This window comes from Novosphingobium sp. PhB55 (genome assembly GCF_004368805.1).
Classification (GTDB): Bacteria; Pseudomonadota; Alphaproteobacteria; order Sphingomonadales; family Sphingomonadaceae; genus Novosphingobium.
The window spans coordinates 114,448-345,133 of sequence record NZ_SODQ01000002.1; the positions used below are offsets into that span (position 1 = coordinate 114,448).

The 230,686-nt window shown below is 67.0% G+C and carries 178 protein-coding genes and 1 riboswitch (2 of these 179 running past the window's edge); of the genes, 86 read left to right on the top strand and 92 right to left on the bottom strand.

All coding sequences use genetic code 11. The annotated features are described in order from the left end of the window. On the bottom strand, window positions 1-535 hold the 5' portion of the coding sequence (locus tag EDF57_RS05030) for an isochorismatase family cysteine hydrolase (RefSeq protein WP_243840889.1). The gene continues 134 nt to the left of window position 1, outside the view; the window shows 535 of its 669 coding nt (coding positions 1-535); the start codon lies at window positions 533-535; the stop codon falls past the left edge of the window. 27 nt (window positions 536-562) lie between these two features. Between EDF57_RS05030 and pncB the strand changes: the two genes are divergently transcribed. After that, window positions 563-1,867 (top strand): nicotinate phosphoribosyltransferase, encoded by a 1,305-nt coding sequence (gene pncB / locus EDF57_RS05035; protein WP_132267715.1) that lies wholly within the window; start codon window positions 563-565, stop codon window positions 1,865-1,867. Window positions 1,868-1,891: 24 nt separating this feature from the next. Here pncB and EDF57_RS05040 read toward each other — a convergent pair whose 3' ends face one another. After that, on the bottom strand, window positions 1,892-2,785 hold the full coding sequence (locus EDF57_RS05040; RefSeq protein WP_134093334.1) for a class I SAM-dependent methyltransferase: 894 nt from the start codon (window positions 2,783-2,785) through the stop codon (window positions 1,892-1,894). Between the two features lie 114 nt (window positions 2,786-2,899). On the opposite strand from EDF57_RS05040, the gene EDF57_RS05045 reads away from it, so the two are divergent. Further along, window positions 2,900-3,919 carry a pyridoxamine 5'-phosphate oxidase family protein gene (locus EDF57_RS05045; protein ID WP_134093335.1) on the top strand — a complete coding sequence of 340 codons (1,020 nt, stop codon included), beginning with the start codon at window positions 2,900-2,902 and terminating at the stop codon, window positions 3,917-3,919. Window positions 3,920-3,933: 14 nt separating this feature from the next. On the opposite strand, the gene EDF57_RS05050 is transcribed toward EDF57_RS05045, so the two are convergent. Together EDF57_RS05050 and EDF57_RS05055 are read right to left on the bottom strand one after the other, a co-directional pair. Beyond that, window positions 3,934-5,181 carry an FAD-dependent oxidoreductase gene (locus EDF57_RS05050; protein WP_134093336.1) on the bottom strand — a complete coding sequence of 416 codons (1,248 nt, stop codon included), beginning with the start codon at window positions 5,179-5,181 and terminating at the stop codon, window positions 3,934-3,936. A 116-nt stretch (window positions 5,182-5,297) separates the two neighbouring features. Then, on the bottom strand, window positions 5,298-7,115 hold the full coding sequence (locus EDF57_RS05055) for a diguanylate cyclase (RefSeq protein ID WP_132267708.1): 1,818 nt from the start codon (window positions 7,113-7,115) through the stop codon (window positions 5,298-5,300). 185 nt (window positions 7,116-7,300) lie between these two features. Here EDF57_RS05055 and EDF57_RS05060 point away from each other — a divergent pair, with 185 nt between their 5' ends. Both EDF57_RS05060 and EDF57_RS05065 read left to right on the top strand, forming a co-directional pair. Beyond that, window positions 7,301-7,708, top strand: coding sequence for a low affinity iron permease family protein (locus tag EDF57_RS05060; protein WP_132267706.1), 408 nt, complete (start codon window positions 7,301-7,303; stop codon window positions 7,706-7,708). Between the two features lie 151 nt (window positions 7,709-7,859). Continuing rightward, complete coding sequence (locus EDF57_RS05065) at window positions 7,860-9,746, top strand: sugar phosphate isomerase/epimerase and 4-hydroxyphenylpyruvate domain-containing protein (RefSeq protein ID WP_134093337.1); 1,887 nt, start codon at window positions 7,860-7,862, stop codon at window positions 9,744-9,746. Between the two features lie 111 nt (window positions 9,747-9,857). On the opposite strand, the gene EDF57_RS05070 is transcribed toward EDF57_RS05065, so the two are convergent. The 4 genes from EDF57_RS05070 to EDF57_RS05085 all read right to left on the bottom strand — a co-directional run bounded on the left by EDF57_RS05070 (window position 9,858) and on the right by EDF57_RS05085 (window position 14,715). Then, on the bottom strand, window positions 9,858-10,769 hold the full coding sequence (locus tag EDF57_RS05070; protein WP_134093338.1) for a shikimate dehydrogenase: 912 nt from the start codon (window positions 10,767-10,769) through the stop codon (window positions 9,858-9,860). Window positions 10,770-10,843: 74 nt separating this feature from the next. Further along, window positions 10,844-12,193 carry an MFS transporter gene (locus tag EDF57_RS05075; RefSeq protein ID WP_132267701.1) on the bottom strand — a complete coding sequence of 450 codons (1,350 nt, stop codon included), beginning with the start codon at window positions 12,191-12,193 and terminating at the stop codon, window positions 10,844-10,846. Between the two features lie 174 nt (window positions 12,194-12,367). Beyond that, the gene (locus tag EDF57_RS05080) at window positions 12,368-13,285 is read right to left on the bottom strand and encodes a LysR family transcriptional regulator (protein ID WP_132267699.1); all 918 of its coding nucleotides are present in this window, start codon (window positions 13,283-13,285) and stop codon (window positions 12,368-12,370) included. Window positions 13,286-13,359: 74 nt separating this feature from the next. Further along, window positions 13,360-14,715, bottom strand: coding sequence for an amino acid permease (locus tag EDF57_RS05085; protein WP_134093339.1), 1,356 nt, complete (start codon window positions 14,713-14,715; stop codon window positions 13,360-13,362). Window positions 14,716-15,052: 337 nt separating this feature from the next. On the opposite strand from EDF57_RS05085, the gene EDF57_RS05090 reads away from it, so the two are divergent. The 7 genes from EDF57_RS05090 (at window position 15,053) to EDF57_RS05120 (ending at window position 22,075) form a co-directional block, all read left to right on the top strand. Then, the gene (locus EDF57_RS05090; protein ID WP_134093340.1) at window positions 15,053-16,201 is read left to right on the top strand and encodes an FAD-dependent oxidoreductase; all 1,149 of its coding nucleotides are present in this window, start codon (window positions 15,053-15,055) and stop codon (window positions 16,199-16,201) included. A 25-nt stretch (window positions 16,202-16,226) separates the two neighbouring features. Next, entirely contained in the window at window positions 16,227-17,129 is a 903-nt protein-coding gene (locus EDF57_RS05095; RefSeq protein ID WP_134093341.1) for a VOC family protein, read from the top strand. Continuing rightward, window positions 17,129-17,578 carry a nuclear transport factor 2 family protein gene (locus EDF57_RS05100; protein WP_134093342.1) on the top strand — a complete coding sequence of 150 codons (450 nt, stop codon included), beginning with the start codon at window positions 17,129-17,131 and terminating at the stop codon, window positions 17,576-17,578. Before EDF57_RS05095 ends, EDF57_RS05100 begins: the two co-directional genes overlap by 1 nt. 15 nt (window positions 17,579-17,593) lie before the next feature. Beyond that, a complete protein-coding gene (locus EDF57_RS05105) occupies window positions 17,594-18,751 on the top strand; it encodes an alpha/beta fold hydrolase (RefSeq protein ID WP_134093343.1) in 1,158 nt (385 codons plus the stop codon). After that, window positions 18,748-19,539 (top strand): cyclase family protein, encoded by a 792-nt coding sequence (locus tag EDF57_RS05110; protein WP_134093344.1) that lies wholly within the window; start codon window positions 18,748-18,750, stop codon window positions 19,537-19,539. The genes EDF57_RS05105 and EDF57_RS05110 overlap by 4 nt, the downstream gene beginning before the upstream one ends. A gap of 2 nt (window positions 19,540-19,541) precedes the next feature. After that, window positions 19,542-20,516 carry a fumarylacetoacetate hydrolase family protein gene (locus tag EDF57_RS05115; RefSeq protein WP_134093345.1) on the top strand — a complete coding sequence of 325 codons (975 nt, stop codon included), beginning with the start codon at window positions 19,542-19,544 and terminating at the stop codon, window positions 20,514-20,516. Between the two features lie 254 nt (window positions 20,517-20,770). Continuing rightward, a complete protein-coding gene (locus EDF57_RS05120) occupies window positions 20,771-22,075 on the top strand; it encodes a methyl-accepting chemotaxis protein (protein WP_132267684.1) in 1,305 nt (434 codons plus the stop codon). A 104-nt stretch (window positions 22,076-22,179) separates the two neighbouring features. Here EDF57_RS05120 and EDF57_RS05125 read toward each other — a convergent pair whose 3' ends face one another. The 3 genes from EDF57_RS05125 to EDF57_RS05135 are packed head-to-tail and all read right to left on the bottom strand — an operon-like array spanning window position 22,180 to window position 26,419. After that, on the bottom strand, window positions 22,180-23,643 hold the full coding sequence (locus EDF57_RS05125; protein WP_134093346.1) for an efflux transporter outer membrane subunit: 1,464 nt from the start codon (window positions 23,641-23,643) through the stop codon (window positions 22,180-22,182). Between the two features lie 8 nt (window positions 23,644-23,651). Then, on the bottom strand, window positions 23,652-25,226 hold the full coding sequence (locus EDF57_RS05130) for an MDR family MFS transporter (RefSeq protein WP_132267681.1): 1,575 nt from the start codon (window positions 25,224-25,226) through the stop codon (window positions 23,652-23,654). Then, complete coding sequence (locus tag EDF57_RS05135) at window positions 25,223-26,419, bottom strand: HlyD family secretion protein (RefSeq protein WP_134093347.1); 1,197 nt, start codon at window positions 26,417-26,419, stop codon at window positions 25,223-25,225. Before EDF57_RS05135 ends, EDF57_RS05130 begins: the two co-directional genes overlap by 4 nt. A 111-nt stretch (window positions 26,420-26,530) precedes the next feature. On the opposite strand from EDF57_RS05135, the gene EDF57_RS05140 reads away from it, so the two are divergent. Then, entirely contained in the window at window positions 26,531-27,031 is a 501-nt protein-coding gene (locus EDF57_RS05140; RefSeq protein WP_134093348.1) for a MarR family transcriptional regulator, read from the top strand. Window positions 27,032-27,422: 391 nt separating this feature from the next. Continuing rightward, entirely contained in the window at window positions 27,423-28,457 is a 1,035-nt protein-coding gene (locus EDF57_RS05145; protein WP_132267676.1) for a class 1 fructose-bisphosphatase, read from the top strand. 75 nt (window positions 28,458-28,532) lie between these two features. Here the strand turns inward: EDF57_RS05145 and EDF57_RS05150 are convergent, their stop codons facing one another. After that, the gene (locus tag EDF57_RS05150; protein WP_132267674.1) at window positions 28,533-29,747 is read right to left on the bottom strand and encodes a mechanosensitive ion channel family protein; all 1,215 of its coding nucleotides are present in this window, start codon (window positions 29,745-29,747) and stop codon (window positions 28,533-28,535) included. Between the two features lie 352 nt (window positions 29,748-30,099). Here EDF57_RS05150 and EDF57_RS05155 point away from each other — a divergent pair, with 352 nt between their 5' ends. The 5 genes from EDF57_RS05155 (at window position 30,100) to treY (ending at window position 38,612) form a co-directional block, all read left to right on the top strand. After that, window positions 30,100-31,242: a glycosidase gene (locus tag EDF57_RS05155; protein ID WP_134093349.1), complete on the top strand. Its 1,143-nt coding sequence runs from the start codon at window positions 30,100-30,102 to the stop codon at window positions 31,240-31,242. Window positions 31,243-31,328: 86 nt separating this feature from the next. Beyond that, on the top strand, window positions 31,329-32,558 hold the full coding sequence (locus tag EDF57_RS05160; protein WP_134093350.1) for a sugar phosphate nucleotidyltransferase: 1,230 nt from the start codon (window positions 31,329-31,331) through the stop codon (window positions 32,556-32,558). Between the two features lie 11 nt (window positions 32,559-32,569). Then, a complete protein-coding gene (glgX, locus tag EDF57_RS05165) occupies window positions 32,570-34,693 on the top strand; it encodes a glycogen debranching protein GlgX (RefSeq protein ID WP_134093351.1) in 2,124 nt (707 codons plus the stop codon). Window positions 34,694-34,698: 5 nt separating this feature from the next. Then, window positions 34,699-36,444 (top strand): malto-oligosyltrehalose trehalohydrolase, encoded by a 1,746-nt coding sequence (treZ, locus tag EDF57_RS05170; RefSeq protein ID WP_134093352.1) that lies wholly within the window; start codon window positions 34,699-34,701, stop codon window positions 36,442-36,444. Next, the gene (gene treY / locus EDF57_RS05175) at window positions 36,441-38,612 is read left to right on the top strand and encodes a malto-oligosyltrehalose synthase (RefSeq protein WP_134093353.1); all 2,172 of its coding nucleotides are present in this window, start codon (window positions 36,441-36,443) and stop codon (window positions 38,610-38,612) included. The genes treZ and treY overlap by 4 nt, the downstream gene beginning before the upstream one ends. Window positions 38,613-38,670: 58 nt before the next feature. Here the strand turns inward: treY and EDF57_RS05180 are convergent, their stop codons facing one another. From EDF57_RS05180 to EDF57_RS05190, 3 genes are all read right to left on the bottom strand, one after another. Beyond that, window positions 38,671-39,522, bottom strand: a complete 852-nt coding sequence (locus EDF57_RS05180; RefSeq protein WP_134093354.1) for an SDR family oxidoreductase — start codon at window positions 39,520-39,522, stop codon at window positions 38,671-38,673. Between the two features lie 143 nt (window positions 39,523-39,665). Then, on the bottom strand, window positions 39,666-40,406 hold the full coding sequence (locus tag EDF57_RS05185; RefSeq protein WP_134093355.1) for an alpha/beta fold hydrolase: 741 nt from the start codon (window positions 40,404-40,406) through the stop codon (window positions 39,666-39,668). Between the two features lie 52 nt (window positions 40,407-40,458). Beyond that, window positions 40,459-41,568: a DUF3182 family protein gene (locus EDF57_RS05190; RefSeq protein ID WP_208324794.1), complete on the bottom strand. Its 1,110-nt coding sequence runs from the start codon at window positions 41,566-41,568 to the stop codon at window positions 40,459-40,461. Between the two features lie 215 nt (window positions 41,569-41,783). Between EDF57_RS05190 and EDF57_RS05195 the strand changes: the two genes are divergently transcribed. Genes EDF57_RS05195 through EDF57_RS05210 form a run of 4 tightly spaced genes read left to right on the top strand, consistent with a single transcriptional unit; the run spans window position 41,784 to window position 46,028 of the window. Further along, complete coding sequence (locus EDF57_RS05195; RefSeq protein ID WP_134093357.1) at window positions 41,784-42,887, top strand: fumarylacetoacetate hydrolase family protein; 1,104 nt, start codon at window positions 41,784-41,786, stop codon at window positions 42,885-42,887. Window positions 42,888-42,898: 11 nt separating this feature from the next. Further along, the gene (locus EDF57_RS05200; protein WP_134093358.1) at window positions 42,899-43,651 is read left to right on the top strand and encodes an SDR family oxidoreductase; all 753 of its coding nucleotides are present in this window, start codon (window positions 42,899-42,901) and stop codon (window positions 43,649-43,651) included. Continuing rightward, window positions 43,635-44,513 carry an SMP-30/gluconolactonase/LRE family protein gene (locus EDF57_RS05205; RefSeq protein ID WP_134093359.1) on the top strand — a complete coding sequence of 293 codons (879 nt, stop codon included), beginning with the start codon at window positions 43,635-43,637 and terminating at the stop codon, window positions 44,511-44,513. The genes EDF57_RS05200 and EDF57_RS05205 overlap by 17 nt, the downstream gene beginning before the upstream one ends. A 51-nt stretch (window positions 44,514-44,564) precedes the next feature. Next, window positions 44,565-46,028, top strand: coding sequence for a sugar porter family MFS transporter (locus EDF57_RS05210; RefSeq protein WP_279388331.1), 1,464 nt, complete (start codon window positions 44,565-44,567; stop codon window positions 46,026-46,028). 283 nt (window positions 46,029-46,311) lie between these two features. Here the strand turns inward: EDF57_RS05210 and EDF57_RS05215 are convergent, their stop codons facing one another. Both EDF57_RS05215 and EDF57_RS05220 read right to left on the bottom strand, forming a co-directional pair. Next, window positions 46,312-47,382, bottom strand: coding sequence for a LacI family DNA-binding transcriptional regulator (locus tag EDF57_RS05215; RefSeq protein WP_132267653.1), 1,071 nt, complete (start codon window positions 47,380-47,382; stop codon window positions 46,312-46,314). A gap of 121 nt (window positions 47,383-47,503) precedes the next feature. Then, window positions 47,504-49,603: an alpha-glucuronidase family glycosyl hydrolase gene (locus EDF57_RS05220; RefSeq protein WP_134093360.1), complete on the bottom strand. Its 2,100-nt coding sequence runs from the start codon at window positions 49,601-49,603 to the stop codon at window positions 47,504-47,506. Between the two features lie 248 nt (window positions 49,604-49,851). Here EDF57_RS05220 and EDF57_RS05225 point away from each other — a divergent pair, with 248 nt between their 5' ends. The 8 genes from EDF57_RS05225 (at window position 49,852) to EDF57_RS05260 (ending at window position 63,749) form a co-directional block, all read left to right on the top strand. Then, the gene (locus EDF57_RS05225; RefSeq protein ID WP_134093361.1) at window positions 49,852-52,233 is read left to right on the top strand and encodes a glycoside hydrolase family 3 N-terminal domain-containing protein; all 2,382 of its coding nucleotides are present in this window, start codon (window positions 49,852-49,854) and stop codon (window positions 52,231-52,233) included. A gap of 11 nt (window positions 52,234-52,244) precedes the next feature. After that, window positions 52,245-53,456, top strand: a complete 1,212-nt coding sequence (gene manD / locus EDF57_RS05230; protein ID WP_132267648.1) for a D-mannonate dehydratase ManD — start codon at window positions 52,245-52,247, stop codon at window positions 53,454-53,456. A 14-nt stretch (window positions 53,457-53,470) separates the two neighbouring features. Further along, complete coding sequence (locus EDF57_RS05235; RefSeq protein WP_134093703.1) at window positions 53,471-54,772, top strand: MFS transporter; 1,302 nt, start codon at window positions 53,471-53,473, stop codon at window positions 54,770-54,772. Then, on the top strand, window positions 54,769-56,181 hold the full coding sequence (gene uxaC, locus EDF57_RS05240) for a glucuronate isomerase (RefSeq protein WP_134093362.1): 1,413 nt from the start codon (window positions 54,769-54,771) through the stop codon (window positions 56,179-56,181). Before EDF57_RS05235 ends, uxaC begins: the two co-directional genes overlap by 4 nt. After that, a complete protein-coding gene (locus EDF57_RS05245) occupies window positions 56,178-57,638 on the top strand; it encodes a mannitol dehydrogenase family protein (protein ID WP_134093363.1) in 1,461 nt (486 codons plus the stop codon). Before uxaC ends, EDF57_RS05245 begins: the two co-directional genes overlap by 4 nt. Continuing rightward, complete coding sequence (locus EDF57_RS05250) at window positions 57,635-59,314, top strand: DUF5597 domain-containing protein (protein ID WP_134093364.1); 1,680 nt, start codon at window positions 57,635-57,637, stop codon at window positions 59,312-59,314. Before EDF57_RS05245 ends, EDF57_RS05250 begins: the two co-directional genes overlap by 4 nt. A gap of 134 nt (window positions 59,315-59,448) precedes the next feature. After that, complete coding sequence (locus EDF57_RS05255; protein ID WP_134093365.1) at window positions 59,449-62,364, top strand: TonB-dependent receptor; 2,916 nt, start codon at window positions 59,449-59,451, stop codon at window positions 62,362-62,364. A gap of 89 nt (window positions 62,365-62,453) precedes the next feature. Further along, the gene (locus tag EDF57_RS05260; RefSeq protein WP_243840890.1) at window positions 62,454-63,749 is read left to right on the top strand and encodes an SGNH/GDSL hydrolase family protein; all 1,296 of its coding nucleotides are present in this window, start codon (window positions 62,454-62,456) and stop codon (window positions 63,747-63,749) included. A gap of 50 nt (window positions 63,750-63,799) precedes the next feature. On the opposite strand, the gene EDF57_RS05265 is transcribed toward EDF57_RS05260, so the two are convergent. The 3 genes from EDF57_RS05265 to EDF57_RS05275 all read right to left on the bottom strand — a co-directional run bounded on the left by EDF57_RS05265 (window position 63,800) and on the right by EDF57_RS05275 (window position 67,487). Further along, window positions 63,800-64,726 (bottom strand): polysaccharide deacetylase family protein, encoded by a 927-nt coding sequence (locus tag EDF57_RS05265; protein WP_166675180.1) that lies wholly within the window; start codon window positions 64,724-64,726, stop codon window positions 63,800-63,802. A 290-nt stretch (window positions 64,727-65,016) separates the two neighbouring features. Next, the gene (locus EDF57_RS05270) at window positions 65,017-66,078 is read right to left on the bottom strand and encodes a glycoside hydrolase family 43 protein (RefSeq protein ID WP_132267924.1); all 1,062 of its coding nucleotides are present in this window, start codon (window positions 66,076-66,078) and stop codon (window positions 65,017-65,019) included. 137 nt (window positions 66,079-66,215) lie between these two features. Then, window positions 66,216-67,487 (bottom strand): MFS transporter, encoded by a 1,272-nt coding sequence (locus EDF57_RS05275; protein ID WP_134093367.1) that lies wholly within the window; start codon window positions 67,485-67,487, stop codon window positions 66,216-66,218. Window positions 67,488-67,592: 105 nt separating this feature from the next. On the opposite strand from EDF57_RS05275, the gene EDF57_RS05280 reads away from it, so the two are divergent. Together EDF57_RS05280 and EDF57_RS05285 are read left to right on the top strand one after the other, a co-directional pair. Further along, entirely contained in the window at window positions 67,593-68,501 is a 909-nt protein-coding gene (locus EDF57_RS05280) for a LysR substrate-binding domain-containing protein (RefSeq protein ID WP_134093368.1), read from the top strand. Between the two features lie 54 nt (window positions 68,502-68,555). After that, window positions 68,556-68,765 (top strand): hypothetical protein, encoded by a 210-nt coding sequence (locus EDF57_RS05285; RefSeq protein WP_132267633.1) that lies wholly within the window; start codon window positions 68,556-68,558, stop codon window positions 68,763-68,765. 27 nt (window positions 68,766-68,792) lie between these two features. Here the strand turns inward: EDF57_RS05285 and EDF57_RS05290 are convergent, their stop codons facing one another. Both EDF57_RS05290 and EDF57_RS05295 read right to left on the bottom strand, forming a co-directional pair. Then, on the bottom strand, window positions 68,793-68,978 hold the full coding sequence (locus tag EDF57_RS05290; protein WP_134093369.1) for a CstA-like transporter-associated (seleno)protein: 186 nt from the start codon (window positions 68,976-68,978) through the stop codon (window positions 68,793-68,795). Further along, on the bottom strand, window positions 68,975-71,035 hold the full coding sequence (locus EDF57_RS05295; RefSeq protein ID WP_134093370.1) for a carbon starvation CstA family protein: 2,061 nt from the start codon (window positions 71,033-71,035) through the stop codon (window positions 68,975-68,977). Before EDF57_RS05295 ends, EDF57_RS05290 begins: the two co-directional genes overlap by 4 nt. A 371-nt stretch (window positions 71,036-71,406) precedes the next feature. Here EDF57_RS05295 and EDF57_RS05300 point away from each other — a divergent pair, with 371 nt between their 5' ends. From EDF57_RS05300 to EDF57_RS05325, 5 genes are all read left to right on the top strand, one after another. Beyond that, the gene (locus EDF57_RS05300) at window positions 71,407-72,783 is read left to right on the top strand and encodes a RimK family alpha-L-glutamate ligase (RefSeq protein WP_134093371.1); all 1,377 of its coding nucleotides are present in this window, start codon (window positions 71,407-71,409) and stop codon (window positions 72,781-72,783) included. Further along, on the top strand, window positions 72,780-73,568 hold the full coding sequence (locus EDF57_RS05305) for a sulfite exporter TauE/SafE family protein (RefSeq protein ID WP_132267626.1): 789 nt from the start codon (window positions 72,780-72,782) through the stop codon (window positions 73,566-73,568). Before EDF57_RS05300 ends, EDF57_RS05305 begins: the two co-directional genes overlap by 4 nt. Before the next feature lie 280 nt (window positions 73,569-73,848). Next, complete coding sequence (locus tag EDF57_RS05310) at window positions 73,849-74,523, top strand: CDP-alcohol phosphatidyltransferase family protein (RefSeq protein WP_243840891.1); 675 nt, start codon at window positions 73,849-73,851, stop codon at window positions 74,521-74,523. 170 nt (window positions 74,524-74,693) lie between these two features. Beyond that, the gene (locus tag EDF57_RS05315; RefSeq protein WP_132267624.1) at window positions 74,694-75,968 is read left to right on the top strand and encodes an MFS transporter; all 1,275 of its coding nucleotides are present in this window, start codon (window positions 74,694-74,696) and stop codon (window positions 75,966-75,968) included. Window positions 75,969-76,231: 263 nt separating this feature from the next. Beyond that, window positions 76,232-77,014 (top strand): IclR family transcriptional regulator, encoded by a 783-nt coding sequence (locus tag EDF57_RS05325; RefSeq protein WP_134093373.1) that lies wholly within the window; start codon window positions 76,232-76,234, stop codon window positions 77,012-77,014. Window positions 77,015-77,030: 16 nt separating this feature from the next. Here the strand turns inward: EDF57_RS05325 and EDF57_RS05330 are convergent, their stop codons facing one another. The 8 genes from EDF57_RS05330 to EDF57_RS05365 form a co-directional block, all read right to left on the bottom strand. Further along, the gene (locus tag EDF57_RS05330; RefSeq protein WP_134093374.1) at window positions 77,031-79,499 is read right to left on the bottom strand and encodes a beta-galactosidase; all 2,469 of its coding nucleotides are present in this window, start codon (window positions 79,497-79,499) and stop codon (window positions 77,031-77,033) included. Next, on the bottom strand, window positions 79,486-81,045 hold the full coding sequence (locus EDF57_RS05335; RefSeq protein WP_134093375.1) for an MFS transporter: 1,560 nt from the start codon (window positions 81,043-81,045) through the stop codon (window positions 79,486-79,488). Before EDF57_RS05335 ends, EDF57_RS05330 begins: the two co-directional genes overlap by 14 nt. Before the next feature lie 67 nt (window positions 81,046-81,112). Then, the gene (locus EDF57_RS05340) at window positions 81,113-83,599 is read right to left on the bottom strand and encodes a glycosyl hydrolase 115 family protein (RefSeq protein WP_134093376.1); all 2,487 of its coding nucleotides are present in this window, start codon (window positions 83,597-83,599) and stop codon (window positions 81,113-81,115) included. 2 nt (window positions 83,600-83,601) lie between these two features. After that, the gene (locus EDF57_RS05345) at window positions 83,602-84,717 is read right to left on the bottom strand and encodes a glycoside hydrolase family 88 protein (RefSeq protein WP_134093377.1); all 1,116 of its coding nucleotides are present in this window, start codon (window positions 84,715-84,717) and stop codon (window positions 83,602-83,604) included. Window positions 84,718-84,761: 44 nt separating this feature from the next. Continuing rightward, the gene (locus EDF57_RS05350) at window positions 84,762-85,982 is read right to left on the bottom strand and encodes a glycosyl hydrolase 53 family protein (protein WP_134093378.1); all 1,221 of its coding nucleotides are present in this window, start codon (window positions 85,980-85,982) and stop codon (window positions 84,762-84,764) included. Continuing rightward, a complete protein-coding gene (locus EDF57_RS05355; protein ID WP_134093379.1) occupies window positions 85,979-88,993 on the bottom strand; it encodes a beta-galactosidase in 3,015 nt (1,004 codons plus the stop codon). Before EDF57_RS05355 ends, EDF57_RS05350 begins: the two co-directional genes overlap by 4 nt. 5 nt (window positions 88,994-88,998) lie before the next feature. After that, window positions 88,999-89,292 carry an L-rhamnose mutarotase gene (locus EDF57_RS05360; RefSeq protein ID WP_134093380.1) on the bottom strand — a complete coding sequence of 98 codons (294 nt, stop codon included), beginning with the start codon at window positions 89,290-89,292 and terminating at the stop codon, window positions 88,999-89,001. Between the two features lie 139 nt (window positions 89,293-89,431). Then, entirely contained in the window at window positions 89,432-90,664 is a 1,233-nt protein-coding gene (locus tag EDF57_RS05365; protein ID WP_134093381.1) for a rhamnogalacturonan acetylesterase, read from the bottom strand. Window positions 90,665-90,938: 274 nt separating this feature from the next. Between EDF57_RS05365 and EDF57_RS05370 the strand changes: the two genes are divergently transcribed. Continuing rightward, window positions 90,939-93,941 carry a TonB-dependent receptor gene (locus EDF57_RS05370; protein ID WP_134093382.1) on the top strand — a complete coding sequence of 1,001 codons (3,003 nt, stop codon included), beginning with the start codon at window positions 90,939-90,941 and terminating at the stop codon, window positions 93,939-93,941. Between the two features lie 74 nt (window positions 93,942-94,015). On the opposite strand, the gene EDF57_RS05375 is transcribed toward EDF57_RS05370, so the two are convergent. Together EDF57_RS05375 and EDF57_RS05380 are read right to left on the bottom strand one after the other, a co-directional pair. Then, the gene (locus EDF57_RS05375; RefSeq protein WP_243840892.1) at window positions 94,016-94,972 is read right to left on the bottom strand and encodes a glycoside hydrolase family 43 protein; all 957 of its coding nucleotides are present in this window, start codon (window positions 94,970-94,972) and stop codon (window positions 94,016-94,018) included. Beyond that, window positions 94,969-95,961, bottom strand: coding sequence for a family 43 glycosylhydrolase (locus tag EDF57_RS05380; RefSeq protein ID WP_134093383.1), 993 nt, complete (start codon window positions 95,959-95,961; stop codon window positions 94,969-94,971). Before EDF57_RS05380 ends, EDF57_RS05375 begins: the two co-directional genes overlap by 4 nt. A gap of 83 nt (window positions 95,962-96,044) precedes the next feature. Here EDF57_RS05380 and EDF57_RS05385 point away from each other — a divergent pair, with 83 nt between their 5' ends. Beyond that, window positions 96,045-97,037, top strand: a complete 993-nt coding sequence (locus tag EDF57_RS05385; RefSeq protein ID WP_134093384.1) for an alpha/beta hydrolase — start codon at window positions 96,045-96,047, stop codon at window positions 97,035-97,037. Window positions 97,038-97,213: 176 nt separating this feature from the next. Here the strand turns inward: EDF57_RS05385 and EDF57_RS05390 are convergent, their stop codons facing one another. The 3 genes from EDF57_RS05390 to EDF57_RS05400 form a co-directional block, all read right to left on the bottom strand. Next, window positions 97,214-97,909 (bottom strand): DUF6250 domain-containing protein, encoded by a 696-nt coding sequence (locus tag EDF57_RS05390; protein WP_134093385.1) that lies wholly within the window; start codon window positions 97,907-97,909, stop codon window positions 97,214-97,216. Next, window positions 97,906-100,680, bottom strand: coding sequence for a Tat pathway signal sequence domain protein (locus tag EDF57_RS05395; RefSeq protein WP_134093386.1), 2,775 nt, complete (start codon window positions 100,678-100,680; stop codon window positions 97,906-97,908). The genes EDF57_RS05390 and EDF57_RS05395 overlap by 4 nt, the downstream gene beginning before the upstream one ends. Before the next feature lie 271 nt (window positions 100,681-100,951). Next, window positions 100,952-102,865 (bottom strand): rhamnogalacturonan lyase, encoded by a 1,914-nt coding sequence (locus EDF57_RS05400; protein WP_166675181.1) that lies wholly within the window; start codon window positions 102,863-102,865, stop codon window positions 100,952-100,954. Window positions 102,866-103,019: 154 nt separating this feature from the next. Between EDF57_RS05400 and EDF57_RS05405 the strand changes: the two genes are divergently transcribed. Continuing rightward, on the top strand, window positions 103,020-106,193 hold the full coding sequence (locus EDF57_RS05405) for a TonB-dependent receptor (RefSeq protein WP_134093387.1): 3,174 nt from the start codon (window positions 103,020-103,022) through the stop codon (window positions 106,191-106,193). A 186-nt stretch (window positions 106,194-106,379) separates the two neighbouring features. On the opposite strand, the gene EDF57_RS05410 is transcribed toward EDF57_RS05405, so the two are convergent. The 3 genes from EDF57_RS05410 to EDF57_RS05420 form a co-directional block, all read right to left on the bottom strand. Continuing rightward, a complete protein-coding gene (locus EDF57_RS05410) occupies window positions 106,380-108,506 on the bottom strand; it encodes a TonB-dependent receptor (protein WP_243840893.1) in 2,127 nt (708 codons plus the stop codon). Window positions 108,507-108,636: 130 nt separating this feature from the next. Next, a complete protein-coding gene (locus tag EDF57_RS05415; protein ID WP_132267597.1) occupies window positions 108,637-109,152 on the bottom strand; it encodes a CHAP domain-containing protein in 516 nt (171 codons plus the stop codon). A gap of 112 nt (window positions 109,153-109,264) precedes the next feature. After that, window positions 109,265-109,858 (bottom strand): DUF1826 domain-containing protein, encoded by a 594-nt coding sequence (locus EDF57_RS05420; protein ID WP_134093388.1) that lies wholly within the window; start codon window positions 109,856-109,858, stop codon window positions 109,265-109,267. A 105-nt stretch (window positions 109,859-109,963) separates the two neighbouring features. Here EDF57_RS05420 and EDF57_RS05425 point away from each other — a divergent pair, with 105 nt between their 5' ends. Next, window positions 109,964-110,371 carry a MerC domain-containing protein gene (locus EDF57_RS05425; RefSeq protein ID WP_166675182.1) on the top strand — a complete coding sequence of 136 codons (408 nt, stop codon included), beginning with the start codon at window positions 109,964-109,966 and terminating at the stop codon, window positions 110,369-110,371. A gap of 331 nt (window positions 110,372-110,702) precedes the next feature. On the opposite strand, the gene EDF57_RS05430 is transcribed toward EDF57_RS05425, so the two are convergent. After that, window positions 110,703-112,082 carry a tetratricopeptide repeat protein gene (locus tag EDF57_RS05430; RefSeq protein WP_134093390.1) on the bottom strand — a complete coding sequence of 460 codons (1,380 nt, stop codon included), beginning with the start codon at window positions 112,080-112,082 and terminating at the stop codon, window positions 110,703-110,705. 153 nt (window positions 112,083-112,235) lie between these two features. After that, complete coding sequence (locus tag EDF57_RS05435) at window positions 112,236-112,694, bottom strand: XRE family transcriptional regulator (protein WP_132267590.1); 459 nt, start codon at window positions 112,692-112,694, stop codon at window positions 112,236-112,238. Between the two features lie 107 nt (window positions 112,695-112,801). On the opposite strand from EDF57_RS05435, the gene EDF57_RS05440 reads away from it, so the two are divergent. After that, on the top strand, window positions 112,802-113,530 hold the full coding sequence (locus EDF57_RS05440) for a murein L,D-transpeptidase catalytic domain family protein (protein ID WP_134093391.1): 729 nt from the start codon (window positions 112,802-112,804) through the stop codon (window positions 113,528-113,530). A gap of 52 nt (window positions 113,531-113,582) precedes the next feature. Here EDF57_RS05440 and EDF57_RS05445 read toward each other — a convergent pair whose 3' ends face one another. Continuing rightward, window positions 113,583-113,825: a hypothetical protein gene (locus tag EDF57_RS05445; protein WP_243840894.1), complete on the bottom strand. Its 243-nt coding sequence runs from the start codon at window positions 113,823-113,825 to the stop codon at window positions 113,583-113,585. Between the two features lie 366 nt (window positions 113,826-114,191). After that, entirely contained in the window at window positions 114,192-114,602 is a 411-nt protein-coding gene (locus tag EDF57_RS05450) for a nuclear transport factor 2 family protein (protein WP_314467299.1), read from the bottom strand. A 119-nt stretch (window positions 114,603-114,721) separates the two neighbouring features. Between EDF57_RS05450 and EDF57_RS05455 the strand changes: the two genes are divergently transcribed. The 4 genes from EDF57_RS05455 to pyrC all read left to right on the top strand — a co-directional run bounded on the left by EDF57_RS05455 (window position 114,722) and on the right by pyrC (window position 117,739). Beyond that, the gene (locus EDF57_RS05455; protein ID WP_134093392.1) at window positions 114,722-115,729 is read left to right on the top strand and encodes an NADP-dependent oxidoreductase; all 1,008 of its coding nucleotides are present in this window, start codon (window positions 114,722-114,724) and stop codon (window positions 115,727-115,729) included. A 4-nt stretch (window positions 115,730-115,733) separates the two neighbouring features. Continuing rightward, window positions 115,734-116,084 carry a Rieske (2Fe-2S) protein gene (locus EDF57_RS05460; protein ID WP_134093393.1) on the top strand — a complete coding sequence of 117 codons (351 nt, stop codon included), beginning with the start codon at window positions 115,734-115,736 and terminating at the stop codon, window positions 116,082-116,084. Between the two features lie 76 nt (window positions 116,085-116,160). Beyond that, window positions 116,161-116,589 (top strand): nuclear transport factor 2 family protein, encoded by a 429-nt coding sequence (locus EDF57_RS05465; RefSeq protein WP_134093394.1) that lies wholly within the window; start codon window positions 116,161-116,163, stop codon window positions 116,587-116,589. A gap of 112 nt (window positions 116,590-116,701) precedes the next feature. After that, on the top strand, window positions 116,702-117,739 hold the full coding sequence (pyrC, locus tag EDF57_RS05470; RefSeq protein WP_134093395.1) for a dihydroorotase: 1,038 nt from the start codon (window positions 116,702-116,704) through the stop codon (window positions 117,737-117,739). 105 nt (window positions 117,740-117,844) lie between these two features. Here the strand turns inward: pyrC and EDF57_RS05475 are convergent, their stop codons facing one another. Then, on the bottom strand, window positions 117,845-120,364 hold the full coding sequence (locus EDF57_RS05475) for a TonB-dependent receptor (RefSeq protein WP_134093396.1): 2,520 nt from the start codon (window positions 120,362-120,364) through the stop codon (window positions 117,845-117,847). A gap of 162 nt (window positions 120,365-120,526) precedes the next feature. On the opposite strand from EDF57_RS05475, the gene EDF57_RS05480 reads away from it, so the two are divergent. Next, the gene (locus tag EDF57_RS05480; RefSeq protein WP_134093397.1) at window positions 120,527-121,537 is read left to right on the top strand and encodes an NADP-dependent oxidoreductase; all 1,011 of its coding nucleotides are present in this window, start codon (window positions 120,527-120,529) and stop codon (window positions 121,535-121,537) included. Between the two features lie 87 nt (window positions 121,538-121,624). Here the strand turns inward: EDF57_RS05480 and EDF57_RS05485 are convergent, their stop codons facing one another. Then, a complete protein-coding gene (locus EDF57_RS05485; protein ID WP_134093398.1) occupies window positions 121,625-122,389 on the bottom strand; it encodes a glucose 1-dehydrogenase in 765 nt (254 codons plus the stop codon). 43 nt (window positions 122,390-122,432) lie between these two features. Next, on the bottom strand, window positions 122,433-124,739 hold the full coding sequence (locus EDF57_RS05490) for a TonB-dependent receptor (protein WP_134093399.1): 2,307 nt from the start codon (window positions 124,737-124,739) through the stop codon (window positions 122,433-122,435). Between the two features lie 151 nt (window positions 124,740-124,890). On the opposite strand from EDF57_RS05490, the gene EDF57_RS05495 reads away from it, so the two are divergent. Next, window positions 124,891-125,904 (top strand): NADP-dependent oxidoreductase, encoded by a 1,014-nt coding sequence (locus EDF57_RS05495; protein WP_134093400.1) that lies wholly within the window; start codon window positions 124,891-124,893, stop codon window positions 125,902-125,904. A gap of 114 nt (window positions 125,905-126,018) precedes the next feature. Here the strand turns inward: EDF57_RS05495 and EDF57_RS05500 are convergent, their stop codons facing one another. Further along, the gene (locus EDF57_RS05500; RefSeq protein ID WP_132267571.1) at window positions 126,019-126,777 is read right to left on the bottom strand and encodes an SDR family oxidoreductase; all 759 of its coding nucleotides are present in this window, start codon (window positions 126,775-126,777) and stop codon (window positions 126,019-126,021) included. Window positions 126,778-126,915: 138 nt separating this feature from the next. On the opposite strand from EDF57_RS05500, the gene EDF57_RS05505 reads away from it, so the two are divergent. Beyond that, window positions 126,916-127,719 carry an SDR family oxidoreductase gene (locus EDF57_RS05505; RefSeq protein ID WP_134093401.1) on the top strand — a complete coding sequence of 268 codons (804 nt, stop codon included), beginning with the start codon at window positions 126,916-126,918 and terminating at the stop codon, window positions 127,717-127,719. 39 nt (window positions 127,720-127,758) lie between these two features. Here EDF57_RS05505 and EDF57_RS05510 read toward each other — a convergent pair whose 3' ends face one another. After that, complete coding sequence (locus EDF57_RS05510) at window positions 127,759-129,387, bottom strand: AMP-binding protein (RefSeq protein ID WP_134093402.1); 1,629 nt, start codon at window positions 129,385-129,387, stop codon at window positions 127,759-127,761. Window positions 129,388-129,529: 142 nt separating this feature from the next. Here EDF57_RS05510 and EDF57_RS05515 point away from each other — a divergent pair, with 142 nt between their 5' ends. Genes EDF57_RS05515 through EDF57_RS05525 form a run of 3 tightly spaced genes read left to right on the top strand, consistent with a single transcriptional unit; the run spans window position 129,530 to window position 131,867 of the window. Next, a complete protein-coding gene (locus EDF57_RS05515; protein WP_132267566.1) occupies window positions 129,530-130,708 on the top strand; it encodes an SRPBCC family protein in 1,179 nt (392 codons plus the stop codon). A gap of 14 nt (window positions 130,709-130,722) precedes the next feature. Then, window positions 130,723-131,517 (top strand): TIM barrel protein, encoded by a 795-nt coding sequence (locus EDF57_RS05520; protein ID WP_134093403.1) that lies wholly within the window; start codon window positions 130,723-130,725, stop codon window positions 131,515-131,517. Next, complete coding sequence (locus EDF57_RS05525) at window positions 131,514-131,867, top strand: EthD domain-containing protein (protein WP_134093404.1); 354 nt, start codon at window positions 131,514-131,516, stop codon at window positions 131,865-131,867. Before EDF57_RS05520 ends, EDF57_RS05525 begins: the two co-directional genes overlap by 4 nt. On the opposite strand, the gene EDF57_RS05530 is transcribed toward EDF57_RS05525, so the two are convergent. The 8 genes from EDF57_RS05530 to EDF57_RS05565 all read right to left on the bottom strand — a co-directional run bounded on the left by EDF57_RS05530 (window position 131,864) and on the right by EDF57_RS05565 (window position 138,047). Further along, window positions 131,864-132,277: a GFA family protein gene (locus EDF57_RS05530; RefSeq protein WP_134093405.1), complete on the bottom strand. Its 414-nt coding sequence runs from the start codon at window positions 132,275-132,277 to the stop codon at window positions 131,864-131,866. The two genes, EDF57_RS05525 and EDF57_RS05530, sit on opposite strands and share 4 nt — an antisense overlap. Before the next feature lie 31 nt (window positions 132,278-132,308). Then, entirely contained in the window at window positions 132,309-132,749 is a 441-nt protein-coding gene (locus EDF57_RS05535; protein ID WP_134093406.1) for a nuclear transport factor 2 family protein, read from the bottom strand. Between the two features lie 16 nt (window positions 132,750-132,765). After that, entirely contained in the window at window positions 132,766-133,452 is a 687-nt protein-coding gene (locus EDF57_RS05540; protein ID WP_132267557.1) for an SDR family oxidoreductase, read from the bottom strand. 138 nt (window positions 133,453-133,590) lie between these two features. Continuing rightward, on the bottom strand, window positions 133,591-134,706 hold the full coding sequence (locus EDF57_RS05545) for an FAD-dependent monooxygenase (RefSeq protein ID WP_134093407.1): 1,116 nt from the start codon (window positions 134,704-134,706) through the stop codon (window positions 133,591-133,593). After that, the gene (locus tag EDF57_RS05550; RefSeq protein ID WP_134093408.1) at window positions 134,700-135,410 is read right to left on the bottom strand and encodes a methyltransferase domain-containing protein; all 711 of its coding nucleotides are present in this window, start codon (window positions 135,408-135,410) and stop codon (window positions 134,700-134,702) included. Before EDF57_RS05550 ends, EDF57_RS05545 begins: the two co-directional genes overlap by 7 nt. Before the next feature lie 2 nt (window positions 135,411-135,412). Next, window positions 135,413-136,555 (bottom strand): type III polyketide synthase, encoded by a 1,143-nt coding sequence (locus EDF57_RS05555; RefSeq protein WP_134093409.1) that lies wholly within the window; start codon window positions 136,553-136,555, stop codon window positions 135,413-135,415. Further along, window positions 136,552-137,814 carry a beta-ketoacyl-[acyl-carrier-protein] synthase family protein gene (locus tag EDF57_RS05560; protein ID WP_134093410.1) on the bottom strand — a complete coding sequence of 421 codons (1,263 nt, stop codon included), beginning with the start codon at window positions 137,812-137,814 and terminating at the stop codon, window positions 136,552-136,554. Before EDF57_RS05560 ends, EDF57_RS05555 begins: the two co-directional genes overlap by 4 nt. Then, window positions 137,811-138,047: an acyl carrier protein gene (locus tag EDF57_RS05565; RefSeq protein ID WP_132267549.1), complete on the bottom strand. Its 237-nt coding sequence runs from the start codon at window positions 138,045-138,047 to the stop codon at window positions 137,811-137,813. The genes EDF57_RS05560 and EDF57_RS05565 overlap by 4 nt, the downstream gene beginning before the upstream one ends. Before the next feature lie 444 nt (window positions 138,048-138,491). Here EDF57_RS05565 and EDF57_RS05570 point away from each other — a divergent pair, with 444 nt between their 5' ends. Beyond that, entirely contained in the window at window positions 138,492-138,833 is a 342-nt protein-coding gene (locus tag EDF57_RS05570) for a cupin domain-containing protein (RefSeq protein WP_134093412.1), read from the top strand. Between the two features lie 122 nt (window positions 138,834-138,955). On the opposite strand, the gene EDF57_RS05575 is transcribed toward EDF57_RS05570, so the two are convergent. The 3 genes from EDF57_RS05575 to EDF57_RS05585 form a co-directional block, all read right to left on the bottom strand. Further along, window positions 138,956-140,536, bottom strand: coding sequence for a hypothetical protein (locus EDF57_RS05575; RefSeq protein ID WP_243840895.1), 1,581 nt, complete (start codon window positions 140,534-140,536; stop codon window positions 138,956-138,958). Continuing rightward, window positions 140,536-141,930: a DUF4139 domain-containing protein gene (locus EDF57_RS05580; protein ID WP_243840941.1), complete on the bottom strand. Its 1,395-nt coding sequence runs from the start codon at window positions 141,928-141,930 to the stop codon at window positions 140,536-140,538. The genes EDF57_RS05575 and EDF57_RS05580 overlap by 1 nt, the downstream gene beginning before the upstream one ends. Before the next feature lie 151 nt (window positions 141,931-142,081). Further along, window positions 142,082-142,786, bottom strand: coding sequence for a TetR/AcrR family transcriptional regulator (locus EDF57_RS05585; RefSeq protein WP_134093413.1), 705 nt, complete (start codon window positions 142,784-142,786; stop codon window positions 142,082-142,084). 195 nt (window positions 142,787-142,981) lie between these two features. On the opposite strand from EDF57_RS05585, the gene EDF57_RS05590 reads away from it, so the two are divergent. Genes EDF57_RS05590 through EDF57_RS05600 form a run of 3 tightly spaced genes read left to right on the top strand, consistent with a single transcriptional unit; the run spans window position 142,982 to window position 145,310 of the window. Beyond that, a complete protein-coding gene (locus EDF57_RS05590; RefSeq protein ID WP_134093414.1) occupies window positions 142,982-143,539 on the top strand; it encodes a nuclear transport factor 2 family protein in 558 nt (185 codons plus the stop codon). Further along, window positions 143,536-144,852: an aromatic ring-hydroxylating dioxygenase subunit alpha gene (locus EDF57_RS05595; RefSeq protein ID WP_134093415.1), complete on the top strand. Its 1,317-nt coding sequence runs from the start codon at window positions 143,536-143,538 to the stop codon at window positions 144,850-144,852. The genes EDF57_RS05590 and EDF57_RS05595 overlap by 4 nt, the downstream gene beginning before the upstream one ends. Then, window positions 144,849-145,310, top strand: coding sequence for a nuclear transport factor 2 family protein (locus EDF57_RS05600; protein WP_243840896.1), 462 nt, complete (start codon window positions 144,849-144,851; stop codon window positions 145,308-145,310). The genes EDF57_RS05595 and EDF57_RS05600 overlap by 4 nt, the downstream gene beginning before the upstream one ends. A gap of 28 nt (window positions 145,311-145,338) precedes the next feature. On the opposite strand, the gene EDF57_RS05605 is transcribed toward EDF57_RS05600, so the two are convergent. From EDF57_RS05605 to EDF57_RS05625, 5 genes are all read right to left on the bottom strand, one after another. Next, on the bottom strand, window positions 145,339-145,710 hold the full coding sequence (locus EDF57_RS05605; RefSeq protein ID WP_134093416.1) for an antibiotic biosynthesis monooxygenase: 372 nt from the start codon (window positions 145,708-145,710) through the stop codon (window positions 145,339-145,341). A gap of 11 nt (window positions 145,711-145,721) precedes the next feature. After that, window positions 145,722-146,237, bottom strand: coding sequence for a VOC family protein (locus tag EDF57_RS05610; protein ID WP_134093417.1), 516 nt, complete (start codon window positions 146,235-146,237; stop codon window positions 145,722-145,724). 18 nt (window positions 146,238-146,255) lie between these two features. Continuing rightward, window positions 146,256-147,047: an SDR family oxidoreductase gene (locus tag EDF57_RS05615; protein WP_134093418.1), complete on the bottom strand. Its 792-nt coding sequence runs from the start codon at window positions 147,045-147,047 to the stop codon at window positions 146,256-146,258. A gap of 165 nt (window positions 147,048-147,212) precedes the next feature. After that, window positions 147,213-148,031: a glucose 1-dehydrogenase gene (locus tag EDF57_RS05620; RefSeq protein ID WP_134093419.1), complete on the bottom strand. Its 819-nt coding sequence runs from the start codon at window positions 148,029-148,031 to the stop codon at window positions 147,213-147,215. Beyond that, the gene (locus EDF57_RS05625; RefSeq protein ID WP_132267536.1) at window positions 148,028-148,807 is read right to left on the bottom strand and encodes an SDR family oxidoreductase; all 780 of its coding nucleotides are present in this window, start codon (window positions 148,805-148,807) and stop codon (window positions 148,028-148,030) included. Before EDF57_RS05625 ends, EDF57_RS05620 begins: the two co-directional genes overlap by 4 nt. Before the next feature lie 149 nt (window positions 148,808-148,956). On the opposite strand from EDF57_RS05625, the gene EDF57_RS05630 reads away from it, so the two are divergent. Genes EDF57_RS05630 through EDF57_RS05640 form a run of 3 tightly spaced genes read left to right on the top strand, consistent with a single transcriptional unit; the run spans window position 148,957 to window position 152,111 of the window. After that, window positions 148,957-150,399: an aromatic ring-hydroxylating dioxygenase subunit alpha gene (locus EDF57_RS05630; protein WP_134093420.1), complete on the top strand. Its 1,443-nt coding sequence runs from the start codon at window positions 148,957-148,959 to the stop codon at window positions 150,397-150,399. Between the two features lie 4 nt (window positions 150,400-150,403). Beyond that, window positions 150,404-151,180, top strand: a complete 777-nt coding sequence (locus EDF57_RS05635; RefSeq protein ID WP_134093421.1) for a ThuA domain-containing protein — start codon at window positions 150,404-150,406, stop codon at window positions 151,178-151,180. 52 nt (window positions 151,181-151,232) lie between these two features. Then, on the top strand, window positions 151,233-152,111 hold the full coding sequence (locus tag EDF57_RS05640; protein ID WP_243654310.1) for an exonuclease domain-containing protein: 879 nt from the start codon (window positions 151,233-151,235) through the stop codon (window positions 152,109-152,111). Here the strand turns inward: EDF57_RS05640 and EDF57_RS05645 are convergent. From EDF57_RS05645 to EDF57_RS05660, 4 genes are all read right to left on the bottom strand, one after another. Further along, window positions 152,108-152,893 (bottom strand): prephenate dehydrogenase, encoded by a 786-nt coding sequence (locus EDF57_RS05645; RefSeq protein WP_208324795.1) that lies wholly within the window; start codon window positions 152,891-152,893, stop codon window positions 152,108-152,110. The two genes, EDF57_RS05640 and EDF57_RS05645, sit on opposite strands and share 4 nt — an antisense overlap. A gap of 201 nt (window positions 152,894-153,094) precedes the next feature. Continuing rightward, complete coding sequence (locus EDF57_RS05650; RefSeq protein ID WP_134093422.1) at window positions 153,095-155,173, bottom strand: TonB-dependent receptor; 2,079 nt, start codon at window positions 155,171-155,173, stop codon at window positions 153,095-153,097. Between the two features lie 156 nt (window positions 155,174-155,329). Then, window positions 155,330-156,652 carry a sensor histidine kinase gene (locus EDF57_RS05655; RefSeq protein ID WP_134093713.1) on the bottom strand — a complete coding sequence of 441 codons (1,323 nt, stop codon included), beginning with the start codon at window positions 156,650-156,652 and terminating at the stop codon, window positions 155,330-155,332. A gap of 68 nt (window positions 156,653-156,720) precedes the next feature. Beyond that, window positions 156,721-157,386 carry a response regulator transcription factor gene (locus EDF57_RS05660; protein WP_207913035.1) on the bottom strand — a complete coding sequence of 222 codons (666 nt, stop codon included), beginning with the start codon at window positions 157,384-157,386 and terminating at the stop codon, window positions 156,721-156,723. A 135-nt stretch (window positions 157,387-157,521) separates the two neighbouring features. Between EDF57_RS05660 and EDF57_RS05665 the strand changes: the two genes are divergently transcribed. From EDF57_RS05665 to EDF57_RS05690, 6 genes are all read left to right on the top strand, one after another. Further along, complete coding sequence (locus EDF57_RS05665; RefSeq protein ID WP_208324796.1) at window positions 157,522-158,652, top strand: ABC transporter substrate-binding protein; 1,131 nt, start codon at window positions 157,522-157,524, stop codon at window positions 158,650-158,652. Next, on the top strand, window positions 158,649-160,127 hold the full coding sequence (locus EDF57_RS05670) for a porin (protein WP_134093423.1): 1,479 nt from the start codon (window positions 158,649-158,651) through the stop codon (window positions 160,125-160,127). The genes EDF57_RS05665 and EDF57_RS05670 overlap by 4 nt, the downstream gene beginning before the upstream one ends. A 147-nt stretch (window positions 160,128-160,274) precedes the next feature. Then, a complete protein-coding gene (locus EDF57_RS05675) occupies window positions 160,275-161,603 on the top strand; it encodes a CitMHS family transporter (protein WP_279388330.1) in 1,329 nt (442 codons plus the stop codon). A gap of 376 nt (window positions 161,604-161,979) precedes the next feature. Then, entirely contained in the window at window positions 161,980-163,023 is a 1,044-nt protein-coding gene (locus EDF57_RS05680; RefSeq protein ID WP_134093424.1) for an AbrB family transcriptional regulator, read from the top strand. After that, window positions 163,020-164,099, top strand: coding sequence for a biotin carboxylase (locus EDF57_RS05685; protein ID WP_134093425.1), 1,080 nt, complete (start codon window positions 163,020-163,022; stop codon window positions 164,097-164,099). The genes EDF57_RS05680 and EDF57_RS05685 overlap by 4 nt, the downstream gene beginning before the upstream one ends. Before the next feature lie 6 nt (window positions 164,100-164,105). Further along, on the top strand, window positions 164,106-164,753 hold the full coding sequence (locus tag EDF57_RS05690) for a YjbE family putative metal transport protein (RefSeq protein WP_132267520.1): 648 nt from the start codon (window positions 164,106-164,108) through the stop codon (window positions 164,751-164,753). Between the two features lie 85 nt (window positions 164,754-164,838). On the opposite strand, the gene epsC is transcribed toward EDF57_RS05690, so the two are convergent. Next, complete coding sequence (epsC, locus tag EDF57_RS05695) at window positions 164,839-165,903, bottom strand: serine O-acetyltransferase EpsC (RefSeq protein ID WP_134093426.1); 1,065 nt, start codon at window positions 165,901-165,903, stop codon at window positions 164,839-164,841. Between the two features lie 312 nt (window positions 165,904-166,215). Beyond that, window positions 166,216-166,325, top strand: a riboswitch (TPP riboswitch). Between the two features lie 104 nt (window positions 166,326-166,429). Here epsC and EDF57_RS05700 point away from each other — a divergent pair. The 3 genes from EDF57_RS05700 to pnuC are packed head-to-tail and all read left to right on the top strand — an operon-like array spanning window position 166,430 to window position 170,414. Further along, entirely contained in the window at window positions 166,430-168,685 is a 2,256-nt protein-coding gene (locus EDF57_RS05700; protein ID WP_243840942.1) for a TonB-dependent receptor, read from the top strand. Window positions 168,686-168,687: 2 nt separating this feature from the next. Further along, window positions 168,688-169,854, top strand: coding sequence for a phosphotransferase (locus EDF57_RS05705; RefSeq protein ID WP_134093427.1), 1,167 nt, complete (start codon window positions 168,688-168,690; stop codon window positions 169,852-169,854). Next, the gene (gene pnuC / locus EDF57_RS05710) at window positions 169,854-170,414 is read left to right on the top strand and encodes a nicotinamide riboside transporter PnuC (RefSeq protein ID WP_134093428.1); all 561 of its coding nucleotides are present in this window, start codon (window positions 169,854-169,856) and stop codon (window positions 170,412-170,414) included. Before EDF57_RS05705 ends, pnuC begins: the two co-directional genes overlap by 1 nt. A 184-nt stretch (window positions 170,415-170,598) precedes the next feature. Here the strand turns inward: pnuC and EDF57_RS05715 are convergent, their stop codons facing one another. The 7 genes from EDF57_RS05715 to EDF57_RS05745 all read right to left on the bottom strand — a co-directional run bounded on the left by EDF57_RS05715 (window position 170,599) and on the right by EDF57_RS05745 (window position 180,576). Next, a complete protein-coding gene (locus tag EDF57_RS05715; RefSeq protein ID WP_134093429.1) occupies window positions 170,599-171,948 on the bottom strand; it encodes a glycosyltransferase family 4 protein in 1,350 nt (449 codons plus the stop codon). A 14-nt stretch (window positions 171,949-171,962) separates the two neighbouring features. After that, window positions 171,963-172,511: a polysaccharide biosynthesis/export family protein gene (locus EDF57_RS05720; protein WP_134093430.1), complete on the bottom strand. Its 549-nt coding sequence runs from the start codon at window positions 172,509-172,511 to the stop codon at window positions 171,963-171,965. Window positions 172,512-172,543: 32 nt separating this feature from the next. Continuing rightward, the gene (locus EDF57_RS05725) at window positions 172,544-173,641 is read right to left on the bottom strand and encodes a glycosyltransferase (protein ID WP_347876945.1); all 1,098 of its coding nucleotides are present in this window, start codon (window positions 173,639-173,641) and stop codon (window positions 172,544-172,546) included. 26 nt (window positions 173,642-173,667) lie between these two features. Next, entirely contained in the window at window positions 173,668-175,899 is a 2,232-nt protein-coding gene (locus tag EDF57_RS05730) for a polysaccharide biosynthesis tyrosine autokinase (protein WP_134093432.1), read from the bottom strand. Window positions 175,900-175,927: 28 nt separating this feature from the next. Continuing rightward, window positions 175,928-177,205 carry an outer membrane beta-barrel protein gene (locus tag EDF57_RS05735; protein ID WP_166675183.1) on the bottom strand — a complete coding sequence of 426 codons (1,278 nt, stop codon included), beginning with the start codon at window positions 177,203-177,205 and terminating at the stop codon, window positions 175,928-175,930. A gap of 204 nt (window positions 177,206-177,409) precedes the next feature. Next, entirely contained in the window at window positions 177,410-178,768 is a 1,359-nt protein-coding gene (locus EDF57_RS05740) for an HlyD family type I secretion periplasmic adaptor subunit (protein WP_134093434.1), read from the bottom strand. Continuing rightward, complete coding sequence (locus tag EDF57_RS05745; protein ID WP_134093435.1) at window positions 178,765-180,576, bottom strand: type I secretion system permease/ATPase; 1,812 nt, start codon at window positions 180,574-180,576, stop codon at window positions 178,765-178,767. Before EDF57_RS05745 ends, EDF57_RS05740 begins: the two co-directional genes overlap by 4 nt. 263 nt (window positions 180,577-180,839) lie before the next feature. Here EDF57_RS05745 and EDF57_RS05750 point away from each other — a divergent pair, with 263 nt between their 5' ends. The 3 genes from EDF57_RS05750 (at window position 180,840) to EDF57_RS05760 (ending at window position 184,134) form a co-directional block, all read left to right on the top strand. Next, entirely contained in the window at window positions 180,840-182,348 is a 1,509-nt protein-coding gene (locus tag EDF57_RS05750) for a TolC family protein (RefSeq protein ID WP_134093436.1), read from the top strand. A gap of 192 nt (window positions 182,349-182,540) precedes the next feature. Then, a complete protein-coding gene (locus EDF57_RS26185) occupies window positions 182,541-183,053 on the top strand; it encodes an acyltransferase (RefSeq protein ID WP_165921454.1) in 513 nt (170 codons plus the stop codon). A gap of 178 nt (window positions 183,054-183,231) precedes the next feature. Beyond that, entirely contained in the window at window positions 183,232-184,134 is a 903-nt protein-coding gene (locus tag EDF57_RS05760) for a glycosyltransferase (RefSeq protein WP_134093437.1), read from the top strand. A gap of 8 nt (window positions 184,135-184,142) precedes the next feature. Here EDF57_RS05760 and EDF57_RS05765 read toward each other — a convergent pair whose 3' ends face one another. The 7 genes from EDF57_RS05765 to EDF57_RS05795 form a co-directional block, all read right to left on the bottom strand. Next, entirely contained in the window at window positions 184,143-184,487 is a 345-nt protein-coding gene (locus EDF57_RS05765; RefSeq protein ID WP_243840897.1) for a hypothetical protein, read from the bottom strand. Between the two features lie 20 nt (window positions 184,488-184,507). After that, entirely contained in the window at window positions 184,508-184,798 is a 291-nt protein-coding gene (locus EDF57_RS05770; protein ID WP_134093438.1) for a DUF3325 domain-containing protein, read from the bottom strand. After that, window positions 184,795-186,336, bottom strand: coding sequence for a PepSY-associated TM helix domain-containing protein (locus EDF57_RS05775; protein ID WP_243840898.1), 1,542 nt, complete (start codon window positions 186,334-186,336; stop codon window positions 184,795-184,797). The genes EDF57_RS05770 and EDF57_RS05775 overlap by 4 nt, the downstream gene beginning before the upstream one ends. Window positions 186,337-186,501: 165 nt before the next feature. Then, entirely contained in the window at window positions 186,502-189,018 is a 2,517-nt protein-coding gene (locus EDF57_RS05780) for a TonB-dependent receptor (RefSeq protein WP_134093440.1), read from the bottom strand. Between the two features lie 174 nt (window positions 189,019-189,192). Then, complete coding sequence (locus EDF57_RS05785) at window positions 189,193-190,248, bottom strand: FecR domain-containing protein (protein ID WP_166675184.1); 1,056 nt, start codon at window positions 190,246-190,248, stop codon at window positions 189,193-189,195. 91 nt (window positions 190,249-190,339) lie between these two features. Further along, the gene (locus tag EDF57_RS05790; protein WP_134093442.1) at window positions 190,340-190,849 is read right to left on the bottom strand and encodes a sigma-70 family RNA polymerase sigma factor; all 510 of its coding nucleotides are present in this window, start codon (window positions 190,847-190,849) and stop codon (window positions 190,340-190,342) included. Beyond that, entirely contained in the window at window positions 190,846-191,553 is a 708-nt protein-coding gene (locus EDF57_RS05795; RefSeq protein WP_134093443.1) for a TonB family protein, read from the bottom strand. Before EDF57_RS05795 ends, EDF57_RS05790 begins: the two co-directional genes overlap by 4 nt. Before the next feature lie 210 nt (window positions 191,554-191,763). On the opposite strand from EDF57_RS05795, the gene EDF57_RS05800 reads away from it, so the two are divergent. Next, window positions 191,764-192,414 (top strand): DsbA family protein, encoded by a 651-nt coding sequence (locus tag EDF57_RS05800; protein WP_166675185.1) that lies wholly within the window; start codon window positions 191,764-191,766, stop codon window positions 192,412-192,414. A gap of 67 nt (window positions 192,415-192,481) precedes the next feature. Here EDF57_RS05800 and EDF57_RS05805 read toward each other — a convergent pair whose 3' ends face one another. Further along, a complete protein-coding gene (locus EDF57_RS05805) occupies window positions 192,482-193,009 on the bottom strand; it encodes a DUF6438 domain-containing protein (protein ID WP_134093445.1) in 528 nt (175 codons plus the stop codon). Between the two features lie 275 nt (window positions 193,010-193,284). On the opposite strand from EDF57_RS05805, the gene EDF57_RS05810 reads away from it, so the two are divergent. Continuing rightward, entirely contained in the window at window positions 193,285-194,241 is a 957-nt protein-coding gene (locus EDF57_RS05810) for a response regulator (RefSeq protein ID WP_134093446.1), read from the top strand. 31 nt (window positions 194,242-194,272) lie between these two features. Here EDF57_RS05810 and EDF57_RS05815 read toward each other — a convergent pair whose 3' ends face one another. Continuing rightward, window positions 194,273-196,384 carry a DNA/RNA non-specific endonuclease gene (locus EDF57_RS05815; RefSeq protein WP_134093447.1) on the bottom strand — a complete coding sequence of 704 codons (2,112 nt, stop codon included), beginning with the start codon at window positions 196,382-196,384 and terminating at the stop codon, window positions 194,273-194,275. 628 nt (window positions 196,385-197,012) lie between these two features. Between EDF57_RS05815 and EDF57_RS05820 the strand changes: the two genes are divergently transcribed. Together EDF57_RS05820 and EDF57_RS05825 are read left to right on the top strand one after the other, a co-directional pair. Next, window positions 197,013-197,315 carry a hypothetical protein gene (locus EDF57_RS05820; RefSeq protein WP_132267896.1) on the top strand — a complete coding sequence of 101 codons (303 nt, stop codon included), beginning with the start codon at window positions 197,013-197,015 and terminating at the stop codon, window positions 197,313-197,315. Between the two features lie 92 nt (window positions 197,316-197,407). Then, on the top strand, window positions 197,408-198,118 hold the full coding sequence (locus EDF57_RS05825) for a L,D-transpeptidase (protein ID WP_208324797.1): 711 nt from the start codon (window positions 197,408-197,410) through the stop codon (window positions 198,116-198,118). Window positions 198,119-198,274: 156 nt separating this feature from the next. Here EDF57_RS05825 and EDF57_RS05830 read toward each other — a convergent pair whose 3' ends face one another. After that, the gene (locus tag EDF57_RS05830; RefSeq protein ID WP_132267893.1) at window positions 198,275-198,757 is read right to left on the bottom strand and encodes a MucR family transcriptional regulator; all 483 of its coding nucleotides are present in this window, start codon (window positions 198,755-198,757) and stop codon (window positions 198,275-198,277) included. A 252-nt stretch (window positions 198,758-199,009) separates the two neighbouring features. On the opposite strand from EDF57_RS05830, the gene EDF57_RS05835 reads away from it, so the two are divergent. From EDF57_RS05835 to EDF57_RS05865, 7 genes are all read left to right on the top strand, one after another. Further along, window positions 199,010-199,708 (top strand): YceI family protein, encoded by a 699-nt coding sequence (locus tag EDF57_RS05835; RefSeq protein WP_134093448.1) that lies wholly within the window; start codon window positions 199,010-199,012, stop codon window positions 199,706-199,708. Between the two features lie 207 nt (window positions 199,709-199,915). Then, window positions 199,916-201,985, top strand: a complete 2,070-nt coding sequence (locus tag EDF57_RS05840; protein WP_243840899.1) for a bifunctional diguanylate cyclase/phosphodiesterase — start codon at window positions 199,916-199,918, stop codon at window positions 201,983-201,985. Window positions 201,986-202,493: 508 nt separating this feature from the next. Then, window positions 202,494-205,256: an EAL domain-containing protein gene (locus EDF57_RS05845; protein WP_134093449.1), complete on the top strand. Its 2,763-nt coding sequence runs from the start codon at window positions 202,494-202,496 to the stop codon at window positions 205,254-205,256. Between the two features lie 449 nt (window positions 205,257-205,705). Then, window positions 205,706-206,899 (top strand): crosslink repair DNA glycosylase YcaQ family protein, encoded by a 1,194-nt coding sequence (locus EDF57_RS05850; RefSeq protein WP_134093450.1) that lies wholly within the window; start codon window positions 205,706-205,708, stop codon window positions 206,897-206,899. A 118-nt stretch (window positions 206,900-207,017) separates the two neighbouring features. Next, window positions 207,018-207,734, top strand: a complete 717-nt coding sequence (locus tag EDF57_RS05855; protein ID WP_207913029.1) for a Crp/Fnr family transcriptional regulator — start codon at window positions 207,018-207,020, stop codon at window positions 207,732-207,734. A 79-nt stretch (window positions 207,735-207,813) separates the two neighbouring features. Further along, window positions 207,814-208,023 carry a hypothetical protein gene (locus EDF57_RS05860; RefSeq protein ID WP_132267464.1) on the top strand — a complete coding sequence of 70 codons (210 nt, stop codon included), beginning with the start codon at window positions 207,814-207,816 and terminating at the stop codon, window positions 208,021-208,023. Window positions 208,024-208,121: 98 nt separating this feature from the next. Then, the gene (locus EDF57_RS05865; RefSeq protein ID WP_208324798.1) at window positions 208,122-208,334 is read left to right on the top strand and encodes a cold-shock protein; all 213 of its coding nucleotides are present in this window, start codon (window positions 208,122-208,124) and stop codon (window positions 208,332-208,334) included. Here EDF57_RS05865 and EDF57_RS05870 read toward each other — a convergent pair. Beyond that, window positions 208,324-208,713, bottom strand: a complete 390-nt coding sequence (locus EDF57_RS05870) for a response regulator (protein WP_134093453.1) — start codon at window positions 208,711-208,713, stop codon at window positions 208,324-208,326. The genes EDF57_RS05865 and EDF57_RS05870 overlap by 11 nt on opposite strands. 291 nt (window positions 208,714-209,004) lie before the next feature. Here EDF57_RS05870 and EDF57_RS05875 point away from each other — a divergent pair, with 291 nt between their 5' ends. After that, window positions 209,005-209,718: a Crp/Fnr family transcriptional regulator gene (locus EDF57_RS05875; RefSeq protein WP_207913027.1), complete on the top strand. Its 714-nt coding sequence runs from the start codon at window positions 209,005-209,007 to the stop codon at window positions 209,716-209,718. 49 nt (window positions 209,719-209,767) lie between these two features. On the opposite strand, the gene EDF57_RS05880 is transcribed toward EDF57_RS05875, so the two are convergent. The 4 genes from EDF57_RS05880 to EDF57_RS05895 form a co-directional block, all read right to left on the bottom strand. Further along, a complete protein-coding gene (locus EDF57_RS05880; RefSeq protein ID WP_243840900.1) occupies window positions 209,768-210,277 on the bottom strand; it encodes a GNAT family N-acetyltransferase in 510 nt (169 codons plus the stop codon). Beyond that, complete coding sequence (locus EDF57_RS05885) at window positions 210,274-211,332, bottom strand: LacI family DNA-binding transcriptional regulator (protein ID WP_134093454.1); 1,059 nt, start codon at window positions 211,330-211,332, stop codon at window positions 210,274-210,276. Before EDF57_RS05885 ends, EDF57_RS05880 begins: the two co-directional genes overlap by 4 nt. A gap of 95 nt (window positions 211,333-211,427) precedes the next feature. Further along, window positions 211,428-212,090 carry a pentapeptide repeat-containing protein gene (locus EDF57_RS05890; protein ID WP_132267454.1) on the bottom strand — a complete coding sequence of 221 codons (663 nt, stop codon included), beginning with the start codon at window positions 212,088-212,090 and terminating at the stop codon, window positions 211,428-211,430. An 81-nt stretch (window positions 212,091-212,171) separates the two neighbouring features. Continuing rightward, window positions 212,172-213,932, bottom strand: a complete 1,761-nt coding sequence (locus tag EDF57_RS05895; protein ID WP_243840901.1) for a chloride channel protein — start codon at window positions 213,930-213,932, stop codon at window positions 212,172-212,174. 74 nt (window positions 213,933-214,006) lie between these two features. Here EDF57_RS05895 and EDF57_RS05900 point away from each other — a divergent pair, with 74 nt between their 5' ends. Then, entirely contained in the window at window positions 214,007-214,444 is a 438-nt protein-coding gene (locus EDF57_RS05900) for a MarR family winged helix-turn-helix transcriptional regulator (protein ID WP_134093455.1), read from the top strand. A 22-nt stretch (window positions 214,445-214,466) separates the two neighbouring features. Here the strand turns inward: EDF57_RS05900 and EDF57_RS05905 are convergent, their stop codons facing one another. Then, a complete protein-coding gene (locus tag EDF57_RS05905; protein ID WP_243840902.1) occupies window positions 214,467-215,600 on the bottom strand; it encodes a glycoside hydrolase family 43 protein in 1,134 nt (377 codons plus the stop codon). Between the two features lie 177 nt (window positions 215,601-215,777). On the opposite strand from EDF57_RS05905, the gene EDF57_RS05910 reads away from it, so the two are divergent. Both EDF57_RS05910 and EDF57_RS05915 read left to right on the top strand, forming a co-directional pair. Further along, window positions 215,778-217,157 (top strand): MFS transporter, encoded by a 1,380-nt coding sequence (locus EDF57_RS05910; RefSeq protein WP_166675186.1) that lies wholly within the window; start codon window positions 215,778-215,780, stop codon window positions 217,155-217,157. Window positions 217,158-217,768: 611 nt separating this feature from the next. Next, window positions 217,769-228,661 carry an Ig-like domain-containing protein gene (locus EDF57_RS05915; RefSeq protein ID WP_134093457.1) on the top strand — a complete coding sequence of 3,631 codons (10,893 nt, stop codon included), beginning with the start codon at window positions 217,769-217,771 and terminating at the stop codon, window positions 228,659-228,661. A gap of 619 nt (window positions 228,662-229,280) precedes the next feature. On the opposite strand, the gene ftsH is transcribed toward EDF57_RS05915, so the two are convergent. Continuing rightward, window positions 229,281-230,686, bottom strand: the 3' portion of a protein-coding gene (ftsH, locus tag EDF57_RS05920; protein WP_132267447.1) for an ATP-dependent zinc metalloprotease FtsH. The gene runs 526 nt beyond the window's last position; only the last 1,406 of its 1,932 coding nucleotides appear in the window; its start codon lies beyond the right edge, outside the window; its stop codon occupies window positions 229,281-229,283.

Below are 230,686 nucleotides of genomic sequence, written 5' to 3' on the forward strand. Positions count from 1 at the left end.
ACTTCACGCAGAAATCCGCAGCCACGCCCACCACGGTGACATCGGCCACGCCCTCTGCAGCCAGGCCGGCGAAAAAGCCGTCGCGGCCGATCGCCTCGCCCCGGTTTCCGGCCGCCTCGGTTCCCTTGCCATTCAGGCGAATCAAGCGAAGGCCCGGCTCGGCCCACATGTCGAACACGCCTTTTTCAAGGGAATAGACCGGGATCGACGGCGCGATGGCGCCTGCATCCAGAACGCTGTCCCATCCCGGCGTGCCGCGCAGGCAGTGGATCGGGAACTGCGCGCTCTCGGGCGAGGCGGCGTAGATTTCAGGAATGTGCGTGTCGAAGGTCAGGAGCACGCCCGCCGTGGTCGCGGGATCGAGCGCCGCCAGCCATTCCTGCATCGGCGCCACGATCGCTTCGGCGCCGGGAACCGGCAAGGCGCCCGAGGCGCGCACGAAGTCTCCCTGCATGTCCACCACCACGACGAAGCGCCGCGTGCCGGAAACCGGAAGCGGCATTGCCGAAAGCGCGATCGTGCCAAGGTTTGTCATCGCGTGAGAACGTCCTAAGAATGGCTTATGGTCTACACGGATATTGCAACCCGCACTTACAATCACAACTGGCGGCTCGATCCGATCGTGCGCAGCCTGCTCGATACGGACTTCTACAAGCTGTTGATGCTGCAGATGGTCCGGCATCTCTATCCCGATGTCCAGGCGACGTTCGAGCTGATCAACCGCTCCAAAACGGTGCGCCTGGCCGAAGTGATCGACGAAGCCGAGTTGCGCGCACAGCTCGATCATGCCCGCGGCCTGCGGTTCGGCAAGAAGGAGCTGATCTGGCTGGCGGGCAACAGCTTCTACGGCAAGGCGCAGATGTTCAGCCCGGATTTCATCGCCTGGCTCGCCGATTTCCGCCTTCCCGAATACGACCTGCGCCGCGTGGACGGCCAGTACGAGCTGCGCTTCGAAGGTCCGTGGACGCATACGATGATGTGGGAGATCCCCGCGCTGGCCATCGTCAACGAACTGCGCTCGCGCGCGGCGCTGAAGGACCGCGGCCGTTTCGCGCTCGACGTGCTCTACGCCCGCGCCAAGGCCAAGTTGTGGGAGAAAGTGGAGCGCCTCGCCCAGCTTCCCGACCTCGTGCTCTCGGACTTCGGCACCCGGCGGCGGCACGGGTTCCTGTGGCAGCGCTGGTGCGTGGAGGCCCTGAAGGAAGGGCTCGGCAGCCGCTTCATCGGCTCGTCCAACGTGCTTCTGGCGATGGACGCGGACCTTGAAGCGATCGGCACCAATGCTCACGAATTGCCGATGGTGCTGGCCGCGCTTGCCGATGGCGACGAGGAACTGCGGCAGGCGCCCTACCGCGTGCTCAAGGACTGGAGCGACCATTACGGCGGGAACTTGCGCGTGGTCCTGCCCGATGCCTTCGGCACCGCCGCCTTCCTCGAACGCGCGCCGGACTGGGTGGCGGACTGGACCGGCTTCCGCCCGGACAGCGCCCCGCCGATCGAGGGCGGCGAACAGATCATTCGCTGGTGGCAGGAAAAGGGCCGCGATCCCAGGACCAAGCTGCTGATCTTCTCGGACGGGATGGATATCGACAGCATCGAGGCGACCTATCGCCATTTCCACGGCCGCGTGCGCATGAGCTTCGGCTGGGGCACCAACCTCACCAATGACTTCCGCGGCTGCGCGCCGTTCGAAACGGACGATCTCGATCCGATCTCGCTGGTCTGCAAGGTCGTGTCCGCCAATGGGCGCCCGGCGGTGAAGCTCTCGGACAATCCCGCCAAGGCCACTGGCGATCCGGCCGAGATCGCGCGCTATCTCGGCGTATTCGGCGCCGCGGGCCGGGTGGCGAGCGCGGTATCGGTCTAGACCGGCGGAGCGCCCCCCGGCGCGTCAGCCGCCCGGATTGCGCGCGGTGACGATCCAGGCCGCGCCGTCGATCATGACCGACGTTTCGCCGGGCCTTCGTGCGAAGGCCTTGCGCACTTCGATGGCGGCGCGGGCGCGCAGGTCCTGCGGCTGATCGGCCAGCGCGCGCGAAAGCGGGCCGACCTCGAAAGCCATGGCCACGGCATCGTTCAGCGCGGCCTCGCGGTCTTCACCCTGGCCGAAGGGGATGTCGTGATCGAAGGGGAGCACGGAAATCCGCGAGAACCCGGTCTCGGCCAGGATGCGTTCCACGCGGGCCGCATCGCCGAAGGAGAACGGGCCGGGGGCTTCGGGTTGGGGCGGGGGCGGCGGCGGGATCATGCCCTTGATCGCGCCCATCGGCAGGCGCACCCAGTCGTTCTCCGCCGCGCCGCGCCAGCAGACGAAGGCCAGGCGCCCGCCCGGCCGCAGCGCGCCGCGCAGATGGGCGAAGGCGGCGGCGGGGTCATCGAAGAACATCACCCCGAAGCGCGAGAACAGCAGGTCGAACCCGGCATCGGGCAGCGGCGTGCGCGCGGCGTCGGCCAGATCGAACGCCACCGGCGCTCCGGGGGGAGCGACCTCCCGCGCGCGCTCCACCAGCGCAGCGGAGATATCGACGCCGCGGACATGGCCCGATGCACCGACTTTTTCGGCAAGGGCGAAACTGGTCGCACCCGCGCCGCAGCCGATGTCGAGGACGTGCTCTCCCGCCCGCGGGGCGGCGGCGGCGAGGGCCTCCTCTCCGAACACGGCCAGCATGGCGTCTAGCCGGATCTGGTTGGACACCCAGCGCTCGCCGCTGGTGCCGTTCCATTCGGACACCTGGTAGACCGTGCTGCCGGGCGCCAGCGCGGCAGATCCTTCGGCTTCTGACATGACAGTCCTCTATTTGCGAATCATTCGCAAATACTCTAGAGGCAGTGGCTGAAGAAGCAATGGTTTGTAGCCGGGGCGGCCGTCAGCCTCCCGGCGCAGGAGGAGAAACGCGGGATGGATGGGCCTTTCATCGAAACGCTGGCCGATCTGGAGGCCGTGATCGGCAAGACGCCGCCGCAGATGTATCTCAAGGACATCGACCATCTCGATCCCGGCGCGCTCGGCTGGATCGCGCAGTCTCCGTTGATGTTCGCCACGTTCGGCGGGGATCGGGGGCCGGCGGTCACGCTGGCGGGCGGGCAGGCCGGCTTCGCCTCGGGCGCCGGGCAGGACTTGCGCCTGCCGCTGGCATCGATCGACGATCCCGACCTTGCCCGGCCCGGTCAACCGTTCGGGTCGCTGTTCCTGCTGCCCGGCATCGGCGAGACCCTGCGCGTCAATGGCCGGGTCCGGGCGGTGGCAGGCGGTCATGTCCATGTCGCCGTGGCGGAATGCTACGGCCACTGCGCCAAGGCCATGATCCGCTCCGAACTCTGGTCCGCGCAGCCAGTGGCGGCACCGGAGGCGCTTTCCGACTTCGTCGCGGCGAGCCGTTTCCTGGCGCTGGCGACCGTCAGCCGGACGGGGCTGGCCGACCTCAGCCCCAAGGGCGATCCGGCCGGTGCCATGGCGCGGCTCGATGACGGGGAGGCGGCGGCCGTGTGGTTCGCGGATCGGCCGGGCAACCGCCGGGTCGACAGCTTTCGCAACATCGTGGAGCAGCCCGCGCTGGCGATGGCGCTGCTGGTGCCGGGCTCGACGCGCCTTGCCGTCGTGCGGGGCCGGGCGGTGCTGTCCACGGCCGAGGCGCAGCGCGGGCGCTTCGCGGTGAAAGGCAAAGTCCCGGCCCTGGCGATCCGCGTTGCGGCCGAATCCGTCAGCCTGCGCACCAGCGCCGCGCTGGAACGCGCCGATCTCTGGCCCTTGCGCCAATGCAGCGACATCGATCCGGCGCGGCTCTTCGTCAATCACATCAAGCGCAACCGGACCGAGGGCATGGCCGCCCGGCTGACCCGCGCCAGCCTCTCGGTGCCGGGCGCTGCGGACCTGATGAAGAAGGGGCTGGCCAAGGACTACAAGGACAACCTCTACTAGCGCCCAGGCCCGGCTCAGTTGCCGAAGCGGTAGGGATCGAAGCAGGCGGCATCGGGATCGCCCCCGCCTTCTCCCCCTGCAAGCGCGCGGTCGAGCAGTTCGGCGGCGAGTGCCGCAAAAGCGATGCCGTTGCCGCCGAACCCGGCGGAGAGCCACACCCGCTCCATCAGTGCCGAGCGGCCGATGGCGGGCAGTCCATCGGGCGAGGCACCGAACGTGGCGGTCCAGGCCCGGTCCACGGCGATGGGCGCGGAATGGCCGAGCATGGCCTCCAGCTTGGCGGCGATCGTGCCGGATTTCGCCGCCAGCAAGGCATCGCGCGAGAGGGCATCCGCCAGTTCCACGTCCTCTCCCCCGGCGATCACGCGCCCGTCCTTGCAGGTGCGGACGTAAAGATAGGGGTCTGACGCTTCCCAGATCATCGCGTTTTCCTTCCACAGCGGCGCCGTGCCGGGCGGGGTGGCGATGGCGAATGTCGAGAGCAGGGAGAAGGCGGGCGGCAGGAACAGCCGTGCGCGCTCGTAGCCGGTGGCCAGGATGACATCGCCTGCGATGAGGCTGCGCCCATCTGCCAGCTCCAGCTCCACCCCGGCCGGGATGGGGTGCAAGCCGGCGACATCGGCGGGGTAAACCGTCACCGCGCCGTGCTTGCCGGCCTCGCGCAGCAGGTCGTGGCAGGTTGCGACCGGATCGATGGCGTAGGACCCTTCCGAAACGATCCCGGCGCGCGGGGCGATGCCGAAACGTTCGGCGACGGCCTGGGCATCGAGATAGCGCGAGGGCAGGCCGTGGCGGCGGTGGGCCTCGGCCTCGGCGCGCAGCCCGTCCTCGTCCAGCAGGTCACCGGCCAGGTAGAGCGTGGGGCAGGGGGTGCGGGCATCGGGCCCGAGCCGGTCCAGCCGTTCTCCGAAGCGCTGCACGGCCGCGAAGACGTGCCGCCAGCGCCGGGCGGCTTCCTGTTCGCCGAGGTCTTCGGCCAGCCGGATCAGCGGCACGTCCATGGCCCACATGATCTGCGCGGTGGAGGCGGCGGTGCTGCCGCAGCCGGGCGGCCTGCGGTCCAGCAGCGCCACCGAGCGGCCCGTGGCGGCCAGCCGGTCCGCCAGGATCGCGCCCATGATCCCCGATCCCAGGATGGCGACGTCCACCGGCCCGGCCGGGAGCGCCGCCGCTGCGGGCAAGGTCCAGTCCGCGTCGCGCCAGGGCACGGTGCCGCTGCGCAAGTTCCGGGTTTCGGTCAGGGTGATCGATCCGTTCGCCATGGTAACTCCGTGAATGCCGCAGGGAGCAACGCACGAAGGGGCGGCAGGTTGATCGCTTCCCGATCCGGGGGGCAAGCTACGGGTTTCCGGTTCGCCTGCCCGACCGGAAAAACGCTCTAGCCCAGCGCGGAAGAGGCGGCGCTGGTGTCGCGGCGGCCGGTGGCCATGACGATGCGGTTGCGGCCATCGTCCTTCGCGCGCAGCAGCGCGGCGTCGGCCGTGCCGATCAGGGCATGGGCGGGGCCGTGGGCGGGATAGCTGCCGATGCCGATGGAGATTGTGACAGGGCCGAGCGGCGTGCCGTCATGCACCAGGGTCATGCCGGAAATGCGCTCCTGGATCAGGTGAGCGCGCTCCAGCGCACGTTCCTCGTCGCAGCCGGGGATCAGCAGCAGGAATTCCTCGCCGCCATAGCGGAAGGCGATGCCGTCTTCGCGCACCGCATTGTCCAGCGCGCCCGCCACGGAGCGGATCGTCAGGTCTCCGGCATCGTGGCCGTAGCGATCGTTGAGCTGCTTGAAATGGTCGATGTCGACCATGAGGCAGCTCAGCGGCGTGCGCGCGGCATCGGCCTGGGCCACGCTGCGGCGCAGGGTATCCGCCAGTTCGTGGCGGTTGCGCAGGCCGGTAAGCGCATCGAACAGGGCCTTTTCGTGCAGCGCGTCGCGCAGCTTGAGATTGGCCAGCGCCAGCCCGATCGTCTCGGACATCAGCTCGATATAGACCTTGATGTTCTCGCTGGGGCCTTGCGCGCCGGCCGTGTTTTCCAGCACCAGCAGCCCGATGGTTTCGCCCTGCGCGGTGAGCGGCACGCAGACGGTGGCGTCGGCGCTTTCCGGCGGGACATGCTTGCAGGGCACGTCCACCAGGTTGCCGCCGGGCATGTGCGACTGGCCGCGCCGCAGCGCCCAGCAATCGTCCGGGGTGAAGGCCGCGTTGCTGCCGTGGGGAGATTGCCACTCCGAAGCGCAGGCCATCATCCCCAATCGCGCATCCAGCGTATAGAGGCGCCCGGCCAGGTCCGGGGCGATCCGGGGGGCGAACAGGCGCACGACTTCGAACAGGTCGGCCACGGATTCGCAGCCTTGCAGGCGCTGGGTCATGCGGGCGAGCAGGTCGCGGACGTGCCAGTCGGCATCGCGCTCGCGTTCCAGCCTTTGCCGTTCGATGCCGTTCTCCCGGAAGATGCGGACGGCGTGGGCCATGTCGCCGATCTCGTCGATCTGCGAGAGCTGGGGCGGCTCCACCGCATAATCCTGGTCCGCCAGGCGGTTCACCACGTCGCTCAGCTTGACCACGGGCTTGAGGATGCGCCGCTTGAGCACGAAGCCCAGCACGAAGAGGAACAGCACGGCGGTGATCGCCACCATCACTTCCGAAACCGTGCGCAACCGCTGGGAGGCGCGGCTGGCGTCCTCTATCGCGCGGTCGGAGCGCTGGTCGAGCATGTAGCGGAAGCGGCCGAGCAGGAAATGCGCGCGTTCCAGTTCGCGTTCGTATTCGGCGCCGAAGATGATCTTGTGGGCGGTGATCTCGTCTCCCGACTTGATCGCGGCGATGGCGGCCTTCTGCTCGTCCTGGAGGGTCGCGGCCCAGCGCAGGCCTTCTTCCAGCGAGCGCAGTTCCTCTTCCCTGGCGCCGTTGTCCTTCAGCTTCGCGATGCGCTGCTCCACCGGGCCGATCGCGGCAAGCGTGCGGTTATAGGCGATCTCGTGGCTGGGATCGCCCGAGACGGCCGCCAGTCGGGCCTGGTCGGTAAGCTGCGCCTCGTCCTCCTCCACTTCGAAGGCGAGCTGGTCGAACAAATCGCGCTGCTGCACCGCATCGCGCTCCACCCGGTCGGCGTTGGAGGCCATGACCATGGTGATGCCGGCCGCGATGGTCAGGCAGACCGTGGCCCCGTAGGCCCAGTTGGTAATCGTCGCTATGCGCATGCCGTAATCCTGCCCCCCTGACGCCAGCGTGATCCTGGCGACAGGCCTGTGGCTCCTCATGCGCCTGACGCAGCAAGTTTTCCAGCGGGGAAACCACCGCTTTGGGAATGATTCACCCCCGGTGCCGAGAGGGAACGGAGGGTGCCCGCCGAACGTTTCCCAGCGACCATTGCTGGAGCCATGCCATGCGCAAGTCGTTCACCGCTTTCGCCAATGTCGTCGCCGGAGCGGCGGGCAAGGCCCAGACTTTCATCATCGCCCTGCTGGTCGTGGCGGTCTGGGCAATTTCCGGGCCGGTGTTCAAGTGGTCCGACACCTGGCAACTGGTCATCAACACCGGCACCACCATCGTCACCTTCCTGATGGTCTTCCTGATCCAGAACAGCCAGAACCGCGATGCCGCCGCGTTCCAGGCCAAGCTCGACGAACTGCTGCGCGCGCTGGAAACCGCGCGGGACGATTTCATCGGTATCGAGCACCTCAGCGTCGAGGAGATCGAGCGGCTGCGCAAGCTGCTCGAGGAAGAGACCGGCGAATGCAAGGACGGCCACAAGGCCCATGCCAGCGTGGAGCGCCTGCTGAGTCGATACTGAAACCGGCCGGTTTCCCGCCTTGCCATAACAAGATGGCATGGGAGACCGCATCGGAGCCGCTTCAATCCCAAGGGCGGCGGCGCGATATCGAGAGGATCACAATTCCGGGAGCATCGCCATGTCCAGCGCCGCCGCAGGCCCGAATGCAGGCATGAATTCAGGCACGAACGCTATCGCCACTGTCTCGCTTCGCGGCACGCTTGAGGAAAAGCTGCAGGCGGCCGCCGATGCGGGCTTCGACAGCGTGGAGATCTTCGAGAACGACCTGATCGGCTCGGCCTTGCGCCCAGCCGAAGTGCGGCGCCGGATGGCCGACCTGGGCATCCACTGCTCGCTCTACCAGCCCTTCCGCGATTTCGAAGGCATGCCCGGCGAGATGCGCGCCCGCGCCATGGACCGGGCAGAGCGCAAGTTCGACCTGATGGGCGAACTCGGCACCGACCGCATCCTCGTCTGCTCCAACTGTTCGCCCCATGCGCTGGGCGAGCGGCAGCGCATCGTCGACGATTTCCGCGAACTGGGCGATCGCGCCGCCGCGCGCGGCATCCTGGTGGGCTACGAAGCCCTCGCCTGGGGGCGCCACGTCAACGACCACCGCGATGTCTGGTCGATCGTCAAGCAGGTGGACCATCCCGCCATCGGCATCATTCTCGACAGTTTCCATTCGCTCTCGCGCCGGATTCCCAGCGACAGCATCCGCGAGATCCCGGGCGAAAAGATCGTCTATGTGCAACTGGCCGATGCGCCGCTGCTCGACATGGACCTGCTCTACTGGAGCCGCCATTTCCGCAACCTGCCGGGGCAGGGCGGGCTGGACCTGCCGGGCTATGTCGCGGAAATCCTGCGCACCGGCTATGACGGGCCGCTCTCGCTGGAGATCTTCAACGACCGGTTCCGCTCGATTTCCTCGCGCCTGGTGGCGCAGGACGGGCATCGCGCGCTGGAATATGTGCGCGATGCGGCGAAACGCCTGCTCGGCCTGCCGACCACCATGCCTGCCGCCCAGCCGCCGCTCGCGGCCGAATTCGTCGAGTTCACGGCCAGCGGCGAGGATGTGGCGCGCCTTGGCGAGACCTTCCACACGCTCGGCTTCGCGCATATCGGCTCGCATCGCACCAAAAAGGTCGCGCGCTGGCGGCAGGGCAACGTCAACCTGGTGATCAATGCCGAGCCCAAGGGCTTCGCCAAGTCCTACCGCATCGTCCACGGCACCTCGATCTGCGCGATCGGCGTGCGGGTGAAGGATGCGGCCGCCGTGATGGAGCGTGCCGCCGCGCTGGGCATCCGCGCCTATAGCCCCGAGGGGCGCCCCGGCCGCATGGCCATGCCTGCGCTGCGCGGCGTCGGCGGCAGCCTGGTCTACCTCGTGGAGGACGACAGCGCCGAAGCGCTCTGGGCCCGCGAGTTCGAGGCGGTGCCGGTGGCGGACCTGACCGACGACGCCCGCGCCCGCTCGGTCGACCACCTTGCCGCCGTGGTCCACAACGACGAGTTCCTGTCCTGGCAGCTCTACTGGCGCGCGCTGTTCGGGCTGGAGGGCCGCGATGCCAACGATGTGATCGACCCCTCGGGCCTCGTCCATAGCCAGGCGCTGCAATCGCCCGACGGCGGGTTCCGCCTGACGCTCAATGCCTCTGACGCGCGCGAGACGCTGTCCTCGCGCTTCCTGGCACAGGGCATGGGCGGCGGCTTCCAGCATGTCGCGCTGGCCAGCGACGACTTGCTCGCCACGGCTGCGGCGGTGCGCGCGCGCGGCGCGGCCATGCTCGATATTCCCGAGAACTACTACGACGATCTCGTCGCCCGCTTCGGCTTCGACGGCCGGGTTGCCGCGCGCATGGAAGTGGCCGGGATGCTTTACGACGAGGATCTGGCGGGCCACGCCTATCGCCAGCTCTACAGCCGCGCGTTCGACAAGCTGTTCTTCTTCGAATTCGTCGAGCGCAGCGGGACTTATGCCGGCTACGGCGCGCCCAATGCCGGGATCAGGCTGGCGGCGCAGAACCGCTTCCGCGGCGTGGAGGACGCGGCCGGGTAGGAAGGGGCATTCGGCCCCCGGCGGCGGGTGTGATGCGCATTTTTGCCGAACCCGCCATCCCCTGCCGGTGGCCGGCGGTGGCGCGTCCGATACGGGCGGGGTGGTTTCGTCTCAGACCGCCTTGCTGGCCGCGGCGAAGTCCGCGAGCATGCGGTCCACGTCCGGTTCCAGGCCAGTGAAGCGCGCGAAGGCGTGGGCGGCCTGCATCACCGCCATGCCGCCGCCGTTCAGCGTGGCGCAGCCGATGGCCCTGGCGGCCTTGAGCAGCTCGGTTTCGAGCGGGAAGTAGATCACGTCCGAAACCCACATGTCGCGCGTGAGCAGGGCGGGGTCGAACGGCAGGCCGGGGTGGCTCTCCATGCCCACCGGCGAGCACTGGACCACGCCGTCGGCTTCCGCGATCGCTTCGGCCGCGGAGCCTGCGGCGATCACTTCGGCATCGGGGAACAGGGCGGCGAGGCGGCTGGCAAGCGCTTCGGCGCGTTCGGCGGCAGGATCGAAGATCGCCAGCCGCTCCGCGCCGAGGTCGAGATGGGCATAGCCCACGGCCGAAGCCGCGCCGCCGGCGCCGATCATCGCCACGCGCCCGCGCGGCAGCACGCCCAGCGCGGCGAGGAAGCTGGCGCGGTAGCCCGACCAGTCGGTGTTGTCGCCGATCAGGCGCCCGTCACGCAGGAGCACGGTATTGACCGCGCCCAGCTTGGCAGCGGCTTCCGACAGTTCGTCCATCAGCGGCAGGACCGCCTGCTTGAAGGGGTGTGTGACATTGGTGCCGTCGAAGCCGAGCGCGGCCAGCGTGTTCAGCAGGGGGCCGAGGTCATCCGCGCCGAAACCGATCACCTCGCTGTCGAGGATGCGGTAGGCCAGCGGCAGGCCCAGCGCCCTGGCCTCGGTCTCGTGCATGGCCGGGCTGCGCGAGCCGCCGATGCCCGAGCCGATCAGGCCGCAGATCGTCGAGGTGCCTGGCGCGGATGCGCGAAGCGAAGGGCGCGCGGCGGCCGGGAGCACGGGAGACTGGAACATGAGGCGGGTCCTTGAGAGCGGCAGAGGCGGGACGGCAGGGGGGATCGGCAGGGAGCGCGGCGTGAGAGCTTGGCTCAGGGCTGGCCGGGCATGCGGATCAGGGTGACGGCAAGGCCGGCCAGCACTGCCGGGACGGCGAAGATCGCGAAGATCGCCGAAAGCGGCACTTTCTCCGCCAGCAGCACGCCGCCCAGCATCGGGCCGATCACCGCGCCGATGCGGCCGATGCCCATCGCCCAGCCCAGTCCGGTGCTGCGGACTTGCGGCGGGTAGAAGCTGGTGGCCAGCGGATAGCAGCCGTTGAAGCCGCCCTGGATGAAGGCGCCGATGAAGAAGGCGGTGAGCAGGGTGGCGGCGATGGTCATGGACACCGCGCCGAACACGACGAGGGCGGCCGCGGCGAGCACCATGTAGAGCAGGATCAGGCGGCGCAAGTCGATGCGGCTGGCGATCAGGCCGATCGAGGTGATGCCGATGAAGGCGCCGATGTTGTAGACTGCGCCCGCGTAGATCGCCTGGGTGGCGGGAAGCCCGGCCTCCACGGCGAGCTTGGGGATCCAGCTGATGACGAAGTAGAGCGTCATGAAGCCGAAGATCGTGGCGGTCCACAGCAGGATCGTGCCCGAAGTGCGTCCTTCGCCCAGCACACCGCGCAGGCCCACCGAATGGGCTTCGGCCTGGCGGCGCTCGGGCAGGGCCTCCAGCGTCGGGCGGCCGAGCGAGGCGAGCAGGCGGTTGGCCTTGGCCAGCGCGCCCCTGGGCTGGTGGGCCAGCAGGAAGTCCACCGATTCGGGCAGCAGCGTCCAGACCAGCGGCAGGGCCAGCAGGCAGAGCGTCGCCGCGCCGAGCAGCATGGCCTGCCAGCCGTGAGCGTCGATCTGGTGAGCGACGATGAAGCCGGTGATGGTTGCGCCGACCGGGTATCCGGCCTGGAGGAAGCCCACGGCGAACGTGCGGTGGCGGGCCGGGGCATATTCGGCCGTCAGCGCGGCCATGCTGGCCAGCACCGTGCCGATGCCGATGCCCACCACGAAGCGCGAGAGGATGAGTTCGGCGATCGAGGCCGCCAGGGCCGATCCGAACATGGCCACCGTCATCATCACCAGCGAGGCGATGATCAGCTTGCGGCGGCCGAACCTGTCGGCCAGCGGCGCGATCAGCAGCCCGCCCGCGGCCATGCCGGCCAGGCTGGAGCTGAACACCACGCCCAGGCTTTCCGGGCTGACTTTCCAGTCGGCGGAAAGGGCGGGGGCGACGTAGGAGAGGATGAGCACGTCCATGCCGTCCAGCATGTTCAGCAGGAAGCAGATGGCGACCACGAGCACTTGCCGCGGCGTCCAGCCGTCGACGTTCTGCGAAGCGGATTCGCCGACAGTCACGTAAGGACGCACGGACACCGATCCGGCGGCGGAATAGCTGGCCATGGTAACGCCTTTCCCATCCTCAGCGGCGCTTGCATCGCGCCTGTTGTCGTCCGGCGGCCCGGCGCCGGGACATTCGTGAACCTTTCGGGCCGGAACCTGGCGGTCCAAACCTTTGCGAGCGGGATCACGGTGTTTGATCCGGGGGCGCTTTGCCAGACATTGCGGGACTGTGACTTATAGCGTTATGTTATGGGAGATGCCTCTTGGGAGGTTCATCAGCATGTTGCGGGCGATCTCCTCGAAGGTCTCGCCCACCAGGGTTCGCGCCACGTCCAGGTTGCGGCTGACATAGACCGGCAGCAGGCCCGGCGACTCGAACTCCAGGAAGCGCACGGTCTCGGCATGGGGCTGCATGGCGGTGAAGCTGTCCACCAGCGCGATGCCCATGCCGTGAGCGACGAAAGCCACGGCCGTTTCTGCAAAGCGGATATAAGTGGAGACTTCCAGCTGCTCGCCGGCTTCCTCGTACATCCTGGCGATGATGCGGCCATGGGGCGTATCTTCCCGGAACGACTGGATCGGCTCTCCGCCCAGGTCCGCCACGGTGATCCGCTCGCGGTCGGCCAGGCGATGGCCGGCCGGCACGGCGCAGACCATGCGGCCGTTGCCGATGCGGCTGGACAGGACATTGGGGTGATCGATGGGAAACACCGTCAGCGCATAGTCGCCGCGCTGGAGCGCCAGCCAGTCGTCCGCCTGCTCCACCGAGAGGATGTCGAACTGGATGGTGAGGCCGGGGTAATTGGTGGTCAGGCGCGAGAGCATCTGCGGCACCACCGAATGGCCCAGCGAGGGAGAGGCGCCAAGGCGGAAGGTGCGATCCTCGCCCTTGGCCAGGCGGCGCACGACATGCTCCAGGTCGTTGAAACCCTTGTAGATCTGCTCGATCTCCTCGAACAGCACGCGGGCTTCGGACGTGGGCACCAGCCGGCCGCGCGTCCGGTCGAACAGGCGGAAGTGGAGCTTGTCCTCCATATGGCCCAGCATGCGGCTGAGGCCGGGTTGCGACGTGCCCAGCATGCGCGCGGCGCCGCTCACCGTCTTGGTGATCATCACCGCGCGGAAGATCTCGATCTGCCTGATGGTCAGCATGGTTCCGGCTAGCACGCGCCGGAGCCCGCGCCAACCGGCGTCATGGGCCGCCGGTCAGCGGCGGCCCCGGCCTGTCAGGGCCTGCGGCGCCCGCGAACGAGATAGAGCGCGCCGCCCAGCAGGTTCCAGCACAGGCAGGCCAGCAGGGTCTTGGTGGGCAGGCTGGCGAAGAGATAGAGGCAGCCGAGGATGGTCGCGCTGCCCACCACGATGCCGGCAGGCACGCGGAAGGGGCGGGGCGCGTCCGGCTCGCGCTTGCGCAGGACGATCAGGCAGGTACCCACCGCGGCGAAGGCGATCAGCGTGCCGGCATTGGCCAGCGCCGCGATTTCCGAGATCGGCAGCACGCCGGCCAGGATCGCCACGATCACCGCCGTCATCGTCGTCACCCTCAGCGGTGTTCCGCGCGAGGAGAGCTTCGCCAGCGAGGCGGGCAGGAAACCGTCGCGCGCCATGGCCAGGAAGATGCGGCTCTGGCCGTAGAGGAAGCCCAGCAGCACGGTCGGCAGCGCGATCACGGCAGCCACCGCGACGATATGCGCCACCGGCGCGCGGCCCATTTCGCGCAGGATCAGCGCCAGCGGCTCCGGGCTGTCGGCAAAGCGGGTGAAGGGCATGGCGCCGATCGCGGCGGCGGCGACGAGGACGTAGACGAGCGTGCAGATCGCCAGCGATCCGATGATGCCGATCACCAGGTCGCGGCTGGGATTGCGCGTCTCCTCGGCGGCGGTGGAGATGGCGTCGAAGCCGTAGAAGGCGAAGAAGATGATCGCGGCGGCGGCCATGACCCCGCGCTCGACACCGTCCGGGCTCATCGACTTGCCGAAGCCGAAGGGCATGAAGGGTTCGAGGTTCGCCGCGTCGAAGGCGGGCAGCGCCACGGCCACGAACAGGCTGAGGGTGAGTATCTTGATGACCACCAGCACGGTGTTCACCCGCGCGCTTTCCTTCGTGCCGAAGGCCAGCAGGCCCGCAACCACGGCGATGATGACGATGGCAGGCAGGTTGACCAGCCCGCCCAGCTCCGGCCCCTGGGTAAGCGCCTTGGGGAAGCCCACGCCCTGCAGCAGCGGCGCGGCATAGCCCGACCAGCCGACCGCCACGGTGGAGACCACCAGCGAATATTCCAGGATCAGGCTCCAGCCCACGATCCAGCCCACCGTACCGCCCAGCACCTTGTGGCTGTAGCTGTAGGCGCTGCCGGCGGTGGGCATCATCGTCGACAGTTCGGCATAGGCGAGCGCGGCGCAGGCGCAGATGGCGCCGGCAATGGCGAAGGACAGCAGCACCGCCGGTCCCGCGCGGTCCGCCCCCACGCCGATCAGCGTCAAGATGCCGGTGCCGACGATGGAGCCGACCCCCAGCGCAAGCAGGTGCGGCCATGACAGTGTCTTGGGGAGGGCAGCCGGCGCCGTGGCGGGAGCGGTCATGGCAGTCTTTGTCCTTCTCGGGTCGTGGTTCGATCTAGCACTCGCAGGCGCACGCGCAAGTTCGCTCGCTTCCGGCCTATCCGCGGCAGAGGCTCTATCATCGATAATGTCGATGCAAATAGATCAAATCAATTCATTTCAGCGATGCTCACCGATGTGCGAGAGGCGGGTTCGAGAAGAGAAGATCGGGCTGCACGAATCCGGGTGAGAGCGATGACCGAAAGGCCGGACACGGCCTGATGCAAGCCGGCGGGGCGATCCCGCGGACTTGCCCGGCGGCATCGACGCTCCTGCTGCCACTCGATCCTCTCCGGCCTTGACCGAGGAGTTTCTGAGCATGTCCGGCAGGACGACACCCGCAGCCCCGCTCGTTCCGGACTTGAACGTCCTGGTGATCGGCGGCGGCATTGGCGGCCTTTCCGCGGCCATCGCGCTGCGCCGCAAGGGACACCGCGTCACCGTGATCGAGCGCGATCCCACCTGGTCGGTCTACGGGGTGGGCATCATCCAGCAGTCCAACGTGGTGCGCGCCATGGACCAGCTCGGCGTGCTCGATGCCTTCCTGGACGCCGCCTGTGGCTTCGACGCGGTGGAGATCTACATTCCGGACGGCAGCCGCGTCGCCCGCATTCCCACGCCCACCCTGGTCGAGGGCAAGCCGGCCAACGTCGGCATCGGCCGCCGCGCCTTGCAGAAAGTGCTGGGAGACAGCGTGAGGGCGCTGGGCGCCGAAATCCGTCCTGGCGTAACGGCCGAGACGCTCGATCAGGACGAGACCGGCGTATCGGTGCGCTTTTCCGACGGCGGAGAGGCGCGCTACGATGTCGTGATCGGCGCGGACGGCGTCTATTCGCAGACTCGCCGCACGGTCCTGCCCGAGGCGGAAAGCCCCGAATTCACCGGGCAGTCGGTCTGGCGCTACAACTTCCCGCGACCCGAGGGGCTCGACGCTCTCCACGTTTACAACGGCCCGACCGGGGTGGGGCTGGTGCCGATGTCGGCCGAGACCATGTACATGTACGCGACGACGCCGGAGCCGGACAATCCGCGCTATCCGGTCGAGGGTCTGGCCGCGACGATGCGCGCGAAGCTGGGGCAGACCGCACCGGCGATCCGCGCGCTGGCCGAGGCGATCACCGAGGATGCCGAGGTCGTCTACCGCCCGCTGGAAGGCATGATGGTCCATGGGCCCTGGCACGCCGGACGCGTCGTCCTGCTGGGCGATGCCGTCCACGCCACCACGCCGCACCTGGGGCAAGGCGCGGGCATGGCGATCGAGGATGCGATCGTGCTGGCAGAGGAACTCTCCGCTCATGCTGATCCGGAAGCGGCCTTCGAGGCTTACCGGGCCCGCCGCTACGACCGCTGCCGCTACATCGTCGAGGCCTCGCTGGCGATTTGCCACGGCCAGATCGGCAAGGGGCCGCCCGTCGACAACCACAAGGCCACCGCGGAGATGTTCGCAGTGGTCAGCCAGCCCATTTGACCATTTCATGCAGGGAATTGCAGCCATGAGCCGAGTGACCGAAATCCGCTACGTCGGATATGGCGTCGAGGACTTCGACGCCGAACGCACATTCTACACCGAGGACTGGGGCCTGGTGGAAGTCGGCGCGAACGAGGACTTCGCGTGGTTCAAGACGCACGGGCATGACGAGCATCACGTCGTGCGCCTCCACAAGTCGGATGCCAACCATGTGGAAGTGATCGCTTTCGCCGCCGACACGCGCGAAGACGTGAATGCCCTGCACGACAAGGTCGTGGCGGCCGGCTGCAAGGTGATCTTCGCCCCGCGCGAAATCGATGCGCCGGGCGGCGGCTATGCCTTCCGCTTCTTCAGCCCTGACGGCCTGCCTTTCGAGATTTCGGCCGATGTCGAAACGCTGGGCAAGCGGGCGATGGAGCGCTGGGAAGGCATGCCGGTGAAGATCAGCCACATCGTCATGCACTCGCCCGATCATCAGGCGCTGGTGGGCTTTTTCACCGATGTGCTGGGCTTCAAGGTGAGCGACTGGCTGGGTGATTTCATGTGCTTCCTGCGCTGCAACGAAGCCCATCACCGCGTCGCCATCCTGCCCGGGCCGCCGTGCCTCAACCATGTGGCCTACGACATGCTCTCGGTCGACGACATGATGCGCGGCGTCCACCGCCTGAAGCAGCGCGGCACCGATTTGCGCTGGGGGCCGGGTCGCCACACCGCGGGCAACAATACCTTCAGCTACTTCACGACGCCCGCCGGCTTCGCGGTCGAATATACGTCCGAGCTGGAGGAGGTCGATTTCGAGACGCACCAGCACAAGGTGCATATCCCCGGCCCGCAGGTCATGGACCAGTGGGGCATCGGCGTCGGCGGTCCGCAGACAATGCCGCATCCCGCGCCCGATGCGCGCCTGTTCCAGCCGGCGGACGCCTGATGAAGCGGGGCCTGTCGGTCGCGGCCCTTGCGGCCTGCGCTCTCGCGCTGGTCTCGGCCCGCGCGCCGGAGACGCTGACGACGCGCAACCGCGCGGTCGTGACCGATTTCGCCCGGCTCTTCTACACCGAGCGCAAGGTACGCGCGGCCTTCGAGCGCTACGTCGCGGCGGACTATATCCAGCACAACCCCGCGATCCTCGACGGGCGGGAGGCGGCGATCGCCATGCTGGAGCCGAAGTTCTCCGCGCCCGGCGCCTCGTTCGACGTGAAGCGGATCCTCGTCGATGGCGACATGGCGATGATCCACCTTCGCGGCCGCCCTTCGCCGGACAATCCCGGCGGGGCGGTGGCCGACATCTACCGCCTGAAGGACGGCAGGATCGTCGAGCACTGGGACGTGCTCCAGCCGATCCAGACGCAGACCGTCAATCCGCACCCCTATTTCTGATTACAGGAGCCCCCCTTGGCCCTCTTCGAATACTTTCCAAACTACATCTGGAATCTCTCGGTATCGATCGCGATGGAATCGGGCGCGCAGCTCGGTGAGATCATCGACATGTGCCAGCCGATCCGCGACGCGGCGGCAGGCGGCGCCGATGCCGGCACGCCGCAGTTCATGAAGGCCTGGGCGGCGATGGGCGACAAGCTGCTGGAACTCGCCGCCGAGGACGAGGCGAAGGGCCGCAAGTTTTCGGCCTCGAACAAGCTGGAGCGCGCCTCGCTCTACCTCATCACGGCAGAGCGGATGCAGGGCCACGGCCATCCCGGACGCAAGGAAACCTATGCCCGCGCACGCGCGGCGTTCGACCGCTCGACCGCGCTGGGCAAGCTGAACCGCGAACGGGTGGAGATTCCGCTGGAGGCAGGCACGATGCCGGCGCTGTTCACCCGCGCGCCGGGAGCAGGCCGCAAGCCGGTGGTGGTGTTCTGCAACGGCCTCGATAGCTGCAAGGAACTGCTCTACTGGACGCGCCTGCCGCAGGAACTGGCGCGCCGGGGCATCTCCACCCTCTGCGTCGACCAGCCCGGTTCGGGCGAGGCGCTGCGCCTGCAGGACCTGCCTGTCGATCCGCATTCGGAAAGCTGGGCGAGCAAGGCAGTGGACTGGCTGGAGCAGCAGGCGGATGTCGATCCGGCGCGCATCGGCATGACCGGCATCTCGCTTGGCGGCCATTTCGCGCCGCGCGCGGTGGCGTATGAGCCGCGCTTCGCCTCGGGCGCGGTCTGGGGCGCCAACCACAACTGGCGCGAAGTGCAGGACAAGCGCATGGCGCGCGAGGGCGAGAATCCGGTGCCGCATTACTGGGCGCACGTCCACTGGGCCTTTGGAGCCGAGGATCAGGACGATTTCCTGGCGAAGTCCGAAGCGATGAACCTCAATGGCCATATGGACCGCATCAAGGTGCCGTTCCTCGTCACGCACGGCGCCAAGGACCGCCAGATCAGCGTGGATTATGCCGAGGATCTCCACGACCAGCTCGTCAACTCGCCCCGCCGCGAGAAGGTGATTTTCACGCCCCGCGAAGGCGGTGTCGAACACGTCGGTGCCGACAACATGGCTTATGGCCGCGACCTGATTTCGGACTGGTTCGCCGAGACGCTCGGAGGAGAAACCGCATGACCCGCCGCTTTGTCGACCTCTCGATCTCGCTCTGCAACGACGTGGTCAGCGATCCGCCGTTCCTGAAGCCGGAGATCACGTACCAGACCCACATGGACACCGCGCCGGAGCTGGACATGTTCTTCCCCGGCGTCACCGCCGAGGACACGCCCGACGGCGCCGGTTTTGCCGCGTCCGAATGGGTGAAGCTGACCACCCACAGCGGCACGCACCTCGATGCGCCCTATCACTTCCACCCGACCATGAACGGCAAGGATGGAGAGCCAGAGCGTTCGATCACGATCGACGAAGTGCCGCTGGAATGGTGTTTCCAGTCCGGCGTGAAGCTGGATTTCCGCCATTTCCCCGATGGCTATGTGGTCACGGCGAAGGACGTGGAAGAGGAACTCGTCCGCATCGGCCATGACCTCAAGCCGCTCGACATCGTCCTCGTCAACACCGCCGCCGGCAAGGCGTTGGGGGAACCCAACTACGTCAATCGCGGCTGCGGCATGGGTTACGAGGCTACGATGTACCTAACCGAACGCGGTGTGCGCGTGACCGGCACCGATGCCTGGTCGTGGGATGCGCCGTTCAGCTATACCGCCGAAAAGGTGAAGGAAACCGGCGATACCTCGCTCATCTGGGAAGGCCACAAGGCGGGCCGCGACATCGGCTACTGCCACCTCGAAAAGCTGCACAACCTGGAAGTGCTGCCGGGGCATGGCTTCACCGTCTCGTGCTTCCCGCACAAGATCAAGGGCGCTTCGGCTGGCTGGACGCGCGCCGTCGCGATCTTCGAGGACTGACCATGCGTCTTGCCACGGTGGAAAACGGGCGCCCCGATGGTGCGCTGATCGTCGTGTCGCGCGACGGCGCGCGCTGGCTGGCGACGCCGGGGCTGACCCTGCTCTCCGCGATGGAGGACTGGGCCGCAGCCGAGCCTGCCTTGCGCAAGCTTGCGGACATGCTGGAGGCAGGCGGCGGCGGGACGCTCGACCCCGCCCGCCTTCGCGCGCCCTTGCCGCGGTCCTGGCAGTGGCTGGACGGATCGGCCTTCGGCACGCACGGCGAACTCATGCAGATCGCCTTCGGTCTGCCACCCGTCGATAGCGACCGGCCGCTGATGTACCAGGGGATGTCGGACCGCTTCCACGGCCCCCACGACCCGGTACCTTTCGCAGACCCCGCCCACGGCATCGATTTCGAGGGCGAATTCGGCGTGATCGTCGATCACGTGCCGATGGGGACGCCAGCCGCCGACGCGCTGAAGCACGTCCGGCTCGTCGTCCAGATCAACGACTGGTCGCTGCGCACGATCGCGCCGGTCGAGATGAAGACCGGCTTCGGCTGGGTCCAGGCCAAGCCCGCTTGCGCCATGGCGCCTTTCGCGGTGACGCCCGGGGCACTGGGCCCGGCTTGGCGGGACGGCCGGGTCTGCATGGACCTGCTGGTCGACCTCAATGGCCGGCGCTTCGGCGCGGCAAGCGGCGCCGCGATGGACTTCGGTTTCCACGACCTCATTGCCCATGCCGCCCTGACCCGCGATCTGGTCGCAGGCACGGTGATCGGGTCGGGCACCGTGTCCAACGCCGATTATGCGCGAGTGGGATCGAGCTGCATCTCCGAAGTCCGCGCCATCGAGATCATTCGCGACGGCAAGCCCGCCACCCCGTTCATGGTCCACGGCGACCGGGTCCGCATGGCAGCCTGCGACAGCACCGGCTGGATGCCCTTCGGCGTCATCGACCAGGCCGTGGTCCTGAAGGGAAGCCGGCCGGGCTGAGAGGCGCCCGGCGGCGGTATTCTTGCCGCTTGCAAACCATTACCTAAAAAGCGCAAGAATCCGTGCGTTCATTTGGCAATCGTTTTCCGCTTTCACGGGCCTTACAAGAACAGTCCTGCAAAAGAACCTCTTCGGTTGTAATTCCGGCGAGTCCGAAACTGACGCCTTTCTTCCACTCTATAAAGCCTGATGGATATCTCGTCCGGCTGGAATTCCCGCCGCTCGGGCGACAACTCAGGGGTGGGGGAATCCGAATGGAATGGTTCAAGGCCAACGCGCCGATCAGACTGAAATTACTTATCGCTTTCAGTAGCTTCGTCATCCTCGTCGGACTGTCGGGAGGCGCCGGGCTGCTGGTGGGCGAAAGTGCCGCGCACTGGGTGGCGCTGGGCGCGACCGCGCTGGCGGTGGTCCTGGCCGTGGCCTACCGCGAGGCGATCGCCGGGCCTTACGTCACCACCGTGGTGCGCATGGAGGGCCTGGCTTCGGGCGATCTCGATAGCCCGATCGAATTCACGCACTACCGCGACTGCGTCGGCCGCCTGACCCAGGCGATGTTCCAGTTCCGCGCGACCGCGCAGGCGGAAATCGCCTCGAACGGCGAGGCGCAGCGCAATTCCGCCGTCGTGCAGGGCATGGCCGAGAACTTCCGCCGCTTGTCCGAAGGCGACCTTTCCTGCGATATCGTCGAGGACTACCCGGCCGAATACGCCGCGCTCAAGGCCAGCTTCAACGAAGCCCTGGCCAGCCTGCGCGGCCTGCTCGGCTCGGTGAAGGCCAGCACCCAGAACAGCCTCACCGGATCGCGCGAGATCGCCCAGGCCTCCGAGGACCTGGCCCGCCGCACCGAGGGCAACGCCGCCAGCCTGGAGCAGACCGCCGCGGCGATCCAGCAGATCGACGACCGCCTGCGTGCCACGGCGCAGGCCGCCTCGCGCTCGCTCTCCACGTCGGAACAGGCGATGGGCGCGGTACTGGAAGGCCGGGCGCGCACGGACGCCGCAGTCCAGGCGATGAACCGCGTGAGCGATAGCGCCAAGGGCATCGACGGCGTGATCGAGGGTCTCGACAAGATCGCCTTCCAGACCCGCGTGCTCGCCATGAACGCGGCGGTAGAGGCCGGCCGGGCCGGCGATGCCGGGCGCGGTTTCGCGGTGGTGGCGGACCTTGTCTCGGCCCTCGCCATGCGCGCCGAAGAGGAATCGAAGCGTGCCCGCGACCAGCTGGGCGTGACCCAGACCGACATCGAGGCGGCGGTCGATGCCGTGGAGAAAGTGGACTCCGCGTTCGGCGTCATCTCCTCCTCTGGCGAGGAAGTGACCCGGCTTGCGGGCCAGATCGCCGCCGACAACGACGCGCAGGCCGCGGCGATCGGTGAAATCAATACGGCAGTGGGGGCCATGGACCACGCCACCCAGCAGAATGCGGCGATGGTCGAGGAAACCTCCGCCGCTGCTCGCAATCTGACCTCGGAAATCGCCGCACTGGCGGCCGAGGCCGATCGTTTCCGGATGGGACCGGCGACCCCGGGCCTGCGGCTGATCGCGCGCCACGGCTGAGCGGTTCCACCGCGGATACGCGAAGGCTCCCCGGTCGGTGCGACCGGGGAGCCTTTTTTCGTCAGCGCCGTATCAGTCAGATATTTATCAGCGCCAGGCCCCTATCAGCGCCAGGCCAAGCCGAGCGCCTTCTGGATGGCCACGTAATCCGATGTGAGCGCGGCGCGGGCCGTCACCAGGTTCTGCTCGGCGCTGCTGCGGTCGCGGCGGGCGTTGAGCATGGCGACGCGGGTGGCGGTGCCGGACTGGAAGCGCTGGTCGGTGAGGCTCTCCGCCATCGCCGCCTTGTCGCGCGCGCGGGCCAGCGCGGCCACGGTGATGCGGCCTTCACGGTAGCGCGCCAGCGAATCCTCGGCATCGCGCAAAGCGGTCAGCACGGTGCCGCGGTAGCGGGCCTCGGCCTCGTCGCGCACGGCTTCGGACTGGTGGACCTTGGCCTTGCTGCGGCCGAAGTCGAGGAAGCTCCAGCTCAGTTGCGGGGCGGCAAGGGCGGTGAAGTCGTCCAGCTTGCCAAGGTCGCTGATCTTGGTGCCGCCGATGCCGATCAGGCCCATGAACGAGAGGCGCGGGAAGCGCGCGGCTTCGGCCTGGCCGATCTTGGCGGTATCGGCGGCAAGCTCACGCTCGGCCGCGCGGATGTCGGGACGGTTGGCGATCAGCCGCGCGGGATCGCCCACGGGCACTGTCGCGGGCGGCAGCGGGATCTCCCCGGCGGCGGCCAGGGCAGCGTCGAGCGCGCCGGGTTCCTGCGCGGTCAGCACCGCCAGCGCGTTCATGTAGGCGTCGCGCTCGGCAGCGAGCGGGGCGATCTGGGCGCGGGCAGAGGCGAGCTGGCCTTCGGCCTGGGCCACTTCCATCGCGGTTGCGGTGCCGCGTTCGAGCCGCTGGCGCGTGAGGGTGAGCGCCTCTTCCTGCCAGGCGATCGACTGCTGGCCGAGCGCGATGCGCTGCTGACGGTCGCGCAAGTCGAGGTAGGACTTGGCGACATTGGCGGCGATGCTCACCTGTACGTCGGCCAGGCTGGCCTCGGCGCCCTCGATGCCGGCGCGCGCGGCTTCCACCGCACGGCGCTGGCCGCCGAACAGGTCGACTTCCCAACTGGCGTTGAAGCCCAGGTTGTAGAGGTTGAGGTCGGTGCCGCTGCTGCCCCCGCTGCTGTCGCTGCCGCCGCTGCTGTCGCTGCCGTCGCTGCTGCCGAAAGCCACGCCGGGGACATGGGCATGGGCGTACATGGCCGAGGCGCTGACCTTGGGCGCGAGGTTGGCGCGTTCCTCGCCCAAGGCGGCGCGGGCCTGGCGCAGGCGCGCCTCGCCGGCCTTGACGTCGGTATTGCCGGCCAGGGCGCGGGCGATCAGATCGTCGAGCAGCGGATCGCCAAGCGGCTTCCACCAGTCGGCGACCGGCGGCGCGGCCGTGACCGCACCGGCATCGGCGCGCACGAAGGCGGCGGCCGTGGCGCCGTCGGAGGCGGCCCTGGGCGGGCCGGCATAGTCGGGACCGACCGTGCAGCCGGCGAGAGTGGCCGTCAGAGCCCCGGTCATCAGGGGCAGCAGAAGGATGGAACGCATGGTTTTCCTCAATGTCCGGTCGCCAGCGGCGCATTCTTGGGCAGCGGGCGAAGGAACAGAACGAGCGGAATGACGAAGACGATGCCCACCGACATCATCCAGAACATGTCGGCATAAGTCATCGTCAGCGCCTGGATCTGGATGGTCGATTCCAGCGATCGCAGCACGCCCGGTCCCTGCGCGGCGACATAGTCCTGCACGGAGACCGAATTGGCGTTGAGCGTTTCTTCCAGGCGCCGGGCGTGGAGCCAGAGGCGCTGGTCCTGGATCACCGCGATGCCGGCCAGGGCGAAGGAACCGCCCAGGTTGCGCGCCGCGTTGTAGAGGCCCGAGGCATCGCCCGCCTCTTCCCTGGGCACCGAGCGGATCGCCGCCTGGTTCAGGAACATCATGCAGAACACCGTGCCCATGCCGCGCATGAGCTGGGATTCCACGAAGTCCGCGCCGTCGGAAAGCGGCGTCAGCCCGGTCTCCAGCAGGGCGCTCAGCGCCAGTACGGAGAGGCCGAAGCCGACGGAGAGGCGAATGTCGACGTTGCGGATCAGCCAGGGCGTAATCGGCATCATCAGCATGACCGGGATGCCCGAAAGCATCACCACCTGCCCCGATTGCAGCGAATTGTATCCGGCGATCGTCGAAAGGAACTGCGGGATCACGTAGGACGTGCCGTAGATCACCATGCCCACCACGGTGACCATGGCGACGACGCTGCCGAATTGCCGGTTCAGCAGGAGCTTGAGCTGGATCACCGGCTTGCGCGCGAAAATCTGGCCCAGCGCGATCAGCACCATCCCGAAGACCGATACCGCCGTCAGCGAGATGATGAGACCGGAGGAGAACCACTGCTCGCGCTCGCCTTCCTCCAGCACCACGGTCAGTCCGCCCAGGCCGAGGGCCAGGCCGAGAATGCCCATCCAGTCCGCCTCGCGGATGAGGCCGAGGTTGGATTTCTGGTGCGGGATGGCCACCAGCAGCAGCGTCGCCAGCGCGATGCCGACCGGCAGGTTGAGGAAGAAGGCATAGTGCCAGCTGACGTTCTCGGTCAGCCAGCCGCCCAGCACCGGGCCGACCACCGGCCCGAGCAGCGCGGTCGCGCCGAACAGGGCATTGCCGATCGGCTGCTGGGCGCGGGGCAATCGTGTCGCCACGATGGTCATGGCGGTGGGGATCAGCGCGCCGCCCGTGAAACCCTGGCCCACGCGGCCGACGATCATCATCGGCAGCGTGGTCGAAAGGCCGCACATGATCGAGAACAGGGTGAACAGCGCCGAGGCGACGAGCAGCAGGGTGCGAAGGCCCAGCAGGCGTTCAAGCCAGCCGGACAGCGGAATGATGACGATTTCGGCCACGAGATAGGCCGTGGCGATCCAGGTGCCTTCGGTACCGCTGGCGCCGATCTCGCCCTGGATCGTGGGCAGCGAGCTGTTGACGATGGAGACGTCCAGCGTCGCCATCAGCGCGCCCAGCGTGCCCGCGGCCACGGCCAGCCAGGCGGCGGCATCGGCGCGCTGCTCGGTTTCCGGCGGCGCCGGCGGTTCGGCCGGCGACCGGGCCGGGGACGAAACGGAAGCGGATCGGCTCACCGGTTATCGTCCCGGCGTGCCTTTTCCTGCTTGGCCACGGCGCCCTGGGTGCCCTTGGCGGCCAGGGTGTCGACCGTGACGGTGACCGAAAGGCCGGGCACGAGGACGCGGCGCGCCTCGGGTCCGGCGTCGATGGCGATGCGCACGGGCACGCGCTGGACGATCTTGGTGAAGTTGCCGGTCGCGTTCTGGGGCGGCAGCAGGGAGAACTGCGCGCCCGTGCCCGGCGAGATGGATTCGACGTGGCCGCGGATCCTGGTGCCGTCCAGCGCGTCCACCTGGATGGTCGCGGGCTGGCCGGCGTGCATCAGGCCGATCTGCGTTTCCTTGAAGTTGGCGGTGACGTAGAGCTTGGTCAGCGGCACCACCGACATCAGGCGGGTGCCGGCCTGCACGAACTGCCCGGTGCGCACGGTACGGTCGCCGATGCGGCCGTCGATGCTGGCCTTGAGCACGGTGGAGCCGACATTGACATGGGCGGCGGCCAGCTGGGCGCGGGCGGCTTCGCCCTGAGCCTCGGCCTGGCGGATCTGGGCCTTGAGCGAACCGATCCGGCGCTCGGCCGAAAGCACGGCGGCGCGCTGCGCATCGGCGGCGGCGCGGGCCTTGGCAGCCTGGTTCCGCAACGAGGCGAGCTGCTGCTTCGTCTCGGCGCCGCTGGCGGCCAGCGGGGCATAGCGAGCGGCCTCGCGCTCGGCGTAGCGGGCGTCTTCCTCGGCCGAGGCCAGCTGGGCGCGGGCCTGGGCGATGCCGGCTTCCTGCTCGCCGATGCCGGCGCGCACGTTATCGGCATTGGCCTTGGCGACGTCGATCTGCGCCTGGTACTGCTCCGCCTGGGCATTGTAGTCGCGCGGGTCGATGCGGACGAGCGGCTGGCCGGCCTTCACGTCCTGGTTGTCGCCGACGAGCACGTCCTCGACATAGCCGGAGATCTTGGGCGAAATGGTGACCGCGTCCGCCTGGATATAGGCGTCGTTGGTGTCCTGAAGGTACTTGCCCCGCGTTTCGTAGTGAAGCAGCCAGGCGCCGCCCGCGACGATCACCACCAGCACCCCGACGAACAGCGCACGGCGCACGCCCGGGCGCTTGAGCGCGGAAGGCCGATTCGCGGTTTCGGCTGCCGGGGAGGTGCCGGATTCGCTGTCGGGGGCATTCTGGGGACCTTCGTGCGACCCGCTCACATCGTTTGCCATCAATCGTTACTCATGCCTTATTGCTGCATCGCAGCAGTGATGGACATGCACTTGCACCCGCGCGGAGCATATGGCAATGGCATTTGATATGGTCCCACACTATTTCTCGACATGAGCATCCAGCAGGAAGTCCTCGAACAGATGCGCGATCTGCATCTGCGCATGCACCGGCTCTTCAATGACCGGATGCGGGCGCATGGGGCGTCGCTGGCGCAGCTCAAGCTGCTGTTGCTGATGGAAAGATGCGGCGCGATGCGTTCGACCGACATTGCCGACGCGCTGGGTCAGGCGCCGCGCACGGTAACCGAGGCGATCGACGGGCTGGAGCGGGATGGGCTTGTGGCGCGGAGCCCCGATCCCAGTGACCGGCGGGCGAAGCGGATCAATCTGACGGAAGCGGGGCGCGCGGTCATCCGCGAGGTGGAACCGCACCGGGATGCCTTCGCAGCGCAGTTTTTCGAGGTCCTGGGCGATGAGGACCTGAACACGTTCCTGTCTATCCTGAGAACCTTGAACGACCGGATGATCGAGATGGGCGCGCCCAGTACGCTCGACAACGGCGCGCTGGACAACCGGGGATCTCCGGAAGGTTCAGGCCAATCAGGTCAATAGCAGTATCGTCACGAGTGCGAGGCTACCGGAACAGCACACCGCAGCGCACAATACCTTGAACTCGCAGACGCAAAATACGGATTCCAGACGCTCCATATCGCTCTCCTATCGGTACCGCTCTTTGGCGGTTGCGCGCAGGATACCACTTCGGCGTCCGGGGAGGAAGAGAACATCGTTCTGCGGCGATGATTACCTGCACGAAATATGGGTTTATCGCCTGCGCGAAAAGTCCCGCCTTTCTAATCCTTCATTCCAGCGTTTGACGATGGCCGCGCGGGGCCGCTTGGGCTAAGGATGCCGGACCGGAGGCTGCATGGCCGCCGCGCCACATGATTTCAGGCCGACCCCGGCCTCATCGCCTCCTTTCGACCGCTTAGGCAGGGAACCGACCATGAAGCCGACTACGCTCACCCGCTTTCTGATAGAACAGCAACGGGAGCCCAATTCCGCCTGTCCCGCCGAACTGCGCCTCCTGATCGAGACCGTGGCCCGCGCCTGCAAGGTGATTGCCCAGGCGATCTCCAAAGGTGCCCTGGGCGACGTGCTCGGCAGCCTCGGTTCCGAGAACGTCCAGGGCGAAGTGCAGAAGAAGCTGGACGTGATCGCCAATGACCTCCTGGTCGATGCGAACGAGTGGGGCGGCCACCTGGCGGCCCTGGCCTCCGAGGAAATGGAGACGATCCACCGCATCCCGGGCCGGTACCCTAAGGGCGAATACCTGTTGCTCTACGATCCCATCGACGGTTCCAGCAACATCGACGTCGATCTCTCGGTGGGCACGATCTTTTCCGTGTTCAAGGCGCCGGAGGGTGCTTCGGGCCGTGAAGTGACCGAGGAGGATTTCCTCCAGTACGGCCGCGAGCAGGTTGCCGCCGGCTATGCCATCTACGGCCCGCAGACCATGCTGGTCCTGACCATCGGCAACGGCGTCTACGAATTCACGCTCGACCGCGAAGTGGGCGCCTGGCGCATGACCGACGGTCCGCTCCGGATCACCCCGGGCAATCCCGAAGTGGCGATCAACATGGCGCGCCGCAGCCAGTGGTCGCCCGGCATCTCGCGCTACGTGGACGAACGCGTGGGCTGCATCGACGGTCCGCTGGCCGGGCAGTACAACATGCGCTGGACCGGCTCGATGGTGGCCGACGTCCACCGCATCCTCAAGCGGGGCGGCGTGTTCCTCTACCCCTCGGACTACGCCAAGCCGGGCAAGGCGCGCCTGCGCCTGCTCTATGAAGCCAACCCGATGGCCATGCTGATCGAGCAGGCCGGCGGCGCGGCCACCGATGGACGCGAGCGTATCCTGGATGCAGAGGCCGTGGGCCTGCACCAGCGCATCGGCGTGGTCCTGGGCGATCCCGAGGAAGTGGCGAAAGTCCGCGAACTGTCGCTGGAAATGGATCTTCAGGCAGCCCCGGTCACCTGAAGTCCGCCAAAGGCATGAAAAAGGCCCCGGTCGCAGCAGCGGCCGGGGCCTTTTTCTTGGTGGGACAGCGGGTGGTTATCCGCGCTGGCTCATCTGGCGTTCGGCGCGCTGGGGCACCTGCGCCCGGTCATCGGCGTAAGGCATGATGAGCCGTCCGTCCGGTGCGGCGGTATATGTCGTCTGCGTCGGATAGGGGATGGAGATGCCCTCGGCCGCGAAACGCTTCATGATGGAGACCAGCAGGCGGTCGCGCAGCGGATGCGCCACCGACCAGTCCGCGCCGGGCACGTCGACCAGCAGCGCGAAATCGAGCGAGCTGGGGCCGAACGTCTCGAACCCGGCGCGCGCGGGCTTGCCGCCGACTTCCTCCACCAGTTCCCTCAGGATGCCGGGGATCCGTTCCAGCGTTTCCGCCGGGGTCTCGTAGGCGACGCCGATGGTGAAGGGCAGGCGGATGTGATCCCGCTTGGTGACGTTGAGGATCTCCGTGTCCAGCAGGTTCTTGTTGGAGATGATGCGCAGCTCGCCGGTATAGGCGCGGATGCGGGTGGATTTGAGGCCGATCGCCTCGATCACGCCGGTGCTGCTGCCGAAGCTGATCTGGTCGCCCTTGCTGAAGGGCCGGTCGAAGATGATGGCCAGCGCCGCGAACAGATCCGCGAAGATGCCCTGCGCCGCCAGGCCGATGGCGATGCCGCCGACACCGAGGCCCGCGACGAGGCCGGTCACGTTGACGCCCAGGTTGTCCAGCAGGACCACCGTGGCGACCGCGAAGACCACCACGCTCACCAGCAGCCGGATCAGGCCCATGGCATTGATGATCGTCTCGCCCTGGAAGTGCTCGCTGGCGGTCTTGTGCTCGATCGTGCCGAGAATGAACTCGCGCGCCCAGATCGCGCCCTGCAGGACGGCGGCGATGGTGAACAGGAATGTCACCAGCCGGTCGAGCGCGGGCGGGGTCTGGGCATAGTTGTCGACCACCTTGATGGCGGTCATGACGATGAAGTAGTTGGTGGTCTTGGTCACCACCCGGCCGACCACCGTCAGCCAGGCGCCGCGCGACTGGCCGGGGCGGCAGAGGCGGTTGCCCAGCCGCCGCAGCGCGTAGAGCGCCGTGACGATGCCGATGGCGATGGCACCGGCGATGATGATCTGCAGCCAGTAGGTCTGGAACCAGTTTACCGTGGCATTGGTCAGATCGTGGATCTGTGCCTGCACGTCAGGGGGAGCATGCCGGGCCGAAGCGGCTGTGGACGTGGAGGCGGCGGGGGTGGGGGTGCTTGCAGCCATCAATACTCTTCGTTCTGCTGAGCGCATCGGCGGGCCGCTCCGCGTGACGGGGCGATCCGGCCGACCAGGCGACCCACGACGCCCTGCGTCCTGTGCGGCGCAGGCTCGGCGCAGGATGGTTCAACGATCGTGCCGGCGGGATTGTTCCCGGCCGCGCGACGCCCCGAGTAGAGAGGTGCGGCGGGCTGCGTCAACCGCGGGGGGCGAGCGGGAGGGGGCAGCGCCGCCCTCCGCCCTCGGCCCCCGTCGCCCGCTCCGCCCGCCCCGCCGCCGCGAGCCGGCCCGGCGGGCACCCGGCGCCCATTCGCGCGTTGGCGGCGAAGGGGGATCTTTCCTCAAGGAGGCCGCGCCGATGCCAGAGCCGTTTCCCGAAGATCGTCTCGTCTTCGTTCCCGACGATGTCGACCTCTCGCGCTCGCCGCTGGCGGGCCATCTCGATGCCGAGACTTACGTGCTGGGCGCCTTCAATCCGGGCCTCACCCGGCTGCCGGGCGGCAACCTGCTGATGATGGTACGCGTGGCCGAGGCGCTGCGCGATCCGATCCGGGACGGCCATGTCCACGCTATCCGCTGGGAGGGCGAGGAAGGCGAACCGGGCGGCTATGTGCTGGATGCCTGGCCGCTCGAACACGCCGACACCGCCGATCCGCGCAAGTTCATGCTGCGGGGCGGTGGCTGGAAGGTCATGGCCCTGACCTCGCTGTCCTGGCTCTTGCCGGTGGAACTCGACGCCGCGGGGTTGGAAGTGGTGGCCGTCCATTACGACCGCGCCGTGGCGCCGCGCAGCAGCCTCCAGTGCTACGGCGTGGAGGACGCGCGGATCAGCAAGGTGGGCGAGGGCTGGCTCATGACCACGTGCTCGGTCAGCCCGGAGCGCCACTCCACCACGCTCTACAGTTCGGAAAACGGGCTGGACTGGCAGTTCGAGGATATCGTGCTGGACCACCAGAACAAGGACATGCTGATCTTCGAGGGGCTGATCGGCGGGCACTACTGGGCGCAGACGCGGCCGCTGGGCGATCTCTACTTCGCGTATCCGCCCGGCAGCGAATGGCGCGCGGGACCGTCGATCAACCTGGCCCATTCGCCGGACGGGCTGTTCTGGAAGCCCTGCCGCCGCCCGGGCATCCGCCCCCATGCCGCCACGGTCGCCACCGCGCGCATGGGCGGCGGCGCGCCGCCGGTCCTGACCGACGAGGGCTGGCTGACGCTCTGGCACGGGGTCGAGCCCAAGGAGATCGTCGGCATCTATCGCACGTACTGGTCGATTCTCGACCGGGAGGATCCCTCCCGCGTATTACGGACGGACGACCGGCCGTTGATCGAGGCGAACCCGGACCTGACTCACCCGCTGGAAGCCCAGATGTACCTGCGCGACGTTGTTTTCACGACGGGAATCGCGGACGCGGGCGATCACTATGTCGTGGCCTCGGGCGAGGCCGATCTCGCCTGCCGCATCACCCATGTTCCCAAGTCGCGTTTCCGGGCGGGATGAATGCGACGAACGGAGCGCCGCGCGGCGGAACCGGCCCTCTTTTCGCGGTTTAGGCAGCGCAGAACGGTTCCGATGAAGAGGGGCGAATGGTTAGCGCGAACATCGAAGGTCATGCCGGTACGGTGCTGTCGATCATCCTGGCGGGGGGCCGGGGCAGCCGTCTCCACGACCTGACCGATCACGAGGCGAAACCGGCCCTGCCGATCGGGCCGCACGGGCGCCTGATCGACTATACCCTGGCCAATGTCGTCAATTCCCGGTTGGGAGAGACGATGGTGCTGACCCAGTACCAGCCCGATACGCTTCACCGCCACCTTCTGGACAGCTGGCAGGCCGAAACCGCGCAGCCGGCCATCTCGATCCTCGATGGCGCCGATTTCGGTCCTTACGAGGGCACGGCGGCCGCCGTGGCCTGCATCGCCGACGAGATCGACCTGGTCGCGCCGCGCCATGTCGTGATCCTGGCGGGAGACCATCTCTACCAGATGGACTATCGGCCCTTCGTGGAACGCCACATCGCCGCCAGGGCCGAAGTCACCGTGGGCGTGGTCCATGTCCCGCGTGACCAGGCCTCGGGCTTCGGCGTGCTGGAGGCGGATGCCGATCACCGGATCACCGCCTTCGTCGAAAAGCCCGTGATCGCCCCTGCCGCGCCGGACCGGCCGGACCACGCGCTGGCCTCCATGGGCATCTACGTCTTCGAATGGTCGCTGCTGCGCGACCTGCTGAAGGAGATCGAAGGCACCGTGGCCGATCTCGACTTCGGCAAGCACATCATTCCCGCGCTCGTTTCCTGCGGCACCGCCTATGCCTATGCCCTGCCCGGAAGGCAGGGGCGCGAGCCCTTGTGGCAGGACCTCGGCACGCTGGACGCCTACCACGCGGTGCAGCGCCACCTGCTGGACGGGTCTCTGGCGCTCGACCCCGCCTGGCCGGTGGAGCATCCCGTCCATCACGGCGTGGGAGACCGCCGCGCCATCGGCTTCGGGTCCACCTTGCGCAATGTCGTGCTGCTGCCGGGCGCGCGGATCGGGCGGGCGGTGACGATCTCGAACGCCATCGTGCTGGCCGACGCGGTGATCCCGGACGGCTTCGATCTCGATGCCGAACTGGCCGAGAGCGGCAAGTGGTGCACCATCTCGGAAGGCGGCATCCGCGTGATTTCCGCCAGGGCGCTGCAGCGGCTCGCCTCGCGGCGGCGGCGCGCCAATGAGGTGGCCCCGATCAAGGCCATCCAGCAGCCGGGCCAGATGACCGGCCAGAAACCGGATCAGCGTCCCCGCATGGCCGAAGCCATGCCCGTCTCCTTCTTCTGAAAGGGACTTCCATGTCCGCCGAGACGCCTTTCGCCTTCGCCAAGCCGGAGCGGCAGCAGCACGAACTGGGCGCGGATTTCACCGGGGAAGGCACGCATTTCGCGATCTTCTCGGAAAACGCCGAAGCTATGGAGCTTTGCCTCTTCTCCGAAGATGGCGAAGAGGAAGTCGCCCGGCTGGAAATGCCCAGCCGGGAAGGCTCGATCTTCTCGGGCTACCTTCCGGACGTGAGGCCCGGCCAGCTTTACGGCTACCGCGCCCACGGGCGCTACGAGCCGGAGCAGGGCCACCGCTTCAATCCCAACAAGCTGCTGCTCGATCCTTATGCGCGCGAGATTGCCGGCAGCCTGCAATGGGACGATGCGCTCTGGGGCTACGACCTCTCGACCGGGGACGACCTGACGTTCGACGGCCGCGATTCCGCGCCGTTCATGGTCAAGGGCGTGGTGCAGGATCCCGACTTCGACTGGGAGGGCGACAATTCGATCCGCCGCCCCTGGGGCGAAACGCTGGTCTACGAGGCGCATGTCCGCGGCCTGACCATGAGCCACCCGGACGTGCCGGAGGAACTGCGCGGCACTTATGCCGGCATGGTCAGCGCGCCGATCCTCGACCACTTGCAGAAGCTGGGCGTCTCGGCGATCGAACTGCTGCCCTGCCAGTTCTTCCTCGACGACCGCATCCTGCTGGACAAGGGCCTGTCGAACTACTGGGGCTACCAGACGCTGGGCTACTTCGCGCCAGAGCCGCGCTATCTCGGCCCGATCCGCGGCAAGCCCGGCGGCGGTTCCGTGGCGATCCGCCAGTTCAAGGCCATGGTGAAGCGTTTCCACCAGGTCGGCATCGAAGTCATCATGGACGTGGTCTACAACCACACTGCCGAAGGTTCGGAGCGCGGGCCCACGCTCTGCTTCCGCGGGCTGGACAACGCCAGCTACTACGCCCTCTCGCCCGAAAACCCGCGCTACAGCTTCGACCAGACCGGTACCGGCAATACGCTGAGCGTGGCCAATCCGATGGTCATCCGCATGGTGCTCGATTCGCTGCGCTACTGGGTGCAGGCCATGCACGTCGACGGTTTCCGCTTCGACCTGGCCTCCACGCTGGGGCGCGAGGCCCTGGGCTTCGACCGCGAAGGCGGCTTCTTCGACGCGATCCGGCAGGACCCCATCCTCTCGGGCGTCAAGCTGATCGCCGAGCCGTGGGACGTGGGCAGCGGCGGCTACCAGGTCGGCGGCTTCCCTTATCCCTTCCGCGAATGGAACGACAAGTTCCGCGACACCGCGCGCGGGTTCTGGCGCGGCGATCCGGCGCTGGTGGGCGATCTTGCCAACCACCTGATCGGCTCGCCCGAACAGTTCAACCACTCCGATCGCGGGGCGACCTCCTCGGTCAACTTCCTGGCCGCGCATGACGGCTTCACGTTGCTGGACACCGTTTCCTACAACGACCGCCACAACGAGGCGAACGGCGAGGGTGGGGCCGACGGCCACGATAACAACCTGTCCGACGACATGGGCGCCGAAGGGCCGACCGGGGACGAGGGCATCAACGCCGCGCGCGCCGCGCGCCGCCGCGCCATGCTGGCGACCCTGCTGCTGAGCCAAGGCGTGCCGATGATCCTGGCCGGGGACGAATTCGGCAACAGCCAGAACGGCAACAACAACGTCTACTGCCAGGACAACGAGACCGCGTGGATCGACTGGGCGGGCAAGGACGACGCGCTGCTGGCGTTCACGGCCCGCATGGTGGGCTTCCGCCGCGACCATCCCGTGCTGTCGCAGGACAATTTCCTGAACGGCGAGCCGGCCGAGGACGGCCGCGTCGAGATCGCCTGGCACCAGCCCGACGGCCGCGAGATGGACGGCGAGCTGTGGGAGCAGGCGGAACTGCGCGTCCTTGGCTTCTTCCTGACCTATTCGGCGCAGGAAGCCTTCGTGGAAGGTGAGCGGCCGCTGTTCATCGTGCTCAATGCGGGCGACGAGGTGACGTTCACCCTGCCGGACCACAATGGCATCGCCCGGTGGCAGCGCGTGCTCGATACCGCGCGGCCCGATGCGTTCGAGCCCGAGCCGGTGGAAGGCGAGGCTGCCATCGTTCCCGCGCACAGCGTCTGCGTCTTCGCGCCGGAGTGACCGCCATGCCGCTGCCGGCTTCGGCCCGTTTCGCGAAGTCCTGGGGCGCGGAGCCGCTTCACGACGGCCGCTGGTGCTTCAGCCTCTGGGCGCCCGACGCGCAAGGCGTCTCGGTGGCGCTGGCGGCGGGCCTGATCCCGCTGGAGAATGAGGCGGACGGCTGGTGGAGCATAGAGGCCGCCGCGGCGCCGGGCGAAAGCTATCGCTTCCATGTCGACGGCACGGCTTATCCCGACCCGGCGGCGCGGGCGCAGGAAGGCGATGTGCATGGGCCTTCGCTGCTGGTCGATCCGCAGGAATTCGACTGGCAGAACGACTGGGACGGCCTGCCGTGGAGCGAAGCGGCGGTCTACGAACTGCATCTGGGCACATTCACCGAGGAAGGCACTTTCGCCGCCGCCGCCAGGGCGCTGCCGCGCCTGCGCGATCTGGGCGTGACCCTGGTGGAACTGCTGCCGGTGGCGCAGTTCGACGGGCGGCACGGCTGGGGCTACGACGGGGTGCTGCCTTATGCACCGCACAATGCCTATGGATCGCCCGACGATTTCCGGCGCTTCGTGGATGCGGCGCATGGGCTGGGCATGGGCGTGCTGCTGGACGTGGTCTACAACCACCTCGGCCCCTCGGGGAATTACCTGTCGGCCTGGTGCCCCTCGTTCTTCCATGCCGAGCGCAGCTCGCCCTGGGGGCAGGGCATTGCCTATGAGACCCCGGCGGTGCGCGACTATTTCCTGGAGAACGCGCTCTACTGGCTGACCGAATATCGGCTCGACGGGCTGCGGCTCGATGCGGTCCATGCCATCGAGGACCATTCCGACCGGCACTTCCTCGACGAACTGGGAGAGCGGGTGCGCGCCGCGGACTGGGGGCGGCCGATCCACCTCGTTACCGAGGACGAGCGCAACCTGGCGCGCTATTTCGCGCCGGATGCACCGTTCGACGCGACCTGGAACGACGACTGGCACCATGCCGTCCATTGCCTGCTGACCGGCGAGGACGAGGCCTATTACGCGCCTTTCGCGGTCGATCCGCTGGCCGATATCGAGACGGCGCTGCGTGACGGCTATGTCGAACAGGGCCAGCAGCGCCCGGCCGCCAAGGCGCCGCGCGGAGAGCCTTCCGCCGCGCTGCCGCGCACGGCTTTCGTGAACTTCCTGGGCAATCACGACCAGGTCGGCAACCGCGCGCGGGGCGAGCGGCTGCACCAACTGGTGGCGGACCGCACGGCGCTGCGCGTGGCGAGTGCGCTGACCCTGCTCGCGCCCTTCGTGCCGATGATCTTCATGGGCGACGAGTTCCTGACCGATGCGCCTTTCCTGTTCTTCGCGGACTTCACCGGCGACCTTGCCGAAGCCGTGCGCAAGGGCCGTGCCGCGGAATTCGCGCAGTTCAAGGCGTTCGGCGGCGAAGTGCCCGACCCGATCTCGCCCGAGACGTTCGCGGCCTCCCGGATCGGCCGTCCGCGGCGCCAGGAGCAGCGGGAGCACGAACGGTTCCTGAGCGAACTGCTCTCCCTGCGCCGGGCTCATGTGATGCCGCTGCTGGCGGCGAACCCGGCGCCCATCGCCGCCGTCCGGCGCGAGGGCGCGGCGATCGAAGCCGTCTGGGACTTCGGCGAGGCACGCCTCTCGCTGCGTGCCTGCCTGGGTGATGCACCGTTCACGCCGCACGGCGATCCCCTGCTGGTGCTGACCGGCCCTGACAGCCCCTTCGCCTTCTCCGCCGCTCTTCTTCCGGATCGACATACATGAGCTTCCCGCCCGCATGGATCGCCACCTACCGCCTGCAACTGCGCGGCGGCGTGGGGTTGGAGCAGGCGCGCGCCCTGCTGCCGTGGCTGGTGGAGCTGGGCGTGAGCCACCTCTACCTCTCGCCGTTGTTCCGGGCGGCCTCCGGCTCCACCCACGGCTACGACGTGATCGATCCCAATACCGTGGATCCCGTGCTCGGCGGTGAGGCGGCCTTCGTGGCGCTTTGCGACGCCGCGCGTGCGGCGGGCATCGGCGTGGTGCTGGACATCGTGCCCAACCACATGGCCTTCACGCCGGAAAACCCCTGGATCGCCGACATCATGCGCCACGGCCGGGGCAGCCAGTTCGCGCGGGTGTTCGACATCGACTGGGACAAGGGCCCGCTGCACTTCCCGGTGCTGGACGGCATGGTCGAGGACGTTCTCGATGCCGGCGAGATCGCCGTGACGGGCACCGTGCAGGACCCGGCGCTGGCGATCTACGGCCAGCCCTATCCCTTGCGCGAGACGCCGCTGGCCCGGCGTCTGGTCGAGGAAGGCGGCCTGGATGCGCCGACCCTGGCGGCCCTTCTGTCGGAGCAGTGGTGGTCGGTGGGAGACTGGCGCGAGACGGCCGAGGCGATCATCCACCGCCGGTTCTTCAACATCACCAGCCTGATCGGCGTGCTCCAGGAGGATGCCGGGGTGTTCAGCCTCACGCACCGCTGGATCACCGAGCAGGTACGCGCCGGGCGCATCCAGGGCCTGCGGGTCGACCATATAGACGGGCTGGCCCGCCCCGCCGGCTATCTGCGCCGCCTGCGCGATGCCGTGGGCAGCGTGCCCGTCTGGGTGGAGAAGATCGTCAAGGAGCACGAGGAAATCCCCGCTGCCTGGCCGATAGAGGGCATGAGCGGCTACGAATTCATGGCGCCGGTGACGCAGCTCCTCACCTCCGCTCCCGGCCTGTCCGCCATGCGCGAGGCGGCCGCGGGCGCCGTGCCGGCCGATACTCTGGCCGAAGTGCGCGCCGTCCGCAGCGAATTGCTGTCCGGCGCGCTCTCGCCCGAACTGCGCCGCGTCACCGAGGCGGCGATGAGCGCCCTTGCCGCGCCGCGCAGCCAGGGTTCCAGGCTGGCCGGGGCCGTGGCGGGCCTGGCGCTCGTCTGGCCGGTCTACCGCTCCTACAGCGCTGACGGCCTGCCGCTCGATCCGGCGCTGGAGGCGCTGCGGGACGATCTGACCGGGCCTCTGCTGGACTTGCTGGGTGCGGCGAACGGCAGCGATGCCGCCCGCAACTTCGCGGCCCGGTTCGAGCAGCTGACCGGCGCGCTCACGGCCAAGTCGGAGGAAGACACGGTGTTCTTCCGCGCCGTATCCTACCTGCCGTTCTGCGAAGTGGGCGGTGAACCGGACCTCGCGCCGATCGGCACCGATACGTTCGCCCGGCGCATGCAGGCCCGTGCCGAACGGACGCCGCTGGCACTCGATGCCCTTTCCACGCACGACACCAAGCGCTCCGCCGACGCGCGCGCGGCTGTCATCGCCCTGGCGCGCTTTCCCGATCTTGCGCGCACCTTCTACGAGGACGCGCGGAGCCGGGCGGCGCAGGCCGGACTGCCGGAAGGCTGGGGCATCTATGCGGTGCAGACGGCGCTGGCCATGCGCGGGGTGCCCGATGCCGAGCGCCGCATCACCGATCACATGGCCAAGGCCCTGCGCGAGGCGAAGGACCTCTCCCGTCACGAAGCGCCTGACGAAGACGCCGAAAGCCGCGCCGCCGCGCTCTGCACCGCGTTGCTGCAGGATCTGGAGAACCCGGCCTACTGGCCCGAGCAAGCCGAACCTGCCTATCGCGCGGCGCGGGAGGGCGCGATTCTGGCTCAGGCGGCATTCCAGCTGACGGCGCCGGGTATTCCCGACATCTATCAGGGCACCGAGTGGACCGCGGTGGCGCTCACCGATCCCGACAATCGCCGTGCGATAGACTGGGACGGCGGCGGTAATGGCGGAACCCGGGACGGCCTTTCCGCGCGCAAGCTCGCTCTCACCCGGCAACTGCTGGCAGAGCGCAAGGCCGATCCCGAGCTGTTCGCGCGGGGCAGCTATGCGCTGCGCGAAACCGCGCAAGGCTGGACGGTAACGCGCGCGCTGGAGGATCGGCGGTTCACTTTAGACATCGCGTTCTAGCGGCGGCCGGCGGGGACGGAAGGAGGGCGGGCCGCACCCGCGCTCCTTCCTGACGATCTCAACTGCCCACGATGATCCCGCCATTGGGATGCAGCACCTGCCCGCTCATGTAGCTGGCGTCCTCGCAGGCCAGGAACAGGAATGAGGGCGCCACTTCATTGGGCTGGCCGGGGCGGCCCATGGGCGTATCCTCGCCGAAATGTTCGACCTTTTCCGGGCTGGCGCCGCCGCAGGGGTTGAGCGGGGTCCAGATCGGGCCGGGCGCCACGGCGTTGACGCGAATGCCCTCGGCCACGAGGTTCTCGGACAGCGAGCGGGTGAAGGCGGTGATCGCGCCCTTGGTGGCGCTGTAGTCGAGCAGTTCCTTGCTGCCCTTGTACATCGTCACGCTGGTGCAGTTGATGATGCTGGCGCCGGGCTCCAGATGCGGCCGGGCGGCCTGGGTCATGAAGAACATGCCGAAAATGTTGGTCTGGAACGTGCGGCGAAGCTGGTCTTCGGAAATGTCGGTGATGTCCTTGTCGGGGTGCTGCTCGCCCGCATTGTTCACCAGGACGTCGATCCGGCCGAAGGTCTCGACCGTCTGGCGGATCGCCAGTTCGCAGGCATCGGGAGAGCCCACGTCGGCACGGATGGTGATGGCGCGGCGGCCCTCCGCCTCGACGATCCGCTTGGTTTCGGCCGCATCGTCGTCCTCCAGCAGGTAGACGATCGCGACGTTGGCGCCCTCGCGCGCAAAGAGCGCGGCCACCGCGCGGCCGATGCCGCTGTCAGCGCCGGTGACCATGGCCACCTTGTCCTTCAGCCGGTCCGAACCGGGATAGCGGGGCTGCCACTCGGGCTTGGGTTCGAGCTGGCTCTCATGGCCGGGCAGGGCGTCTTCATGGATCATTTCCTCGATGTCGGCCATCGGCTCGCTCCTCGTCTTGTCATGTCCCGTCCGTCCTGAGCCAACGTGGCAGGCAGCCTGCGGTTTCAGGGGCAGGGCGGTGTGCGACGTACCGTTCGGCGGGCCGGGCCAGATGCGGCGGCGCTTGATCCATGTTGGTCAGGTCATGTCGGACGCCGCACGCCGCGCACCATTTCCTCGATCCAGGCGATCAGCAGGTTGTTGTAGCCCTTGCGCTGGCTCTCGTCCTTCAGCGCATGGTCTGCGCCCTTGAGCACGCGGTAGCTTAGCGAGCGGCTGTTGCGGAACGCCGCCATGTAGGAGCTGATCGCCGGGTGCGGGACGTAGTCGTCGAATTCCGATTCCACGATCAGCACGTCGCCGGCGAAGCGTTCGCAGGCGGCGAGGGCGCGGTCCTGATGGCCGGTGCGGAAATGGCTGCGGTAACGGTCGATCTCGGCGCGGTCGAGCAGGGCCTTGGGCACGTCCCAGTGGCTGTCCGGGTAGAGCGCGGGCACGCGCAGCGCCAGCCAGGACACCGGCCGCTCGGCGGTGAGCAGGGTGGCGAGGTAGCCGCCATAGCTGGTGCCGACCACGGCGATGGCGGACGCGTCGATCCCCTCCTGCCGGGCCAGGAAATCGTAGGCGGCCAGCACGTCGGCCAGACCGTCCGAACGGGTGACGCTGTCCCGCTGGTCGTCGTGGCGGGCATGGCCGCGCAAGTCGAAGGTGAAGCAGATGCAGCCGAGCTGGGCGATCTCCTCGGCGCGGACCAGATCCTGCTCCTGGCAGCCGCCCCAGCCGTGGATGAACAGCACCCCGGGGGTGAGCTTGGCCGGGGTGAGGACCGTGCCGTCGATGGTTTCGTCAGCGACGGTCAGGGTGACGGGACGGGCGGATTTCATGCGTTCACCATTCGTTGGGCACCCTCTCGTGGGGTAGGGCCGTTCAGCAGGATCAGTCGAGGATTTCGGCGTACTTGGTCAGCGGACCGGCCACCGGGTCCACGCCGCTGTAGTACACCGCCGCGCCGGGCGGGGCGGCGTCGACCGCTCCGTAGATCTCGACGGTGGCACACGTCACCCCGGCGCGTTCGGGATGGGCCTGGAGATATTCGAAAGCGGCGATTTCCGCGCCGGTCGCGCCGCCGATCCGCCAGCTTTGCTCCAGCACGCCGATGCGGGTGGTGCCGTCGGCGGCCCGCCCTTCGGCGACGTCGTAATTGCGGCGCGAGGCGAAGAGGCCGGGATAGGCCGCGAACACGGCCTCGTCGTAGGCATGGGCCTTGGCCACGGCCTCGGCCCGGTCATGGCGGAGAAGTTCGCGGCCCAGTTCCGCGAACCCGCCCCGCACCACATGGAGCTGCGATCCGCCATAGGCGACGTCCCCGGTATTGTTGCGTGTCAGCCGCTGCATGCCCCAATAGGCGAGCGAGCCACCGGGCAGCGCCACCACGCCGACGCTGAAGGTCTCGACTTCGGCCAGGTTCTCCTCGATCACCAGTCCGTCGCTTTCCAGCCGCGCCGGATCGATTTCCGCCAGTGCCGCGTCCAGTTCCGCCGGGGTGGACACGACCGTCTGGCCCTGCCCGCTGGTGGCCTCCACTTCCTTCAGCCGCACCGCGCCCTCTGGCAGCATCAGGCGCCCGGCGCGGCGGGCGTCTTCCACGGCGAAGGCGGTATAGCCGCGCAGCACCGCGTCTCCCAGGTTGGCCGCCAGCGCCGCGCACCAGCCTTCCGGCGCGCGGGCATCGGGAGAGACTAGCCCATGACTGATCGCCTTGGTGGCCACGAAGCGGGCGGGCACGGCGCCGCCGAAGAACTGCGAATCGCGGGTAATGCCCAAGGCGTGCGCCTCTGGCACCAGCAGGGTGTCGCGCGGCACGAAGTAGCGCTCGCCGCTGCCGCGCAGCGTCATCCAGCCGGGCTGGTCCGAGAGATCGGCCTCGGCAATGGCGGCGATGCGCCGCGACGCCTCCAGCCATGTCGCCTGATCGTGCTCGTTGGCGAAAGGTTCGTCGGGCGGCGGCGTGGCCAGGATCCCGGCTCCAGAGCGAATTTCCGTCACGTCGCACCATCCTCGCATCAGCGTTCCAGAACGGTTGAACGCCCGAGCCCGGCCCGAGGATGCAGCCTGCCCCCGCGCCGCCGGGCCCAGGGCGGCTTCGGCGCGCCTGGCCCCGCGCGCAATCGGTCTTGACAACGCCTGCCGATCTGCCAATTGGTAGCGCTATCACTGTAAGAAACATGGGAGGGGGAAATCGTGACGAATCCCGATACTGCATGTCGTTGATGCCTGCCGACTGGACTGCCGGTACCTTCCTGGGCCGTGCCGATTTCGGCGAAGGGCCGAGCCCGATCCTCGTCGTTCGCGGCGAACTGATCGACATGTCCGCCGTGGCCCCCACCGTTTCGGCGCTGGTCGAGGCCGGCGATTTCTCCGGTCAGGGCGGCAAGAACCTCGGCGCGTTCGACGCAGAGGCGGTGAACCTGCTCTCCCCGGTCGACCTCCAGTGCGTGAAGGCCTGCGGCGTCACTTTCGCCACTTCCGCCATCGAGCGCGTGATCGAAGAGCGCGCGCGCGGTGACTGGAGCGCTGCCGCCGCCATTCGCGAACGCCTGGAATCGCGCATCGGCGGCCAGATCCGCTCGGTCGTGCCCGGCTCCGAAAGCGCGGCGCAGCTCAAGGCCGCGCTGATCGAGGACGGCCTCTGGTCGCAATACCTCGAAGTCGCCATCGGTCCCGATGCCGAAGTCTTCACCAAGTCGCCGGTGCTCTCCACCATGGGCGTCGGTGCCGAGATCGGCGTGCGTTCGGATTCGAGCTGGAACAACCCCGAGCCCGAGATCGCCCTGCTGGTCGGCAGCGACGGCCAGGCCGTGGGCGCCACGCTGGGCAACGACGTCAACTTGCGCGATTTCGAGGGCCGCTCGGCCCTGCTGCTGGGCAAGGCCAAGGACAACAACGCCTCCTGCTCGCTCGGCCCGCTCGTCCGCATTTTCGACGAGAGCTTCACCATCGATGACGTGCGCGTCGCCGAAGTGCGCCTCTCGATCACCGGCGAGGACCAGTTCGTGCTGCGCGGCACCAGCAACATGGCGGAAATCAGCCGCGATCCGCTGGACCTCGTGCGCCAGACCCTGAGCGAACACCAGTACCCGGACGGCTTCGTGCTGTTCCTCGGCACGCTCTTCGCGCCCGTGCAGGACCGCGACGAGGAAGGCCGCGGCTTCACCCACAAGGTCGGCGACGTCGTCACCATCGAGAGCGACAAGCTGGGCCAGCTCCAGAACCGCGTCGTCACCTCGCGCGATGCCGCGCCGTGGAAGAGCGGCATTGCGGCGCTCTACGCCAACCTGCTCGCGCGCGGGCTTCTCAAGGCTTGAAGATCACATCCATGACCAACCATTCCGCCATCTATCCCAGCCTCAAGGGCAAGCGCGTGGTCATCACGGGCGGCGGCACCGGCATCGGTGCGGGCCTTGTCGAGGCTTTCGTGGCCCAGGGCGCGCAGGTCGCCTTCGTGGACATCAACGCGGCGGCCGGCGAAGCGCTCTCCACCGCGCTGCCGGGCACGCATTTCCGCACGTGCGACCTTCGCGACCTTGAAGCGACCGCCGCCACCCTGGCCGAGCTTTCGGGCCTGCTGGGCGGTGTGGACGTGCTGCTCAACAATGCCGCCAACGACGATCGCCACACGATCGACGACGTGACGCCCGCCTATTGGGACGAGCGCATGGCCACCAATCTGCGCCACCAGTTCTTCGCGGCGCAGGCAGTGGTTCCGGGCATGAAGGCGCAAGGCGGCGGCGTGATCCTGAACTTCGGTTCGATCAGCTGGCACCTCGGCCTGCCCGACCTGGTGCTTTACCAGACCGCCAAGGCGGCCGTGGAAGGCATGACCCGCGCCATGGCGCGCGATCTGGGCGCGGACAATATCCGCGTCAACACGATCGTGCCGGGCAATGTCGACACCCCGCGCCAGAAGCAGTGGTACACGCCCGAGGGCGAGGCCGAGATCATGGCCGCGCAGTGCCTGAAGGCGCGCATCCAGCCTGCCGACGTCGCCGCGCTCTGCCTGTTCCTGGCCTCGGACGACGGCGCCATGTGCACCGGGCACGACTACTTCGTCGATGCCGGATGGCGCTGACGTGACGCCGGAATCCGTCCTCTCCATCGGCGCCACGCTGGGCGAGGGGCCGGTCTGGACCGGCGACCGCCTGTGGTTCGTCGATATCAAGGAACACCGGCTCTACCGGCACGATCCCGCCACCGGCATGCTCGACATGTGGCATGCGCCCGACCAGATCGGCTGGGCGCTGCCGACGGAGCGGGGCGACATGATCGCCGGGATCAAGACCGGGCTGCACCGTTTCAGCCCGGACACAGGCGCCTTCACGCTGCTCCACGATCCCGAGCCGAGCCGTCCGGACAACCGGCTCAACGATGCCGCCACCGATCCGGCCGGGCGCATCTGGCTGGGGTCGATGCATGACGCGGAGACCGAGGCTTCGGGCGCGCTCTACCGGCTCGACCGGGGGCACTGCGTCCATGCCGGCCTGCCCGAGGTGGTCATCACCAACGGCCCTGCGATCAGCGCGGACGGGCGCACGCTCTGGCACACCGATACGCTGGGCAAGACGATCTGGCGCGTCGCCGTCGATGAAGACGGCGCGCTTGGCCAGGCCGAACCGTTCGTCACCATCGAGGACGGCGCGGGTTGGCCCGACGGCTGCGTGATCGATGCCGAGGGCTGCCTCTGGACCGGCCTGTTCGGCGGCTGGGGCGTGCGGCGCTACGACCCCGCGGGCAAGCTGATGGCCACCGTGAAATTCCCGGTCGCCAACATCACCAAGATCGCGTTCGGAGGCCCGGATCTGCGCACTGCCTATGCCACCACGGCACGCAAGGGCCTGTCCCCCGCCGAACTGGAACAACAGCCGTTTGCAGGCAACGTTTTTGCCTTCGATCCGGGCGTTTCCGGCTTGCCGGTTTGCCCCGCCAACAGCTAAGTCCCGCCAACAGCAAAGTCCCGGCAACATTTTTCGGGCGCCAAAAATAACATCGCGCATCACGATGAAGGGGAAAGAGGAATGACTGCGGCGCAGACTGGGCCAGCGATTGGTTCGGAAAGCCGGATCAACATGGCGTTCATCATCGCTATCGTGGCCGTCGCCACGATCGGCGGTTTCATGTTCGGCTACGATTCCGGCGTTATCAACGGCACCCAGAAGGGGCTTGAAGCCGCCTTCGACCTTGGCAAGCTGGGTATCGGCTTCAATGTCGGCGCGATCCTCGTCGGTTCGTCGATCGGTGCTTTCGCCGCCGGTCGCATGGCCGACATCATCGGCCGCCGCGGCGTGATGATGCTCGCCGCCGTACTGTTCTTCATCAGCGCCCTGGTGGCCGGCGCGGCCGGTTCCTCGGTCATCTTCATCCTCGCGCGCATCGTCGGCGGCCTCGGCGTCGGCGCGGCCAGCGTCATTTCGCCGGTCTATATCTCGGAAGTGACGCCCGCCGCCATTCGCGGCCGTCTGTCGAGCGTGCAGCAGGTGATGATCATCTCTGGTCTCACCGGCGCCTTCGTCGCCAACTTCGCGCTCGCGCGCTATGCGGGCGGTTCCACGGAATCGCTCTGGCTCGACCTTCCGGCCTGGCGCTGGATGTTCTGGCTGCAGTCGATCCCCGCCGCGATCTACTTCTTCGCGCTGCTCATCATCCCCGAGAGCCCGCGCTATCTGGTGGTCAAGGGCCAGGAGCCCCGCGCCCATGCCGTGCTGACCAAGCTGTTCGGCACGGCCGAGGCGGACCGCAAGGTTGCCGAGATCCGCGCCAGCCTGGCCGCGGACCACCACAAGCCCAAGCTTTCCGACCTGATCGACAAGGCCAGCGGCCGCGTGCGCCCGATCGTCTGGGCAGGCATCGGCCTGGCCGTGTTCCAGCAGCTCGTCGGCATCAACGTGGTGTTCTACTACGGCGCCACCTTGTGGGAGGCGGTCGGCTTCTCGGAAGACTATGCGCTCCAGACCAACATCCTCTCCGGCGTGCTCTCGATCGGCGCCTGCCTCGCCACGATCGCGCTGGTGGACCGCATCGGCCGCAAGCCGCTGCTGCTGATCGGCTCGGCCGGCATGGCGGTGACGCTCGCCACAGTGGCCTATGCCTTCTCCACCGCCGTCACCGGCGCGGACGGCGCGGTCTCGCTGCCCGGCAACAACGGCGTGATCGCGCTGGTCGCCGCCAACCTCTACGTGATCTTCTTCAATATGAGCTGGGGCCCGATCATGTGGGTCATGCTCGGCGAGATGTTCCCCAACCAGATCCGTGGCTCCGGCCTGGCGGTGGCGGGCTTCGCGCAGTGGATCGCCAATGCGGCCGTCTCGGTGAGCTTCCCGGCGCTGGCCGTCAGCCCGGGCCTGGCCGTAACCTACACCGGCTATGCCTTCTTCGCGGCCGTGTCGTTCTTCTTCGTCCGCGCCATGGTCAACGAGACCAAGGGCCGCGAGCTGGAAGAGATGGAAGGCTGACGGATCGGGGGCAGGGGCTGGATAGCCCTTGCCCCCCGCCCGTCCTCACGGGCTTATGGCTGAGGCGCTCACGGGCTCACGCGGCGGCCTCTACCGCTTCACTTCACCGCGTCACCTCACCTCCTCCCAAACTTCGTCATTGCGAGCGTAGCGAAGCAATCCAGGGCGGCTCTGCGCGACTCTGGATTGCTTCGCTACGCTCGCAATGAACGAAGGGAGGGGTGAAGACAAAGGGAAGGTTCGACGCGTCGCAAGGCACGCCGACAAGGCACGCCAGGCGGGCTCAGGCGCCAGGGCTGGCGTCGGAATCCCGGCGGATCAGCGTGAACTCGGCCACGACATGGGGATGCTCCACGGTGGGTGTGCCCGCGCTGCGCGCGCGGATTTCGCCTATCAGCAGCCGCACGGCGCGGCGCGCCATCTCGGTGGTCGGCTGGCGGATCGTGGTCAGTTCGGGCCAGACCGAGACGGCCAGCGCGGTATCGTCGTAGCCGCAGACGGTGAGCTGGCGCGGCACGTCCAGCCCGCGGCGATGGGCCACGGTGATGGCGGCGGCGGCCATGTCGTCGTTGGAGGCGAAGATCGCGGTGGGCGGACTGTCGAGGTCCAGCAATCGCCCTGCCGCTTCCAGCCCCGAGCGATAGGTGAAGTAGCCCTGCGCCACCAGTGCGGGATCGAAGGGGAGGTTGAGCGCGGAAAGCGCCTCGCGGTAGCCGTCGAGGCGCTCGGCGCTGGCGGTCTGGTTCGGGTGGCCGGTGACGAAGCCGATCCGGCGATGCCCCAGCGCGGCCAGGTGATGCGTCATCGTGAAGGCCGCCTCGCGGTCGTCGATGCTGACCGAGAGCGCCCATTCCGGCGCCCGGCCCGTGGCGACTGCCACCACCGGCACGTCGGCATCCTTGAGCGCTTCCAGCACGGCCGGGGAATCGCTGAGCGGCGGCGGCAGGATCACGCCGTCGATGCGGGTGCGCAGCAATTGCGCCACGGCCTTCGCCTCACCGCCGCCCTCGCCGCCTTCCTCGTTGCAGGGCTTGACCAGAAGCTGGGCATGGGCGGCGCTGGTCTCCTCCAGGGCGCCGACCAGGAATTCGCTGAGATAGGCGAAGCTGGGGTTGGAATGGAGCAGGCCGATCCGCAAGTCCTCGCCCCCCGCCAGCGCGCGCGCGGCGGTGCTGGGGGCATAGTTCAGCTCCGCGATGGCGGCCTCCACCTTGCGGCGGGTTTCCTCGCGGACGTTGGCGCCCTTGTTGATCACGCGGCTGACCGTCATCGGCGAGACGCCGGCCAGACGCGCGACGTCGTCGATCTTGGCGCTGGTGCGCTGCTTGCGCGGACCTCGGGTGGTGCTGCTCATCTGGTTCCCTGGCGGAGCCCCGGCGCTCACGAAGAGCGCCGGGGAATGTTCGCTAACACCACAAGTTACGTTGGTAGCGCAACCATCGAGCGTAAAATCGATGCCTTGTCCAGCGTCCGGCTCAGTGAGGATGCCCGGGGGCGAGCGGGAAGTCCTGCGCCTCGTACCAGGCCAGGTCGTGCTCGGGCGCCGGGGATCCGGCCGGCAGGGGCAGTCCGTTGATCGACATCCAGTAGGCCAGGCTGGCATCGCGCCACCACCTGGCCTCGTTGTGCTGGATCTTGAGGTAGCTGGCGGTCTTCTGCCAGCGCTCGGCATCGACCTGGCCCTTCACGCCCTGCCAGTCCGCTTCCATCTGCGCGACGGTGGCCACGCCGCGATCGTAGTGCGCCACCATCTCGTTCCACAGCGTGCGGCCGGACTTCATCTTCCAGTCCCACGGCAAGTGGTGGAACCAGAGCAGTTCGCTTTCCGGCGTCGTGCGCGGATCGGCCAGCAGCTTCGCCACGGCCGGCTCGTACTGCGCAACCGCGTTGCTGCCGGTCTTCGTGCGATCGAAGCCGATGCCGTTCTTGTCGGCCTTGTGGTAGTAGACCGGGTTCCATTCGGGCCGGGCGAGGTTGTTGATCCACGGGCCGGGGCCGTAGTGGTGGCCGGTGCCCATGACGTGCGCGAGCCCGAGCGGGCCGGTATAATCGACCACCGCCTCGCGCGAGGCCATCATCATCTTCACCGCCGTATCGACCACGCGCGGATCGCTGCCGAAGGTCTGCTGTGCCCATTCGCGGGCGATCGTGTCCGCCGAAAGCGTCGGATCCCAGGCGAGGCGGCCGAAGGCGTACCAGTTGGCCTGGTTGAAGGTGGAGCCCGACCAGTCCCGGTCGCGCCCGACATTGGCGACGCCGGCAATGCCGCTCAATGTGTGGCCATAGAGCGAGCCGTCGACCACTTTGGCCACGGTCGATCCCTTGCCCCTGGCGCGGGTGTCGGCCTCCAGCACTTCCTCGAACAACGGGCCGAGGTAGGCGAGGTGGGTGGCGAAGCCGAGGTATTCCTTGGTGATCTGGAGTTCCAGCATCATCGGCGTCTTCGGCATGGCGCCGAACAGCGGATGGAACGGCTCGCGCGGCTGGAAGTCGATGGCGCCGTTCTTCACCTGCACCAGCACGTTGTCCGCGAACTTGCCGTCGAGCGGCTTGAACTCGGTATAGGCCTGCTTGGCGCGGTCGTCCGGGTCCGTTTCGGCATAGACGAAGGCGCGCCACATGACGATGCCGTTATGCGGGGCGACGGCAGCGGCCAGCATGTTGGCGCCTTCGGCATGGCTGCGGTGATAGTCGCGCGGGCCAGGCTGGCCTTCGCTGTTGGCCTTGACCAGGAAACCGCCGAAATCGGGGATCGCGGCATAGATCTCGTCGGTCTTGGCCTTCCACCAGGCCTGGACTTCGGGATCGAGCGGGTCGGCGCTCTTGAGATGGCCGATTTCGATCGGCGCGGAGAAGCGGGCCGAGAGGTAGACCTTGATGCCCCAGGGCCGGAACACCTCGGCCAGCGCGGCGGCCTTGGCGATATAAGGCGCGGTCAGGCTTTCGGGCTTGGCGTTGACGTTATTGAGGACCACGCCGTTGATGCCCAGCGCCGCGTTGGCGCGGGCATAGTCGGTGTAGCGGGGATCCTTGAAGTCGGGCAGGGTCCACCAGTCCCACAGCGACTGGCCCGCGTAGCCGCGCTCCACCGAGCCGTCGAGATTGTCCCAGTGATTGAGCACGCGCAGCCCGATCTTCGGGGCGGACTGGAGGTCGATCGCGGCCAGATCGGCGCCGGTCTTCTGCGCGCGGATCAGCGCGAAGGCGCCGTAGAGCACGGCGCGGTCGGTCCTGCCGGTGACGACCAGCGACTTGCGGCCATCGAGCGTGGCGGCGCGCACCAGATAGCCTTCCTCGCCCAGGGTCGCCGTGGGCAGGCGCAGAGCGGAAAGGGCGGGATCGTCGGCCCTGGCCAGGACCACGGGAAGCGGCGCGGCGGTCAGGTCGCGGCGCAGTTCGCCGGCGGCGCGGTCCAGCGTTCCGGACTGGCCGATCACGCGGATTTCGCTCGCTTGCGGTGCCGGATTGGCCGCAGGGGCCAGCCAGAGGTCGTAGCCATCGTTTGCAAAGGCAGGCGTGCCAGCGAAGCCCAGCGCCGCAAGGCATACGCCAATCGTCAGAAGCCGCTTCTTCATCATCCTCCCCTGTGTCCCAAAATCATGGCCCTGTGGCCGGATTAATTAGCGCCGCGATGCCATTGACAAGCTCGTTCATTGTCGCGCATGATACCGCTAACACACAAAGTTCAGGGCAGGCAACAGTGTTTGCCGTCCGATTGGGAAATGAACCCTACGCGGTTCAAGGGGATGCAGGGGAGAAATATGATTTTTCCGGTTTGTCTGACGCATGCGCAAACGCGCCGTTTGCGCGTGGTTGCGGTATCATGATCGCTGCCCAGGTGAAACGCCGCGAACTGCTGCGCTGGGGCGCGGGTGCCTCGATGCTGGCCTTCCTGCCGGTTTCCGCGCGTGCCGCCACCCCGCTCTACAAGGATCCCAAGGTCCCGGTGGACCTTCGCGTCAAGGACCTGATGGCCCGCATGACGCTGGACGAGAAGGTGGCCCAGCTCGTCACCCTCTCCACCCGCAAGCGCGAGATCATGGACGAATCGCGCGCTTTCGATCCGGCGCTCGCCAGCAAGAACCATCCCGAGGGCATTGGCCAGATCGCACGCCCGTCCGACCGGGGCGGCGCGGCCACGGCCAACAATACCGGCACCGACGTCACCGGCCGCTGGCGCAAGCCCGCCGACACCATCGCTTTCGTCAATGCCACCCAGAAGTGGGCGCGCGAGCAGACCCGCCTTGGCATCCCCGTGCTGTTCCACGAGGAATCGCTTCACGGCTACATGGCGCCGGAGGCCACCAGCTTCCCGCAGGCCATCGCCATGGCCGGCAGCTTCGACACCGATCTGGTGGAGCGCGTGCAGTCGGTGATCGGCCGCGAAGTGCGCGCGCACGGTTCCACCCTGGCGCTGTCGCCGGTGGTGGACATCGCCCGCGACCCGCGCTGGGGCCGTATCGAGGAAACCTTCGGGGAAGACCCCTATCTCTGCGGAGAAATGGGCGTTGCCGCCGTGCGCGGCCTTCAGGGCGAGGGCAAGGAACTGGCCGAGGGCAAAGTCTTCGCCACGCTCAAGCACATGACCGGCCACGGCCAGCCCGAGGCAGGCAACAACGTCGCCCCGGCCCCGCTCGGCAAGCGCGAGCTTTACGACAGCTTCTTCCCGCCGTTCCGCGAAGTGGTGCGCCGCACCGGCATCGCCGCGGTCATGCCTTCCTACAACGAGATCGACGGCATCCCCAGCCACGCCAACCGCTGGCTGCTGAACGATGTGCTGCGCGGCGAATGGGGCTTCGACGGCGCCATCGTCAGCGACTATGCCGCGATCGGTGAACTGGCGAGCTTCCACCACCTTGCCGCCGATATCCAGGGCGCGGCGCGCCTTGCCCTTCACGCGGGCGTCGATTGCGACCTGCCCGACGGCGAGGCCTATCGCACCCTGGCCGACCAGGTCCGCAAGGGGCTGGTGCCGCTTGCCGCCGTCGATACCGCCTGCCGCCACATGCTGACGCTGAAGTTCCGCGCCGGCATGTTCGAGGCCGGGCCGGTCGATCCCAAGGCTTCCGCAAAGCTCACCGCCAATGCCGAAGCCCGCGCCCTGGCGCTGGAAGCGGCGCGCAAGTCGATCTGCCTGCTCAAGAATACCGGCGTCCTTCCGCTTGCAGCAGGCGCGCAGAAGCGCATCGCCGTGGTCGGGCCGAACGCCAATGTCACGCGCCTCGGCGGCTATTCGTCCGAGCCGCGTTCCAGCGTGAACCTGGTCGAAGGCATCAAGGCGCGCGTTGCTGGCAAGGCCGAAGTGGTCTTCGCGCAAGGCGTGTTCATCACGAAAAGCGAGGACCGCTCGGCCAACGAAGTGCTCCTGGCGGACCCTGCGAAGAACCGCGCTCTGATTGCCGAGGCGGCTGAAGTCGCGAAAGCCAGCGACGTGATCGTGCTGGCCATCGGCGATACCGAGCAGACCAGCCGCGAAGGTTACGCGAAGAACCACCTCGGCGACCGTACCGACCTCGACCTCGTGGGCGAGCAGAACGAACTGTTCCGCGCCCTCAAGGCGACCGGCAAGCCGGTGATCGTCGTCGCGCTCAACGGCCGTCCGCCTTCATGGCCGACCGTGGCCGAGCAGGCCGACGCGATCCTCGAATGCTGGTATCTCGGCCAGGAAGGCGGCACCGCCATGGCCGAGGCGCTGTTCGGAGACGTCAATCCCGGTGCCAAGCTGCCGGTCACCGTGGTCAAGGACGTGGGGCAGGTGCCCTTCTTCTACAACCACAAGCCCTCGGCCAAGCGCGGCTATCTCTTCACCGAGACGGCGCCGCTCTATCCGTTCGGCTTCGGCCTGAGCTACACCACGTTCACCGTGGGCGCGCCCAGCCTTTCGGCGCCGCGCATCGGCCTCTCGGGCAATGTCACCGTCTCTGTCGACGTGACCAACACCGGCCAGCGCGCCGGCGATGAAGTGGTGCAGCTCTATGTCCACGATCAGGCCGCGAGTGTAACCCGCCCGGTCATGGAACTGCGCGGTTTCCGCCGTGTCACGCTGAAGCCCGGCGAGACGCGCAGGATCGAATTCACCCTCGGCCCCGACGATTTCAGCCTCTGGAACGAGGACATGCGCGAAGTCGTCGAACCCGGCCTGTTCGATATCCTGGTCGGCGCCAGCAGCGCCGATCTCAAGACCACCACTCTCGAAATCGCCTGAGGATCCTCCCCATGCCCAAGATCGTCGATGCCAAAGTCATCATCACCTGCCCGGGTCGCAACTTCGTCACGCTGAAGATCACTTGCGACGACGGCACCACCGGCGTCGGGGACGCGACCCTCAACGGCCGCGAGCTGTCGGTGGCCAGCTACCTGACCGACCACGTCATCCCCTGCCTGATCGGCCGCGACGCGCACCGTATCGAGGACGTCTGGCAGTACCTCTACAAGGGCGCCTACTGGCGCCGCGGTCCGGTGACGATGACCGCCATCGCCGCCGTCGACATGGCGCTGTGGGACATCAAGGGCAAGATCGCCGGCCTGCCGGTGTACCAGCTGCTGGGCGGCGCGAGCCGTGAAGGCGTGATGGTCTACGGCCACGCCAACGGCACCACGATCGAGGACACGATCAACGTGGCGCTCGACTATCAGAAGCAGGGCTACAAGGCGATCCGCCTCCAGTGCGGCGTGCCGGGCATGGCTTCGACGTACGGCGTCTCCAAGGACAAGTACTTCTACGAGCCCGCCGACGCCGACCTGCCCACCGAAAACGTCTGGAACACCGCGAAGTACCTGCGCGTCGTGCCCGAACTGTTCAAGGCCGCGCGCGAGGCGCTGGGCTGGGACGTGCACCTGCTGCATGATATCCATCACCGCCTGACCCCGATCGAGGCCGGCCGCCTGGGCAAGGATCTGGAGCCCTACCGCCCGTTCTGGCTGGAAGACGCGACGCCTGCCGAGAACCAGGAAGCGTTCAAGCTCATCCGCCAGCACACCACCGCGCCCCTGGCCGTGGGCGAGATCTTCAACTCGATCTGGGACTGCAAGGACCTGATCCAGAACCAGCTGATCGACTACATCCGCGCCACCGTGGTCCATGCGGGCGGCATCACGCACCTTCGCCGGATCGCCGCGCTGGCCGATCTCTACCAGATCCGCACCGGCTGCCACGGCGCCACCGACCTTTCGCCGGTCTGCATGGCCGCCGCGCTGCACTTCGACCTCTCGGTGCCGAACTTCGGCGTGCAGGAATACATGCGCCACACGCCCGAGACCGATGCGGTCTTCCCCCATGCCTATACGTTCGAGAACGGCATGATGCATCCTGGCGAAGCGCCGGGCCTGGGCGTGGACATCGATGAGGAACTGGCCGCCGGCTACGAATACAGCCGCGCCTTCCTGCCGGTGAACCGCCTCGAAGACGGCACGATGTACAACTGGTGAGCGTGGTGAACGGCGTGACGCCACTCAAGGCCACGGCGACCGGCCCGGGGAAACCCGCGGGCCGGGTGCGCTGGATCGTCTGCGCGCTGCTGTTCGCGGCGGTGGTGCTGAGCTATGTGGACAGGCTGGTCCTGCCCACGCTCAAGCCCGAGCTTCAGGCCCGCTACGGCTGGAGCGAGAGCGGCTATGCCGACCTCGCGATCTGGTTCCAGGCGGGCTACGGCATTGCCTATGTCGTGTTCGGCAGGCTGATCGACCGGCTGGGCGCGCGGGCGGGCTATGCCCTGGCCGTGACGCTCTGGACGGTGGGCCACATGGCGCACGCGCTGTTCACTTCCACCAGCGGCATGCTCCTGGCGCGCATCCCGCTGGCCATCGGCGAGGCGGGGACATTCCCCGCCGCCATCGCCGCCACCAACGAATGGTTCCCCAAGCGCGAGCGCGCTTTCGCCATCGGCATCTTCAACGCCGGTTCCAACGTGGGCGCGATCCTGACGCCGCTGGTGGTGCCGGTGATCGCGCTGACGCTCGGCTGGCGCTGGGCCTTCATCCTCACCGGCCTGCTGACGGTGGTGTGGCTGGCGGCCTGGCTCGGCTTCTACCGCCGCCCGCGCGACAAGAAGAACCTCAGCGCCGAGGAACTGGCCTGGATCGAGGCCGATCCGGTGGAGAAGCCGCGCCCGGTCAAGTGGCGCGCGCTGTTCGGCTATCGCCAGACCTGGGCCTACATGATGGGCCGCTTCCTGATCGATCCGGTCTGGTGGACTTTCCTGTTCTGGCTGCCGGACTTCTTCAACAAGCAGTTCGGCGTGAAGATGCTGGACTTCGGCCCGCCGCTGATCGCGGTCTATATCCTGGCCGACATCGGTTCGGTGCTGGGCGGCTGGGCTTCCTCGCGCTTCATCGGCCGGGGCTGGAGCGTCAACCGCTCGCGCAAGACGGCGATGTTCATGGCCGCGCTCTGCGCCGTGCCGATCGCCATGGCGCCGAATGCGCCGGGCCTGTGGACGGCCGTGGCGCTGGTGGGCCTCGCCTGCGCGGGGCACCAGGGCTTCTCCGCCAACCTCTACGCGCTTCCCGGCGATACCATGCCGCGCTGGATGACCGGATCGGTCGTCGGCCTTGGCGGGCTTTCCGGGGCGCTGGGCGGCATGCTCATGGCCAAGTTCGCCGGCGCCATCCTTGAAAGCGTGGGCAGCTACGAGCCGATCTTCGTCGTGGCCTCCTGCGCCTATCTCGTGGCGCTCGGCGTCATTCACCTGATCCTTCCCCGCTACCAGGTCGCCGATCCCGACGGCGAGAAAGTACCCGCATGACTCGTCCCCTCGTTCTCCACCCAGACCGCCTGTTCCCCGCCGATCCGGGCACCCGCGCCATCGCGCGCGCGCTCTACGAAGGCGTGAAGGATCTGCCGATCGTCAGCCCGCACGGCCATACCGACCCGTCCTGGTTCGCCTATGACCAGCCGTTCACCGACCCCGCGTCGCTGCTGATCGTGCCGGACCACTACGTGTTCCGCATGCTCTATTCGCAGGGCGTGGCGCTGGAATCGCTGGGCGTGCCCAGCGTGGACGGCAGCCCGGTGGAGCAGGATCCGCGCAAGATCTGGGCGATCTTCGCCAAGCACTACCACCTGTTCCGCGGCACCCCTTCACGCATGTGGCTGGACTGGGTCTTTGCGGAAGTGTTCGGCCTGGACGTGCTGCTGGATGAGACGACCGCCGATCATTACTACGAAGTGATCGACGCCGCGCTGAAGACCGAGGCGTTCCGCCCCCGCGCGCTGTTCGAGGCCTTCAACATCGAACTGATCGCCACCACCGAAGGCCCCCTCGACCCGCTCGCCCATCACCGCGCGATCCGGGAAAGCGGCTGGAGCGGCCGCGTCGTCACCGCCTATCGCCCCGATCCGGTCGTCGATCCCGAAACGCCCGGCTTTGCCGCCAAAGTGGCGAAGTTCGGCGAGATGGCGGGCGAGGATGTCTCGACTTACGCGGGCTATCTCGCCGCGCACCGCTTCCACCGCGCCCGCTTCCGCGAGGCCGGAGCCACCTCGACCGACCACGGCCATCCCAGCGCCCGCACCGCCGATCTCTCGCCAGAGGATTGCGAGGCGCTCTACCAGCGTGTCCTGTCGGCACCGGGCAAGGATGACGCCGAACTGTTCCGCGCCCAACTCCTCACCGAAATGGCCGGGATGAGCGTGGAAGACGGCATGGTCATGCAGCTTCACCCCGCCGTCCATCGCAGCCACAACCAGGCCGTGCTCGACCGTTTCGGCCGCGACAAGGGCGGCGACATTCCGCTGCCCGGCGAATTCGTGCAGGCGCTGAAGCCCCTGCTCGACCGCCATGGCAACGACCCGCGCCTGACGCTGATCCTGTTCACGCTGGACGAGGACGTCTATTCGCGCGAACTGGCGCCGCTCGCCGGGCACTACCCCTCGCTGCGCCTCGGCCCGCCCTGGTGGTTCCACGATTCTCCGGAGGGCATGCGCCGCTTCCGCGAGCGCACGACCGAGACCTCGGGCTTCTACAACACCGTCGGTTTCAACGACGATACCCGTGCCTTCCTCTCGATCCCCGCCCGGCACGACGTGGCCCGCCGCATGGACTGCGCCTGGCTGGCGCAGCTCGTGGCCGAACACCGCCTGCCCGAGGATGAGGCGCACGAAGTCGCCCGCGCCCTCTCCTACGATCTCGTCAAGGCGGCGTACAAGCTGTGAGGCTATCCGCAGAGACCCTCGGCCAGGTTCCGGCCGCCGTCGCCCGTCCCGCCTATGACCGCGCGGCGGTCAAGGCGGGGGTCGTCCACCTCGGCATCGGTGCCTTCCACCGCGCGCATCAGGCCGCCGTGTTCGAGGCGGCGCTGGCTTCGGGCGACTTGCGCTGGGGCGTCGTCGGCGTCTCGCTGCGCTCGGCCTCGGTGCGGGACCAGATGAACCCGCAGGACGGCCTCTACACCCTGCTGGTGCGCGAAGGCGCGGCGCAGACCCCGCAGGTCATCGGCGCCGTACAGCGCGTGCTGGTCGCGCCGGAAGAGCCGGAGGCGGTAGTGGCCGCGCTGGCCTCGCCCGACACGCACCTCGTCACGCTGACGGTGACCGAGAAAGGCTATTGCCTCGATCGCAAGACCGGCAAGCTCATGGCCGAGGACGCCGATGTCGCCGCCGACCTGGCCGGGCTGGAGCGTCCGCGCACGGCGGCGGGCTTCCTTGTCGCGGCGCTTGCGCGCCGGCGGACGGAGGGCCTCGCTCCGCTCTCGATCCTCTCCTGTGACAACCTGCCCCACAACGGCGCGCTGCTGAAAGGCGCGGTGCTCGCCATGGCAGAGGCGCACGATCCCGTGCTCGCCGCCTGGATCGCGCAGGGCTGCACGTTCCCGGCCACCATGGTCGACCGCATCGTGCCCGCCACAACGGACGAGGACATCGCCGGTCTCGCCGCGCTGACCGGCGTGGAAGACCGCGCGATGGTGAAGGCCGAACCCTTCCTGCAATGGGTGATCGAGGACAGCTTCGCAGGCGAGCGCCCGGATTTCGCCGCGCTCGGCGTCCAGCTGACCGATGCGGTCGCCCCGTGGGAGGAAGCCAAGCTGCGCCTGCTCAACGGCGCGCACTCGGCCATCGCCTATCTCGGCGGGCTGGCAGGCGATGCGTTCGTCCACGAGTTCGTCGGCACCGCGCAGGGCCGTGCTTTCGTCGAGCGGCTGTGGGACGAAGTGGTGCCCACGCTGAACCCGCCCGCCGGGCTCGACGTGCCGGCCTACCGGCAGGAACTGATGGCCCGCTTCGCCAACAGCGCGCTCCAGCACCGCACCCGCCAGATCGCCATGGACGGATCGCAGAAGCTGCCGCAGCGCCTGCTCGCGCCGCTGGCCGCTGTGGCGGAGCAGGGCGGTTCCTTCGCGGCCATCACGCTGGCCGTTTCCGCATGGGTACGCTGGCAGGCGGGCACGAGCGACGCGGGCGAGAGCTTCGCAATCGACGATCCCGCCGCTGCCGCCCTTGCCGATGCACTGCGCCTTGCGGCCACGCCGCGCGCCCGGGTCACCGCGGCACTCGGCGTGCTGGGCCATGTGCCCGATGCCGCCGTGCTCGACGCCGTGGCCGCCCATCTCGGCCATCTCGAAACTTCCGGCGCCCGCGCCGTCATCACTGCATTCCTAGGAGAGAACGCATGACCCTCCGCACTGCCCTGCTGGCGGTCTCGGCCCTTGCGGCCAGCCTGAGCCTCGCCGCTCCCGCCCTGGCCGATGCGCCGCGTCTGGAGACCAAGGGCGATACGAAGCAGCTGATCGTGAACGGCAAGCCGATGCTGATGATCGCAGGCGAGCTGAGCAATTCGGCCTCCTCCAGCGCCGCCTATATGGCGCCGCACTGGAAGCGGCTGAAGGAGATGAACCTCGATACCGTGCTGACGCCGGTGTCGTGGGAACTGATCGAACCCTCCGAGGGCACGTTCGACTGGTCCTCGGTCGATTCCCAGATCAAGGCGGCGCGCGCCAACAACCTCAAGCTGGTGGTGCTGTGGTTCGGGGCGTGGAAGAACTCCATGTCCACGTACATCCCGGCCTGGGTCAAGCGCGACCAGCAGCGCTTCCCGCGCGCGCAGCTTCCCAATGGTCAGGGCGTGGAGATCCTCTCGACGTTCGGCGCCGAGACGCTGAAGGCCGACGAGCGCGCCTATGCCGCGCTCATGGCGCACCTCAAGGCGGTGGATTCCACGCAGAATACCGTCGTCATGGTGCAAGTGGAGAACGAGATCGGCATGTTGCCGGTCGCGCGCGACTACAGCGCCGCCGCCAATGCCGCCTACCGCGAGCCGGTTCCGGCCGAACTGGTCAACTACCTCGTCGCTCACAAGGACTCGCTGGTCCCGGGCATGCGCCGGATGTGGCTCGAACGCGGCGCGCGTACCAGCGGTTCGTGGGACGAGCTGTTCGGCGGCGGCGATGCCGCGGCGGAAGTCTTCGCGGCCTGGCACTATGCCCGCTTCGCCGACCAGCTCGCCGCGGCGGGCAAGGCGGCCTATCCGATCCCGATGTACGTCAATGTCGCGCTCAACCGCCCGGGCCGCATCCCCGGCGAATACCCGAGCGGCGGCCCGCTGCCGCACTTGCTCGACGTCTGGAAGGCCGGAGGGCCGCACCTCGATTTCCTGGCGCCGGACATCTACTTTTCCAGCTTCGTGGACATCGTGAACGGCTACAAGCGCCCGGACAACGTGCTGTTCATTCCCGAGGCGCACAATTCCACCAATCCGGTGGCGCCCGCCAATGCGTTCTACGCCATCGGCCAGCTCGACGCGATCGGCTTCGGCCCCTTCTCCATCGACTCGGTGGACGAGGATCCCGGCGCGCTCAAGGATGCCTACGGCGTGCTCCAGCAGCTCAAGCCCTACATTCTCGATGCGCAGGGCACCGATCGCATGGTCGGCTTCAAGCCGCGCCAGCTCTATGACGAAACGCTGGTCTACGAGCCGGAAACCCGCGATGTCGGCCCCTATCGCTTCACCATCGCCTATGCCGATATCCAGCGGCCGGTGGCCAATCCCGGCGCCGACGCCTCGGTTCCGGGCACCACTGCGGCGATCGCGGCGGCAGGCGGCATGATCATCCAGATCGGACCGGAAGAGTATCTGATCGCCGGGCAGGGCATTACCGTGACGTTCAAGCCCAGGACCGGCAAGGCCGCGCTGGCCGGGATCGATTCGGCGTTCGAGGGCGAATTCGATTCGACCGGCAAATGGGTGCCCGGCCGCCTGCTCAACGGCGACCAGACTCACCAGGGCCGCCACATCCGCCTGGAGTCCGGAAAGTGGCAGATTCAGCGGGTAAAACTCTATGATTACGATTGAAAGATACCGCTAACATAACTGTTGACGCGCGCCGGCACTGGGCATATTAAGGCTTCAATGATAGCGCTACCAGTGTTGGCGCAACCCACGATCCGCTCGGAAGCGGACGTGATTTAAATGGGAGGGGATATCCAATGCGATCCAACCGTATTTCCGTTCGTGCCGTTCTTCTGAGCGCCGCCGCGCTCTCGGGCCTTTCCGCGCCTGCAGCCTTCGCGCAGGATGCTGCGGGCACCACGGCCGCCGACACCGCCGATACGACCGCCGCCCCTCAGGACGATACGCCTTCCGCGGGCGACATCATCGTCACCGGCATCCGCGCCTCGCTGCAGAGCGCGACCAATGCCAAGCGCGACGCCGTGACCTTCGGCGATTCGATCTTCGCCGAAGACATCGGCAAGCTGCCCGCCACCAACCTGGCCGAAACGCTGAACCGCATGCCCGGCGTGCGCCTCAACCGCGACATCAACGGCGAAGGCACCCAGGTCGCCATCCGCGGCCTGGGTCCCAGCTTCACCCGCGTGCTGCTGAACGGCTCGCAGCTCCAGGTGGCATCGGACGGCGGCACCAACGGCGGCAGCGCCAACCGCGAAGTCGATCTCGACTTCTTCCCGTCCGAACTCTTCACCCGTCTCGACCTTGCCAAGAGCCCTTCGCCCTCGACGCTCGAAGGCGGTATCGCCGGCACCGTCAACCTGCACAACGCGCGCCCCTTCGACAAGGAAGGCACGCACTTCACCGTCGTCGGCCAGGGCCAGTATACCGATAGCAACGGCAAGATCAGCCCGCGCGGCGCGGTCGTCGCCAGCCACACCACGGATACCTTCGGCATTCTCGTCGGCGTGGCCGGCGTGAAGACCAAGACCCGCGTCGATGGCTTCGAATCCGTGGGCTGGACCGACGGCAACCTTGGCGCCGGCGATCCGGGCGGCAACAACTTCTCCTGGGCCTCGGTGGTTCCGACCAATACCGGTCACGGCCTCGTCGCCGGCCAGCCGGTAGACGTGGTCGCCACTTCGGGTCTCACCCGCGACCAGCTCAGCACCGCGCTGATCCCGCGCCTCGGCCGCAACAGCCTGACCAACGGCGACCGTTCGCGCATCTCCGCGCTGGCATCGCTCGAATGGCGTCCCAGCGACGAGCTGCACTTCGCGATCGACGGTATCTGGGCCAAGTCCAAGCGTGACTACTACAAGGTCAACATGAACTGGCAGGTCCGTAACTCGGGCCCGGGCACCAGCGCGCAGTCGACCGGCGGCATGATCCCGATCGACCTTGCGGTCGACGACAACGGCGTGGTCACCAGCGGCACCTTCGCCAACTCCTCGTTCTTCCTCGAAGCGAGCCAGTTCAAGCAGACCACCAAGTTCTGGAACATCGCGCCGAGCGTCACCTGGCAGCCTTCCGACCGCGTGAAGGTGGAAGCCAATGCCAACTGGTCGAAGAGCAAGTTCTTCCGCGAACAGCCGACCTGGGCCTTCCAGACCACCCCGGGTTCGGGCGTGGACGTCTATTACGACAACAGCGGCGGCAACCAGCCGATCATCACCACCAATGTCGATCTCAACGATCCGAACATGGGCTGGGAATGGTACCGCCAGAACGTGTCGCTGGTTCGCCGCGATACCGAGACGCGCGGTGCCCACCTCGACACCACCATCGGCGACAGCGACTTCAGCGTGAAGTTCGGCGGCGCCTATGACCGGGCCCAGCGTTCGATCCGCGCTTACGACAACAGCCCGGCCTACCAGCTTTCCGTCTGCGGCACCGGCTGCACCGGCGATACCGGCTCGATCACCACCGGCCAGATCCCGCAGTACCTGACCCAGTTCCCGGTCAGCAACTTCGGCCATCTCGCCAGCGGCAGCGTGGGCTACAATGCCTTCGTCATCCCCGACTTCGATGCCATCAAGCAGGCCACCAACTACGCCAGCTACCGTGACAGCGCGCCGGAAACGCGCGGCGCGGTGACCGGCGGCGCCACGGGCGACATCGACGAGACGGTGCTGGGCGCCTACTTCGAACTGAACGGCACCACCGAACTGTTCGGCCGCGAACTGCACATGAACGGCGGCATGCGCTATGCCCATACCAAGCAGATCGTCGTCGGCCCGAGCCAGGTCGGCACCGCCATCATCGACATCACCTCGCGCTCGAACTACGATAACTTCCTGCCCTCGGTGAACTTCACGTACGATGTGCTGGACAACCTGAAGCTGCGCTTCTCGGCCTCGCGCACGATGACGCGTCCGAATGCCGACCAGATCCTGCCGGGCATCACGTTCTCGGATCCCTCGGCCCTCACGGCCAGCGCGGGCAATCCTGATCTGAAGCCCTACACTTCGGACAACTTCGATATCGGCGGTGAATTCTACACCGGCGGCATCGGTTATGTCGGTGTGTCGGCCTTCCAGAAGAACATCGCCGGCTTCACCGTCACCACGTCCTCGGAAGTGCCCTTCGGTTCGCTCAACATTCCGTACGACAGCCTGATCTCGACCCAGCAGAACGCCCTCAGCGACCGCTCGCTCCAGACCGGCGTGCCGATCGCGAACCTGCCGATCACGGTGACCCGCCCGATCAACCTCAGCGATCTGAAGATCAAGGGCATCGAGGCCACCTGGGTGCAGCCGCTCGACTTCCTGGTGCAGGGCCTGGGCTTCTCGGCCAACGGCACCTACCTGAAGCAGTCCTCGTCCTCGGGCCTCGTCGCCACCGGTGTTTCGCCTTACTCGTACAACCTCCAGGGCTTCTACGAGAACAACGGCCTGTCGGTCAGCGTGAACTACGTCTGGAACGACGCATCGATCGCCGTGAACGGTCCGCAGAACGGCATCCAGAACGCCGCCCTGCGCTCGGACGCCCGTGGCCAGCTCGACATGTCGGCCGGCTACCAGCTGCCCTTCCTGAACAACGCGGTGCGCCTGACGCTCGATGTGCTGAACATCACCAACGAGCCGATCCGCACCACCTTCGAATACGACAACGCCGCTTACTCGGTCTACTATCCGGGCCGTCAGGTCCTGCTGGGTCTGCGCGCCAACTTCTGATTGTTCTTGCAGGGAACTCCTCCTCCCTGAAAACTCCGAGCCGGCGTCCATTCCCTGGATGCCGGCTCATTTCTTTTATGGGGTCCGCGATGCTGCCGAAGTTCCGTCACCTTGCCCTCACCGCCCGGATGGTCACGGGCCGCCCGTTCAGGCGCGCGCTGATCCCGGCTGCTCTTGTGACGGCCGGGCTGGGCGTCTCGGCGCCTGCGCTGGCGGCGGCCTGCCCCTGGGTTTCGGCCTGGGGATCCTCGCAGATGCTTCCCGATGCCGACAATGCCCTTCCTGCCGAGGCCACGCGCGATGTGACGCTGCGCCAGATCGTGCGACCCTCGATCGGCGGCACCGGACTGCGCGTGCGCCTGTCCAATGCTTTCGGCGACACGCCGCTGGTGATCGAGGCCGCCACGCTGGCCCGCGCCCGGGCGGCGGACAAGGCAGGGATCGACGCCCGTTCGCTCACGCCGCTGCGTTTCTCCGGCAAGGCCCGCGTGGTGATCCCGCCGGGCGCGGACTGGCTTTCCGACCCCCTGGACCTGCCCGTCCGCGCGTTCGAGGACCTGGCCGTCTCGCTCCACGTCCAGGCCATGCCCCAGCGCCAGACCGCGCATCCCGGCTCGCGCGCGACTTCGTACTGGATCGCGGGCGACCATGTTGCCGATGCCGAACTGGCCGCGGCCAAGCCGATCGACCACTGGTATCTCCTTTCGGGAATCGAGGCGCGGGCCTGCGGGGCGGGCGCAGTGGTGGCGCTGGGCGATTCGATAACCGACGGGCGCGGCTCCACCACCAATGGCAACGACCGCTGGACCGACGTGCTCGCCCGGCGACTGGCGGGCAGTTCGGCGGGGGTTGCGGCAGGCAGGCGCGCGGTGATCAACCAGGGCATCGGCGGCAACCGCGTGCTGCTTGACGGGCTCGGGCCCAATGCCATGGCCCGGCTCGACCGCGACGTGCTGGCGCTGCCCGGCGTCACTCACCTCATCGTGCTGGAAGGCATCAACGACCTCGGCGTCCTCACGCGCGACCACCCGGTGAGCGCTGCGGAACACGCCGCCATGGTGGAGCAGATCACCGGCGCCTACGGCCAGATCGTTGCCCGCGCCCATGCGAAGGGGATCAAGGTCTACGGCGCGACATTGCTGCCGTTCATGGGCATGGACTACTACCATCCGGGCGCCGTCAATGAGGCCGACCGCCAGGCGATCAACGCCTGGATCCGGGCACCGGGCAACTTCGATGCGGTGATCGATTTCGACAAGGTGATGCGCGATCCCGCGCGGCCGGACCGGCTCAATCCCGCCTATGACGTGGGCGACGCGATCCATCCCAACCCGGCCGGCTACAAGGCCATGGGCGAGGCGATCCCGCTGGACTTGCTGCGCTAGGAAAGAGCGAGGAGAGGTGCGTCTCCCGGATCAGGTCCGGGATGACGATCTCAGGCCGGGCAGACGTCGTCTCCGGGGCGCGGCAGCGGTGTCGTGCGCAGCAGGGCAGGCGTCGGGCCGGGTCTGGCCGGATCGGTGGCGGCATAGAACGGGTCGCGCTGGGCCTGTTCCAGAGTGACGAATCGAAAGCCCATGTCCCGGTAGAGCGCCAGGAGCCGCGGCATCATCCGCGCATCGAAGGCGCCGACGTGGAGCAGCAGCACATAAGGCACATCGCGGCGGAACCGGGCCTGTGAAGCGGCCCGCGCGGCCTCGGCATCGGCGCGGGCGGCGGAAAGGAAGCGCGCTTCGAGATCGGCGATCGCGGCAGTGTTCCCCTGGGCGGCGCAGCGGGCATAAGGCGCGTTCCACGCCCAGTCGTCGAAGGAGAGGCTGACCCCGGCGATACGATAGTGCCGCTGCGCCAGCGCCGCCCGCACGGCGTCGCGCATGGCCGGGTCCCTGCCCTCGGCGAGGAAGGGGTAGCGTAGCCAGGGCTTCATGCCGCGCGGTGCAAGTGCGGCCTGGTTGCGGTCCAGCTCGGCCACGAATTCCGCCGCGCCCACTTTGTCCAAATTGAGATGCCGGAAGCCGTGATTGCCGAAAGGCAGCCCGGCGGCGCGCCAATGGTCCAGCACGGTATCGAGATCGCCAGCCTCGCCCTTGCCGGCATTGACGAAGCCGAAAGCCGGGGCGCGGGCCTGTTTCAGGGCGGCCAGGATGGCGTCCGTCACCGAGAGCGGGGTATCGCCGCCGGGGTAAGGCGTGTGCAGGGGCAGGTCGTCGAATGTGAGCGCGATCTGCGGCGCGGGGGCGGCAAGCGCGGGATGGGGGGCGAGCGCCAGGATCAGGGGCAGCGCGGCGCTCAGCAGGCGCGTGGATCTTGCGGCTGGCGCCCTGGTTGCCGTTGCGACTTGCGTCGTTACTTCCGCCTGCACGCCCTCTTCCCCCACCTTTTCCTGAACCGTCCCTCCGCACTGCCCATCCCCTATTTCGTCATTGCGAGCGTAGCGAAGCAATCCAGAGTCGCGCAGAGCCGCCCTGGATTGCTTCGCTACGCTCGCAATGACGAGGTGTGTCGGGTGTCGGATGTCTGTGTTTCCGTCTGTCGGCTGTGCGCGTGGTTCAAGAGACTGCGCGCCCCTTGGGCGATCTCGCATGCCCGCACCCCCGCAGGCGCGCCCAAAGGGATGGCGAACCGCGTCTGGTTCGCCATCCCTTCGCCGTATCAGTGAACGAAGGGATCGATCGTCTTGATCGTGCCGTCTTCATTGTAGTGCAGTTCGGTGACCTTGACGTTGCGCAGGCGCGTCTGGCCGGAGAGCTGGCTGTCGGCATAGAACAGCCACCACTTGCCGTCCTTCTCGACGATCGAGTGATGCGAGGTCCAGCCTTCGACCGGGTTCAGGATGCGGCCCTTGTACGTGAAGGGACCGTAGGGGTTATCGCCGATACCGTAAGCGATGTAGTGCGTGTCGCCGGTCGAGTAGCTGAAGTAGTACTTGCCCTTGTACTTGTGCATCCACGAGGCTTCGAAGAACCGGCGGTCATGGTCGCCGCCGAGCAGGAGCTTGCCCTTCTCGTCCACGATCTTCACTTCACGCGGCGCCTCGGCGAATTCCAGCATGTCGCCGGTCATTCGCGCCACGCGCGGGAGCAGGGCGGGCTTGTCGTCGGCCTGGAGGTCGGTCTTCGAACCGTTCGGATCGTACTTGCCGTTCACGTTGCGCTGGAGCTGGCCGCCCCAGATGCCGCCGAAGTACATGTAGCTCTGGCCGTCGTCGTCAGTGAAGACGGCGGGGTCCATCGAGTAGCTGCCCTTGATCGGCTGCGGTTCCGCCTTGAACGGGCCCATCGGGTCCTTCGAGGTGGCGACGCCGATGCGGAAGGCGCCCTGCTTGTCCTTGGCCGGGAAGTAGAGGTAGTACGTGCCGTTCTTGAAGGCGGCGTCCGGCGCCCACATCTGCTTCGAGGCCCAGGGCACCTGCTTCACGTCCAGCGCGAGAGGACCGATGGTGACCTTGTCGCCCACCTTGTCCATCGACAGGACGTGGTAGTCGCGCATTTCGAAGTGGCCGCCGAGATCGTCTTCCGGCGTCGGGCCGTCCACGTCGTGGCTGTTGTAGATGTAGAATTTGCCGTTCCAGACATGGGCGGAAGGATCGGCGGTATACATCTCGCTGACCAGCGGCTGCGAAAGGTACTTCTTGCCCGAAGCGGCGCCGGCTTCGGTGGCATCGGCCGATGCGGCGGCGTCAGGCGCGCCTCCGGTACCATTGCAGGCGGCCATCAGGCCGCAGAAAGCGGTTGCCGCAAGGGCTGCGTAAATTCGCCTCGACACATCTATCTCCCGGTCGGTTTAAACCTTCTATCCGAAAGATAGCGCTAACATCCGTCAGGGGCAACCGGGATATTCTCGCCCCCCGATCAGGCGAATTCCGGCCGCCGAACGGCGCGAACTCTGCCGATGCCCGCCACGAAAACGAGCGCGGCAACCACGGCGAACGCGCCGGCCAGGGCGAAGGCGGGCGTGTAGGAGCCGGTCAGCTCGCGGATCACGCCGGCGCCGAAAGCGGCCAGCGCGGCGCCCATCTGGTGCGCCACCATCACCCAGCCGAACACGATCGGCGCGTCGCGCTCTCCAAAGGACAGGTTGGCGAGCTTAAGCGTCGGCGGCACCGTGGCGATCCAGTCCAGCCCGTAGAACACCGCGAAGATGGTCAGGCTGACCGTGCCGAAATCGATGAAGGGCAGGGCCAGCAGCGACAGTCCGCGCAGGCCGTAATAGACGGCCAGGAGGCGGCGCGGGTCGTGGCGATCAGACAGCCAGCCCGACGCGGTCGTGCCGATCAGGTCGAAGAAGCCCATCAGCGAAAGCAGCCCGGCGGCCGCGACCGGGGCGATGCCGTGGTCTCCGCAGAAGGCGATCATATGCGTGCCGACCAGGCCGTTGGTGGTGAGGCCGCAGACGAAGAAGCTTCCCGCCAGCAGCCAGAACACCGGCTGGCGGGCGGCGCGGACGAGCGCCTCGATGGCGAGCCAGGGCGTCGCCGCCTGCTTCATCGGCGGCGCGGGGGCAGTGCCTTCCTCTTCGCCGAAGCGCCGCACGCCGCGCGTCTCGGGACGTTCGGGGACGAACAAGGCCACCACGGGGATAAGCGCGGCGCAGCCCAGGCTGACGGCCAGTGCCACCGGCCGCCAGGCGCCGCCTTCCGACAGCCAGGCCAGGAAGGGCAGGAACACGAGCGCGCCGGTGGCCGTGCTGGCGCTCAGCATGCCCATGACCAGCCCCTGCCGCGAGGCGAACCAGCGGTTGACCACTGCCGCGCCCAGCACCGAGGCGACGGCACCCGAACCGATGCCCGACAGCACGCCCCAGCTCAGCACGAAATGCCAGGGCGCGGTCATCCAGCGGCTGGCGAAAGTGGACAGCGCCATGAGCACGAGGCCCGCCAGCATGGTGCGCTTGATGCCCACGCTCATCATCAGCGCCGCGGCGAAGGGGCCGACGAGGCCGTAGAGCAGGATGCCGATGGCCGCGGAGAACGAGATCGTCGCCCGGTCCCAGCCGAAGTGCAGTTCCAGGGGCAGCATCATCACGCCCGGTGCCGATCGCAGACCGGCCGAGAACAGCAGGGCGAAGAACGTCACGGCCACGACGATCCAGGCGGGGTGCGGGCGGCGGAGGGCAAGGGGCATGGGCAGGTTTCCCGAAAAGGTCGAAGCGGAGAGATAGCGGGAGTCCCGCCGCGATCCGAACGAGAAAGATTGGCGCGGGTTGTGAATTCCAGTAACAACCCGGGCATGTACCGCCCGCCCTCGCTCAACACGCTGCGTGCGCTGGTCGCCGCTGCCCGGCACCGCAGTTTCACGCGGGCGGCCGAGGAACTGGGCGTTACGCACGGCGCGATCAGCCATCGGGTCCGCGAAGTGGAGGAGCGGCTGGGAGAACCGATGTTCGAGCGGCAGGGCAATTCCATGCAGCCGACCCTGGCGGCGCTGCGCATCCTGCCCACCGTGCGCCAGTCGCTGGAACTGATCGCCAGCGTATTCCCGGAACCGCCCGCGGCGGGGCATGTGGTGCTGAAAGTGGCGGTGCTCCCGTCATTCGCCTCGCACTGGCTGGTGCCGCGGCTGGCGGAGTTCCACGAGTCCCATCCCGGCATCGCCATCGCGCTCGATCCGCGCATGGACCTCAGCCCGGTCGGCCCGCAGGGGCTGGACGCCGCCATCCGCTATGGCGGCGGCGAGTGGCCGGGGCTGGTGGTCGAACGGCTGATGCAGGACACCGTGTTCCCCGCGTGCTCGCCCGCCTATCGCGAGCGGATGGGGATCGAGAGCGAGCAGGACCTCGGCCGCTGCCGGTTCCTGCGCAATTCCTGGCAGCCTTGGACGCCGTGGTTCCAGCGCGCCGGGCTGACGCTGCCGGAGCCTGCCGATTCGCAGCCCTACGACGATGCCGGGCTGCTGCTGGAAGCGACCGCGGCCGGGCATGGCGTGGCGCTCGTGCGCAAGGTGATCGCGCAGGACGCCATCGCCGCCGGGCGGCTGGTCCGTCTCTCCGCGATCGAGCATCCCTTTGAAGGCGCCTATCATTTCGTTCGCCATCCCGGCAGTCCTCCGGCCAGGACCGCGGCGGTGCTGGCCTTCGCGGGGTGGCTGAAGCATCGCCTTGATGGTGAGTTTACCGGAGCGAAACTCCAACACCCGTAATTGCCATTGCCGGGACCGCGCCAAGCTGGCACGGGCAGGTCGAGGGCAATGCGAATGACCATCCTGCAAGATATCGAGAAACTCGTCGTCCGGCTCGCACCAGAGCCGGTCTGCGACGATTGCATCACGCAAAGGCTGGGCCTGAGCGTGCTTCACCATGCGGATGTCCAGACCCGCGAACTCGTTGGAACCAACGGTTTCGTGCGGAGCAAGGACGAATGCAGCCTTTGCGGCGAGACCAAGCTGGTGATTCGCCGGCACTGACGGCGCGGCTTGCGCCGCGTCAGGCCCTCAGCAGCACCGTCCGCCGTTCTTGCCGCCGTATCGCGCCTCCTGACGGTCCCGGAAGAACGCCTTGCGGTCCATCACCGGGCGGTCCGGGTGATGCGCGGCCATGTGCCGGACGTAATCGTCGTAGTCCGGCAGGCCCACCATGAGCCGGGCCGTGCGGCGCAGGGTGTGGATCAGGCCGCTCATGCCGGCACCGGCCGCGGGGAGGCCTCATGGGCGGGGATCTCGTTCACGGTCGGCACCGGGCTGCGGCGCGAGGCCATGCAGGTGCGCCAGGTGAAGACCATCAGGGAGAGCACCACCGCCAGGAACACCGCCACCAGCGCGGCGTCGACCCGGTCATTGAAGACGATGCGCTCCATCTGTTCCAGGGACTTGGCGGGGTTCAGCAGTTCGCCCCGCTCCAGCGCGGCGGAGAACCTGGCGCCGTGCGCCAGGAAACCGACGGCGGGATCGGCGGAGAACAGCTTCAGCCAGCCCGCCGAAAGCGTGCAGATCAGCAGCCACGCGGTCGGCAGCACGGTGACCCAGGCGTAGCGGTCGCGCTTCATGCGGAAAAGCACGGCGGTCGCCAGCATGAGTGCGATGGCGGCGAGCATCTGGTTCGAAATGCCGAACACCGGCCAGAGCGTGTTCACCCCGCCCAGCGGATCGGTGACGCCCTGATAGAGGAAGAACCCCCAGGCCGCCACGCAGAGCGCCGTGGCGACGAGGCCGGGGACCTGGCTCCTGCTCTCGCCGAGGCGGGGCACGGCCAGCGCCATCAGGTCCTGCAGCATGAAGCGTCCGGCGCGGGTGCCCGCGTCCACCGCGGTGAGGATGAACAGGGCCTCGAACAGGATCGCGAAATGGTACCAGAAGGCCTTCATCGCCGGCCCGCCGATGACGTGGGAGAAGATCTCCGCCATGGCCACGGCCAGGGTCGGCGCGCCGCCCGCGCGGGAAATGATGGTGTGCTCACCGACGTCCCGGGCGGTCTGGGCGATGGTCTCGGGGGAGATCGCGAAGCCCATGGCCGTCACCGCGTGGGCGGCGCTGGCGGCGTCGGTGCCGATCAGCGCGGCGGGGCTGTTCATGGTGAAGTAGATGCCCGGATCGAGGATCGAGGCGCCCACCAGCGCCATGATCGCCACGAAGGCCTCCATCAGCATGGCGCCGTAGCCGATCAGCGGGGCATCGCTCTCGCTGGCGATCAGCTTGGGCGTGGTGCCGCTGGCGATCAGGGCGTGGAAGCCGGAGACCGCGCCGCAGGCGATGGTGATGAACAGGAAGGGGAACAGCCCGCCCGAGAAGACCGGCCCGCCGCCAGAGGCAAAGGCGGTGAGCGCGGGCATCCGCAGCGGCGGCGCCATGATGACGATGCCGATGGCGAGCGCGGCGATGGCGCCGATCTTGAGGAAAGTGGAAAGGTAGTCGCGCGGGGCCAGCAGCAGCCAGACCGGCAGGACCGAAGCGACCGCGCCGTAACCGATCAGGATCCAGCAGAGCTGCACCGGCGTGAAGGTGAACAGCGGTCCCCACACCGGCGACTGGGCGATGGCCTGTCCGTAGACGATGGCGGCCAGCAGCCCGACGAGGCCGAGGATGGAGACTTCCCCGATCCGGCCGGGCCGGATCCAGCGGGTATAAGCGCCCATCAGCATGGCCAGCGGCACGGTGGCGGCCACGGTGAACATGCCCCAGGGGCTCTCCGCCAGGGCCTTCACGACGATCAGCGCCAGCACGGCCAGGATGATGACCATGATCATGAAGGCGCCGAACAGCGCGATGGTCCCGGCCACCTGCCCCATTTCCATGCGGATCAGCTCGCCCAGCGAGCGCCCGTCGCGCCGCATCGAGATGAACAGGACCATGAAGTCCTGCACCGCCCCTGCCAGCACGACGCCGCCGATGATCCAGAGCGTGCCCGGCAGGTAGCCCATCTGCGCCGCCAGCACCGGCCCGACCAGCGGTCCGGCCCCGGCGATCGCGGCGAAATGGTGCCCGAACAGCACGGTGCGGTCGGTCGCGACATAGTCCAGCCCGTCGGCGCGGCGCAGGGCGGGCGTCGGCCGCGACGGGTCCAGTTTCATGACGTGGCGGGCGATGAACAGCGCATAGTAGCGATAGGCGACGAGGAAGCAGCAGACGGCGGCCACCACGATCCACAGCGCGTTCACCGCCTCTCCGCGCGAAACCGCGACGACGGCGAGCGAAATGGCGCCGACAAGGCCGGTGAGGAGCCAGGGCAAGTGGCGGATCATGGTGCTCTCCTTCTGGCGCCGTCTCCCCGCGCCGATCTCCCCGTGCATAAAGCCTTGGGCCGACGAGGGAACCGGGAAATCGCAATTCGTCGGCCGGGATATAATCGGAGACCCGTTCGCCGACAGCGACCGGAGCTTGGGCGGCGGCTGGCGTTCCGTGGCAATGTGTGACAGGCAACCAAAGAAGATTGGCGGGCGTTGAATTGCGTGGCACCACGGCGCCGCCGACGCGTTTCGGCCTAATCTGCTTTGTTTCTAATGCATTGGTACGCCGCACTTGGCACTCCGCACTTGGCACGCCGTACTGGGGCACGCCGCACCTGGCACGGCGGATCGGTCCGCCGCCGTCTATCCTTGGGGGAAATGAAGCCTTGCGTGGCTGGATACTGTTTCATCGCGAGCTTGATCCCGCGAACTCGGAAGTGCCCGAGGTGCTGCGCTTCCAGGAAGCGGCCAGCGCCATGGGCATCGAGCTGCAAGTGCTCCATCCCCACAAGTTCGACCTGGTGGTCGGCTCCGAGGAAGGCTGGAGCACGACTTACCAGGGGCGGCTGGTGGAGCGGCCGGATTTCGTGATCTGCCGCACCGGCGCGGAGACGGACTATTTCACCCTGGCCCTGCTGCGCCATCTGGAGCGGCGCGGCGTGCGGCTGGTCAACGGCCCGGCGACGATCGAGCAGGTGGCGGACAAGCTGCACACCCTGCAGACGCTCAACCGCGCCGGCCTGCCGATCCCGCGCACGATCCTGGGCACTTTCCCCATCGACGTCGACCTCGTGGAGCGCGAACTGGGCTTTCCCGTGATCGTCAAGACGCTGAAGGGCACGCGCGGGGCCGGTGTGCTCAAGTGCGAGGATCGCAACCAGTTCGAGGATCTGGCCGGGCTGCTGGAAAGCGCCGATGCCCAGGCCGACTTCATCCTCCAGCATTACGTCCGCGCCAGCCATGGCCGCGATGTGCGCGTGCTGGTGGTGGGCGGCCGCGTGGTGGCGGCGATGGAGCGGCGCTCGCTGACCGGGGGGTTCAAGTCCAACGTCTCGCTCGGCGGCGTGGGGATCGCTTATAATCCGCCGCCGGAAATGGCCGAACTGGCGGTCCAGGCGGCCGACGTGCTGGGGCTGGACGTGACCGGGATCGACATCCTCTTCGACGAGGAAGGCTACCGGATCTGCGAGGCGAACTCGGCGCCGGGCTTCCAGGGGCTGGAGCGCGCCACCAGCTACGACGTGCCCTCGGCGATCCTCGAATGGGTGATCTCCACCCAGGACGCGGCGGAGCCTGCCACGGCCCCGGCGGCGGAAAGCAATGCCCTGGCCGAACTCGCTTTCGGGGGACGCGCGGGCCTGCGCGTCCTCAGCGACCGCAACCCCGAATATCGCCGCTTCGCCAGCGCCGTCGGCCTGCGCATGGTCGGCGCCGGGCTGGGCTGCCTGGCCCATGCCAGCCTCCCGCCGATGCTGGTCGACCGCAAGAGCCGGGTCGGCACCGGCCTGCGCACCCTGTTCGACGGCCGGGTCAACGCCGATCTCTCGGCGCTCAACGACACTGAACAGGAAAGGACGCTGATGATCGTGCTGGTGGCGGCGATCTGGGCGGCGGTCCTGCCCTGGCTGGCGGGCGCGGACGTGGTTCCCGGCGCCGTGCTTTCGGTGATCGCCTTGTGCTTCCCCGTGCTGTTCATGACCACCGCGCCGACGGGACGGTTCGGCAGGTCCGCTTCCTCGCTGCGCCGAAGGACCGGCGGATGATCGATCCGGCGACCATTCCCTGGGCCGCGCTCGCCCCGTTCATCATTGCCGGCTTCCTCGCCCAATTGGTCGACGGCGGGCTGGGCATGGGCTTCGGCGTCCTGTCCAACTCGCTGCTGATGCTGCTCGGGGTGCCGCCGGGAGCGGCCTCGGCCGTGACGCACCGGGTGGAGAGCTTTACCAGCGGCGCATCGGGCATCGCCCATGCCTTGCAGCGCAATGTGGACTGGCCGCTGTTCGCGCGGCTGGTGGTGCCGGGCATCGCCGGGGGGCTGCTGGGCGTCTGGGTGCTCACCAGCGTCAGCATGGCGATCCTGCGCCCCGCGGTGCTGGTCTACCTCGCAGCCGTGGGGCTCTACCTGATCTGGCGGGGGCCGCGGCGGCCGCAGTCGTACCGGCGGATGAAGCTGGTCGGTCCGCTCGGCCTCATCGCGGGCTTCCTCGATGCCTCGGGCGGGGGCTGGGGACCGATGGTGACGGGCAACCTCATGGCCCAGGGCATGACCCCGCGCATGGCGATCGGCACGGCCAATGCCGCCGAGTTCTTCGTCACCGTCACCGTGCTCACGGCCTTCATCGGCAGGCTGGGCGTGGAATCGCTGACGATCGCCGCCAGCGGCCTGCTGATCGGCGGCGTGGTGGCCGCACCGTTCGGCGCCCTGCTCACCCGCCGCATTTCCCCGCGCCGGCTGATGGAACTGACCGGCGCGACGCTCGTGGCGCTGAGCCTGGGCGGATTGATCTCCATGATGTTCTCTCCGATCCCGCTGTTTTCGCGGCTTTAATCGGCGAGCGGTGGGCGTGGCGGGATCGCCAAGGCCCCCGAAACTGGCCAATCGGCGCATCGTCGGCTATGGAGGCCGGATCGCCGACTGGAATTTGCGCGCCGGCGACTGAGAGACCAACGAGCTCCCGCATAAAGGAGCCGCTCATGGAACTCTGTAAAATCCTGAGGATTCATGTCTCGCGCGCCGCGCACGCGGGAAGCGGCTGGCTGTGCCCTGTCCTGATCGACATGGCTTCGACCTCCAGCAACTTCGCCCCCCGATAATCGAGAAGATCCGCATGAACGCCAAGACCACCGCCCATCCCGCCCCGCCGACCCGCATCCAGGAAAACCTGCTGGCACGGCGCGAGCGGCAGCTCCTGCAATGGCTCTGCGCCCGCATGCCCCGCTGGGTGACGCCGGACCTGCTGACCGCCGGGGGCCTGCTGGGCGCGTTCATGACTTTCGCGGGCTATACGGCCAGCAACCTGTCCCCGGGCTGGCTCTGGCTGGCCATGGCCGGATACGTGGTGCAATGGTTCGGCGATTCCATGGACGGCAGCCTCGCCCGCTTCCGCAAGATCGAGCGTCCCTCCTACGGCTATTTCATCGACCATAGTTGCGACGGCCTGACCACCGCGCTGATCGTCTGGGGCATCGGCACCAGCCCTTACGTCACGATGGACGTGGCGATGGTGGCGCTCGTGGGTTACCTGCTGCTGTCGATCCACGCCTATCTCGCCGCGCGGGTCCTTGGCGAATTCAAGCTCTCGTATCTCCAGGCCGGTCCCACCGAACTGCGCTTCATGCTGATCGGCCTGACCGCGATGATGATGCTGCTGGGCACGGGACGCGGCCTGTTCGGCATGATTTCGGGCTTCGACCTGTTCGTGGGTTCGGTCGGCGCGATCCTGATGGTGCTCTTCGTGGTGCAGACGCTGGTCACCGGCAAGCGCCTCGCCGCGGCGAGCTGATCCGCGTAATATTGTTGCGCGCATTTCGGCTGTAAACCGGCGAGGCTTGCTCTAAGGCGGGCCGCTTGAAACGAAGCGGCTCCCAGGGCGGAGCCTTGCAGGGGCGCCAAAGTGTCGGTTGAAGAGTGGGGTGTGATCGGATGGTGCGGCACGAGCGCGGAGCCGCGGCGATGAACGTCTATCGCAGCAATTCCCGCGTCCTGGCCGCCAGCCTGGTCGGTACCGCCGTCGAATTCTACGACTTCTACATCTACGCCACCGCTGCGGCGCTGGTGTTCGGCCCGCTGTTCTTCCCGGGGGAATCGCCCTCGGTGCAGCGGCTGGCCGCCTATGCCAGCTTCGCGATCGCTTTCATCGCCCGGCCGGTGGGCGCCACGCTGTTCGGCCACTTCGGTGACAGGGTAGGGCGCAAGTCCACGCTGGTCGCCTCGCTGCTGCTGATGGGCGGCGCCACGGTGATCATCGGCCTCCTGCCCACTTACGAGAGCATCGGCTGGTTCGCGCCGCTGCTGCTGTGCCTCATGCGCTTCTCGCAGGGACTGGGCCTCGGCGGCGAGTGGGGCGGTGCCGCCCTGCTGGCGGTGGAGAACGCCCCGCCCGGCTACCGCGCGCGCTTCGGCATGTTTCCCCAGCTCGGCGCGCCGGTGGGCTTCATCGCCGCCAACGGGCTGTTCCTGGTCTTCAGCATGACCCTGAGCGACGCGGACTTCCTCGCCTGGGGCTGGCGCATTCCCTTCCTGCTGAGTTCGGTGCTGGTCGGCCTGGGCCTGTGGATCCGCCTGAAGCTGACGGAAACCCCGGCCTTCGAAGCCGTGCTGGAGGAAACCCCGCCCAAGTCGATCCCGATCGTCGAGCTGTTCCGCACGCACTTGCGCCAGACCCTGGCCGGCACTTTCGCGGTGATCGCCTGCTTCGCGCTCTACTACCTCACCACGACCTTCGCGCTGGGCTACGGCACCGAGACGCTGGGCTACGATCGCCGCAGCTTCCTGGGCGTGCAATTGTTCGCGATCCTGTTCATGGCGCTGGGCATCGTGCTGGCCGGCTATGCGGCGGACCGCTGGAGTTCGCGCGGCGTGCTGATCGCCGGCTGCCTGGGCGCCATCGGGGTGGGCCTGCTGATGGGGCCGATGTTCGCGGCCGGATCGCTCTCGGCGATCGCCGCCTTCCTGTGCCTGGGCCTGTTCACGATGGGCTTCGTCTACGGTCCGGTCGCCTCGCTCCTGCCGCAGCTCTTCGACGCGCGGGTGCGCTACACGGGGTCGTCCATCGCCTTCAACGTCGGCGGCATCTTCGGCGGCGGCTTCGCGCCCGCTATCGCCCAGACGCTGGCCGACAAGGGCGGCGTGCTATATGTGGGCACGTATATCTCGGCGGCGGCGATCCTCAGCCTGATCGGCCTGCTGTCGATCCGGCGCAACACCGAGCGGAGCTTCACCGCCTAGAACGTCTTCCCATCGGGTGGAATCGCCTGATGACGCGGAAAACGCGGCAAGCCAGAAACCCGAAAGCGGTCGAGCCCCCGCAGCAGGATCGGATCCGCTCCAGACCCGCCCGTCCTGCGGGCGCCTCCGTCTCCGTCTCCGTCTCCGTCTCCGTCTCCGTCTCCGTCTTCTCCCATTGACCGCCGCGCCCGAGGGTATAGAGCAGGTGGAACAAATGGATTCGCGTCCCGCAAAGTGGACCGATCCGGAGAAAGACACGAACGATGACGGCACTTCGCGACGACAAGCCCGAAGTCGAGGTCAAGGGCACGCAAACGTTGATGCGTGCGCTCGACATCATGGACGAAGTGATTGGCGGCCCGATCCGCGCCGCCGATCTCGCCCGCAAGCTGGGCATGAGCAAGACCACCGCGCACCGCCTGGTGCAGGCGCTGAAGTCCCGCGGCTATCTCTCGGTGACGAGCGACGGCTTCGGTCTCGGCCCCAAGCTGCTGGAACTGGGCGTCATGGCCACCGAGCAGATCGACTATGTGCGGGTGGCCCGGCCGTTCATGGAAAAGCTCTCGGAAAAGACGGGTTTCTGCGTTTTCGTGGGCAAGCGCGAGGGGGACTGGTCCCGCCACCTCGACCGCGTGACCGGGCGCCAGCGTCTTCGCGTGGCGACCGCGCCGGGAGACCGCCGCCCCATCGCCGAAACCGGCCTGGGCAAGGCGCTGCTGCTGGACGAGGACGAGAAGGTCTGGGAAGACCTCTACCGTGAAGCCAATGGCGGCAAGGTCTCGGCCAAGGCGGTGAAGGAATACGTGGCGCTGATGCGGGAGCACAAGGCGCATGGCTACGTGCTGCACGACAGCGAGCTGGGCGACGGCGTGCGCTCGATCGCGGTGCCGATCCGCGATGCGCGCCGCGAGATCTGCATCGCCATCTCGATCGCCAGCGCGGCCCATTACCTGACGGACGACATCGTCAACGATCTGGTGGCGGCCATCGTCGCCACCGCGGGGCAGGTCGGCGAGGCCGTGGGCTACCGCGCGCCGCGGGGCTAGCCCGCGAACCGCCGGGTCATGGCCGGGGCGGCCGCACCCTTAGGCGGTGCTCCGGCACCACGCGCAGCGAATCCAGTGTCGCGACCTGCCCGGCAGCGGGCAGCGCGGCCCGCGCCCTGTCGTCCAGGTAGATCGGCGCATCGACGCGCAGCGGCATGATCGAGAGGCGCCAGGGCCGTCCGAGCCGCCCGGCAAAGCGCTTGAGGCCGATGCGCCACAGCTGGCCGTCCCAGAAAGTGTCGTCCAGCAAGTCCATGCCATCGTGCAGGCGCAGGATGTCGCCCTTGCAGGCGATCTCCAGGAAGGCGTCTCCGCCTTCGGGCAGCAGCGCGGGTGAGAGCGTGAATTCCCATGTCGCGGCGGCTTTCCAGGTTTCCGGCAGCGGTTGGAGCACCGTCTTCGCCGGGCCGCCGATCACGGGCGCCGGCGCTTCGCCCCCCGGGCGGATCTGCCGGGCCTCCACGGATGCCGCGACGGGGCCGGGAACGCGCGCGCCATAGTGGCCGCCGCGCCGGGTCAGGGCGGCGTCCGCTGTCATCCCGGGCTCCGGGGGGATCATGGCGAAAGCGAAGTCCCGGTTGCCGCGCTGACGCAGTTCCAGCTCGCCGCCCGCGAACATCACGTCGGCGTCCGTCAGGATCAGCCGTCGTTTCCCGCCAAATGTGCCAACCCATGTCTGCCCGGCCGAGGCGCGATCCAGCACCAGCACCCGCACTGCCGCCCCATGCGCGGTGCCGAAGCGCAGCAGCCGTTCCGGTCCGGCCCGGACCTGCCCGATCCAGCGCCCCGCACCGTCGCGGCGGAAGCCCGCCGGCCCGTCCTGAAGGCTCGCGCCGTCGATGGCGAGTTCCACATCGTCGGCAATCGTCGCGGCCAGGACATGGATCGGGCCGTCACCGTCCTCCAGCCGCGTCACCGGCTGCGCGGTGGCCCAGGCGAGGCGCAGGCCGTCGAGGTCGAGGCCGATGGGCCAGGCGAAGCTGGCGCCGCTCGGGATCGTCACCGGCGCGGAGGGCAGCGTCACCGGGCCGCCGGGGAGGCGCACGGTGAACTGCGTGCCGGGATGGCCCGGCGTCGGATATTGGCGGACGTGGTTGTTGACGAAGAGGAAGCCGCTGCCGCCCGCGCGGCGCACCGACCAGCGCAAGGTGGCGAGGTCTGCCTTGTCGCGCGGCTGCACGGCCGGGGCATGGACCTGCATCGGCGAAAGTGCGGCGCCGTGGCTGTCGATCAGGTAGTGGAGCGGGCGCAGGGCGGCATGGGCGGGGCCGGGCAGGCCGTATTGCCCGATCGGCGCCTGGAAGTCGTAGCCGATCACCGGCACGTCGTTGTAGCCGCCCGAACGCTGCGTTTCCTCCAGCGCGCGGCCATGGGCGAGCGGGTTCGAGCCGCCGTGGAACATGTAGTAGCCGAGCAGGTTCACGCCCGAGCCCAATTGCGTCAGCACTGCCGCCGCGATGTCGGCCGGGGCGATCAGCGGGCGGCGGCGGTACATGACCGGCACCCCGCCGCCGTATTCGGCGCCGAGGAAAGGCGTGTCTTCCATGTCGTCGTCTGCGTCGCCGCGGCCCTTGGCCCGGGTCTGCGCGCCCAGGTCTCCGCTCACGCGGCTGTCGAAGCGGAAGAGGTAGTTTTCCTTGGGCGGCAGGCGGTCCGTGCTGGCGGACCAGGGCTCATCCGGATAGCCGCCATGAACGGGCACCACCTCGCCCCTGGGATAGACCGTGCGGTCCCAACCGGTGACGGTGTAGAGCGGCACGTCGATCCCGATTTCGCGCGCCAGTCCTTTCAGCGCCGCGATATGGGCACGGCCCTGGCCGGGGCCGGAGAGGTTGTATTCGTTCTCCACCTGCATGCCGATCACCGGCCCGCCCTGCTTCCACAGCAGGCCGTCGATCTGCCCGGCCATCGCGCGCCAGAAGCGGGAGACTTCGGCCATGTAGGCGGGATCGTTGGAGCGCGGGTGCGTGGCGGAGACGACCCAGTCGGGTATACCGCCGAAGCGCACTTCGGCATGGCACCAGGGACCGGGGCGCAGGAAGAACAGCAGCCCGTGGCGCGCGCAGAGCGTGACGAAGCGCCGCAAGTCGCGGGTGCCGGTCCAGTCGAGGCGGCTCGGCTCCAGTTCGATATGGTTCCAGATCACGTAGCTGGCGATCACGCCGATCCCGGCGGCCTTCATCTTCGCCAGTTCCTCGTCCCAGTATTCGGCCGGGAAGCGGGTGAAGTGAAATTCGCCCATGATCGGCAGCCACGGCTTGCCGTCGCGGGTGAGGGTGAGGTTGTCGATGCCCAGTGTGCCACCCGGCCCCTCGCCCGTGCCCATGCGCAAATGGCCGGATTTCAGCGGGCGGCCGGGGCGGGAAGCATCGAGTTCCAGAGGCGCGGCCTGCGCGGCGGCGGCAAGGCTTCGGGCGGGCAGGGCCGCGGCAAGGGCGGCTGCGCTGCCGGCCCGAAGCAGGCCGCGGCGGTCAATGCCCGGCATTGACGGGCTTGCCCAGATCGCCGTTCGCACTGTCCTGCTCGACGAGCGGGTTGCGGCCCCAGAGCTGATCGTAGCGCCAGCCGGAGAGGTCCTCCACCACCGCCTGCGCCTCGGGGCTGGTCGGGGTGCGGGCACCGCTGCGCAGATGCTCGATCTCGCGCATCAGCACGGCATGAGTCGCGGGGGAAAGGCGGAAGCGCAGCGAGACGATCACGCCGAACACCAGCATGGCCACGGTGCCCAGCCCCAGCAGCAGCGCGATCGTGAGGATGGCGCCGTGCGATTGCTGCGCCGCGCCGGAAACGAAGCCGCCCGCCTGCATCACGAAGCCCACGCCGGCTACGGCCGCGGCCTGCGTGGCCTTGCGCACGAAGGTCATGACGCCCGCGAAAGCGCCCTCGCGGCGGCGGCCGGTGACGATCTCGTCCACGTCGGCCATGTAGTTGTAGGTCGCCCAGGGAATGTAGTTGAGCGCGCCGCGGCCCAGGCCTGCCAGCGCGATGGGCAGCCAGATCATGGCGCTGGTGGCCGTGATGCCCATGGACCAGAGCCCGATCAGCGTCAGCGCGCCCGCCGCGAAGCTGGCGGCGGCGATCTGGTAGGCACGGCTGGGCGAGGCGCGCAGGGCCATGTTGATGGCGATGATGACGGCCACGAACTGCACGATGTACATCGTGCCCAGCAGCCCGGAGGCGACCGCCGTGGTTCCCGCCAGCGCGAAGATCACGAAGAACGTGAAGGCCGCGTTGAACACGTCCTGGCTGATATAGCCGCCCAGGTACATGCCCAAGTGCAGGCGGAAGGCGCGGATCCGCATGGTCGAGAACAAGTTGCGGTAAAGCGCCTTCAGCGCCTCCAGGGGGCCTGCGGAGTGGCGATGCTCGGCGGGGAGCGGCACGCCTCCGGGCCCGTGACGCTCCCAGCTGAACAAGTAGAGCATGGCCGCCGTCACCATGAACAGCGCGGCGAAGATCAGGCCCATGTAGAAGAAGGTGTCCGCGCTGTCGCGGCCCAGCGCCTCGATCAGCCAGAGCGGCAGGAAGCCCGCCAGGATCGCGGCGGCCTGGCCGAACAGGATGCGGAAGCCCGCGAACTTGGCCTTGGTGCGATAGTCGCTCGACATCTCGGCCGCGAGCGTCTCGAACGGGATGATCTCCATCGCGTAGACCAGTTCGAACAGCACGTAGCTGACGAGGTAGTACCAGAAGCTCTGCCCCGGCAGCCACATCAGCGCGAAACTGGGCAGCAGGGGAATGGCGGCCAGGATGAAGAAGCGCCGCCGCCCGAACCGGCGGCCCAGCGCGGTCGTGCCGAAGTGGTCGGAAATATAGCCGATCATCGGCGAGGCGAAGGCGTCCAGCACGCGCGCCACCGCGAAGATCGTCGCCGCCTGACCGGCCGAAAGCCCGCAGAACTGGGTGTAGAAGATCAGCACCCAGCCCGAGATCACCGCCATCGACCCGGCCCCGAGCACGTCGTTGGAGCCATAGGCAAGGTAGTTTCTCAGGCGCACCGGACGCGCGGCCACGGACTGGCTTTGGGGCACTACAGGATCCTTCACCGTATTGTTCTTGTCTGGCCCGCCTTCGTGGGCGGACCGATTGGGTCTGTTATTATGTCGGAGTAATGGACTTGTCAGCAGGCATGAAGCGAACGGCTTCGATCATCACGGCGGGATCGCCGGATTCAATCGTTACCTTGTGCTGGCCGGCTTCCAGAAGAGCGGAGAACGGCACGGAAATGCGGTTGTCGAGCACGGCATCGGCCCAGTCGCGGTCACCGGTGCGGCGCGGGATTTCGAGGACCTGCGGCTTGCCGTCGATGCGGATGGTCAGGCGCAGTGCCTCGCCATTGTCGGAGGGATAGGCAGGCAGCAGATCGACCACGGCCTGCCAGCGACCCGCCGGCAGGGTGATGGCGGCCTGCGCGGAGGCGGACGCCGCACCAGCGCCCAGCAGCGCACCGTACCGGCCGAGGCCTTCCACCAGCCGCCAGGCTGAGCCGTTCGGGGATGGGCGGCGCGTGAACTGTTCGGGCCGGAGCAGGGGAAGCGAGGATTGCGGCGACGGTTCCGGCGCCGGCGCTGCGATGTCCGGCAAGGCGGCGAGCGCGGGCACGATCGGCGGGGTCTGCCGAAAGCTGCGCCACTGCCCATCTGCGGGCTCGACATTCATGATCCCGCGCCATTTGCCGCCCGCGATGTCGCGGTTGTAGCGGCGCGTCAGGGCTGTCAGCGCCGCGTCGGCCTCGGCGGCGATGCGGGCGCGGCGCCAGCTTTCGGCGGGGGCGGTATCACGCAGCGCGTCGTGGGCCTCGGCGGCGAAGAAGCGCCGGTTGGCGGCGGCGGAGGCCGATACCGGGTAGTCCACAAGTTCGAAGAAGGCATCGGCGCGCCCGGCCGGGACCTGCTGGCGCAGGGCGGCAAGGCGCTGCTCCATCGCCGCGAAACCGGCGAGCCGCGCGTCGGCCTCGGCCGTGGTCAGCGGGCTGGCATGGGGTTTCTGCCCCGGCAGATACCATTGCAGATGCTCGGGCCGGCGCGCGAAGTTGAGGCGGTAGTAGTCACTCATGACGGCGGCGGCCTGCGGGTCCGTGCCCTCTTCCGCGCCGCGTCCCTGTCCGGTCCCGAGGATGTCTGCGAGCCAATGTCCCATCCATGTCTCGACAGGCTGGGTTCTTGTCCTCTCGATGTCCCATGCAAGGCTGAGGAAGTAGTCGACGCCCAGTTCGGCTGGCTTGATGTCCCCGACATTGACGATCCACATCTTGCGCGCGCCCTTGTCCCACGCGCGTCCCATTTCCTCGCGGATCAGCGCAGGCGGCGTCGTCGAGAGCCAGAGATAGGAGAGCGGCGCGCCGAGGTAGGAGAGGTGGTAGTAGACGCCGTTGCCACCGCTGCGCGCCCTCTCGGCGGCATCGGGGAGATGGCGGATGTAGCCGAAGTTGTCGTCCGTCCACATCAGGGTGACATCGTCCGGCACTTTCAGCCCGGCCCGGTAGATGTCGAGCACTTCCTTGTAGGGCGTGAAGACTTGCGGGGCGCCGGAAATCCCCGCCTCGCGCAGGAGTTCGCGCTGGTCGGCGAAGACCTGCTCCAGCACCGCGCGGCGCTCCGGGTCGGTCGTGGGGCCGATCATGCCGCTGTCATGGATGCCGCGCAGGCCGAGGGTCCAGATCGTCTCGTCGGCGGCGTTGCTCTTCACCCGCGTGCGCCAGTAGTCGCGCATGGCATCGCGGTTCGTCAGGTAGTTGAAGTCTTCCGCCTTGCCGGTCCATTCGCCCACGTTGTTGCGCAGCATCGGTTCGGCGTGGCTGGTGCCCATGACCACGCCGTAGCGCTCGGCCAAGGCGGCATTGGCGGGATCGGCGTTGAAGGCGCGGCTGGCCTTGTGCATGGCGGGCCAGAGCGTGTTGGCCCGTAGCCGCAGCAGCAGGTCGAAGACTTTGGCATATGTCTTCGGGCCGGGAGCGGGTTCATCGGGTTCGGCGCCCTGGGCCCAGGGAACGAGGCCCCAGTCCTCGTCATTGATGAAGATGCCGCGATACTGCACCGAAGGCGGGCCGAAGCGCCGGGCCTTGGCGGAGACGTAGAGGCTGCCGTGATGCTGGGGTGGCACATCCGCCCACCAGTGCCAGGGCGAGACGCCGATCGCGCGGGAGATCTCGTAGGCGCCGTAGGCGGTGCCGCGCCGGTCGCTGCCCACGATCACCAATGCCTGCTTCACGCCGGGTGCGGGGTTGGAAACCGGCACGATCAGGAAGCTTTCCCAGGCCCCGCGCAGCTTTGCGGCATCGACCCGGCCCGCCGCCACAAGCCGGTCTATCGCGGGATTGCGGCCCAGCGTGCCGATCCAGACCTGCATGTCCGAAGCGGCGTTCGCGCCGGTCACGGTGGCCAGGTCGGTCCGCAAATCCTCGGCAGCGATGCGGACCAGTTCGTGGTCCCCGGCCGAGGTCACGACTTGGGCGACATGTCCGTCCTGGGCCAGCGCGAAGTCGCCGCGCGCGGGCGTGAAATGCACGAACTCCGGAGCGGCCGCCTGCGCCGGATGGGCGAGGACAAGCCCCGCCGCCACCGCAAGAAAGGCCGCCCCGCGCATCGTCAGATGTAGGTCCGCAGGAACTCGGCCAGTGCGCAGATGGCAAGGCTCTGGCCATAGGGCATCGAGGTGAGCGCGATGTCCTTGTAGAACTGCAGCGTGTCGCCCATCGCGGTGCCGAAGCTGACTTGCTGAAGCTCTCCGGCATCGTCGATATTGGCGAGCACGCCGCGCACCGCCTTGATGCCCACCGCCTCGTATTCGCGCGGCAGGTAGCCCTTGCGCACCGCCTTCAGGATGCCATAGGCGAAGCCTGCCGTGGCCGAGGCCTCAAGGTAGCTGGTGGGATCGTCGATCAGCGTGTGCCACAGGCCGGTTTCCGCGTCCTGCGTGGCGGCAAGCGTGCGGACCTGTGCGGCCAGCGTGTCGATCAGGAACATGCGGAAGGCATCGCCCGGTTCGAGATCGAGCAGCTCGATGATCTCCGGGATCGCGATCGTCACCCAGCAGTTGCCGCGCGCCCAGAGCGCCTCGGCGAAGTTGTGGCGGCCGGTGAAGTCCCAGCCGTGGAACCACAGGCCGGTCTTCTTGTCGGCCAGATACTTGATATGGACCAGGAACTGGCGCTTGGCTTCCTCGATATACTGCGGACGGTCCAGCAGCAGGCCTATCTTGGCCAGCGGCAGCACGCTCATCATCAGCGTGTCGTCCCACAGCTCACCCGGGTTCTCGTCGTTGTAGACGATGTGCTGGAAGCCGCCTTCCTCGGTCTTGGGCAGGCCGTCCGGCGCCATCAGCCATTCGGCCCAGGTGTCGAGATAGGGGATGTAGCTGGGATCGCCGTCCAGTTCGTAGAGGTAGGCCAGCGTGATGAAGGGGGCCACCGTGTTGATGTTCTTGGTGGGCGTGCCTTCCGCGAAGCGGTCCTCGAACCACTGGCGGATGATCTCCAGCGCCTTCTCGTCGCCGGTCTGCTCGAAATAGCGCCACATGCCGAACAGGCCGACGCCGTGGGTCCATTCCCAGCCGGCCCAGCCCTTGGTGTCGATCACCCGGCCGTCTTCGAGGCGGAGCAGGAATTCGCCGGTTTCGTCCTTGATGTTGACGAGGTTGTGCATGAGCAGGTCGATCGCCGCGGTGACCTGCTGGCGGGGGATGTCATGGGTAAGGGCGGCCACTCAAGTTCTCCTGTGGGCGATGCTGCGGCGGGGGGCGTGATGGGTCATTTCAGGACTCCGTAATCGCGCGCCATCCGGCGGTAGAGTTGCAGGAAGGCGGGATCGGCGTCGTACCGGCCGCCATGGTTTTCGGGTTGTTTCGGCATGTCGGATGCCAATGCGGGCGTGGCGCCGGGGGCTTCCGCCGCGTTCAGGCCTTGCGAGAGCAAGTCGGGGCGCGGGCCTTCGCCGGCGTTCTTGCCGTCCTTCTGGAAGATCGCTTCCTGATGGCGGGTCGGTTCCCAGATGAAGCTGCCCCAGCCGTTCGGGTGGGCATGGACCAGGTCGTTCAGGTAGCGCTTGCGCGACGAATACTCGATCGCGAAGAAGCCCTTGTCCGGGTAGTGGCGGCCGAATTCGGTGAAAGTCCGCTCCCAGTCGCCTTGCGCCGCCTGCTGGTAGCAGGAGAAGCCCAGCGCATCGAAATCGACGTCGCGCTCGATCAGGCTGTCGGTCCAGTGCTGGACGATCGGCCAGTGGCGGCCGAGATGGTTGTGCAGCGCGATCGGCGTTCCGGGAAGCTGCGCGCGGGTGGCGGCGATCCCGGCCTTGAGCAGCAGCGCGAACTTGTCGTAGCCGCCCGCGCCGGGCACGTTCATGTGCACTTGGTCGGTCACCGGGTTGCCGGTGGGAATGGTCAGCGGCACGCGGCCGTCGGGCCAGAGCATGCCGAACGTGGTCTCGTTGCCCAGGATCGCCAGATCGGGCGCGACGCCTGCGGCTTTCATCGCCGCGAAAGTCTCGTCGGTATGGCGGTGGACGGCGTCTACCAGCTTGGGGAAGGGCAAGTCGGCCCAGGCTGCGGGCTTGTCCTGATGCTGCGGATCGGCCCAGGTGTCGGAATAGTGGAGGGTCAGCGAGAGGTGGAAACCCGCCGCCTTGATCCGCTGCGCGAACGCGATGGTGCGCGGCAGATCGCACCAGGGGCCGCCGGGCTTGTCCTTCGAATAGCCCTTCGCGGGATCGACGAAGAGGCGCAGCTTGATCGCGTTGAACCCGGCATCGCGGAAGATCGCGAGCACGTCCTTTTGCTGGCCGTCCTCGTAATAGGTGGCGCCTGCGGCTTCGTCCTCGGGAATCCACGAGACATCCGCGCCGATCAGATAGGGCCACGGGCGCGCGCCTTTTCTGGGCCCGGCGCGCACCGCGCCCGGCACGGCGGCAAGGCAGAGCGCGCCTGCGCCTGCAACGCCCAGCTGGCGGCGGGTGAGCGCGGCGCCGGTCATTTCAACTGATCCGGGCGCGTCGGCGCGGCGACCATCTGCACCGGCACGCCGCCGCGAACGTTGCGGAGGGTGACGAGCTTGACCGCCTCCAGCGCATCGCCGGGCGCACCGTCGCTGGTCACGGCAAGGGCGACGTGGTTGGTGCCGTGGTGGTTGAGCACGCCCTCGGGGATCGGGAACACGCGCTGCGGGCCGACATGGGCGATGAACTGGCCCATGTTCCAGCCGTTGACGAAGATCAGCACGCGGTATTTCGCGGCCGAGCGCGGGCTTTCGGTGTCTCCGAAGGCAAGCCCGATCGTGGCGTCTTGACCCTTGGGCACGGCAAGGTCGAAGGCGGTGCGCAGCCAGGTGGTGCCGGGCGCGGCGCTACTCGCGGGGACTTGCGCGGCGGTCCACTGGCGGTCGTCGAAGCCGGGCAGGTGCCAGCCCATGCGCTCGCCGTAGAGGCCGCCGTTGTTGGCAGGGCCGCGCACCGGATCGGCCAGATCCTCGCCGCCGCGCTTGCCCTGGATCTTCCACGCGATCGGCACCGCGAAGCTGCGCCCGCCGGGCTGCGAGATCGAGGCGGAAATCAGCCCGCGCGCTTCCTTGTGGAAGTCGTCGGCGTCGAGGTCCCAGTTATGGCCGTTGTTGCGCACCATGACCGAGAGGACGTGGCCGCCGTTCGCCTGCGCTTCGGGCGGCAGGTCGAGCGTGACGGTGCCGGTGGTGATCGGACGGGGGAGGCCGCTCGGCGTCTCGGCCTGGCCGATGAACTTGCCGTCGAGCCATGCCTGCACGAGGCCCGATCCGCCCGCGCCATAGAACAGCGAGACGGTTTTCGCGCCGGGATTGCCCTCGAAACGGCCGCGATACCAGACGTCGCCTTCGTGGAAGCCATAGGCGTCCATGGCGAGGTTCGGCTGGCCGTCGGGGCGCTGGGTGATGCTGGCGTTGGGACGGCTGCCGCCGACCGCTTGCCATGCGCTGTCGTCGAACTGCGGATCGGCCTCGGGCGAGCCCTTGGCCATGCGCCAGCCGGTGAGCGCGGGAAGCACGACCGGCGCGGGGCCGGGCAGGGGGACGGTGGAGGCGAGGCTACCGATGGCGGAAGGCTTGGCGGCGATACGCGCGCCGTTCCACGAGAGCGAGCGCGCCGCGCCGGGCGCCCAGATTTCGATGGCACCCGCCGCGTCGGTGTCGCCGGTCAGCGTGAGTGCGCCGGACCGCAGCGAAGCATGACGGACGAGCTGCGGACCGCGTACCAGAACCGGACCGCTCGCGGTGTCGGCGCGGGTATAGCGAGTGCCTTCGGCCTCGTCGGCAAGGATCAGCACAAGGTCGCCGCGTCCGCCGCCGGTCACCCGCAGGACAGTGCGGCCCGTATGCGTGTAGGTGACTTTAAGGTCGCCCTTTGCGGCATCGAAAGCGGTGGCCGCGGCGCCTTCCACAACCTCGACTTTCGGGGCCGAGGCATAGCGCAGCACGGTCTCGCCAGCCTCGCCCGCGCGGCCGTAGAGCAGCAGCAGGTCGGCGTTTCCGGCCTTGGACGCCGATTGCAGTTCGGAGGTCGAATAGACCAGCCGCTGCCCGCCCAGACTGACGCCTGCGACCAGCCACTTGGCGTCGAAGCCATTGAGCCGCATCGGGAATGTATAGCGACCATCCGGCAGCGCGGCGGTCACGGTGAAGCTGTCGTCGGTCTGGCCGTTGGACGGCTTGTGCGTCACCATCAGGAAGCGCGCGTCGGTTTCCGGGCTCTTGTTGTGATAGACCTGGATATGGGGCGAGGAGATCTCGGGCGCGCCCGCCGGGATCATGCCCGCAAGGTCGGGTACGGAGGCGATCAGCCCGCCCAGCTGCTTCATCTCCAGCGCCTTTTCGCGAAGCTCTCGCGCTTCGGAAATGGCCGCGCCGTAGTCGTAGCTGGTAAACACTACCGGGGCGGGCAGCCAGCCCCAGCTGGTGCCGCCATAGACCATGTAGAAGCTCTGGATGCCGATGCCGTTGGCCAGATTGGTGCCGTAGAACACCCGCTGGAAGCGCTTGCCGCGCTGGACCGCGTTGCACTCGTAGCTGCCGTTGGAGCCCCAGTAATCGAACCAGCCGCCGCCGAATTCCGCCAGGAAGCCGGGCGTCTTCGGCGAAGCGGAAGCGCCGCCTTTCGCGCCGCCGGTTCCGTAGAAGCCCCAGTCCGGCGCGGCCACGCTGCGGGTCGGCTTGCCTTCCACGGTGCAAGTGCCGCCGGGGTAGCCGTCGAAGGCGTACATGTCGTTGGGGCCGTGGACGACTTTGTCGACGGAAGAACCTTCCGGCACCCAGTAGCCGTTGCGGCCCTGGTCGTTGTGGAAGATCGGCACGGTGATGCCGTCGGCGCGGGCCTTGGCGTAGATATGATCCATGTACCGGCGCTGGGCCGGGGTGGTCAGCGCCAGTTCGTTCTCGATCTGGTGGAGGATGACGGTGCCCTTGTGGCCCTTGCCGTCGCCGTTGATCTGGTGGCGCGCGATGATGGCGTTGATCTGCGTCAGCCACTCGTCGGCGGCGGCCATGTATTCGGGATCGTCGGTGCGGGCGCGGCCCTTCTGGTTGACCAGCCAGCCCGGAAACCCACCGCGCGACACTTCCGCGTTCACGTAAGGCCCGGCGCGGGTCATGACCAGCAGGCCTTCTTCCTCGGCCATGGTCAGCAGGCGGTCGAGATCGCGGATGCCGCTGAAGTCGTAGACGCCTTGTTTCGGCGAATGGTAGCCCCAGTCGAAATAGAGCGCGACGGTGTTGAACCCGCTGGCCTTCATCTTCTGCAGCACGTCGCGCCAGAGGTCCGGGCTGGGCAGGCGGAAGGGATGGAATTCGCCCGACCAGATCACCTGGCGCTTGTCGTCGATCATCAGCGAGCGCGCATCGAAGGAGACGCGGCCGAACGTCTGGACCGGCGCGGAAAGATCGGCCGTGGGCTTCGCGTCCTGCGCGAATGCCGGAAGCGGCAGGGCCGTAAGCAGCAGAGCGGTGAGGAACGCGCGCTTCATGCCGCTCAATCCATGTGGAACAGCAGGGGGAGCGGCCATTCGACCGGACGGTTGCCCGGTTCCACTTCCATCAGCGGCGCCATGTAGTCCCACCAGCGGCGCATCACCGGATGGTCGGGCAGGGTTTCGCGGCTGTTGTCCGGCGTCACGCGCAGGACGGCGAAGAGCGACAGGCTATCCTCGTCGAGGAAGATCGAATAGTCGCGGATGCCGGCGTCGGTCAGCAGGGCGGAGAGTTCTGGCCAGATCGCGTCGTGACGGCGGCGATATTCCTCGACCGTGCCGGGCTTCAACTGCATCCTGAAAGCGTGGATCGACCCCGTCCCAGTATCCGGCACATCACTCTCCCGTCAGTTCCATTATGTGGATACCAATACCGATATTTGGTAACTCGTCCACAAGCGTCCGTCAATTGCCATTCTGGCGGCGAATGCCGTGTCAGCTTCCCTCCGGCTTGTTTTCATCCAGCGGCAGGCTGGGCGCGATCGGCAGGGCATCGGGCAGCGGCGGATGGGCGGGATCGAAGTCCTTCAGCAGGACGTGGGACGCCAGTTCAGGGATTTTCTCGCGCACCTGACGGGCGATGGCCGCGGCGAACAGCCAGGCGCCGTAGTTGTCGTTGTGAGTCCTGTCCTTGCCGTTCTCGGCAAAGGCGCGGGGCGATACTTCCGGCCCCAGGGCCTGCATGATGGCGATGCTGTCGCGGTTGAGGTCGATCAGCGGCACGTTCTCCTCCGCTGCCACCTTGCGCACGGCGGCGGCATAGGCGCCCAGCGTGTCCTTGATCTTTCCCGCCTCGTCGAAATTACGGCGCTCGGGCGAAGTGACCAGCACCGGATGGACGCCGCGCCGGCGGGCCTCGGCGATATAGCTGCGCAAGTAGGCGGGATAAGTCAGCTCGGGATCGAGGTAGGTCATCGGCCATTCGGCCTTCTGGTCGTTGTGGCCGAACTGGATGAACAGCCAGTCGCCCTTGCGGACCTGCGTGAGCACCTTGGAAAAGCGGAGCTGGGCGATGAAGGATTTCAGCGTCGCGCCGGACTTGGCGTGGTTGGCCACGGCAATGCGATCGTCCAGCATCGCGGGCAGCATCTGGCCCCAGCTGGTGAAAGGCTCGGTATACTGGTCGGCCACGGTCGAATCGCCGGCCAGGAACAGGCGCGGGGCGTCGGCGGGCTCGATATGGATGGCGGAGACGCGCGGCTGGCCGAGGAATTCGAAGGTCAGCTTGTCGTCCCAGCTGAAGCTGGCAAGGTCGCGCTCGTCCAGCAGCACGGACTGGCCGAAGCGCGGCGCGCCTGCGGGCTGGGCGGGCAGGCGGGCGTCGCGCACGTCGACCAGGAAGCTGCGCGTCACCGTCTGTCCGCGCCGGGTGGCGATGTCGCGCAGGAACAGGCGGCGGCTTTCGGCCTTCACCGTGGTGAGGCCCGCGCTACGCCGGTCTCCCAGGGTCAGCGTCACGCGGTAAGTGCCCTGGGGCAGCGCCACCGAATAGAGGAACCCGCCCGAAGCATCGCGGCGTTCGATGCCGCTCCGGCCGACTTCGGCCTGGCCCGGCCGGTAGTCGGGCATCTGCGCGGGGGTCTTGCCGGCCAGGTCGATGTCGATCGCGGGCGGCGGGGCGGAAGTGCCGGCGGCCAGGGCCAGGGCGAGAGCCGAACTCAGGGACATTTCGGATGATCCTCTCTTTGGTCTCTGGCCAGATTCGTTCCGGCGCGTTATCCCACATGACGGTTCGCAAGGGCATATATCGGGAACGATCAGAGTCAATCACTCCCGGTCACCTCACTCACGACGAAGCGGTGCTTCCATGCGTGGAATTACGGATGAGGAACCGGTGGGAAGCGATTTTGACTGGAACTGAGCGAAAATGTCATATATTGTGTAACTCAATCCCACATAGTGGGCAATGTTCGAAGCAAGAACAAGATTTGGGAGTGAGGAAATGAGAAGGGCTTTCTCGAAATCCGTCATGCGCAGCCGCGCCTCGGCTCCGGCCCTGGTGGCCGCCTTCCTCTTCGCCGCGCCGCACATGGCGGCCGCGCAGGATGGCGCAGCCGATGCCGCCGTGCAGGACGGCGCGCAGAGCGCCGCAGCGACCGGCGCCCAGTCGGCCGCCGCCGGCAACACGCCCAGCCCTTCCGAGATCATCGTCACCGGCTTCCGGGCCTCGCTGAACGCGGCCCTGGCCGACAAGCGCATGGAAACGGCGGCGATCGACACCATCAAGGCCGAGGATCTGGGCAAGTTCCCCGATTCCAACCTGGCGGAATCGATGCAGCGCATCCCCGGCGTGGCGCTCCAGCGCGGTGACGGCGGCGAAGGCAAGAACATCTCGGTCCGCGGCCTTGGCGCCGACTTCACCCGCGTGCGCATCAACGGCATGGAAGCCGCCGCGCAGACCGGCGGCTCGGACATCTACGGGGCCGGCAACAATGGCCGCAGCTTCGACTTCAACGTTTTCCCGACCGAAATCTTCTCGGCGCTGACCGTGCGCAAGACGCCCTCGGCGGATGTCGAGGAAGGCTCGCTGGGCGCCACGGTGGACCTCAGCGCGCCCAAGCCGATGGACCAGGCGAAGGACTTCGTGCTCTCCGCCACGGGACGCGGCGTCTGGAACGAACTGTCGAAGAAGGTTGATCCGCGCGCGTCGGTTCTCGTGTCCAAGCAGTTCGGAGACAGCGGCTTCGGCGTGCTCGGCTCGCTCGCCTATCAGAAGCGCCACACGCGCGAAGTGGGCTATTCGGCGGTGGACATCCTTTCGGCCAACCAGAACGGCATGTTCTGCTCGCCGCTCGGCTTCACCCCGCAGAACCCCGGCAACAGCGCCGCGTCCGGCGCCAGCGCCACCAATTGCTCCACCGGCAACCCGCGCACCAGCGACGCTGCGGCCTACCAGACCGTCTACGACGCCCGCCGAGACGACATGCCGAACACCCCCGGCAGCGGCGCCTTCTTCCCGCGCATCCCGCGCTACCTGAATTCCGAGCAGACGCAGGAACGCATCGGCGGCACGCTGACCCTGCAGTACAAGCCCGACGACGATACCGACATCTCGCTGGACCTGCTCTACTCACGCTTCAACGTGACCCGTGACGACAACTACATCGAGGCGATTTCGTTCGGCCGCTCGGCATCGAACCAGGGCTATCCGATGATGTCGCTGAAGGACGTGCAGCTTTCCGACCTCGGCTCGGTGGAATATGCCCTGCTGGACGGCGTGGACGTGCGCTCGGAAGGGCTGCACTCGAAGTATTCGACCACGTTCAAGCAGGCGAACCTCAATTTCATGCACCGGTTCAACGACCGGTTGACCGTTGACGCCAAGTTCGGCCTCAACGAGTCCGTGTGGAAGGACAAGGTCCGCATGCAGTACTTCATGGATGCGCTGGATACCGACAACTTCGCGATCGACTATACCGGCGGCGGGCAGACGCCCGTGCTGGGCTTCGGCTTCGACGTGTCCGATCCGTCCAACTTCCTCTACGGCCCGACGCCGGGCGCGGGCGTCGTCACCGGCGGCTTCAGCCTCCAGGGCAAGCCGGCCAGCAACACCACCAAGGGTACGCTGGGCGAAGTCAACGCGCATTACGAATTCTCCGATGCGTTCAAGCTGCACTTCGGCGGCCAGTTCCGCTCCAGCGAGTTCCAACAGCGCTTCACCACTTATTACACCGCCGATACGCTGGTTCAGGCCCTGCCGGCCGGAACCTCGCTGGCCGACCTGACGACGCAGATCACCGGCGTGGACAGCCTCTGGGGCCACGGCGCGCCGTCGAGCTGGGCCAGCCTGGACTGGCAGAAGCTGGCCGATGCCTACAACCTCTTCGACGCCCGCACCTGCACCGGCTGCGGCGAGACCAATCCGGGCGTGAAGGAAGAACAGAGCAGCGCCTTCATGATGGGCACGTTCGACTTCAGCGATGCGGTGGGCTTCGGCCTGCGCGGCGATGTGGGCCTGCGCTACATCCATACCTGGCAGCGTTCCTCGGGCTTCATCAACTTGTCCGACCCCACTTCGCCCACCGGCCTCAGCGGCCAGTACCGCGCCGTTGCGCGCAGCTATGACGACTGGCTGCCTTCCGCCAACCTCGTGATCGAGCCGGTGCAGAACCTGCTCGTGCGCCTTTCGGCCGCCAAGGTTCTCTCGCGCCCGGCGCTTACGCAGCTGGTGCCGACCGTGGCCATCAATGCGACCACGCGCTCGGGATCGCTTGGCAATCCCCTGCTCGAACCGATCCGCGCCAACACGTTCGATGCGGCGGTGGAATGGTACTTCCGTCCCGGCTCGCTGCTGTCGGCAGCGTTCTTCTACAAGGACATCAAGACTTACGTGCAGAGCGTGAACGCGCTGGTTCCGTTCAGCTCGCTGGGCCTGCCGAACGAACTGCTGACCGGCAGCAACACCACCCCGGACGAGCTGTTCAACATCGCCACGCCCACCAATACGCCGGGCGGCCCGCTCAAGGGGATCGAGCTGAACGCGCAGATCCCGTTCAATTTCGCGTCGGGCTTCATCAGCCACTTCGGCGTGCTGGCGAACTACACGCACGTCATGTCGAAGATCAATTACTGCCTCTCCAGCTCGGGCGGCGTCTGCACCGTTACCGTGAAGGACGATCTGGTCGGCCTGTCCAAGGACACGGCTTCGGGCACGCTGTTCTGGGAGAACGACAAGTTCTCCATCCGCGGCACGATCAATTATCGCGGACCGTTCATCCGCGGCATCCCCGCCTCGCCCGGCAGCGACCTGGTGGGCAACCGCGCGACCACCTATGTCGATGCCTCGGCTTCGTACAACATCTCGGATGCGATCAAGCTGATCGTCGAGGGCACCAACCTCACCGACGAGCAGAACAGCCTCTACACCGACAGCCAGCGCCAGGACACGCTGTTCCAGACCCGCGTGGGCCGCACGATCTCGGCAGGCGTCAACGTGAAGTTCTGATCTTGAAGAATACGGCGGGGCCCTCCCACGCCGGAACTATCGGCTCCCGGATCCTCCATCCGGGAGCCGCTTTTTCAGGCCTCAAGCGCCCCCAGCATTTTCCGGTCGATCCGCACCAGCGAGCCGTGCCGCGCGCCTTGCGGCATCGCCAGACGGTTGCTCACATCCTGCCAGGTCGCCATGTCGCGCGTGGACTTCGCGCCCCAGCGGCCGTCGCGGTAGACGTCGTAATAGCAGACCAGGTCCTCGCCGATCCGCGCGGTCATCGGGCCTTCCACCCAGGAGGCGGTGAACGGTTCGCCCAGCGGCGCGAAGGGGCCGATCGGGCTGCGTGCGGAGGCCGCGCGCAGCCACTTGCGCGGAGGTTCGACCGTCTCGTCCTTCACCACCAGCCAGAGCCCGCCGTCCGGGGCCGGGGCGAATGTGCCGTCGATCACGCTGAAGCCGGGATCGTAGAGCACTTGCGGCGGGGCGAAGCTCTCGAAATCGGCGGTGGTCGTGTACCAGAGGCGGTGGTTGTAGCCGGCTTCCGAGGTTCCGGCCGTCTCGGCGAAGCGGCCGGTCACGGTGCTGGACCAGAAGATGACCGTGCGCCGCGTGGCGGGATCGAAGATCGCTTCCGGCGCCCAGCAATTGCGGGTGCCCGGCACCGAGGCCATGACCGGGATCGCGCGCTGGGGCGTCCAGTTCACGAAGTCGCGCGTGGTGGCATGGCCGATGGTCACGCCTTCCCAGGCGGTGGTCCAGACGCAGTGCCACGGCGCGTCCACCCCCTCGCCGCGCCACAGGAAGGGGTCGCGCAGCAGCTTCTTCTCGCCCACTTGCGGCACGAGGAACGGCCTGCCGCCGCCGAGCGTGCGGAAGGCGAAGCCATCCTCGCTGACGGCCAGTTTCAGCCCGTCTGCCTCGCCCTTGCCCGTGCTGAAATAGGCGAAGAGCAGCGGGCCTTCCGGTTCCGCGGGGGCGATGCGGGTGGTGGCGCAGCCCGCGAGAGCCGCCCCGCCAAGGCAGAGGCTACGGCGGTCGATCATCGCCGTGCCTCCTTTGGCGCGGTAAGCCGAACATGGGCGGGGCTGTCGCGGTCCACGGAGATCACGCCGTCCTTCTCCTTCAGTTCCGCGATCTGGAGCACGCTGCGGCGGTGCCAGTCGGGGTTCGCCTTGGCCTCGTCCTCTCCGCTCTGATGCACGAAGTAGACGATATAGGCCCGGTCGCCGGAGACGATCACGTCGGGGTGCTGCCCCTTGGCGCGGTCGGTCGGCGCTTGTCCGGGCGTGGCGAGGATATGGCCGGGCTGGGTGGTCCAGTGCTCTCCGTCCTCGCTGCGCATGACCAGCAGGCCCTTCCACGCATCCGAAACCAGCCACAAGCGACCCTTCCAGCGGAACGCCTTCGGCCCTTCGCCGGGCGTGGTGGTCAGGCGGTCCTTCACCGTCCAGTGCGTGAGGTCGGTGCTGTCCGCCGTGCGGATCGCCTTGCCCATGCGCTCGTCGTTGAAGAACAGGCGGTAGCCGCCTTTAGGCAGTGCGACGACGCTGGCGTCGATCACCCGGTCGGAGCCGAGATCGAGCTTGTCACCGCAGGTCCACGACGTCAGGTCCTTGCTGGTGAGGTGGACGATGAAGCGCGGCGCGTTCCAGTCGCGAAACACGCCGGGCACCACCGTCAGCCACATGTGCCATTCGCCGTTGAAACGCTCGATATCGGGGGCCCAGAGAGTGGCGCCGGTGCAGCTTTCCGGGATCGCCGCCGTGCCGCCGTAGCGCCAGTGCACGCCGTCCTTCGAGCGCGCGGTGCCGATCGCCGTGCCGTGGACCCAGCGCACGTCCTTTTCGTCCTCCATCGGCAGGTCGGCGCGGCGGTTCGTGTAGAACATCACCCATTCGCGCGTGGCGGGATCGTAGACCGTGCTGGGATCGGCGGCGCCGTCATGCACCGGGTCGCGGAACAGCGGCTTCGGCGCCACGTCAGGGACCGAAGCCGTCGCGGCGGCGAGCAGGAGGAGCGAGGCGCCGATCATGCCGATGGCTCCCGCTGCGACAAAGTCCGAATGATTTTCAACATGTTCCGATACATAGAATGACCTTTCGGGGAGAGTGCAATATGTCGAGTGATCGCCGTCAATTCCTGGGTTCGCTGAGCGCGCTGGCTGCCGCGCCTTTGTTGTCCGGCCGCGCTTTGGCGCAAGGCGGCGAGAATACGCCTGCTTTCGAGCGGTTTCCGATCTGGCCTAGTACGCCGCCGGGGCTGCCTTCGGGCGGCGTGCAGGAGGAGCGCGTGCTGCGCACCAACAAGGGCAATCCTGACGATTTCGCCTGGCCGCATGTCGCCACGCCGATGCTGACGGTCTGCCCGGCCGCCAAGCCCACCGGCGCGGCGGTGCTGACATTCCCCGGCGGCGGCTATGCGCGCGTGGCGATGGGCACCAGGCCCTCCGCCACCTCGCGCTGGTTCGCCAGCCAGGGCGTGACCGCCTTCGAACTGCTCTACCGCCTGCCGCACGACGGCTGGACCAGCGGTCCGGACACGCCCTTGCAGGACGCCCAGCGCGCCATGCGCGTGATCCGCGCCAATGCCGCGAAGTGGGGCATCGATCCTGCCAATGTGGCGACCATCGGCTTCTCGGCGGGCGGCCACTTGTGCGGCAGCATCGCCACGCGCTTTGCCGCCAAAGTCTACGATCCGGTCGACGCGGCCGATGCGCTGGACGCGCGGCCGCTGGTGGCGGGGATGTTTTTTCCGGTGGTCAGCATGGAGCCGCCGCTCGCCCATGCGCAATCGCGCAGCGAGCTGTTGGGCGCGAGCCCGAGCGAGGCGCTGTCGCGGCGCTACTCGGTCAACGTCGAGGTTCCTGCGACCACGCCGCCGATCCTGCTCGGCCATGCGGCGGACGATACGGTGGTCGATTGCGGCAACAGCCTGGCCATGTTCGAGGGGTGCCGGGCCGCGAAGATTCCCAGCGAGCTTTACGTGATCGAGAAGGGCGGTCACGGCGCGCCGCTGTTCGAACCGGACGGCCGCGCGGGATTGTGGCTGACGCGCTTCGCCCGCTTTGCTGCGCGGCACGGCTTGCGGATTCCCTCCGAAGGGGCGTGAGGCTTTTCGGCTGCTTCTGAAGCGCTCCGTCGTCCCTGCGCATGCGCGGGGACGACGGGATGATGTTGCGGAACGGCGCGGATTCGCTTTGCACAAAGGCGCAAACGCGCAGCGCGTTCGCGTGCAGCTCAACCTTCGAAAGCGCGGGTGGGATGCACTCTCGGCGGGGGCGGCCATCACGGGGCGGCGCCGCTGCGTTTCTGCGCGCCCAGGGGCACGATCCGGAAATTGCGGATGCGCAGGTGGCTCTTGGTCGTGCGCAAGGCGAACCAGCCTCGGTGATAGGGCGCGGGGTCGTCCATCGTGAAGAGCCGCTTGCCGCCGAAATCCACCGTGATCCGTCCGCCCTCGGCGGCGACGCGCATGGGCGTCCAGCGGTTCGCCACCAGCAAAGCGGCCGGGTCCGACCGATCGTGCTCGGGCAGGAGCGGGCGGTTGCCCGGCTCACCCAGATAGCGGCGCATCCGGGTGGTGGTGTTGCGGTTGCCGCCGATGCCCACGTAGTAAGTCTTCAGCGTATCGTATTCCGCGAAAGCCCCGCTGCGGGGCTGGGCGAGCGGCGATCCATCCGGCGCGGCGGGGTCTCTGGCCATCCAGAAGGCGTTGACGTCGCTCACCGCGTCGTTCGGCCCGCCTTCCGAAACAGCCATGACCTCGTATTCGACGGCGACGGGGCCGGTCAGCTCGGCGGTCCACCAGAGCGAAATGCCCTTCGGCGCGTCGATGTCCAGGACGCCGTCCTGGGCGCTAACGCGCGAAGGCGCCTCGGCCTCGACACGCCAGCGCGAGAGGCCATGGCGAAAGTCGTCCGTCGGCGGGTTCGCCGCCGCCGAAAGCAGCATGAGCAGCAAGGCGGCGGCGAAGCGCTTCATTCCAGCACGTCCCCGATCAGCGTCAGGTTCACGGTGGCGGCGATGCCCCACTGCGCGGCATCGTTGGTGGAGACTTCCGCGATCTCGTCCACCGGCTTGAGCACGGCGGCGCCCGTCACCTTGTGCGCGCCGCGCGTCTGGTCGCGGCCTTCGCGGTCGCCCGCGCCGAAGAATTCGCCCCAGGCCCGCTTGATGAGGTCCGGCTTGCCCAGTTGCACGCCGGCATAGGCGGTGTAGCGCGAATGGGCCTGCGTCAGCGCGCGGCCCTTGCCCGATGCGCCGGTGCGGGCGCGGAATTCGGCTTCTGGCGCGTTGTAGAGTTCGCAGTAGTCCAGCCAGACTTTGCGGAAAGCCGGCTCATCGACGAGTTCGAGCAGTTCCGCTGTGATCTCGAACACGCCGAACACGCCGTTGAGGTGGCTCATGTTCACCTCGTTACCCGGCCCCACGAAGCGCCCGGACGCCAGGTCGAAGGCCGCACCGCCCGCCAGCCAGCCCTTGGGCAGGGCGGCGATGGAGCGCATGCCCGCAACGATCCGGTCGCGCCAGCGGGTGTCACGCGTGCGTTCCCACTCAGTAAGCCATGCACCCAGCATCGATCCCCAGACGGTGCCGAACTGCATGAAGATCTGGCCGTCGGGCAGCGGCTGTTCGGCCACTACCGCGCCGGTTCCGGCAGGCGGCTTGCTGGCGTCGGCGCGGTGCATGACCTTGCGGCCGATATCGACCGTCTTCAGCGCATAGTCGCTATCCACCAGCGCGTGCATCAGATCGCCGCAGCGCTCGTCGGTGGTGAGGTAGTAGTAGAAGCGGCGATAGGCGGCGTTGGAAATGCGCTGCTGCTTCGAACTGTCCGCCCAGTGTTGGACGCCATGGCGGGTACCGAGGCCCTTGAACCGGCCGGAGTGGTAGACGTCCACTTCGCCGGTGTGGCGCGTCATCGCCTCGGCCAGGCGGAACACCTCGGCCCGGCCGCTGCGCAGGAAGCCATACCAGAGCCACAAGTCGGTGGAGAGTTCGCTGTTGTCCCACGCGAAACCGCCGATGTCGTAGCGCCAGACGTGCCGGTCGTTGTCATAGCTGTGCATGACATCGCCGTAGTTCCAGAACCCGTACCAGCGGCGCTGGTCGACCTGGCCGATGTAGAAATCGAGTTCCTGCTTGGCGCGCGTCTCGATCTTGGCGCGCAAGGGGCCGCCCGAGGCGATCGGGCTCCACGGGCCGAACAGTCCGGCGGAGTGGACCCGCGCGACATTGGCGACCATGCGCGGCGGCGTGGCCAGCCCCGCACCCATCGCGGCCAGCCGCTCGCGCGGGGGCGTGGCAGGCAGGGCCCAGATGCGGAACTCGGTGGTGCGGGCGATCCCGGAGGCGTCGCCCCAGCCCGGCTCGTAGTCCTCGTAAGTCACGTCGAGGCCCAGGTTCTGCGCCTCGTAGCTCTCCATGCCCATGACGTCGTGATAGAAGCGCAGGTCCATCGCCGGGGCATCGGGGGCGTGATACCAGACCGTGAAGCGTGCGGTGTCGCTGGCGGCGTCGGCGACGTCGAGGCCGACCGGGCAGCGCTGCCAGAAGTCGTGCATGCCGAAGGCGACGCCGCCCGAAGGCCCGCCGATATAGCCCAGCCCCGGCGCGCGGCCGGCGGTATCGACGTCGATCCAGCCGAAGTCGGGCTTGGTGCGCTTGACGATCGAGAACCCGTCCGCATTGGGCTGGCGCAAGCGGAAGTCGCCCCAGGCGGGGATATATTCCAGGTTCTGGCGCACTGCCGCGCCCATCTGGTCGAGCGACGGCGTGGCCGCGCCCGCGACTTGCGCGTCGCGGAAGGCCTTGCCGGGATCGCGGCGCAGGCCCGTCAGCGGGCGCACGGCCTCGCCCCAGAGGCCGCCCTTCTCACCTGCGAAGCGGACGTGGCGGTCGTGGAGCTTGTCGCGCATCGGCACCGCGCCTTCGAGGCCCAGGCCGCGAAGGAAGCGCTTGGCGGGATCGCCGTCGAAGATCATCGAATGGACCAGCCGCACGCTGTTCGACCCGGCGTGGAAATAGAGGCGGACGGAGAAGGGCATCCAGTCGCCTTCCGTTCCGCGATGGCGGCCGTCGAGCTTGACGACGGCGCGGATCGGGCCGCTCTGTTCGACCGTGGCGCTGTCGATCGTGCCGGTCCAGCGGGCGAGATTGGGCGAGCCGTCCTCGTCGTCGGCCCGGTCCTGTGCGCTGGCGAGCAGGCGCACCGATTGCAGCACTTCGGCATTGCCGACACGCGCGGAGCGGATCAGCGCTTCGCCCGAGCGGCCCAGGGTCCAGACGGTCTGGCCGACGGTGACGGTCACGGCATCGGCAGCCTCGCGCACGGAGAGGGTCTGCGCGGGCCTGGCGCTGCCGGGGACCACGCGCAGGCCATTGGCGCGCCCGCCGTTCGCCCCGGTCGCATGGCCGGTCCACTTGATCGACCCGTCCGGCCACCACGCCATCGGCCAGGTCTGCACCGCTTCACGCGTGCCGCCCGCGCCTTCGAGCACGTAGCCGCGCTTGTCGAACCGCGTGCCGCGCGGCCAGGGCTGACCCCACGACTGACCTTCGTGGGCGGAGGGGGCAACGCCGTCGAGCCAGACCACGTCGTCACCCGGCGCGATGCCGGAGCCCAGCGGCTCCACCGGCCCCGTCGCGGCTGCATCCGCGCGGCCCGCCATCAGTGCCATCGAACCGGCGACCGCGGTAGTGGCCAGGCTTTGGGCCAGCATCTCACGGCGGCTCCAGACCAGCTTGCTCATCGTCTCTCCCTTGGATGTGGCGCTTCGTAAGCGTCTTATGTGGGATGATATTTCATTATGTGGATCGAATCGTCAACAGGGTGCGGCGGTATTTGTGCTTGCTCGGCCCTCCCGCCGGTCTTCCCCTACCCCTTCGTCACCCGCGAGGAGGCCAAGCTGACGCGGCAATTCAGAGCGGCGCAGAACTGCTCTGGATTGCTTCGCTACGCTCGCAATGACGAAGGGGGAAGTCAGTAGCGGGCGGCCGAAGAATGCCGCTATCCGCCTCTCCCTATCGCTCGCCCTTCGGCCCCGCGCCCAGATAGAACCCGGTATGCGGCGGCTGGTTGTAAGCGGTGTTCTGCCAGGCGACGCCCAGGCGGTAGACCGGGTCCTGCATCAGCGTGACGAAGCGGTGCGGCGTGGCGAAAGGCGTGGTGTAGATGCGCAGTTCGCGGTTGTCGGCGCGGCGCCAGATCACTTCCTCGCGCCAGTCACCGATGAGATCGGCTTGGAGCGCGGGATTGGCCTTGGTGCCGTTGTTGGAGGCAAGCCCCTCGGGGGCAAGCAGCGTGTCGGACGTGCCCTGCTCCCAGTTCCATTTGGAGATAGTGGTGCCGTCCAGCAGCTCGCGCAGGAGGTCTCCATCCCACCAGATCGCGAAGTTCATCTGGCGCGGGCGGGCGCCGATCGGCTGGCCCTTGGTATCGTAGAGGCGGTCGGAATTGGAGCCCCAGAACTCGGCGCCGTAGTGGCGCGGGTCGATATCGGCGGCAACGCCGCGGCCGGTGTCCTGCTCGGCAGGCGTGGTCCAGAGCACTTCGCCCGTGCGCGCATCGAGCAGCGCCGAGCCCAGCCCGCCGTTGCGGCGAATGTCCTCGAACACGCCGAACTTTTCGAGGCCCGGCCGCGCCGGATCGAGGTCGCTGACGTGCATGGTGTCGCCGTGGAACAGCGGCTTGGTCCAGAGGCCCTTGCCGTTATCGTCCACCGCCATGGAGCCGTAGATCACCTCGTCGCGCCCGTCGCCATCGACATCCGCGACGGAAAGCTGGTGGTTGCCGCGCCCGGCATAGTCCTCGTTGCCGGTGGCGGAGCTGTCGAACAGCCAGCGCTGCGTCAGTTTGCCGCCGCGCCAGTCCCAGGCGGCCAGCGCGGTGCGCGCGTAGTAGCCGCGGCCGAAGACCATGCTGGGCATATGCCCGTCGAGATAGGCGACCCCGGCCAGGAAGCGATCGGAGCGATTGGCATAGCCGTCGCCCCAGGAGGCGGCGAGCTGCTCGGGCGTGGGATTGCCGCCGGGATAGCGCGGCGGATCGTAAGGCGCGGTGGCCAGCGCCTTGCCGGTCAGCCCTTCGAACACGGTGAGGTATTCCGGCCCCTTGACGATGCGACCCTGCATCGGCGCCACCTTGGTGCCGTCCGCCAGCACTCTCGCGCCGGTGCGATCCTGCTGCGGCACTTCCCCGCCGCTGCTGCGCCAGTCGGCATTCGCATCGCCGATGACCTTGCCGGTGCCGTCGACCGTGCCGTCGCCCGTCTTCAGCGCCACTTCGGCGCGGCCGTCGCCATCGAAGTCGAAGACCAGGAACTGCGTGTAGTGTGCCCCGGCGCGCACGTTGCGGCCAAGGTCGATGCGCCAGAGCCGAGTGCCGTCGAGGCGGTAGGCATCGAGGAAGACGTTGCCGGTATAGCCGGTATGGGCATTGTCGTGGCTGTTGCTCGGATCCCACTTCAGCACGATCTCGTACTGCCCGTCTCCGTCGAGATCGCCCAGGCTGGCATCGTTGGCCGTGTAGGAATAGGCCTCCCCGGCGGGCGTCATGCCGTCCGCGGGAGGGGAGAGCGGGATCGGGAGATAGCCCTTGTCCCACATCATGGCACGCTGCGGACCGGCGCGGTCGCCTATGCGCTCCACCGCATAGCTGCTTTCGGTGGTTCCTGATGTGTCGACGAAGGCCGTCGCCTCGCCCGTCCGGGTGACGTGCACCGGCTTGCCGCCGCGCAGCACGCGGAAGCGCGCATTCTGCGGATCGTCCGCCAGAAACCGCCAGGTCACGAGGATTCCGCCGTCCCTGGCCGGCAGTGCCACGGCCCCGCGGCCGAGCCGCTCCGCTGCCGGTCGTGAGGGCGGAGTCGCGGCGAAAGCGGGAGTGGATGAAACGAGGCCCAGGATCAGGGCCAGCGCGCGGATTTGGGCCGCCATTTGCAACATCCTCCGGTTATGGAACCACTCTGGTCCAAATTATAGCATTGCATCCCACATATCGGTTCAATAAGTGTCCGTCTAGAAACTGATTCGATCGAACGATGCAAAAGCGTCGAAACAAGATCGACAGGGCTAAAAGAGGGGATAGGATATGCGCAAGCATACCGTTGGAAATACGAGGAATTCGCAAGCAACGAAGCTCGGTCGCCATGCCTTTAGAGGGGTATCGGGCCTGGCTCTCGCCGGATCTCTGGCGGTTTCCTTCCCCGCATATGCTCAGACTAATTCCGAAACGCCGGCTCCGGAAGCGGCGCAGGATGCGCCGCGACGGATCGATGACAAGACTGCCGAAAAAGTCATCACGACTGCCAACGACATCGTCGTCGTCGGTACCCGCGCCTCGCTGCAATCGGCCATCAACCGCAAGAAGCAGGCGAATACCGTCGTCGACTCGATCGTTGCCGACGACATTGCCAGTTTCCCGGACAAGAACATCGGCGACTCGCTGGCCCGCATTACCGGCGTCCAGCTCAGCCGCGACTTCGGCGAGGGCGTGAAAGTCTCCATCCGCGGCGTCGAGCCTGACCTCAACCGCGTGGAAATCAACGGCGTCAGCCAGGTCAGCGCCCTCGGTGAGCGCTCCGGCGACTTCCGCGAACTGGCGACGGAACTGGTCAAGTCGATCGACGTCTACAAGGGCTATGCCGTGGACCTGACCGAAGGCGGCATCGGCGGCACGGTGCGCGTGGAAACGCGCAAGCCGCTCGATCTGCTGAAGCCGATCCTTTCGGCAACCGTATCGGGCCAGCACCTCGACACCACCGAGACCTGGCGTCCGCGCGTGTCGTTCTTTGCCGGAACGCCGAAGTTCCTGATCGACGGCCTGGGTATCCTGTTCAACGGTACCTACAGCGACGTGAACACGCGTCAGGACTACATCAGCAACACGAACTGGGGCCGTATCGCCGACTTCGATCATTCGACCGAAAAGACCGTCGCCGATCCGCTCTACGATGCCTACAACACTTACGAAAGCTGCGCCGGCGTGGGTGGCTCCACGACCGCCAAGGCCACCGCGAACCGCCTGGCCTGCGAGACGCAGTTCTTCGACTGGGCGCCCAAAGTGCCGCGCTACCGCCACCTCGTGCGCAACGACAAGCGCATCTCGGGTGACCTGACGCTGCAATACCAGGTGGCGCCCAACTTCCGCGCTTATGCCAACGTGCAGGTCAACAAGCGCAACCAGAACCTGCAGGACGTCAACTATTCGGTCGATCTAGGCGCGATCCAGCGCTTCAATCTCGATCCGCAGCTGGCCGCAGGCGCGGGTGGCGGCACTTCGCGCCAGCAAGTGGCGCTGGGCAGCTCGACGGTGAACGAGAACCATGTCGTCACCGGCGTGACCACGGCGCTCAACGCCGTGAATCTGGGCACGGCAGCGGCCCCGAACTGGAACGGCGCCGCGAACATCATCGGTGTGCAGCGCCGCGATTTCTCCTACGATCAGGACTCGAAGTACTTCTCGGGCGGTTTCCGCTGGGACTTCGACCGGGTTCACATCGACTTCATGGGGTCGCATGCCAAGGCGCATACCGATTCCCAGACGAACCTGATCTCGCTGGGCACGAGCGTGTCGGGCATCGTGATCGACCGCAACAACGCGCAGGGTATCCCGGTCTTCCAGTTCCCGTCGAACTTCGACCCTTCCGATCCGGGCGTCTATTCCGACTTCACGCGCACGGGCGCCAATGGCCAGGTGCTTCCGGTCTACGGCCCGACCGTGCAATACCGTCCCGCCGAATATAACAACACCGAAGACCAGTTGAAGCTGGACCTGGACTGGGAGATCGATCACCCGATCATCAGCAAGTTCGAATTCGGTGCCCAGGCGCGTCGGCAGAAGTTCCTGAACTACCTGGGCGGCGGCTCGATCCTGATCGATCCGGCCACCATGACCTACCAGTCAAGCGCGAACGTGTCCTACACCACGACGATCCAGAACAATCCGGCCGTAGCGCGCAACGGCAACACTTATTTCATCACGCCGGCGCAGTATGGATCGCTGATCTCGTCGATTGGCGGGGTGACGGGCGGCGCGCCGCTCTACACCGGCCTCAAGAACGCGCCTTCGGGCATTCCCAGCCGCCTGGCCTTCCCCAATTTCAATTCCGACGTGCTGTCGCAGATCTACGATCTCTCCGGCTTCGATCACGACCTCGTGCGCTTCGCAGACGGCTATCCGCAGATCCCGAGCGCCCAGATCACCGAGAAGGTGTTCTCGGGCTATGCGATGATGGATGTCGATACCGAGATCCTGGGCATGCGGCTCACCGGCAATGCCGGCCTGCGCTTCACCCATACCGAGGACAAGGGGCTTGGCACCAATATCAGCCGGGTGACGCGCTTCAACGCGACCGGCGGCACCGAAACCGTGGTCATCGCCGCGCAGCAGTTGTCGCTTTCCAACAGCTACACCGATTTCCTGCCGGCGTTCAACGCCAACCTCGAACTCCAGCCCAACCTCTACCTGCGCGCCAACTATGCCAAGAACCTGGCCCGGCCGAGGCCGCTCGATCTGGTGCCGAACATCAACTGCGTGGACGACCAGACCATCTCCGGCACCGACGACATCTGCACGGCCGGCAACCCGGAACTGAAGCCCTACCGCGCGGACCAGTGGGAACTGAACCTGGCCTGGTATCCCAATGCGGATACGATGCTGAGCCTGGGCTACTACAAGAAGTACGAATCGAGCTTCGTGATCGGCAACACCGTGCGCAACGGGGTGGACCTGTTCCAGGACGGCATCACGTACACGGTTCGCCAGCCGGTCAACGGCCAGGGCGCCCTGCTCGACGGTATCGAGGCGAGCGCGCAGACGGTGTTCACTTTCCTGCCCAAGCCGCTGGACGGCTTCGGCGCCTCGGGCAACTTCACTTATGCCCGCGCCATTCGCACCAACCTGACCAATGCCGCGACCAACGAGCCGCTCAAGGAATATCCGGGCCTTTCGTCCTACACCTACAATGCGAGCTTCTTCTACGACAAGGACTGGCTCAACTTCCGCATGAGCTACAACTATCGCTCGAAGTGGCTGGATAACGCGCTGGACGCCAATAACGGCAACAACCCGATCTACCGCAAGGGCGAAGGCTACCTCGACGGCAAGATCACGCTGCGCTTCCCGAAGTATCACTTCGACGTCTTCTTCGAGATGCAGAACATCACCAAGGAATATTCGAAGACCTATATCAACAAGGACATGCCGGTGGAGCTGTACTACCCCGGCCAGCGTATCTTCGTGGGTATGCAGGCCAAGCTCTGAACCGGTTGCAGGCCCGATTGCAGGGGAGAGCGGGAACTCTCCCCTTCATACTGCCGTGCCGCTCGCCACGGGACCCGGCGAACGGCGCGGCAGGAAACCGACCCGGGCAGATGCAGCGCCCTCCAGCCGCATCTGCCCGGGTCTTCGCGTTTGCGACCAGCCAAAGGCCCCTGGAGCAGTGATCCTCTAGAACCCGGTGCGCAGGCCGAACACCACGTTGCGTCCGCGCAAGGGCGAGGCGTCCTTCACGAAGGAAGCATGGTTGAGCGCGAAGGAATTCGTGAGATTGCTGCCCCGCGCGAAGACTTCGGCCCAGCGCCCGGCACCGAGGCCCAGCTTGTAGGCAAGGGTGAGGTTCAGCATGTCGTAGCCGGGGCTTTCGGTCTCGAAGTCGGTGATGCGGTCCTGCTTGAACGTGCGGTAGTATTCGGCATTGGCGGTGAAAGGCCCGGTCGCGGCGTCCACCCGCGTGCCGAGGCGGCCGGGCGGGATGCGCGGCAGGTTGCCGCGATCGTCCGTCAGCTTGGCGCGGACATAGTCGCCGAACACGGCCACGCCCACCTCGGGCATGACCTGGTGCCGCACTTCGCCGTCGACGCCGGTGAAGGTGGCATCGGCCGCGACATAGTGGATCAGGCGGAAGTCCTCATACTGGTCGAGGGTCTGGCCGTAGATGTAGTTGTCCACCTTCTGGTGGTAGGCGCCCAGGGTGAAGGTGGTGGCGCCGCTGGTCTTGCGGAAGGTCAGGTTGATCGACTTGCCCGTTTCCAGCCGGCTTTCGGTGGAGGCCATGCCGTTGAAGGTGCGGCCGGTGACCATGCCGATCTCATAAGTGTTCGACGCGAAGTGCGGACCGAAGGCATAAAGCTCCTGCACGTTCGGCGCGCGCTGCGAGCGGGCGAGCGACAGCGCCAGCGAGTAGCCCTCCGTCACTTTCCAGAGCGCCGATGCCGAAACCGAGAAGGGATCGTGCGCAGTGGCCGGCATGAAGGCGGACAGCGCGGTCTGCGGGCGGATGCGCTGCCATTCCTGGCGCAGGGCCGCCTCGATGCGGACCGGGCCGAAGTCGCGGCTTTCGTGCAGGAACAGCGCGGTGTTGTCGATGTCGAACGGGGTATAGGTCTTGACGTCGTTCTCGGTCACGGCGTGGATGCCGCTGAAAGTGCTGTCCGCGTGCTGGACGCCGAAGACGCCGCGGAAGCCCGCCAGCGGCTTGTGAGTCAGTTCGAAGCGGAGGTCGAAGGCCTTGTTGCGATAAGTCGTGGCGATCTCGTCGTGCTCGATCTCGTCATGGCGGTAGGCCGTGTGGGCCATGCGGACGCGGACGCGTTCGAAGCCGGGCAGCGGATCGCGATAGTCGCTGCGAATGTCGAAGCGCTCGCTGCGCAGCTTGACGAAAATGCTTTCGTCCTCGTGGTCATGATCGTGGTCATCCTCGTGGTCATGGCCCTCTTCGTCATGCCCCTCTTCCGAATGATCGTGCGACCCGCAGTGGAGGCTGATGCCGTGGGTGTGGCAGCCTTCGTATTCGTGGCTGTGGCCCGGCAAGCCGTATTCGCTGCGCACGCGCGTATAGCTGGCGCCGAGATAGCCGTCGGGACCGATCCAGGCGCCGCCCGCCGTGAACGTGGAGCTTTCGCTCCAGGATCCGGGCACGCGGCTTTCGCCGAAGGCGCGCGGCACCCGGTAGTCGTCGGTCTCGCGGTGAGCGCCTTCCACGCGCAGGGCCAGCGAGCCGGTTCCCACGGTCACGCCGCCGACGGCCGAGCGCTCGTCGTCGCCCGTGCCCAGCCGCGCTTCGGCAGAGCCGGTGAAGCCGCCCACCGGCACTTCGGTGGGGATCTTGGTATCCAGCAGGTTCACGGCCCCGCCGATCGCGCCGCCGCCGTAGAGCAGGGCCGATGGGCCGCGCAGCACTTCGATGCCGCGCAGGAGCAGCGGCTCGCCGGTAATGGCGTGGTCGGCCGAGATGCCCGAAGCGTCCTGCACATTGGTGCTGTCCGACAGGACCTGCACGCGCGGCGAGGTCTGCCCGCGGATGACCGGACGGCTGGCGCCGCCGCCGAAGTTGTCGAAGTGGATGCCGGGCTGGCCCGCCAGCGTCTCGCCCAGCGTGCCCTGGCGGCGGTGGGCGAGTTCGTCGCCGGTCAGCGTGATCACCGGTGTCGCGGTTTCGTCGGCGCTTTCCTGCAGCGGGGCGGAAGTGACCAGGATCTCACGCGGGGCGGAAGGCGCCGCTTCCTCGGCAAAGGCGGCGGCGGGAACCAGCGCAAGAAGCGAGACGGCGGATCGGTGCAGAATGCGAACGGACAAGAAAAAACCCCCTGGGATCGGCTAGGAGGCTTCGTCTAATGTGATGTAATAACATTACTCAATACGCGATCGAGCGTGTTATCAATATGTTACAAATGGGACATCTTGCAGTGACGCCGGTTCGCGGAACTCAGCCGGCGCTGCTGGCCTCGTCGTCATCCCTGGCCGTGGCGAGTTCGGTGGCGGAGCCGGTGCCGCTGCTGCCATATATGAAGCCGAAGGTGGGGTTCTCACGCGAACCGAGGGCGTGGCTGGGGCCGTACCAGACGCGCACGTTGCTCCAGTCGCCCGCCTCGGAAACGTCCTCGGCCAGTGCGCTGTGTTCGATCACGCCGGGGCCGGACCAGTTGGCATGATCGAGCAGGACATGGCGGGCGTCCACGACTTCACGGATCATCGCGACATGGCCATAAGGCATGGCCGAAGTGGACTTGAACACGAGGACGGAGCCGGTCTGCGGCAAGTGGCCGCGCTTGTAGCTGCCCTGGGCCTGTTCCCACCAGGTGGCCGCATTGCCATGGATGCCGATCCCCGACTGCGCGCGGGCATAGGGCACGCATTGCAGGTGCTGCGCCAGAGCCGGGCTGGCAAAGGCTTGAGCGGCAAGGGAAAGGAGGGCGGCAGCGACCAGGGAGACCTTCTTCATGAGGGGACGTTATAACGTCTCTGATTTTGGAAGGTAGCCCGGCCCCGGCGAGATGATCGCACGGGGCGCACCGTTCGTCGCTCTGCGGGGAACCGAATCGGTGGAGCAGCGCTTAGCGGCTCGGGTTCGAATCGATAACCAGCACCAGGCGGGTTTCACCGGAGTCTGCGATGGGCGGTGACCGGTGCAGGATGGACGGTTGTTCGCGCAGCAGCCTGCCTTTGAACACGCCCACTTCTCCCGCTTTCAGCGCATGGATGCGTTCATGGTCCACGCGTTTCCACTGCGTTCCGACCCCGCGATAAGTGGTGATCGTGCGAAGCGTGACATAGTCGGCGTGGAACTTGCGGCAGGCGTCGGTCTCGACCACTTCGAGGCGGATCGTCACCCCCGGCTTTCCGGCAACCCCGGCGTGGAGGCGGGCCAGCAGCGCCACGTCGGCCAGCAGGGCCGGGCAGGGCGCATGGCCGCTTTCGACCAGGCGCGGGGCCAGCGCCGCCGCGGCCTGGTCCGCAAGGCACGTCAGCAGCACATCGTCGGCACGGTCGAGATCGAGCGTCTCCACCTCTTGCGCCAGGGAGGTGCCCAGCGCGCGCGTCCAGATTGCCAGGTCCACGTCGCCGCACGCAATGTCGTGAAGCGCCTCGGCGTCCGGTCCCAGGGACAGGGCCGTGCACGCGTCCGGGCGCTCCCGTTCTTTCTTCATGGCAGTTTTTTTCACGGCATGCCCTTTTCAACGGAGATCGCATCGCCAAATAGCAGTCAGAATGTAATGTTGTATCATCACTTGATCAAGCAGGAGCCGAATTCGATGAGCGAGCGTTGCGAAAGCCGGGACCATGTCCGGGGGCGGCTCCTGGCGGACATTGTGGAATCGACGGCGATCTCGGCCTCGACGCTCTGCATGATCCACTGCCTGGCGCTGCCGCTCTTGCTGTTCCTGCTGCCGGGGCTGCTGGGCGCGTTCTTCCAGTCCGAACTGTTCCATATTGCCGCGCTGGGGCTGGTGGCCCCGGCGGCGCTGGCAGCTTTCCTGCTGGGCTATCGCCGGCACGGCGCTGCGGGGCCGGCGATCCTGGGCGTCGGCGGCATAGCCTGTCTCGTGCTGGCGATCCTGAACAGCGACCATGCCCTTCTGGGTGAGACGGCGCTGACGGTGATCGGCAGCCTGCTGCTGGTCGCGGGCCATGGCTGGAACTGGCGCAAGCGGGTCGTCTGAGTGCAGCGCTATCTTCAGACGCAAAAAGTAGGCCCCGCGGGTCCTACACCCGACGGGGCCAGTTTATGGGTCGCTTTCTGCAAGCGCCGGCCGGTCAGATCCCCCGATCCCCGCAACTTCGTTGGAAGTTGCCGCCCCCGGCGCCCATGCACACGTCATACAACGAAACGCGTGATTCTATGATGATGCAAATTGCTGCAAATTGCGGAAGAGCGCTGAATTGCATCAGAAAGTCAGAACGATAGGGGCATGGCATCCCTGCCGAACGTGCGCATGAACACAGATCGAAAACCCGGCCTTTCAAAGCATTCCGCCTGACCCGATTTTCCTCTCAGGGAAGGGCCTGCCTGGGTACTGGCGGCACCAGTTGCTTCAGCAGGTCCATGACCTCGCGGTCGTCCTTCCACCCTGCTTCGATCCGGCGGGTGACCGGGCGCGAGTACCAGTGCTCGCCCAGCATGACGGCCTCGTGCATCAATTCCACCAATTGCTCACGGTCTTTCATCGACGCGGCGTAGAAGGCCGGTGTCTGGCGAATGCGCCGTCCGCCCTGCGCGATTTCGGAAAGGGCATCGGCAATCATCAGGCGGTGGGCATGGGCGGGATCCTCGGCGACCGCGCGGGTCATCCGGGCGGAGAGTCGTTCGGTGGCGGGATCGTGGCGCAGGCGGGCGAAGTCCGCGAATTCCCTTGCGAAACCGTGGATGTCGCCCTGGCCAAGATAGATCCACGATAGGCAGCTGCTGACCGTGGCGTCCTGCGGATAGGTGCGCTTGAGATCGAGCAGAGCGGCCAGCGCCTGCGCATCATGGCCGGCCTGCCATCTGGCCCAGGCGTGCTCCACCGCGATCGGCTGGGATCCGGGCAGGAGCGCCACGGCGCGCTGGTAATAGCGCTCCGCCCGGTCGCTCTCGCCAAGGTCGGAAAGGATGTTGGCCAGCCAGAAGTACGTCAGCCCGTCGTCGTCGTCGTCATGCAGGGCGTCGGCGAAGGCCTTGAGCGCGGCGGCGGGGTCGTTGTCCCACCAGTAGTCGATGAACCCCTCGGCGCGGTGTGCGCTGGCGAGGCCCGAATCGAGTTCGAGTGCCTTGGCCGCGGCGATCCTGGCCTTGCCGAAGGCTTCCGCGTCGCTGACATCGCCATATTCACGGTAGATCAGCCAGGTTTCGGCCAGTCCGGCGCGCGCGGGGGCATAGTCCGGCTCGCGCGCGATCACCGCGCCGTAAAGCTGGATCGCCGCTTCCAGGTCCTTGGGGCGGCGATGGGCCCAGGCGTCCCGCGCAGCGATGAAGTCGCGCGCGGCCGCCGGATCGCGGGGAAGCTGTTCATGGCGGTTTTTCGGCCAGGCCAGCAGTCCCGCCGCCAGCAGAAGCGGCAGCGCAATAGCCAGCGCCACGGGCCAGGACCAGCGCTTGCGGGCCGGAACGGGCGCGGCGAGAGGCAGGGGCGGCAGGGGTAGGGATGTCGATGCGGGCGGGGATGGCGCGGCTTCGGCGGCAGGTCCGGCAGCGCCTTCTTCCACGCCGGGATTGCGGCTTTCCCATTCCGCCAGTTCGTGCCGATAGGCGAAGACGGTTTTCTGCTTGCCGCCGGGAAGCTGGTGGATCGGCAGTCCCCGTTCGCGCGCCCACCGCGCGACCGTGGTGCGGTCCCTGCCGAAATAGGCCGCTATCGCTTTCCAGCCATCCAACCGGCGTTCGTCTGAAGTCATGCAGTTTCGCGACCCTGTGCCTGGCGCCAGCCTAGCTACTCAGGGCGAGGCGCTCAAGCCGGCACGCAAGCGAGGCGAATCGGGCAGGCAGGGCGGAATGGCGGCTTTCCGGGCACGCGGGTCCCGCCGCGTCCCATTTCCGGACGGTTGCCGTCAGCGTATCGCCTCGGCGCGGGCGATCAGCGCGTCGAGCGCCGTGCGGCCGTGGCGCAGTTCCTCGATGATCTTGCGCAGCTCCGCCACGGTGATCCGCGAGCCGCCTTCGCTGTCCACGGACTGGACCTCGACGATTCGGTGCAGGGCTTCGACGATGGCGAGGACGGGGTCCATCGGCAGGGTGGCATCGGCCAGCGGCACGGCGCGCACTTTGCCAAGGGCCAGGAAGGGGTCGATCGCGCCCGGTCCGAACTCCTGTTCGATTCGCGCGAGAATCAGTGGATCGAGGCTCGTCGCCCGGCCGCGCGCATTGCGGATCGTCCCGGTGGAGCAGCCCAGTCGGGTAGCCAGCTGGGCGTCGGACAAATCCCCGTTCTTCTGGAGGTTACGGATGATCGAAGCGACCGCCAGGCGGTAGTCCTCACTCGAAAGTCTAGCGGATCGGCCTGTCGTCATGGTGTATGAACCTTTCACGTCTTTCGATGCGGGGACAAGAGCTTGTGGCGAAGGAGGCGAATCTGGCCAAGACTTTGTCGACGGAATCGCTATATGGCACCGAGGATATGAAGTTCAGCCGTCGCAATCTGATCGTTGCAGCCACCGCGTTCGCAGCGACATCGTCCTCTGCAGCCCGCGCCATCTCGTCCGCATTGCCGGAGCGGGGGCGTGGTGCTTCGCTTGTCCTCCCCAACGTCGGGCCCAAGACCGGGCCGAACGCGGGCTCGATCGCGCCGGTGTCCCCGGCAGCCTTGCCGCCGGTGCCCGCGCCGTTCCAGCCCGAGGGAATCCGCGCCGAGCTGTTCGATGCCGCGATGAAGGCGCTGGACCGCCACGATCGTCGCGTGAAGCGTGACCGGATCGGCGTGGTGGATTTCTCGGCCTCGTCCTCGCAGCCGCGCTTCCACCTGGTGGACCTAGACAATCGCAAGATCACGTCGCTGCCCGTGGCCCACGGCAGCGGCTCCGATCCCGGCCATACCGGCTGGTTGCAGCGGTTCTCGAACCGTCCCGGCTCCAACGCCAGCAGCGAAGGCGCCTATCTCACCGCCGACTATTACTATGGCGGCCACGGCCGTTCGCAGCGGCTCGTGGGCCTGGACGATACCAACAGCAACGCGCTGGAACGGGCGATCGTCATCCACGGGGCCTGGTATGCGGAGCCGAACATGATCGGGGCCCATGGTAAGCTCGGCCGCAGCCAGGGCTGCCTCGCGGTGGGGGACAGCCTCCTGGGCCGCGCCTTCGACCACCTCGGCGAGGGCCGGATGATCTACGCGGCCAAGATGGCCTAACCGGCCCGCCGCTGCCTTGCGGCCGCCGAGAAATCCCGGCGGCGCGGTAGCTTCAGATCGTCACCAGCGCGCTCACCCGGTGCGAGAAGGGGTGATTGGGCGTCGATCCCCGGCTGATCTGCGAGAACATGCCTTCACCCAGATCGGCCAGCTTGGCTTCCACCAGCGGCAGATCCTCGCCCCGCTTGACGTCGAGATGGACGTGGAGCTTGCCCTTGAATTCCAGCGTCACGTCGTCCGCCTCGGCGATCCGCTCGCGCAGGTCACCCAGGATGGCGGAAAGCTGTTCGTTCAATGACGGTCTGGACGAGCCGGTCCGGGGGTTCGTGGAATCGATCGAGTAAACCGTTGCGTCCTTCGGCATTCGTGGTCCCATGCTGATTGCTGCCAATGCGAGCATAACATTTCAGCGCCGATAAAGAACGTTCCGGCGAACCTTTCTGTGCATTTCTTTTGGAGTAGGGGACGGTTTTCCGCCGTTTCTGACGCTTCACGCCCTGATTTCATCGGCCGAGTCGGGGTGTTTTCGCGCTGAATTCAGACGAGATTTTCGCTGCGGCGCACCCCGCTGTGGCATCTTTGCCGCAATCGTGTGCCGCAATCGTTGGCGCTGTTATCGCCGGAGCCCCGGTGCGACCCGGAGGGCATCCCGGCCTGCTTTTCAGGCCTGGGCCGTCTTGGCGCGACTGGCTGCCACGAAGGGAGCGGCGTCGTAATAGAAGGGCTTGATCTCGCAGCACTTTCCGTCGCGAAAGCGGAAGCGCTCGCAGATCTCGGCGGGCGGCAGGGCGGGATCGGCGAAGCGCAGCGACAGGATCGTCACGGCATAGTCCTTGCCCGCCGTGGTTTCGATCCGGTCGAGCGCGACCACGTCGCACAGGCCCATGACTTTGGCGTAGAGTTCGCGCAACCCGTTGCGGCCGCGATATTCGCCGGCCATCGGCAGGCTGTCCGCCTCGTGAGCCACGAAATCCTCGGTGAGCATGGCCGATGCCGTGTCCCAGTCGCCCGCGCCGGTGGCGGCATAGAGGCGGTCGACGAAATCGATCATCTGTTCGGGACTCATGGTCATGGCAATGCTCCTCTTCCCGCGCTCTGCTTGTGGCCGGGACTGTGACAAAGGCCGGAAATTCCCGAACCTAGCGTTTCGACTAGCAGTCCCCGCGGCCGCGCGGCGTCTAAGCTGCGCGGATGGGAAAGGTCAGACAGATAGTCCTGGCGAGGCGGCCGCAAGGCGTGCCCGTGGGGGAGGATTTCCGCCTTACGGAAACCGAATTGGCACCGCCGGGACCGGGCGAGTTCCTGGTGGCGATGCGGGTGGGCTCGGTCGATCCCGCGATCCGGGGTTTCCTTGACGACCGGCCCAGCTACGTCGAGCCGGTGGCGCTGGGCGCACCGATCAAGGGCATGTCGCTGGGCGAGGTCGTGGCATCCCGGCATGCGGACTATCCGGTGGGCACTTTCGTGCGCGCTTTCGCGACCTGGTCTGACCACTACGTTCTTTCCGGCGAGGCCTGGGGGTTGGAAAAGGTCAACCGGCAGACCGATACCGAACTGCATCACTACATGGGCGCGCTTGGCCCGGTGGGGCTGACGGCATGGGTCGGCCTGTTCGCCGTGGGCGAGGCGAAGCCGGGCGAAACCGTGGTGGTCAGCGCCGCCGCGGGCGCGACCGGGTCCACCGTCGGTCAGATCGCCCGGGCGCGGGGCTGCAAGGTGATCGGCATCGTCGGCTCGCCCGAGAAGGCCCAAGTGATCCGCGACCTCGGCTTCGACGCCGCCATCGACTATCGCGCCACGCCGGACATCGCCGCCGAAATCGCCAGGGCCGCGCCCGAGGGCGTGGACGTCTATTTCGACAATGTCGGCGGCGAAGTGCTGGAGGCGGTCCTGCCGCTGATGCGCCTTCATGGCCGCGTCGCCGTCTGCGGCATGGTCGGCCAATACAACGATGCCGACCATCCCCACGGCGTGCGCACGCTCTGGCAGCTCGTCGTCAACCGCATCCGCATGCAGGGCTTCATCACTTACGACTACCCGCAGGTGCTGGGGCAGGCGCAGGCCGAGCTGGACGCCTGGGTGGCGGAAGGCAAGCTGAAGCCGCTCGCCAATGTGCGCGACGGGTTCGAGACGCTCCCCCAGGCCTTCATCGACCTGATGTCGGGCCGCACCATAGGAAAGACTCTTGTCCGGATCTGAGACCATGAGCGAAACCTGGCATTCCCTGCTTGCCGAGGCCGATTTCCCCGAAGAAGGCAAGCTGGCGGCGCGCGTGGCCGGGTGGAGCGTGCTGGTGCTGCGCACCGAGGAAGGCTTCAATGCCGTCAACGATCGCTGCACCCACCAGGCGGCGCTGCTCTCCGGCGGGAAAGTGCGGCGCGGCGCGATCATGTGCCCGCTGCACGGCGCGCGGTTCGAGGCGGCGACCGGCCGCTGCATCGGCGGCGCCTATGCGGACTTGCGAAGGTTCGAGCTGCGGATCGCGGACGGCATGATCGCGGTGGCCGTGCCCGATACCCCGCCCGGCCCAGACGAGCGCCCGGTGGAAACCTGAAAAGCGCCGGTGCCGCCACGATGTGCCCGGCAGGCATGGGCGGACCGATTTGCGAGAACCAGAACAGGAGACGACGATGCCCTACACCGGACCGTTCGAGGACCGCCTCGCCATTCGGGAGCTGCTGGAGACTTATGCCGATGCGGTGACGCGCCGCGATGCGGAGGACTGGGGCGCGACCTGGGCCGAGGATGCCGAATGGTCGCTGCCGGACTATCCCGAACTGGGCACGACGCGGGGCCGCCCGGCCATCGTCGCCATGTGGACCGAGGCGATGAAGGCCTATCCCGGCATCCTGTTCCAGGCCTGGCCCGGCTCCATAGAAGTCTCCGGCGACAGCGCGACGATGCGCAGCTACACGGCGGAAGTCTATGACCACGACGGCGTGACCAAGCGCGACCGGGGCGTCTACGAGGACCGCTGCGTGAAAGTGGACGGGCGCTGGCTGTTCAGCAGCCGCTCTTTCCGCAATGTCCACCGCCAGCATGGGCCGAAGGGCTGCTGAGAAGGGCAGGGCTGCCATGACGATCCTTGGGCCGATATTCGCGTCTTCCCCCGCTGCGGATTGCGCCAAATCCGGAATCGACGCCGCGCATCCAAGCGCGTAGAGCGCAGGCATGACCTCGCAGATAACGATCCGCCGCCCCGACGACTGGCATGTGCATCTCCGCGATGGCGAGATGCTGGAAGCCGTCGTCGGCTATACCGCGCGCCAGTTCGCGCGCGCCATCGTGATGCCCAACCTCACGCCGCCGGTCATCACCGTCGCCGCGGCAGAGGCCTATCGCGGGCGTATCCTGGATGCGCTGCCCGCCGGTGCGGACTTCACGCCGCTGATGGTCTGCTATCTCACCGATGACGCCGATCCGGCCGAAATCGCCCGCGGCTACGAGCAGGGCGTGTTCGCCGCCTGCAAGCTCTACCCCGCCCATGCCACCACCAATTCTGCTCACGGCGTCACCGATATCCGCAAGCTCACCGGCCTGCTGGAAACCATGCAGCGGATCGGCATGCCGCTGCTGATCCATGGCGAAGTGACGGACCGCGATATCGACATCTTCGACCGCGAGGCCGTGTTCATCGAGCGCGTGCTGACGCCGCTGGTGCGCGACTTCCCGGCGCTGAAGATCGTGCTGGAACACATCACCACGGCCGAGGCGGCCGAGTTCGTGGCCGGCAGCGGGCCGCAGATCGGCGCGACGATCACGCCGCAGCATCTCATCATCAACCGCAACGCCATCTTCGACGGCGGCATTCGCCCCCATGCCTATTGCCTGCCCGTGGCCAAGCGCGAACGGCACCGGCTGGCGGTGCGCAAGGCGGCGGTCTCGGGTTCGCCCAAGTTCTTCCTGGGCACTGACAGCGCGCCGCACGGCATCGGCCGCAAGGAAGCCGCCTGCGGCTGCGCGGGCATCTTCAACGCGCCCTATGCGATGGAAAGCTACGCGCAAGTCTTCGACGAGGAAGGCGTGCTGGACCGGCTGGAAGGCTTCGCGTCCGAGCATGGCCCGAACTTCTACGGCCTGCCCCTGAACGAAGGCACGGTGACGCTGAGGCGCGAGGACGTGACCGTGGAGGACGTGGTTACTCACGGCGAGATCCGCGTCGTGCCCTTCCACGCGGGCGAGACCATGCGCTGGCGCTTCGTCGGCTGAGCGCCTGACTCCGCCTTTTGCGCTGCGCCACCGGCGCGCGGTGGAAGCGGATAGGAAAAGGCCCGGCCTCCTTGCGGAGGACCGGGCCTTTTCCTTGCGCGGGGATCAGAACTTCTTGGTGACTTCGACCATGACCGTGCGCGGCAGGGTGCCGAAGCCGAGCTGGTCGGCCTTCACCCCTGCCGGCGTGCCGGTGCCGCTGCCGGTGGAAGGACCGTCGACCACGCCGGTGACGTAGAAGCGGTTGGTCAGGTTCTTGCCGATCACGGCCAGCTGCCAGTTGTCGTCTTCGGCCCCGAAGCGGATGCCCGCGTCGAGCGTGACGTATTTGCCCTGCTTCGAAAGCGGATTGCCGAAGGCCGAGGCATAGTAGGTGTCCGAGTACTTGGCATCGACGTTCATGCCCAGCTTCATCGCCGAGCCGACCGCCATCTCGTAGTTGATGCCCAGGTTGCCGGTCCAGCGCGGTGCGACGGAGAGCGACTTGCCGCCGAGGTCCTGGCGGCTGTTGCCCGCCAGGTTGCAGCCTTCCGCGGGGGTCTGGCCGGCGTAGCAGGGGGCCAGCGGGAAGTCGGTGTAGCGGGCCTTGTCGTAGTTGATGGAGCCGTGCAGGTCGAGCCCGGGCACGCCATTGGGCGCGAACTGGAATTCGGCTTCCACGCCCTTGGTCCGCGCATCGGCGGTCAGCGTCTGGAAGGCGAAGATTGGCGAGTTGAAGAAGTCCACCTGCAGGTTCTTGTACTTGTAGTTGAAGGCCGTGACGTTGAAGCGCAGCTGGCGGTCCAGCAGGGTGGACTTGAAGCCCAGCTCGTAGCCCTGCGCCTTCTCGGGGTCGAACGTCAGGTCGGCGTTGGGATCGGTCGACAGCTTCGAATTGATGCCGCCGTTGGAGAACCCGCCCGACTTGTAGGCGGTCTTGTAGGCCGCATAGACCATCAGGTCGTCGGTCGGCTTCCAGGTCAGCGTCGCTTCCGGGGACCAGTTGGTGAAATGCTGGCGCGCGGTCACTTCGCCCAGCCCGTCGGGGTCGTTCCGGTCGCGGAAGATGCCGGTCAGCAGCGGGTTGTTGTAAGGCTGGGTGAAGAAGCTGTTCTTGGTCTCGTCCGAATAGCGCACGCCGCCGGCCAGTTCGAGGGTGGGCACGATCTTGTAGGTGAGCTGGCCGAATACGGCCATGGTCTCGCCCTTGGTGAAGCTGCTCTTGGCGCTGGCGACATATTCGAGACCGGCCGGCGCGGCCGAGTTGGAGACGCCGCCGGTCATCACGTATTGCTCGAAATCGCGCTTGGTCTTCTGGTAGAGCATGCCCAGCATCATGTTGAACGGCCCGTCGAACTGCGTAAGGGCGCGGAATTCCTGGCTGAAGGCCTTCCAAGAGGAGTTCTCGGTCGCCCAGGTGCTGCCCGGGCCGGTGCCGCTGTTGCTGGACTGGAAGTCGCAGGCGCAGGTCCAGCGGTTGTTGTTCCACTGGTAGTTGGTGACGGAGGAGAGCTGCAGCAGGTCGGCGTCATACGTCACGTTGAGCGTGCCGCCTGCCGAACGGTAGCGGTTGTAGAGCTGGCCGTCCTTCTTGGCGAAAGGATAGGTGGCGGCGACGTCGGCCGGCATGTTGTTCTGGTGCGTGACGAAATCCTTGCCGCAGGGATAGCCGTTGAGCTGCGAGGTCTGCCCGTTGCCGCAGGCATAGGCCACGTAGTTCCACGAGGAATTGTTGACCTCGTTGAAGTCCACCGTGCCCTTGAGGCTGACGGTCAGGCGGCTTGTCGGTTCCCATTTCAGAGTGCCGCGGGCCAGGAATTCCTCTTCGCCCGGCGCCTTGTGCGCGGCTGGCGTGGCGATATGCGAGGTGGGATTGCCATTGCCGCCTGCCAGGATGCTGACGGCATCGACGTCGGTGAAGGTGACGTCTTCAGCGACGTTGCGATAGTAGCCGCCGTCCATCTTGGAATAGCGCGCAGCCAGGCGAATGCCGAGAGTTTCGGTCAGGGGCATCGAGGCATAGCCTTCGACGCGGTATTGCTGGCTGCGGAATTCGTAGCCGCCCTTGATCTGGAACTCGGGCGTGGGGGTGGGATCGGCGGTGGTGATCGAGATCACGCCGGCCGTGGCGTTCTTGCCGAAGAACAGCGCCTGCGGGCCTTTCAGCACTTCCACGCGGGCGAGATCGAAGAAGCCCTCCTGGATCACGCGGCCCTGGCCGTAATAGGCGCCGTCGACGACGACTGCGACCGATTGCTCGATGCCGATCGAGGTCGAGGAAGACCCGATGCCGCGCAAGGTGAGCTGCGCGCCCGAGCCGTTGGACGCACGCCCGACGTTGAACTGCGGCGCGATGGCGGCGATCTTCTCCACGCTGGTGATATCGCGCGAGGCGATCTGTTCGGCGGAGATCGCGGTGACGGCCACCGGCACGTCCTGCGCGGTTTCCTGTCGCTTGCGCGCGGTGACGATGATGTCGTGGATGCCGCCGGTCGCCACGGGGCTGCCGGTGGTCGATTCGCCCTGCGTTGCCGGGGGCGCGGCGCTCGGCGTCGATGGGGCTGTATCCTGCGCGGCGGCGGGCAGCGCCATGAGCGTCATGGTCAGCGTCGTCGACGTGAGCAGGATCGATTTCGAGAATCGCATTTCAGGACCTCCCACATGTTCTTCTTGTCCCGCCTTGGTAGGCCCGGCGGCGCGCGCGGCGGCCTGTGCAAACGGATAGTCCTATCAGTTTGCACAGGTGGCGGGCCGGGGCGGCGCGGGCGACGGTGGCGGTTCGGCCCGCGCGGCCCATGGAGAGGCACCTTGACCGGCAATCGTTTCTGGCGGCTCGACCGTCATCCCGAAGGCAATAGGGATTTCGCCCGTTTCCTGACCCTGTGCGAGGAAGCCCCGGCGCCGCTGGCGCCCGGCGAAGTGCGCATTGCCACCGCGTGGCTGTCCATGGACGCGGGCACCCGCATGTGGATGAGCCCGCGTACAGACGGCTATCAGCCGCCCTTGCCGCTGGGCGCCAGGATGGTGGGCCTGGTGCTGGGCCGGGTCAGCGAGACGCGCGATCCTGCCTTTCCGGTCGGCACCCTGGTGCGCGGCTTCGGGCAATGGGCGGAACAGGCGGTGGTCGTGCCTGCGCTCGCCGGGCTGGAAGCGGTGGACGAGGGGCTGGCCGATCCGCGGCAGCACTTCGGAGCGCTGGGGATGAACGCCTGGACGGCCTATGTCGGCGTGAAGGAAGTGGCGGCGGTGCGCCCCGGCGAATGGCTCGCCGTTTCCGCCGCAGCCGGGGCCACCGGCAGCCTGGCCTGCCAGGTCGGCCGCAATCTCGGTGCGAAAGTGGTGGGCATCGCCGGCGGCGCCGAGAAATGCCGCTGGCTGGTCGAGGACCTGGGCGTCGATATGGCCATCGACTATCGCGGCGAAGACGTGGCGGCGCGGCTTGCCACGATCGACGGCGGGATCGGCGCGTTCTTCGACAATGTCGGTGGGCCGATCCTCGATGCGGTGCTGCCCCATATGGCGCATTACGGGCGGGTGGCGATCTGCGGCATGGTGGCGGGCTATGACGGCGATGCGCCGATGCCCGGGCCGGCGCGCTTCGACCAGATCCTGATGCGGCGCCTGCGGGTCGAGGGGTTCTTCATTCCCGACTTCCTGGAGCGCGGCGCCGAGTTCCTGCCGGTGCTGCGCGGGTGGCTCGATGCCGGGAAGCTGGCGATGCGTTTCGACGAGACGGCGGGGATCGAGAACGTGCTCACCGCCTACGAGCGGATGCTGACCGGGAAGAACATCGGCAAAGTGGTGGTGAAAGTGGCCTGAAGGCGGAACGGGCGGTTCATGGAAACGTCGCCCCGGATCCGATCCGGGGCGACGCGATCCACACTCGTCCTTTCCCGACCGCGCCGGTCACATCGCGGTGACGCCCCCGTCCACCACGAATTCGCCGCCGGTGATGTAATTGGCTTCGTCGCTGGCGAGGAACAGGATCATGTTGGCGATGTCCAGCGGCGCGCCCATGCGCTTCATCGGGATCGAGGCGACGATCTCCTTGAAGCCTTCCGGGTTGTCGCTGCGGGCGACGTCCTGCATGGCCGTCTCGATCATGCCGGGGTGGACCGAGTTGCAGCGGATGCCCTCGGCCGCGCATTCCATCGCCACCACCTTGGAGAAGATCCGCACCCCGCCCTTGGCCGCGCCATAGGCCCCGCACATCGGCACGCCCACGAGGCCGCCGATGGAAGAGAGGTTGACGATCGAACCCCCGCCGCCGGTCTTGCGCATCAGCTCCACGGCCCGGCGGGTGCCCAGGAATACGCTGTCGAGATTGACCTTGTTCTGCTTCTCCCAGTCGGCCAGCGACAGCGCGGTCAGCGGCTTGAGCACGGCGATGCCGGCATTGTTCACCAGCACGTCGAGCCGGCCGTGGCCTTTCTCGATCGCCTGGAACAGGTCTTCCCATCCCGCTTCGCTGGTCACGTCCTGCGCCAGCGCCTCGGCCTGGCCGCCGGCATCGCGCAGGGCCGCCGCGACGCTCTCGGCGCCGCCCGCGTCAAGGTCGGTGACATAGACGAAGGCCCCTTCTTCCGCGAAGCGCCGCGCGGTGGCGGCGCCCAGGCCGCGTTCGTTCCCGGCGCCGGTAACCAGCGTGATCTTGCCTTCCAGACGACCCATGCTTTCGATCCTTCCAAATTGCCTGCCGCTCCTGAACCAGGAGCTAGAATTTCACGCCGACCGTGGCGCCGTATGTCCGCGGTTCCAGCGCCATGCCGAACGAGAACAGCCCGGCGACGGTGAAGGCGTGAGTGGTGGTCTTCTCGTTGAGGAGGTTGCGGCCGAACACGCGGAAGTAGGCTTCCTTGTCGCCGATATCGAAGTTGAAGGTCAGGCTGCTGTCGACCAGATCCTGCGTGGTGGTGCGCACGCGCGGGTCGTTGCCATTGACCACGACGCTGGTGACCGTGCCGGCGCTGTCCGTCGCCAGGGTGAGCGGCCCGAGCGAGATCTGCTCGTCATAAGGGCTGATATGGCGCCAGCCCGCCGTGGCGACGATCTTGCCGAAGCTGGTGGGCACCGAATAGTCGGCATTGACCGAGCCGGTGAACTTGGGGGCGTAGATCAGCCTGTTGGCGGAATAGTCGAAGGGCACGATCAGCGCGCCGTTGATGCCGTCGGTCACGAAGTTGCGGAAGTGGGACTTCATGTAGGCGGAGGAGGCGGTGATCGTCAGTTCGGGCGTGATGCGCAAGGTGGCATCCATCTCGATGCCCTTGATGATCGCGCCGCCCGGCACGTTGCCGGTGATCGTCTGGTTGCCCAGCGGGCCGCCCGGCACGGTCAGGTTCTGCTGCATGTCCTTGTAGTCGGAGATGTAGCCGGCGATGTTGACTTCCACCCGCTTGTCGAAGGCGGCAAGCTTGGCGCCGATTTCATAGGCATCCACCGTTTCGGGCTGGAACGGCGTGCCGGCGGTCTGCGCCGTCGCCGCGCGCGGGCTGAAGCCGCCCGAACGGTACCCGCGCGACCAGGAGGCATAGAGCATCACGTCGTCGTTCGGGCGATAGTCGACGCCGATCTTGGGCGTGAACTTGGTGAAATTGGCATCGCCCGAGCCGATCAGGCCCGCCTGCGCGAAGCTGTTGGTCAGCTTCTTGTTGTCATGCGACCAGCGACCGCCGAACGAGAGGCGCCACTTGTCGGCAAAGGCCCAGTTGAAGTCTCCGAAGAAGGCGTAGCTGGTGGTCTTGCCGACATTGGTCTGGGGATTCTGGTCGAATTCCATCGGCGGGATCGAGGGGTCGAAGCCGAAGAAGCGCGTCCACTGCGTCAGGTCGTACTTCGAATGGAAGTAGTAGCCGCCCACCACATAGTCGAAACCGGTGAAGAGATTGCCCGCTGCGCGCAGTTCCTGGCTCCACTGGGTATAGTGCTGGCGGCGGTCCACGTAGTAGAGATCGGTGGAGGAACCATCGAAGTCCTGGGTCTGGGCTTCCTTGCTGTGGCGCCAGCCGGTGATCGAGCTGAGCTTCACCGCGCCCAGGTCGTAATTCATCTGCAACGTGGCATTGGGCGCACGGTACTTGCTCTTCGCGGGAAGCGTGAAGACGGTGTAGAGATCGCTGGTGTTGTTGCGGTTGCACTCGTTGGCCGGGATCAGTCCGCAGAACAGTTCGGTGCTGTTGGTGAGGTTGCTCACCACCGGCTCGAAGTCCTGCACCACGTTCTCGACGCTGAGCTGGGCGTCGAAACCGCTGCCGGTGGGCTGGAACAGCAGGCTGGCGCCGTAGCTGTCTCCCTTGCTGCCGCCCGCGCGGGTGTCGCGGATGGCGTTGTGGTAGAAGCCGTCGGATTCGTTGTGGAAGTACCAGCCCTTGATGCCCCAGGTCTCTCCATCGCCGTAATTGACGATGGCCTTGGCCGCCCAGGTGTTCCAGCGGCCATAGGTGAATTCGGCCTTTACGCCGGGCTCCATGGTCGGCTTGGTGCGGGTGATGTTGATGACGCCGCCGATGGTGTTGGCGCCGAACAGCGTGCCTTGCGGGCCGCGCAGAACTTCGATCTGGGCAATGTCGAACGCGTCCTGGAGCTGGCCGGTGCTGGTGCCGATCGTCACCCCGTCCACCACCACGCCCACGGTGGGCGTCTGGGACTTTTCGATATCGGCGTAAGTCAGGCCGCGGATCGAGATATTGGCCGCCTGCGCGCCCGAATTCTGCTGGGTGATGAGCAGGCCCGGTGCCGCGCCCTGCAAGTCGCCGATGTTGACGGCCGCCTTGTTCTCCAGCATCGCGGCGTTGACCGCGGTGATGGCCACGGGCGTGGACTGCAGCGTTTCCGCGCGGCGGCGGGCGGTGACGATGATCTCGGTCGCGCCGATGGGAGATGGCTGCGTGGCGGCTTCCGAAGCGGGGGCAGGTGCCTCTCCCGGAATTTCGCTTTGCGCCTGTGCCGGAGATACGATGCAAGTGAGCGCGCTTGTCGACAATGCGACAAGCCACGCTCCGCGACGACGTGCGGATGCCATTGGTTTCCTCCCTCTCCCCGACTATTCGTGTAGCCGACTTTACTTGATCACTATGCTACGAATTCGAGAGATACCCGAACTGACCATTTGCACAGGTGCGGCGGGGCCAGTGAACGACAAGTCAAGGCAGGCTGGAGAGGAGAACCTTGTCATGACTGCCAACCGCCGTTTCCTGCTTGCGCGCCGCCCCCGGGGAGAACCCGCGGCGGAAGACTTCGCCCTTGTGGAAACAGCGGTGCCGGCGGCTCCGCCCGGCGGTATCCTGGTGCGCAACCACTACGCCTCGCTCGATCCCGCGCAGCGCGGGTGGATGGACGATGCGCCGAGCTACATGCCGCCGATCCCGCTGGGCGATGCGGTTCGCGCGACCACGGTAGGCGTGGTGCATGCCTCGGACAATCCAGAGTTCCGCGTGGGTCAATGGGTGATGGGGCTGAACGCGCTGGAGGACTATTCGGTGGCGATGCCGGGCGGGTTCACCATGGCGATCGACATCGCTGCGGTGGCCTCCCCCCCGAACTATCTCTCGGCGCTGGGCGCGGTGGGGCTGACGGCCTATTTCGGCCTGCTGGAAGTGGCCCAGCCGCGCGAGGGCGAGACGCTGCTGGTGTCCGGCGCGGCCGGAGCAGTGGGGTCCGCCGTGGGCCAGCTTGGCAAGATCGCCGGTTGCCGGGTGGTCGGCATCGCGGGCGGGGCGGAGAAGTGCCGCCGCCTGATCGAGGACTACGGCTTCGACGCCGCCGTGGACTACAAGGGGAAGGACCACGCAGCCCTCGTCGCCGCGATTGCCGAAGCGGCGCCGGACGGCGCCGATATCGTGTTCGAGAACGTGGGCGGGCCGGTGCTGGAGGCGGAAGTGTTCAACCTCGCGCTCCATGCGCGGATCGTGCTCTGCGGACTCATCAGCGAATACAACGCGCCGGAGAAGCTGGGCCTGCGCAATCTCTGGCAGGTGCTGACGCGGCGGGCGACGGTGCACGGCTTCCTGATCGCCGACTACGCTCACCGCTTTGCCGAGGGCGGCGCGCAGATGGCGCAGTGGCTGGCGGAAGGGCGGCTCCGCGCGGATGAGGACGTGCAGGAAGGGCTGGAGAACGCCTATGCGGCGTTCATGCGGCTGTTTTCCGGGGCGAATACGGGCAAGCTGGTGTTGCGGATCGCCTGAGCGCGGGCCTGCGAGCGGCCGATCAACCGAAGACCTCGTCGCTCCGCGCGCCACCGCGAAAAAAGACGGCGGACCTTGCGGTCCGCCGTCAGCTCCGTGCTTGGAGGGTAACGCCTAGAACTGCACGCGCTTGGTATAGCCGCCATCGACCACGACATTGGTGCCGGTGGTGTAGGACGAGGCTGCGCTGGCGAGGAAGACGATGGTGCGCGCCACTTCCTCCGGTCCGCCCCAGCGGCCCAGCGCGAATGCGGCTTCGGTGGCCTGGTAAAGCTCGGGCATGGCCTGGCCGATGGCTTCCCAGTTGCCGCCGGGGAACTTGATCGGGCCGGGCGAGACGCAGTTCACGCGAATGCCCATGGGGCCGACCATCTGGCTGAGCTGACCGGAATAGGCGATCAGCGCCGCCTTCATCGCGTTGAAGGCCTGAGGCACGATGAACGTCTCGGTCCCGGCGGTGGAGGCCATGATGACGATGGCGCCGGCGCCCGATTTCTCCAGCCAGGGCTGCAGGGTCTCGCAGCCGAGCACGGTGCCCTTGATGTCGGCGGCGAAGCAGGCTTCCCAGTCTCCGGTCGCGCCGGAGCCGGAGGCGCTGGCGCCGGGCACGAACACGTCGCAGCCGCCGAGCTTTTCAGCGGCGGATTTCAGCCATTCGACGTAAGCGTCGTGGTCCAGCATGTCGAGCGCCTCACCGACCACGATGCCGCCGTGGCGGGCGAGCGACTCGACGGTTTCCGCCACTTGTTCGGCATTGCGCGAGAAGAATGCGATGTCGCAGCCTTCCTCCGCGAAGACTTCCAGCGCCGCACGGCCGATGCCGCGGCTGCCGCCGGTGAGAATGACTTTCTTGCCCTTCAGTCCAAGATCCATGGCTGCCTGTCCTCTGCCTTCGCGCGTTGTTCTGTGCGCCGGTTGTCGCCGCTCACGAGGGCGGGGGCCACTCCTATTTTGGTCAGGAACGGCGCGCCGCCCGCCGTGCTAGCCCCATGGAACAACCGGGAGAGAACGATGGGACGACTGCAAGGCAAGCGCGCCGTGATTCTGGGCGCCAGCAGCCCGGACAACATGGGCCAGCACATCGCCCGGCGCTTCATCGCGGAAGGCGCGCGCGTGCTGGTTTCGGGCCGCAAGGAAGCGGTTCTGGCCGAGTTCTCTGCGCGCAACCACTGCGAATGGGCCGCGTGCGACCTCACCGACGCGCAGAGCGTGGAGGGGCTGGCCGAGGCCGCCGCCGCGAAGCTGGGCGGCATCGACATTGCCCTCAACGCCACGGGCTGGGGGCTGCTGAAGCCGTTCCTGGACACCACGCACGAGGATGTGATGGCGATGACCATGCTCCAGTACGTCGGGCCGTTCCATTTCTTCCAGTCGATGCTGCGGCGCATGGCGCGCAGCCGGGGCGGCGAGGGCGGCTCGATCATCCAGATCAGTTCCGCCACGGCAACGATCATGCTGGACGATCACGCCGCCTACATGGGCACCAAGGCGGGGACCGACCATGTGATCCGCTGCGTGGCGAACGAATTCGGGCGCGAGGGGGTACGGGCTAACTCGATCTCGCCGGGGTTGACCGATACGCCGATGACCGCCGATGCCAAGCAGGTGCCCGGCCTGTTCGACGCCTTCCTGACGGGGTATCCGCTCGGCCGCATCGGCACGTCCGACGACATCGCCGCCGCCGCCGTCTGGCTCGCCAGCGACGAGTGCTTCATGACCGGCGAGAATCTTCAGGTGAACGGCGGCCTGACCCTGCGGCGCAATCCGATGAAGAGCGAGATCGACGCGGCCGTGGCGGCAGCCATGGAAGGATAGGCCGGGCGCCGTTCCGCCCGGATCAGGTCCCGGTCGGCGTCACCGCACGCATATCTTCGCCCGCACATCCTCACGCAGCAGGTCCTTGCGCACTTTGCCGGAAGCGGTGCGCGGGAAATCCTCGCGGAATTCGAAGCGCTCCGGGATCTTCTGCCGCGCCAGGCCGCTCCCCGCGACATGGGCGGCCAGATCCTCGGCCGAAATCAGGCCCTCCGCCGCGATCACGTAAGCGCAGACACCTTCACCCAGCCGCGCATGCGGCATGGCGACGACGGCGGCCTCGCGCACCAGCGGATGGGCGTGGAGCACGTCCTCGATCTCCTTGGCGGAGATATTCTCGCCGCCGCGGATGATAAGGTCCTTCTTGCGGCCGGTCACCGTGATTGCCCCTTGGGCCGAGCGCACGCCGAGGTCGCCGGTGCGGAAGAAGCCGTCCGCGGTGATCGCCTCGCGCGTCTGGCCGGCGTCGGCATAGCCCAGCAACATGCCGGGCCCGCGCGCAAGGATTTCGCCCTCCTGGCCATCGGGCAGGGCGTGGTCCTCGTCATCGACGATGCGGACCTCGTAATCGACCACTTTGCCGTCGGTAATGGCGGCCAGGTGCTCGTCGTGCGGCCAGCCGAACGTCACCAGCGGCACTTCGGAGGCACCGAAGACGCGGAAGGCGCGGCACTGCGCGAAAGCGGCGTTGGCAGCGGGGATGAGGTCGGCCGGAACCGCCGCGCCGCCGCAAGCGAAGAAGCGGAACGAGGGAAGCGGATTGCCCGATTCGCGTGCCGCCGCCGCCAGTTCGACCAGGAACGGGGTCGCCGCCACGGTGCCGACCAGCCGGTGCCGGTCGATCAGTGCCAGCGCCTCGCCGGCGTTCCAGCTTTCCATCAGCACCGTGCGCGTGCCGCAGACGAAAGGCGCTTCCAGTCCGTTGGCATAGCCGGAGACATGCGTGACGGGCGAGGGCATCAGCGCCGCTTCGCCGGACGCGAAGCCCCAGTGCGCGGCGCTTGTCCGCAGGATGCGGGCGATAGACACATGGCTATGCAGCACGCCTTTGGGCCTGCCCGTCGTGCCCGAGGTATAGAGAACCATCTTCACGCCCAGCGGATCGACGGCGGGCCGGTCGAAGCGAGCGCCGCGCCCTTCCGCGACCAGCGCGGCATAGTCGTTTCCGCCGCTGCCGCGCACCGTGAAGACATGGCGCAAGTCCGGCAGATCGGCGGCGATGCGCGCGGCCATGGCGGCATAGTCGAACTTGCGGAAGGCCGCCGGCACGAACAGCGCGGCGGCGCGGCAGTCGGCCAGCATCTGCGTGACTTCATGGTCGCGGTAGATCGGCACGATCGGGTTGACGACCAGGCCCGACATCGCGGCGGCCAGGTTGATGACCATCGCCTCGCGCCAGTTCGGCACCTGGAAGGCCAGCACATCGCCCGGCCGCAATCCGCGCGCATGGAGCGCGGCCGAAAGAGCCTCGGCATCGGCCAGCGCCTGCGCGCGGGTGACGGAAACATCGCCGTCGACCAGGGCCACGAAGTCTGGGTCCGCCTCGGCCAGCGCGGCGGCCTGCTGCGCGATCGTGCGTTCGTCCCAGACGCCGGTACCGGCATAGGCGGCAAGGTGCTGCGGCGGCGTTTCGAGCCACGCCCAGGGGCTGTCGTTCCTCTCCATCATCGCCGATGACTGCCCTTGCCGGTGGTCGCGGCCAACTGGCCAAAGTACCAAGCTTTCTGTTCGACCTATCACCTTGCGCAGCTTGCCGCCACTCGCGGCGGCGCACAGGATCGCAGTCGATAACGATGCGGGAGAGGACCGAGTGGACCGCGTGAAGCAGATTGGCGATGTCGCCGAAATCATGCTCGACTATGTCGAGAACAGGAAGACCTTCCAGACGGACCGGACGTTCAAGGTCCCCACCGCCAGCTATACCGACCGGGACCAGTTCAACGCCGAGATGGAGCTGGTGTTCAAGCGCGTGCCGCTGATGCTGGCCTTTACGGCGGAAATGCCGAATCCCGGCGATTACAAGGCGATGGAGGCCGTTGGCCTGCCGGTGCTGATCACCCGCGACAAGCAGGGGCAGGTGCGCGCCTTCCTCAACGTCTGTTCGCATCGCGGTGCGCCCGTGGCCGCCGACGGACACGGCAACTGCGCGCGCTTCACCTGCAAGTACCACGCCTGGACTTACGGGGCGGACGGCCGCCTGCTCGGCATTTCCGAGGCGAGCACTTTCGGCCAGGTCGACAAGGCCGAAATGGGCCTGCGCCAGCTTCCCTGCGAGGAGCGCAGCGGCATGATCTTCGTCTGCCTCACGCCCAATGCGCCGATGGACCTCGACAACCATTTCCGGGGCTTCCTGGAGGATTTCGACGCGCTGGACTTCGCGGACTGGACCTATCTGGGCAACCGCACCATCGAGGGCGCGAACTGGAAGATCGCCTTCGACGGCTATCTGGAGGGCTATCATTTCCAGTCGCTCCATCCCGAAACGATCTTCCCGCGCACGCCGTCCAACTGCACGCATTACGAGGGCTTCGGCCCGAACATCCGCATCGGCTTTCCCCAGCATTCGATCGCCGAGCAGCTGAAGGACGTGCCGCGCGCGGAATGGGGCAACAAGGAGAACTATGGCTACGATTTCGTGCGCATCTTCTTCCCCAATGTCTCGATCTTCATCGCGCCGGAGATCACCCAGGTCGCCCAGCTTTTCCCGGGGCCGACGCCGGACCGTAACCGCACGGTGCTGAACTACCTGCGCCGCGATCCCATCCGCGACGAGGCCGACCGCGAGGGCGTGGAAGCGGCCATGAACTTCTTCCGCGATGTGACCTATCAGGAAGACTACGTGATCGGGCTGGAGATCCAGAAAGGCCTGGAATCCGGCGCACATGACGACCTGACTTTCGGCCGCAACGAAAGAGGCAACCAGTACTTCCACGAGTGGCTGAACTGGTACCTCCAGGACGACGCCTCCCTTCCCGAACCGCAGATGTAGGGCGGGCGGGACAGATGGCGCGCAAGCTCTCGCTCGCCTCGGGCGTGCTGCCCGAATTCGGCGCGGTCGACGTGGTGGAGGCCGGTGCGGCGACGGGTTTCGACGCCGTCGGTCTCTGGATAGACCCCGAGACATGGAGCGCACGGCACACCCGCGAGGCCCGCGCGGCGCTGGCGCGCACCGGGATGCCGGTGCTCGACGTGGAAGTGGTGTGGATCAAGCCGGACTCCGCGCTGGACGATCATCGCCGCGTGATCGATGTGGGCGCGGAGCTGGGCGCGGGGAACGTGCTCTGCGTTTCCTCCGATCCCGACCACGGCGCCGCGGCGGCGAAGCTGTCAGCACTGTGCCGCCATGCCGAGGGTTCCGGGATGCGCGTGGCGCTGGAGTTCGGCATCTTTACCGAGGTCCGGAACCTGAAGCAGGCGCTCGCGGTGACCGGGCGCGTGGATCATCCGCTGGCGGCGGTGCTGGTCGATCCGATCCATGTCGACCGCTCGGGCACGACGGCGGCCGAAGTGGCCGCGATCGATCCGGCGCTGTTGCCTTATGCCCAGTTCTGCGACGCCCGGGCGACGCGGCCCGATCCCGCCGATTTTGCCGCCGTGATCGCCGATGCCGTGGACTTTCGCGAGCAATGCGGGGAAGGCGCTCTGCCCCTGGCGGCGCTGCTGGAAGCGCTGCCGGCGGACGTGCCGCTCTCCATCGAACTGCGCTCGGCCGCGCTGCGCGAGGCGTTCAGCCATCCGGCCTTGCGCGCCAAGGCCGTGCTCGATGCCACGCGCGGCTGGTTGGACAGGCTGGCATGACCGTCACCGTCATCACCCTGCTCAAGCGCCGCGAGGGCATGAGCCGGGAGCAATTCCGCGCCTATTACGAAAGCCACCACCGCCGCATCGGCGAACGCGTGCTGGCCGGCCATGCCACGCGCTACGTGCGCCGCTACCTCGCCCCGCTCGATGGCGTGGACCAGCCTTGCGATGCCGACGTGGTGATGGAGATCGACTTTCCCGACGAAGCTGCGCGCGATGCCTGCTTCGCCGCCTTGGCCGAGCCCGCGACCCAGGCGATGATCGCCGAGGACGAGGCGCGCCTGTTCGACCGCGAGCGGATCCGGGCTTTCAGCGTAAGCGAGTCGGTGTCGGTGCTCGATCCCTAGTCGGGAGGCAAAGCGTCGAACATCGGCAGGCCGTCGCAGATCGGGTCCCAATCGGCCTTGGAACCGGCGAAGATATGCGCGCTGGGCCGGATGGTCGGGCTGTCCAGCAAAGTGCCCAGCGTCACATGGACATATCGCTGTTCGCGAACGAGGGAGAACAGCAGCGATCCGCAGCGCGCGCAGTGGCCGTCATGGCTGCCCCGTTCGCCCTCGCCACTCTCGCCATAACGCAGAAGCCGCTCGGGCGCGTGGACGCGCAGCCGCTCTGCCCGAATGCCGGCGAAAGGCTTGGACCCTGCTCCCGTCGCCCGGCGGCACTGCGAGCAGTGGCAGATCAGCGCATATTCGAAGTCGTCCTCCACCTCGTACGTGCAAGCGCCGCAGAGGCAGGAGCCCTGAAGGATTCGCATGTCGGAAGGTATCTGCCGTTCAGCCGCCGTTTCAATCCTCCCGCGCGTCCATCGTGGTATATTCGCGGCGCGTGAAGCGCCAGGATCCCTCGATCCGCGCCAATTCGTCGGCATAGCGGCCGCGCAGGCGCAGGGTCTCGCCGGAAGCGGGGTCTTCGAAGATTTCCGAGGTATAGGAGATCGCGGTCGCAGCATCGCCCTCGACGCGAATCTCGCCGGGGTGGGCGACATAGATCATCGCTCGCTCGCCGCCGCCCAGCCCATAGCGTTTCATCGATTCCACCCAGGCCGCGACAATGGCGGCCTTGCCCGAATAGCCGCCGAGGTCCGGGAACTCGGGAAGCGCCCAATAGGCGTCCTCCGCCCAGGTTCCGCCCCAGGTTTCGGCATCGCGCGTCATCACGCCGTGGGCATATGTGTCCAGCAGTTCGCGGATCAGGATGCGGTCTTCCAGCGGTCCGGTAAAGGCCATTGCAGGGTTCTCCAGGTTACCAGGCGTGGGTTTCGCCGTTCCACTTGTAGAACCCGCCCGACATTTCCGGTGTCAGCCGCTGCGCCAGGGCGGCGATGCCCTGCGCGCTTTCCAGCGGGGTGAGTTCGGCGGCGGGGCCGCCCATGTCGGTCTGGACCCAGCCGGGGTGCACGCTGATCGCGATGATGCCGCGGTCTTTGGTGCCCAGGGCCACCGAAACCATCAGCCGGTGCAGGGCGGCCTTGGAGGCGGAATAGGCCTCGTAGCCCGGATAGGGCCAGGTCGAGGCGCCGACCTGGCTGCCGAAGCTCACCACTTTCGCGCCGGATCCAAGGCGCGGCAGGAAGGCCTGGAACACCCGCATCGGGCCATTGACGTTGACGTTGAACACATCCAGCCAGTCAGCGAAATCGGCGCTCTCCAGCTCGGAATCGGTGCTGCCGGAAACGCCCGCGACATTGTAGAGCACATCGATCGCGGCATCGCCGGTATCGGCCGCGCCTGCCTTTACCGAGGCATCGTCTGCCACGTCCATGGCGTGAAGCGTCACTTTCCCGCCCGAGCCTGCGGCAACGCCGCGAAGTGCGTCCGCACCATCGGGATCGCGCAGCAGGGCGAAGACACGGTCGCCCTTCGCCAGGTGCAGTTTGACGAGTTCCAGCGCGATGCCGCGCCCCGCCCCGGTGATTGCCACGTTCGCCATCGACAAATCCTTTCACGGGGCGATTTTCCCAGCGCCCACCAGCCGTTATCATCCTCTTGCGCGCAAGCCTATCAAAGGGCGGCGGCGGGCTGACCTCTCCATTCGATCAGGGCGCTGTGGCGACGTAACCGGACCGCCTCAACGCGAGGGGCTCTCCCGCAGCCGGGTCGCCGCGGCGAGACGGCCGAGCAGGGGCGGCCATAGCCCGAGCAGGCCCGAGGCCAGCCGCGCCGCGATGGGCAGGCCCGTCACCCGGTGGAGCGCCATGGCCTTGCGGACTTGCGGCGTCACTTCGCGGCGCAGGCGGCGGGTATAGTCGGCGGAAGAAAGCCCGGCGAGCCATGCCTCCACCGCCAGGGCCGCGCTGCGCAAGGCGATGGCCATGCCGTCCCCGGTGAGCGGCGCGGTGAGCACGGCCTGGTCGCCCAGCCGGAACAGGCCGTCGCGATCTTCCGATGGGCGGTGGACATAGCCGTAAGGCAGGCCGGCGATCGAGCAGGGCCGCTCGAACAGTTCGCTGGCGCCGTCGAGCCGCCGCGCGACATGCTCGTCGCGCCCGAGTTCGGCCAGCAGCGCGCTCCAGGAACCGCCGAAGCGGTCCTTGCGGACCAGCACGCAGAAGTTCATCACCCGCGCGGCCACGCGCTGCAGCCCCAGATAGCCGCCCTCGACGAACACCAGTTCCACGGCATTGCCCAGCGCGGCGTCCTGCTCGGGCGTGATGCGCCAGTGCATCTTGAAACCCACGTAGCCGGAGCTGCCGCCACCCGCGGGCTCCCTTCCGGCACCGCGAATATCGTGCTTGCCGGTGGCGAGGAACCGCGCCGGCGCATCGAACCGGCCCGCGCTGGTGTCCATGCCCGCCGCGTCCAGGCCGATCACTTTCACCCCGCGCCGCACTTCGGCCCCGGCCGCTTCCGCGGCTTCCAGCAGGGCCTCGTCGAGGAGCAGCCGGCTCACCCCGAGCCCGGTGAAGGGCAGGCGCGATTCCGCGCTGCTGCGCCCGTTGACCAGCCGCACCCGGTCGATCGCCACGGCGCCCAGCCGAAGCGGCTCGAACGCCATGTCGCGCAAGTCACGCTGGGCTTCCACCGACAGGAATTCGCCGCAGACCTTGTGGTGCGGCCCGGCCTGACGCTCGAACAGCTGGACGCGCGCCCCCGCCCGCGCCAGCCGCAAGGCGGCCGAGGCACCCGCGGGGCCGCCGCCCAGCACGGCGACTTCCGATTCGGCCGGATCGTCCGGGCCTACCATTTCCGCCGTTCCACGCAGTAGCGGAACGGGAAGCGCCAATGGACCTGGGCGCGATCCTCCAGCTCCGCGGCGGCCAGCAGCAGGGCCCAGTCCTGGCGGCGAAAGGCGCGGGCGATGGAGAGCGGCCCGTCGTGGCGGACGAAAGGATGCCAGCGCACCGCCCCCGCCAGCAGCGAGAAGCCGTGATAGGCGAACCAGTGCCGGTGCAGGTCGTTGACGAACCAGCCGAGCGCGGCCTTGCGCTCCATCCATTGCAGGAATGCCACGATCCCGGCGTCGTCCATGTGGTGCGTGACGAGCGAACTCACCACCAGGTCCACCGGCTCGTCCGGGGCCACGGCGAAAGCGTCCCCGGTGCGGAAGTCGATGGCGAGATCGGGCGGCGTCAGGCGGCGGGCCACGGGTTCGCTGCGGGGGTTGATGTCGAAGCCGATCAGCCGCAGCAAACGCCCCCGTTTCCGCCCGTGCCGCGCCAGCGCGCGCAGCATGTCGCCCGCGCCGTAGCCCACATCGACCACGGTCAGCGTGCGGGCGGGCGGCGTGGCGGCGAAAGCACGGTCCAGGAAGGCCAGGGTCGGCGGGCGGGCCAGGGTGACGGTGTTGACCTGGGCCAGGTCCTCGATGCAGGCGGCGAATTCCTGCGCGGTCACGGCTTCGCCATCCATCCATTCCGCCTCGTGGGAGCGATGGCGAAGGCCGCGCATGGCTAGCGGGGGACCATTGTGAACCGGAAGCTCTCGGCCGCGAGTCCGGGGCCGAAGGCCATGGCGATGCCCTTGCCGTTGCCTTTGGCCTTTGCTTTGCCGAAGTCGCCCTCATCGTCCTGCGGCGCCGCGCCCGCATGGCTCTCGATCATCGCTGCCAGCACGAACATCAGCGTGGCCGAGGACATGTTGCCATAGCGCCGCAGCACGTCGCGCGAGGGGCCGAGCGCTGCGGGGGGCAACTCCAGCGCGCGTTCCACCGCGTCCAGGATCGTGCGGCCACCGGCATGGACCGCCCAGAGGTCGTAGTCTTCCGGCGCCAGTTCCCGGAAGATTCCCTGATCGTCGTTGCGGCTGCGCTCGGCGCGAAGGGCATTGGCGATGAAACTGGGCACGCGCCCATCGAGGTGCATGTCGAAGCCCTGGTCGCCGATGCGCCAGGTGATCGCCTCGGCCGAGCCGGCGATCGCGGCGGAGCGGAAATCGGTGAGCGCCACGCCCCTGGGTTCGGCGGTGACCAGCGCCGCGGCCGCGCCGTCTCCGAACAGCAGCATGGACAGCAGCTTTTCGAGGTCCTGCGTGCGCTGGAAATGGATCGTGCACAGCTCCAGGTTCACCACCAGCACCCGGGCTTCCGGTTCGGAGCGCACGATATGATGCGCCAGCCGCAGGGCGTTCACCGCCGCATAGCAGCCCATGAACCCGACCACGGTGCGTTCGACGGCGGGATCGATGCCGGTCTGCGCCACCAGCAGCTGGTCCAGCCCCGGCGCGACGAAGCCGGTGCAGGATGCCATGACGAGATGCGTGATCCCCTCGGCGGCGATGTCGGGGCTGAGCGCCCGCACCGCCTGGAGCGCCAGCGCCGGGGCGTCTCGTTCGTAGCGGGCCATGCGCTCGGCCGTAGAGGGCCAGTCGCCAAGGCCGTAGAAACGTTCGCGGTCGGTGAGCTGCCCGTCGGGCAGCACTTCCGGCTCGATGAACGAGAACCGCCGGTCGATCCCCGACCGCGAAACCATGCGGTCGAACAGGCGCAAATGCGCCGGCTCGCGAAGGGCCGAGCGCACGAAGGCGACGAAGGCGTCGTGGACCTGGTGGGGCGGGACGGCGGTGCCGATGGCGTTGATATGGGCGGTTGCGGTCATGACGGGAGCCGGCCGATCAGCACGGCGTTGAGGCCGCCGAAGGCGAAGCTGTTCGAGACCAGCACCCGGTGGTCTATCGGCACGGCGCCGGGCGAGGCTTCGGCAAGGGCCAGCGGCAGATCGCAATCCGGGGCGGCGCCGAGATGGTTGAGCACCGGCGGCGCAGCCCCGCGTGCGAGGGCCTCCATGCCGATGACGAATTCCATGGCCGCCGTCGCGCCGATCAGGTGGCCGTGGGCGGACTTGGTGGCGATCACCGTGCTTGCTTCCAGGGAGCGGCCGTAGATCGCCCGGATCGCCGCGGCTTCCACGGGGTCGTTCAGCCGCGTGCCGGTTCCGTGCGTGGAGATCAGCGCGGGCACTTCCGGAGCGATCCCGGCGTCCTCGTGCGCGGCGCGGATCGCGGTTTCTATGCCTTCGCGGTCCGGCGCGGTCATGTCGGCGGCGTCGCTGCTGGTGCCGTAGCCTGCCAGTTCGCCCAGGATATTCGCGCCCCGCGCCTGGGCATGGTCTTCGCTTTCCAGCACCACCACGGCCGCGCCTTCGCCCAGCACCATGCCCTTGCGGTCCTTCGAAAAAGGCCGGCAGGTATCGTCCGCCATCACTCCCACCGCGCTCCACGCCGTCCACGAGCCGAGCGTGAGGCAGGCCTCGCTGCCCCCGGCGATGGCCACGTCCGCGCGGCCGGAACGGATCATGTGCATCGCCTCTCCCAGGGCATGGGCGGAAGAGGCGCAGGCGCTGGCGATCACGAACGTCGGCCCGTGAATGCCCAGCACCATGGCCAGGTGGCTGGCGGGGGCCGAGATCATCGAAGCGGGGATCGTCTGCGGATGAACTTTCGCCAGGTCGCGGGCATAGAGGCGCTCGTAGGCCTGGTCCATGGTGGCATTGCCGCCGCTGCCGCAGCCGATCAGGATGGCCGTGCGCCGCGCCAGCGAGGGATGGCCGCGCAGCCCGGCGGCCTCTACCGCCTCCAGCCCGGCCGTCAGCGCGTGGAGCGAGAGGGGATCGAGCTGCCCCAGCGGCCGGAGGTCGTCCTTGTCGCCCACCGCCTGTTCCAGGGCCATGCGGCAGGCCTCGGCGTCGACACGGGCGGCGGGGCCGTCGATCCGCCAGGCGGGATGGCCTTCGGGCGCCTCGCGCCGCCAGGGCCGGATCGCCCCTTCGCCTGCGGCCAGCTTGCGCCAGGTCTGCGCCAGGCCGATGCCCAGGCCGCTGACGCAGCCGAAGCCGGTCAGGACGACCTTGCGGCTCACGAAGGGGCCAGTCGCATCACGAGGTCCACGAAATCGGCGATGGTGGAATGGGGATCGAGCTTGTCGGGATCGACTTCCACGCCGAACTTGTCCTCGATGATGAAGAGCGTGCTGGCGACGTCGAGCGAGCCTATGTCGAGCTGTTCGAACGTGGCGTCAGGCCGCAAGGCAGCGGGATCGAGCCCGGACTCTTCCGCAATGACACCCAGGATCGCTTCCTTGGAAACCGTCATGCCGCTGCTTTCCCCTTCCATGTTTCTGGTTTCGGTGAACCGTTATCCGGCCTGTCTTGCCGATGCCGGGCCGTCTTTGCCTGCGGGCCGCTCATGCGGTGCGCTGCGCATCGGTGAGACGGGCGGCGGCAAAGGGCCCGTTCGTCGCGGGCGGGCCAGCCGGGGCCGCAAGGGACGCGATCGAAACCAGGGCGAGCAATGCCTTCATGACGATCCTCCACCATGGCCGAAATGTCGGGCCGGAGGAGACGGTATCACGCACAATCAGCCGCGTACATGGAATTGCGCCCGTGAAGACAGGGTCATGCGGAATGGTCGGCCAGCCCGATCCGGCATGCTCCGGCCGGGGCAGGATTGTCGGCGCGGCGAAGGTGATCTAGGCCTCGCAGACGGCAGGGCAGACAGGCAGGGCGGACAGTTGGGCGATCAGGTGGGGGAAAGACGATGACGGACGTGCTGAAACTCTTGCCGATCCTGTCCGGCGCGGATGAGGGGGAGCGCTTCGACGATCTGCTGCGCCGGCCGGGTGTCCGCATCGAGCGGATCGAATCCCACGGCCACATCACCCCGGCCGACCAGCCCTATGTGCAGGACTGGGACGAATGGGTCCTAATTCTCTCCGGCGCGGCGGAACTGGATCTGGACGGCACGGGGCCGTGCAGGCTGGGCATGGGCGAGGCACTGTTGATCCCGGCAGGCACGGCGCACCGCGTCACCTATACCGCCGATCCGACGATCTGGCTGGCCATCCACCTGGGCGAGACCGAGCCGCCCGCTGCCGGGTAGGAGAGAGCGGTCTGCACGGGCCTGGTTCGGGACCACGACCGGAAACGGATTCTCCCTCGGCGGGGCGCCTTTTTTGCCTTAAGTTCGCCAGCGGTGCGGGACGACGACAACCTTAAGCGGATTCAGAAACCGTAGCGCAATTCGGCGGTGCCGCGCGGGGGCAGGGTAAGCGACCAGGTCGCCACGCCGTCGATCCGTTCGAGACTCTGCCCTTCTGCGGTAATGTCCTGCCCGGCGGAACCGATCGGCACATCGACCGCGACGGGGAAGGGATTGGCGTTGGTCAAGCTGAGCACGGCGCCCTTTGGCGAGGTTTGGCGCTGCGAGACCAGCACTTGCGTGCTGGTTCCGGCGGAAAGGCGAAAGGTTTCGCCTTCGGCGCGGTCGGTGAGCGAACCCAGGCCGAGCAGCTGCGTGCCGGTTCCGGGCGCCTGCGCATAGAGCGCGGTGCTGCCGGCGGGAAGGGCAAGGCCCAGCCCCGCCTCACTCTTGTTGCGCAGCACCAGGACCATGGCGCTCGGCGCATTGTCCAGCCTCTGCCCCGGATAGACCGCGCGCCGGTAGCGTCGCTCGAAAGGAACGGCGCTGCGGGTGAGCAGGGCCACCTGCTTCTGCCCGCGCGGGGAGACGGTGACGCGTTCGGGCACACGGTAGAGCTTGAGATCGCCCAGGTCTTCCGGTGGCGGCGGGGGAGGCGGCGGCGGTGGGGGCGGCGGCGCAGGTGCTGCCATGGGGGGCGGGGGCGGCGCTCCGGCGCGCATGGCCGTGACGAAGATTTCCTCCGCCTGCGGAACGATCCGGCGCAAGTCGGAAGTGGTGGTGCCCAGGGGATAGCAGACGAGGCGCAGTGCCGAGACCGCGGCGCGCAAGGAGGGCGTGTAGACCCGGTTGAGGCGCCCGGCGACGGCGTTCACTTCGGCATCGGCGAAAGCCTGTCCGTTGCCGTTGGCCAGCGTCAGCCAGGCGAAGAGATCCAGCGAGCGACCGTCCGCGGCCTGGGTCGCGACATAGCTGGCACGCCAGTCGAAGCCCGCGGCGATGTAGCTGAGGCGCACGGTGACCGTGCGCGCGGCCGGGCTTTCGGTGGTCACGCTCAGCACCGGCTTGCTCGAAAGGCCGGCCGGCACACCGTCGTAATGCAGCTGTTCGGGCAGTCCCGAACAGCGCAGCGTCTCGATCCCCGCCTTCGTCTGGAGCACGACACCGGGCTGAGGCCCTGCAACGATGGTGGCATCCTCGCTCACCGGGCGGCCAGTGGCCTTGTCCGTGCGCGTCAGCGTGACCTGTCGCCCCAGCGTGCCGTCCACCAGCGAGGCGGGCGAGAGCAGGCGGGCGTCGCGGTTCTTCTCGATCGTGCCGCCGGGCAGGCCCTCGATCACGGCGGTGACCGGGATCACGCCCTCCGCCACGCCTTCGAAGCGTAGCACCGCCCGGCCGCGCGGCAGGCGGACCTTGCGCGTTTCCGTCACCATGGCGAATCCGTCGAGGTTGCGCAGGTTCAGCGATCCCCTTCCGTTCGGCGCGCGGTAGACGGTCAGCGAAACCCGGTCGGGCCTGGGCGAGATGACGGTGATGTCCGGCCTGGCGCGCTGCGGCGCGGCGCGCGGCGCCGGGGCGCTGTCCTGCACCCGATCCTGCGCTTCCAGCGCAGGCGCCGCAAGCGACGCAGGCAGCAGGACCGCCAGGCAGAGCCGCCGGAACATCAGTAGCGCGTGTCGAACGTGGCGGTGACGACCGCCTCTCCATTGGCGGGGACCGGCACCTGCCAGACCGTGGAGCCTGCATCGCGGCGCTCGCTCTTGCGGTTTTCCTCGGTCACGCGCGTATCCGTCCAGTCCAGGCCGCTCTGGACCAGTTCGACGGTGGCCGGCCGGCCCCGCGCATTGGTCAGGCGGTAGCGCATCTGGGTGCGCCAGCGCTGGTCCCCCAGCTTGGTGCGGGCGACCACGGTGGGCTGCACTTTCACGTCGAAAGCGTCGCCGGTGGGCAGGGAGATCGTCGATCCCTGCGGGGTGTGATCGATGCTGTTCTCGCCGGTGAACTGCGGCTGGCCGCGCGCGTCGCGCACATAGACGCGCACCGTGCCGGCGGGCAGCGCGTCTCCCAGGCCGGCGGCGCCGGAATTGGCGAAGCGCAGCACGCTCTGGGCGCTGCGGCTCTCGTTCGCGCTACCCAGCCAGCCGTTCTCGAACCGGTATCCGGCGCTGGCGGCCACGCCCTTCGCGTCAAGGAAGCTGACCTGCTTGGTCTGCTTGTCGGCAATGGTGGTGCGCTCTGCCAGGGGATAGAGATAGAAATCGCCCAGTTGCTCGCGCTCGGCACTTTCGGTGCCGGGTTGCACGCGGGTCATGCGGCGGGGCTGGGGCATGTAGCTGTTGCGATCGTTCGTATTGCCCACTTCGCCGGCCACCAGCAGGGTGCGCGCATTGTTGAACGTGGTGCCGCTGGTGTTGGTGAGGGTGACCCAGCCCTGCACGTCCACTTTCCCGCTCTTGTCGTCGAACAGGGCGACATAGTCCGCGCTCCAGCCCAGGCCGCCGCTGAGATAGGAGAGCGTTGCCGGCCGCGTGCCCGACCGCGTGCTGGCGAGCGTGACGGACAGCGTGGGGCGGGCACGGAGCGATTCGGGCACGCGGTCGAACACGGCGCGCACCGGCAGACCGTCGTCCCGCAGCACTTCGACATGACCGCCGACGTCCAGCACCACGCCGCCGTTTACCGCCAGGACTTTCGCCTTCTCGCGCGTTTCGGCGCCGGTGGCGGGATTGGTGCGGATGAGAGTGATCGTTTCTCCCTGCGCCTTTTCCATGAGGCTGGACGGGGTGAGCAGGTCGAAGTCGAAATTCTGCTCCACGATGGCGGCATCGGCCACGGTGAGCGAGACCGTCTCTGGCCGGATGCGGGCGCTGACATCGGGGAAGTTCTGCCGCACGCGGCCGCTGGCGAGGCTGAGCTGGCGCACGTCCTGCACCAGGGCGACATCGTTGTTGTAGATCGTGACCGAGAGATCGCCCTGCGCCGTGGGTGCATTGGGCGTGGCGGGGTCCGTGGGGGCAGGTGCCTGAGCCGTTTCCTGCGCCGCCAGCGGCAGTGGCATGAGGCAGAGGGCCAGGATCAGCACGGCCCCTATCGGAACCACACGCGCGAAACGACCGGCCAGAAACGTGCGCATCGAATTCCCCTCTGCCATGACCGCTCCTTCATGCCGGTCCGCAGCGCGTCATTCAATGCACACTTGCTGTAAGATTTTACGAAAACGGATCTTTCTCCGCCTTGACCGGCTCGCGATGCTCGTTGAGGTCCTGCATGGTGCGGGCGGCGAAGCGGTGTAGGCGGGCCAGTCGTTCGCCGCTGCCGAAGATCGGCCGGTGCAGCAGCATGCCCATGTGCATGGCGCTGGTGAAATCGTGCGCCAGCTTGAGATTGTCCCAGTCGTCGCGCCACTGCGGGAAGGCCTCGATCATCTCGCCCATCCAGATCTCGTCGTAGCGGCGGGCGACGGGATCGAAGATGGCTGCCAGTTCTGCGTTCGTCCGCGCCGCCACGGTCAGTTCCAGCCAGGCGGCATATTCGCGCGTCTGCACCGAGCGCCAGTGCGCCTCGCAGGCCAGCTCGATCTTCGGTTCGCCGGCGCGGCGGGACAGCAAGTCGAGATAATCGTTTAGGAAGCTGCGCATGCGGTGGTAGACGGCGTGGTCGAGCACGGCGCCGACCAGCGCCAGCCGCGAAGGAAAGTGGTGGTGCATGGCCCCGCGCGAAACGTCGCAGCGCGCCGCGACGGCGGCCGTGGCGAGGCCGGGATAGCCGTGTTCGACCAGGCAGTCGATCGCCGCCGAAACCAGCCGCTCGCGCATCCGCGCGCTCTTGCGTTGCTGCCATTTGACGGGCGGTTCGGCATGGATTTCCGGGGCCAGGGCGCTGAGGATGCGGTCCTGAAGGGTTTCGCTGTTCATGGCCTCTCCTTGGCCCTCATTGCTGCCTCACGTTGCTGCCCCTCTGGGCATGCGAACGCCACCTAGCCTTAGTCGCAGGTGAGGGACTGGGCCGCCTCATACCATAAAACCGGCAGTTGAGTCGGTTTTGGACGGCTCATCGGGCCCATCCAGACATGCCGCGAAGGCATGCGGGGGCGGAGAGGAAGGCAGACCATGACCGAGGCGCAACTGGCGACAGCCTACGATATTGCGGCGGAAGTGCGCGACCTTGCCGCAAGGCGCGACATTGCCGAGGCAGCGCACCGCTACATGCGCGGGCTGGACCGGCTCGACGCGGCGCTCCAGCGCCAGGCGTTCCACGATGACGCGATGATCGACTGCGGGCTGATGAAGGGGCCGGCGGACGAATTCGTCGCCTTCTGCCAGGATCTGCTCGGCACGATGGAAGCGACGCATCACCTGCTGGGCCAGCACCGCATCGAGATATCGGGCGAAAGCGCAACGGGCGAGGCCTATTTCCAGGCCTGGCACGGCGTGCGCGACGAGGCGGGCGGGGTGCGCGACCTCTTCATCGCCGGGCGCTATCTGGACGAATACGCCTGCCGGGACGGCGAATGGCGCATCACCTCGCGCCTGCTCGTGACCGACTGGGTCAAGGACGACCCCGGCTCGCTCGATTTCTTCGCCGCCAATCCCGGCGCCGTTCGCGGCGGGCGCCGCGGTGCGGATCCCAGTTACACCAAGGCCCGACAGGCAGGAGCAGGTTCATGAACCTCCAGAGCAAGGTTTCCCGCTATTCGCAGGAATTCGATCCGCCGGTGCGCGGCGATACCATCACTGCCGACCGCTATATCTCCAAGGAGTGGATGGCAGGCGAGATGAAGAACCTCTGGCCCAAGGTCTGGCACCTGGGCGGCGTGCTGGCCGATCTGGAGGAGCCGGGCGACGTGATCCGGCACAATTTCGTCAAGGAATCCGTCATCATGGTGCGGCAGGAGGACGATTCCGTCCGCGCCTTCTACAATTCCTGCCCCCATCGCGGAAACCGGCTGATCCTGGCCGATGTGACCAGCGTGCCGCGCATCACCTGCGGCTACCACAACTGGACTTATGACTTGGACGGCACGCTCATCAAGGTGCAGGATCCGGACGATTTCGAGGGCGGCAGCCCCTGCGGCAAAGTCCACTTGTCCGAACTGCGCTGCGAGACCTGGGGCCCGTTCGTGTTCTGGTGCATGGACGACGACGTCGCCCCGCTGCACGAATGGCTCGCGCCTTTCCCCGAGCGTCTGGCCGGCTATGGCATCGAGAACTGGGTGCGCGTGCTCAACCTCTCGGCCGATTGCGAGTTCAACTGGAAGATCATCCGGGACAATTTCAACGAGAGCTACCACCTGCCGACCATTCACCCGGAGCTGGCGACTTTCATCAACGACGGGCTGCCGGACACACTGTTCGAGATGTACCCATCGGGCCACAACTCGATGTGGATGAAGGGCCATCAGGCCACCACCCGCGTCGATTACCACACCACCGAAGTCCCCGCCCCGCTCGACCAAATCGCGCGGGCCTGGGGTATCGACCCGGAGGCCTACGCCGGCCACACCGGCGACTTGCGCGCCGCCGTGATCGAGGCGAAGCGGCGGCTGGGGCCGGGCCGGGGCTTCACCAACTACGATAGGATGAGCGACCAGCAGCTGGTGGACTATTTCCACTGCACGCTGTTCCCCAACCTGACGCTGACCATGAGCCCCGAACAGCTCCAGGTCCTGCGTACGGAGCCGCATCCCACCGATCCCGAGAAGTGCGTGTTCCAGCACTGGTGCCTCTATCCGCCCGTGGAAGGCATGCGCGAGGTGGAGACTCCGCTCGGCACCGTGCCGCTGCGGCATGACGCGGTGGCGCGCCATTCGGTCTATGGCGACGGCGTTTCGGTGGGCTTCGTGGCGGATCAGGACCTCTCGATCGGCACCAGCCAGCAGCAGGGCCTCAATTCGCGCGGCTTCAAGGGCTGCATCCTGCCGGGCCAGGAAAAGCGCGTGCAGCGCTTCCACGAACTGCTCAACGACATGGTGCAGGGGTGAGCCCGGCGGCGCCCCGTCTCATCGAAGCATGCCCGATCGAGGACAGGCTGGCGATCCAGGACCTGCTGATCGCCTATGCCCATGCGGTGGACAGTCTCCACGACATCGACGGCATCCTCGCCGTCTTCGTGGAGGATGCGGTGTTCGACCTGTCGGGCATCGGTTTTCCGGCTCTGGAAGGGCACGCGGCGATCGGCGGGTTCTTCCGCGATACGTTCGCGGCGATGGCCGCGCACGCGCATTACCTCAGCAACTTCGCGATCACCGCCTACGAAGGCGACCGGGCCTCGATCCGTGCCTATGTCACCGGCATGGGCCGGTACGCGGCCGGTGGCGGGATCACCGTCCACGGGCGCTATTACTTCGATGTCGTGCGCACGGCGGCGGGCTGGAAGGCCGTGCGCTATACGATGGATTTCCTGATACCGCCCGAAGGCGCGGTGCCGGTCGAGGGATAGCCCCGGCCGGCTTGCCGCCCGCGGGCGGTCAGTCGACCGAGTCCTGGAGCGTGACGCCGAAAATCTCCCTGCGCGGCCAGCCATCCTCGTCGTAGACCGGCTCTACGCCTGTGGCCGCGTAGATCTGCACCGCAAAGCCCGTAAGCTCGTAGCGGCCGAGATGGTCGCGCATGGCGGCATAGGAGCTGTGCGCGAAGTGGCCGAGCAGGGCGCGTTCGCTCTCCCATTCCTCGTAGACGTGGATCAGGCCGGGATCGAGCGGATCGACCGCCCAGTTGTAGGCCGTGCAGCCCTGTTCCTCGCGGCTGGAGGCGATATGGGCGGCGCCGCCGCGGATGATCTCGCCGCAGAGCGCGTCGTCGCCCGCAAAGCGAAGGGTTCCGGCCACGATGATGCGCATGATGAGTCCTTTCAGATCGGGCGGATGGCCGGTGTCTCGTGGATTTCCAGGATTTCGAAGACGTTGCCGAAGAAGTCGCGGCAATAGGTTCCTGCGTAGCCGTGCCGGCTGCCGTCGGCATCGGTGGTGATGGTGGCCAGTTCCGGCGGGGCGTGCACGGGAAGCCCGGCCGCGACGATACGCGCGTGGACGGCGGCAAGGTCCTGCACCTGCAAGGCGATATGGGTATAGCCATATTCGTTGACGCCGCGGCGCGGGTCCTGCGGCTGCTGCTTCGGCGCGCTATATTCGAAGACCTCGATCTGCACATTGCCGAGGCGGCAGAAGAACTGCTCCGCCGCGCTGCCCTGCAAGCCGACGATCTCGTCGATGAAGGGATTGTCGGCCCAGTGCAGGGGCTCCACTTCTTCGACCGCGCCGAGGATGCACAGGTAGAATTCGCGCGCCTTGCCGAGATCGGGCACCGAGACCCCGATGTGATGAATGCCGAGGATGCCGGGAAGCGGGCCGGGGGAGCTGGGTGTCATGGGATCTCTCCGGAAGGGTCAGACCTGGCTGAATCCTCCGTCCATCACGAGTTCGTCGCAGGTCATGAAACTGGATGCCTCGCTGGCGAGGAAGACCACGCCGCCGGCCATTTCCTCCGGCCTGCCGAGGCGGCCGATGGGGTGGGTGGTGTTCATCGCCGCCAGCGAAGCCTCTCGCGAGGGCGAGGCGCCGAGTTCGACATAGCGGTCCATGATCGAGGCCAGCATCGGCGTCTCGATCCCGCCGGGGTGCACCGAATTGACGCGGATATTGTACTTGAGCGCCGCGAATTCGGCGCCCAGGCACTTGGACAGCATCTTGATCGCCGCCTTGCTGACGCAATAGGCCGCATTGAACGCCGCGCCGCGCAGGCCGCCGACGCTGGAGAAGTTGATTATCGAGGCCCCGCCCTTGCGCGCCTTGCCGCCTTCCTTGAGCAGATCCAGTAGGACTTGCGTGCCGATGATCGCGGAATCGACGTTGATCGCGTTGATCCGGTGGAATTCGGAGAGCGGGGTCTCCTCGAACCTGGTGACGATCGAGAGGCCGGCGTTGTTCACCAGCACGTCGAGCCGGCCATAGTTTCCGCGAACCAGCGCCTCCACCGCGCGCCAGTCGCCCTCGCTGGTGACGTCGTGCTTCAGGTAGTGGTCGGCGCCTTCGATCTCCGCCCCGTCCTTCAGATCGGTGGCGATGACGGTGGCGCCGGCGGCCTTCAGGGCCTTGACGATCTCGCGGCCGATGCCGCCTGCCGCGCCGGTGACGACGGCGATGGTGTCGGGAAGGGCGCCGGGTGAGGGTGCGGTCATCGTAGGTTTCTCCAGAAGGCTGTCATTTCGTTGGTCCTTCCCTCGCCTTTCGTCATTGCGAGGCCCGAAGGGCCGCGGCAATCCAGAGCGCAATGGCGCGGCGCTGGATTGCTTCGTCGGCTTCGCCTCCTCGCAATGACGAAGGGGGGAGAGTGTCCAGAAGGGTCACTGCGCGGTCCAGCCGCCGTCGATGACCAGCTCCGCGCCGGTCATGTAGGAACTGTCGCTTGAGGCGAGGAAGAACACCGCGCTCGCCAGTTCGGAAGGATCGGCCAGACGGCCCATCGGCGTCTTGCTCGACATCAGGTCCACCAGATCCTGCGGCTTTTCGGCGACGCCCTTGTCCACCCAGCGCTGGAAGCCTTCCTTGAGCAAGGGCGTCATCACGAAGCCGGGATGCAGCGAATTGGCGCGGATCGGCATTTTCTTCTCGGCGAATTCCAGCGCGATCGACTTGGTGAACAGCCGCACCGCGCCCTTGCTGGCGTTGTAGCCGGAAACCTCGCTCATGCCGACGAGGCCCATGATCGAGCTGACATTGATGATCGAGGCGCCGCCCACCACGTCCGCGCCGCTTGCGGCCATCAGCGGCACGAAGGTGCGCACGCCCAGGAACACGCCGTCGACATTGATGCTCATGATCCGGCGCCAACCCTCCAGCGAGGTTTCGGCGACCGGGCCGGTCAGGTCGATCCCGGCGTTGTTGACCAGGATGTGCAGCTTGCCGTGGCGCCGGGTGACGGCACCCAGCGTGGCCGCCCAATCCTCCTCGCTGGTTACATTGGCCTGCACATAGCTGGCGGCCTGTCCCAGCCGGCCCAACGTCTCGACCACCAGCGCGCTGTCCTGCGCCTCAAGGTCGGTGAGCACGACTTCCGCGCCCTCGGCCAGAAAACGCTCCACGCAGGCGAGGCCGATGCCGCGAAGCCCACCCGAAACCAGCGCAACGCGGCCCTTCAGCCGCTGCGAACCCAGATCGCTCATACGCCCATCATCCCTGCCGTGGTTGCCCCGTCGATCACGTATTCGCTGCCGGAGACGAACTGCGATTCGTCGGATGCGAACCACGCGACCAGCCCGGCGATCTCCTCCACGCGCGCCATCCGGCCGAACGGGGACAGGCCCTCGTAAGCGGCGCGGGTGGTCGCCGGATCGCCCGAAGTCTCGATCAGGTTGCGGATCAGCGCCGTCTCCACCACGCCGGGCAGGATCGCATTGACGCGGATGCCGTACTTGCGATTGCCCGCGTGGACCGCTGCCGACTTCACCAGCGCGACGACGGCCGCCTTGGAGACCGAATAGGCCACGAAATTGCCCATCGCCCGGTGCGCGTTCATCGAGGAGTTGACGAGGATCGACCCGGTCGGCCCATCCGGGTTTTTGGCCATCAACCGCATCGCGTGCTGCACGGTGAGCATGGCGCCGGTCTGGTTGACGCCGATGACGTTCTCCCAGCCCTCCAGCGAGATGTCCTCCACGCTGCCGTCGCCATGTTCGGTGCCGGCATTGGCGAAGGCGAAGTCCAGGCGGCCGTAATCGTTCGCGATCCGCGCGGAGAGCGCATCCCATGCGGCGCCGTCGCGCACGTTGTGGCTGACGAATTCGGCGCCGGTCTGGCTGCACACCGCGTCTGCGGCATTGCGATTGGAGCCGGTGAACACGACCCGCGCGCCTTCCGCGCAGAGCCGCTGCACGGCCCCGGCGCCGATGCCGGATGTGCCTCCGGTGACGAGGGCCACCTTGCCTTCAAGCCGCTTCACGGCATTCTCCCAGCTGTTCGTTGCTTTCGAACATGGCGGATCTGCGTGATGGGGCAACCTATGATTAGAGCAAGGTGACTTCCCCTTCCCGCCGGTCCAGACATGCCCCAAACAGGGAAAAACGAAACAGGTTGGGAGACCTTGGAGCCATGGCCGAACGCGACCTTGAATTGGGCCGAGATCTGGGAGAGGACCGCAGCGAGGGCATCAGCTGGGCCGAACTCATGGCGCAGGATTCGCGGCAAGCGCCCGCGATCCTGACGCAGGAGAGCTATAGCTATCGCGGGTCGGACCCGATTCCGGCGGAGCGCTACATCAGCGAAGACTTCGCGCGCCTGGAACGCGAGCGGATGTGGCCCTACGTCTGGCAGTTCGTGGCGCGCGAGGAAGACCTGCCCGAAACGGGCGACTTCATCGTCTACGAGAACGCGGGCCGGTCCTACCTCGTCAGCCGTCAGGACGATGGATCGATCCGGGCGATGCACAATGTCTGCCTCCATCGCGGCCGCAAGCTGCGGACCGAGGACGGCCATGCCGACAAGTTCGTCTGCCCGTTCCACGGCTTTGCCTGGAACAAGGACGCCAGCTTCCATTCGATGCCCTGCCAGTGGGATTTCCCGCATCTGGCCGAACAGAACCTCGACCTGCCCGAGGCCGAAGTGGGCCGCTGGGCCGGCTATGTCTTCATCCGAGAGGAAAAGGGCGGGCCGAGCCTGGAGGAATTCCTCGCGCCGCTCCCCGAGCATTTCAAGCGCTGGCGGCATGAGGAATGCGCCAGCGTGATGCGCGTGGCGAAGGAAGTGCCGGCCAACTGGAAAGTGGTGATGGAGGCCTTCATGGAAGCCTGGCACACCATCGTCACCCACCCGCAACTGCTGCCGTTCACCGGCGATTCCAATGCCGCCTACTGGACCTGGGGGGACAATGTGAACGTCAACCTCGTGCCCTTCGGCGTGATGAGCCCGCATATCGAGCAGGGTCAGGGCGAGCAGTGGATCGTCGACGAATTCGTCAAGTACAACGGCCGCTCGGGCGACAATTACGAGGGCGAGGCTTCGGCCAATCCCATGGCGATCCGCGTGCCCGAGGGCGTCACCGCCCGCGCGGCACTGGGTGCGGCGATGCGCGCGGCCTATACGGAGAGCACCGGCTACGACCACGGCGATGCCACCGACGCCGAACTGCTGGACGCTCTGGTCTACAACGTCTTCCCCAATTTCGCGCCCTGGGGCGGCTATATGCCGAACATCGTCTACAACTGGCTGCCCGGAAAGACGCCGGACACTTGCGTCATGGAAGTGCGCGTGCTGGCGCGCATTCCCAAGGGCCAGCCGATCCCGCGCGGCGCCCCGCTCAAGATGCTGCGACTGGACCAGAAATGGACCGAGGCGCCGGAACTCGGCATCCTGGGTGACGTGTTCGAGCAGGACATGGACAACCTGCCTTACGTGCAGGAAGGGCTCCATGCCTCGAAGACGGGCAAGGTGAACCTCGGCAATTACCAGGAAATCCGCATCCGCCAGTTCCAGGACACGCTGATGAAATATATCGGCGGCGAACTGGGCGGTTCGAAGTCGGGCGGGGCAGCTTGAATTCATGAGCGACACTGCTGAAAGCCACCCGCCGCGCATCGACTGCGTGCTGATCTGCGGCGGGGTGTGGCACGACATGGACTTCGCCCGGCTGGAGCTGCTCAAGCTGCTGGCCGAGGATCCCGCCGTGCGCACCCGCGTGTTCGAGGACTACGAGAACCTTGACGCCATCCGCGGCGCCGATGTGCTCATCACTTACACCTGCGACGTCACGCCCTCGCTGGCGGCGCAGGAGGTGCTGCGCGACTGGCTTTCCGCCGGCGGGCGCTGGTATGCGCTTCACGGCACCAATTCGGTGCTGCGCCTGCTGGCGGACGGACCCGATGCGGGCTTGTGGGATGCGCCGCGCTGGGCGCCGCTGTTCATGGGCCTGCTGGGCAGCCAGTTCGTCAGCCACCCGCCGATCGCGCCTTACACGGTCAGGGTGGCCGATCCCGGCCATCCGCTGGTGCAGGGCATCGCGCCCTTCGACACGACCGACGAACTCTACCACATGGAGCGGCACGGCGACCTGCATGTCCTGCTCGAAACCGAATGCACCGAGGAAGGCACCGGCTTCGTCGAGGCGGCGGATGCCATCGGCACGCACCCGGTCATGTACATCAAGCAGCACGGCAAGGGCGCGGTGCTCTACAACACGCTCGGCCATTGCCGGGGCCATTACGACCTGCAGCCCATGCTGGACTGGTGGCCCACGGTGGACCGCTGCGCCTGGGACTTGCCGGTGTTCTACGAACTGCTGCGCCGCGGGATCGGCTGGATCAAGCAGCGCGAGCGGTAGCGCAACTGCCGGGGCCTCGCGCTCGCAGGCTCCGGCTGCTACAGGGCGCGGCATGAAGTTCCCGGACTCGAATCCGCTCCCCGCATCTGCCTCAGGCCCCGCTTCCGACGAACCCGACTTCGTGGTGGTCGACGTCGAGACCGCTTGCGCGCGGGTCAGCAGCATCTGCCAGATCGGCATCGTGGGATTCCGCCAGGGCCGCGAAGTCTTCGCCTACGAAACGCTCGTCGACCCGTGTGACGAGTTCTCCACGTTCAACATCCGCATTCACGGCATCTCGCCCGAGCATGTCGCGGGCAAGCCCACCTTCGGGGATATCCATGGCCTCGTCGCGGGCCACCTGACAGGCCGCATCACCGTGGCCCACTCCGGCTTCGACAAGGGCGCGCTCTCGGCCGCCTGCCGGATCGCCGAACTGGCCGCGATCGAGACCACCTGGCTGGACAGCGTGCGCGTGGCAAAGCGGGCCTGGCCGCAGCTTTCCAGCCACCGCCTCAACGTGCTGTCGCGCCACCTTGGGATACGGCACCGGCACCACGACGCGCTCAGCGATGCGCGGGCGGCGGGCATGGTGATCGTGCGCGCCATGGAAGAGACCGGCATCGACCTGCAGGGCTGGATGGCGCGGCCGGGCAAGCAGGGCAAGGCGCCCGCCGCCGCGGAAGCGGGCCCGCTGAAGGGCCAGCGCATCGCCATCCTCGGCGAGCCGCGCGACGGCGCGCTGGCGCAGTTCGTGGCCGGGGCGGGCGGGCGCGTGCTCACTGCCGTGGGCGCGACCACCACCATGCTCGTCATCAGCGCGCGCCAGCCTTACGGGCGCTGGGTGACGGCCGATGCCCAGCACCGCAAGGCCGAGGAACTGCGCAGCGCCGGGGCGCGGATCGAAATCCTGACCGAGGCGGAACTCCGCGCAAGGCTCGCCGGGGCCTAGCCGCCGGCAGCGGCGCCGGTATCGTTGGCCTCCGGCGCCAGTTCGCGGCGGACGGCCTCCATTTCGGCGAAGAACCGGTTGCGCGCGCCTTGGGCGAACGGGTTGCTTTCGATGGCATGGCTGACGCCGGGCGCATCGTGGCGCACCATGTCCACCGCCTGCCGGATCAGGTCGAAACTGCGCGTGGTGATGCGGTCGGGCAGGTGATCCATGCGCAGCAGCGCCTTGGCGATCAGGTGCGTCAGCCCCTGCGTCAGCGCGGCCTCGCGGTCATGTTCCTCGGGAGAGGCGATGAGCACGGCCAGTCCGAAGCGCAGCCGCAGGAAGGCCGCGATACGCGGCGCCGAGCGCCCGCGCAGAGGGCAGATCACCACTTTCAGCCCGCGCGTACCCGCAGCAATGCTTTGCGGGCCGAACATGGGATGAGTCGCGACGAGATCGACGTGAGGCGGCAGTTCGGCCAGCAGGATCCCGGCGGGCTCCACTTTGGTGGAGCAGACGTCCATGACCACCGTGCCGGGGCGCAGCAGCGGCGCGATGGCGCGGCACACTTCGGCCAAGGCGGAGAGCGGCACGGCGATCACCACCAGGTCGCAGCGACAGACGCGGTCCAGCGCGGCCATCTCCACCCCCGGAAGCGGCGATTCCGTCACCAGCGGATCGGCCGCGAGCACGCGGAAATAGGGCAGGAGATAGCGCGCGGAAAGCTGCCCGAAGGCTCCGAATCCGATGATGCCCAGCGAGGGGCCATGCTGCGGCTGACTGCATTCCACGATTGTCACGACCAGGGGGCCTTCGAATGGGGCTCCGTAACCGTGGGTCTTGCTGGGAAGAGTTCAACCGCTGGTCACGCAGCGGTTGAGAACGACAAGGTGCCCACCGCCAATCAGCGGTAGTAATAGCTTCCTGCAAGGGCGGGCATCTTCGTCATGGCGTTCGAGCTAGGCGGGCGGCGTGAGCCTGTCAATCCTCGAGCGCCCATCCTAGAGCGCCCGCGACAGCACCAGGGTGAGCGCGCTGCCGTCCCGCATCGTGCGCGCATCGGTGCCGGAAAGGGGGTAGGCGCGGGTCGGGCTGTGGAAGCGGCGCAGGCGGTTGCTGTGCACCCCGCCGATGGCGCTCGCCTTGAGCGAGAGCTTGACGCCGGCCAAGGCCGTGGTCTCGACATAGGCGCCCCATTCCTCGCCGTTGTTGGAGGTGAGGTGTTCGTCCACGTAGTAGATGTCGTAGCGTTCGGACACGGTGTAGCTCACGCCCCAGGAACTGCGCAGATGGGGCAGGTCGTGCCGGAATTCGGCAGTGAGGGCGCGGGGGGCCAGGTCGTCGATGCGGCGGTCCCGCCCGGTGATCGGATCGCGCAGCCGCGTCTTGCGCCAGGTGCCGTCCAGTGTCAGCCGTGCGCCCGGCAGCACCGCGGACAGCGGCAGGCTGGCCTGCGCGGTCGCGCCCCATTGGCGGGCATTGCCCAGAGTGCCCAGCGCCTGGTCCCCCGAGGGCAGCAGGATATAGCCGAGCATTCCCTGGTGGCGTTGGTGGAAGGCCTCCACCGCGATGGCGCCGCCCTTGCCCCAGCGGTGATCGATGCGCAGCAGCGCGCGGCTGATCCGGGCCGGACGCAGGCGGGCATTGCCGCCCAGCGGCCGTCCGTCCGCCTGGTTCACGGAGGCGGCGAAGTCGCTGAAGTCCAGCTGGTCCACCGTCCGCCGCCAGCCCAGCCGCACTTGCGTGGACTTGCCCGGTGACCAGACGAGCGCGCCGGAGGGCTTGAGGTAGGACAGGCTCTGGCTCTGGTTGCTGTCTCCGGTGACGCGGATGCGAGAGAATTCCACGGCCAGACCGGCTTCGGCCTCCAGGTTCCCGGAAAGGCGCAAGTTCGCATTGGCGAAAGCCTCGCCGCGCAGTTCGGTCACGCGGGTATCGGCATTGGTCAGGTCCACCGGGACCATCGTGCCGCTGCCCGCGTCCTCGCCGTAAGCGAGCTGGCTGGCGAGGCGGTTGTAGGCCAGTTCCGCGCCGAATTCCGGGCGCAGGGCGTGGCTCCCTTCGCGCGAGACAGTGGTGCGGGCGACGAGTTCCAGCGGTTTCTGGTCCTGCTCGGACAAGCTGCGGAACGTGCCCTGCCGGTAATCCTCGTCCACCGAGGCGCGCTCGATCCGGGCCAGGCCGACGAGCTTGGTGTTCCAGTCCGCGCCGAGCGGCCGTGTCCAGTCGGCGCCGAATTCGCCGCTGGTAGACGTCTCGCCGTAGTCGATCAGGCGTTCCGCCGAGGGAGCGCCGGAGGATCCGCTTCCGTCCTCGCCTTCGCGAATGGCGATCTTGCGGTGAGAGGCATATTCATCGTGGTTGAGCCGCAAGTTGAGCGTCAGGGTGCCGCCGGCCAGCGGGCGCGAGGCCGAGGCGGTCAGGCCATATTCGGGCGCCTTGGCCCGGATGCTCTCCGCGCGCGATTCCTGCAGCGTGCCGTCCGCGCCGCGGGTGCGATAGTCGGCCTCGGTGACGTAGCGCTCGTTGATGGCGGAGAGTTCGAGGCTGGCCTGCCACGCGCCGATGCGGCGGGCATGGCTGATCCGCGCCGTGGGCGAGATCCGTCCGTCCTCGGTGCGTGCCAGTTCCAGCACGGCATTGCCCGAGCCCGCCGCATCGGTCTTGCGGATCACATTGGCGACCAGCGGCTGGCCTTGCGCTTCGGCTGCCTCGCTGCCGCGCAGCAGGACGATCCGGTCCACCTGCCGCGCGCCGATCCGCCGCAGCACTTCGGTAATGCCGCCTGCCTTGACGGTGGGGCGCTGCCCGTCGATCAGGACATTGCCCGCAGCCCCGCCGAAACCGCGCACCGCACTGCCTTCGGAGAGCAGGAAGCCGGGCGTGCGCTCCAGCATGTCGAGCGCGGTCTGGGGCTGGAAGGCGGCGTAGAAGGCGGCGGGATAGACGGGGTCCGGCCCGGTCGGCACGAAGGGCGCCTGGCTCTCCCCATCCGGCCGGTGCACCGCGTCCTGCGCTTCGGCATCGAGCGGCCCGGCGGTCATGGCCAGGCCCGCCAGCATCCATCGTATCGTCGTCATCGGTCGTTTCCGGGAAATTCGGGAAGCCGGGCGGATCCGCCGCGGCCTCGTTGCAAGACTCGTTCCTGCTATTAAGACGTATTAGCAACAGAAATCACGACACGAGACGTGCGAATTTTCGAAAAAATGTCCCGCCGGTCCAGCGGGATGCGGGTTTCAGGCGGGGAAGGTGACGATGACGCGCAGGCCCGGTGCGGCATCTTCCAGCGCGAGGCCGGCGCCCAGTCGCTCGGCGGAAGACTGCACGATGGCCAGCCCCAGGCCGCTGCCGGAAGGGCCGTTCTCGCCTTGGAGGCGGGCGAAACGCGACATGGCCTGCGCGCGCAGCTCGGCCGGGATGCCGGGGCCGTCGTCGCTGACGATCAGGTGCACGTTCGCTTCGTCCTTCCGCAAGGCGATGGTCACTTTGCCGCCCGGCCGGTTGTAGCGGATGGCGTTGTCCACGAGGTTGGACAGCATCTCGTAGACCAGCGAACGATGGCCCTGAACGTGGAAGGCGGCGTCTTGCTCATCGTCGAGCAGGAGTTCGACATCGGCCTCGATGGCCTGGCGGATGCGGCGCGAAATCGTCCGGCGGCTCACTTCCACCAGGTCGACCTGTTCCAGCGGCGGCAGGGTGCCGGCCTCGTCCGCGCGGGCGAGGGTGAGCAACTGGGTGAGCAGGCGCTCCAGCCGGTCGGTCGCCTCGTCGATCTCGCGCAGGGCATCGTCGGAGCCGCGCCGGGCCAGCGCGACCTGGAGTTTCAGCACCGAAAGCGGCGTGCGCATCTGGTGCGAGGCATCGGCGGTGAAGCGGCGCGTGGCCGTGGTCGCATCGTCGAGCCGGGTCAGCAGGCGGTCGAACGAGCGCGAGAGGGGTTGCAGTTCGGCGGGCAGGGGGCCGGTCTGCAAGGGCGAGAGGTCGGGCGCGGCGCGGGTGTCGCGGGCCTCGATGGCGGCGCGCAGTTCGGCCAGCGGGCGCAGGCTCCAGCCCAGCGCCGGGCGGATCAGCGCCAGTGCCACGCCGACCAGCACCATTTCGCCGACCAGGAGCGCCGTCATCAACCGGCGGCGCAAGGCGTTCCGGTTGTCGAGCGTCTCGGCCACCTGCACCACCACCGGGCCGGAGACGCGGGGCAGGTCGCGCCGCACTTCGCCGATGCGGATGCGCTGGCCGCGATATTCGGCGTAGCGGAAGCGCGGTTCCTCGGTGGAGAGCGTGGCAATATCCGGCGCGGGCAGGTCGGCATAGCCGGTCAGCAGTTCGCGGCCCACGGCGATGCGGTAGTAGACATTGTCGCGCTCGGCGTTCTCCAGCATGCCGAAGGCGGCGGGCGGCAGGTCCAGCGTCACTTCGCCGCGTTCCACTTCGACCGTCTCGGCAATGGCGCCCAATGCGCCGCCGAGCACGCGGTCGTTGGTGCGGCGTACGACGTCGGAGATCAGCGCCCAGCCGAACAGGCCCAGCGCCAGCGCCGCGATCGCCAGCGGGCCGAGCATGGCGATGCCCAGCCGGAGCCGCAGCGAGACCGATCCTGCCCGGCCACCTGCCCTGTCGTCCCCGGGCTTCACGAACGGTCGAGCATGTAGCCGACGCCGCGCACGGTGCGGATCGCCGGGCCGTCCGGCGCGAGCTTGCTGCGCAGGCGCGTGACGTTGACCTCCAGCGCGTTGGAGCCGACCGGATCGTCGAATCCGAAGACTTCGGCCTGCAAGGTCTCGCGCGAGACGATCTGCCCCGCGCGGGCTGCCAGCGCTTCTAGCACGGCCCATTCGCGGCGGCGCAGCTCGATCGGGCGGGTCCCCACTTCGACGCGCCCGGTGGAGCGGTTGATGGTCATGGCCCCGATCCGCATTTCCGGCGCCGCATCTCCGCCGCGCCGACGGCCGAGCGCACGGACGCGGGCTTCCAGTTCCTCCACGTCGAAGGGCTTGCGCAGATAGTCGTCGGCGCCGAGGTCCAGCCCGCGCACGCGGTCGTCCAGACCGTCGCGTGCGGTGAGCATCAGCACCTGCACCCGGTCGCCCCGCGCGCGCAAACGGGCCAGGACTTCGAAACCGTCGATGTCCGGCAGGCCGACGTCCAGGATCACCAGCGAATAGGGCTCCGTCGCGGCCACCGACAGCGCGTCCTCGCCATTGGCGACGTGGTCGATCGCGTGACCCGCCGCGCGCAGCAGCGAGACCACCCCGCGCGCGAGCTGTGCGTCATCCTCGACGATCAGGATGCGCACGAGGGCATCCCGATCCGCGGTTTTTCGTCAGCCGGGCTGTGAAAGTTTTCATGAAAGGTGGGTGACAGCTTCGGATCGTAGGGCATGACCAGCAGCTTATCCGACATGAGACCCGGAAAGCGAGAGGATACGGGAATGCGCAGCTTCATCACGGTTTTGACACTTGCAGCGATGGTCGCATTTCCCGCGATGACGGCGCCTGCCGATGCCCAGCGCCAGAGTGGGCAGGCCCAGGGCGGGCGGGTCCAGCGGCCGGCGGGCTATCCGCGGTCTTACGACGGTCTCATCGCCGATGCCCGCGCCGAGGGTACCGTGCGCATCTATGCCAATGCGGACAAGGCCGAGATGGTGCCTGTCGTCGCGGCCTTCCGCCGCGCCTATCCGGGCATCCAGGTGCTTTACGCCGATCTCGGATCGGCCGAACTCTATCGCCGCTACACCGCGGAAACGCGGGCGAAGCAGTATTCCGCCGACATCGTCTGGTCCTCGGCGATGGACCAGCAGATCAAGCTCATCAACGACGGCTATGCGCAGCAGTACGCCAGCCCCGAGAAGCCTGCCCTGCCGGCCACGGCCGTGTGGAAGAACATGGGCTTCGGCGTCACCGCCGAGCCGATCGGCATGGCCTACAACAAGAAGCTGGTCCCCGCGGCGCTGGTGCCGCAGAGCCACCAGCAGCTCGAACAGCTCCTGCGCCATCGCCGCGCCGCTTTCACGGGCAAAGTGGCGACGTTCGATCCGGCGCGCTCGAACGTGGGCTATCTCTACCTCTCGCAGGACTTCCAGATCACCCGCGACACCCGCAGCCTGGCGGAGGCGATCGCGGCGACGCGCCCGGTGCTGGCCACGCATACCGAGGAAATGCTGCAGGGCGTCGCTTCGGGCAAGCTGGCCATCGCCTACAACGTGATCGGGTCCTACGCGCTGGAACGGGCGCGGCGCGATCCGAACATCGGCGTGATCTTCCCGCACGACTACACCATCGTCACCTCGCGCATCGCCTTCATCGCGCGCGAGGCGCGCCATCCGGCGGCCGCGCGGCTGTTCCTGGACTTTCTTCTCTCCCGCGCAGGGCAGTCCCAGCTCGCCCGGCACAGCCTCTGGCCGGTGCGTACCGACGTGCCTGCTTCCCACCGCCTTCCTGCCGGCCAGGCCCGCCCCGTGCGCGTCGGCCCGCAGCTTCTCGTCAATCTCGATCGCCTGACCCGCGCGCGCTTCCTGCGCGACTGGAACGCGATCCTCGCCTCCGGACACAAGACTCCATGAAGATGTTTGCATCGGGCACCGCGCTCCTCGCCCTGATCGCGGCGACCCCGGCGCTGGCCCAGGAACCGAGCAAGGAAGACCTTGCCGAACTGGTGCGCGCGCAGGCCGCCGAAATCGCCTCGCTGCGCCAGCGGGTGGAGAAGCTGGAAGCCGGGGCCACGCCCGCTCCCGCGATGGCCGCCGCTCCGCAAGCGCCCGCGGCTTCCCCGCCCGAACCCGCGCCGCAAGTCGTGGTGACGCAGCCTTATGCCCCGCAGCTCGTTCCGCCCGGCCCCGCCGAGCGCGATGTCGAGCGCGTGCGCGCCGCCGCCGTCTCGGCCTCAGGCGTCAGCACCGAATGGGGCGCGGGCCTGCCGGTATTCCACTCGGCGGACGGCATGTTCAGCTTCAAGCCGCGCGGGCGCATCATCACCGATGTCAGCACCACCACCGGATCGAAATACAGCGGCCGCAACCTCACCACCACCGGCATGCGCGCGCTGCGCATGGGCCTGGAAGGCACGGTGGGCACGCACTTTTTCTACCAGTTCGAGAGCGATTTCTCGGAGAACGAGGTGGACGTCGTCACCGCCTTCATGGGCTGGCGCAACCGCATCGCGCCGGGCATGGACTATGACGTGCGCGTCGGCCACTTGTTCAACGACCGCAGCTTCGAAGGCTCCACGGGTTCGGACTCGACGCCCTTCACCGAACGCTCGGTGGTCGCCACCGCGATCATCCCGCAGCGCGCCTTCTACGGCCTCGGCATCATGCCGCGCCTGTTCTGGAAGACCGGCCACGCCTCGCTGACCGTGACCGGCGACCGCATCGACGGCGACCAGTCCACTTCGGATAACCGCACCGTGCTCGCCCGCGCGCACTGGAATCCGCTGAAGTCCGACCGCCAGGTGCTGCACCTCGGCATGTGGGGCTTCGACGAGATGCTCCACCCCGGCAAGAACACGCTGACCCGCAACACCGTGATCGGCGGCCGCTTCAACGGCGCGCTCAGGCTTTCCACCGGCACGCTGATCGGCGGCACCGGCACCACCGGCTACGGCGTGGAACTGGGCGGCTATTCCGGCCCGCTGTGGATCATGGGCGAAGCGGGCCAGCGCCATGCACGCCTCGACAACGGCCGCCCCGATTTCGTCACCCGCGCCTGGAGCATTTCGGGCGGCTGGTTCCTTACCGGGGACCTTCCTCCCTACAACCCCCGCCTCGGCAGCTTCGGCCAGCCCAAGGTGCTACGACCGGTCTTCGAAGGCGGCCCCGGCGCGATCGAACTGACCGCGCGCTACGAGAATCTCGAATTCGACGACATCGTCACGCCCGCCCAGGGCTGGGCGGCGACGCTGGGCGTGAACTGGTATCTCAACAGCTTCACGCGCTTCCAGCTCAACGCGATCCACTGGAACACCCAGAACACTGCCGGTGCCTATACCGGCAAGGACGATGGACAGACCCTGACGGCACGCGTCGGCGTCACGTTTTGATCATGCGGCACCAGCCCCAAGTTGGATTCAGGCGCCCCCACCCGATCTCCCATCCAGGGTACACTGCTGTGGGAGGTCGGGTGGGGGCGTGGGCCGGTGCCGCACCGAAAATGCCCCTCGAGGCATTTTCCAGACAGCTCCCTTCACATCCATGACAGACATTCGGGGACAATCATGAGTCTCGCCCTTATCGGCTTCCTGATGGTGGCCACTTTCATGACGCTCATCATGACCAAGCGGATGACTCCGCTGGTCGCGCTGATCGTCGTGCCTACGCTGTTCGCACTGCTCGCCGGGTTCCACTCGGGGCTGGGCGACATGATGATCGAGGGCCTGACCAAGCTGGCGCCCACCGGCGTCATGCTGCTCTTCGCCATCCTGTTCTTCAGCACGATGACCGACACCGGCCTGTTCGACCCGCTGGTGGGCCGCCTGATCCGGCTGGTCCACGGCGATCCGATGCTGATCCTGATCGGCTCGGTGGTGCTTTGCGCACTCGTCAGCCTCGATGGCGACGGATCGACGACCTACATCATCACGATGGCCGCCATGCTGCCGCTCTACAAGCGCTACGACATGAACCGGCTCTACCTCGTCTGCCTGCTGATGGTGACGAGCGGGGTGATGAACCTCACCCCCTGGGGCGGGCCGACCGCGCGCGCCGCCAGTGCGCTCAAGCTCGATCCCTCGACGCTGTTCGTGCCGCTGATCCCCGGCATGGTCGCGGGCCTGGCCTTCCTGGTGCTGCTGGCGATCCACTTCGGGCGCAAGGAGCGCCGCCGCATCGGCCGCGTTCACGCCGCGACACCGCAGGAACTGGCCGACTTCGCGGTTTCGCAGTGGCCCGAGGCGCGCCGTCCGAAGATGATCTGGTTCAATGCCGCGCTCGTCGTGGCGCTGCTGGTCCTGCTGGTCTGGGGCGTGCTGCCGCTGCCGATCCTGATGATGCTGGCCTTCGCCATCTCGATGATCGCCAACTATCCCCATGTGAAGGAGCAGAAGGAGCGCATCGCCGCCCATGCCGGCAACGTGCTGGCGGTGGTCTCGCTGATCTTCGCGGCGGGCATCTTCACCGGCATCCTTTCGGGCACCGGCATGGTCGAGGCGATGAGCCGCGAAGTGGTGAACTTCATCCCGCCCTTCCTCGGCCCCTACATGGCGCCGATCACCGCGCTGATCAGCCTGCCGGGCACGTTCTTCATCTCGAACGACGCCTTCTACTTCGGCATGCTGCCCATCCTGGCCGAAGCCGGCGCGCACTACGGCGTGGAGCCCATGGCCATCGCCCGCGCCTCGCTGATGGGCCAGCCGGTCCACCTGCTCAGCCCGCTGGTGCCATCGACCTACCTGCTGGTCAGCCTTGCCGGCGTGGACCTGGCCGACCACCAGCGCTTCACCCTGGTCCCGGCAGCGCTGTGCTGCCTGGTCATGACGGTGGTGGGCATGCTGGTGCTGGCGTTCCCGTTCGTGGGGTAACAGTGTTGCACCAGCCTCGGTTTCGTCATTGCGGCCCTGCTCGTCACTGCGAGGGTAGCCCGCCCCCTCGTCATTGCGAGGGTAGCCCGCTCCCGCGTCATTGCGAGGGTAGCCCGCTCCCGCGTCATTGCGAGGTTAGCCTCCTCTCTCGTCATTGCGAGGGTAGCACCCTCTCTCGTCATTGCGAGCGTAGCGAAGCAATCCAGGGCGGCGCCGCACCGCTCTGGATTGCCGCGCCCCTGCGGGGCTCGCAATGACGAAGGATGGGACGAGAGCGAGGCCGAGGCCGAGGCTGGGGGCGGAAACGGAAACGGAAACGGAAACGAAGCCGAAGCCGAAGCCGAAGACCAGCCCGGGGCCGATCACCATTACGGTCATGATCCTGCGCTTTCTTGCCGCGCTCGCGCTGGGCGCGGCGGGGGGCGCGCTGTTCTGGGCGGTGGGCGCGCCGCTGCCCTGGGTGCTTGGCGCGATGATCGCCTGCGCGGCGGGCAGTATCGCCCGCCTGCCGATAGCCGCCTCTTCCGCCACCCGCCGCCCGATGTCGGCGGTGATCGGCGTGGTGCTGGGCAGCGCCTTCCATCCCGGCCTGCTCGCACAGGCGGCGGAGTGGATCGTGCCCATCGCGCTGCTGCCGCTGTTTCTTGCCAGCGCCGCGTTTCTCTGCGTCATCTATTTCCGCCGCGTCGCCCGCTTCGACCCGCCGACCGCCTATTTCGCCGGCATGCCCGGCGGCATTGCCGAAATGGTGTTGATGGGCTCCGAACGCGGCGCGGACGAGCGCATGGTCGGCCTGATCCACGGGGCGCGGATCTTCCTGGTGGTCTTCATCCTGCCCTTCCTGATCCGGGCTTTCGAGGCGGACGTCCATGCGCCCCCGTTCGTGACCGCGCTGGCCGCACCGGTGACGACGGAAGCGACCGGCTGGCCGCTGCTGTTCTGGGGCCTTGGCTGCGCGGTCGTCGGCAGCCTCCTCGGCCGGACCTTGCGCCTGCCGGCATGGCACCTGATGGGGCCGCTTTTCGTCAGCGCGCTGGTGCACCTGACCGGCCTTTCCGATTTCCACATCCCCGCCTGGGCCGTCGCCGCCGCGCAAGTCGGCCTTGGCGCGACCATCGGTTGCCGGTTCGTCGGCCTCGACCTGGCGACATTGGCGCGCACCCTGCTGCTGGCGGCCGGATCGACGGCGATCCTGCTTGTCATAACCTTCGGCTGGGCCTTTGCGATCGGCTGGGCTACGGGGCTCAACCCGGCGCTCGTCGCGTTGGCCTATTCACCCGGCGGGGTCGCGGAAATGAGCATGGTCGCCCTCAGCCTTTCTCTGGAGGCGGGCTTCGTCATCGTCCACCACCTCGTGCGCGTGATGCTGGTCATCGTCGGCGCGCCGCTTTCCTTCCGCATCATGGGAGCCCCCCGATGACCCCAGTGCCCGACCCCCGCGAACAGACCATCGCCATCCTCTACCAGGCGCTCGAACCGCCGGTGATCGACGGCGCGCGCAAGGAAGCCAAGCCCGGCGGCTATTCGGACAGCGGGGCGGACATCGGCGTGGCGCTCCTCGCCGCCGGGTGCACCCTGGCAACGCCGGTGGCAGACCCCGATCCTACCCGCGTGTTCGACTGGGTCTGGCCTGATACCGAGGAAGGCATCGCCGCCGCGCTGAACGCAGGGGCAACGCTGCTATGGGCCAATACCGTGGTCTTCGCCGGCCACCCCATCGAGGCGGCCAGCCACAAGGCGTGGGTCGTCGGGCCGGACCCCCGCGCCATGCAGGAGATCGACGACAAGGCCGCCACCAATACCCGGCTGCTCGACGCGGGCCTGCCGGTCGCGCGGTCCTGGCTGATCGATGGCGACGGCGATCTCGATGCCCAGCTCGCGCCTTTCGCGCAGGTCGTGCCGATCGTGGTGAAGCCCTTGCGGGGACGCGGCAGCCAGGGCGTGGGCGTGGCGCGGACGCGTGAGGAACTGGCGCAGCAGGTTCGCGAACTGGCGGAAAGCCGCCGCTTCGGCGCGGCGATCATGCTGGAGCAGTTCCTGCCCGGCCAGGAAATCACCATTACCGTCATGCCCGCCGCCTGCCGCGCGGGCGAAGCCGGTCCTTTCGCCTTGCCGCCGGTGCGCCGCTTCGACCAGATCGGCGATGTGGCGCCCTATAACGGCGACGTGCCCGTCAGCCGTAACAGCGCCGCGATGACGCCCGAGGAATGCGCCGATCCTGCCATCGCCGCGGTCACGGCGGCCTGCGAAAAGGCCGCCGCGCTCCTCGAAATCCGCGCGACCATGCGGATCGACTGCCGGGCGGATGCCCAGGGCGCCTATTTCCTTTTCGACGTCAACGCCAAGCCCAACCTGACCGGGGCCGGCAGGCCCGGGCGCGAGGACGAAGACAGCCTTTCCACCATTGCCGCCGCCGCCTGCGGCTGGACCTATCCGGACTTTCTCCTGGCTGCCGCTCGCGGCGCCTGGAGGAGCCCCCAAGACCAACAGGGATAATACCACATGACCGACCTGTGGCAGCACATCGTTGCCGATTTCTCCAACCTCGGCTCGCCCACGGCGCTGGCCGCCTTCGGGCAAGTCGTGCTGATCGACGTGATGCTGGCGGCTGACAATGCCATCGTCGTCGGCGCCCTTGCCGCCGGACTTCCCGCGGCCATGCGCCGCAAGGTGATCCTGATCGGCGTGCTTGCCGCGCTGGTCCTGCGCATCGCCTTCGCGCTTGTCGTCACCCAGCTGATGCAGCTTGTCGGCCTGGTCTTCGCAGGCGGCCTGCTGCTGGTCTGGGTGGCGTGGAAGATGTGGCGCGAACTGCGCGAGGACGCGGGCGGAGAGGGCGATCCCGTCGCCAGCGCCGCGCCGCGTTCCTTCGCGGCGGCGGCCTGGGCCGTGGCCGTGGCCGACATCAGCATGAGCCTCGACAACGTGCTGGCCGTGGCCGGTGCCGCGCGCGACCATCCCGGCATCCTGGCCATCGGCCTGATCCTCTCGGTGGCCCTGATGGGTCTTGCCGCCAACCTGCTGGCGCGCGTGATCGAGCGCTATCGCTGGATCGCCTACGTCGGCCTGCTCGTGATCCTCTGGGTCGCCGGCAAGATGATCTGGGAAGGCCTGGTAGACCCCTCGCGCGGGTTGCTGGTGCTGTTCTGACAATGAGCTTCGGGGCCGCGGTGCATCCTGCGCCGCGGTCCCGGGCTTCCCGGGCTTCCCATGCGCGCCTGCCGTCGACGGCCGCTCAGTTGAGCGGCGTGGGCGGCGGCACCGCGTTGCCGGTCTGCCCGTTCGTTACCAGGGCCCGCGCCTGCGATACCCGGCTATACGGCGGTACGCTGTGCGTCAGCCAGACATTGCCGCCGATCTCCGAGCCCCTGCCGATCGTCACGCGCCCCAGGATCGTGGCGGCAGCGTAGATCACCACGTCGTCCTCGACGATGGGGTGGCGCGGCAGCGCGCGGACCAGCGCGCCCGAACTCTCCGTCGTGAAGTCCTTCGCGCCCAGGGTGACGCCCTGGTAAAGCCGGACATTGTCCCCCACGATCGCCGTCTCGCCCACGACCACGCCGGTGCCGTGATCGATGAAGAAGCCGCGCCCGATCCGGGCGGCGGGGTGGATGTCGATGCCGGTGGCGCCATGGGCGATTTCCGAGAGGATGCGCGCCACCAGCGGCGCACCCAGCCCGTGAAGGGCATGGGCCAGCCGGTGGTGGATGATCGCCAGCAGGCCGGGATAGCAGATCAGCACTTCGTCCAGGCTGCGTGCGGCCGGATCGCCGCGAAAGGCGGCATCGATGTCGAGGTCCAGCAGGCGGCGGATATCCGGCAGGCGGCGCGAGAATTCCAGCACCAGCGCGTCGGCGCGCTGCTCCACGGCCTGCCGCGCCTCCTTTGCGGCATAGAGCAGTTCCAGCCGGACTTGCGCCTGCAACCGGCTGAGCGCGATCTGCAGGGACTGGGTGACGAAAGTCGCTTCATTGTGACGCCGCACGAAGTCCGGGCCGAGCCGCAGCGGGAACAGCGCCCCGCAGAGTTCCTCCGCCACTTTCGCCAGCCGCACGCGCGAAGGGAAGCCCTCCGCCCCGTGCTCGGCATGCTGGCGGCCTTCCGCGCGCCGGTTGCGGCGGATTTCGGAGAGTTCGCCGGCAATGTCCTCGACATTCCAGAAGTCGTCATCGGGGGTGGCGGCGCCGTCCGCCGCCTGCCCATCGCCCGCCGCTTGAGGTCCGCCGCTCGTGGCCAGGGAGAGCGCGCCGCCGGGACGGGAATCGGCGGCGCTCGTGTCGCCGGAATTCGGGGAAGCCATCGTTTTCACCTCGTTGCTGAGGGATCACGACGCTTGGCGTTGTCGCCCCAGCATCGCGCGCTTTAGCGGTTGGTAACGCGGAGCAAGCTGCATCCCGATCAAATGCCGCGGGTCGACAAAGTGCGATGACGGGTATCGCCGACCGGACGCCCGTGCTCCGGTTATTCGGGCAGAGCGCGCCGCCGTCAAGCAAGCGCGGGCCGTCCGGCGATAGAAAATCTGGCCGGTGCGAAACGCGAAGTTGCGCCGCGCACCGCGGGGGCGCTGCCATGCGATTGGCCCTTCCCACCGCGCCTTTCAGCGCCTAGAGGCGGCTCATCCCCGGGGGGCCGCTGACGCGCGGCTGAGAGGTGGTCAGCAGACCACGACCCGCTGAACCTGATCCGGTTGGTACCGGCGTAGGGAGGGCTGGCGGCAGAACCGTTGTCCCTCCGATTGGAGTGGACGCGACGCAATGAATACCCTTTCCCGCTGCATGGGCCATGCCATGCTGACTCTCCCGGCCCTGTTCCTTGCGCCTTCCGCCATGGCGGAAACCGAAGCCGATGCGCGCGATGACGCCGCGCCCGGCAGCATCGAAGTGATCGGCCACCCCGATCCCGAGGGCCTGCTGCCCGACCAGACCGCGCCCAAGGCCGTCAGCGCGATCTCCACCGACTTCATCGTCAAGCAGGCACCCACGCTCAATGCCTTCCAGCTGGTCAATCTCCTGCCCGGCGCCAATGTCTCCTCCAGCGATCCTTACGGGCTCTCCACCAGTTCCAGCCTGACCCTGCGCGGCCTGGGGCAGGACCAGATCGGCGTGCTGATGGAAGGCGCGCCGCAGAACGACATCGGCTATTTCTACGCCTATCCCTCCCAGTTCGCCGATGCCGAGAACGTGCGGCAGATCACCCTGGCGCAGGGCGCGGTGGACATCGACGCGCCGGTCGTGGCCGCCGCCGGAGGGCTGCTTTCGCTCTCGCTCGACGATCCCCGGCCGGAGATGGGCGGCCTGGTCAATCTCTCGGTCGGGTCCTACGACCAGCGCCGCGCCTTCCTGCGCTTCGATACCGGCACGATCGGCAAGACCGGCCTCAAGGCCTTCGTTTCCTATTCGAACAACCGCGCGGACAACTGGCGCGGCGCGGGCTACGACCAGCGCCAGCATGTCGATGCCAAGCTGCTGGGCGAATGGGGCGATGGCAACCGCGCCAGCCTGTCGCTCTCGTTCAACGAGGCCAAGACTTCCGCTTATCCCAGCCCCACCATGGCCGACTGGCAGTCCGCCGGACGCGGTTTCAACCACGATGAGCGCTACGATCCGACGGGCGCCTCGGGCAGCCTGGGAGGGACGAACTACTGGCGCCTCTACCGCGCGCCGTTCCGCAACTTCTATGCCGCCGCCCCGGTGCACCTGAAGCTGAACGACCGGCTGACGTTCAACAGCAGCGCCTATCTCCAGCTCGGCCACGGCAATGCGCCCTACGGCACGCAGCTCAGCGAAACCGGCAATTTCCTGGGCACCGAGGAACTGGCCCAGCCGATCACCCTGCCGGGCGCCGTGGACGGCGTGGCCACCGTGCTCGGCAACTGGACGGGCAAGCAGTTCCGCGTGGGCGATGTGAGCAAGCTGACTTTCGAGGCCGGCGCGCACCGGATCACCGCCGGGCTCTGGTTCGACTACGGCACGGACCGCGTCACCCAGTCCTACACCTCGATCGATGCCCAAGGCCACCCGCTCGACCAGTGGGGCTACCAGGACGAGGCGATCCGCACTGCCGACGGCCGCCTGCTCGCTTACGAGAACGCCAGGACCGAGACGGTCACCAAGGCTTTCTTCCTGGCCGACAGCATCACCGTGACCCCGCGCCTCGTCGTCGATCTGGGCTTCAAGGGCGTGGACGTGCTGCGCAATGGCCGCAATTATCTGCCGGGGCCGCAGCAGACCGTGCGCACGGACAGCTTCGCCGCGCTGCCCCGCGCGGCCCTGCACTATACCCTGACCGACCGGCAGCAGCTGTTCGCCAATATCACCACCAGCTTCCGCACGCCCAACGAGTTCGCGCTCTACAACAGCTACTATGGCGGCGAGATCGTGGGCGCGGGCACGACGAGCCTCAAGAACGAGTACTCGGTCTCGCAGGAACTGGGCTATCGCTACATCGGCCCCAGCCTGTCCTTCTCGCTGACGGCCTTCCACTACCACTTCCGCAACCGGCAGGTGGCCACGGTGGTGAACAGCGGCGGCGCCCTGGTGAATTCCACCGTCAACGGCGGCAGCCAGACCTCCTACGGGCTGGACGGCGAGATCGACTATCGCCCGGCCAAGGGTGTCAGCGTCTATCTCTCGGGCGAATATTTGCACGCGCGCCTTGATGACGACCTGCCGGTCGGCGGCGATTTCCTGCCTACCAAGGGCAAGCACGCGGTTTCCAGCCCCAGCTTCCAGTTCGCCATGGGCAGCACGTACGACGATGGCCGCCTGTTCGGCAGCACCGCGCTGAAATACGTGGGCCGCCAGTACGCCACATTCATGAACGACGAGAGTATCAAGGGCTACGCCACGCTCGACCTCTCGGTGGGCGTGCACCTGGCCGGGCTGATCGATGCGCAGCGCATGGACTTGCGGCTCAACGCGATCAACGTGACCAACCCGCATGTGCTGTCCGGCGTCTATGCCGTCAGCACCAATGCGCAGGACACGGTGGGCCGTGGCGGCACGGTCATTTCGGGCGCGGCGCCGGCCTATTACGTGGGAAGCGGCCGCGCCTTCGTGGCAACGCTGAGCCGCGCCTTCTGATCGTGAGCGGCGCGGCGCCTCATCTCGTCCACGGCATGGGCACGGCGCTGGAAGCCCCGGCCTGGCCCGCCATCACGCCGGATGAGGCGGAAATGGTGCTTGCGCGCTTCCCGCTCGCTGGGCGCGCTGCCGCGCTGCGCTGGCATTCGCCGCGACCCTTCTCGGCCGCCGCCCTGGTCGAGACGGAGCGCGGGGCGTTCTTTCTCAAGCGCCACCATCGCCGGGTTCGTTCGCCCGCCGCCCTGGCCGAGGAACATGCCTTCATCGCCCACTTGCGCGGCGCAGGACTGGCCGTGCCGCAAGTCGTCGCCGCGCAAGTGGGAAGCAGGCACGACGGGCTCGGGCACGACGGGGCGGGCATCGTCTCGCAAGGCGAGTGGACTTACGAGCTTCTCCGAAGGGCGGAGGGGATCGATCTCTATCGCGATCGCCAGTCCTGGACGCCCTTCCTCGCCGCGGGCCATGCCCGCGAGGCGGGCGCTGCGCTGGCGCGCCTGCATCTGGCAGCGCGCGACTTCGGCGCGGCTCCACGGGGCAAGCATCCGCTCGTCGCCAGCTTTACCATCCTGCCGGCACCGGACCCGCTTGCGGCGGCCGAAGCCTATGTTTCCGCCCGCCCGGCGCTGGCCGGCTACCTGGCCGACAAACCCTGGCGCGGCGCGCTGGCGCGTCTTTTCGCGGCGCAGGCAGGCGGGCTCTCCACGCGGCTGGCGCAGCAACCGTCGCTGTGGACGCACAACGACTGGCATCCCTCCAACCTGCTTTGGTCTGCCGATGGCCGTGTAAGCAGTGTCATCGACTTCGGGCTGGCGACGCGGACTTGCGCGCTGCACGATCTCGCCACAGCGATCGAGCGGACGGCGGTGGCTTGGCTGGAGTCCCGGGGCGGTGATTTCACGGCGGATGCGCAGGCCGCCCAGGCGCTCCTTGCGGGATACCATGCGGTACTTCCCCTGAGCCGAACCGATGTGGAGACGCTCACCCGGCTCCTGCCGCTGGTGCACATCGAGTTCGCCTTGTCCGAGGCCGACTATTTCGCCGGCATCCTGAACGACCGCGCGCAGGCGGACATGGCATGGCAGGACTATCTGGTCGGTCATGCCGAATGGTTTCTTTCCGCTGCCGGGCAGGCCTTCCTTCGGGCGATCGAGCAGGGGGTGGCGGCGTGATGTCGGCGCTGGAAATCACGGCGGTCGCGGTCAGCTTCCTGGGCATCTGGCTTACGGCGCGGCGGCAACTGCTGTGCTGGCCGGTCAGCCTCACGGCCTGCGCGCTCTATTTCAAGCTGTTCCTCGACGTGCGGCTCTATTCCGACATGGTGCTGCAGGTGCTGTTCGGGATCGCCATCGTTTATGGCTGGACCGTGTGGGCGCGCGGCAAGGACGATGCCGGAGAGGTGATCGTCAGCCCGCTGCCGCCGCGCCGGGCGCTGATCGGGCTGGCGGCCGGCGCCGTGGGGGCCATCGCCATAGGTTGGTTCACCAGCCGTTTCACCAATGCTGCGCTGCCCTGGATGGATGCGGGGCTGAGCAGCTTCAGCCTGGTGGCACAGTATTGGACCGCCCGGCGCCACGCGGCCAGTTGGCTGCTCTGGATCCTGGTGGACGTGCTCTACGTCGGCATGTTCGTTTTCAAGGAATTGTGGCTGACGGCCGGCCTCTATGCGGCGATGGTGGGACTGGCCGTTCTGGGCTATCGGCGCTGGCAGCAGGCGCGCAGCCTGCACTGACCCCGCGCTTTGCGGCCAGAATGCCGCTATTCCAGGCCTTGAAGCGCGGACGGAGTTCCCGATCATGGAACGCGCCTGGTTGGCACGGTCCGGCGCGCGAGCATGCGCCGCCTTGCCAGATCCCGCCCCGGCAAGGCGCTCGATCTGAAGCTCCACCGGGCGAACGGCGCGGCTGCAGGACGGCTCACGCATCGGCATAGGGCTGCTTCATACCGTTGGTCTCCGGGGAGCCGGGACGGCGTTCCGGCCCGTGCGCCATCGTCGCTGGCCTTGGCGGCGCGGCATCGGCGCGGCCTCCATCTTTCTCTTCGGATAAGGCCAGGGCGCTGCGGTAATGGCCGATGGTCTGCGTTATCCAGTCCTCCGGCGTGTTGCAAAGCGCAAGATATCCCGCGTGTCCGGCTCGCGACATCCGGCCGACCCGATCATGATCCCGGTGCAGTTCAAGCAGGGCATCCGCAAAGAGGTCAATCCTGCCGGTATCGATGGACAGGCCGAACCCATGGCCCGCCACTTCCTCGGCGATCAGTGCGCGGTAGTTGATCACGGCGGGTACACCCGACCCGATGGCTTCGAGTGCGACGAGCCCGAATGGCTCTGCCCAGCGGCTCGGCATGACCGCCAGGCGCGCCGTGGAAACCGCCTGCGCCATGCCGCGACGGTCCTGCCGCCCCAGGAAAACCGCCTGGGGATTAAGCCGCTGGACGACATCCCGCTCGCTGCCCTCGCCCACGAACGTGATCGGAATACCCGCCCGGGCGGCAGCGCTTGCTGCCAGGTCCGCCCCCTTTTCCTTCGAGATTCGGCCGATGAATATCACCCCGGCATTGCGCTCTGCAGGCACACGCTCTGCCGTCAAAGGCGTCACGGGATTGCGCACGGCCACCAGCTTGTGGCGGGGCCAGTTGGCGCGGGCGAAAGCCTCGGCCTGCCCCGGATGGATGAGCAGCATCCGGTTCACGTTCGTCCCGCCCGAAAGTGCGCCTCGCCGAGCGACTTCGCGGCCTGACCGCCATAATTTCCGGCCGTAGGACGCCTTGTCGCACTGACGGCGAAGGCAGGGGTTGGAGAGCGGGGCGAGAGTGCAGTCCTGGTCCTGCCGATAGTCGAAGAACGCCCCGTTCGGGCATCCGTTGAAGTAGTCGTGCCCATGAAGGATCACGCGCTGCGAAACTTTGCGCAAGGCGCCGAAGACGGCGGGCGTGAGGATCTTGGACCAGCCGTGAAGATGATAGACCGTTCCCGGCGTGTCGTTCCGCTCGATCCACGCACTCAGCCGCAAAAGCGAGCGCGGATTGAAGAACCCTGTCGTGAGCGCGCCAAGGCTGGACCGATCCAGCAGTGCCTTGCCGTGAAGGGGGATGAATTCGACGTCGCTGCGCGTGAAATTGCGCCCGGTATCGCCCGCCATGAACGTCACCGGGATGCCGCGTGCACACAATCCCTCCAGCAAGACCTGCACCAGGTGGGAGGCACCACCCAGTGCCTCGCTGTAGTCGTGCAGCAGCACGACGCGGTCTATCTCGCGATCCATCGTCGGATTTCCGATCAGAAGTACCGGGGGCCTATGCGGATCGTGTCCCCGGGCAGCACCGCCGCGCCGCTGGTCAGCCGGTAGGACTGCTCGGATGTCTCGTTCGAATGACGAATATGCGCCACTCCCTGATTGGCGCGATACGTGAAGCCCCCGGCCTTGGCGACAAGCGCGAAGACGGACATGCCTTCCGCGAAGCTGTATTCCCCTGGCTTCTGTACTTCCCCCAGAATGTAGATCGGGCGGAAACTGACGATATCGAGCGTGATCCGGGCGTCGCGCACGTAGCCTTCGCTGAGCAGGACCGTCAGTTCCTTCCGCAAGTCGGGAAGGGTCTTGCCGGCGGCCTTCACGCTGCCCACCAGGGGCAGGCTGAGATTGCCTTCGTCATTGACCACATATTCGCCCGACAGATCCTTTTCGCGAAAGACATCCAGCTTGAGTCTGTCTCCTGCCGCCAGCCCTTGCGGGGCGGCGCCGACGGGTGGCAGTTCGGTCGTGGGCGTCACGCCGCAGCCTGCCAGCAGGGCGCTCAAGACCAGCACCAGCGATCGTTTTGCCATGAAATCTCCTGGAAAGAATGGCGCGGCCATCGTCAGGCCACGCGTTCAACAGAGGGACGCAGCGCGTCCAGCGCTTGCAATATGCCGCGATCGAACACGTCCGGCGCAAAGCGGCGGGCGTTCCTCATGGCGGTTTCGGGCCGGAAGGAAGGAAGCCAGCCTTCCAGTCTGCGAATGGCATCGCACAGGGAATCGACGCTCTGTTCGTGGTAGAACAGTCCGGTTTCCCCATCGACGATGGAGTCGGTCACCCCGCCTCGCCCGAAAGCCACGACCGGGCGCCCGGATGCGTTTGCCTCTACCGGGACGATCCCGAAGTCTTCCTCAGGCGTGAACACCAGCGCCTTGGCCGTGGCATAGGCTTGCTTCAACTCCTCGAACGACAAGCGCTGGCGCACTTCCACGTTCGGCCCCGCCCTGGCGGCGACGGCCTTGAACATCTCGCCGTCCCCCCCCATCAGCGCCGGCACCCCCAGTCGGTTGAAGGCCTCCAGGGCGATGTCCGCCCGCTTGTAAGGCGTCATCTGGCTGATCCAGAGATAGCGTTCCGTGATCTCGGGCGAGGCATGGAACGCTTCCACGGCGACAGGCGGATGGACTACGGCGGAGTCCCGCCCCCAGGACTTGCGGATACGGCGCGCCACGAAGCTGCTGTTCGCCACTATACCGTCGATCCGGTTGGCCGAACTGACATCCCATTGCCGAAGACGGTGGAACATCGATGGCATGAGCAATCGGCTCAGGTTCCCGGCGGATGACTTGTAGTCGTGGTAGTGATCCCACAAGTATCGCATCGGTGAGTGGCAATAGCAGAGATGGAGCGCGTCGGGATTGGCGATCACGCCTTTTGCCGGTCCGGATTCGCTGCTGATGATGAGGTCGTATCCGCGAAGATCCAGTTCCTCCAACGCCATGGGCATGAAGGGAAGGTACTTCTGGTAGTGTCTGCGAGCACCCGGCAAGGCGCCGATGAACGTCTGCCGGACCTTCGCCGCGCGAATTTTCTGCGACACGCGGTCCGGATCGTACACGTGGGTGAAGACATCGGCCTGGGGGAAGAGATCGAGCAGGCGCTCCAGCACGCGTTCTCCGCCGCGCATCGACACCAGCCAGTAATGGATCAGTGCCACACGGCCAAATTGAGAAGCTATGCGGTTCATGAATAATAGCCCCGATAATCCTTATAGAAGCTGGAGATGTCGCTGCCGCCGAAGCGTGCCTGCTTCTTCATGTCCACTTTGTTGAGGACGATCCCCAGGCCCTTGATGGCGCGTGCGGGCAATTGGCGGACTGCGGCCTTGACCACCCGGTCCATCGTCTTGCGCCAATGCACCACCAGAACCACACTGTCGGTACGCGAGACGATCTCGCGCGATTCCGCGATGGGCAGGATGGGGGGGCAATCCAGCACGATCACGTCGAACTCCTCGCGCAGGCGGGCGACGACGCGGTGCAGGCGGCCCTGCTCGGTCAGGCGCTCACCCTTGGGGAAGGCGCGGGTAATCGGAATGATGCGCAAGGGCGATTCCGGGTCCGGGTAATGCGCGATGTCCCGGCTTTCCGAATGCAGCGCTTCGTAAAGACCCGGTTCGCCCTGGTTGAGCCCGAACTGCTTGCTCAATTGCGCGCGAATGACATCGCAATCGACGACGACGACACGTTCGTTCGCCATGGCCAGCGAACGGGCGAGGCAGGAGGCAATGGTCGATTTGCCTTCACCGGGCAGGGCCGACGTGATCGCAATGACTTTGCCCGAACGCGTTCCCGTCTGGCGGACCGAAACGATCACATTGCGCAGAGATTCCGAGAATGCGCCGTTCGCATGTTCCCGGACGGTGTCGAGCGGCGTCCCTCCGTGCGGTTCCACAGAGCGATGCGCAGGAATGAAGCCCAGTGCCCGGACTCCAAGGCGGTTCTCGACATCGTCCAGGGTGGTGAGGCCGCGATAGGACAATTCCGAAAGGACCGCCAACATGGCACCCGCCAGCACGCCGAGGACAAGGCCCAGCGCCAGGTTCATCGGCAGGCTGGGCGAAATCGGCAGGAGCGGGACATTGGCCGAGGACACCAGCCTCGCCGTGGGTTGCTCTGATCCGGTACCGGCGACCACCGCATTGTACCGCTGGAGGTACGACTGATAGAGCGCCTGGGTCGCTTCGGCGCGCTTCTCCAGATCAGCCAGCGACACGAGTGCGGAGTTGTCCGCGCTGAGCTGCGAGCGCGTGCCGCTGCGGCTGGCGAGCAGGGACGAAAGGCGCTGGGCGGAGGTATCGGCGGTGCTCTCCAGGGCCCTGATCGATCGAGAGACCTCGGCAGCGATCTGGCGGTCGATATCCGCGACCTGCTGGCGGACGGTGACGAGATCTGGATTGCTGTCGAAATAGCGCTGCGACAGATCCCGCTCCCGGATGACCAATTGCGCTCGTTCGCTTCGCAGTGACGTGACGACGGAGGAATTGACGCCCTGGCCCACATCGTTCGCCCCGCCCGAATGCAGCTGGCGGCGTGCGCTGGACAGTGCGGCGGTATCGCGCGCGGCCTCCGCGCGGGCCTGGGCGATCTGCTGGTTGTAGGTGGAGATTTCCTGTTCGGTCAGGCTGGTGGCCGCCGAGCTGAGCAAGCCGTTGCGAATGCGATAGCTCTGCACCGCGGCGAAGGCATCGTTCGCCACCCTGCGCAATTCGTCCACGCGGCTTTTCAGGACTTGCGCGGCGGTGGCGTTGTTCCGCGCGAGTTCGCGTGCATCGTCGGTGGTGTAGAGTTTCGCGAAGGCATTGGCGACGCTTGCGGTCCTTGCGGCGTCGGAGTCCGTGAACGAGATGCGGAGATTGAAGGAATCGCCGATCCGCGCAACGTTCAGGTGCTTCAGCAGATAAGTGATCGATTGCTCGCGCAAGACCGCCGGTGATAGCACCGGAAGCCGCGTGCTTCGCCCGAAGCCCATCGAGGCGAGCAGGTTGTCGAGCGCCGAACGCGGCGCCGCAACGTCCTCGGCGAAGTCCCGATCCCGGAGAAGGCCGGTGGCTTCGAGAACCTGAGCGGCCATCTGGCGCGAGGTGATCAACTGGATCTGGGTTTCCACATCCTCCGACCGGACGAGGGGCGGGACGCCGCTTTCTTCCGGATCATGCGGCAGGACCTGCTTCGGTGCCGTGATCATCACGACGTCTGCCGCAGAGGAATATGTGCGCGGCAGCGCCGTGGTCCAGAGCAGGGCGACCAGAACCGATATGGCCAGGGTCAGAAAGAACGCTTCCCGCCTCCGCCGCAGCATGGCGAACAGGGTGCGCACGGTGATCTGATCTTCGGAATAGCGATAAGAGCTGGCCGATTCTGGAAAAACCTGAGGGAGCGCGCCGGACGCTTGGTAGATCGCGGGAAGGTTCAAGCAATGCACTCCTTGCTGCAATGGCGGGTCATGGCGTTACCGAGATGCCGATCCCCGCGCTGGCGGAGGTGAATGCGCTGACGAGCGGCGTTCCATGGACGGCTTGCCGAATGAAGGTGAGGTATCCGCCGAATGACAGCCGCGGGCTGAGCCGATACTCGGTATTGAAGCGAAGTGTCGTCCGATCTGTGCGGGTGTCGACTTCGCGATACTGTCCTCTTTCGCAAGAGGCCGACAGGGCAACGCGCAAGTTGCGAAGGGGGTCATAGTATCCGCTCAGCGACACCCTGTCGTTAAGGATGCCTGCGACTTCCCGGTAGCCGCTGTTCTGGAACGAGCGATCGCCCTCAAGGCGGAGCGTCATCAGGGGGGTTACATACCACTGCAGGTCGGCGGCGAAGGTGACGCCGGAAAAGTCGCGATAGATCGGTAGCTCGTAGCGGCGTGACTGGTAGCCCACCGCGATCTCGCCGGAGAGTAGCGGCGTCAGCGCGCCCTTCAGTCCGGCAAGGGCCGAGACGCTGCGCGCGTCGCGGCGAGCATCCTGCGCCGAGGCGGTCGAGCGAATATCCGAGACCGATCCCGACGCGAAACCGGAGACAAGGTCCGAGAAGTCATAGCTGATCCTCACGGTTCCGCGGGCGGCCTCCGTATCCCGGAAGGACTCGTCGACTTTTGCGCCGCCCTCGAGTGACAAGGGATCGTAAGTCAGGCGCTGGTAGCCCGCAGAGGGGGCAAGGCGGAAGCTGCCGAAGCTCAGGTCGAGACCGAAGGACCCGTCCAGGCGCTGGAAGCTCACCGGCTCCGCGGCGTCGACCGCGGTGCCGACACTGCTGCGCGGCTCTATGAGATGCGCGACACTGGCGGAGGCGGTAATCAGGCCATGGTTCGTAAATTCCACATCGGCCTCGCCGGCCAGGTCGAACTCTTCGCTGTTCTCGGAAGTGTATTTTGCGAAACGGCGGATGGTGCTGCCTGCGCGAAAGTCCAGGCGATGCGGAGCAAGGTCCGTGGTCACACGGAGCGCGGGCATCACGAAAAGCGTGGCATCGGATCGTGCGTCGCGGCGATTGAACACGTTGCTGGAATAGCCGCCGACCACCGAGACGATTGGTTGGATAGCGAAAACTCCGGCGCGAACGGGCTGCGGGACAAGTTCGGGTTCGACGCGCGCGCCGGCAGCATCGTCTCGATCGAGCTGGGGCGAAATGACGATCGACGTGCCGGAACCTATGGCCTGTGCGAAAGACAGGCTCGGCCATAGCGCCATGCCGCACGTTACCAGGCCTCCGATCATATGGCGCATCAACAGGGGCCTTGTTTCATGCAAGCGCATCGAATGCGGAGCTTGCCCGCGTTCGGAAGTGGCGACCTGCAAGGGGAGCGGTTTGGCGGGCGATGGATTTGGGAAAGTGCTGAGAGACAGTGTTGAACAGCTATCGGAACGGTCGGCTTCACTGAGTAAATTCTCAAGACGTCCTCAGTGAAACCTTGCATGCTTCATACGCGATTACTCTCGCAGTGCGCGTCTGAATTGATCCGAAAGGGGGCGAATTATGTATTGCAGAATGGTTCTCTGTTCCGTCTGAATGAACACTTCGACCGGCATACCCACGGAAATGCGCGCGTTTCCAAGTTTGCGGAATTCTGCGTCCGAAATGGCGATAGTCACCGGATAGAAAGTGTTGTTGGTGGCCGTGTCCACGGTGCGATCGGCGGCAACCTGCGTGACCTTTCCTGCCAGCTCGGGCGTCGTGCGGGCATTCAGCGCCGTGAAGCGCAAGTGTGCCGTTTGTCCCCTGGATACCTTGTCGATGTCGGTCAGGCGGACATGGCCACGAACGACCAGGTGATCGTGCGAAGGAACGATCTCCATCAATGTTTCTCCGGCGCGCACCACACTGCCGATTGTCCGCGTCTGCAGCTTGTCGACAGTTCCGTCCTGCGGCGCGCGGATTACGGTTCGGTCGTTCTGATCGCTGGCGGCCACGCTCTCCTTGCGAAGATCCGCGATAGCGCCTTGAACTTGCGCCAGTTCAAGCGCTGCCTCGCTGCGGGCGGTGCTTTCCACCGAGACGATCTGGGCGCGCAGCTCGGCAATCCTGGCCCAGGTTTCGGCAACGCCGGATCGGGCGGTGGATTGCTGCGCTTCCACACCCACCGCAGATCGTTCCAGCGCATTGAGCCGGTCCAGCGTCGTCAGCCTGCTTTCGTAGAGTTCGCGGGTCTGCTGCAATTCCTGCCGAACCAGGGCGGACTGACGCTGATAGGCGCCGGCCTGGCTGTTGAACGAGGTGATCTCGGCCTGAGTCTGCGCGATGCGGGCACGAAGCTGGCCCACCTGGTCGCGTCTTGCCGCATTGGCCAATCGAAAGCTGCTGCGCTCGTCCGCCAGGATCGTGCGGACACCGGGGTCGCCGGCCTGCTTGTCCTCCAGCTCCCGGGGAAAGTCGATGTCTCCGGCGCCTGCCTGAACCGCGCGCAGCCTCGCCGCCTTGGCGAGGAGCTGGTTCAGGCTGAGCCCGGTATATTCCGCCACGGCACCGGAAACCCTGCTGTCGAGTCGGATCAGGGGCTGCCCCTGGCGCACCGCATCACCGTCCTTCACCAGGATTTGCGCGACCACGCCGCCGAAGGGGTGGGAAAGCTCCTTAACGTGCGATTCCACCGTCACTTCTCCCGGCGCGATCACCGCGCCAGCCATCGGCAGGAAGGTGATCAACGCGCCAAGGCCCAGCACCAATACGGCGATGGAGATCAGGCCCAGGCGGACAAGTTGTGACAGTCCAGGATCCGCAGCGAATGTAGCAGTCTGCGAAAGTGCGAGAGGGCGCGGGGCAGGGTGCAGCGGATGCGTGGCGGGGATCATTCCTTGATCTCCACGACAACGGCGGGGCTTTCAGTCGCTGCCTCGACATTCGCCGGGGTAAGGTGATTTCGGGCGCCTGCGCTCGGCGCTTCAGGGCCTCCGCTTTTTTCCAGCGGGCGAGGTGGCCGCATGCGCTTTTCGAATTCGGCGCGCGTTTCGAAGCGTTCGATGCGGCCACCGTTCATCACCATGATGTGGCTGACATTGGCAACCACGCTGGGCCTGTGTGCGACGACGATCACGATGCCCCCTCTCTCGCGAATGCCCTTGATCGCCGTGCCCAATGCCGCTTCGCCTTCATGATCGAGGTTGCTGTTCGGCTCATCGAGGATGACGAGGAAGGGGTTCCCGTAAATGGCGCGGGCAAGCGCGATGCGTTGCTGCTGCCCCGCAGACAGGCCCCCGCCCTGTGGGCCGATCCTGTAATCGTATCCGCCTTCCAGGCGGACGATCAGTTCGTGGCAATCCGCCGCCTGCGCTGCCTGAATGATGGCATCGCGATCCGGCGGCTCCCGAAAGCGGGCGATATTCTGTGCGATCGTGCCTTCGAACAATTCGATAGCCTGGGGTACATAGCCCACGATGTCCGCGATCTGGTCTGCCGGCCATTGATCCAGCGTCGCACCGTCGAGCCGCACCGAACCGCGAAGCGCTGGCCAGACCCCGCAGAGCACGCGGGCCAGCGAGGTCTTTCCCGATCCGCTGCGACCGACGACGGCCAGCGCGTCTCCGGCCGATAGCGTGAAGGACACTTCCGCCAGCGTGATGCGCTGCGAGCCGGGTGGGGCTGCCGTAACGGCCTTCGCTTCGAGATCGCGTTGGGGCTGCGGGAGACCCAAAGGCTCGATCCTGTTCGGCAGCGCTTCGAAGAGCTCCTTCATCCGCGCGAGCGCCAGACGGGCGGCAATCATGCCTTTCCAGTTGGAGATCACCTGCTCCACCGGCGCCAGAGCTCTGGCCGAAAGAATCGAGCCGGCGATGATCACGCCGCCGGTTGCGCTGCCTTCGATCACTAGGAAGGCGCCCAGTGCCAGCGTGGCCGATTGCAGGAACATGCGGAAGGACTTGGTCAGGCCGCTGAGCGTGCTTGAAATGTACGAAAACCGGTCGTTTGCCTGGAGGTATTCGGCCTCCAGCACATCCCATTGCTGTCGGCGGGCGCTCGCCATGCCCAAGGCCTTGAGCGTTTCGGCGTTACGCCGCGTGGTCTCCGCCAGGCCGTATCGGCTGGCAGAGGTTCGCATGGTGGCTTGCGCCAGTGGCGCCGTGATGCGGTTGTTGACAAGCATCAGAGCGACCAGGACGCCGACTCCCGCCAGCGAAAGCAGGCCGATGCTCCAGTGGAACACGCTGAGCACCAGCAAATAGACGACGATCCAGGGCAGATCGAGAATGGCAAGCGGCCCTGGCCCCGAGAGATAGGCGCGCACGGTTTCCACGTCGCGCACGATCTGCGTGCCCTGGGGCATGGCGCCGCGGGAGAGTTCGTAGCGGGAAATCACGTCGAGCACCCGGTCGCTCACCGATTTCAGGAAGAAAGATCCAAGGTGGACCATGATGCGTCCGCGCGTCACGTCGAGCAGGGCCTGGAACCCATAAGCCACGATCACCAGCGCCAGCAGGCTGACAAGCGAAGGGACGCTGCGACTGGGGAGCACATCGTCGTAGACCAGCAGCATGAAGAAGGAGCCGGAGAGGAGCAGCACGTTGTAGATGCTGCTGATTGCCAGAACCGGCACGAGGGCCTTCTTGAGCGGCGCCAGGGCGGCCGCAAGCTCGGGAGAAAGGCGGATGGCGAAAATGGTCATGGTCTTCCTGCCCTGCTGCAGGACGATCCCGCCCTTGGTTCGGAACGCATCTTTTCACCCCAACCTTTGCATCGCCGATTTCCCCGCGGGGATCCCGGCGGCCGACTGCGCCGAGTGAGCCTCGCGCAATTGCGTCCTGTCTGGAACTATCTCTCGCTGCATTAGAACAGGGCGGCGGGTAGACCTCCAGTCGGATTAGATCAGTTTTGGCGCGTTCCACTGTGAACCACGCGCAGGATCATGCCATGTATAGGGGGTAATACTTGGAGAAGTGGAGCAGAAGCCGATGGTTGTTGGCTGTCCTCTGCCTTGGCGGCGATCACAGCGCCTATGCGGAGACGCTGGAGGATGCGTTGGGAGACGCCTATCGAAACAATCCGGCACTTGTGGGCGCCCGTGACATGAGCAGCGCTGCGGACGAAGGCGTCAATCATGCCCATGCAGCATATGGGCCCAACCTGAGCCTGTCCGTGCAGCATGAATATACGGATGCGCGCATTCGGGGCGGCGTTTTTCCCGTACATGACGAGGGCTTCGGCACGACGGGCGAGCTGGCATTGTCGCAGCCGCTCTTCACATCCGGAAGGCTGTCCGCGGCGGTCGATGCCGCCACCGCGAACAAGTTTGCCGTTCGCGCGCGGTTGGAGGAGGCCAGCCAGCGGACGATTGCCGATGTCGTGACGGCCTATGTATTCCTGCAGCGCGACATGGAACTCTACGGCGTGGCTGCGGAGATCTATGATCTGCTGCTCCGGCAGCGCGACCAGACGGTTTCGCGCTATCGCCTGCGCGATTCCACGGCGCCGGATGTCGATCAGACCTTGAACCGGCTCGAACTGGCAGCGGGGCGCGTCATTTCCGCGCGGGCGGCCGTTCAGGCCAGTGCCGCGCGTTATAGGAACCTTGTTGGGCACTATCCGGACGAACTCTTGCCCGTGCCGGCCTTGCCCGACCTGCCGGTATTGGAGACGCTCTATACCGAGGGGGAGGCGTACAGCCCGTCACTGGCGGCGTTCAAGTTCGCCGAGGTTCAGTCCCGCGCTGCCGTCGCGGCGGCGCGGGCCGAGATGATGCCGCAGGTCAACGCTTATGCGTCTGCGCTGCGCGCACCGATCACGCCCTATCAGAACAGCTATCGGCAAGAGGCGGTCTCGGCCGGGGTGCGATTGACGATGCCGCTCTATAGCGGCGGGCAAATGTCGTCTGCCTTGCGCGCGGCGAAGGACCGCAACCTGGCGGATCAGCAATTCGTGGAGCAGGCCAGGCGCGACATGCGCGAGCAGCTTGCTGCCGATTGGGCGCTGCTGGAGGCGGCCCAAGCGTCGCTGCCGCGCTTCGACGCCGCAGTGTCCGCTGCCGAGCGCGCGGTGGAGGGTGTGAAGCGGCAGGAGACGGCGGGAATTCGCACTCTTCGCGACGTTCTGGACGTGACGAACGACTTGCTGTCGGCACGAACGGCGGCTGTCCAGGCGCGGGCCGAGGCTTACGTGCTGCGCGTCGATGTGCTGCGCGACGCCGGCATTCTGACAATCGGCATGTTCTCTCGTGAGCGTCCTTATGACCCGGACAGTCGCTTGCGCTGGGGCGGAAGATTGGCAGGCTTGCCGCTACGCCCTCTGCTTGAACCGCTGGACCGGCTGGCAAGCCACGGTTCCGTGCCGGTGGCGCGGGTGCAACTGGAGTATTCGCTGAATTTCGAAGGGTTGAAAGAGGCGCCGCTGCAGCCGGTTTCGCAAGGTTCGGAGGCCGAAGGGCAGGGCCGCGGGCAATAGAGGGGCGCTGCGCCGTTTCGGATCGATCTGCGCGTGGATGCAACGGTAGTGGAGCTATCCACCTCTTGTCGTCGCTGCGGGGAAGGAACAGGTTCGCGGCGTCGCTGGTGCCTTTCGGTCGAGCGAGGTCGGTGCGCGATATTCTCCGTTCCCGACAATCTCGATTCCGGGCAATCTCAAAGGGATGTGTTCATGTGGAGGGAAGCGATCTTCCTGTGGCTTGCAAACCATCTGCCGCAAGGGCGGATCGGCACGCGGGCGCGTCACGAGGCGCTTCGATGGGCGGGCCTGAAGCTGTCGCCCAAGGTGATCGTGATGGGGCCGGTCAGGATTACGCCGCCGGGCACGGGCGGGCAGGTGAGGATAGGATCGCGGTCGTTCCTCAACACCAACGTCCGGTTCGGGGGGAAGGGCGGCGTTACTATCGGGCGGTTCGCCCAGATCGCACCGAACGTGTCGTTCGAGACGAGTTCGCATGAACTTGCCTTCGAAGATGGCCGCAGCAGGGCGCCGGTGACGGCACCGGTCGTGGTGCAGGATCACGTCTGGATCGGGACGGGGGCGATCATCCTGCCGGGAGTGACCATAGGACGCGGGGCCGTGGTTGCCGCGGGTGCTGTCGTCGTGCGCGACGTACCGCCCAAGACTCTGGTGGGCGGCGTGCCTGCGCGGATCCTGCGCAACGTTGACGAGCTTACGGCGTGACAGGTCGTTGCAGCTTTGCGGGGTGGCAGGATCGCCTCATGGCAGAGCAGCTGCCGATCGGGGAAGGAACCCGGGCTGGCCTCGGCCTGGGGCTCAAATCGAACGGATGCGTCGAAAGTCGCGCCGGTGGCTGGGTGCTGACGATCCAAGCAAGGGCCGGAAAACGGAGAGCGAGCGCATGAATGCGATCAACGATGGCGAGCATCTCAGCGTGGCTGTCGTGGTGGCCAGCCTTGGCCGGCCGCAACTCGTGGCGCAGATGCACCAGCTCATGCTGGAGCAATCCTGCCCGCCCGATGTGCTGGTGTTCTCGGTCGTTGGCGAAGGAGACATTCCCGAAGACTATGACGGCCGGCAGGATCTGCACGTTCTTCGTGGGAGCAAGGGGCTCTGCGCCCAGCGGAACCGCGCGCTGGATTGGCTGGCGGACGACTATGATCTCATCGTCTTTTACGATGACGATTTCGTGCCCTCGAGGGACAGTGTCGATCGGATCAAGCGGTTCTTTGCTGCTCACCCGGAGGTCGTGGGGGCGACGGGCAATGTCATTCGCGATGGCATAAAGGGGCCCGGCATATCCTTCGAGCTGGCAAGGGACCTGATCGCCGGGCACGAGAAGAAAGACTTCAGCCCCAATTGCATCGTCACCAGCCTTGAGGGGCTCTACGGTTGCAACATGGTCTATCGCGCCTCGGCCATTGGCTCATGCCGGTTCGACGAGCGGCTGCGGCTCTACGGCTGGCAGGAAGACGTCGACTTCGCCGCATCGCTGTCGTCGCGGGGGCGGATCGTCAAGACTTTTGCCTTCTCCGGGGTGCATCAGGGCGTGAAATATGGCCGTACTTCGGGCGTCCGGCTCGGCTATTCGCAAGTCGTCAATCCGCTCTATCTCGTGCGAAAGGGCACGATGTCGCGCAGCTTCGCGGCGAGGCTGATCGTGCGCAACGTGCTGGCCAATCATCTCAAGACATTCAAGCCCGAACCGTGGATTGACCGTGCCGGACGCATGAAGGGCAACTGGATCGCCTTCCGGGACCTGATGCTCGGCAGACTGATGCCGGAGAGGATCGAGGCGCTCTAGAGGAGGGGCTAGGCAGCCGGCATAAGCAGCCGGGCAAGAAGCATCAGCGGCAGGGCTGCCGCGGTCAGGCCGAGCCAGGCGCGCAGGGCGCTTTTCGCGTGGAACACGGTCATGGCCACGACGGCGAAGAGGGCGTAGCTCGCCAGGGTCGCGGCCGTGACGGCTTCCGCCCGGTTCATGCCGAACGCAGCCAGAATGAGGGAGAGGGCAACCGTGGCAAGGGCGGTGACGCCATAGGCGCCCAGCGTTCCTGCCAGCGTTCGCGCTGCTACCGACCAGCGGTAGCGGGCGGCTTCGCCGGGCATGAGCAAGCGGGCACCGGATAGGGAAAGACGGGAAGGGGCCTTGGGCATGACGGGATCCTTCGGTTCCATTATCGGCGCCACCGGGCAAGGATGCGCTCGCGATTGGTCTGGGCGGTGAGGGTGATGGCGGCGCCGGCCGAGAGCCACCCGCACCAGGCGACAGTGCCGTAGCCCCAGCCCAGGCCTTGCCCTGCCAGGGCGAAGCCGGCCGCGAGCAGGGCCAGTCCGCCCAGTTTCAGCAGGCGGCTCGTGCCTGGCGGCAACTTGCGTCGCAGCCAGTCCTGTTGATGGCGCGGCATCGCCATGAGCAGGAGCGCGAAGCCTGCCAGCGAAAGGAGTGCCGTGGCGAGATGGATCATGCGGCGGCCTCCACAGGGGGGCGCTGCTTGCGCGCCGGTGCCGGACGGGGCTTGTGGCTGGCGACCTTCCGCGCCGTGAAGGCGAAGCCTGCGGCCAGGGCCAGCATGGTCAAGTCGAAGGCCGCGAAAGTCCAGTCTGCGCTAGGCAGGCTCTGGAGCAGCCCGCGCGCGGTCGTCATTTGGTTGAGCAGCGGCACGGCGGCGAAAAGCGCGGCGCAGGCGGCCAGCGTTTCGACCCATGCTCGCTTGGCCGGACGCGAAAACGCCCAAACCAGGGAGCCGCCCCAGGCGATGAACAACGCGTTGACTTCCCAGTCCGCGCGGTGGGCCATGGCTTGCGGCAGCAGCCGGTTGGCGATGAAATAGGCGGCGATACCGAGCGGGGCACCGGCGATGAAACCGATGTTCAGTCGCTCGACCAGTCGGAAACCGAAGTGGGGGCGGGCGGGGTCGGGCAACTTGGCGCGCCGCTTGACGCACCACAGGCAGAGGCCGGTCGCGGCCATGGCGGTGCCGCCGAGCCCGGAAAGGAAGTAGAGCCAGCGCAGGCCGTAGCCGGCGAACCAGGCGGTGTGAAGGTCCACCATCACGCGGTGGGTCGCCGTGGCGCCGCCGGGCGCGGCGCGCGTGGAGGGCAGGACCGTGCCGCTCGCGCCGTCGAGGTAGAGTGTGTCGAGGCGGTCGTCTTTCCAGTCTTCGCGGCGGGCGTAGAGGGAGGCCGTGGCGGCGGCGTCTCCGGGGTTGTCGATGCCGACGTAGCTGGGCACGCCGCCGCGCCACTCCCGGCCTGCCGCGGCGACCATCTGTGCGAGCGGGACCGTGGCTGCAGGCATGCCGCTGGCTTCGCGTTCGGGGCTGGAGGCAAAGACGCTGCGGTAGAATTCCTGCCGGTCCGGGAAGTTGGCGGAGATCGCCCAGGGCATCAGCGTGAACAGCAGGGTCGCAAGGCCGGTGTACGTGATCATCAGATGGAACGGCAGGACCAGCACGGCCGTGGCGTTGTGCGCGTCCAGCCAGCTGCGCTGCCCCTTGCCGAAGCGCATCATGAAGAAGTCGGTGAAGATCTTCTTGTGAGTCACCACGCCGGAAAGAATCGCGACCAGCATGGCGAGCGCCGCCACGCAGACGAGATAGCGCGCCCAACTGACCGGCATGTAATGGAGATCGAAATGGAAGCGGTAGAGGAAGAAACCGCCCCTCGTCTCGCGAAGCTGGATCTCCTGACCGGTTTCGGGGTCGAGAACCAGGGACGTCCGATCGTGCCGGTCGGCACCCGGCATCCGCCACGAAAGACTGAGGCCGCTGCCGCCGCGGGGCGAAGGCATGGAAACGGACCAGCTCTCCGCGCCCGCCCCCCGCGCGCGCAACGCCGCATCTGCCGAGGCCAGGGCGCGCGGCGTCACTTGCGTGCCGGACGAGAGTTCGGGGCGCATCCAGGCGTCGATCTCGTTCTGGAAGAACGCCGCCGTCCCGAACACGAAGATGACGTAGAGCACCCATCCGGGAACGAGCCCCACCCAGGTGTGCAGCCATGCCATCGATTGGCGCAAGCCCTGCTTCATGACGGTATCACTCTTGTTTCGTCCCCGATTGCAGCGCGTCGCGGCCTGCAGCCGGTCGCGGGGAATGGGAATTGGCGCGATGCACGCAGGCGCCGGAGCGCGCCTGCGTGCATCGCTTTCAGCGGATTTCCGGAAGGAGGGTCAGAACCCGAACTTCATCGAGAACGCCACGTTGCGCGGGATGCCGAGCTGGCTGGTGGTGATCCAGTAGTTCTTGTCGGTCAGGTTGGTGGCGCTGAGATCGAAGCGCACGGCGTGGCCGTCGATGCGCGTGGCGTAGTGCAGGCCAAGGTCGAAGACCGTGTTGCCCTGAATCTCCTGAAGATTGGCGGCGTCCTTGTACATCTTGCCCGAGTGATAGGCACCGGCGCTGACGGAAAGGCCGGGAACCACGGGGATGGCGTAGTCGAGGTAGATCTTGGCCAGCATGTCGCTCACCCCGGTCGGGCGCTTGCCGGCGAGAGCGGCATTGGTGGCCTTCTTCACCGCAAGGTCCATGATCGATCCGCCCACCAAGACGGACAGGTTGCCGGTGACATGGCCGGTCGCGGTCAGCTCGATGCCCTTGTGCACCTGCAAGCCGTCCTGGTTGATGGTGATCTTGCCGTCCGAAGACCGGTCCTCGTAGGAATTGGCCTTCTCGATCCGGTAGATCGCGGCGGTGATCAGCAGCGCATCGATCGGCGCATATTTGGCGCCAAGCTCGACCTGTTTGGAGATGAACGGCTTCAGAATCTGCCCGGGATTGTTGTAGAGCGTGGCATCGTCGGGAACGGTCGATCCCTGTTCCAGGCCCTGCATGTAGCTGGCGTAAGTCGTCACGCGCGGGACCGGCTTGAATACCAGCGACACGGTCGGCGTATAGGCGGTCTTGTCGTAGCCCGACGAAACAGCGCCCGTGGCCGTGTAGTTCTTCGAGACCAGCGTGGTGCGGTTCACGCCGACCAGCGCGCCGAACTGTTCGGTGAACTGGATGTCGTCGCCAAGGACCACATTGGTGTTCTTCGAGAAGGCTGACCGATAGAGAGCGCCCCAATCGTATGTATTGAGCGCATCGGGCATGGCCCAGGTCATGAGATCGTTGGGATCGGTGTAGGCCGGGGACTGCACCGCGCTGACGGAGCTGACGACATGCCGCTTCACGCGCAGCACGTCTCCCGAGACGCCCAGGGTCAGACGGTGCCGGATGCCGCCGGTATGGAATTCGCTGTCGAGATAGGCATAGGCGCCCTGCGCGATGTTGTAGGAGGGCGCGCTGCGCGAGGGCCAGCCGTTCACGAAGCCGGAATCCGCGAAGAAGGCGGGATAGATGTTGAGTGATTCCTGGGCGTCGCGCTTGTAGATGTAAGCGGTTCTCAGGCTGAAGGTATCGTCGATCTTCCACTTGGCGTTGACGCCGATCCGGTCGGTCTTGACCTGGAGAAAGGTCCAGGGCGGCGTGTAGGTCTGGTCGTTTTCGAGCGGGTCGATCCAGTAGTTCAGCGCGCCGTAGCTGCTGTTCGCATAGGCGTAGAAGCGGGAATCGATACCGTCGATGCGGTAGTAGGTATGCGCGCCCTCGACCTGGACGAGGAGGTTTGGAGTGACGTTCCAGTCCACTGCCCCGCTGATCAGCGTCCGCGCGATGTTCTGGTTCTTCTTGGCGGTTTCGCCGTCCTGATAGGCGACGTTCAGCCGATAGGCGAGCACGCCGTCCGCGTCGATCCGGTTGCCCATGTCGAGGTGCGCGAAGAACTGCTCGTTGCCGTAATTGCCCAGGGTCACGTCCATGGTGCGGCTGTAGGTGGGGCGCTTGAGGACATAGTTGGTGACGCCGCCCGGATTGCCCGCGCCGTACATGAAGCCGGACAGGCCGTTCATGATCTCGACCTGCTGCAATTCCTCCATCGAGATGCCGGTAAGGGTGGAGGAGAGGCGCAGCCCGTCGACCACGCCCTTCTGGGAATCGAAGCCGCGGATCGTGACGTAAGGCGTGCCGTAGACCGTGGAGGGCGCCGAGTTCTGGACCACCGGGTTCATCTTGAACATCTGGTCCATGCTGGAAGCGACGACGTTCTCGATCAGGTCGCTCGACGTGACGTTGATCGAATAGGGCGTGTCGACGATGGCCTTGCCGCCCCAGGGACCGGTGCTGGCGGCGACGTCGATCTGCTGGTTGTGGCCAGTGACGAGGATCGGCGAGTTGCGTCCGGCGCGTTCGTCCTCGTCATAGTCCGCGGCATTCCCTTCATCCGTGCCGGCCGCCAGGGCGGTGGCGGCGCGGCCTTCGACTTCCAGGGTGTCGAGCGTCATCGCGCCGGTCGTGGCGCGGCCGATGGTGACGGCATCGGCGCCCGTCGTGCGCGGGACCAGGCCGGTGCCCGAGAGCAACCGGGCCAGGGCGTCGCGCCAGGGCATCTGGCCGGCGAGGCCGGAACTGGTGCGGCCCTGCGTCAGCGCGGCATCGTAGTTGAGCTGCAAGCCGCTCTGTTCGGCAAAACGGTTCAGGGCATCGCTCAGCGTTCCGGCGGGAATTGCATAGGCATGCGTCTCTCCGGAAGCCTGCGCCGCTGCGGGTGCTGCGAACAGCGTGGCGCCGCTCGTCATTGCCGTACCCGCAAGCAAAGCCGCGGCCATCAGGCGCGCGCCATCGCGGCGATTCCCCATCTTATCGATCATTGAACGTGTTCCCTCACTGCTCGTTTTGAGGCGCGCATTATGCTGTTGCGACGCATTCTCAGAACCAAGACGGAGTTGGGAGGAAAATGACGACCAGGGCGGCGAAATTTTTTCTGCCCGGTCGCGCTGAGTCAGGAGCGCCCTAGTCCAGCCCAGCCGGACCCGATCCGTGCCTCAGCGGTGAAGCACGATCAGGCGGCTGGACAGGCGGAACGAGGCGAGGCCCAGGCTTCGCTCGATGCTGTCGATCGCGGCGAGCGGGTGGTCGAGGTCGTAGACGCCGCTTACCCGCATCGTGGCGGCGGGGCCGGTTACGCCGATGTAGCCGTGCCGATAGCGTGCGATTTCCGACACGACTTCGCCCAGCGGCCGGTCGACCACCACCAGTCGCCCGCGTGTCCAGGCGGTGGCGCCGCTGCCGGCCGGTTCGACCGGGCCGAGCCGGTCGGCCGCGAAATCGGCGCGCTGCCCTTCGCCGACGACGTGCGAGCGGCCTTGCCCGGCCACCCGGACCCGGTGCTCCGTCACGACGATCTCGGCGTGCTTGCCGCTATCGCGTATGGCGAAGACCGTGCCGAGCGCGGTGGCGCTGCCGCCCGCCGCCGCCACGGTGAAGGGCCGGTCGCGGTCCGGTGCGACCCGGAACTCGGCCGCGCCAGCCAGGAGCCGCACGCCGCGCCGGGCGGGGGAAAAGTCCAGAGCAATGGCCGAGCCGCTGTCGAGTTCGACGGTCGAACCATCTTCCAGCGCGACGGTTTTCCGCTCGCCGATAGCAGTGGCATAGTCCGCCTGCAGCCACGTCGCCCAGTCCTGCACCGTGCCCAGCACGACCAGCGCGAGCGAAGCGGCCAGGGCAGCGCCTGTGCGGATGGCATGTTTGCGCGGGCGAGGCGCTGTAATCCGGCCGCGTGCTGCCCAGCGCTTATGGGGGCGCTGGCGCGGAGAGGGCAGGGCGGATTGCGGTGGCGCCCGTTCCAGGCTCTCCGCTGCCGGCCGCGGCGCCTCCCGCTCGGTCGACATCGCCGGTTCGCCGTCCAGGATGCCCCAAAGCACTTCCATCCGCTCGAAAGCCCGCCGATGCGCGGGCTCGGCGCGCCAGGCGTCGAAAGCGCGGATCTCTTCGGGCGAGAGGTCGCCCCCGTCGCGGCGCACGATCCAATCGGCCGCCGTCTCGGCAAGGGAGCGCGGAATCGCGGGGTTCTCGGCAGGAGTTGCCGGGGTCTCGTTCACGGCAGGGTCCCTTTCGCGAGCGGCTTCGATTCCCATGACGCAGCCGGCGGGCAAAACACGACATCGCACCCCGTTCTTTTCGGGTTTCGCATCATCCTGCCTCGTCGATTTCGCCAAGACGCGCGGCCAGCACGAGCAGGGCGTGGCGCAGCTGTTTCTCCACCGCGCCGCGGGTAATGCCGAAGCGGGCGGCGATCTCCGCCTGATCGAGACCATCGAACTTGCGCAAGGCAAAGATCTCGCGGCAACGGGGCGGCAGGTCCTCCACGAGTTCCAGCACCAGCCGCAGCCGGTCCTGCGCCAGGGCGTGGCGTTCGGGCGAGGGGGTATCGTCCGCCACGACCGCGCCGGCCTCCTCGCCGGCCAGCCAGGGCATCCATTTCCGCCGGTCGCGCGCGCGGTCGTTCACCAGATTGCGGGCCACGCGGTAGAGGAAGGCGCGCGGATTCTCGACCGTGCCGGCGCGCAGCGAGGGAATGGCCCGCGCCCAGGTTTCCTGCACGATGTCAGCGGCGGCGGGCGGCGAATCGACCAGCGAGCCGACATAGGCCGCCAGCGACTTGTGATAGTGGTCGAAGATGCCCGCGTCCGTGCCGTTCATGGCGCCGATGCCGTGGCCGTGCGGGGCGGCGTCCGGTCCTCGATCAGGAAGGACACCGGCATGGTGATGGCCAGTTCGTCCGGCAGGGCATCGGGGATCGCGGGGAAGGGGGCGGCACGGCTGACGATCTCGGCGGCCGCACGGTCGAGTTCGACGCGGCCGGTGCCGGAGATGAGAGTGGCATCGAGCAGGCGCCCGCTGCGTTCTATGCGGAAGAGAACGGCGCCATCGCCCTGCCATCCGGCGCGAAGCGCGGCATCGGGATAGCGGCGGCTCTCCTCCAGCCGGGCCATGATCGCCCGGCGATAGGCCTGCGTGACTTGCGCCAGATCCGTGTCGCGTCCGCCCTGTTCGCCCGCCGGAGCGGCCTCGCCCGGATCCTGCGACAGGGCAGCGGCGGGCGCCGTGCGCGGGTGATCGGCCTTCACCGGCAGCAGGGCCGCCTTCTCCGGCCGTTCCGCCGCGCCGGAGCGGAGCCTGTCATGCGGCAGGTCCTGCGCGCGCAGCGTGAAGGTGGGCAGCGTGGCCGGGACCGTGCGGTCCTGACGGCCTGCGTTCTGCCAGGAGAGCGCCACCGCCGCCACGGCCACGGCGACCAGATGCAACGCCCCGGTCACGCCCAATGCCACGACCCGCACCGAGCGGGTATTTCCCCGAGGCGCGGAAGCAGCGTGGAACGCGGTGTCGGGACGCGGCGCGGTCATGCTTCGGCCCTGTATAATATTGCGAATGGTTTGCAACAAACTATTTGGCAGGGTTTGCCAGACACCGCCAGGCCAACACCGCCGGTCCGGTCGGCGCGGGGCGTGCGCGGCACATTCGGGGTGGCATTCCCGCCGCGCACCTGCTTCTAGGGCGGTTTACGATCTAAGGGTCTGGCGCGCGGCGTGCCGCCAACGAAGGAACTGGCAATGATGAAATGGCGGGCTCGGGGTCTGACCCGGATCGCAGCGGCATGGATGGCCTGCGCGGCGCTGGCGCTCGGCCTTGGCGCGGTCTCGGTTCAACCTGCCTTCGCCGCGCCGGACGGGCGCGCGGCCCTGCTCAAATCGCTGCAGGACGATCCGGCGATGCCGAGCGTGGCCCCGGCCGGTTACGACGTCACCATCGTCGTCTTCTCCGACTACCAGTGCCCTTATTGCCGCAAGCTCCACGTTTCGCTGAAGCAGTTCCTGCAGCAGGACAAGAAGGTCCGCGTGGTCTATCGCGACTGGCCGATCTTCGGGGCGCCCTCCATCGAGGCGGCCCGCGCGGCACTGGCGTCGCGCTATCAGGGCAAGCACGCCGCCTTCAACGATGCGCTGATGGAAACCAGCGGGCGGCTCGATTCCCAGGCCATCCAGCTTGCCGCCCAGCGAGCCGGGGTCGACCGCAAGCGCCTCAATGCCGACCTGGCCGCGCACAAGGCCGATATCGACGCCGCGCTGGCCCGCACCGCCCGGCTGGCCGAGGGCATGGACTTGACCGGAACGCCGGCCATGGTCATCGGCTCCTACCTGCTACCCGGCGCGGCAACGGCCGAAATGCTGGTCAAGGCCGTGGAGATCGCGCGCAAGCCCGCCTGAGCCCCAGCCTGACCTGAGCCGGCCGCGTCGTAGCAGCCGGCTCAGGCTCAGGCAGGGCATCCGGCGATCAGCCCCGCGATTCGCCCGGCCGAGTGATCTGCTTCGCCCAGTCCTCGATCCCCAGCCGCGCGGGTACCTCTTGCAGCAGGCCGTCCAGCGCCTGACCCGGCCCGCCCCGGCAACCGCGCTGGTGGCGGGCCACGGTCTTGCCGCCACGCGGATCGGTCCAGGTGATGGTATACGTGGACGTGTCGCTGATCGCCGCCTCGCATTCGACGGTGGCCGTCGTTCCCGTCTGCGGACGATAGGGCGCGAGATCGGCGGCCAGGGCGCGGTAGCTCGCCTCGCCTGCGGCGCGCTGGCGCTCGCCCAGCACCACGGTGTGGCGCATGCCGTTGAACGTGACCGCGCCGGTGGGGGCGATGGCCGCTTCGTAGACCGGGCAGAAGCCGAAGCAGGGGCCGACCGAGATGGCGATGGTTTCCGCCTCGCCTGTCGCTGCGGGGGCTGCGCCGTCCTGCGGCAAAGTCGCGCAGGCGCCCAGCAACACGGCGCTTGCGAGCCCGAGATGATGCCATGCCTTGAAAATCGTCACCGGGTCAGACTCCTTGTTTCATCGCCCGCGAATGCAGCGATCCCGATTGCAAGACGGAGCCGCGCGCATCCGGCCTTGGCGAAGCGTACACTTTTGCGAATAGCCGCCGTTTTACGCGCGACCTTGCGACAAGACTGTAGCGACGAAGATGATCGCAAGATGAATTCTTGCGATTCTTTCGTTGCAGATAACCTAGATTGTCGCCGCGCCTTTCGTTTCTCCTATGTGCCGCCGCGGGGCAACGGGCCCGAAAGTCGCCAGAGAAAAACGGTTACATGACGTTGGATGCGATGTTGGGGAGGGACGATGCCGTCCTGGTCCTCGATCTTGATGAAGACTCCAAATCCCAGTGCCTCGCCGAAGTCCGGCGCCTTGGTTTCAACAGCATTTCCGCCAGCGACGCGCGCGAGGCTCATGCCTTGCTGGAGCGCGGCGAGGCGGGCGTCGCCGTGGTCGACAGCGGCTTTCCCGGCACGGGAGAGCTGTCTTTCGTCGACGCGCTTGCCCGCGAGAATCCCTATGGGCGGGGGCAGGGCAGGGGCGCGCCGAAAGTGATTCTCACCGCGGCGCGGCCGAGCAAGGAACTCGTGCTGACGGCCTTGCGCGCCTCCGTGGTGGACCTGCTGGAAAAGCCGCTCGTGCCCGACAGCCTCGCCCGTGCCCTGCGCCGGGCCATGAAAGGCGCGCCGGCGGCCGGGGCGTCACTGTCCGATCGCCTGCTCGACCTGTCGCGCGATCTCAATCGCGTGGCCGGGCTGATCGAACCGCGCAAGGCGGAGCCGCGTGCTGCACCGGGCACCGCGGCATCCTGCCCGGCGCCGATGTCCGGCCTTGCTCTTGAGGAACCGGCTCGGCCGGAATCCCCGCCCATGGCGCTGCCCGAATATCTCCGCGGCCTGCTGCGCGACGCGGCGATCCGGCGCGCGATCGGCGGCGGAGAGCTGTTCGGCGATCCCGCCTGGGAGATGCTGCTGGACCTGTTGCTGGCCCGGTTCGAGGATCGCAAGGTCTCCGTTACCAGCGCCTGCATTGCATCGGGTGCGCCGATGACGACCGCGCTTCGCCTGGTGCGGCGGCTGGTGGAGCAGGGTGTTCTCGTTCGTTATCCCGATGCGCTGGACCGGCGGCGGGAGTTTCTGACGCTGCACCCTTCGGTGGCCGAGGCGCTGGTGGACTATGTGCGCGGTGAGTGCCCCCCTGGCGCCCTTACGCTTCAATCGCCCTCGCGCTGAAAGTTCGGCGGCAAGGCAAGGCAATGGCCGATCAGGCGTCCGCGTGCTGGTCGATCTCCGCCAGGGCCGCCAGGTCCACCCAGCCGCGCAGTTCGCGGGCGATGGCGCTGACCGGCTTCCAGGCCGCCAGCCAGTTGTCGGTGACGTGGAATTCCTGCTCGGTCACGGCGTGGACGTCCTGCTCCAGGATGAAGCCATAGGCCTTGAAGCCGGCGTCGTCCCGGACCACGACGATCTTCCAGAACCGGTCCGGGATCTGGATACGCGCCTGGCCGGCCGCGTCCTTGCCGTGAAACCACCGGTCGGCCGCGCCGAAGATCGGGCCGGCGAAGATGCAGGCCGCTTCGGTGTCCTGCCGGGTGACGGCGGCGATCGCGGTTTCCAGATCTCCCCAATTGTCCTGCCCGGCAGCGCCCTGGTTGAAGGCCTTGGTCTGCGGCGAGCAATTGGTGACATGGAACGTGTCGCCATTGGCCATCTGGATTTCATCGAAGTGCTCGCCCCAGCATACGTCATCGCGGCGGACGATATGGCCCTTGTCGAAGGCGCCGCGGTCTTCGGTGTAGAACACGTCCGGCAACTGGTAGCGGGAATCGAGCCGGGGGTCCTCGGCCCAGAGTTCCGCGAAATTCCGGTTCGGCGGCCAGCCGGCCAGGGAAGCGCGGGTCGTCGCCCGGCCGTCGACGATTTTCGCGCGCTTGCGCCAGTCGACATTGGCGGCGGTGTAGAGCGCCAGGCGCCGCTCCTTGTGCATCCAGATGGAGAAATGCCGGTAGCGCAGTTCGGGGTCGTCGCCCTCCAGCAGAGGCGCGAGCACCGCCTTGCCCGCCTCGGAGACGAAGGGCGCGGGCACCGGAACCGCGCCGCCCAGGAAGAGCGGATCGAAACCGGGCCTTTCGCTGAGCCCGTCATGGATCAGCGGCGTGCGCATCTCGTAGGCTTCCGCCTCGATGCCCCCGGATGTTGCGGGCGCGCCGGGTGAGATGGAGGCGCTGCCGGCCTCGATCGAGATTCGCAACTTGAGCGGAATGACGATGCCTGTTCCGTCCATCGGCGTCCCGTCCAGCGGCGGGTTGGCTGGCGTTGGGATGATCGCCTCGACAGCATCCCGTGCGCGCCATTCGCTCTCCAGGCGCGGCGCCGCGCCGGGCGCAATGGCGGTCTGCTCGTCGAGAGCCCGGATCGTGCTCGACATCACGTCGCCGCCGCGCATGGCGGCTTCCACGTCGGCCAGGCGTGCCGGCCAGTTCGCGCGCACGCCTTCCAGGAGGCTGCGGCTGATCCGGCTGATTCGGAAGCCGACATTGGCTTCCCAGATCACGTCGCTCTCGCTCAATCCCTCCAGCGTCTCGGTGGTGCCGCCGGTCGCCAGGACATAGCCGCCGCCTTCGCGGCGGATTCGGCCATTGGCATGGAGCGCGACCAGTTGCAGGCTGTCGTTGAACACGGGTGAGCCGGACGATCCGTGGGCCGTGTCGGCCTTGTACCAGAGATAGGGCTCATCCTCGGCAGCGCGGACCACCTCGTTTTCGCGCAGGGCGATCTGCATCGGCACACCGTCGGGATGCTGAAGGAGAGTGACGAAATCGCCCTCCTTGGCCTTGCCGCTCTCGGGGATCATGCGAAGATAGCCGCGCCGGCTGATTTCCGCCCCCGCCAGCGACCGGGGCACCACGGCCACTGCCGCATAGTCGAGATCGGGGTCGCTTACATAGAGCAGGCCCGGGTTCAGGTCGTATTCGTCCGGTTCGCTGGGGCGATTGCCGGAAACGTCGAACCAGTAGTCGAAGCCGATGCGCGAATTCGCAACCGATGCGGCATCCGGGAAGACGTGGTGGTTGGTGAGAATCACGCCGGGCGCGATCAGGAAGCCGGTCGCCCATCCCTGCCGCCCGCCGCCCTGGACCCGGATGCGGCCGACGCAGCGGCGCGCCATCATGCAGCGGTCGAGGAAGTTGACGTCGAGCAGGTCGTTCTGCCCAAGCAGCGCCTCCTGTTCGAGCGGCGTCGCGGTCTGGCCGTCGGCGGTGAGAAACCTGAACCGCTTGGCGACCAGACTGGCCGAGGGCGCCCCGGCAGGCACCGGATCGGCGGCCGGCGCTTCCGGCGCGAACTTGGCAAGATCGATGGCACTCAGTTTCATGACGGGCCTTTCGCTGTCATCCTATCGGTGCAGGGCTTCGCGAATATTACAGGCCTGTCCCCGCCTTGCATTTCCCGTTGCAGCAGAGATCGGGACCCGGCCCACTGCCGAAGTCATGGCTTCTGGTTCGCAGGCGATACTTGGGATGCCGCCTGTCATTCTGCCGCACATCGAGAAGCATCACAATTCGCCGTCGGGTTCGCGCGCGATAGCCTCGCTGCTTATTGCAACTTCGCGCCGCCTGTCCTGCATACGACCCTAGTAAAAACCCCAAGGCGGGGCCGGAGCGCAACCTTAACGTGTCCACTTTCGTTCATATCGTGTCCATCCTCGCCCGTTCATACCGCGCCTAACAACGAGGCCCGGAATTGCGGCCCGAGGGAGGAAGTCATGTTTGGAGCCGAGCGCCGCAGCGCTTCGGAGCCCAAGCATGCGTTTACAAAAAATCTGCTTAATACAAGTATTTCCGATGGCTCGGGAACAATTCGTGATGTGCGTTCTTGGGCGTTCAAGTACCTATTGGCATCAATTCAACTGACGCCATGCACATTCGAACAGAATCATATTGTCGAACCGCCTCGCCTGCGCTTGGGAAAATGGGTTGAAACTAACCAATTGGAGAAAATCCATGTCGCCGTCTATGACGAAACTTGCCCCCGCTGTCGTAATGCTGGTAGGCGCTCTGGGTCTGGGTGGCTGCGCCACCAAGGGTTTCGTGCGCGAACAGGTCGCGGTTGTTAACCAACGGGTCGACGGTCTCGAAACCAAGCTGCAGGCCACCGACACTACGGCACAGCAGGCCCTCTCCGAAGCGCAGGCCGCTTCCGGTCAGGCTCAGCAGAATGGCCAGCGTCTGGACCAGCTGAACGCCCGTGTCGACGGTGTCGAGCAGCAGCTCCAGCAGGCCCAGCGCAAGCGCGCCCGCAACTGAGGTCGCCTTTCGGCCCCGAATGATATAGAATCCTGACGTTCCCGCGTCGGCGCTCTTCTGGCGCCGACCGTTTCCCTGAGTGCTATACGAAAATGATCAATGTTCTCCCGGCGCTTGCTGGATTGGCGCTTCTTGCTGCCGTGCCCGCGGGTGCGGCGCAAAGCGCACCGGCAGAGGCGCCGTCGCAGGCGGACGACTCCGACAAACCGGAGGCGCCCGCAGAGGCGAAGGCTGGAAGATCGGATGAGGCCACGCGCGTCGCCGACTGGATCGCCTCGTCGGGTGACAATCGGTCGTTGCCCTATGTCATCGTCGACAAGAAGGCCGCCAGGGCCTATTTGTTCAGCGCAAAGGGCAAGGCACTCAGCGATGCGCCGGTCCTGATCGGCGTAGCCCTTGGTGACGAGGCCACACCCGGCATCGGCACCAAGTCCCTTTCCGAAATCGGCCCGGCAGAGCGCACCACGCCTGCCGGCCGCTTCCTGGCGAAGTTCGGATTGGCGGCAGGAAACCACAAGGTTCTCTGGGTCGACTATGCGACTTCCGTGGCGCTCCACACGATCCCCGTAGGAAACCCGAAGGAAAAGCGACGCGAACGGATGTTGTCCAAGACTATCGAGGACAATCGCATCACGTTCGGATGCATCAATGTTCCCAAGGTATTCTACAACAAGGGGGTCCAGCCCCTGTTCCAGAAGAAGGGTGGGTACGTATACGTACTACCGGACATCAAGCCGCTGGAAGAGGTCTTCCCTCGCCTGCGGGTCCAGCCCTTCCTGGAGGCTGCCGCGGCCTCGTCCTGAGGCTGCAGGTCCGGGGATTGCCCGGCTAAAACGAAAAAGCCGCTTCGAGCCTTTCGAAGCGGCTTTTTTGTCGTCCGGGACGGGAAGGTTCGGCGCGAAACGGGAAAGGGGACACCCCCGTTTCTGGCCGACCGCCAGCCTTTCGTTACTGGCCGGTCATTCGCCTTCGGCGGCGACGACGGCTTTTTTGCGCGGAGCCTTCTTCGGCTTGGCAGGCGCCTTTTCGGCAACCTTTTCCGCCTCTTCCACCTGCGGCTTGCGGCCCAGGCCGATCTTGTGTGCCAGTTCCTTGCGGCGCTGGGCATATTCGGGCGCCACCAGCGGATAATCGGCCGGCAGATTCCAGCGGGCACGATAATCGTCCGGCGAGAGCCCGTGGTCGGTCATGAGATGGCGCTTGAGCATCTTCAGCTTTTCGCCGCACTCCAGGCACGTCACCGTATCCGGCTTGACTGAAGAGCGAACCGAAACGGCCGGCTTGCGCTGTTCCTCGACCGGCTCGGGCGCCTGACCGAGCTTCGCGAGCGAGCCATATACGGCCTGGATCAGCGACGGCAGGCGGTCTGCCTCCACCGAATTGTTGCTGACATGCGCCGTGATGATATCGGCGGCGAGTTCAAGAAGAGCTTCATTGACCATAGTATCGTGCATACCCGTTTCGTTTGACGCTTCCCCCGACCTGTCTTGAGCACTACAAATGCCTTCGCGCAAGTCTTTCGATATTTGATACGCATCGAATTTTTCCGAATGATACGTTTTGAGACAGCTATTCGCGTCCGGCGTTCTTGTCACACGCCATGAATTGCCACCAAAACAGCCATAAATGGTTTTGACACGCCGTGGCGTGCGCGGCAGCATCGCACCGAACAACAGACTCACCGGAGAACCTGCATGCGACGCACTCTGGCCCTTACCGCCGCCTTCGGCCTTGCTGCAGTTGCTACCGCCCTGGCCACGGCGCCGATTTTGGCTCAGGGCGGCGGCTCCAGGACCCAGTCGGCGCAAGCGCCCGCGATGGAAGCTCCCGGCAAGCGCGACGCCAGCCTCGTTCGCGCCGGTACCTACCAGGCCGATCCCGATCACACTCTGGTCGAATGGCAGGTTGGTCACCTCGGTTTCTCGCCCTATTTCGGACTGTTCGGCGACATTACCGGCACATTGCAGATCGATCCCAAGGCGCCCGAAAAGGCCAGCGTCTCGGTGACGATACCTGTCGCGAAAGTGACGACGGCCAGTGCCGGCCTTACGGCGCATCTCCTGGCCAAGCCTAAGGAAGCCGGTGGAAAGGCAGACTTTTTCGGGCCCACGCCTGCTGACGCAACGTTCGTGTCCACTGCCGTGAAGCGCAAGGGCGCGGATGAAGCGGACGTGATGGGCAACCTCACGCTGAACGGCATAACTCGCCCGGTCACACTGGCAGCGCGCTTCTATGGCGCAGGTTCGATGCCGCCGCAGATGGGCGGCGGCGATAATGTCGGGTTCGAGGCCACGACCAAAATCAAGCGCAGCGATTTCGGCCTGGGATTCGGCGTGCCGATGGTATCGGACGAAGTGCAACTGAAGATCGCGGCTGCCTTCACGCACAAATAGCCCGAACTTTACGGCAAGATGCCGAACTGATCGCCGAATGTCCCGCCAGAGGCAAATATCCGGGTGGGCGACAGGGCAATTATTACAGAATAATGACGCTTACGGAAATTAAATCTCTGACAAGATTAGTTTTTGTTAGCCATTAGGGCGTAGCCGCACCAGACGAACGGCAGCGGATCGGGGCAGATCCGCGCAAAATTCGGGTGCATGATGTCTAATACGAATTCGGGATTCGCGCGTTTCTTCGCATCGCTGGAAACGAGGCTGGTTGGCGCACTTTGCCTGATCGCGGCGCTGAGCGTGCTCTTGCAGGTCGTCACGCAGCGGGAAGCCTTTGCGCTTCGCAAGGAAAGCGACGGTCTTATCGCGGTATCCGCACTCGCCGAAAACGCGGACCAGTTCGCCGAGGCGGTCGGCAAGCTGCGCATGGCGACCAATCGCGGGCTGGTAGCCAGCAATGCCACCAGCACCAGCGACGAGCTTACCGATTCCGCCATCGCCATCGGCGACCAGCTCGCCAAGCTGCGCAGCAGCGGTGCAGCGCTGTCCGACCTCCCGGAGGCATCGAACCCCTTCGCCGACCTTGATCGGCACGTCTCCGCGATCCTTGAGGTCCAGGCTGGCGGAGCCGGCGGAAAGCATCTGATCGCCCGGATCGAAAGCCGCAACAATGCCATGGGCCGCTTGGCCGATGCGCTCGTGCTGCGCATTCATGCCAATCGGGAGGCGGCGCAGAAGCGGTTGATCGCCTCGATCGAACGCTGGCAGATGCTCGTATTCGGCACCGGGCTGGTAACCATTCTTGTGGTTTTGCTCGTGCTCTTCGGCATCCTGCGCAACATTTTGCCCGCGATCCGCCGCATGCACGGCTATCTTCAAGGCCTCGCGGATGGCGACCTCGATCTGGAGATCGGCGCGTTCAAGCTGAAGGAACTCAAGGCTCTGTCCGGCCCGCTGGAAACCTTCCGCAAGAATGCCAAGGCCGTGAAGAACCTGGCGTTCAGCGACGCGGCGACCGGCCTGCCTAACCGCCGCGCGTTTCAGGAAGACGTCGGCCGGCTGCTCGCAGCCGGAGAAGACCGCCGCTTCGCCTGCATGCTGATCGATATCGATCGCTTCAAGCATATCAACGACGATTACGGTCACGCTGCCGGAGACGAGCTGGTGCGCCTGATCGGGCTGCGCATGAAGGCGATCCTCGGCCCGGACGGCATCATCGCGCGGGTGGGCGGGGACGAATTCGCCCTCTGCCTGCCGCTGCAACCCGAGCGTGACGGGCTGGACCTCGCCAACCGACTGGTCGATGCCGCGCGGGAGCCGTTCAGTCTGGGCGAATACGCGGTGGCCATCACCGTTTCGCTCGGCGTGGTCGATATTGCGAGCGCGCCGGAAGTCGAGATCGACGAAACGCTGCGCAATGCCGATATGGCGCTTTACGCCTCCAAGAAAAACGGCCGCAACTGCGCGACCGCGTTTTCGCCCTCGATGGCCGAAGAGCGGGCGATCGATCGGGCCCTGGAGAAGGACCTGGAGTCCGCGTTCGAGAAACAGCAGCTTCGCATGGTGTACCAGCCGATCCACTCGGTTCATGGCAATACCCGCGAAGTCGAGGCGCTGGTCCGCTGGCGCCATCCGGAACTGGGCGACGTGCCCCCGTCCACGTTCATCCCCGCCGCGGAGCGCAGCGGCTTGATGGTGCGGCTGGGCGAATGGATCATCCAGCGCGCGCTGAACGACTTTGCGCGGTGGCCCGACATGGACATGAGCATCAACCTATCGCCCCTGCAATTGCAGCACGACGGGTTCAGCGCCTTCCTGGTCGACTGCTGCGCGCGTTATGGCGTCGACCCGCGCCGCCTGTTCCTGGAAGTGACGGAATCGCTGTCGATAGAGCGCAATACCCGTGCCTTGCTGACGCTCAACATGCTGCGCAACCTGGGCTTCCGCATCGCGCTCGACGATTTCGGCACGGGCTATTCGTCGCTCTCGATGGTCAAGAGCTTCAAGTTCGACCGCATGAAGCTGGACCGCAGCCTGGTGATGGACCTGGGGCAGGACCCGGCCTCGGTCGCGGTTCTGGAGGCTGCCGTCACCATGGCGCGCCATGTCGGGGCCGAAGTCGTCGCGGAAGGGATCAGCGATGCCCATCTGATCGGCGCGACCAAGAGCGCGGGCTGCACACATCTGCAGGGCTACTTCTACAGCCGCCCGATCGAGGCGGACGATGTGTCCGGCTACTTCGAAAGCAGCGGCGAGCGCACGGCCGAATTGGCCTGAGGCAAAGCGAGACGTTCCCGGCGGCGCCGCTCGCGCGGCGGCGCTCGCTGTCGCTGACCGGGAGCGCCTGCGAAGACGCGTAGACGCGCGAGACGGAAGCTCCGCGCGCCTGATAGAAGGCGCGGCGGCGGCTTCTTGCCTGCGAATGCAGAGACCGAAGTTCCGGACCGGTCCGGCTCGCCTGGGCGGCAAGACCGGGGGAGCCAACATGCACGGCCTGCCCCTGGCGCCGAGCGCTGCAGCGTCACGCCCGTAAGCCGCACCGGCTGCGTGGCTTCCTCTCCGCTGGTGGCGTGGACGTCCGAACCCGCCAATGGCTGCGTTCCGGGGCAAATATTGTGCCATTCACGAGCGCGGCGCAGTGGTAATGCCTTAATATATCTCCCTAAAGTCCGGGATGGCACTTTGCGTACGCAAAATCTGTGCGGAAATGGACGCATCTACAGGCGAACAATATTAATTAATCTGTGAGAACGCATTCCCGGAACGCCATGCTATATATTCGAGGGTGAAAATCTTAGAGAGTCTTAGGGAGCCGGAAGGGCAGTCGGAAGCCCTGCTTCGGGAGCAATACCTGAGCCTGCGTCAGCAGATCCCGCTCATGTACTTGCTCATGACGATCAATGCCGCTTTTCTGGCGGCGGTCGCCAGTCGCGACGTTGCACCCATGCTCAGCATCGGCGTGCCGGCCGCGCTCATCCTCGTAACATCCCTGCGCGCCTTGGTCTGGGTCACGCGGCGGCGCAGCGATCCCTCGATTGAAACCATCCGTCGCCGGCTTCGCGGAACGAAGCTGGCCGCCGTGGTGCTGAGCATGCTGTTCGGCGCCTGGGGCCTGTTGCTCTTTGCCCAGGCCGATCCCTTGCGCGGCAGTTCCATCGCGCTCTACGTCTTCGTCGGCGCGATCGGGTGTTGTTACTGCCTGCAGGCGCTGCCCTCGGCGGCCAGGCTGGTCATGCTGTTCGGGGCGGCGCCGGTTACGCTGCGCCTGCTGCTTTCCGGGGACTGGTACTTGGTCGGCACCGGCCTCACCTTCCTGTTGGCTGCCGCGGTGATCCTGCGCACCCTGGCCACGAACCGCTCCGCCTTTTCCGAAGTGCTGCGCTCGCGGTCCGAGATGAGCGACTTGTTGCATGCGCTTGAACAGAGCCAGGAGCACTATCGCTATTCGGTGAATCTCAATCCGCAGATACCATGGACCAGCGATCCCGACGGCTCGATCTGCGACATCGGCATGCGCTGGACGGTGCTGACCGGGATGTCGATCGAGGACGGCATGGGCTCTGGCTGGATCCGCGCCGTTCACCCGGATGACTTGGAGCGCGTTCTCGACCAGTGGCGTGCGGTGCTCGAGTCCGAGGATCATCCCATGGCGGATCTGCGCTATCGCCTGCGACGGGCCGATGGCCACTATTGCTGGGTTCGCGCGCGTTCCTATCCTCGCCACGATGCCGCCGGCCGGGTCGTGAAGTGGTACGGCAACCTGGAGGATATCGACGACCAGGTCGCCGCGGAAACCGCGCTGAGGGACAGTGAGGAACGCTACCGGCTGGCCTCACGCGCAACCAACGACCTCATCTGGGACTGGTGCCACGGCACCGATCATATCGACTGGGCCGATAGTGCCGACAGCATATACGGCCATGTCGAGGCGGCGGAAGGGACCACGGTAGGCTGGTGGCGCCGCCATATTCACCCCGAAGACGTGGCGAGCGTGGATGCCATGACGGCGCAAGTCTACGGCGGCGAATGCGATAGCTGGAGCCACGAATTCCGCTTCCGCTCGGGTGACGGCTCCTACGTGCACTTGCTCTCGCGCGGTTACGTGCTGCGCGGCGAGGACGGGCGGCCGCGCCGTTCCATCGGGGCCTTGCAGGACGTGACCCAGTCCCGCCGCGCCGAAGGGGAACTGCGGCGTGCTGCCTATCACGACGTCCTGACCGATCTGCCCAATCGTGCCTATTTCGCGGTGCAGTTGGAAAAGACGCTGGACCGGGCGCGCGAACATGAAACGCGGGTTGGCGTGGTCGTTTTCGACGTCGACAATTTCAAGGCGATCAACGACAGCCTCGGCCACGGTGCAGGCGATGCCGTCCTGCGGGCCGTGGCCCAACGGCTGTCGGACGGATTGACCGAAGGCGCCTTCGCGGCTCGCCTCGGCGGGGACGAGTTCGCAATCATCCTGCCCGACCTCGACGATGGCACGCCGGTCCTGATCAAGGACCTGCTGGAAGCGGTCGCGCGGCCCATGACGGTGGACGAGAGCGTCGTGGAAGTGGGCGTCAGCGCAGGCGCGGCCATATGGCCGAACGACGGCGCCAATGCCGAGGCGATCCTCAAGAGCGCGGACCTGGCGCTCTACACCGCCAAGGCCCGGAGCGGAGGCGATGTGGAGAGCTTCCATCCCGAGCTGCGCCATGCCGTGGAGACGCGCAATTCCATGCTGCGCGAGGCGCGCGATGCGCTGGGCGATGAGCGCATCATACCCTTCTACCAGCCCAAGGTCTGCCTGGGCACCGGCGCCATCGTCGGCTTCGAGGCGCTGCTGCGCTGGCATCACCGTGAGCGCGGCTTGCAGCCTCCGGGGACCATCCTGGCCGCTTTCGAGGACAGCGCCCTTTCCACGCAGCTCACCGACCGCATGCTGGACCGGGTGCTGCGCGACATGGCGGACTGGCAGGAGCGAGGCTACGAAACCGGCCGCATCGCCATCAACGGATCGCCGGTGGATTTCCGGCGCGACGACTTTGCCGAACGCATCCTGTCCCGCTTCCACGCCCACGGCCTTCCGCCCACGCTGCTGGAACTGGAAGTGACTGAAAGCGTCTTCCTGGGCCGGATCGCCGATACCGTGGAGCGGGCGCTGCGGACGCTGGCGCAGGAGGGCGTGACGATCGCGCTCGACGATTTCGGCACCGGCTATGCCTCGCTCACGCATCTCCAGCAGTTTCCGGTGGACGTGCTCAAGATCGACCGTTCCTTCGTTTCGCGTCTCGACAGCGCCAACAGCGCGGATTTCGCCATCGTTCATGGCATCATCGATATCGCGCAGCGCATGGACATTCGCACGGTGGCGGAAGGCGTGGAGAACGAGGCCCAGTTGGACCGTCTCTGCGAACTGGGCTGCGACATCGCACAAGGATTCCTCTTCGGCCGGGCGCTCGACAGCAGCCGGGTCGGTCCCTTCGTGCAGGGCTGGCCGCAGGCGCGCACGGCCTATTGCTTCCATCCGTCCGAAGCCTCCCGCGCGCGCGTTTCCGGCCAGAGATAGATTCGAAGCTGGACCACGCTTCGCTGCGAATGGCGAAAGCAAAGGATTGCAGGGAAAGCCGCCGGTTCTTCAGTTGAGAACGGCATGCAACAAGCCGTCTATTTGCCGGACCTGCGGCAGTTCGGCGCGCCTCACTCACGAGTCGTCGAATGAGAGGATTGTGCACATTTGCACTCTTCGTCTAGGGGCGCGCTGCGGCTCGGTTGCGCCCCAATGCAGCCCGCCGCCCTCGAGGAAAGGACCGTCACGGCCCCCCGGGCGGTCCTTTTTTCGGCCCCCGTCTTTTCCCGGTTCCAGAGTGTTTCCCTATCGGGTGGAATCGCCCGATGACGCGGCAATCCAAAACCTTAGAGCGGTCGGACTGACGCAGCAGGATCGGATCCCGCTCCAGCGCCGATTTTCACGGCATGCCCTTTACGGGGCGGCGCCTTACCGCCTAGCGTGGGTGAGTGACGGATTTGGAGCGCATCGGTTTGCCCCAGGCGCGGCGCATCGCGCTCGCCGCACAGGGTTTTGCAGCAAGGCATCCGGCGCAGCCCGGCCCGGCCCGGTTGCGGCGCGTGCTGGATAGCCTCCACTTGTTTCAGATCGACAGCGTGAACGTGCTTTCCCGCGCGCACTATCTTCCGGCTTTCTCGCGGATCGGCGCTTATGACCGGGCGGACCTCGATCGCCTGGCCTGGGGTATCGGCGCGGGAGCGAAGGCCGGCGCGGGACGTGTGCGCGGCCGAAAGCTGTTCGAATACTGGGCGCATGAGGCCTCGCTGCTGCCCTTCGAAACCCATCCGCTCCTGCGCTGGCGCATGGCACAGGCCGATCGCGGCGAGGCAGGCTGGACCCGGATGCGCGACTATGCACGGGAACGCCGGCCCGAGGCCATGGCCCTGCTCGACCGCATCCGCCTGGACGGACCGCTCGCCACTTCGGACTTCGAAGCGCACCGGGGGCAGTCGGGCTGGTGGGAGTGGAGCGACACCAAGCGCGCGCTCGAATGGCTGTTCTGGGCGGGCCATATCACCACCGCCACGCGCCGCGGCAATTTCGAGCGGGTCTATGACCTGACCGAGCGCGTCATACCCGGCGAGGTGCTTTCGCTTCCCACGCCCGCCGATGCCGATGCGTACCGCGCGCTCATCGAGAAGGCGGCGGCGGCGCACGGCATTGCGACCGGTGCCGAATTGCGAGACTACTTCCGCCTGTCGCCGGAACAGGCGGCGCCCGCCATCCGCGCCTTGGCGGAGGACGGCATTCTGGTCCCCGTCGACATTCCGGGGTGGCGCCATGCCTGGCTGCACCGCGACGCTCGCCGTCCTCGCCGGATCGAGGCCCGCGCCCTGCTGGCGCCCTTCGATCCGCTGATATGGGCGCGCGACCGCACGGAGCGGCTTTTCGGTTTCCACTACCGGATCGAGATCTACGTTCCGGCCGAGAAGCGTCGGCATGGCTATTATGTCCTGCCGTTCCTACTGGGCGACAGCCTGGTCGCGCGTGTCGATCTCAAGGCCGACCGGCAGGCCGGCCGGCTGATCGTGCAGTCCACCCATTTCGAGCCCGACGCTCCCGGCCATGCAGGGGAGGCGCTGGCGGAGGAACTGGAGCGCATGGCGGGTTGGCTCGGCCTGGCGTCTGTCCAGCGCCCGTGATGCCAGAAGCCGCGGTACCCCCGGCAGGAGGCCACGCATTAGGCAGACAGGGGGTGGAAATGGGAATAGGCTGGCCGCCGGCGCCGGGCGATTCCATCCGGCTGGGCGAGGAACGATCTTGAGCAATCCCCTCCTGCGGAAGCTGGAAAGCTTCGTGAAACTTCACGACGGCGACGTGGACCTGCTCAATCGCCTCGTGGCCCGGACGCGGGAGCATCGCACGGGTACCGATCTCATCCGCGAGGGCGACCGGCCGGACGACGTGTTCCTGCTCGTGGAAGGCTGGGCCTATCGCTACAAGATCCTGCCTGACGGCAGCCGCCAGATCATCGCCTACCTCATCCCCGGCGACCTCTGCGACATCCACATCTTCATCCTCAAGGAAATGGACCATGCCATCGGCCTGCTCAGCGATGCGCGAGTGGCCTCCATTTCGCGGGCCGAGATGCAGCAGATCCTGGACGAGCACCCCGCCATCGCGCAGGCGCTGTTCTGGTCGACCCTAGTGGACGAGGCGGTGCTGCGCGAATGGCTGGTGAACATGGGGCAGCGCGATGCCTATAGCCGCATCGCCCATTTGTTCTGCGAGATGTGGCTGAGGATGCAGCAGGTAGACCTGGCTTCCGGCAACGAGTTCTTCCTGCCGCTGACCCAGGAGCAGTTGGGCGATACGATCGGGCTGACCAAGGTTCACGTCAACCGGGTGATCCAGCGCATGCGCGGCGAAGGGCTGATCTCCCTGACCGATCGCACGCTGACCATCCATGATGCGCAAAGGCTCAGGGAAATCGCCGAGTTCGATCCCAACTATCTCCACATCTACCGGCGGAGCTGATCGGCCGGGCACGAAACGCGTCGTCGCGTCGTTCTTTCCATGAGGCGGAAGGTCGACGGCAATGCGCTACTTTTTCAGAGTGACGAACGGTGTCCGCGAACTGGACCTGGCCGGGACGGAGCTTCTCGACGAGGACGTGGCGCGCCGGGAGGCCGTGCGTTTCGCCGGGGAACTGCTGAAGGACGATCCGGCCCTGCTGGATCATGGCCAGTTGCTGGTCTCCGTTCATAACGAGGACCGTTCGGTGGAATTTGTCATCACCGTTCGCCTGGAGGTGAAGGCGATCTGATGCTTCCCGGCGCCGGCAGTGCGGGCGTCGTTTATATCATGGATTATAGACGACCGGCGCGCAGTCGCTACCCCGGTGGGGGGAGTTGGGGGGCGATCATGCCGAGTGGGACTGTGGTCTTTTTCAGCGCGGCCAAGGGGTATGGCTTCATTTCCCCCGATGCAGGCGGGCAGGATTGCTTCGTCCACCTTACCGCCGTCCAGGCCGCGCAATTGCCTGAACTGACCAAGGGTCAGCGGCTGCGGTTCGAAGTTCAGGTGGCGCGCAACGGCAAGCAGTCTGCCGTCAACCTGGCCCCGATCACGGAGTGACGGCCTCGCGGCGGCGTCGGAGGTTCCGGGTGAATTCGCGCAGGATTTCGGCGCTCCCGGTCGGTTTCTCGCAGCGGGGAATGTCGATGAAGCGGTCCGGGATCTCGCGCGCGTCGCATCCGGTCGAAAACAGGAAAGGCACGGCATCGTGCTGCAGCGTGTCGGCAAGGGGAAACACGGATTCGCCGCGCAAGTTGATGTCCAGGATCGCACCGTCGATGCGGCCGGCGGCCCGCCGCAACTGCTCGCCCTCGGCCAGGGATGAGGCCGGTCCGATCACCGCGACGCCTTCGTCCTCCAGGGCGGAGGCCAGTTCGACGGCGATGAGATATTCATCTTCCACGACAAGGACATGGATGTCGGCAAGTTCGGCGGACATGGGCTCTCCAATCGGTCACTTCGAAGCGCGCCGGTGATTTCGCCGATAGCTTCGAATGCACGGCATGCATTGGCGACCGATGGACGCTACTCCTGAAAATCCCCCCATGCTTTGATCTAGGTTATTGACCTGCAAAGTCCTCCTGGCGCGTTCAGGGGATCGCGCCCGGCGGGAGCCGATAAGATTCTGCAGAGTGGCGGGCGCGTCGCTCGGGATTAACGCATGTGAATGTGGCGCCGTTGGGGACCGCGCAAGGAAGGGCATAACCTTCTCTCGGGGACCGGAAATTCATTGACGTTGCACCTTTCCGCTTTTGTCAGGCTCGCCAGTGCTGACCGCGAAATCCTGACCCAAGCGCTGCAACGGCGTGTCCGCATCCTCGAACCCCGCCAGGATATCATCCGCGAAGGCGAGCGGCCGCGTTTCGTCAATGTCATTCTCGAAGGCTGGGCGCAGCGCTACAAGCAGCTTGCGGACGGGCGCCGGCAGATACTTTCGTTCTTCATCGCCGGCGACTTGTGCGATGCCAATGTCTTCATCCTCAAGCAGATGGACCATTCGCTTTCGACGGTGACGCGGGTGAAGCTGGCGGAAATCTCGCAGAACGAGTTTCAGGAAATCATGGAGCGATCGCCTCGCATCGCCCAGGCACTGTGGTGGAACGAGCTGGTCACCGTGGCGATCCAGCGCGAGTGGACCACCAATATCGGGCAGCGCACGGCCTACGAGCGCATAGCGCATCTGTTCTGCGAGATGTTCGTACGCCTGCGCACCACGGGCCGCACCGATGACGACGAATGCGAATTCCCGCTGACCCAGTCAGAGATCGCCGAAGCCACGGGCCTTACCCAGGTCCACGTCAATCGCACGATCCAGGAGATGCGCCGGGACCAGCTGATAGAGCTGCGGAACAAGCGGCTGAAAGTCTTCGATCTCGATCGGCTGATGTCAGTGGCGCTGTTCAACCCGAACTACCTGCACCTCGATCATGAGGGCATTACCTGAGGGGCATAGGGCCTGAAACCGGCGCGGCGGAACTGTCGGCGGGCGGGTGTCAGTCCTTCAGGTCGCGCCGGTAGAACCGGGTGTCCACGGTCATGCGCGGGAAGGCGGTTGGCAAGGTTTCGGGCGGGCAGGGCGAAAACCCGTGCTTTTCGTAGAAGCGGTGAGCGGCCACGAACTTGTCGGTCGTGCCCAGATAGACGCGCCGGATGCCGCGCGCGCCAGCAAGCTCCAGCAGCGCTTCCAGCAGCCGCGCGGCCAGGCCGGTGCCGGAAGCGGCGCCGCGATGGGCGGCGGCCACGAACATCTTGCGAAGCGCGCCCTCATCGCTGCCGATGTCCTTCATCCCGATCGTGCCGACGATGCGGTCCCGGTCCTCGGCGACCAGAAACGCGCCCTTGCCGCTCTGGTAGAAGGCGGGGATCGCGTCGAGGTCAGGCTGGTCCTCGGCCGTGATGGCAATGCCGAATTCCTCGCGCTGGATCGGCAGGATCACGCCGATCACCCCTTGCCGGTCGGCGGGAACGAAGGGGCGGATCAGGATGCCGTCCGGCGCGATCAACGGTCGATCCGGGGCACGGCGTCCGATTGGCGGCGGCGCAATTCGAAGGGAAGGTGGAGATGCTGAGGCAGCGCGTCCAACTCGTCCTGCCCCTCGGGCCAGAGCCGGGCGCAGAGCATTTCCATCGCCTTCTGGCTCATTTCCTTGATTGGCTGGCGGATCGTGGTCAGCCGCGGCCAGATCGCGTCGGCCAGGGGCGTATCGTCGAAGCCGCAGATCGAGAGTTCGCCCGGCACGCTGATCTTGTGCTGGTGCGCGATGGTGACGGCGGCGGCGGCCATGTCGTCGTTGCAGGCGAAGATCGCGGTGGGCGGCTCGGCGCGCGCCAGCAGCTGTTCGGCCGCGATCAGTCCGGAGCGGTAGGAAAAGTCTCCGGCGACGATCAGTTCCTCGTCCACCGGGATCTCATGGTCGCGCAGGGCATCCATGTAGCCGTGGCGGCGCCGGGTGCTGCTGCGGTGACGATTGGTGCCCTCCACGAAGGCGATCCGGCGGTGGCCCAGCTCGATGAGGTGGCGGGTCATCTCGTAAGCGGCACCCCGGTCGTCGGTGGAGACCGAGGCGATGGCTTCGGCCTCCTGGTCCGGCGCCACGGCGACCACCGCGATGCGGGCGGCGGCAAGCCCGGCGAGCAGCTCGTGCCGGTCGCAGAGCGGCGGGGGCAGGATCACCCCGGCAACATGCGCCTCGACGATCTGGGCCACCAGTTCCTCCATCGAGGCGCGCTCTGGGCACTGTTCGACGGTGAGATGGACGTTGCGGGCCGGTGCCTCGTTAAGCGCGCCGAGCAGCAGTTCGCCCAGATAGGCCGAAGTCGTGGCGCCGCCGTGCAGCAGCGCGATCCGCCGCACGGTGCGGCCCGCGAGCATTCGGGCCGAAGTGTTCGGCACATAGCCAAGCTCGGCCACGGCCCGGGCCACGGCCTCACGCGTTTCGGCGCTGACGCGCGGCTTCCCGTTCAGCGCGCGCGAGGCGGTCATGGCCGAAACCCCCGCGCGTTCCGCTACGTCGTGAAGGGTGGGAGGCTTGGGCCTGCTGGCGTCATGTCTGGACATTGGACTATGCCTTTAGCGCAAGTGTCCCGCAGGTAAACGAAGAAGGCGGGCGCTACGACGAAAGACGCATATCCGTTTGCGCCCCGTTGCCCGGATCAGCGCACTTCCAGCCCTAGCTGCGACAGCAGTTCCGCCGCCTGCACGCGGGAGATCACCGCGCCGCGAAACAGGCGGGCATCCCGCAGTTCGATGCCGCCCAGGTCTGCGCCGCGCAAGTCCGCCTGCTCGAACCGGCAGCCGTCGAGACTGGCGTTGCGCAGCGAACAGTCCTCCAGCACGGCCAGGCGGAAGTCGCATTTGCGCAAGTCCGCTTCGGAAAAGTCGATGCGCTGGAGGCGGGCCTTGCGGAACGACATGCCGGGCAGCTTGGCGAAAGACAGCAGGACTTCGGCGAAAGTCGCGCCCAGCAGGCCGGCATCGGTCAGGTCGGCCCCGGTCAGCTTGGTGCCTTCCAGCCGCGTGGAGGTCATTCGGGCGCGGCGAAACAGGCCGTTGCTGAAATCGCATCCGGTGATCACCGCATCGGCGAGATCGGCCTGCACGAAGGATGCCTCCGCGCCCCGGCAGTTCCGGAAACGCGCGCCGGTCAGGGTGGCGCTGTCGAAACGCACGCGCTTCATCGAGCAGCGCTCGAACGTGATGTCGGTCAGGTCGATGCCGGAGAAATCGCCGTCGTCGAGCGTGCATTCGGTCAGGGTCCGAGGGCCTTCGCTGCAGGGCTCCAGCAAAGTCTCGCGCGTGACGGTGGCCTGGTTCATGCGGGCCTTATGGCGCAGCGCGCGATATTGGCAAGCGCGCGGGGGACGCGAGGGAGGGCCTCGCCCCGCCTCGCCCCTTGCCTAGCCTGCCCGGCGCTGGCTGCGGTCGCGTTCGAGGGTGCGATGGTGATGGCGGACCTTGAGCATGTCGTGCCGGGTGAGAATGCCCACGACCTTGCGGGTGGCCGGATCGACGATCGGCACCCGGCCCGAACCCGATTCCACCATGAGATCGGCGATCCGTGCCAGCGGGTCCGTCGGCGCCCCGCTGGGCTGCGAGGCGTCGGACAGGGCTTCTCCCAGCGAGGCGGAGGAGGGGGCTCCGTCCACCCGCCAGCGCAGGATGTCCGAGCGCGAGAGCAGGCCGGAAAGCCGTCCCTGCCCGTCGACCACGGGATAGCTGCGATGCCGCGCGTCGCCGTCGAAGAAGGCCATGGCCCCGGCCACGGTCATCGCCTCGGGCAGGGTCTCGGGCGCGCGGGTCATGACCTGCTCGGCCTGGAGGAAGTCGAGCGGGTCCACGGTATATTCCTGAAGGATGTGCCGGCCGCGCCGGGCAATCTTCTCGGTCAGGATCGAGCGGCGCATCACCAGCACGCTGACGGCATAGGCGCCGGCCGAGGCGGCCAGGGTCAGCGGCAACATCGCGAAATCGCCGGTCAGTTCGGCGGCGAAGAGCGCCGCCATCAACGGCGCGCGCATTGCGCCGCTGAGGATGCCCGCCATGCCTGCCAGGGCCCAGAGAGCGCTGCCGCCGGGCAGATAGTGGCCGATCAGGAAGCCGGAAGCGCCGCCCAGCAGGAGCAGGGGGGCCAGCACGCCGCCCGAGGTTCCCGAGCCGAGCGCCACCAGCCAGACGGTCGCCTTGACCAGCAGCAGCGCCACGGCCACGCGGATGGCCAGCGATCCGTCCAGCAGGCCGCGAATGCTCTCGTATCCCGCGCCCAGGACATGGGCATCGATCAGGCCGCCCAGTCCTACGACGAGGCCGCCCAGCGCCGGCCACCACATCCAGTGCAGCGGCAGATGTTCGAACACATCCTCCACCTTGTAGAGTAGCGAGGACAGCAGCGCGGCCAGCGCTCCCGTCATGGCGCCCATGACGAGAGCGATGGCCAGAAGCAGGGAGTTCAGATTTACGGCATGGTGCACCGGGAACAGCGGTCCGGCGTCGATCAGCAGCGGCCGCCAGAGGAAGGACACCAGCACGGCCAGGACCACCGGCACGAAACTGCGCGGCTTCCATTCGAACAGCAGGACCTCGATCGCGAGCAGGATCGCGGCCATGGGCGTGCCGAAGATCGCGGTCATGCCGGCGGCCGCGCCGGCCACCAGCAGCGTCTTGCGCTCGGCCGCGCTGAGATGGAACGATTGCGCGAAAAGCGACCCGATCGCGCCGCCGGTCATGATGATCGGGCCTTCCGCACCGAACGGTCCGCCGCTGCCGATCGAGATGGCGGAGGACAGCGGCTTGAGCAGGGCGACTTTCAGCGAGAGGCGGCTTTCGCCGAACAGGATCGCTTCGATCGCCTCGGGAATGCCGTGGCCGCGGATCTTGTCCGAGCCGAACCGCGCCATGAGCCCCACGATCAGGCTGCCGACCACCGGGATCGCCACCAGCCAGAGGCCCAGCGCATTGTCCGTGATCGCGGCCGGCGCCGCAGAGAAGCGGCCGAACCAGAACAAATTGGTGGCTATGGCGATCGACTTGAGCAGCACCCAGGCCCCCAGTGCGCCGCCGCTTCCCACGACCAGGGCGGCCATGGCCAGCATGAGCATGCGGCGGTCTGCGCTGTGATCGGCGAGTGGACGATGGGGCGTCTGGAGAATCGATGAAGACATGGTGTGGCGCACATATATCGTAGTACGATATTTATCAAGATTGACAGGAGGCCACCATGGCGCGGACTTGAAGGATGCCTTCACCTCGCGATCCTGCCGCTTCCGAGCCCGCCAAACTGACCGATGCCGACTATGCGGCGCTGGCGGCCTTCCGCTTCTCTCTTCGCGAGTTCCAGGCCTTCAGCGAAACGCGCGCAGCGGAATGCGGCCTGACGCCGCAGCAGCACCAGGCCTTGCTGGTCATCCGCGCCGCGGCGCCGGGTAAGGCGACGGTGGGACATGTGGCGGAGCGCCTAATCCTGAAACCCCACAGTGCGACGGGGCTGGTCGACCGCCTGGTCACGCTCGATCTCGTCGTGCGGCGACCTTCGCCCAGTGACAAGCGGCAGGCCCTGCTGGAACTGACACCGCTGGCGCATGGCAAGCTGGAGACCCTCAGCGCGACCCATCGCGAGGAAATCCGCCGCCTGCGGCCACTGCTGGTGGACTTGCTGGAGAAGCTGGAGGGCTAAAGCCCCCTCGGCACCGATCTGTTCAGCACGGTGCCGTGCCGGCGGGGCTGTCGCTTGCCGACGTATGGGTAGGGCACGTCTCGCCGTCGAGTTCGGTGGCCTCGCGAACCACTGTCAGCCGTTCGCCGTCATCGCGCATTTCGTAGAGCTTGCCCCGCGCATTGTGGAACGGGCGGTGGACGATCATCATCGATCGCCCGTCGAAGGCCCGGAACAGCATGCCGTGGCCGCTGTCTCGCTCGACCAGCGTGCCGAGCTGTTCCCATGGCCCTTCGATCAGGCCGGTCCGCGAACGGGCAAGCCCTTCCACATAGCCCTTTTCACCGTAGCTGGACCAGAGCATGAGCAGCCGCCCTGTCCGCGTGCGGTAAAGCTGCGGACCATCGGTGACGAACACGGTATCGCCCGCAGGCTGCTTCTGTCCCCGCACCCAAGGGCCCTCGCTGGCATGGAAGAGCCTCTGAGCCGGGCCAGCCGGGGCCAGATCGTCGGAGAGCGGCATGGCTTCCATCGTGCCGTCGCCCATCTGCAGCCATTCGTGTGCATAGACCAGCCAGGGCCGGCCCTTCGCATCGACATGCAGCGTTCCGTCGAGGGTCATCTCGGAAGCCGGAACAATGGGTTCTCCCTTGCGGACAAGGCGATAGGGACCCTCTGGACGGTCGGCCACGGCCAGCACCGTTCCGCGGCGATAAGTCGGGCGCGGTGCCTTCGGCTTGGCGGCCCCGGGCAGGGGGAGCGCTTCGTTGTGAAGCGTGGTGAACAGGTACCACCGCCCTTTCCAGCGGTGAACTTCGGGTGCCCAGGCACCGCCATCCGCCCAGATATCTTTCGGAACGGAGAAGACGATGCGCGGCCGGGTCCAGTGCTTCAGGTCGCGGCTGGTGTAGACCATGATGCCGAGCCGCCTGTCGCCTGTCATCGCGGCGTCGTTGCTGGTGAAGAGGTAGTACGTCCTGCTTTTCGCGTCCGCGACGATCCAGGGATCGTGCAGCGGCATGTCCGGCAGGCGCAGCGGTGCCTGGGCCGGGGATTGCGGCGCGGCCGCGCGGGATTTGGCGGACGTGTTCGAGACCACCCCGACAGCCGAGATCAGCGCCAGTGCCAGACCCGCAAGGAACAGGGGGAAGCGTATCCTGCGATGAATCTGCGGCAAAACCTTCTCCCGTCCCGGTCGAGCGTGCTTTCACGCCGAACGAAGACTAGCTTTGCGGCACGGAAAATGAAATGCAATTCCTCTAAATGGGATTTTCTTTGTATCGGCACTTCGCCGGACAGGCTCTGCGCAGGCGTGGTCACGCGAATGTCATCGAGCCGCTTTAGTCGTTCGCGCGTGAACCCTGGCATTTCCTCGCGCGTGTGGCGCAAGTCCGGCATCGCCGGTCCGGGCCGAGGCCTGGGTCTGGCCGGGCTGGCCGTGTTTTCGCTGCCCGTGCTGCTGTTCCAGGCCGTCGAACTGGCCTGGCGTGCCTATCTGCCGGCTTTCCTGACGCAATCGGTGGGCGTGACTCTGGCCGCCGCGGGCGCCCTGATGTTGGGGGTCCGCATCATGGACGCCTTTGCCGACGTCGTACTCGGCTGGCTCAGCGACCATGTGAAGACGCGATTCGGGCGGCGGGCGCCATGGATGGCGGCCGGCGCGCTGTTCGTTCCCATCGGCGCGATCCTGCTGTTTTTCGCACCATCGGGCGCCGGGATCGTCCGCGTGATCGGCGCGAGCCTAGTGCTCCACATGGGCTATTCATTCATCGTCACCCCGCATGGCGGCTGGGGCCTCGAACTGTCGGACGACGAGGCTGAGCGCACCCGCATCATGGGGGCGAAAGTCTGGTTCGGCGTGCTGGGATCGATCGGCATGCTGGCACTCATCGGCCTGCTGGAGCGGCAATTCGGCTTCGGCATCCGTTCGCTGGCGGCCACCCTGGGGCTTGTCATCGCCGCCGCCGCGCCGATCACGGTGCTGACCGTCCTGGCGGTTTTCCGGGAGCCGGCGGCCGTGCCGGGGGCAGCCGACGCCGTCATGTCCCGCGCGTCGCTGCAGCGCCTGCTTGCCGGAATGACGCGCGACCCGGCCTTGCGGCGGATTCTCCTCCTCTACCTGCTATGCGGCATTGCCGACGCCTCCACCGCCAGTACGTTCCTGTTCCTGGCCGAACCCGTGCTGGGGCTGAAGGGGCAGGGCGCCATGCTCATGCTGATCCAGCCGGTCATGGCGCTGTTCACCCTGCCGTTCTGGGCGACGATGGCCGACCGGTTCGGACGGCGCCGCGTGCTGACGATCGGCTTCGCCTGGCAGGCCCTGACGATGCCGTTGGCGCTGCTGGTGCCGGCCGGAAGCACGACCCTCTTCGGACTGTTCCTGGTACTGCGCGGGCTGGCCTGGGGCATCGACTACATGTTGCTGCGCGCCATGGTGGCCGATGTCGCCGAGAAGGGCGCGGGTAGCGGCGCGCGCATGTCGGGAAGCTACTATGCCCTGTCCAGCGTCACGCTGAAGTTGGCGCTCGGCCTTGGCGCGGGGCTCGGCCTCTGGTTGATCGGCGCTTCGGGTTTCCACGCCGGAGGCCCGGCTGGAGCAGCGGCCAGCCTCGCGATTCGCATGGCCTACGTCCTGCCCTCGGTTCTTTCGGGCCTGTGCGGATTGCTGGTCCTGAACCGTCCAAGTGGGCGTCCATCCCCGCCGACCGGGCTGGGAACCTCGGCCTTGTCCTGAGGTTCGCTCCGGAACGCAACCATGGTTGCGTGATTTGCAATTGTGGCCGCGCCGTCCCGAGGCCAAAGAGAGCGGGCCTTTCAGGCATCCTCTCCCAAAGACTTTCCAAGCCGGCCCTTGTGGCCGGCTTTCTTTTTGCCTCCTGCGCAGCGCCCGTTCGCAAAGCATCCCGTCGGGGATGGCCGGGACCCACCGTTGCGGCGAAAGCATCTTGATCGGCGCAAATTCTGCAACGCCTGAAAGCCCGGCATAGGCCCGGTTCTTCGAGAGTCGTTCACCTTCCAGTTCCTTGACCGGCGGCAAGTCGCCCAAGCTTTGATCCGTTCCGGAATGGAAACGGCTGTTCGTGCAAGCGCCGGGAAATTAACGAGAAGGCGATCGAGTTCGTATCGCCTTCCTTACTCCGCACGACCCTACTCCACATCTGATTACCCGGTTCGACCGGCGGCCTCCGTACGTCTTTCAAAGACGGCCGACAGGCCGCTGCGCGGACTGCCAACTTGCCGAGTTTTCGAAATCCGAGGGGCAATCTCCAGTCGCGAGGCAGACTTTCAACCGTGACGTGAAGCGCCCTGAAGAAGGATGCCATCCATACCGTTGGGAGACCTCTGATGGACAAGCGTGTCGACATCACCAATCGCGCGACCAAGGCCGTGAAGACAACCGTCGCGCATGACGGGATAACGCAAGTTCAGGTGGATGCGGGGTCTCAGGTGCGTGTCGGTGCGGCGCCGTCTTCCGTGTCGTCGATGCTGCGTGAAGGCGACGATCTGGTCATCCATTTCGCAGACGGTTCGACGATCCGGCTTGATGGCTATTTCGGATGCCCGGCCGAAGCGCTGGACCAGCTGACTTTCGTGGACCCTGCCGGCACCGGCCAGTGGCTGGTCGGCCTGAGTGAAAGCGCCTGCTTCGTGCCGGGCGACACATCGACGGAAGCGCTTGCTTTCCAGACGACCCCGCTGGATGCGGCTGCCGGCGCAGGGGCTGCGGCAGGGGGCGGCGGGCTGGGTCTCGGCAATGCCGCGCTGATCGGCCTTGGCGTGCTGGGTGTCGGTGGCGCCGTCGCAGCCGCGACGGGCGGGCATCATCACCACAGTGCCTCGCCTGCGGACACCACGGCGCCGGCTGCGCCGACAGTGGCGCCCAGCAATGGCAAGGCCCTCTCCGGCACGGCCGAGCCGGGTGCGACCGTCCGCATCGATCTCAATGGGGACGGCACGACCGATGCCACCGTAACCGCCGGGACGGACGGCAAGTGGAGCTATGTGCCGGGAACGCCGCTCGCAAATGGCGCGGCGGTCAGCGTAACGGCGGTAGACGCGGCCGGGAATGCCTCGACTGCGACCCGGATCGTGGTCGACGCCGCCGCCCCGGCCAGACCCTCCATCGATCCCAGCGACGGCACGGTGCTGACCGGCAGCGCCGAAGCCGGATCGACCCTTTCGATAGACCTCAATGGCGATGGCAAGGCCGATGCCACGGTGACCACCGATGCCCAGGGACGCTGGCGCTACACGCCGGCCTCACCGCTTGCCGATGGCACTACCGTCACGGTTGTCGCGACGGACGCGGTGGGCAATGCCAGCCCCGCCGCAACGCTGACCATCGATCTCTCTGCGCCGCCGGTGCCGGCCATCGGCGCGCTCGACGACGATGTCGGGACCGTCTCGGGCGCCGTCGCCGCGGGCGGGGTGACCGATGACACCCGGCCGACGATCCACGGCACTGCGGAGGCGGGCGCGACGGTGTCGGTCTACGACCAGGGGGTTCTGCTGGGCACCACGAAGGCGGATACCGCCGGAAACTGGAGCTTCACGTCCGCAGCGGCCCTTTCCGATGGCGCTCATGCCATCACCGTCACGGCAAGCGACGCGGCAGGCAATGTCAGCGGCGCATCGGCAGCCTTCGGCTTTACCGTGGACACCCTCGCGCCGGCCACGCCCCTGGTCGGTGCCACGGACGGCGTGACCCTTTCGGGAACGGCGGAACCTGGCGCGACCGTGGAAATCGATCTCGACGGCGATGGCCAGCCGGACGTCACCACGGCGGCCGATGCGCAAGGCGCCTGGAGCATCACACTGGATCCGGCGCTGGCGGATGGCACCGTAGTGACCGTCGTGGCGGTGGATGCCGCCGGAAATGCCTCACCCGCCGAGGCCGCGACGGTGGACCGGAGCGTCGACAGCACGCCCCCCGCCGCGCCCGGGAATGACGCCCCAAGCGACGATGTCGGCGCGATTCAAGGCGCCTTTGTCAGCGGCGGCGTGACGGACGATCCCACGCCGACCTTCTCCGGCTCCGGCGTCGAGCCGGGCGCAACGATCACTGTCTATGACAATGGCGCAGCGATCGGCACGGCCGTGGCCAATGGCAGCGGAGACTGGAGCTTCACGCCCTTGCTCGCCCTGGGGGAGGGCGCGCACAGCTTCGCCTTCACGGCGACCGATGCCAGCGGCAACGAAAGTGCACCATCGGCGGCTTTCGCATTCACGGTGGATACGATCCCGCCGGCGATTCCCACGGCTGCGCCCAGCAATGGCGCCGGGCTGCTGGGTACGGCCGATCCGGGGACCGCAGTCAGCATCGATATCGGCGGCGATGGCACGGTGGACGCGGTGGTGCAGGCCGATATCGACGGGAACTGGGCCTATGTGCCGGACACTCTCATCCCCGACGGCACGCCCGTCAGCATCGTCGCCAGCGATCCGGCGGGCAATGCTTCGCCCGCCGTCATCCTCGTCGTGGACGCGAGCGTGCCCGTGGCGCCGACCATCGATGCCGCGATCGACAATCTTGCCGGCAATACCGGCCTGATCGCCAGCGGCGGGACCAGCAACGATCCCACCCTGACCCTGGCCGGATCCGCTCCGGCAGGCTCCACCGTCTCGATCCGCGATGGCGGGGTCTTGCTGGGCACGGCGATTGCCGATGGCTCGGGCAACTGGAGCTTCGTCACGGCCAGTCTGGGGGAGGGCGCGCATCGGTTCTCGGTCACGTCGCTCGACGGAGCAGGCAACCTTGGCGGCCCGTCCTCGGACTATGCGGTGACGCTGGATCTCACGGCCCCGGCCGCGCCCATTCTCAACCCCACTGACGGGGTGACGGTTTCCGGCACGGCAGAGGCCGGGGCTGTCGTCACGGTCGATACCAACGGCGACGGTGCCGCCGATGCCACGACGATCGCGGCCGGAGACGGTCGCTGGAGCGTGACGTTCACGCCGGGCCTTGCGGAGGGCACCACCATTACCGTGGCCGCGCGCGATGCAGCGGGGAATTCGTCGCCCCCGGCGACCGAAACGGTCGATACCACCATCGACAGCACCCCGCCGCCCGTGCCCGCCATCGGCAGCGCCACCGACAGTGCCGGCCCCGATCAGGGCACGCTTTCCAGTGGCGACACGAGCGACGATACGACGCCTCTGCTCGCCGGCACGGCGGAGCCGGGCGTGCTCGTGTCCATCTACGACAGTGGTGTGCTGCTCGGCACGACGCATGCGGACAGCATCGGTGCCTGGACGTTCACGCCGACTTTGGCGGAAGGCGCCCACAGCCTGACCGCCACCACGACGGACGACCTCGGCAACGAGAGCATGCCGTCGACGGCCTTCGTCCTGACGGTCGACAATACGCCGCCACCAGCCCCGGTGATCGAGGCGTCCAATGGCGCCATCCTCCGCGGAACCGCGGAAGCCGGCGCCATGATCGGCCTGGACTTCGACAGTGACGGCACGGCAGACCAGACCGTGCAGGCCGATACGGACGGCCGCTGGAGTTACACGCCCGCCACGCCGCTGGCGGACGGCGTCGTGGTCCATGCGACGGCCACCGATGCGGCCGGCAATACTTCTGCCGGGGCTTCGATCACCGTAGACCGGCAGCCACCTGCCGTCCCGGCCTTCACAGCCGTCACGGATGATGTGGGTTCGTCGCAAGGCACACTGGCCGATGGTGCGTCCACCGACGACCGGCAACCGGCCATCTCCGGCTCGGCCGACCCCGGCTCCACGGTCTCGATATACGACGGCGGCACGCTGCTCGGGACCGCCCAGGCCGATGTGGGCGGCCTCTGGACCTTCACGCCCAGCATCCCGTTGGCGCAAGGAAGCCATGCCTTCACGATCACGGCCACGGATGCCGTCGGCAACAGCAGCGCATCCTCGGCATCTTTTGCGCTTACCATAGACACCGTGGCGCCGGCAGCGCCCGTCATCACGTCCGTCGCGGACGATGTCGGGGACAGTCAGGGCCCGGTCGCGAACGGCGGTTCGACCGATGCCGCCGTTCCTGCCCTGACCGGAACGGCGGAGGGCGGGTCCTTCGTGTCGATCTACGACAATGGTGTCCTGCTCGGCACGACCAACGCCAATGGCTCCGGCGCCTGGAGCTTCACGCCCGGTTCTGCCCTGGACCAGGGCAGCCACACTTTCGTGGTCACCGCGCGCGATGCGGCGGGCAATCTCAGCCCACAGTCCGCCGCTTACGCCGTAACGATCGACAGCGGCTCGCCCGATGCTCCCGAAATCAGCGGCGCGACCGATAATATCGGTACGGAGCAGGGCTTCGTGGCCAGCGGCAGCACCACTAACGATACCCAGCCCAGCCTGATCGGCACGGCGGATCCCAATGCCGCGGTCACGATCCTGCGCGGCGGCGTGGCCGTTGCCACCGTCTCGGCCGATCAGCTGGGCATCTGGCGCTACACGCCCAGCGCGCCCCTCTCGCAGGGGACTTATGCCTATACCGCGCGCAGCAGCAATGCAGCGGGCACGGCGAGCATCGTTTCCGCCCCCTACCTCATCACGATCGACACCGCGCCGCCCTCCGCGCCGGTGTTCCAATCCGCGGTGGACAATGTCGGCTCGCGCCAGGGTCTGCTGCTGACGGGCGCCATCACCGATGACGCGGTGCCGGTGCTTTCGGGCACGGCCGAGCCTTTCTCGACCGTCACCGTGTTCGACAATGGCACCGCGATCGGCACCGTGGCGGCCAGCATCACCGGCGCCTGGAGCATCTTCCCCAGTCCGGCGCTCGTGCAGGGTACGCATGTCTTCACGGCGATCGCGACCGATGCTGCTGGAAACGCCAGCGGTGCGTCATCGCCATTCACCCTGACCGTGGACACGACCCCGCCCGCCGCGCCGGTGATCGCGCCCAGCACGGGGGCAACGCTGACCGGCACGGCGGAGGCGGATGCCACGGTCAATCTCGACCTGGACGGCAACGGCACGGTGGACGTTCAGGTGACGGCGAACGGTTCCGGCGTCTGGACCTACAGTCCGCTCCTTCCTCTGCCGGACGGTGCGACGGTCATCGCGACAGCCACGGATGAGGCGGGCAATACTTCGGCCTCGCGCAGCCTTGTGGTGGACAGGACCCCTCCGGCAGCTCCGGTCATTACGAGCGCGGTAGACGATCAGGGGCCGCAAATGGGTTCCGTCGCCAACGGCGGCACGACGGACGATACTTTGCCCCTCGTCACCGGCACCGCCGAGGCCGGGTCGACCGTTACGGTGTTCGATAACGGCGTCGCCCTTGGCCAGGCGCTGACAAGCAATACCGGCACCTGGACCCTCGCGCTCACGACGCCGCTTACGCCGGGAAGCCATGTCTTCGGCGCCAGAGCGACCGATGCGACTGGAAATCTCAGCCCGGCGTCGAGTGCCTATACGATCACGGTCGATACCGCGATCCCGGCCGCACCGGTGATCGGCAGCGTGACCGACGCCGTCGGTTCGGCACAGGGCAATGTCGCCACGGGCGGCCGCACCGATGATTCCCAGCCCGCCATCGCCGGCACATCCCCGGCCAACGCCACGGTCCTGGTCTATGCGGACGGGGTGCAAGTCGGGACGGCGCTTGCCAATGGATCGGGGATCTGGAGCCTGATCCCATCGGTGCCGCTCGGCAATGCGACGCATGTGCTTACGGCCGTTGCCCTCAATGCCGCGGGGAATGCCAGCCCGATATCGAACAGCTATGTCGTGACGGTCGATACGGCAGCCCCCCCGGCGCCAAGCATCGTTTCGATCACGGACAATGCACCGGGCGTTCTGGGCACCGTGCCAGCGGGCGGACTTACCAACGACGCCACGCCTACCATCGCCGGCACGGCCGAGCCCAATGCGACCGTCACGATCCTCGCCAACGGAGTGCAGATCGGCACGACGCTTGCCGACGGATCGGGCGCCTGGACCTTCACGCCGAACCTTGCGGACGGGGCGCAGACGATCATCGTGCGCTCCACGGATGCGGTCGGCAATGTCGGGCCCGATTCCTCTTCGTTCAGCTTCACCATCGATGCCACGCCGCCGCCGGCGCCGGTCGTGGCCCCCAGCAATGGGCAGGCAAGCCTGACCGGAACGGCGGAACCGAACGCCGTCGTCAGTATCGACATCGGCAACGACGGCTCCGTCGAAGCGCAAGTCCAGGCGGATGGGGCAGGCGCGTGGAGCTATACCCTGCCGACCACCCTGCCCAACGGGACGACGGTGGCGGTGACGGCCGGCGATGCGGCAGGCAACCTGTCCGGGAAGACCGTGGTCACGATCGATGCCCTCCCACCCGGCATACCCGCACTAGCCGCGATTACGGATAACGAGGATCCGATCCGGGGCAACGTGCCGGTCAACGGCTTCACCAACGACACATCGCCCGAGTTCACCGGAACCGCGGATTCTGGCAGTCTCGTCACGATACTCGACAACGGAACGCCTATCGGCACGGCTGTCGCGGACGCCTCGGGGGCCTGGACCTTTACACCTTCGACCGTGCTCGCCGGTGCGAACCATGCCATCACGCTGACCGCGACGGACGCGGCCGGCAACGTCAGCGCGCCCTCCACATCGTTCGCCTTCACTCTGGATACCAATGCACCGCCCGCCCCGCTGATCCAGCGGGTAGAGGATTCCACCGCCCCACAGACGGGCACGGTGGCGGATGGCGGTTCCACCAACGATACCCAACCCTTGATCGAAGGTACGGCAGAGGCCGAGGCGACCATTACGCTTTATATCAATGGCACCATCTTCGCGACGACATCGGCCGCGCCGAATGGAGCGTGGTCCTTCTCGCCAACCCTCCCGCAAGGCAGCTACAGTTTCGTGGTCACGGCAACCGACGCTGCCGGCAATGTCAGCCCGCCCTCTGCGGCTTACGATATCGAGGTCGACACCACTGCGCCCGGCGTGCCCGCGCTCAACGCCACGGACGGAACGACCGTTTCGGGCACCGGCGATCCTGGCGCCACTATCGAACTCGACGTCGATGGCGACAACGCGGCGGACGAGACGACCACGGTCGACAGCTTCGGCCAGTGGAGCGTCACTTTTGCGCCGGGCCTGAATGACGGCACGACAGTGACCGCCGTTGCCGTGGACCCTGCGGGCAACCGTTCGGGCCCCGCCAGCGAAGTGGTGAACACGGCGATCGACACCACGCCGCCGCCGATCCCCGCTACCCCCCTTGTCGCGGACGATGTGGGTACCACTCAGGGACCGATCGGCGCGGGCGGCACCACCGACGATAATCGCCCGGAAATCCACGGCACAGCGCAGGCGAACAGCCTTGTCACGATCTTCGACAACGGCGTCCAGCTCGGCACGACCACTGCTGACAGCGGGGGTATCTGGACCTTTACCCCCGTGGTGCCGCTGGCGGACGGTGCGCACAGCATTACCGCCACAGCCTCTGAAAGCGGTCTCCAGAGCCTGAACAGCGAACCTTTGACTTTCGGTGTCGATACCATCCCGCCAGGCGCGCCCACGATCGACGCCAGCAACGGCTCGGTGCTGACCGGCACCGCCGAAGCGGGCGCCACGGTCCGGCTTGACCTGGATGGGGACACTGTTTCGGACGTTTCGGTGCTGGCGGACGGCAGCGGCCACTGGACGTATACGCCTGTCACGCAGTTGGGCGGCGGCGTTATCGTAAGCGCAACCGCGGTCGATCCGGCGGGCAACAGTTCGCTGCCTACCGCCACGACCATCGATCGCACGCCTCCTCCCACGCCTGCGATAGCCTCGGCAGCCGACAATGCGGGTCTGGTGACAGGGCCTGTCGCCAGCGGCGGCTCGACGGACGATACCACGCCGACCCTGTCCGGCACGACGGAGCCCGGTGCCACGGTCTCGGTCTACGACGGTGGGGTGCTGCTCGGCACGACGGCGGCGGGCCTTTCCGGGACATGGTTGTTCACGCCTTCCGCGCCGCTCGGCCAAGGCAGCCATAATTTCACCGTGACGGCCACCGATGCCCTCGGCAATGTGAGCGGCGGCTCGGCGCCTTATGTGGTGACGGTGGTGACCAATGCGCCGGCCCCGCCGGTGATCGCCAACGCGGTGGACGATATTGGATCGATCCAGGGTTCGGTGGCATCCGGTGGCTCGACCGACGATGCCCGGCCGACGCTGAGCGGTTCGGCTGCGGCGAATGCCATCGTGTCTATCTACGAAGGTGCAACGCTGCTGGGCACGACCGTCAGCGATGGCGGGGGGCAGTGGATATTCACGCCTCCTGGCGCGCTGGGCACCGGGCCGCATGGGTTGACCGCCACGGCCACGGACGCCGCGGGCAACCAGAGCGGGTTGTCCAATATCTATACGCTCACCGTCGACACGGCCGCACCGGCCGTTCCGGTGGTGACGTCGGTGGCGGACGATGTGGGATCGGTGCAGGGCAGCCTTGCCCCAGGCGCGACGACCGACGATGCCCGGCCCACGCTGACCGGCACCGCGGAAAACAATGCCGTGATCTCCGTTTATGACGGTGTCGTCCTGATCGGCACCACCACCGCCGATGGCGCCGGGCGCTGGAGCCTCACCCCGGCCGCACTGCTTGGAACCGGCCCGCATTCGCTTACGGTGACGGCCACCGATGCCGTCGGCAACACGAGCGGGGCGACAGCCGCCTTCGCCCTGACGGTCGATACGACGCCGCCGGCGGCGCCCACGATCAGCACCGCAAGCGACGATGTCGGCACGCGGCAGGGTCCGATTGCCAATGGCGGGGCAACCGATGACGGTACGCCTGCCCTGACCGGCACGGCGGAGGCCAATTCCACGGTCTCGATCTACAACAATGGCGCCCTGCTGGGGACCGTGGTGGCGAGCGGCAGCGGCGCATGGAGCTTCACCCCGCCTACCGGCCTGCCGGACGGCTTGCACAATTTCACGGCCACGGCGCGCGATGCGGCTGGCAACATCAGCCTCGCCTCGGCGGCCTATGCGGTGACCGTGGACACCACGCCGCCGGGCGCGCCGACGATTTCCTACGCTGCCGACGATACCGGCCCGGTCACAGGAAACGTGGTCAACGGTGCGCCCACGGACGACACCCGGCCGACGCTGGTGGGCACGGCGGAGGCCAATTCCACGGTCTCGATCTACGAAGGCACAAACCTGCTGGGCACGGCCGTGGCTGACGGTTCCGGCGCCTGGAGCTTCACGCCTTCCGTGGCTCTGCCGCAGGGCGAGCACAGCTTCACGGCCAGGGCGACCGACGCCGTCGGCAACCAGGGCCCGGCCTCCGCGACCTTCCTTGTCTGGGTCGACATCGTGGCCCCAGCTGCGCCGACGATAGCCACCCTGTTCGACGATGTCGGCACGGTGCAGGGACCGGTCGCCAGCGGGGGCGTGACGGACGATACGCTGCCGCTGCTGCGCGGCACGGCCGAAGTGGGATCGACAGTGACGATCTTGGCCAATGGAGCGATCCTGGGGACGACCACGGCTGACGCCGGGGGCAATTGGAGCTTTGTGCCGGTCGCTCCGCTGGCGCAGGGAACCTATACGTTCACGGCCATCGCCACCGATGCCGCGGGCAATCCCGGTGCGACCTCCAACAGCTTCGTCGTCACTGTCGATACGGCGCCTCCGGCGGTGCCGGTCATCTCCTCGATCGTGGATGACCTGGCGCCCAATACCGGCGTCGTCGCCAATGGGGGATCCTCGAACGATTCGGCGCCGCAACTGACCGGCACCGGGCCTGCGAACACGACGGTGATCGTCTATGACAACGGCGTGGCGCTCGGCTCGACCGTCACCAATGGTTCGGGTGCGTGGACCTACACGCCGGCGGGCGGACTGGGGGACGGCGTCCATACTTTCACCGCGGTGACGGTCGATGCCGCCGGGAACGCCAGTGCGGCTTCCAACGCCTATGCGATGACGCTGGACCGGACGCCGCCTTCGGCAACGATCGCCATTACCACGCTGGTGACCGATACCGGCACCACGGGCGACTGGAGCACTTACGATCACAGCCCGACGGTAGGCGGCACGCTCAGCACCGCGCTTGCAGCGGGCGAGACCGTTCAGGTGCGGCTGGATGGCGGCGACTGGGTGACAGCAGGCACTTCCGGCCAGAGCTGGTATTACGGTCTCGGCACCGTCTCCACCGGATCGCATGCCTTGGCTGTTCGCGTCGTCGACGCGGCAGGCAACGTCGGCAGCAGCGCTGCGCAGACGGTGAACGTCACCGCCGTGCCGGAACTGGCGCCGATGGTGCAGGCCACCAATGGATCATTGCTCGGACTGGTGGGGCTTGAAGCGCTGAACCTGATCGACCTCGGCGGGCAGTCTCTGACCGCCGTGGATCCGAACAACAATCTCAAGACCGTGCAGGTCCGCTACGCTCCCACCCTGTCTCTTGCATTGGGGGCCTATGCGCTGACGGCGTCCTCGGCTCTGGCCGCAGAGCTTGGCTTGCAGGTTCAAATATCGAACTCCTCGGGCATTCTGGGCATTCTCGGGCCGTCCTCCACCCTGACCATCACGTCACTCAGCGGCGGGGCGATGGACAACATGGCGGTGAACGAATTGCTGAATACAGTCCATTTCACCCAGAACCTCACGCTTCTGGGGCTGGATGTCCTGAGCGCGACGACGATCTCCGCCACCGACATGGCCGGGCTGAATGCCAGTGCCTCCACGGGGACGCTGCTGGATGTCAGCCTCCTCAACGCCGGTGGCTCGTCCACGTTGTTCGAAGGGACGTCCGGCGCCAATACCCTGAACGGATCTGCTGGAAACGATCGGCTCTACGGCTACGGTGGCAACGACACCTTGAACGGAAACGACGGGAACGATCTCCTGCGCGGCGGGGCAGGCGCCGATAGCCTGAACGGCGGCGCGGGCGACGACACGCTGGTCTACGACGCGGCCGACACGCTGATTGACGGCGGCGCGGGGACCGACACGCTCCTGATCGCCAGTGGCACGGGCGCCGTGCTGAACCTCGACGCGGTATCCAACATCCGCAACATCGAGCGGGTCGATCTGGGAACTGGCGACGCGGGCCGGCAGATCACGCTCACCGAGGCGGGCGTGCTGCGCGCGACGGACAGCCATCACCAACTCACGGTGACGGGCGACGGTAGCGACCGGGTCACGATGTCCGGCGCGGTCTTCCAGGGCCAGACCCTTATCAATGGGGAGGCTTATAATCACTACACGCTGGGCGTGACGGACATCTACGTCGACCACCCGGTGCTGGTGGTTGTCTGACGGGGCGAGCGGCGGTTACCCGGATTTCGCCGGGTAGCCGCCGCTATATCGGCTTGGGCGAAGAGGGACACCAAGCCGACGCGGCGCGGCATCTCGATTTTCTCGCGTCTGGTAGTCGCGCGGTCCTGACCAGACTACTGCTTGGGGGGCGAACCGTCCTGGCCTCCAGCATGTGCTGGGAGGACAAATGAGCGGTGAAAGCCGACGCGTTTACGTGAGGCGTTCTTCTTTTCTGTCATTGCGGAGAGGAGAAACGGAGCGGGCATCCACACTCTGGCCGTGAAGCCTCGGTAGCTTCGCAACCACGATATTCAAGCCAGAGTATTGCGATTGTTGCACGCGTGACTGGCTCGTCGGACCCCGTTGGCGCGAATACGCCGTGTTCCTCCAGCCGACGATCACGGTCATGGTGCGAGAGGTTCCGTTGACTGCCCACCAAGGAAGCGACCCGCGAATGGCCGGCCGAGTTCGAATCGGCTCAGCGCTGTTAAAGCGGACCGGATGCCCACCGGACCAAATCCTCACGGCGCCAACGGCAAAGGGGCGCAAGACCGTTAAGCCTTGCGCCCCCTCCTGCATTCTCCCGAAGGAGAACTCATGTTCCGGGATGTCTGTTCCGTCAGGCGCCTTGCGGGGTGGCGCTGCCGGAGAAGCGGCGGCCAGCCTTGGGGATCGAAGAACCGGTCAGCGGTCGCGGTGCACCGGGGCCGCGCGGTTCGCTGGGACGATCGAGCTTGCCGGTTTCCAGCAGCTGGTTGATCTCGTCGCCCGAGAGCGTCTCGTATTCCAGCAGGGCCTGGGCCAGGGATTCCAGCTGCTCGCTATATTCGTTGAGCAGCTGCGTGGCGCGGGCATGGGCATTGTCGACCAGGCCGCGGATTTCGCTGTCGATCAGCTTGTTGGTATCCACCGAACTCATGGTACGCTGAGTGCCGCCCATACCGAGGTAGCCTTCCTGGCTTTCCTCGTACTGGATCGGTCCCAGCTTGTCCGACATGCCCCACTTGGTGACCATGTTGCGGGCCAGGCTGGTGGCGTACTGGATGTCTGACGAGGCGCCCGACGAAACCTTGTCGTAGCCGAAGATGATCTCTTCCGCCACGCGGCCACCCATGGCAACCGAGAGGTTCGCCAGCATCTTGTCGCGATGATACGAGTAGCTGTCACGCTCCGGCAGGCGCATGACCATGCCCAGCGCGCGGCCGCGCGGGATGATCGTGGCCTTGTGGATCGGGTCGGATGCCGGTTCATGCAGCGAGACGAGCGCGTGGCCGGCCTCGTGATAAGCGGTCATCTTCTTCTCGTCGTCGGTCATGACCATCGAGCGGCGTTCCGCGCCCATCATGACCTTGTCCTTGGCGTCCTCGAACTCCTGCATGGCGACCAGGCGCTTGTTGCGGCGCGCGGCGAGCAGGGCGGCTTCGTTGACGAGGTTGGCCAGATCGGCACCCGAGAAGCCCGGCGTGCCGCGCGCGATCACGCGCGGGTTGACGTCGGGCGCCAGCGGCACCTTCTTCATGTGCACGGCCAGGATCTTCTCGCGGCCTTCGATATCCGGCACCGGCACCACGACCTGACGGTCGAAGCGGCCCGGACGCAGCAGCGCGGGATCCAGCACGTCGGGGCGGTTGGTCGCCGCGATGATGATGATGCCTTCGTTGGCCTCGAAACCGTCCATTTCGACCAGAAGCTGGTTCAGCGTCTGTTCGCGTTCGTCGTTCGAGTTGCCGAGGCCGTGACCGCGATGGCGGCCGACCGCGTCGATTTCGTCGATGAAGACAATGCAGGGCGCGTTCTTCTTGGCCTGTTCGAACATGTCGCGCACGCGGCTGGCGCCGACGCCCACGAACATCTCGACGAAGTCCGAGCCGGAGATCGTGAAGAACGGCACGCCCGCCTCACCGGCGATGGCACGGGCGAGCAGGGTCTTGCCGGTACCCGGCGAACCGACCAGCAGCGCGCCCTTCGGGATCTGGCCGCCCAGCTTGGAGAAGCGGGTGGGATCGCGCAGGAACTCGACGATTT

Excerpts from the sequence above, each read along its gene's own strand:
- EDF57_RS05145 (WP_132267676.1), top strand. The coding sequence starts at position 27,423 with ATGAAGCCGACTACGCTCACCCGCTTTCTGATAGAACAGCAACGGGAG.
- EDF57_RS05430 (WP_134093390.1), bottom strand. The coding sequence starts at position 112,082 with ATGACTTCAGACGAACGCCGGTTGGATGGCTGGAAAGCGATAGCGGCC.
- EDF57_RS05525 (WP_134093404.1), top strand. The coding sequence starts at position 131,514 with ATGACCGTCACCGTCATCACCCTGCTCAAGCGCCGCGAGGGCATGAGC.
- EDF57_RS05450 (WP_314467299.1), bottom strand. The coding sequence starts at position 114,602 with ATGACCATGAGTCCCGAACAGATGATCGATTTCGTCGACCGCCTCTAT.
- EDF57_RS05890 (WP_132267454.1), bottom strand. The coding sequence starts at position 212,090 with ATGAACCAGGCCACCGTCACGCGCGAGACTTTGCTGGAGCCCTGCAGC.
- EDF57_RS05360 (WP_134093380.1), bottom strand. The coding sequence starts at position 89,292 with ATGCAGTTGAAGCCCGGCACGGTCGAGGAATATCGCCGCCGTCACGAC.
- EDF57_RS05700 (WP_243840942.1), top strand. The coding sequence starts at position 166,430 with ATGGCGGAAACCGAAGCCGATGCGCGCGATGACGCCGCGCCCGGCAGC.
- EDF57_RS05370 (WP_134093382.1), top strand. The coding sequence starts at position 90,939 with ATGAGAAGGGCTTTCTCGAAATCCGTCATGCGCAGCCGCGCCTCGGCT.
- EDF57_RS05255 (WP_134093365.1), top strand. The coding sequence starts at position 59,449 with ATGCGATCCAACCGTATTTCCGTTCGTGCCGTTCTTCTGAGCGCCGCC.
- EDF57_RS05590 (WP_134093414.1), top strand. The coding sequence starts at position 142,982 with ATGACCGAGGCGCAACTGGCGACAGCCTACGATATTGCGGCGGAAGTG.
- EDF57_RS05575 (WP_243840895.1), bottom strand. The coding sequence starts at position 140,536 with ATGTTCCGGCGGCTCTGCCTGGCGGTCCTGCTGCCTGCGTCGCTTGCG.
- EDF57_RS05285 (WP_132267633.1), top strand. The coding sequence starts at position 68,556 with ATGACCATCCTGCAAGATATCGAGAAACTCGTCGTCCGGCTCGCACCA.
- EDF57_RS05185 (WP_134093355.1), bottom strand. The coding sequence starts at position 40,406 with ATGAAATCCGCCCGTCCCGTCACCCTGACCGTCGCTGACGAAACCATC.
- EDF57_RS05200 (WP_134093358.1), top strand. The coding sequence starts at position 42,899 with ATGACCAACCATTCCGCCATCTATCCCAGCCTCAAGGGCAAGCGCGTG.
- EDF57_RS05490 (WP_134093399.1), bottom strand. The coding sequence starts at position 124,739 with ATGGCATCCGCACGTCGTCGCGGAGCGTGGCTTGTCGCATTGTCGACA.
- EDF57_RS05040 (WP_134093334.1), bottom strand. The coding sequence starts at position 2,785 with ATGTCAGAAGCCGAAGGATCTGCCGCGCTGGCGCCCGGCAGCACGGTC.
- EDF57_RS05155 (WP_134093349.1), top strand. The coding sequence starts at position 30,100 with ATGCCAGAGCCGTTTCCCGAAGATCGTCTCGTCTTCGTTCCCGACGAT.
- EDF57_RS05205 (WP_134093359.1), top strand. The coding sequence starts at position 43,635 with ATGCCGGATGGCGCTGACGTGACGCCGGAATCCGTCCTCTCCATCGGC.
- EDF57_RS05330 (WP_134093374.1), bottom strand. The coding sequence starts at position 79,499 with ATGCCGGGCATTGACCGCCGCGGCCTGCTTCGGGCCGGCAGCGCAGCC.
- EDF57_RS05895 (WP_243840901.1), bottom strand. The coding sequence starts at position 213,932 with ATGTCTTCATCGATTCTCCAGACGCCCCATCGTCCACTCGCCGATCAC.
- EDF57_RS05760 (WP_134093437.1), top strand. The coding sequence starts at position 183,232 with ATGAATGCGATCAACGATGGCGAGCATCTCAGCGTGGCTGTCGTGGTG.
- EDF57_RS05720 (WP_134093430.1), bottom strand. The coding sequence starts at position 172,511 with ATGGCAAAACGATCGCTGGTGCTGGTCTTGAGCGCCCTGCTGGCAGGC.
- EDF57_RS05815 (WP_134093447.1), bottom strand. The coding sequence starts at position 196,384 with ATGAAACTGAGTGCCATCGATCTTGCCAAGTTCGCGCCGGAAGCGCCG.
- pyrC (WP_134093395.1), top strand. The coding sequence starts at position 116,702 with ATGACCTCGCAGATAACGATCCGCCGCCCCGACGACTGGCATGTGCAT.
- EDF57_RS05340 (WP_134093376.1), bottom strand. The coding sequence starts at position 83,599 with ATGCGCGGGGCGGCCTTTCTTGCGGTGGCGGCGGGGCTTGTCCTCGCC.
- EDF57_RS05465 (WP_134093394.1), top strand. The coding sequence starts at position 116,161 with ATGCCCTACACCGGACCGTTCGAGGACCGCCTCGCCATTCGGGAGCTG.
- EDF57_RS05585 (WP_134093413.1), bottom strand. The coding sequence starts at position 142,786 with ATGAACAGCGAAACCCTTCAGGACCGCATCCTCAGCGCCCTGGCCCCG.
- EDF57_RS05535 (WP_134093406.1), bottom strand. The coding sequence starts at position 132,749 with ATGGCCTTTACCGGACCGCTGGAAGACCGCATCCTGATCCGCGAACTG.
- EDF57_RS05795 (WP_134093443.1), bottom strand. The coding sequence starts at position 191,553 with ATGACCGCGCCGCGTCCCGACACCGCGTTCCACGCTGCTTCCGCGCCT.
- EDF57_RS05120 (WP_132267684.1), top strand. The coding sequence starts at position 20,771 with ATGGAATGGTTCAAGGCCAACGCGCCGATCAGACTGAAATTACTTATC.
- EDF57_RS05180 (WP_134093354.1), bottom strand. The coding sequence starts at position 39,522 with ATGGCCGACATCGAGGAAATGATCCATGAAGACGCCCTGCCCGGCCAT.
- EDF57_RS05580 (WP_243840941.1), bottom strand. The coding sequence starts at position 141,930 with ATGCCACTGCCGCTGGCGGCGCAGGAAACGGCTCAGGCACCTGCCCCC.
- EDF57_RS05780 (WP_134093440.1), bottom strand. The coding sequence starts at position 189,018 with ATGATCGATAAGATGGGGAATCGCCGCGATGGCGCGCGCCTGATGGCC.
- EDF57_RS05870 (WP_134093453.1), bottom strand. The coding sequence starts at position 208,713 with ATGTCCGCCGAACTTGCCGACATCCATGTCCTTGTCGTGGAAGATGAA.
- EDF57_RS05080 (WP_132267699.1), bottom strand. The coding sequence starts at position 13,285 with ATGCTGACCATCAGGCAGATCGAGATCTTCCGCGCGGTGATGATCACC.
- EDF57_RS05915 (WP_134093457.1), top strand. The coding sequence starts at position 217,769 with ATGGACAAGCGTGTCGACATCACCAATCGCGCGACCAAGGCCGTGAAG.
- EDF57_RS05680 (WP_134093424.1), top strand. The coding sequence starts at position 161,980 with ATGATCCTGCGCTTTCTTGCCGCGCTCGCGCTGGGCGCGGCGGGGGGC.
- EDF57_RS05110 (WP_134093344.1), top strand. The coding sequence starts at position 18,748 with ATGACCCGCCGCTTTGTCGACCTCTCGATCTCGCTCTGCAACGACGTG.
- EDF57_RS05390 (WP_134093385.1), bottom strand. The coding sequence starts at position 97,909 with ATGAAGCGCTTCGCCGCCGCCTTGCTGCTCATGCTGCTTTCGGCGGCG.
- manD (WP_132267648.1), top strand. The coding sequence starts at position 52,245 with ATGCCCAAGATCGTCGATGCCAAAGTCATCATCACCTGCCCGGGTCGC.
- EDF57_RS05385 (WP_134093384.1), top strand. The coding sequence starts at position 96,045 with ATGTCGAGTGATCGCCGTCAATTCCTGGGTTCGCTGAGCGCGCTGGCT.
- EDF57_RS05610 (WP_134093417.1), bottom strand. The coding sequence starts at position 146,237 with ATGACACCCAGCTCCCCCGGCCCGCTTCCCGGCATCCTCGGCATTCAT.
- EDF57_RS05070 (WP_134093338.1), bottom strand. The coding sequence starts at position 10,769 with ATGTTCCAGTCTCCCGTGCTCCCGGCCGCCGCGCGCCCTTCGCTTCGC.
- treZ (WP_134093352.1), top strand. The coding sequence starts at position 34,699 with ATGCCGCTGCCGGCTTCGGCCCGTTTCGCGAAGTCCTGGGGCGCGGAG.
- EDF57_RS05395 (WP_134093386.1), bottom strand. The coding sequence starts at position 100,680 with ATGAGCAAGCTGGTCTGGAGCCGCCGTGAGATGCTGGCCCAAAGCCTG.
- EDF57_RS05825 (WP_208324797.1), top strand. The coding sequence starts at position 197,408 with ATGATCAATGTTCTCCCGGCGCTTGCTGGATTGGCGCTTCTTGCTGCC.
- EDF57_RS05640 (WP_243654310.1), top strand. The coding sequence starts at position 151,233 with ATGAAGTTCCCGGACTCGAATCCGCTCCCCGCATCTGCCTCAGGCCCC.
- EDF57_RS05835 (WP_134093448.1), top strand. The coding sequence starts at position 199,010 with ATGCGACGCACTCTGGCCCTTACCGCCGCCTTCGGCCTTGCTGCAGTT.
- EDF57_RS05400 (WP_166675181.1), bottom strand. The coding sequence starts at position 102,865 with ATGGCGGCCCAAATCCGCGCGCTGGCCCTGATCCTGGGCCTCGTTTCA.
- EDF57_RS05810 (WP_134093446.1), top strand. The coding sequence starts at position 193,285 with ATGACGTTGGATGCGATGTTGGGGAGGGACGATGCCGTCCTGGTCCTC.
- EDF57_RS05060 (WP_132267706.1), top strand. The coding sequence starts at position 7,301 with ATGCGCAAGTCGTTCACCGCTTTCGCCAATGTCGTCGCCGGAGCGGCG.
- EDF57_RS05075 (WP_132267701.1), bottom strand. The coding sequence starts at position 12,193 with ATGGCCAGCTATTCCGCCGCCGGATCGGTGTCCGTGCGTCCTTACGTG.
- EDF57_RS05375 (WP_243840892.1), bottom strand. The coding sequence starts at position 94,972 with ATGATCGACCGCCGTAGCCTCTGCCTTGGCGGGGCGGCTCTCGCGGGC.
- EDF57_RS05650 (WP_134093422.1), bottom strand. The coding sequence starts at position 155,173 with ATGACGACGATACGATGGATGCTGGCGGGCCTGGCCATGACCGCCGGG.
- EDF57_RS05295 (WP_134093370.1), bottom strand. The coding sequence starts at position 71,035 with ATGATCCGCCACTTGCCCTGGCTCCTCACCGGCCTTGTCGGCGCCATT.
- EDF57_RS05085 (WP_134093339.1), bottom strand. The coding sequence starts at position 14,715 with ATGACCGCTCCCGCCACGGCGCCGGCTGCCCTCCCCAAGACACTGTCA.
- EDF57_RS05865 (WP_208324798.1), top strand. The coding sequence starts at position 208,122 with ATGCCGAGTGGGACTGTGGTCTTTTTCAGCGCGGCCAAGGGGTATGGC.
- EDF57_RS05745 (WP_134093435.1), bottom strand. The coding sequence starts at position 180,576 with ATGACCATTTTCGCCATCCGCCTTTCTCCCGAGCTTGCGGCCGCCCTG.
- EDF57_RS05250 (WP_134093364.1), top strand. The coding sequence starts at position 57,635 with ATGACCCTCCGCACTGCCCTGCTGGCGGTCTCGGCCCTTGCGGCCAGC.
- EDF57_RS05280 (WP_134093368.1), top strand. The coding sequence starts at position 67,593 with ATGTACCGCCCGCCCTCGCTCAACACGCTGCGTGCGCTGGTCGCCGCT.
- EDF57_RS05635 (WP_134093421.1), top strand. The coding sequence starts at position 150,404 with ATGAGCGACACTGCTGAAAGCCACCCGCCGCGCATCGACTGCGTGCTG.
- EDF57_RS05100 (WP_134093342.1), top strand. The coding sequence starts at position 17,129 with ATGAAGCGGGGCCTGTCGGTCGCGGCCCTTGCGGCCTGCGCTCTCGCG.
- EDF57_RS05095 (WP_134093341.1), top strand. The coding sequence starts at position 16,227 with ATGAGCCGAGTGACCGAAATCCGCTACGTCGGATATGGCGTCGAGGAC.
- EDF57_RS05215 (WP_132267653.1), bottom strand. The coding sequence starts at position 47,382 with ATGAGCAGCACCACCCGAGGTCCGCGCAAGCAGCGCACCAGCGCCAAG.
- EDF57_RS05195 (WP_134093357.1), top strand. The coding sequence starts at position 41,784 with ATGTCGTTGATGCCTGCCGACTGGACTGCCGGTACCTTCCTGGGCCGT.
- pnuC (WP_134093428.1), top strand. The coding sequence starts at position 169,854 with ATGTCGGCGCTGGAAATCACGGCGGTCGCGGTCAGCTTCCTGGGCATC.
- EDF57_RS05620 (WP_134093419.1), bottom strand. The coding sequence starts at position 148,031 with ATGAGCGATCTGGGTTCGCAGCGGCTGAAGGGCCGCGTTGCGCTGGTT.
- EDF57_RS05355 (WP_134093379.1), bottom strand. The coding sequence starts at position 88,993 with ATGAAGCGCGCGTTCCTCACCGCTCTGCTGCTTACGGCCCTGCCGCTT.
- EDF57_RS05615 (WP_134093418.1), bottom strand. The coding sequence starts at position 147,047 with ATGACCGCACCCTCACCCGGCGCCCTTCCCGACACCATCGCCGTCGTC.
- EDF57_RS05065 (WP_134093337.1), top strand. The coding sequence starts at position 7,860 with ATGAATTCAGGCACGAACGCTATCGCCACTGTCTCGCTTCGCGGCACG.
- EDF57_RS05885 (WP_134093454.1), bottom strand. The coding sequence starts at position 211,332 with ATGTCCAGACATGACGCCAGCAGGCCCAAGCCTCCCACCCTTCACGAC.
- EDF57_RS05800 (WP_166675185.1), top strand. The coding sequence starts at position 191,764 with ATGAAATGGCGGGCTCGGGGTCTGACCCGGATCGCAGCGGCATGGATG.
- EDF57_RS05260 (WP_243840890.1), top strand. The coding sequence starts at position 62,454 with ATGCTGCCGAAGTTCCGTCACCTTGCCCTCACCGCCCGGATGGTCACG.
- EDF57_RS05315 (WP_132267624.1), top strand. The coding sequence starts at position 74,694 with ATGAACGTCTATCGCAGCAATTCCCGCGTCCTGGCCGCCAGCCTGGTC.
- EDF57_RS05570 (WP_134093412.1), top strand. The coding sequence starts at position 138,492 with ATGACGGACGTGCTGAAACTCTTGCCGATCCTGTCCGGCGCGGATGAG.
- EDF57_RS05555 (WP_134093409.1), bottom strand. The coding sequence starts at position 136,555 with ATGACCGCAACCGCCCATATCAACGCCATCGGCACCGCCGTCCCGCCC.
- epsC (WP_134093426.1), bottom strand. The coding sequence starts at position 165,903 with ATGGCTTCCCCGAATTCCGGCGACACGAGCGCCGCCGATTCCCGTCCC.
- EDF57_RS05425 (WP_166675182.1), top strand. The coding sequence starts at position 109,964 with ATGAGCGAGCGTTGCGAAAGCCGGGACCATGTCCGGGGGCGGCTCCTG.
- EDF57_RS05820 (WP_132267896.1), top strand. The coding sequence starts at position 197,013 with ATGTCGCCGTCTATGACGAAACTTGCCCCCGCTGTCGTAATGCTGGTA.
- EDF57_RS05735 (WP_166675183.1), bottom strand. The coding sequence starts at position 177,205 with ATGCGCCATATGATCGGAGGCCTGGTAACGTGCGGCATGGCGCTATGG.
- EDF57_RS05275 (WP_134093367.1), bottom strand. The coding sequence starts at position 67,487 with ATGCCCCTTGCCCTCCGCCGCCCGCACCCCGCCTGGATCGTCGTGGCC.
- EDF57_RS05840 (WP_243840899.1), top strand. The coding sequence starts at position 199,916 with ATGATGTCTAATACGAATTCGGGATTCGCGCGTTTCTTCGCATCGCTG.
- EDF57_RS05150 (WP_132267674.1), bottom strand. The coding sequence starts at position 29,747 with ATGGCTGCAAGCACCCCCACCCCCGCCGCCTCCACGTCCACAGCCGCT.
- EDF57_RS05225 (WP_134093361.1), top strand. The coding sequence starts at position 49,852 with ATGATCGCTGCCCAGGTGAAACGCCGCGAACTGCTGCGCTGGGGCGCG.
- EDF57_RS05460 (WP_134093393.1), top strand. The coding sequence starts at position 115,734 with ATGAGCGAAACCTGGCATTCCCTGCTTGCCGAGGCCGATTTCCCCGAA.
- EDF57_RS05115 (WP_134093345.1), top strand. The coding sequence starts at position 19,542 with ATGCGTCTTGCCACGGTGGAAAACGGGCGCCCCGATGGTGCGCTGATC.
- EDF57_RS05510 (WP_134093402.1), bottom strand. The coding sequence starts at position 129,387 with ATGATGGAGAGGAACGACAGCCCCTGGGCGTGGCTCGAAACGCCGCCG.
- EDF57_RS05405 (WP_134093387.1), top strand. The coding sequence starts at position 103,020 with ATGCGCAAGCATACCGTTGGAAATACGAGGAATTCGCAAGCAACGAAG.
- EDF57_RS05440 (WP_134093391.1), top strand. The coding sequence starts at position 112,802 with ATGAAGTTCAGCCGTCGCAATCTGATCGTTGCAGCCACCGCGTTCGCA.
- EDF57_RS05775 (WP_243840898.1), bottom strand. The coding sequence starts at position 186,336 with ATGGCATGGCTGCACACCTGGGTGGGGCTCGTTCCCGGATGGGTGCTC.
- EDF57_RS05435 (WP_132267590.1), bottom strand. The coding sequence starts at position 112,694 with ATGACGACAGGCCGATCCGCTAGACTTTCGAGTGAGGACTACCGCCTG.
- EDF57_RS05530 (WP_134093405.1), bottom strand. The coding sequence starts at position 132,277 with ATGCGAATCCTTCAGGGCTCCTGCCTCTGCGGCGCTTGCACGTACGAG.
- EDF57_RS05220 (WP_134093360.1), bottom strand. The coding sequence starts at position 49,603 with ATGAAGAAGCGGCTTCTGACGATTGGCGTATGCCTTGCGGCGCTGGGC.
- EDF57_RS05495 (WP_134093400.1), top strand. The coding sequence starts at position 124,891 with ATGACTGCCAACCGCCGTTTCCTGCTTGCGCGCCGCCCCCGGGGAGAA.
- EDF57_RS26185 (WP_165921454.1), top strand. The coding sequence starts at position 182,541 with ATGTGGAGGGAAGCGATCTTCCTGTGGCTTGCAAACCATCTGCCGCAA.
- EDF57_RS05475 (WP_134093396.1), bottom strand. The coding sequence starts at position 120,364 with ATGCGATTCTCGAAATCGATCCTGCTCACGTCGACGACGCTGACCATG.
- EDF57_RS05500 (WP_132267571.1), bottom strand. The coding sequence starts at position 126,777 with ATGGATCTTGGACTGAAGGGCAAGAAAGTCATTCTCACCGGCGGCAGC.
- EDF57_RS05270 (WP_132267924.1), bottom strand. The coding sequence starts at position 66,078 with ATGGCCGCCTGCAATGGTACCGGAGGCGCGCCTGACGCCGCCGCATCG.
- EDF57_RS05685 (WP_134093425.1), top strand. The coding sequence starts at position 163,020 with ATGACCCCAGTGCCCGACCCCCGCGAACAGACCATCGCCATCCTCTAC.
- EDF57_RS05765 (WP_243840897.1), bottom strand. The coding sequence starts at position 184,487 with ATGCCCAAGGCCCCTTCCCGTCTTTCCCTATCCGGTGCCCGCTTGCTC.
- EDF57_RS05055 (WP_132267708.1), bottom strand. The coding sequence starts at position 7,115 with ATGCGCATAGCGACGATTACCAACTGGGCCTACGGGGCCACGGTCTGC.
- EDF57_RS05690 (WP_132267520.1), top strand. The coding sequence starts at position 164,106 with ATGACCGACCTGTGGCAGCACATCGTTGCCGATTTCTCCAACCTCGGC.
- EDF57_RS05605 (WP_134093416.1), bottom strand. The coding sequence starts at position 145,710 with ATGCGCATCATCGTGGCCGGAACCCTTCGCTTTGCGGGCGACGACGCG.
- EDF57_RS05350 (WP_134093378.1), bottom strand. The coding sequence starts at position 85,982 with ATGACCGGCGCCGCGCTCACCCGCCGCCAGCTGGGCGTTGCAGGCGCA.
- EDF57_RS05565 (WP_132267549.1), bottom strand. The coding sequence starts at position 138,047 with ATGACGGTTTCCAAGGAAGCGATCCTGGGTGTCATTGCGGAAGAGTCC.
- EDF57_RS05655 (WP_134093713.1), bottom strand. The coding sequence starts at position 156,652 with ATGCTCGGCCCGCTGGCGATCGCGGCGCTGGCGCTGGGCCTGTTCGGC.
- EDF57_RS05380 (WP_134093383.1), bottom strand. The coding sequence starts at position 95,961 with ATGATCGGCGCCTCGCTCCTCCTGCTCGCCGCCGCGACGGCTTCGGTC.
- EDF57_RS05365 (WP_134093381.1), bottom strand. The coding sequence starts at position 90,664 with ATGTCCCTGAGTTCGGCTCTCGCCCTGGCCCTGGCCGCCGGCACTTCC.
- EDF57_RS05550 (WP_134093408.1), bottom strand. The coding sequence starts at position 135,410 with ATGCGCGGCCTTCGCCATCGCTCCCACGAGGCGGAATGGATGGATGGC.
- EDF57_RS05050 (WP_134093336.1), bottom strand. The coding sequence starts at position 5,181 with ATGGCGAACGGATCGATCACCCTGACCGAAACCCGGAACTTGCGCAGC.
- EDF57_RS05090 (WP_134093340.1), top strand. The coding sequence starts at position 15,053 with ATGTCCGGCAGGACGACACCCGCAGCCCCGCTCGTTCCGGACTTGAAC.
- EDF57_RS05415 (WP_132267597.1), bottom strand. The coding sequence starts at position 109,152 with ATGAAGAAGGTCTCCCTGGTCGCTGCCGCCCTCCTTTCCCTTGCCGCT.
- EDF57_RS05900 (WP_134093455.1), top strand. The coding sequence starts at position 214,007 with ATGCCTTCACCTCGCGATCCTGCCGCTTCCGAGCCCGCCAAACTGACC.
- EDF57_RS05715 (WP_134093429.1), bottom strand. The coding sequence starts at position 171,948 with ATGGATCGCGAGATAGACCGCGTCGTGCTGCTGCACGACTACAGCGAG.
- EDF57_RS05310 (WP_243840891.1), top strand. The coding sequence starts at position 73,849 with ATGAACGCCAAGACCACCGCCCATCCCGCCCCGCCGACCCGCATCCAG.
- EDF57_RS05125 (WP_134093346.1), bottom strand. The coding sequence starts at position 23,643 with ATGCGTTCCATCCTTCTGCTGCCCCTGATGACCGGGGCTCTGACGGCC.
- uxaC (WP_134093362.1), top strand. The coding sequence starts at position 54,769 with ATGACTCGTCCCCTCGTTCTCCACCCAGACCGCCTGTTCCCCGCCGAT.
- EDF57_RS05325 (WP_134093373.1), top strand. The coding sequence starts at position 76,232 with ATGACGGCACTTCGCGACGACAAGCCCGAAGTCGAGGTCAAGGGCACG.
- EDF57_RS05630 (WP_134093420.1), top strand. The coding sequence starts at position 148,957 with ATGGCCGAACGCGACCTTGAATTGGGCCGAGATCTGGGAGAGGACCGC.
- glgX (WP_134093351.1), top strand. The coding sequence starts at position 32,570 with ATGTCCGCCGAGACGCCTTTCGCCTTCGCCAAGCCGGAGCGGCAGCAG.
- EDF57_RS05140 (WP_134093348.1), top strand. The coding sequence starts at position 26,531 with ATGAGCATCCAGCAGGAAGTCCTCGAACAGATGCGCGATCTGCATCTG.
- EDF57_RS05290 (WP_134093369.1), bottom strand. The coding sequence starts at position 68,978 with ATGAGCGGCCTGATCCACACCCTGCGCCGCACGGCCCGGCTCATGGTG.
- EDF57_RS05790 (WP_134093442.1), bottom strand. The coding sequence starts at position 190,849 with ATGAACGGCACGGACGCGGGCATCTTCGACCACTATCACAAGTCGCTG.
- EDF57_RS05740 (WP_134093434.1), bottom strand. The coding sequence starts at position 178,768 with ATGATCCCCGCCACGCATCCGCTGCACCCTGCCCCGCGCCCTCTCGCA.
- pncB (WP_132267715.1), top strand. The coding sequence starts at position 563 with ATGGTCTACACGGATATTGCAACCCGCACTTACAATCACAACTGGCGG.
- EDF57_RS05545 (WP_134093407.1), bottom strand. The coding sequence starts at position 134,706 with ATGGTAGGCCCGGACGATCCGGCCGAATCGGAAGTCGCCGTGCTGGGC.
- EDF57_RS05770 (WP_134093438.1), bottom strand. The coding sequence starts at position 184,798 with ATGATCCATCTCGCCACGGCACTCCTTTCGCTGGCAGGCTTCGCGCTC.
- EDF57_RS05665 (WP_208324796.1), top strand. The coding sequence starts at position 157,522 with ATGCGCAGCTTCATCACGGTTTTGACACTTGCAGCGATGGTCGCATTT.
- EDF57_RS05420 (WP_134093388.1), bottom strand. The coding sequence starts at position 109,858 with ATGAAGAAAGAACGGGAGCGCCCGGACGCGTGCACGGCCCTGTCCCTG.
- EDF57_RS05455 (WP_134093392.1), top strand. The coding sequence starts at position 114,722 with ATGGGAAAGGTCAGACAGATAGTCCTGGCGAGGCGGCCGCAAGGCGTG.
- EDF57_RS05305 (WP_132267626.1), top strand. The coding sequence starts at position 72,780 with ATGATCGATCCGGCGACCATTCCCTGGGCCGCGCTCGCCCCGTTCATC.
- EDF57_RS05505 (WP_134093401.1), top strand. The coding sequence starts at position 126,916 with ATGGGACGACTGCAAGGCAAGCGCGCCGTGATTCTGGGCGCCAGCAGC.
- EDF57_RS05045 (WP_134093335.1), top strand. The coding sequence starts at position 2,900 with ATGGATGGGCCTTTCATCGAAACGCTGGCCGATCTGGAGGCCGTGATC.
- EDF57_RS05830 (WP_132267893.1), bottom strand. The coding sequence starts at position 198,757 with ATGGTCAATGAAGCTCTTCTTGAACTCGCCGCCGATATCATCACGGCG.
- EDF57_RS05595 (WP_134093415.1), top strand. The coding sequence starts at position 143,536 with ATGAACCTCCAGAGCAAGGTTTCCCGCTATTCGCAGGAATTCGATCCG.
- EDF57_RS05135 (WP_134093347.1), bottom strand. The coding sequence starts at position 26,419 with ATGGCAAACGATGTGAGCGGGTCGCACGAAGGTCCCCAGAATGCCCCC.
- EDF57_RS05540 (WP_132267557.1), bottom strand. The coding sequence starts at position 133,452 with ATGGCGAACGTGGCAATCACCGGGGCGGGGCGCGGCATCGCGCTGGAA.
- treY (WP_134093353.1), top strand. The coding sequence starts at position 36,441 with ATGAGCTTCCCGCCCGCATGGATCGCCACCTACCGCCTGCAACTGCGC.
- EDF57_RS05160 (WP_134093350.1), top strand. The coding sequence starts at position 31,329 with ATGGTTAGCGCGAACATCGAAGGTCATGCCGGTACGGTGCTGTCGATC.
- EDF57_RS05670 (WP_134093423.1), top strand. The coding sequence starts at position 158,649 with ATGAAGATGTTTGCATCGGGCACCGCGCTCCTCGCCCTGATCGCGGCG.
- EDF57_RS05485 (WP_134093398.1), bottom strand. The coding sequence starts at position 122,389 with ATGGGTCGTCTGGAAGGCAAGATCACGCTGGTTACCGGCGCCGGGAAC.
- EDF57_RS05520 (WP_134093403.1), top strand. The coding sequence starts at position 130,723 with ATGGCGCGCAAGCTCTCGCTCGCCTCGGGCGTGCTGCCCGAATTCGGC.